This is a genomic window from Faecalibacterium sp. An192 (assembly GCF_002160175.1).
Classification (GTDB): Bacteria; Bacillota; Clostridia; order Oscillospirales; family Ruminococcaceae; genus Faecalibacterium.
Window position 1 is genome coordinate 1 of record NZ_NFKB01000001.1, and the last position, 176296, is coordinate 176296.

General features: G+C 62.1%; 181 protein-coding genes, 3 tRNA genes, 1 riboswitch and 1 other annotated feature. Of the genes, 110 read left to right on the forward strand and 74 right to left on the reverse strand.

Translation table 11 applies throughout. From position 1 onward, the window contains the following. Positions 1-586: 586 nt before the first annotated feature. The 6 genes from B5F27_RS00005 to B5F27_RS00030 form a co-directional block, all read right to left on the reverse strand. Positions 587-1300 (reverse strand): ABC transporter ATP-binding protein, encoded by a 714-nt coding sequence (locus tag B5F27_RS00005; protein WP_087247637.1) that lies wholly within the window; start codon positions 1298-1300, stop codon positions 587-589. A 3-nt stretch (positions 1301-1303) separates the two neighbouring features. Beyond that, entirely contained in the window at positions 1304-2143 is an 840-nt protein-coding gene (locus tag B5F27_RS00010; protein ID WP_087247639.1) for an ABC transporter ATP-binding protein, read from the reverse strand. Continuing rightward, positions 2136-3149 (reverse strand): branched-chain amino acid ABC transporter permease, encoded by a 1014-nt coding sequence (locus tag B5F27_RS00015; RefSeq protein ID WP_343214616.1) that lies wholly within the window; start codon positions 3147-3149, stop codon positions 2136-2138. Before B5F27_RS00015 ends, B5F27_RS00010 begins: the two co-directional genes overlap by 8 nt. A 13-nt stretch (positions 3150-3162) precedes the next feature. Further along, entirely contained in the window at positions 3163-4041 is an 879-nt protein-coding gene (locus B5F27_RS00020) for a branched-chain amino acid ABC transporter permease (RefSeq protein WP_087247641.1), read from the reverse strand. A gap of 203 nt (positions 4042-4244) precedes the next feature. Further along, positions 4245-5462: an ABC transporter substrate-binding protein gene (locus tag B5F27_RS00025; protein WP_087247643.1), complete on the reverse strand. Its 1218-nt coding sequence runs from the start codon at positions 5460-5462 to the stop codon at positions 4245-4247. A gap of 236 nt (positions 5463-5698) precedes the next feature. After that, entirely contained in the window at positions 5699-7081 is a 1383-nt protein-coding gene (locus tag B5F27_RS00030) for an MATE family efflux transporter (protein WP_087363691.1), read from the reverse strand. 141 nt (positions 7082-7222) lie between these two features. On the opposite strand from B5F27_RS00030, the gene B5F27_RS00035 reads away from it, so the two are divergent. Then, positions 7223-8122: a LysR family transcriptional regulator gene (locus B5F27_RS00035; RefSeq protein ID WP_087247647.1), complete on the forward strand. Its 900-nt coding sequence runs from the start codon at positions 7223-7225 to the stop codon at positions 8120-8122. Positions 8123-8126: 4 nt separating this feature from the next. On the opposite strand, the gene B5F27_RS00040 is transcribed toward B5F27_RS00035, so the two are convergent. Then, a complete protein-coding gene (locus tag B5F27_RS00040) occupies positions 8127-8705 on the reverse strand; it encodes a hypothetical protein (protein ID WP_087363694.1) in 579 nt (192 codons plus the stop codon). Between the two features lie 85 nt (positions 8706-8790). Between B5F27_RS00040 and B5F27_RS00045 the strand changes: the two genes are divergently transcribed. Beyond that, positions 8791-9348, forward strand: coding sequence for a biotin transporter BioY (locus B5F27_RS00045; RefSeq protein WP_087363696.1), 558 nt, complete (start codon positions 8791-8793; stop codon positions 9346-9348). A 106-nt stretch (positions 9349-9454) separates the two neighbouring features. On the opposite strand, the gene argF is transcribed toward B5F27_RS00045, so the two are convergent. Together argF and B5F27_RS00055 are read right to left on the reverse strand one after the other, a co-directional pair. After that, entirely contained in the window at positions 9455-10453 is a 999-nt protein-coding gene (gene argF, locus B5F27_RS00050; protein WP_087363699.1) for an ornithine carbamoyltransferase, read from the reverse strand. 104 nt (positions 10454-10557) lie between these two features. Next, on the reverse strand, positions 10558-11037 hold the full coding sequence (locus B5F27_RS00055; RefSeq protein WP_087363702.1) for a dCMP deaminase family protein: 480 nt from the start codon (positions 11035-11037) through the stop codon (positions 10558-10560). Positions 11038-11426: 389 nt separating this feature from the next. Here B5F27_RS00055 and B5F27_RS00060 point away from each other — a divergent pair, with 389 nt between their 5' ends. The 9 genes from B5F27_RS00060 to B5F27_RS00100 all read left to right on the forward strand — a co-directional run bounded on the left by B5F27_RS00060 (position 11427) and on the right by B5F27_RS00100 (position 22511). Next, a complete protein-coding gene (locus B5F27_RS00060; protein ID WP_087363705.1) occupies positions 11427-13511 on the forward strand; it encodes an elongation factor G in 2085 nt (694 codons plus the stop codon). 248 nt (positions 13512-13759) lie between these two features. Continuing rightward, positions 13760-14242, forward strand: coding sequence for a transcription elongation factor GreA (greA, locus tag B5F27_RS00065; RefSeq protein ID WP_087247659.1), 483 nt, complete (start codon positions 13760-13762; stop codon positions 14240-14242). Between the two features lie 19 nt (positions 14243-14261). After that, positions 14262-16235: a lysine--tRNA ligase gene (gene lysS / locus B5F27_RS00070; RefSeq protein WP_087247661.1), complete on the forward strand. Its 1974-nt coding sequence runs from the start codon at positions 14262-14264 to the stop codon at positions 16233-16235. Between the two features lie 362 nt (positions 16236-16597). Then, on the forward strand, positions 16598-17812 hold the full coding sequence (locus B5F27_RS00075) for an ABC transporter substrate-binding protein (protein ID WP_242956750.1): 1215 nt from the start codon (positions 16598-16600) through the stop codon (positions 17810-17812). Positions 17813-17897: 85 nt separating this feature from the next. Next, positions 17898-18773: a branched-chain amino acid ABC transporter permease gene (locus tag B5F27_RS00080; RefSeq protein ID WP_087247663.1), complete on the forward strand. Its 876-nt coding sequence runs from the start codon at positions 17898-17900 to the stop codon at positions 18771-18773. 11 nt (positions 18774-18784) lie between these two features. After that, the gene (locus B5F27_RS00085) at positions 18785-20191 is read left to right on the forward strand and encodes a branched-chain amino acid ABC transporter permease (RefSeq protein WP_087363708.1); all 1407 of its coding nucleotides are present in this window, start codon (positions 18785-18787) and stop codon (positions 20189-20191) included. After that, positions 20188-21042 (forward strand): ABC transporter ATP-binding protein, encoded by an 855-nt coding sequence (locus B5F27_RS00090; RefSeq protein ID WP_087247667.1) that lies wholly within the window; start codon positions 20188-20190, stop codon positions 21040-21042. The genes B5F27_RS00085 and B5F27_RS00090 overlap by 4 nt, the downstream gene beginning before the upstream one ends. Beyond that, the gene (locus tag B5F27_RS00095; protein WP_087247669.1) at positions 21029-21733 is read left to right on the forward strand and encodes an ABC transporter ATP-binding protein; all 705 of its coding nucleotides are present in this window, start codon (positions 21029-21031) and stop codon (positions 21731-21733) included. The genes B5F27_RS00090 and B5F27_RS00095 overlap by 14 nt, the downstream gene beginning before the upstream one ends. A 166-nt stretch (positions 21734-21899) precedes the next feature. Continuing rightward, the gene (locus tag B5F27_RS00100) at positions 21900-22511 is read left to right on the forward strand and encodes a recombinase family protein (RefSeq protein ID WP_087363713.1); all 612 of its coding nucleotides are present in this window, start codon (positions 21900-21902) and stop codon (positions 22509-22511) included. 495 nt (positions 22512-23006) lie between these two features. Here B5F27_RS00100 and B5F27_RS00105 read toward each other — a convergent pair whose 3' ends face one another. The 3 genes from B5F27_RS00105 to B5F27_RS00115 all read right to left on the reverse strand — a co-directional run bounded on the left by B5F27_RS00105 (position 23007) and on the right by B5F27_RS00115 (position 25530). Continuing rightward, complete coding sequence (locus B5F27_RS00105) at positions 23007-23747, reverse strand: amino acid ABC transporter ATP-binding protein (RefSeq protein WP_087363716.1); 741 nt, start codon at positions 23745-23747, stop codon at positions 23007-23009. Then, on the reverse strand, positions 23740-24564 hold the full coding sequence (locus tag B5F27_RS00110; protein WP_087246276.1) for an amino acid ABC transporter permease: 825 nt from the start codon (positions 24562-24564) through the stop codon (positions 23740-23742). Before B5F27_RS00110 ends, B5F27_RS00105 begins: the two co-directional genes overlap by 8 nt. A gap of 102 nt (positions 24565-24666) precedes the next feature. Beyond that, entirely contained in the window at positions 24667-25530 is an 864-nt protein-coding gene (locus B5F27_RS00115) for a transporter substrate-binding domain-containing protein (RefSeq protein WP_087363719.1), read from the reverse strand. Positions 25531-25868: 338 nt separating this feature from the next. Here B5F27_RS00115 and gltX point away from each other — a divergent pair, with 338 nt between their 5' ends. Together gltX and B5F27_RS00125 are read left to right on the forward strand one after the other, a co-directional pair. Further along, complete coding sequence (gltX, locus tag B5F27_RS00120) at positions 25869-27347, forward strand: glutamate--tRNA ligase (RefSeq protein WP_087246278.1); 1479 nt, start codon at positions 25869-25871, stop codon at positions 27345-27347. Positions 27348-27548: 201 nt separating this feature from the next. Then, positions 27549-29837, forward strand: coding sequence for a PP2C family protein-serine/threonine phosphatase (locus B5F27_RS00125; RefSeq protein ID WP_087363722.1), 2289 nt, complete (start codon positions 27549-27551; stop codon positions 29835-29837). Positions 29838-29925: 88 nt separating this feature from the next. On the opposite strand, the gene B5F27_RS17380 is transcribed toward B5F27_RS00125, so the two are convergent. After that, the gene (locus tag B5F27_RS17380) at positions 29926-30057 is read right to left on the reverse strand and encodes a hypothetical protein (protein ID WP_255396766.1); all 132 of its coding nucleotides are present in this window, start codon (positions 30055-30057) and stop codon (positions 29926-29928) included. 373 nt (positions 30058-30430) lie between these two features. On the opposite strand from B5F27_RS17380, the gene B5F27_RS00130 reads away from it, so the two are divergent. The 7 genes from B5F27_RS00130 (at position 30431) to B5F27_RS00160 (ending at position 36648) form a co-directional block, all read left to right on the forward strand. Next, the gene (locus tag B5F27_RS00130; protein WP_087246280.1) at positions 30431-31753 is read left to right on the forward strand and encodes an RnfABCDGE type electron transport complex subunit C; all 1323 of its coding nucleotides are present in this window, start codon (positions 30431-30433) and stop codon (positions 31751-31753) included. A 2-nt stretch (positions 31754-31755) separates the two neighbouring features. Then, on the forward strand, positions 31756-32718 hold the full coding sequence (locus B5F27_RS00135) for an RnfABCDGE type electron transport complex subunit D (RefSeq protein ID WP_087363725.1): 963 nt from the start codon (positions 31756-31758) through the stop codon (positions 32716-32718). After that, the gene (locus B5F27_RS00140) at positions 32715-33263 is read left to right on the forward strand and encodes an FMN-binding protein (RefSeq protein ID WP_087363728.1); all 549 of its coding nucleotides are present in this window, start codon (positions 32715-32717) and stop codon (positions 33261-33263) included. The genes B5F27_RS00135 and B5F27_RS00140 overlap by 4 nt, the downstream gene beginning before the upstream one ends. 19 nt (positions 33264-33282) lie before the next feature. Continuing rightward, entirely contained in the window at positions 33283-33957 is a 675-nt protein-coding gene (locus tag B5F27_RS00145; RefSeq protein ID WP_087246283.1) for an electron transport complex subunit E, read from the forward strand. Further along, positions 33954-34586 carry an Rnf-Nqr domain containing protein gene (locus tag B5F27_RS00150; protein ID WP_087246284.1) on the forward strand — a complete coding sequence of 211 codons (633 nt, stop codon included), beginning with the start codon at positions 33954-33956 and terminating at the stop codon, positions 34584-34586. Before B5F27_RS00145 ends, B5F27_RS00150 begins: the two co-directional genes overlap by 4 nt. A gap of 18 nt (positions 34587-34604) precedes the next feature. Beyond that, a complete protein-coding gene (locus B5F27_RS00155) occupies positions 34605-35405 on the forward strand; it encodes an RnfABCDGE type electron transport complex subunit B (protein ID WP_087363731.1) in 801 nt (266 codons plus the stop codon). Positions 35406-35499: 94 nt separating this feature from the next. Further along, entirely contained in the window at positions 35500-36648 is a 1149-nt protein-coding gene (locus B5F27_RS00160; RefSeq protein WP_087363734.1) for an MFS transporter, read from the forward strand. 4 nt (positions 36649-36652) lie between these two features. Here B5F27_RS00160 and B5F27_RS00165 read toward each other — a convergent pair whose 3' ends face one another. After that, positions 36653-37276 (reverse strand): epoxyqueuosine reductase QueH, encoded by a 624-nt coding sequence (locus B5F27_RS00165; protein ID WP_087363737.1) that lies wholly within the window; start codon positions 37274-37276, stop codon positions 36653-36655. 61 nt (positions 37277-37337) lie between these two features. On the opposite strand from B5F27_RS00165, the gene B5F27_RS00170 reads away from it, so the two are divergent. From B5F27_RS00170 to B5F27_RS00180, 3 genes are all read left to right on the forward strand, one after another. Continuing rightward, entirely contained in the window at positions 37338-37565 is a 228-nt protein-coding gene (locus B5F27_RS00170) for a DUF896 domain-containing protein (protein ID WP_087363740.1), read from the forward strand. A 204-nt stretch (positions 37566-37769) separates the two neighbouring features. After that, positions 37770-39059, forward strand: a complete 1290-nt coding sequence (locus B5F27_RS00175; RefSeq protein WP_087363743.1) for an adenylosuccinate synthase — start codon at positions 37770-37772, stop codon at positions 39057-39059. Positions 39060-39076: 17 nt separating this feature from the next. Beyond that, positions 39077-39982 carry a DegV family protein gene (locus tag B5F27_RS00180; RefSeq protein ID WP_087246290.1) on the forward strand — a complete coding sequence of 302 codons (906 nt, stop codon included), beginning with the start codon at positions 39077-39079 and terminating at the stop codon, positions 39980-39982. Positions 39983-40128: 146 nt separating this feature from the next. Here B5F27_RS00180 and B5F27_RS00185 read toward each other — a convergent pair. Beyond that, positions 40129-40204, reverse strand: a tRNA-Val gene (locus B5F27_RS00185). 200 nt (positions 40205-40404) lie between these two features. Between B5F27_RS00185 and ruvC the strand changes: the two genes are divergently transcribed. The 12 genes from ruvC to B5F27_RS00245 all read left to right on the forward strand — a co-directional run bounded on the left by ruvC (position 40405) and on the right by B5F27_RS00245 (position 52917). After that, positions 40405-40917 (forward strand): crossover junction endodeoxyribonuclease RuvC, encoded by a 513-nt coding sequence (ruvC, locus tag B5F27_RS00190; RefSeq protein WP_087363746.1) that lies wholly within the window; start codon positions 40405-40407, stop codon positions 40915-40917. A 32-nt stretch (positions 40918-40949) separates the two neighbouring features. Beyond that, positions 40950-41558, forward strand: a complete 609-nt coding sequence (gene ruvA, locus B5F27_RS00195; protein WP_087363750.1) for a Holliday junction branch migration protein RuvA — start codon at positions 40950-40952, stop codon at positions 41556-41558. Between the two features lie 3 nt (positions 41559-41561). Further along, complete coding sequence (gene ruvB, locus B5F27_RS00200) at positions 41562-42614, forward strand: Holliday junction branch migration DNA helicase RuvB (RefSeq protein WP_087246294.1); 1053 nt, start codon at positions 41562-41564, stop codon at positions 42612-42614. A 66-nt stretch (positions 42615-42680) separates the two neighbouring features. Then, entirely contained in the window at positions 42681-44036 is a 1356-nt protein-coding gene (gene glmM, locus B5F27_RS00205) for a phosphoglucosamine mutase (RefSeq protein ID WP_087363753.1), read from the forward strand. 37 nt (positions 44037-44073) lie between these two features. Then, complete coding sequence (locus B5F27_RS00210; protein WP_087246296.1) at positions 44074-44952, forward strand: class I SAM-dependent methyltransferase; 879 nt, start codon at positions 44074-44076, stop codon at positions 44950-44952. A gap of 86 nt (positions 44953-45038) precedes the next feature. Continuing rightward, the gene (locus tag B5F27_RS00215) at positions 45039-45878 is read left to right on the forward strand and encodes an energy-coupling factor transporter ATPase (RefSeq protein ID WP_087246297.1); all 840 of its coding nucleotides are present in this window, start codon (positions 45039-45041) and stop codon (positions 45876-45878) included. Positions 45879-45889: 11 nt separating this feature from the next. Further along, the gene (locus B5F27_RS00220; RefSeq protein WP_087246298.1) at positions 45890-46813 is read left to right on the forward strand and encodes an energy-coupling factor transporter ATPase; all 924 of its coding nucleotides are present in this window, start codon (positions 45890-45892) and stop codon (positions 46811-46813) included. Further along, a complete protein-coding gene (locus tag B5F27_RS00225) occupies positions 46810-47625 on the forward strand; it encodes an energy-coupling factor transporter transmembrane component T (RefSeq protein ID WP_087363757.1) in 816 nt (271 codons plus the stop codon). Before B5F27_RS00220 ends, B5F27_RS00225 begins: the two co-directional genes overlap by 4 nt. A gap of 110 nt (positions 47626-47735) precedes the next feature. After that, positions 47736-48485 (forward strand): tRNA pseudouridine(38-40) synthase TruA, encoded by a 750-nt coding sequence (gene truA, locus B5F27_RS00230; RefSeq protein WP_087363760.1) that lies wholly within the window; start codon positions 47736-47738, stop codon positions 48483-48485. 33 nt (positions 48486-48518) lie between these two features. Continuing rightward, entirely contained in the window at positions 48519-49763 is a 1245-nt protein-coding gene (locus B5F27_RS00235; RefSeq protein ID WP_206422977.1) for a DUF5711 family protein, read from the forward strand. Between the two features lie 156 nt (positions 49764-49919). Continuing rightward, a complete protein-coding gene (locus tag B5F27_RS00240; protein ID WP_242956752.1) occupies positions 49920-50564 on the forward strand; it encodes a hypothetical protein in 645 nt (214 codons plus the stop codon). A 40-nt stretch (positions 50565-50604) separates the two neighbouring features. Next, positions 50605-52917, forward strand: coding sequence for an ATP-dependent Clp protease ATP-binding subunit (locus B5F27_RS00245; protein ID WP_087363762.1), 2313 nt, complete (start codon positions 50605-50607; stop codon positions 52915-52917). A gap of 55 nt (positions 52918-52972) precedes the next feature. Here B5F27_RS00245 and B5F27_RS16920 read toward each other — a convergent pair whose 3' ends face one another. The 4 genes from B5F27_RS16920 to B5F27_RS00260 all read right to left on the reverse strand — a co-directional run bounded on the left by B5F27_RS16920 (position 52973) and on the right by B5F27_RS00260 (position 56440). Further along, positions 52973-53134 carry a hypothetical protein gene (locus B5F27_RS16920; protein WP_164488763.1) on the reverse strand — a complete coding sequence of 54 codons (162 nt, stop codon included), beginning with the start codon at positions 53132-53134 and terminating at the stop codon, positions 52973-52975. A gap of 16 nt (positions 53135-53150) precedes the next feature. Then, positions 53151-54104 (reverse strand): pectinesterase family protein, encoded by a 954-nt coding sequence (locus B5F27_RS00250; RefSeq protein WP_087363765.1) that lies wholly within the window; start codon positions 54102-54104, stop codon positions 53151-53153. A 122-nt stretch (positions 54105-54226) separates the two neighbouring features. Further along, a complete protein-coding gene (locus tag B5F27_RS00255; RefSeq protein WP_087363768.1) occupies positions 54227-55750 on the reverse strand; it encodes a HAMP domain-containing sensor histidine kinase in 1524 nt (507 codons plus the stop codon). Between the two features lie 3 nt (positions 55751-55753). Further along, positions 55754-56440 (reverse strand): response regulator transcription factor, encoded by a 687-nt coding sequence (locus tag B5F27_RS00260; protein WP_087246305.1) that lies wholly within the window; start codon positions 56438-56440, stop codon positions 55754-55756. 297 nt (positions 56441-56737) lie between these two features. Between B5F27_RS00260 and B5F27_RS00265 the strand changes: the two genes are divergently transcribed. The 4 genes from B5F27_RS00265 (at position 56738) to B5F27_RS00280 (ending at position 61202) form a co-directional block, all read left to right on the forward strand. Next, a complete protein-coding gene (locus tag B5F27_RS00265; RefSeq protein WP_087363770.1) occupies positions 56738-58024 on the forward strand; it encodes an SMP-30/gluconolactonase/LRE family protein in 1287 nt (428 codons plus the stop codon). Positions 58025-58042: 18 nt separating this feature from the next. Then, positions 58043-58603, forward strand: a complete 561-nt coding sequence (locus tag B5F27_RS00270; RefSeq protein WP_087363773.1) for a TIGR01440 family protein — start codon at positions 58043-58045, stop codon at positions 58601-58603. Positions 58604-58611: 8 nt separating this feature from the next. Next, positions 58612-59331, forward strand: a complete 720-nt coding sequence (locus B5F27_RS00275) for a YggS family pyridoxal phosphate-dependent enzyme (protein WP_087363775.1) — start codon at positions 58612-58614, stop codon at positions 59329-59331. Positions 59332-59507: 176 nt separating this feature from the next. Next, a complete protein-coding gene (locus B5F27_RS00280; protein ID WP_242956771.1) occupies positions 59508-61202 on the forward strand; it encodes an ABC transporter ATP-binding protein in 1695 nt (564 codons plus the stop codon). A gap of 43 nt (positions 61203-61245) precedes the next feature. Here the strand turns inward: B5F27_RS00280 and B5F27_RS00285 are convergent, their stop codons facing one another. Further along, positions 61246-62445, reverse strand: a complete 1200-nt coding sequence (locus tag B5F27_RS00285) for a nucleotidyltransferase family protein (RefSeq protein ID WP_087363781.1) — start codon at positions 62443-62445, stop codon at positions 61246-61248. A gap of 239 nt (positions 62446-62684) precedes the next feature. Here B5F27_RS00285 and B5F27_RS00290 point away from each other — a divergent pair, with 239 nt between their 5' ends. The 49 genes from B5F27_RS00290 (at position 62685) to B5F27_RS00530 (ending at position 96727) form a co-directional block, all read left to right on the forward strand. Then, entirely contained in the window at positions 62685-63890 is a 1206-nt protein-coding gene (locus B5F27_RS00290; RefSeq protein WP_087246311.1) for an acetate kinase, read from the forward strand. A gap of 345 nt (positions 63891-64235) precedes the next feature. Then, positions 64236-64523, forward strand: a complete 288-nt coding sequence (locus B5F27_RS00295; RefSeq protein WP_087246312.1) for a zinc-ribbon domain containing protein — start codon at positions 64236-64238, stop codon at positions 64521-64523. A 145-nt stretch (positions 64524-64668) separates the two neighbouring features. Next, positions 64669-64926: a DUF1858 domain-containing protein gene (locus tag B5F27_RS00300; RefSeq protein WP_087246313.1), complete on the forward strand. Its 258-nt coding sequence runs from the start codon at positions 64669-64671 to the stop codon at positions 64924-64926. A 1-nt stretch (position 64927) separates the two neighbouring features. Next, positions 64928-65578: a class I SAM-dependent methyltransferase gene (locus B5F27_RS00305; protein WP_087246314.1), complete on the forward strand. Its 651-nt coding sequence runs from the start codon at positions 64928-64930 to the stop codon at positions 65576-65578. Between the two features lie 4 nt (positions 65579-65582). Beyond that, entirely contained in the window at positions 65583-66362 is a 780-nt protein-coding gene (locus B5F27_RS00310) for a Nif3-like dinuclear metal center hexameric protein (protein ID WP_087363784.1), read from the forward strand. A gap of 33 nt (positions 66363-66395) precedes the next feature. Continuing rightward, a complete protein-coding gene (locus B5F27_RS00315) occupies positions 66396-68141 on the forward strand; it encodes an NFACT RNA binding domain-containing protein (RefSeq protein ID WP_087363787.1) in 1746 nt (581 codons plus the stop codon). Positions 68142-68779: 638 nt separating this feature from the next. After that, complete coding sequence (rpsJ, locus tag B5F27_RS00320) at positions 68780-69091, forward strand: 30S ribosomal protein S10 (RefSeq protein WP_087231854.1); 312 nt, start codon at positions 68780-68782, stop codon at positions 69089-69091. 92 nt (positions 69092-69183) lie between these two features. Further along, positions 69184-69816: a 50S ribosomal protein L3 gene (gene rplC, locus B5F27_RS00325; protein WP_087246317.1), complete on the forward strand. Its 633-nt coding sequence runs from the start codon at positions 69184-69186 to the stop codon at positions 69814-69816. Positions 69817-69830: 14 nt separating this feature from the next. Next, positions 69831-70454, forward strand: coding sequence for a 50S ribosomal protein L4 (rplD, locus tag B5F27_RS00330; protein ID WP_087246318.1), 624 nt, complete (start codon positions 69831-69833; stop codon positions 70452-70454). Continuing rightward, a complete protein-coding gene (gene rplW, locus B5F27_RS00335) occupies positions 70454-70750 on the forward strand; it encodes a 50S ribosomal protein L23 (RefSeq protein ID WP_087231864.1) in 297 nt (98 codons plus the stop codon). Before rplD ends, rplW begins: the two co-directional genes overlap by 1 nt. 84 nt (positions 70751-70834) lie before the next feature. Beyond that, the gene (gene rplB, locus B5F27_RS00340) at positions 70835-71665 is read left to right on the forward strand and encodes a 50S ribosomal protein L2 (RefSeq protein WP_087246319.1); all 831 of its coding nucleotides are present in this window, start codon (positions 70835-70837) and stop codon (positions 71663-71665) included. Between the two features lie 16 nt (positions 71666-71681). After that, positions 71682-71948 carry a 30S ribosomal protein S19 gene (rpsS, locus tag B5F27_RS00345; protein WP_087246320.1) on the forward strand — a complete coding sequence of 89 codons (267 nt, stop codon included), beginning with the start codon at positions 71682-71684 and terminating at the stop codon, positions 71946-71948. Positions 71949-71965: 17 nt separating this feature from the next. Further along, positions 71966-72301 carry a 50S ribosomal protein L22 gene (rplV, locus tag B5F27_RS00350; RefSeq protein WP_087231873.1) on the forward strand — a complete coding sequence of 112 codons (336 nt, stop codon included), beginning with the start codon at positions 71966-71968 and terminating at the stop codon, positions 72299-72301. A 16-nt stretch (positions 72302-72317) separates the two neighbouring features. Beyond that, positions 72318-73031, forward strand: coding sequence for a 30S ribosomal protein S3 (gene rpsC / locus B5F27_RS00355; protein ID WP_087246321.1), 714 nt, complete (start codon positions 72318-72320; stop codon positions 73029-73031). Beyond that, complete coding sequence (gene rplP, locus B5F27_RS00360; protein WP_087231879.1) at positions 73031-73471, forward strand: 50S ribosomal protein L16; 441 nt, start codon at positions 73031-73033, stop codon at positions 73469-73471. Before rpsC ends, rplP begins: the two co-directional genes overlap by 1 nt. Next, positions 73461-73646: a 50S ribosomal protein L29 gene (gene rpmC / locus B5F27_RS00365; protein ID WP_087246322.1), complete on the forward strand. Its 186-nt coding sequence runs from the start codon at positions 73461-73463 to the stop codon at positions 73644-73646. The genes rplP and rpmC overlap by 11 nt, the downstream gene beginning before the upstream one ends. Positions 73647-73658: 12 nt before the next feature. Beyond that, a complete protein-coding gene (gene rpsQ, locus B5F27_RS00370; RefSeq protein WP_087246323.1) occupies positions 73659-73916 on the forward strand; it encodes a 30S ribosomal protein S17 in 258 nt (85 codons plus the stop codon). Between the two features lie 49 nt (positions 73917-73965). After that, on the forward strand, positions 73966-74334 hold the full coding sequence (rplN, locus tag B5F27_RS00375) for a 50S ribosomal protein L14 (protein WP_087246324.1): 369 nt from the start codon (positions 73966-73968) through the stop codon (positions 74332-74334). Between the two features lie 12 nt (positions 74335-74346). Further along, a complete protein-coding gene (gene rplX, locus B5F27_RS00380) occupies positions 74347-74661 on the forward strand; it encodes a 50S ribosomal protein L24 (protein WP_087246325.1) in 315 nt (104 codons plus the stop codon). Between the two features lie 17 nt (positions 74662-74678). After that, the gene (gene rplE, locus B5F27_RS00385) at positions 74679-75221 is read left to right on the forward strand and encodes a 50S ribosomal protein L5 (RefSeq protein ID WP_087246326.1); all 543 of its coding nucleotides are present in this window, start codon (positions 74679-74681) and stop codon (positions 75219-75221) included. Between the two features lie 16 nt (positions 75222-75237). Beyond that, positions 75238-75423 (forward strand): type Z 30S ribosomal protein S14, encoded by a 186-nt coding sequence (locus tag B5F27_RS00390; protein WP_087231894.1) that lies wholly within the window; start codon positions 75238-75240, stop codon positions 75421-75423. A 114-nt stretch (positions 75424-75537) separates the two neighbouring features. Further along, positions 75538-75936 (forward strand): 30S ribosomal protein S8, encoded by a 399-nt coding sequence (gene rpsH / locus B5F27_RS00395; RefSeq protein WP_087363790.1) that lies wholly within the window; start codon positions 75538-75540, stop codon positions 75934-75936. 17 nt (positions 75937-75953) lie between these two features. Then, positions 75954-76505, forward strand: a complete 552-nt coding sequence (gene rplF, locus B5F27_RS00400) for a 50S ribosomal protein L6 (RefSeq protein ID WP_087246328.1) — start codon at positions 75954-75956, stop codon at positions 76503-76505. 18 nt (positions 76506-76523) lie between these two features. Continuing rightward, positions 76524-76883 (forward strand): 50S ribosomal protein L18, encoded by a 360-nt coding sequence (gene rplR / locus B5F27_RS00405; RefSeq protein ID WP_087246329.1) that lies wholly within the window; start codon positions 76524-76526, stop codon positions 76881-76883. Positions 76884-76902: 19 nt separating this feature from the next. Further along, positions 76903-77403 carry a 30S ribosomal protein S5 gene (rpsE, locus tag B5F27_RS00410; protein ID WP_087246330.1) on the forward strand — a complete coding sequence of 167 codons (501 nt, stop codon included), beginning with the start codon at positions 76903-76905 and terminating at the stop codon, positions 77401-77403. 15 nt (positions 77404-77418) lie between these two features. Continuing rightward, on the forward strand, positions 77419-77604 hold the full coding sequence (gene rpmD / locus B5F27_RS00415) for a 50S ribosomal protein L30 (protein WP_087246331.1): 186 nt from the start codon (positions 77419-77421) through the stop codon (positions 77602-77604). 18 nt (positions 77605-77622) lie between these two features. After that, complete coding sequence (rplO, locus tag B5F27_RS00420; RefSeq protein ID WP_087246332.1) at positions 77623-78063, forward strand: 50S ribosomal protein L15; 441 nt, start codon at positions 77623-77625, stop codon at positions 78061-78063. Position 78064: 1 nt separating this feature from the next. Then, positions 78065-79360, forward strand: coding sequence for a preprotein translocase subunit SecY (gene secY, locus B5F27_RS00425; protein WP_087363793.1), 1296 nt, complete (start codon positions 78065-78067; stop codon positions 79358-79360). 132 nt (positions 79361-79492) lie between these two features. Then, a complete protein-coding gene (locus B5F27_RS00430; RefSeq protein ID WP_087246334.1) occupies positions 79493-80125 on the forward strand; it encodes an adenylate kinase in 633 nt (210 codons plus the stop codon). 3 nt (positions 80126-80128) lie between these two features. Further along, the gene (map, locus tag B5F27_RS00435; protein ID WP_087246335.1) at positions 80129-80902 is read left to right on the forward strand and encodes a type I methionyl aminopeptidase; all 774 of its coding nucleotides are present in this window, start codon (positions 80129-80131) and stop codon (positions 80900-80902) included. A 301-nt stretch (positions 80903-81203) separates the two neighbouring features. Further along, the gene (infA, locus tag B5F27_RS00440) at positions 81204-81455 is read left to right on the forward strand and encodes a translation initiation factor IF-1 (protein ID WP_087246336.1); all 252 of its coding nucleotides are present in this window, start codon (positions 81204-81206) and stop codon (positions 81453-81455) included. 33 nt (positions 81456-81488) lie between these two features. Continuing rightward, positions 81489-81602 (forward strand): 50S ribosomal protein L36, encoded by a 114-nt coding sequence (rpmJ, locus tag B5F27_RS00445; protein WP_005921832.1) that lies wholly within the window; start codon positions 81489-81491, stop codon positions 81600-81602. 84 nt (positions 81603-81686) lie between these two features. Beyond that, positions 81687-82058 carry a 30S ribosomal protein S13 gene (gene rpsM, locus B5F27_RS00450; protein ID WP_087246337.1) on the forward strand — a complete coding sequence of 124 codons (372 nt, stop codon included), beginning with the start codon at positions 81687-81689 and terminating at the stop codon, positions 82056-82058. Positions 82059-82072: 14 nt separating this feature from the next. After that, positions 82073-82480 (forward strand): 30S ribosomal protein S11, encoded by a 408-nt coding sequence (gene rpsK / locus B5F27_RS00455; protein WP_087246338.1) that lies wholly within the window; start codon positions 82073-82075, stop codon positions 82478-82480. A 20-nt stretch (positions 82481-82500) separates the two neighbouring features. Next, positions 82501-83103 (forward strand): 30S ribosomal protein S4, encoded by a 603-nt coding sequence (gene rpsD, locus B5F27_RS00460; protein ID WP_087246339.1) that lies wholly within the window; start codon positions 82501-82503, stop codon positions 83101-83103. A gap of 99 nt (positions 83104-83202) precedes the next feature. Then, on the forward strand, positions 83203-84162 hold the full coding sequence (locus B5F27_RS00465; protein ID WP_087246340.1) for a DNA-directed RNA polymerase subunit alpha: 960 nt from the start codon (positions 83203-83205) through the stop codon (positions 84160-84162). 23 nt (positions 84163-84185) lie between these two features. Continuing rightward, complete coding sequence (gene rplQ / locus B5F27_RS00470; RefSeq protein WP_087246341.1) at positions 84186-84527, forward strand: 50S ribosomal protein L17; 342 nt, start codon at positions 84186-84188, stop codon at positions 84525-84527. 293 nt (positions 84528-84820) lie between these two features. Next, the gene (locus B5F27_RS00475) at positions 84821-86116 is read left to right on the forward strand and encodes a hypothetical protein (protein ID WP_242962004.1); all 1296 of its coding nucleotides are present in this window, start codon (positions 84821-84823) and stop codon (positions 86114-86116) included. 12 nt (positions 86117-86128) lie between these two features. Continuing rightward, positions 86129-86827 carry a response regulator transcription factor gene (locus tag B5F27_RS00480; RefSeq protein ID WP_087246342.1) on the forward strand — a complete coding sequence of 233 codons (699 nt, stop codon included), beginning with the start codon at positions 86129-86131 and terminating at the stop codon, positions 86825-86827. A 61-nt stretch (positions 86828-86888) separates the two neighbouring features. Beyond that, positions 86889-88310: a HAMP domain-containing sensor histidine kinase gene (locus tag B5F27_RS00485; RefSeq protein WP_087363974.1), complete on the forward strand. Its 1422-nt coding sequence runs from the start codon at positions 86889-86891 to the stop codon at positions 88308-88310. A 54-nt stretch (positions 88311-88364) separates the two neighbouring features. Next, positions 88365-89312 carry a DUF1385 domain-containing protein gene (locus tag B5F27_RS00490; RefSeq protein ID WP_087363795.1) on the forward strand — a complete coding sequence of 316 codons (948 nt, stop codon included), beginning with the start codon at positions 88365-88367 and terminating at the stop codon, positions 89310-89312. Beyond that, positions 89306-90256, forward strand: a complete 951-nt coding sequence (locus B5F27_RS00495; RefSeq protein WP_087363797.1) for a HemK/PrmC family methyltransferase — start codon at positions 89306-89308, stop codon at positions 90254-90256. The genes B5F27_RS00490 and B5F27_RS00495 overlap by 7 nt, the downstream gene beginning before the upstream one ends. A 114-nt stretch (positions 90257-90370) precedes the next feature. Continuing rightward, the gene (gene recA / locus B5F27_RS00500) at positions 90371-91570 is read left to right on the forward strand and encodes a recombinase RecA (RefSeq protein WP_087363800.1); all 1200 of its coding nucleotides are present in this window, start codon (positions 90371-90373) and stop codon (positions 91568-91570) included. A gap of 3 nt (positions 91571-91573) precedes the next feature. Further along, positions 91574-92077, forward strand: coding sequence for a regulatory protein RecX (locus B5F27_RS00505; RefSeq protein WP_087363802.1), 504 nt, complete (start codon positions 91574-91576; stop codon positions 92075-92077). 33 nt (positions 92078-92110) lie between these two features. Then, entirely contained in the window at positions 92111-93454 is a 1344-nt protein-coding gene (gene rimO / locus B5F27_RS00510; protein ID WP_087363805.1) for a 30S ribosomal protein S12 methylthiotransferase RimO, read from the forward strand. A 105-nt stretch (positions 93455-93559) separates the two neighbouring features. Beyond that, the gene (gene pgsA / locus B5F27_RS00515) at positions 93560-94141 is read left to right on the forward strand and encodes a CDP-diacylglycerol--glycerol-3-phosphate 3-phosphatidyltransferase (protein WP_087246348.1); all 582 of its coding nucleotides are present in this window, start codon (positions 93560-93562) and stop codon (positions 94139-94141) included. Between the two features lie 188 nt (positions 94142-94329). Beyond that, positions 94330-94965 carry a hypothetical protein gene (locus tag B5F27_RS00520; protein WP_087363809.1) on the forward strand — a complete coding sequence of 212 codons (636 nt, stop codon included), beginning with the start codon at positions 94330-94332 and terminating at the stop codon, positions 94963-94965. Between the two features lie 82 nt (positions 94966-95047). After that, the gene (locus B5F27_RS00525) at positions 95048-96064 is read left to right on the forward strand and encodes an NAD(P)H-dependent glycerol-3-phosphate dehydrogenase (protein ID WP_087363814.1); all 1017 of its coding nucleotides are present in this window, start codon (positions 95048-95050) and stop codon (positions 96062-96064) included. 168 nt (positions 96065-96232) lie between these two features. Beyond that, positions 96233-96727 carry a nitroreductase family protein gene (locus B5F27_RS00530; RefSeq protein WP_087246351.1) on the forward strand — a complete coding sequence of 165 codons (495 nt, stop codon included), beginning with the start codon at positions 96233-96235 and terminating at the stop codon, positions 96725-96727. Between the two features lie 273 nt (positions 96728-97000). On the opposite strand, the gene B5F27_RS00535 is transcribed toward B5F27_RS00530, so the two are convergent. From B5F27_RS00535 to B5F27_RS00550, 5 genes are all read right to left on the reverse strand, one after another. Next, positions 97001-97516, reverse strand: coding sequence for a cytidylate kinase-like family protein (locus B5F27_RS00535; RefSeq protein WP_343214617.1), 516 nt, complete (start codon positions 97514-97516; stop codon positions 97001-97003). Between the two features lie 37 nt (positions 97517-97553). Beyond that, the gene (locus B5F27_RS17085; RefSeq protein ID WP_343214619.1) at positions 97554-98375 is read right to left on the reverse strand and encodes a polysaccharide biosynthesis C-terminal domain-containing protein; all 822 of its coding nucleotides are present in this window, start codon (positions 98373-98375) and stop codon (positions 97554-97556) included. A gap of 6 nt (positions 98376-98381) precedes the next feature. Beyond that, positions 98382-98804, reverse strand: a complete 423-nt coding sequence (locus tag B5F27_RS17090) for an MATE family efflux transporter (protein WP_242962008.1) — start codon at positions 98802-98804, stop codon at positions 98382-98384. Positions 98805-98913: 109 nt separating this feature from the next. Further along, on the reverse strand, positions 98914-99345 hold the full coding sequence (locus B5F27_RS00545; protein ID WP_087246354.1) for a MarR family transcriptional regulator: 432 nt from the start codon (positions 99343-99345) through the stop codon (positions 98914-98916). An 83-nt stretch (positions 99346-99428) separates the two neighbouring features. Further along, entirely contained in the window at positions 99429-100262 is an 834-nt protein-coding gene (locus tag B5F27_RS00550) for an AraC family transcriptional regulator (RefSeq protein ID WP_087363817.1), read from the reverse strand. A gap of 139 nt (positions 100263-100401) precedes the next feature. Here B5F27_RS00550 and ugpC point away from each other — a divergent pair, with 139 nt between their 5' ends. Beyond that, positions 100402-101517, forward strand: a complete 1116-nt coding sequence (gene ugpC / locus B5F27_RS00555) for a sn-glycerol-3-phosphate ABC transporter ATP-binding protein UgpC (protein ID WP_087363820.1) — start codon at positions 100402-100404, stop codon at positions 101515-101517. 306 nt (positions 101518-101823) lie between these two features. Beyond that, positions 101824-103509 carry a GLUG motif-containing protein gene (locus B5F27_RS00560; RefSeq protein WP_087363824.1) on the forward strand — a complete coding sequence of 562 codons (1686 nt, stop codon included), beginning with the start codon at positions 101824-101826 and terminating at the stop codon, positions 103507-103509. Positions 103510-103635: 126 nt separating this feature from the next. Here B5F27_RS00560 and B5F27_RS00565 read toward each other — a convergent pair whose 3' ends face one another. Genes B5F27_RS00565 through B5F27_RS00575 form a run of 3 tightly spaced genes read right to left on the reverse strand, consistent with a single transcriptional unit; the run spans position 103636 to position 105849 of the window. After that, entirely contained in the window at positions 103636-104517 is an 882-nt protein-coding gene (locus tag B5F27_RS00565; protein ID WP_087363827.1) for a LysR family transcriptional regulator, read from the reverse strand. A gap of 3 nt (positions 104518-104520) precedes the next feature. Beyond that, complete coding sequence (gene tsaA / locus B5F27_RS00570) at positions 104521-105213, reverse strand: tRNA (N6-threonylcarbamoyladenosine(37)-N6)-methyltransferase TrmO (RefSeq protein WP_087363830.1); 693 nt, start codon at positions 105211-105213, stop codon at positions 104521-104523. 12 nt (positions 105214-105225) lie between these two features. Next, positions 105226-105849: an XRE family transcriptional regulator gene (locus B5F27_RS00575; RefSeq protein ID WP_087363833.1), complete on the reverse strand. Its 624-nt coding sequence runs from the start codon at positions 105847-105849 to the stop codon at positions 105226-105228. Positions 105850-106031: 182 nt separating this feature from the next. Between B5F27_RS00575 and B5F27_RS00580 the strand changes: the two genes are divergently transcribed. Both B5F27_RS00580 and B5F27_RS00585 read left to right on the forward strand, forming a co-directional pair. Further along, on the forward strand, positions 106032-106241 hold the full coding sequence (locus B5F27_RS00580) for a hypothetical protein (RefSeq protein ID WP_087246360.1): 210 nt from the start codon (positions 106032-106034) through the stop codon (positions 106239-106241). Between the two features lie 32 nt (positions 106242-106273). After that, the gene (locus B5F27_RS00585; RefSeq protein WP_164488764.1) at positions 106274-106567 is read left to right on the forward strand and encodes a SqdX protein; all 294 of its coding nucleotides are present in this window, start codon (positions 106274-106276) and stop codon (positions 106565-106567) included. A gap of 64 nt (positions 106568-106631) precedes the next feature. On the opposite strand, the gene B5F27_RS00590 is transcribed toward B5F27_RS00585, so the two are convergent. Next, positions 106632-106811, reverse strand: coding sequence for a FeoB-associated Cys-rich membrane protein (locus B5F27_RS00590; RefSeq protein WP_087246361.1), 180 nt, complete (start codon positions 106809-106811; stop codon positions 106632-106634). A gap of 238 nt (positions 106812-107049) precedes the next feature. On the opposite strand from B5F27_RS00590, the gene B5F27_RS00595 reads away from it, so the two are divergent. Next, positions 107050-107126, forward strand: a tRNA-Val gene (locus B5F27_RS00595). A 186-nt stretch (positions 107127-107312) separates the two neighbouring features. Here B5F27_RS00595 and B5F27_RS00600 read toward each other — a convergent pair. Together B5F27_RS00600 and B5F27_RS00605 are read right to left on the reverse strand one after the other, a co-directional pair. Continuing rightward, positions 107313-108536: a HAMP domain-containing sensor histidine kinase gene (locus tag B5F27_RS00600; protein ID WP_087363836.1), complete on the reverse strand. Its 1224-nt coding sequence runs from the start codon at positions 108534-108536 to the stop codon at positions 107313-107315. Continuing rightward, positions 108533-109219, reverse strand: coding sequence for a response regulator transcription factor (locus tag B5F27_RS00605; protein WP_087246363.1), 687 nt, complete (start codon positions 109217-109219; stop codon positions 108533-108535). The genes B5F27_RS00600 and B5F27_RS00605 overlap by 4 nt, the downstream gene beginning before the upstream one ends. Before the next feature lie 150 nt (positions 109220-109369). Here B5F27_RS00605 and B5F27_RS00610 point away from each other — a divergent pair, with 150 nt between their 5' ends. Genes B5F27_RS00610 through B5F27_RS00620 form a run of 3 tightly spaced genes read left to right on the forward strand, consistent with a single transcriptional unit; the run spans position 109370 to position 111758 of the window. After that, a complete protein-coding gene (locus B5F27_RS00610) occupies positions 109370-110281 on the forward strand; it encodes an ABC transporter ATP-binding protein (RefSeq protein ID WP_087363839.1) in 912 nt (303 codons plus the stop codon). Beyond that, complete coding sequence (locus tag B5F27_RS00615) at positions 110278-111027, forward strand: ABC transporter permease (protein ID WP_087246365.1); 750 nt, start codon at positions 110278-110280, stop codon at positions 111025-111027. The genes B5F27_RS00610 and B5F27_RS00615 overlap by 4 nt, the downstream gene beginning before the upstream one ends. Before the next feature lie 2 nt (positions 111028-111029). Further along, on the forward strand, positions 111030-111758 hold the full coding sequence (locus B5F27_RS00620) for an ABC transporter permease (protein WP_087363842.1): 729 nt from the start codon (positions 111030-111032) through the stop codon (positions 111756-111758). An 85-nt stretch (positions 111759-111843) separates the two neighbouring features. On the opposite strand, the gene B5F27_RS00625 is transcribed toward B5F27_RS00620, so the two are convergent. Together B5F27_RS00625 and B5F27_RS00630 are read right to left on the reverse strand one after the other, a co-directional pair. Next, positions 111844-112023 carry a hypothetical protein gene (locus B5F27_RS00625; protein WP_087363844.1) on the reverse strand — a complete coding sequence of 60 codons (180 nt, stop codon included), beginning with the start codon at positions 112021-112023 and terminating at the stop codon, positions 111844-111846. A gap of 239 nt (positions 112024-112262) precedes the next feature. After that, a complete protein-coding gene (locus B5F27_RS00630; RefSeq protein ID WP_087363847.1) occupies positions 112263-113582 on the reverse strand; it encodes a phage/plasmid primase, P4 family in 1320 nt (439 codons plus the stop codon). A gap of 459 nt (positions 113583-114041) precedes the next feature. Between B5F27_RS00630 and B5F27_RS00635 the strand changes: the two genes are divergently transcribed. From B5F27_RS00635 to B5F27_RS17460, 4 genes are all read left to right on the forward strand, one after another. Next, a complete protein-coding gene (locus B5F27_RS00635; RefSeq protein ID WP_087363850.1) occupies positions 114042-114503 on the forward strand; it encodes a hypothetical protein in 462 nt (153 codons plus the stop codon). A 908-nt stretch (positions 114504-115411) separates the two neighbouring features. Continuing rightward, entirely contained in the window at positions 115412-117055 is a 1644-nt protein-coding gene (locus tag B5F27_RS00640) for a recombinase family protein (RefSeq protein WP_087363852.1), read from the forward strand. A gap of 357 nt (positions 117056-117412) precedes the next feature. Next, entirely contained in the window at positions 117413-119773 is a 2361-nt protein-coding gene (locus B5F27_RS00645; RefSeq protein ID WP_087363977.1) for an FtsX-like permease family protein, read from the forward strand. 3 nt (positions 119774-119776) lie between these two features. Then, entirely contained in the window at positions 119777-121066 is a 1290-nt protein-coding gene (locus B5F27_RS17460; protein ID WP_087363855.1) for an ATP-binding cassette domain-containing protein, read from the forward strand. A 107-nt stretch (positions 121067-121173) separates the two neighbouring features. Here B5F27_RS17460 and B5F27_RS00655 read toward each other — a convergent pair whose 3' ends face one another. Then, entirely contained in the window at positions 121174-121887 is a 714-nt protein-coding gene (locus tag B5F27_RS00655) for a LytTR family DNA-binding domain-containing protein (protein ID WP_158098174.1), read from the reverse strand. A 281-nt stretch (positions 121888-122168) separates the two neighbouring features. Here B5F27_RS00655 and B5F27_RS00660 point away from each other — a divergent pair, with 281 nt between their 5' ends. Next, positions 122169-122735: a histidine phosphatase family protein gene (locus B5F27_RS00660; protein ID WP_087363863.1), complete on the forward strand. Its 567-nt coding sequence runs from the start codon at positions 122169-122171 to the stop codon at positions 122733-122735. Positions 122736-122859: 124 nt separating this feature from the next. Here the strand turns inward: B5F27_RS00660 and B5F27_RS00665 are convergent, their stop codons facing one another. Genes B5F27_RS00665 through B5F27_RS00675 form a run of 3 tightly spaced genes read right to left on the reverse strand, consistent with a single transcriptional unit; the run spans position 122860 to position 125885 of the window. Continuing rightward, positions 122860-123204, reverse strand: a complete 345-nt coding sequence (locus B5F27_RS00665) for a DUF1667 domain-containing protein (RefSeq protein WP_087363866.1) — start codon at positions 123202-123204, stop codon at positions 122860-122862. 1 nt (position 123205) lies between these two features. Then, the gene (locus B5F27_RS00670; protein WP_087363869.1) at positions 123206-124459 is read right to left on the reverse strand and encodes an FAD-dependent oxidoreductase; all 1254 of its coding nucleotides are present in this window, start codon (positions 124457-124459) and stop codon (positions 123206-123208) included. Continuing rightward, positions 124452-125885 carry an NAD(P)/FAD-dependent oxidoreductase gene (locus B5F27_RS00675; RefSeq protein ID WP_087363872.1) on the reverse strand — a complete coding sequence of 478 codons (1434 nt, stop codon included), beginning with the start codon at positions 125883-125885 and terminating at the stop codon, positions 124452-124454. Before B5F27_RS00675 ends, B5F27_RS00670 begins: the two co-directional genes overlap by 8 nt. A gap of 452 nt (positions 125886-126337) precedes the next feature. Here B5F27_RS00675 and B5F27_RS00680 point away from each other — a divergent pair, with 452 nt between their 5' ends. The 3 genes from B5F27_RS00680 (at position 126338) to B5F27_RS00690 (ending at position 130707) form a co-directional block, all read left to right on the forward strand. Further along, the gene (locus tag B5F27_RS00680; RefSeq protein ID WP_087363875.1) at positions 126338-128893 is read left to right on the forward strand and encodes an ATP-binding protein; all 2556 of its coding nucleotides are present in this window, start codon (positions 126338-126340) and stop codon (positions 128891-128893) included. 167 nt (positions 128894-129060) lie between these two features. Next, positions 129061-129627, forward strand: coding sequence for a glycerol-3-phosphate responsive antiterminator (locus B5F27_RS00685; protein WP_087363878.1), 567 nt, complete (start codon positions 129061-129063; stop codon positions 129625-129627). A 210-nt stretch (positions 129628-129837) separates the two neighbouring features. Continuing rightward, positions 129838-130707 (forward strand): DegV family protein, encoded by an 870-nt coding sequence (locus B5F27_RS00690; protein WP_087363881.1) that lies wholly within the window; start codon positions 129838-129840, stop codon positions 130705-130707. A gap of 207 nt (positions 130708-130914) precedes the next feature. On the opposite strand, the gene B5F27_RS00695 is transcribed toward B5F27_RS00690, so the two are convergent. The 23 genes from B5F27_RS00695 to B5F27_RS00805 all read right to left on the reverse strand — a co-directional run bounded on the left by B5F27_RS00695 (position 130915) and on the right by B5F27_RS00805 (position 153568). Then, positions 130915-131472 (reverse strand): hypothetical protein, encoded by a 558-nt coding sequence (locus B5F27_RS00695; RefSeq protein ID WP_087363884.1) that lies wholly within the window; start codon positions 131470-131472, stop codon positions 130915-130917. A 229-nt stretch (positions 131473-131701) separates the two neighbouring features. Then, a complete protein-coding gene (locus B5F27_RS00700; RefSeq protein WP_087363887.1) occupies positions 131702-133765 on the reverse strand; it encodes an S-layer homology domain-containing protein in 2064 nt (687 codons plus the stop codon). A gap of 22 nt (positions 133766-133787) precedes the next feature. After that, a complete protein-coding gene (locus B5F27_RS00705) occupies positions 133788-134987 on the reverse strand; it encodes an ABC transporter permease (protein ID WP_087363890.1) in 1200 nt (399 codons plus the stop codon). Then, on the reverse strand, positions 134984-135724 hold the full coding sequence (locus B5F27_RS00710; RefSeq protein ID WP_087363893.1) for an ABC transporter ATP-binding protein: 741 nt from the start codon (positions 135722-135724) through the stop codon (positions 134984-134986). The genes B5F27_RS00705 and B5F27_RS00710 overlap by 4 nt, the downstream gene beginning before the upstream one ends. Then, on the reverse strand, positions 135721-136416 hold the full coding sequence (locus tag B5F27_RS16965) for a hypothetical protein (RefSeq protein ID WP_206422978.1): 696 nt from the start codon (positions 136414-136416) through the stop codon (positions 135721-135723). The genes B5F27_RS00710 and B5F27_RS16965 overlap by 4 nt, the downstream gene beginning before the upstream one ends. 261 nt (positions 136417-136677) lie before the next feature. After that, entirely contained in the window at positions 136678-137982 is a 1305-nt protein-coding gene (locus B5F27_RS00720) for a histidine kinase dimerization/phospho-acceptor domain-containing protein (RefSeq protein ID WP_087363896.1), read from the reverse strand. Beyond that, positions 137975-138703 (reverse strand): response regulator transcription factor, encoded by a 729-nt coding sequence (locus tag B5F27_RS00725; RefSeq protein WP_087363899.1) that lies wholly within the window; start codon positions 138701-138703, stop codon positions 137975-137977. The genes B5F27_RS00720 and B5F27_RS00725 overlap by 8 nt, the downstream gene beginning before the upstream one ends. A gap of 201 nt (positions 138704-138904) precedes the next feature. Next, the gene (locus B5F27_RS00730; RefSeq protein WP_087363902.1) at positions 138905-139954 is read right to left on the reverse strand and encodes an ATP-binding cassette domain-containing protein; all 1050 of its coding nucleotides are present in this window, start codon (positions 139952-139954) and stop codon (positions 138905-138907) included. Next, complete coding sequence (modB, locus tag B5F27_RS00735; protein ID WP_087246720.1) at positions 139951-140622, reverse strand: molybdate ABC transporter permease subunit; 672 nt, start codon at positions 140620-140622, stop codon at positions 139951-139953. Before modB ends, B5F27_RS00730 begins: the two co-directional genes overlap by 4 nt. Before the next feature lie 84 nt (positions 140623-140706). After that, entirely contained in the window at positions 140707-141618 is a 912-nt protein-coding gene (gene modA / locus B5F27_RS00740) for a molybdate ABC transporter substrate-binding protein (RefSeq protein ID WP_087363905.1), read from the reverse strand. Between the two features lie 81 nt (positions 141619-141699). Beyond that, on the reverse strand, positions 141700-142632 hold the full coding sequence (locus tag B5F27_RS00745; RefSeq protein WP_087363908.1) for an MOSC domain-containing protein: 933 nt from the start codon (positions 142630-142632) through the stop codon (positions 141700-141702). A 6-nt stretch (positions 142633-142638) separates the two neighbouring features. Continuing rightward, positions 142639-143616: a GTP 3',8-cyclase MoaA gene (gene moaA, locus B5F27_RS00750; protein ID WP_087363911.1), complete on the reverse strand. Its 978-nt coding sequence runs from the start codon at positions 143614-143616 to the stop codon at positions 142639-142641. Further along, positions 143609-144106 carry a cyclic pyranopterin monophosphate synthase MoaC gene (gene moaC, locus B5F27_RS00755; protein WP_087363914.1) on the reverse strand — a complete coding sequence of 166 codons (498 nt, stop codon included), beginning with the start codon at positions 144104-144106 and terminating at the stop codon, positions 143609-143611. The genes moaA and moaC overlap by 8 nt, the downstream gene beginning before the upstream one ends. A gap of 66 nt (positions 144107-144172) precedes the next feature. After that, on the reverse strand, positions 144173-145192 hold the full coding sequence (locus tag B5F27_RS00760; RefSeq protein WP_087363917.1) for a molybdopterin-binding protein: 1020 nt from the start codon (positions 145190-145192) through the stop codon (positions 144173-144175). Positions 145193-145207: 15 nt separating this feature from the next. Further along, complete coding sequence (gene mobB, locus B5F27_RS00765; protein ID WP_087246714.1) at positions 145208-145726, reverse strand: molybdopterin-guanine dinucleotide biosynthesis protein B; 519 nt, start codon at positions 145724-145726, stop codon at positions 145208-145210. Next, entirely contained in the window at positions 145716-146954 is a 1239-nt protein-coding gene (gene glp, locus B5F27_RS00770; protein ID WP_087363920.1) for a gephyrin-like molybdotransferase Glp, read from the reverse strand. Before glp ends, mobB begins: the two co-directional genes overlap by 11 nt. A 267-nt stretch (positions 146955-147221) precedes the next feature. Further along, positions 147222-147371, reverse strand: a riboswitch (molybdenum cofactor riboswitch). A 33-nt stretch (positions 147372-147404) separates the two neighbouring features. Continuing rightward, positions 147405-148328, reverse strand: a complete 924-nt coding sequence (locus tag B5F27_RS00775; protein ID WP_087363923.1) for a hypothetical protein — start codon at positions 148326-148328, stop codon at positions 147405-147407. 30 nt (positions 148329-148358) lie between these two features. Next, entirely contained in the window at positions 148359-150527 is a 2169-nt protein-coding gene (locus tag B5F27_RS00780) for an aldehyde ferredoxin oxidoreductase N-terminal domain-containing protein (protein WP_087363926.1), read from the reverse strand. A 12-nt stretch (positions 150528-150539) separates the two neighbouring features. Continuing rightward, entirely contained in the window at positions 150540-151184 is a 645-nt protein-coding gene (locus B5F27_RS00785) for a ferredoxin-like protein (RefSeq protein WP_087363929.1), read from the reverse strand. A gap of 22 nt (positions 151185-151206) precedes the next feature. Next, positions 151207-152124, reverse strand: coding sequence for an FMN-binding protein (locus B5F27_RS00790; RefSeq protein ID WP_087363932.1), 918 nt, complete (start codon positions 152122-152124; stop codon positions 151207-151209). 174 nt (positions 152125-152298) lie between these two features. Further along, on the reverse strand, positions 152299-153048 hold the full coding sequence (locus B5F27_RS00795; protein ID WP_087363935.1) for a formate dehydrogenase accessory sulfurtransferase FdhD: 750 nt from the start codon (positions 153046-153048) through the stop codon (positions 152299-152301). Between the two features lie 5 nt (positions 153049-153053). Continuing rightward, the gene (locus tag B5F27_RS00800) at positions 153054-153281 is read right to left on the reverse strand and encodes a DUF1653 domain-containing protein (RefSeq protein WP_087246707.1); all 228 of its coding nucleotides are present in this window, start codon (positions 153279-153281) and stop codon (positions 153054-153056) included. Between the two features lie 200 nt (positions 153282-153481). Beyond that, positions 153482-153568 (reverse strand) — tRNA-Leu (locus tag B5F27_RS00805). 186 nt (positions 153569-153754) lie between these two features. On the opposite strand from B5F27_RS00805, the gene B5F27_RS00810 reads away from it, so the two are divergent. Together B5F27_RS00810 and B5F27_RS00815 are read left to right on the forward strand one after the other, a co-directional pair. Beyond that, positions 153755-154132, forward strand: coding sequence for a DUF3592 domain-containing protein (locus tag B5F27_RS00810; RefSeq protein WP_087363938.1), 378 nt, complete (start codon positions 153755-153757; stop codon positions 154130-154132). A gap of 13 nt (positions 154133-154145) precedes the next feature. After that, positions 154146-155096 (forward strand): FKBP-type peptidylprolyl isomerase, encoded by a 951-nt coding sequence (locus B5F27_RS00815; protein WP_087363941.1) that lies wholly within the window; start codon positions 154146-154148, stop codon positions 155094-155096. Positions 155097-155187: 91 nt separating this feature from the next. Here the strand turns inward: B5F27_RS00815 and B5F27_RS00820 are convergent, their stop codons facing one another. The 4 genes from B5F27_RS00820 to B5F27_RS00835 all read right to left on the reverse strand — a co-directional run bounded on the left by B5F27_RS00820 (position 155188) and on the right by B5F27_RS00835 (position 161260). Next, complete coding sequence (locus B5F27_RS00820; RefSeq protein WP_087363944.1) at positions 155188-155730, reverse strand: DUF308 domain-containing protein; 543 nt, start codon at positions 155728-155730, stop codon at positions 155188-155190. After that, positions 155727-157553, reverse strand: a complete 1827-nt coding sequence (ftsH, locus tag B5F27_RS00825) for an ATP-dependent zinc metalloprotease FtsH (RefSeq protein ID WP_087363948.1) — start codon at positions 157551-157553, stop codon at positions 155727-155729. Before ftsH ends, B5F27_RS00820 begins: the two co-directional genes overlap by 4 nt. A gap of 162 nt (positions 157554-157715) precedes the next feature. Continuing rightward, positions 157716-159509, reverse strand: a complete 1794-nt coding sequence (locus B5F27_RS00830; protein WP_087363951.1) for an ABC transporter ATP-binding protein — start codon at positions 159507-159509, stop codon at positions 157716-157718. Continuing rightward, entirely contained in the window at positions 159506-161260 is a 1755-nt protein-coding gene (locus B5F27_RS00835) for an ABC transporter ATP-binding protein (RefSeq protein WP_343214618.1), read from the reverse strand. The genes B5F27_RS00830 and B5F27_RS00835 overlap by 4 nt, the downstream gene beginning before the upstream one ends. A gap of 334 nt (positions 161261-161594) precedes the next feature. On the opposite strand from B5F27_RS00835, the gene B5F27_RS00840 reads away from it, so the two are divergent. Together B5F27_RS00840 and dnaK are read left to right on the forward strand one after the other, a co-directional pair. Continuing rightward, positions 161595-162752, forward strand: coding sequence for an SseB family protein (locus B5F27_RS00840; protein ID WP_087363953.1), 1158 nt, complete (start codon positions 161595-161597; stop codon positions 162750-162752). A 104-nt stretch (positions 162753-162856) separates the two neighbouring features. Beyond that, positions 162857-164677: a molecular chaperone DnaK gene (gene dnaK, locus B5F27_RS00845; RefSeq protein WP_087246700.1), complete on the forward strand. Its 1821-nt coding sequence runs from the start codon at positions 162857-162859 to the stop codon at positions 164675-164677. 142 nt (positions 164678-164819) lie between these two features. Here dnaK and B5F27_RS00850 read toward each other — a convergent pair whose 3' ends face one another. The 10 genes from B5F27_RS00850 to B5F27_RS00895 all read right to left on the reverse strand — a co-directional run bounded on the left by B5F27_RS00850 (position 164820) and on the right by B5F27_RS00895 (position 174203). Continuing rightward, a complete protein-coding gene (locus B5F27_RS00850; RefSeq protein ID WP_087363956.1) occupies positions 164820-165590 on the reverse strand; it encodes an amino acid ABC transporter ATP-binding protein in 771 nt (256 codons plus the stop codon). Further along, on the reverse strand, positions 165580-166290 hold the full coding sequence (locus B5F27_RS00855) for an amino acid ABC transporter permease (protein WP_242956762.1): 711 nt from the start codon (positions 166288-166290) through the stop codon (positions 165580-165582). Before B5F27_RS00855 ends, B5F27_RS00850 begins: the two co-directional genes overlap by 11 nt. Positions 166291-166472: 182 nt before the next feature. After that, positions 166473-167354, reverse strand: coding sequence for a transporter substrate-binding domain-containing protein (locus B5F27_RS00860; protein ID WP_242956764.1), 882 nt, complete (start codon positions 167352-167354; stop codon positions 166473-166475). A gap of 298 nt (positions 167355-167652) precedes the next feature. Further along, a complete protein-coding gene (locus B5F27_RS00865; protein ID WP_087363959.1) occupies positions 167653-168228 on the reverse strand; it encodes a nitroreductase family protein in 576 nt (191 codons plus the stop codon). A 30-nt stretch (positions 168229-168258) separates the two neighbouring features. Continuing rightward, positions 168259-169302 carry a P1 family peptidase gene (locus tag B5F27_RS00870; RefSeq protein WP_087363962.1) on the reverse strand — a complete coding sequence of 348 codons (1044 nt, stop codon included), beginning with the start codon at positions 169300-169302 and terminating at the stop codon, positions 168259-168261. Positions 169303-169371: 69 nt separating this feature from the next. Next, positions 169372-170295: a homoserine O-succinyltransferase gene (gene metA, locus B5F27_RS00875; protein WP_087246696.1), complete on the reverse strand. Its 924-nt coding sequence runs from the start codon at positions 170293-170295 to the stop codon at positions 169372-169374. A 39-nt stretch (positions 170296-170334) separates the two neighbouring features. Beyond that, the gene (locus B5F27_RS00880; RefSeq protein ID WP_087246695.1) at positions 170335-171609 is read right to left on the reverse strand and encodes an O-acetylhomoserine aminocarboxypropyltransferase/cysteine synthase family protein; all 1275 of its coding nucleotides are present in this window, start codon (positions 171607-171609) and stop codon (positions 170335-170337) included. A 34-nt stretch (positions 171610-171643) separates the two neighbouring features. After that, positions 171644-172300, reverse strand: a complete 657-nt coding sequence (locus tag B5F27_RS00885) for a methionine ABC transporter permease (protein WP_087246694.1) — start codon at positions 172298-172300, stop codon at positions 171644-171646. Next, a complete protein-coding gene (locus B5F27_RS00890; RefSeq protein ID WP_087363965.1) occupies positions 172297-173310 on the reverse strand; it encodes an ATP-binding cassette domain-containing protein in 1014 nt (337 codons plus the stop codon). The genes B5F27_RS00885 and B5F27_RS00890 overlap by 4 nt, the downstream gene beginning before the upstream one ends. Positions 173311-173333: 23 nt before the next feature. Continuing rightward, positions 173334-174203 carry a MetQ/NlpA family ABC transporter substrate-binding protein gene (locus B5F27_RS00895; protein ID WP_087246692.1) on the reverse strand — a complete coding sequence of 290 codons (870 nt, stop codon included), beginning with the start codon at positions 174201-174203 and terminating at the stop codon, positions 173334-173336. Between the two features lie 97 nt (positions 174204-174300). Beyond that, positions 174301-174565, reverse strand: a binding site (T-box leader). 141 nt (positions 174566-174706) lie between these two features. On the opposite strand from B5F27_RS00895, the gene B5F27_RS00900 reads away from it, so the two are divergent. Both B5F27_RS00900 and B5F27_RS00905 read left to right on the forward strand, forming a co-directional pair. Continuing rightward, a complete protein-coding gene (locus B5F27_RS00900) occupies positions 174707-175495 on the forward strand; it encodes a threonine/serine exporter family protein (RefSeq protein ID WP_087363968.1) in 789 nt (262 codons plus the stop codon). Continuing rightward, positions 175492-175980 (forward strand): threonine/serine exporter family protein, encoded by a 489-nt coding sequence (locus tag B5F27_RS00905; protein WP_087363971.1) that lies wholly within the window; start codon positions 175492-175494, stop codon positions 175978-175980. Before B5F27_RS00900 ends, B5F27_RS00905 begins: the two co-directional genes overlap by 4 nt. Positions 175981-176296: the final 316 nt, after the last annotated feature.

Sequence of the window (176296 nt, forward strand, 5' to 3'; positions counted from 1 at the left end):
CTTTCACTTGAATATGTGTGTATTTTTGTCTGGACATACGAACACCCCCTGTATAGGTTTATTTTCCTACACAGGGGGCGTTTTGTCTATTGTCCGTTTTTACTGGTTCAGTTCATAGAACAGAGGCTTTTTATTTTGAATGAAGCAGTTTCAAAAGAAACAGGGCTGGACCGGAAATCAGGGAGAAACCGGTCAGAAAGGCAAGACGTTTTTGCGTCGCAGCTCAGACAAGGCCGATAGCAACCATAAATAATGATACAGATACCTGGCAGCTCAGACGCGGCTCGCGCCACAACAGGCCGCAACTATGAACAATGATACCCGATGAAGTTTGCATCGCACCCGACCGCAGGTCGGACGCAGCGTGAGCGCGGCATAGTCTGCAACCCTCACAAACGTTATAAAGAGCGGCCAGAGTGTATGGTACCCAGTGAAACCTCTTGCGCTTGGCCGGTTTTTGCAGCGCGCCGCGGCGGGCGCTTGCAAAAATCGGAGCGCTGCGCCAGCTTTGGCCCGGCTGTTTCGTCCGCAGGACGCGCCGGGCCAAAGCTGCCTTTGCCTTCTTTTTCTTTCAAGAAAAAGAAGGTTAGCCGCCCAGGTATGCGGTCTGAACTTTTTCGTTGGTGAGGAGCTCGGCGCCGGTGCCCTCCATGACGATGCGGCCGGTCTCCAGAACGTAGGCGCGGTCCGCAATGGACAGGGCCATCTGAGCGTTCTGCTCCACCAGAAGGATGGTCATGCCCTCCTTGTGGACGTTCTGGATGATGTCGAAGATTTCCTGCACCATCAGGGGAGACAGACCCATGGAAGGCTCGTCCAGCATCAGCATGGATGCGTTGCTCATCAGGGCGCGGCCCATGGCCAGCATCTGCTGCTCACCGCCCGACAGAGTGCCGGCCATCTGGCGGCGGCGCTCCTTCAGACGGGGGAACAGGGTAAAGACCTTCTCCATGTTGGGCGCAATGGTGCTGCGGTCCTGGGTATAGCCGCCCATCTCCAGGTTTTCCTCCACCGACATGTGCAGGAACACCCGCCGTCCCTCGGGAACCTGAGCCAGGCCCGCCTGGACGATTTTGTGGGCGCGCATCCCCGAGATGTTCTGCCCCTTGTAGGTGATGGAACCGGTCTTGCTGTGCAGCAGGCCCGAGATGGTTTTCAGGTTGGTGGATTTGCCGGCGCCGTTGGCGCCGATCAGGGTCACGATCTCGCCCTCGTCCACGTGGAAGGAGATATCCTTGATGGCGTGGATGGCGCCGTAGTAGACGTTGATGCCCTCAACGTTCAGCATAGTCTGTGCCATGGATCAGCCCTCCTTCTTGCCAAGGTATGCTTCGATGACCTGGGGATTCTCGCGGATCTCGTCGGGGGTGCCCTTGGCGATGACACGGCCGAAGTTCAGCACGGCGATGCCCTCGCAGATGCCCATGACCAGGTTCATGTCGTGCTCGATCAGCAGAATGGCGATGTCAAACTCGTCCCGAATCCGGCGGATGACTTCCATCAGCTCGGCGGTCTCGGAGGGGTTCATGCCGGCGGCCGGCTCGTCCAGCAGCAGCAGTTTGGGCCGGGTGGCCAGGGCGCGGATGATCTCCAGACGCCGCTGGGCGCCGTAGGGCAGGCTGCCCGCCTGCTTGCCCGCCAGGTCGGCCATGTGGAAGATGTTCAGCAGCTCGATGGCCTCGTCGGTGGTCCGCTTTTCCTGCTTCCAGTAGCTGGGCAGGCGGAGCAGAGCCTCCGGCAGACGGTAGTTCATGGACTGATGCAGGCCCACCTTGACGTTGTCAATGACCGCCAGGTCCTTGAACAGGCGGATGTTCTGGAAGGTGCGGGCCACGCCCATCCGGTTGACCTGATAGGTCTTTTTGCCGGCGGTGGGCATGCCGTCCAGCAGGATGGAGCCGCGGCTGGGCTGATAGACGTTGGTCAGCAGGTTGAACACGGTGGTCTTGCCGGCGCCGTTGGGGCCGATCAGACCGGTGATCTCGTTGCGGCCGATCATCAGGTTGAAGTCGTCCACGGCGGTCAGGCCGCCGAAATCAATGCCCAGACCACGGACGTCCAGCACCGGGCGCTTGTCCTTGTCGCGTTCGGTCAGGAAGCCGCCCGACGGGATGCTGTGCAGGCTGGTCTTAAACTCACTCATGGTGTGCCTCCTTCGCGCTGCCGAAACTGAGGGCCTTGCTGATGAGGCGGCTCAGAGAGAAGTCGTAGCTGCCCAGCAGTCCGCCCGGACGGAAGATCATCATAAAGATCAGCACCACCGAGTACAGCACCATCCGGTAATCGGAGAAGCTGCGCAGAGCCTCGGGCAGGATGGTCAGGACGGTGGCCGACAGGATGGAGCCCAGCATGGAGCCCATGCCGCCCAGAACCACCATGACCAGAATCTCGATGGACTTCATGAAGTCGAAGCCGGAGGGGTCCAGAACGCCCAGATAGCCGGCGTACAGGCCGCCCGCCAGGCCGGCAAAGGCTGCCGAGAAGGAGAAGGCCATGACTTTATAGTAGGTGGTCTGGATGCCGCAGCTCTCGGCGGCGATTTCGTTGTCCCGGATGGCCAGGACGGCGCGGCCGTGGCGGCTCTTGAGCATGGTGTGGATGAAGAAGCAGGTCAGCACCACGCAGAGGAACACCGACAGCAGGTCGGAGTACTTGGGGATGTTCTTCAGGCCCTTGGCGCCGTAGAACAGAGAAAAGCCCAGCACGTTGTCGATGTTGTTGAGGGTGATGCGGATGATTTCGCCGAAGCCCAGGGTCAGGATGGCCAGATAGTCGCCGCTCAGGCGCAGGGCGGGAATGCCGATCAGGACGCCGAACAGGCAGGCCACGGCAGCGCCCAGGATCAGGCCGGCGGCAAAGGCCACGGGCTCAGGCAGGGTGCTGTATTTGGTGAACAGGGCGCTGGTGTAGGCGCCCACCGCCATAAAGCCGGCGTGGCCCAGAGGCAGCTGGCCCAGGTAGCCGGTGGCCACGTTCAGGGACACCGCCAGGATGATGTTGATGCCCACCAGCAGCAGGACCTTGTTCTGGTAGGTGCTCAGGACGTTCTGGCTCAGCAGCTGCAGACCCACAAAGAGCAGCACCACCAGGACCGTATTGATGAGGTAGCGCACCGGCATTTTCAGTGCGCGGTATTTCGATTTGCTCACAGTCCAACCCTCCTTAAACCTTTTCCTGTACCTTGCGGCCCAGGATGCCGGTGGGTTTGACCAGCAGCACGACAATCAGGATCGCAAAGGTGACAGCGTCGCGCCAGGCCGACAGGCCGATGGCCGAGACCATGCTCTCACACACGCCGATGGCCAGGCCGCCGATCATGGCGCCGGGGATGGAGCCGATGCCGCCCAGAACGGCGGCGACAAAGGCCTTCAGGCCCAGCATGGAGCCCATGGTGGGGGTAGCCTGGGGATAGCTGCAGCAGTACAGCACCGAGCCGATGCCCGCCAGGGCCGAACCCACCGCAAAGGTGAAGGAAATGGTGCTGTTGACGTTGACGCCCATCAGGCGGGCGGCGTCCATGTCCTCCGAGACGGCCCGCATGGCCTTGCCCAGCTTGGTCCGCTGGACCAGCAGGGTCAGCACGATCATGGACACCACCATGACACCCAGGGTCAGGATGGTGGTGAGGCTCAGGTTGACGCTGCCCAGACGGTACACCTGGTTGGTGAAGTAGGAGGGGATGACCTTGGCGCCCGAACCCAGCAGCAGCTCAGCGGTGTACTCCAGGAAGAAGGAGACGCCGATGGCGGTAATCAGCAGGGACAGGCGGGGCGCGGAGCGCAGGGGAGTGTAGGCGATTTTTTCAATCACCACGCCCAGCAGGGTACAGGTGATGATGGAGGCGCAGACCGCGGTCACAGGACCGAGACCCAGCTGGTTCATCACGAACCAGGACATGTAGGCGCCCACCATGATGATGTCGCCGTGGGCGAAGTTCAGCAGCAGGATGATGCCGTACACCATGCTGTAGCCCAGGGCGATCAGTGCGTAGATGCTGCCCAGCGAAAGGCCGTTGATCAGCTGGCTAAAAAACACTGTCATCGTTGCAGTTCCTTTCTTTTTGACATGATACGCTCGGAATCCGGCGGGTATGAAAAAGCGGAGACCATCCGAGCATTTCCTGTTCGAGCGGTCTCCGCACTATACGGTTTTTATTGCTCCGCAGTATTCCGCAATAAAAACAAGATAAGACGCACAGGCAAACGCTGCGCGCAGGCCCGGCGGACGGGCCCTTTTGACGCCGATTAGTACTGCTCGACGAAGACGGCCTCGCCGTTCTCGAAGGTCAGGATGGCGGCAGTCTTGACGGGGTTGTTGTACTCGTCAAAGGTGAAGGAGCCGGTGACGCCCTCGAAGGAACCGTTCTTGATGCCGTCGATGACAGCCTGCTTGTACTCGTCGGTACCGGGCTCCAGGCCGGCGTCCTCAGCAGCCTGCAGGCCGCCGCAGACGGTCAGAGCTGCGTCGTAGCCCAGGGGAGAGAAACCGTTGGGGTAGCTCTCGCCGTACTCGGCCTCGTAAGCGCTCTCGAAGTCGGGATTGGAACCGGTGGCGTAGTTGGCGCAGAAGTAGCAGCCGTCCAGCTGCTCTGCGGTGGCGTACTGGGTGACGCCGTCCCAGCCGTCGCCGCCCAGGAAGGGAACGGTCAGGCCCACGTCGGTGGCCTGGGACAGGATCTGGCCCACATCCTCATAGTAGTTGGGGCAGTAGACCACGTCGGGGTTGGCTGCCAGGATGGTGGTCAGCTGGGTGCGGAAGTCCACGTCGCCGGCCGAGTAGGTCTCGGAGGCCACGATCTCGCCGCCGTTGGCTGCGAACTCGGACTCAAAGTTGGTGGCCAGGCCCTCGTTGTAGTCGGCGCCCAGCTGATAGATGACGGCAGCACGGGCGTAGCCCAGCTTGTCGGTGGCGTAGTCGGCCATCTTGATGCCCTGGAACGGGTCGGTGAAGGTGGTGCGGAACACGTTGCTGTAGACGGTATCGGTCTCAGCGTCGTAGGTGACAGCCTCGGCGGTGGCGGAAGCGGTGACCATGGGCATGTTGTAGTCCTGGGTCTCAGCCACGACAGCCAGGGTGGGGGTGGTGGTGACGTCGCCGATCAGAGCGGTGATGCCCTGGTCCACCATCTGGGTGAAGCAGGTGACGGCCTGGGTGGCGTCGCCCTGCTCGTCCATCTCAACAACCTCGACCTGCTTGCCGTTGATGCCGCCGGCCTCGTTCAGCTGCTTGATGTACAGGTTGGCGCCGTTGGCAACGGCAATGCCGTAGACCGACACGTCGCCGGTCAGGGGGGCCAGCAGGCCCACCTTGATGGTATCGCCCGAAGCGGAGGCGGAGCCGGAAGCCGCGCCGGATGCAGCAGTGGAGCTGCTGGACGAGGAACCGCAGGCGCTCAGGGCGCTCACAGCGGCGGCAGCGCCCACGGCAGCCAGGAACTGACGGCGGGAAATGCTCGTTTTCATGATATTATCCCTCTTTCTTGCTTGCTTCATAACATTTCAGTTGAAAATGAACAAACAAGGGAGCCCCTTCTCCCATTGAAGCTCCCTTGCTTTGTTCTAGTATAATCAACTGAAGCGCCCGCCGCAAGTCACAAACCCGACATAGTTTCTTAATACATGAGACTTTTTTATTGTGAACTTTAACAAATTTCACCTGCAAATCCCATGGATGGAAGATCCTGCCAGGGCGGAGGGGATCAGATATTTTCGCTGGAAAGGACGGCTGCCTGTGCAGCGGCGTCGGGCTGGGTCTGCTTGGCCTTGTTCATAACCCGCAGGCAGAAGAACAGGGACAGGGCAGTGCCCACGGTCCAGCCGATGGGCCAGGACAGCCAGATGCCGTCCGAGCCCAGAGCGGTGGCGGACAGGCCGATGGCCAGGGCCACACGGAGGATCAGGTCGGCAAAGGTGGAGATCATGAACTGGACCATCAGGGCGCAGCCGCGGAGCACGCCGTCCGACACCAGCTTGACCGACACCAGGAAGTAGAAGGGGGCCACGATCCGCAAAAACAGGATGCCGGTGTCGATGGCGGTGCCGGTGGGCTCGTTCATGAACAGGAACAGCAGCTGGCGTCCGGCGAAGAAGTACAGGCCGGCCAGGGGCACGCAGAGGGCCCACACCAGCTTGATGCCGGCCAGATAGCCCTGGCGCATCCGGTCAGGTTTGCCGGCGCCCAGGTTCTGGGAGGTGTAGTTGGAGATGCCGTTGGCCAGGGTGGTGAAGGAGGTGATGACCAGGTTGTTCAGCTTGACCGAAGCGGAGTAGCCGGCGATGACGCTGGCGCCGAAGCTGTTGACCGTGCTCTGAATCACGATGTTGCCCACCGAGATGAAGCTCTGCTGCAGGATGCTGGGGATGGCGATGACTGAGATCTTGCCCAGCATGCTCCAGGAGAACAGGGCGGGCTTGGTTTCGGTGTGAATCCCCATCATCCGCTTGGCCACCACCCACATGGCCAGGATGCAGCTGACGCCCTGGCACAGGAAGGTGGCCCAGGCCACGCCGGCCACACCCATGTGGAAGGCGGTGACGAACAGGATGTCCATGAAGATGTTGCTGGTGGAGGAAGCCGCCAGCAACAGGAAGGGGGTCTTGCTGTCGCCCAGGGCCGAGAAGATGCCGGTGGCCACGTTGTAGAAGAACATGAAGGGCAGGCCCAGGACGTAGATGTCCAGATACAGGGCCGAGTCGGCCAGGATTTCCTCCGGGGTGTTGATGAGCTCCAGCAGAGCGTCGCAGCCGAACAGGCCCACCGCCATCAGGGCGGCCACCAGGACGGCGCAGCCGATCAGGGAAGTGGTGACGGCGGTTTTCATGTCCTCGTACTGCTTTGCGCCGAAGAACCGGGACACGATGACGGAACAGCCGATGTTGCAGCCAAAGGCGAAGGCGATGAAGATCAGGGTGATCTCATAGCTGTTGCCTACGGCCGCCAGGGCGTCCTCGCCGACGAATTTGCCTGCCACCAGGCTGTCGGCAATATTGTAAAGCTGCTGAAAGACGATGCTGCCAAACATGGGAAGGCAAAACTGCCACAACACAGTGGACGGCTTGCCCACCGTCAAATCCTTATTCACAGATATTCCTCCTTACAGATGCTGCACAGACAGAGCTATTGTAATTTCTGCCGAAAGATAGTATACTTTTTTGGAGAGCATATGTAAAATATATGTTTTATATAAAAACCATATCCACATGATATGAAAGGATACGCGCTCATGTCGGTACCGTATGACTACTATCGGATTTTCTACTACGTAGCCAAATACAGCAGCTTCACCCAGGCCGCCGCGGCGCTGCATGGCAGCCAGCCCAACATCACCCGCACCATCAACCTGCTGGAACAGGAGCTGGGGTGCCGCCTGTTTGAGCGGAGCCACCGGGGGGTGACCCTGACCCCCGAGGGGGAGAGGCTGTACGCCCACGTCCAGGTGATGCAGGAACAGCTGCAGGCCGCCGAATATGAGCTGGCCAGCCGGCGGAGCCTGCACAGCGGCCAGATTGCCATTGGAGCCAGCGAGACAGCCCTTCACGGGCTGCTGCTGCCGGTGCTGCGGGATTTCAAGCGGCGGTATCCGGGGGTCAGGCTTCAGATCACCAACCATTCCACCCCACAGGCCATCGCGGCGCTGCGGTCGGGCCTGGTGGAGCTGGCGGTGGTGGGCACCCCCTGCGGGGAGCTCACCGCCCCCCTCACCGAACAGCGGCTGCGGCCGTTCCACGACTTATTGGTGGCGGGGCCGGAATACGGCTATCTGGCGGGCCGGCGCCTCACCTATGAGGATATCGCCGGGCTGCCCCTGATTTCCCTGGGGCATGACAGCTCCACCTATGCCTTTTATGCCCAGCTGTTCGCAGAACACGGGGCCATGCTGGAGCCGGACGTCCAGACCGCCACCACCGACCAGATTCTGCCTCTGGTCTGCTATGGGCTGGGGGTGGCCTTCGTCCCCGAGGACTTTGCCCGGGAGGCCCTGGCCAAAAAGGATGTGGTCCAGCTGGAGCTCCAGACCCCGCCCCCGGTCCGGTACATCAGCCTGGTGAAGGACAAGAGCCGCCCCCTGAGCGTGGCGGCCATGGAACTGGAGCGGATGCTCCGGGCTGCCTCGGCCCAGTGAAGGGTTACCGCCACAGCTTCTGCCAGCGGGCGCCCTGGGCTTCCAGCCAGCGGTCCAGCTTGGGATGCTGCACCCAGGCTTTGCCCTCGGGGTTCTCGATAAGCTGACGGGCCAGAGCGGCGGGATTGGCGTCGGCCAGATCCACCGCCCGGGGCCCTAACGTCAGGGTCAGGGCCATGGCACAGTCGGGCCAGGCCGGGGTTTCTTCCTCCGAGGGCCAGAGGAAGGGCGGCAGCAGCCGCAGGGCGCAGCTGGTCCGGGTGCCCTCCTGGGTGAGCACCAGAGCCGAGGGCGACCCGGCGGCGGTGCACCGCAATTCGCTGTAGAGTACCCGCAGCCGCCCCGGCGGCACAATCTGGGTAAAACCCTCCCGTAGAACAGGAGACAGGCTGCACCAGTCCCGGGCCTCGTGGGCCTCGATGGGCCAGGCCGGCGGGTCAAACCGGGCGTACAGGCCCGGCAGAGCAAAGCTCTCGGCCTGCTCCAGCCCCTCCAGCACAAGGGTATAGAATTCTGTCATGGGATGCCCCGGGTCGGGCTGCCCCAGCCCGAAGTCGGGCCGGGTTACTTTTCCGCCGCCCATCGAACCACGCTCCTTTTTTCACAATTTTGCATTTGACCTTTTCCTTCGCATTTTTTATACTGGAAAAAGAAAGGAAGGACTGTTCATGACGCTGAAAGATAAAAAACAAACCGCTTCGCACCTGACCGTCACGGCCCTGATGGCCGCCGTGATGTGCATTCTGGGCCCCCTGTCGGTGCCCATCGGGGCCATCCCCATCTCTCTGACCAACCTGGTGGTCTGTCTGGCCGCCTGGATGCTGGGCCCCCGGCTGGGCGCCGCCAGCGTGGCGGTCTACCTGATGCTGGGCGCGGTGGGCCTGCCGGTCTTTTCGGGCTACGGCGGGGGGCTGGCCAAGCTGCTGGGCCCCACCGGCGGCTATCTGGTCGGCTTTGTGGCCCAGGCCGCCATCGGCGGCTGGGTGGTGGAACGCAGCCATGGCCGCCCCGTCTGGTCCAGCCTGGGGATGATCGCCGGCATCGCCGTCAGCTATGCCTTCGGCACCGCCTGGTTCATCGTTCAGATGGGCTGCACCCTGCCCTATGCTCTGGGAGTCTGCGTGCTGCCCTTCATTCCCTTTGACCTGGTCAAGGTGGTTTTGTCCTCGGCCGTGGGCAGCCCCATCCGGGCACGGCTCCTGCAGGCCGGACTCATTGGCCGCTGAAAGCTGAAACTTGCGCGCTTTTTTGAGCCAAAAAGTGAATCTCTTTCATTATTATAATACAACAAGAAGGCCGCAGCCCAAAACGCTGCGGCCTTTGCTGTTTTGTTTAAGCTTCCTGGTAGCCCAGGGTGGCGGCCATGACCGCCTTGATGGTGTGCATCCGGTTTTCAGCCTCGTCGAACACAATGCTCTGGGGGCTCTGGAACACCTCGTCGGTGACTTCCATGGCATCCCGGCCGAACCGCTCGCCCATCTCCTTGCCCACGGTGGTCTTGTGGTCGTGGAAGGCGGGCAGGCAGTGCATGAACACCGCCTGGGGGCCTGCGGCAGCCATCAGCTGGGCATTGATCTGGTAGGGGGCCAGGTCGGCGATCCGCTCGGCCCAGACTTCCACCGGCTCACCCATGGACACCCACACGTCGGTGTACAGGACGTCGGCGCCCTGTGCGGCCTTCATGGGGTCCTCCTCAAAGCGGATGGTGGCGCCGGTCTCGGCGGCCACCGCCTGGCACTGAGCCACCAGGTCGGGGTCGGGCCAGTACTTCTTGGGGGCGCAGGCGGTGAAGTGGAGGCCCATCTTGGCGCAGCCCACCATCAGGCTGTTGCCCATGTTGTAGCGGACATCCCCGAAGTAGACAAAGTTGATCCCTTCCAGCTTGCCGAAGTGCTCCCGGATGGTCAAAAAGTCGGCCAGAATCTGGGTGGGGTGGAACTCATTGGTCAGGCCGTTCCACACCGGAACCCCGGCGTAATGGGCCAGCTCCTCCACGATCTCCTGGCCATAGCCCCGGTACTCGATGCCGTCAAACATCCGGCCCAGCACCTGGGCGGTGTCGGCGATGGACTCCTTTTTCCCGATCTGGCTGCCCTGGGGGTCCAGGTAGGTCACCTGCATGCCCAGATCGTGGGCCGCCACCTCAAAGCTGCACCGGGTGCGGGTGGAGGTCTTTTCAAAAATCAGGGCGATGTTCTTCCCGCGCAGGGTGTCGTGGGGGATGCCGGCCTTCTTTTTGGCCTTCAGGTCGGCCGCCAGGTCAATCAGACCGCCGATCTCGGCGGGGGTATAGTCCAGCAGTTTCAAAAAGCTGCGTCCTTTCAAATTCACAGGAAAGTCCCCTTTCTGCATATATGCTGCATTTAATGAAAATTATTGGATAAATATGCATTTCATTATACGACGCAGACCGGGCCTGTGTCAAGCGGGGTTTCTCAAAGTGTGAAGGTGACCTCCCGGCCGGTGGCACGGTAGGGGGTTACACGGACCCCGGCCTTCTGGAGCATGAACCGGGCCGCGATGCTGGAATCGCTGTCGTGGTACTTGTCGCCGTAATACACCAGTTCCTTGATGCCCGACTGAATGATGGCCTTGGTGCACTCATTGCAGGGGAACAGGGTGACGTAAATCCGGGCGCCCTTGAGGTTGTTGTGGGCGCTGTTGAGGATGGCGTTGAGCTCGGCATGGCAGACGTACATGTATTTGGTCTCCAGGGGATCGCCTTCCCGGTCCCAGGGCATGGCGTCGTCGTCGCAGCCAGTGGGCATGCCGTTGTAGCCCAGAGAGAGGATTTTGTTCTCGGGGCTGACGATGCAGGCCCCCACCTGGCTGTTGGGGTCCTTGGAGCGCATGGCGCTGAGCATGGCGATGCCCATAAAATATTCGTCCCAGTTGATGTAGTCGCTGCGTTTCATAGCAATGGTACGGGCGGGGCGCAGGGGAGTCGGGCGCCCTGCCGTAAACTCCTTTCCGGTCAAAGTTTTCGTCGTTCCGCACAATTTCGGCGGCAAAATTTTTTCGCAAAAGCCCCGCCTGTCTCAACAGGCAGCCCTGAAACCGGCCCGGCGGGGCGGTTCAGGGCCTGAAAGGCCCTGGAATTGGTAAAGACATTATACCGTAACAGCGTTTAAAAAACAATCGGCAATCGGCTCGCTGACAAAATGCACAAAACCAACCCGGGAACTTTGGAGGCCAAATGTGGGACAAATGATTTAAATTCCGGGAGAGTTGTGGTATTATCTTTGTAAAATATGCCACAAAAGCGGAGAGAAGTCCCGCCAGGCGGAAATGAGGGAAGACCGTTATGAAATACGCAAGCAACAATATCCGCAATATCTTGATTGCAGGCCATGCCGGCAGCGGCAAGACGACGCTGACTGAGGCACTGGTCTATTTTTCGGGCGCTTCCGAGCGGATGGGCCGCGTGGAAGACGGCACCACCATCTCCGACTTTGACCCCGAGGAGTCAAAGCGCAGAGCCAGCCTGTCGGCATCGGTGGTTCCGGTGGAGTTCGGAGGCATCAAGTACAACCTGATCGACGCGCCGGGCCTGTTTGACTTCGAGGCCGGCGAGTACGAGGGCATCCGGGCCGCCGAGAGCGTCCTGGTCTGCGTGTCGGGCCGCAGCGGCGTCACCGTGGGCGCCGAGAAGGCATTCCAGCTGGCCCGCAAGAACAACAAGGCCACCATGGTCTTTGTCTCCAAGTCGGATCTGGAGCACTCCAACTACTTCCAGATTCTGGAGGACCTGAAGATTAAGTTCGGCTCCAGCATCTGCCCCTGCGTGGTGCCCGCCCGTCTGGATGACGGCACCAGCGTGTACATCAACCTGTTCAGCCAGAAGGCGTTCAAGTATGAGAGCGGCAAGCAGATCCAGGTGGATCTGCCCGACATCGGCCACCGGTTCCAGGGCCTGATCGAGGCCATGAGCGAGGCCATCGCCGAAACCGACGACGAGCTGATGGAGAAGTTCTTCGGCGGCGAGCCCTTCACCACCGAGGAAATCGTGGAAGGCATGCGCAAGGGCGTCAAGGACGGCCTGATTACCCCTGTGTTCTGTGGCAGCGCCGTCAATATGCAGGCGCTGGATATGCTGCTGTTCAACATGGAGAAGCTGCTGCCCAGCCCGGCCCACGCCGAGGGCATCCCCGCCGAGAACGCCGACGGCGAGATGGTGGAGCTCCACTGCAAGGCCGACGAGCCCACCGCGGCCTATGTCTTTAAGACGGTGGCCGACCCGTTCGTGGGCAAGATGAGCTATCTGCGTGTGGTCAGCGGCCGCGTGACCGCCGGCATGAGCCTGGTGAACGCCCGCACCGGCGACACCGAAAAACTGGGCAAGCCCATGTTCATCTGCGGCAAAAAGCAGATTGATACCGACGAAATCTGCGCCGGCGACATCGGCGCGGTGGCCAAGATGGTGAGCGCCCGCACCGGCGACACCCTCTGCGATCCTTCCCGCGTGGTCAGCCTGGACGCACCGGTCTTCCCGCAGCCCAGCTTCTTCATGGCCGTCACCGTGGCCAAGAAGGGCGACGAGGGCAAGATCAGCAGTGCTCTGGCCCGTCTGATGGAAGAAGATCCCACCCTGAGCTATGAGAACAACGCCGAGACCCATCAGCAGATCATCGGCGGCCTGGGCGAGCAGCATCTGGATGTGGTCAAGGCCAAGATGAAGAACAAGTTCGGCGTCGAGATCGGCCTGGAGGCTCCCCGGATCGCTTACCGTGAGTCCATCCGCAAGCTGGTCCAGAAGCAGGGCCGTCACAAGAAGCAGACCGGCGGCCACGGCCAGTTCGGCGACGTTATCATCAAGTTCGAGCCCTGCGACGGCGAGGCCATCCTCTTTGAGGAGAATGTCTTCGGCGGCAGCGTGCCCAAGAACTTCTTCCCGGCAGTTGAGAAGGGCGTCCGCCTGGCCGCCGAAAAGGGCATTCTGGCCGGCTACCCGGTGGTGGGCCTGAAGGCCACCCTGCTGGACGGCAGCTATCATCCGGTGGACAGCTCGGAAATGGCCTTCATCATGGCCGCCAAGCTGGCTTACAAGGCCGCTATGCCTGAGGCAGGCCCCGTCATCCTGGAGCCCATCTATACCGTCCGCACCCACGTCCCCAACGACAACACCGGCGACGTGATGGGCGATGTGACCAAGCGCCGCGGCCGCGTGCTGGGCATGGAGCCGGATGAGGACGGCCTCCAGACCATCATCGCCGAGATCCCCCTGTCCGAAATCACCACCCTGACCACCTTCATCCGTCAGACCACCCAGGGCCGCGGCTGGTTTACCCGCGAGTTCGCCCGCTATGAGATCCTGCCCGAGAACCTGGTGTCCTCGGTGGTGGAGCAGGCCCGCAAACTGGGCAACCTGGACGAGAGCAGCGACGACTGATCCTTGTTCTGAACCCATATTGTGACATCCACCAGACCCTGTCGGCAATTCCCTCTGCCGGCGGGGTCTTTTTTGTACCGTATCTGCGATGTGTTTTGGTTGACATCCCGCAGGGTTGCTATTATAATGGAGAGGTTAGAGTGCCGGCCGGCCCGCCCGGGCGCCGATGCACCCCGAAAAACAGCCCTCAGCTCGCGGCGCCCAGAGCCCCGCGGGCATATTTCGAGCATAAGGAGAGATTCAGATCCATGGCACAGGAAATCGTAATGTCTGCTGCCGGCCTCAAGGCCGTACAGGAAGAACTGGAATACCTCAAGACGGTACGCCGCAAGGAGCTGGCCGAGGAAATCAAGGAAGCCCGCAGCCACGGCGACCTGTCCGAGAACAGTGAGTACGACGAGGCCAAAAACACCCAGGGCCTGGTGGAGAACCGCATCACCGAGCTGGAGCAGATGATTAAGAACGCCCGCGTCATCGACGAGAGCGAGCTGAGCGTGGATTCTGTCTCGGTGGGCACCCACGTCACCATCCAGATGGAGGACGAGGAGCCGGAAGAGTACGACATCGTCGGCCGCACCGAGGCAGACCCCCTCAACGGCAAGATCAGCGACGAGAGCCCGGTGGGCCATGCCCTGCTGGGCAAGGCTGTGGGCGAAGAAGCCGAGGTTCTGCTGCCCGCGGGCCATACTGTAGTGTGCAAGGTGCTGGCCATCACCCACAGCAAGGGTTAAGCCGGTACAGGAGGTAGGAATGGAAGAAATCAAGAACGGCACCGGGGCTGCTGCGGACAGCGAGCAGGTGCTTGTCCGCCGTCAGAAGCTGGCCGACCTGCGGGCCGCCGGCAGCGACCCCTTTGAAATCACCAAGTTTCCCCAGGACGCCTACTCGGCCGATCTGAAGGCCGAGTTTGCGGACCTGCCCAATGAGACCGACGCCGGCCGCACCGTGGCCCTGGCCGGCCGCATGATGTCCAAGCGCGTCATGGGCAAGGCCAGCTTTGCCCACCTGCGGGACGACAAGGGCGACATCCAGCTCTACGTCCGCCGGGACGAGCTGGGGGAGGAGGCTTACGCCGCCTTCAAGAAGCTGGACGTGGGCGACATCATCGGCGTCAAGGGCGAGGTGTTCCGCACCAAGACCGGCGAGCTGAGCGTCCGGGCCCTGGAGCTGACCCTGCTGGCCAAGAGCCTGCGGCCCCTGCCCGAGAAGTTCCACGGCCTGACCGACACCGAGATGCGGTACCGTCAGCGCTATGTGGACCTGATCGCCAACCCCGAGGTGAAGGATACCTTTGTCAAGCGCAGCCAGATCCTGCGGGAAATCCGGGCTTACCTGGATGAGCGGGGCTTCCTGGAAGTGGACACCCCCATCCTGACCCCCTTTGAGATCGGCGCATCGGCCCGTCCCTTCATCACCCATCACAACACCCTGAACATGGACATGGTGCTGCGCATCGAGACCGAGCTGTACCTCAAGCGGCTGGTGGTGGGCGGCATCGACCGTGTGTACGAAGTGGGCCGCATCTTCCGCAACGAGGGCATGGACCCCAAGCACAACCCCGAGTTCACCAGCGTGGAGCTGTACCAGGCGTTCACCGACTACCACGGCATGATGGACCTGGTGGAGGAGCTGTACAAGCGCCTGGCCCAGAAGATCTGCGGCAGCCTGGTGATTCCCTATCAGGGCAACCAGATCGACATGAGCCACTGGGAGCGCCTGACCATGGTGGAGGCCGTCAAGAAGTATTCCGGCGTGGATTACTACGACTGGAAGTCGGACGCCGACGCCATCGTGGCCGCCCGCGCCCACAATGTGGACCTGCCCGAGGTGCCCACCCGCGGCTCCATCCTGGCCGCCTTCTTTGACGCCTTCGTGGAGGATAAGCTGATCCAGCCCACCTTCATCTACGATTACCCGGTGGAGATCAGCCCCCTGGCCAAGCGCAAGCCCAGCGAGCCCGCCTTCACCGAGCGGTTTGAGTACTTCATCAACTGCACCGAGTTCGGCAACGCCTTCAGCGAGCTGAACGATCCCATCGACCAGAAGGAGCGCTTTGAGCGCCAGGTGGCCGAGCGCAAGTCGCTGGAGCCGGGCTGCAAGGCACAGGTGGACTACGACTACGTCAACGCTCTGGAGTACGGCCTGCCCCCCACGGGCGGCCTGGGCTTCGGCTTCGACCGTCTGGTCATGCTGCTGACCGATTCGGCCTCCATCCGCGACGTGCTGCTGTTCCCCACCATGAAGCCGCTGGACGCTCCCAAGAAGGAGGAGGCCCCCGCTGCGGAGGCCGCTCCGGCTGAGACTGCTTCGGCAGCCGCTCCCGCGGCCCCCGTCCAGGCAGAGCCCATCGACTTCTCCAAGGTGGAGATCGAGCCTCTGTTCCAGGATCTGGTGGACTTCGAGACCTTCTCCAAGAGCGATTTCCGCGCCGTCAAGATCAAGGAGTGCTCGGCTGTGCCCAAGAGCAAGAAGCTGCTCCAGTTCGTTCTGGACGACGGCAGCGGGGTGGACCGCGTGATCCTCAGCGGCATCCACGCCTACTATGAGCCCGAGGAGCTGGTGGGCAAGACCTGCATCGCCATCACCAACCTGCCCGCCCGCAAGATGATGGGCATTGACTCCTGCGGCATGCTGATCAGCGCCGTCCATCACGAGGAAGGCCAGGAGCGCCTGCATCTGCTGATGGTGGATGACCACATCCCCGCCGGCGCAAAGCTGTATTAAGTATTCCGGGAAATTTCCCGCCTTTGGTCCAGGCCGGACGTTCTGCACGTCCGGCCTGGGCTTTTTTGCGCCTTTTTCACAGACAGTCTGTACGTGAAATAAATACATCTGTCTTTTTGGATACAAGAAAAAGATTTTGATGTGTACGCCAGTGAAACACAAAAATAAGGCAAAAATCAGAAGTGCTACTTTATTTTCTTCGTTTTTCTCAGAAATGGGAGGGCTGAAACTTTGTTTTGTGTGGAAATTGGCTATTGCAATTTTCTCCCGGATGCTTATAATAGTGATATCGCAGCAAATACAAATGTATTTATAGAGCGTACACTCCGGCCCTGTGCCGGAATCAGAGGGAGGAATACGATATGAAAATGAAACGGTTTGTAGCCCTGGCCGCTGCAGCTGCTATGAGCGTCTCCGCACTGGCTGGCTGCTCGTCCTCGTCCACGGCGGCCAGCGGCTCGGCCGCCGCAGGCAGCTCCGCCTCGGGGGACAAGGTGGTCAAGATCGGCGTCTTTGAGCCCTCCACCGGCGACTCGGCCTCGGGCGGCAAAAAGGAAACCCTGGGCATGCAGTACGCCAACGCCGAGACCCCCACCGTGGAGATCGGCGGCGAGACCTATACGGTGGAGCTGGTCTATGCGGACAATGGCTCCTCCACCGACAAGGCTCCTTCGGCTGCCGCCGAGCTGGTGAGCCAGGGCGTCTCCCTGGTGCTGGGCTCCTACGGCTCGGGCGTGTCCATTGCGGGCGGCCCGGTCTTTGACGATGCGGGCCTGGCTGCGGTGGGCGTCACCTGCACCAACCCCAACGTCACCGCCGGCAACGACTACTACTACCGCATCTGCTTCCTGGACCCCTTCCAGGGCACCGTCCTGGCCAACTTCGCCAAGGATAAGTTCGACGCCAAAGTGGCCTACTGCCTGGGCGAGACCGGCAACGAGTACGACCAGGGCCTGATCGCTTACTTCACCCAGGCCTTTGAGGCGGCCGGCGGCACCGTTGTCACCGCTTCCTTCCCCACCAACAACTCCGACTTCAGCACCTACCTGAACCAGGCCAAGAATGAGGGCGCCGACGTCATCTTTACCCCGGTGTCCATCGCCTACGCCACCCAGATCATCCAGCAGGCTGCTGCCCTGGGCATTGACGCAGCTTTCCTGGGCTCCGATACCCTGGACGACAACATGGTTCTGGCTGCCGCTGAGGGCACCGATGTCCAGCTGTACGTCTCCACCTTCTACCAGGAGGGCGGTTCTCCCGAGTTCGATGAGGGCGTCAAGGCCTACATCAACGAGAACGCCGAGGCCATGACCAACAACGGCGGCAACGACACCATCGCTGCGGTCACCGCCATGGGCTATGACGCCTACTATGTGGCTCTGGAGGCCCTGAAGGCCGCCGGCTCCACCGATCCCGCTGCCGTCAAGGCTGCCCTGGCCGGCGTCACCTACGACGGTGTGTCGGGCCACATCGCCTTTGATGAGGAGGGCGACGCCATCCGCGACACCGCCTACATCAAGCACTCCACCAACACCGGCGCATGGGAGCTGGAGACCCAGCAGACCGTCGCCCAGTAAATCGTAAATGACCGAAGGTTTGGCGGGAGCCGCTGGCTCCCGCCAAACCATTTGTTGAAACCTGCCCTGAGCGGAGGGAACCTGTATGGAATATTTCGTTTCGGTCCTGCTGTCCGGCATTGCAGTAGGCGGCCAGTATGCCCTGATTGCCATTGGCTACACCATGGTCTACGGCATCCTGCGCCTGATCAACTTTGCCCACGGCGACGTGTTTATGGTGGCCGGCCTGGTGGGCGTGTACGTCTCCACCTGGATGCCCCTGTATCTCGCCCTGCCCCTGGTGCTGGTGCTGACGGTGGCCCTGGGCTTCATCATCGAGCGGGTGGCCTATAAGCCCCTGCGCTCCGCCCCCCGTATGTCGGTGATGATCTCGGCCATCGGCGTCAGCTACCTGCTCCAGAATACCGCTACCTACGTCACCGGCGGCCAGCCCATGAGCTATCCCACCATCCCGTTTTTGTCCGACACCGTCACCATTGCGGGCACCCCCACCCGCTGGGCGGTCATTCTGACCCCCTTCCTGGTGCTGGCCCTGGTGGTGCTGCTGACCCAACTCATCGACCGCACCAAGGTGGGCATGGCCATGCGGGCGGTGGCCAAGGACTTTGAGACCAGCCAGCTGATGGGCATTAAAATCAACTCGGTGATCTCGGCCACCTTCATCATTGGTTCGGCCCTGGCCGCCATCGGCTCCATGCTCTACTTCACCAACTATCCCTCCATCACCCCCACCGCCGGCGCCATGCCGGGCCTGAAAGCCTTTGTGGCGGCGGTGTTCGGCGGCATTGGTTCCATCCCCGGCGCGGTCATCGGCGCTTTCATCATCGGCATCTGTGAGAACCTGGTCAAGAGCACCCAGTTCACCGTCTTTTCGGATGCCATTACCTTCGCCCTGCTCATCGTGATCCTCGTCTTTAAGCCCACCGGCCTGTTCGGTGAGAAGGCGACCGACAAAGTGTAAGGAGGCCCCGCATGAACAAGAAAAAATCGGTCAGCTGGGGCGCACTGGGCGGGATCGTCGTCTTTCTGGCTCTGGTGATCCTGCTGGAAAACATCACCGCCCTGATTCCCGCCGCACCCCGCGTCCTGCTTCCCACCAGCCAGCTGTTCACCGTCCTGAAAAAAGGCGCGGTCTACTCCCTGGTGGTGGTGTCCATGAACCTGCTGAACGGCTTCACCGGCCTGTTCTCCCTGGGCCAGGCAGGCTTTATGCTGCTGGGCGCCTATACCTACGCCATCCTCACCGTTCCTGTGGCCCAGAAAGATACCGTCTACTACCTGTTCGGCGGCTCGGCGGTGCCCTTCTCCCTCCAGGATACCTTCGGCCTGGTGTTCGGCACCACCGGCGTGGGCGGGGCGGTCAGCATGGTGCTGGGCGTCCTGGTGGCCCTGATTCTGGGCGGCCTGGTGGCCGCCGGCTTCGCCTACCTGATCGGCCTGCCGGTGCTGCGGCTCAAGAGCGACTATCTGGCCATCGCCACCCTGGGCTTTGCGGAAATTCTCCGCGCTGTGTTCCAGTGGCAGCCTCTGGGCCCCATCACCAACGGCGCCAACATGCTCAAGAGTTTCCCCACCTTCTCCGACTTCAACATCGAGAACGCCTCGGGCCAGACCGTCCTGCGCCTGTCGGCCTTTGTGCCCATGCTGATTGCGGTGATCTGCATCGCCATCATCGTCCTGCTGATCAACTCCTCCTATGGCCGGGCCTTTAAGGCCATCCGGGAGGACGAGGTGGCCGCTGAGGCCATGGGCATCAACCTGGCCAAGCACAAGATGCTCTCCTTCTGCATTTCCTCCTTCTTTGCCGGGGTGGGCGGCGGCCTGTTCGCCATGTACGCCGCCAACGCCCAGGCCAAGGTCTTTACCTCCACCATGACCTATGAGCTGCTGCTGATCGTGGTCATCGGCGGCATCGGCTCGGTATCCGGCTCCATCATCGCCACCTTCCTCTATGTGGCCTGCTCGGAGTGGTGGCTCCGGTTCCTGGATTCGGAACTGGTCTTTGCTTCGCCCACCGACCCCGGCCGTCTGGCCTTCATCGTGGTGTTTGCCGCCGCGGTGATTGCAGCCGCCTTCCTGGCCATCCGGGCCATCCGCAAAAAGGAGGGCCATACCCTGACCCAGGAGCTGCCGGTGTGGATTGCAGCCATTCTGCTGCTGGGCTGGCTGGTGTACTTCGTCATCTCCCACAGCCTCAAGCTGCCGCTGCTGCGCAACGGTTTCCGTATGGTGGTGTTCTCGGTCATCATCATGATTGTGGTGCTGTTCTTCCGCCGCGGCATTATGGGCGACCGGGAACTGCCCGACGTCCTGCGTGGCCGCAAGCTTTCGGCCCGCAAATCCACCCCCAAACACGCTGAAAAGGAGGCGCTGAAATGAGCGAACGTCAAAACGTCCTCCACGTGGAACATGTGACCATGCAGTTCGGCGGCGTGGTGGCCATGAACGACCTGTCCATGGATGTGAACGAGGGGGAGATCGTGGCCCTCATCGGCCCCAACGGCGCTGGCAAAACCACCGCCTTCAACTGCATTACCGGCGTGTATGAGCCTACCAACGGCAAAATCGACTTCTGCGGCCAGCCTCTGGTGGAAAACTATCCCCAGGGCAAGATGGACAAAGCCTATCTGGGGGAAAACAAGGGGATGTACACCCACAAGCTGAACCCTACCCCCGACCGCATCACCCACCGGGGCATTGCCCGTACCTTCCAGAATATCCGGCTGTTCGGGGCGCTGACCGTCTTTGAAAACGTCCTGATCGCCAAACATATGCGGGCCAAGCAGAATTTCCTGTCCGCTACCTTCCGGCTCAACGCCAAGGAGGAGGCCCGGATGCGGGCCGAGGCCATGGCCCTGCTGGAAGAACAGGGCCTGGCCCAGCACAAGGACGAGGTGGCATCCTCGCTGCCCTACGGCCTGCAGCGCCGGCTGGAAATCGCCCGCGCCCTGGCCACCGAGCCCAAACTCCTGCTGCTGGATGAGCCGGCCGCCGGCATGAACCCGCAGGAAACCCAGGAACTGACCGACTTTATCCGGGAGATCCGCGACAAATACCACCTGACCGTCCTGATGATCGAACATCACATGGACCTGGTGATGCAGATCTCCGACCGTATTTATGTGCTGGATTTCGGCAAGCTGATCGCCGAGGGAACCCCCGAGGAAATCAGCGGGAACCAGCGCGTCATTGACGCTTATCTGGGGGTGGCCGACGATGCTGAGAATTGATGACCTGTGTGTGAGCTACGGCGGCATCGAGGCCGTCAAGGGGATTTCCTTCAAGGTGGAGGAGGGCCAGATCGTGACCCTGATCGGCGCCAACGGCGCCGGCAAATCCACCACCCTGCGGGCCCTGGCCGGCCTGGTGAAGGTGAAAAGCGGCCGGGTCCACTTCCAGGGGGAGGACCTGACCGGCCTTCCGCCCGACCGCATCGTCTCCAAGGGCCTGACCCTGGTGCCCGAGGGACGCCATGTGTTCCCTGACCTGACGGTGCTGGAAAACCTGAAAATCGGCGCCTACCTGCGCCGGGACAGCCTGGAGAGCGACCTGGCCTGGATTTATGAGCTGTTTCCCCGGCTGAAAGAGCGGTCCTGGCAGGCCGCCGGCACCCTGTCGGGCGGTGAACAGCAGATGCTGGCGGTGGGCCGCGCCCTGATGGCCCGCCCCAAGCTGATTATGATGGATGAGCCCTCTCTGGGCCTGGCCCCCATCGTGGTGAAAGGGATCTTCGACATCATCAAGGAGATCAACCGCAAGGGCGTCACGGTGCTGCTGATCGAGCAGAACGCCAACATGGCCCTGCAGATCGCCGACGTGGGCTACGTCATGGAAACCGGCCGGATTACCCTATGCGGCACCGGCAAGGAACTGCTGGCCAACGAGGCCGTCCGGAAAGCGTACCTGGGGAACCACGCATAATACACAGACAAAAAGCCAATGCCCGCTGCGAAGTTTTCGCGGCGGGCATTTTCTCTGTCCGATAGGGGAGTTGAAAAAACATCTTCCCCTGCCGGGGCCGGGGGCGTTATACTGGAACGGAACGCTGGTGAAAGGAAGGAAAAGAAAGGTGAGAGTATACGGCTACATGAGGGTGAGCAGCCGGGATCAAAACGAAGAACGGCAGCGGATTACGCTGCGCCAGGCCGGTGTGGAACCGGCAAATCTATATTGTGACAAACAGTCGGGCAAGGATTTCAACCGCCCCCAGTACCGCAAACTGCTGCGCCGCCTGCGGAAAGATGACCTGCTGTGCATCACCAGCATCGACCGCCTGGGCCGGAATTATCAGGAGATTCTGGCCCAGTGGCGCTATCTGACCAAAGGCAAGGGCTGTGATATTGTGGTGCTGGATATGCCGCTGCTGGATACCCGGCGGGGCCGGGACCTGATGGGGGCGTTTCTGGCGGATATTGTGCTGCAGGTGCTGTCCTTTGTGGCGGAAAACGAACGGGCCAACATCCGGCAGCGGCAGGCCGAGGGCATCGCGGCGGCCAAGGCCCGGGGCGTCCGGTTCGGACGGCCGCGCCGCGAGCTGCCCGAAAACTTTTGGATTGCATACCATGCCTGGCGCGGGGGAGAGATCACACTCCGACAGGCAGCGCTCAGCTGCGATATAGCCCAGAGTACCTTTCACGACATCGCAAAGCGGGTGGAGGCGGGGAAGCCGCCCTGTCTGCCCGACCCGGAGGAAGAATAAACCGTCTCTGCCCGGAAAGGTGCACTTTTTCGGGCAAGGACGTTCCCGCCCTGCCTGAACCCCATGTACATCAATCATTTTCCAGGCCAAATAAAAAATCCCCGCCCCCAAAAGGGACGAGGACGGAGTTCTTGTGTGCTTTTCTTCTCCGATAAAGTTGCCTTTCGGAGACCCGCAAACTGTATGATACCCAGTAAAAAGCTTTTTTCTCGCTTTTTTGATAAAGTTTGCATCGTACCGCGCCGCAGGCGCAAACGCTGGGAGCGAGCCGGAGCGTAAAGGCGCCGCGGAACTGCCGGAGATCCGGAAAGTTGATGGTACCCAGTAAAAGTCTTTTGCTTACTTTTCCGATAAGTTTGCATCGTACCCGACCGCAGGTCGGACGAAACGTGAGCGCGGCATGGTCTGCAACCCTCACAAACGTTATAAAGAGCGGCCAGAGTGTATGGTACCCAGTGAAAAGCTTTTTGCCTACTTTTTCTCGAAAAAGTAGGGTCAGCGGGAGAGGAAGCGGGTGAGGAACTCGGTGGTTTTGGGGTTCTGGGGATGCTCAAAGATGTCCTGGGGCGTGCCTTCCTCGGCAATAACGCCGTCGGCCATGTAGACCACGTGGCTGGAAACGTCCCGGGCAAAGGCCATCTCGTGGGTGACCACAATCATGGTCAGGCCGTCGGCGGCCAGCTTCCGCATGACCGACAGAACCTCACCCACCATCTGGGGATCCAGGGCGCTGGTGGGCTCATCAAACAGCAGGACTTCCGGCTGCATGGACAGGGCCCGGGCAATGGCAACGCGCTGCTTCTGTCCGCCCGACAGCTGCCGGGGCCGGGCGTTGATGTAGGGCGCCATGCCTACCTTTTCCAGGTTGGACAGGGCGGTGCGGCGTGCGGTCTCCTTGTCCTGGTGCAGGACGTACCGCAGGCCGGCGGTGCAGTTGTCCAGAACCGTCATGTTGTTGAACAGGTTGAAGCTCTGGAACACCATCCCCACACGGGCGCGGTATCCGCAGGGATCAAACCGCTTGTCGGTGATGTCCTGGCCGTGGAACAGGATGGAACCACTGGTGGGCGTCTCCAGCAGGTTGATGCAGCGCAGCAGGGTGGACTTGCCGCTGCCCGATGCACCGATGACGCAGGTGACGTCGCCGGGCTTGACGGTGAAATCCACGTCCCGCAGCACCACGTGGGTGCCAAAGCTCTTGGACAGGTGGCGGACCTCAATGATGGGCTCAGACATGGCTTGCACCCTCCTTCATATCAAGATTCTGGGACGCATGGTTGGGCTCGGGGGCGTTGTACATCCCGCTGGTGTAGGCCAGGGTGTCGGTGGTGTTCAGGTCGTAGTTCTGGGGCCCGTCCAGCTTCTTCTCCCACAGCCGCAGCAGATAGCTGGACACCAGGGTCATGGTCAGGTAAATCAGCATCACGATGGTGGCGCTCTCAAAATAGGTGTACAGGGCGCCCACCACACTCTTGTGGACAAAGAACAGGTCGGTGATGGAGATGACCGACAGCACCGAGGTGTCCTTGATGTTGATGATGAAGTTGTTGCCGATCTGGGGCACAATGTTCCGCAGGGCCTGGGGCATGATGACGTGAAGCATGGTCTGCCAGTGGGTCATGCCGATGGCCATGGCGCCCTCGGTTTGGCCGGGGTCAATGGACACGATGCCGCCGCGGACCGTCTCGGCCATGTAGGCGCCGGTGTTGATGGAGACAATCAGGAAGCCGGCCGTCCACATCTCCATGTGGACGTTGAAAATCTGCATCATGCCGTAGTAGATGAAGACCGCCTGGATCATCATGGGGGTGCCGCGGAACAGTTCCACATAGCACCGCAGCACAATCCGCAGCAGCCGCAGGGGAATCCGCTTGTACAGCGGGTCCCGGTTGGGATCGATGGGGATGGTCTGGAGGGTGCCTACGGCAAAGCCGATGAGGCAGCCGATCAGGGTGCCCACCAGGGCCAGCAGCAGGGTGGTGCCTGCGCCCCGCAGGTAGGACATGCCATACTGCTGCAGGATGGAGGCACACTCGTTGATAAATGTGTACATGGGGAAACTCCTTTGCACGTCCGGCCAAAAGCCAGAGACAGCCGCGGCCCCGGCCAGGCAGAACACCCGGCCGGGGCACGAAAACTGTGTGGTTGTGTGGGTTTACTGGTTGCTCAGGGGCTGGGCCTTGATGGCCTCATCCATCATGGCGTTGTAGTCGTCCGCCGTCATGGTGGACAGCACCTCGTTGATGGCGTCCTTGAGGGCGGTGTTGCCCTTCTTCAGGGAGATGCCGATGTTGATCTCTTCCTCGCTGACCTCAAAGTCGCCCTCGCCGCCGCCGAAGTCCAGCAGGGTGAAGTCGGGATAGGCCACCAGGGCAGCCTGGGCGGTGGGACGGTCGGTGACCACGATGTCGCAGGCGCCGCTGTTCAGGGCCACCAGCATGGAGGGAGCCGTCTCCTGAGCGGGCAGGATCTCTGCGCCGGGGATCTGGGGCAGGCAGATGTCGTACCAGATGGTGCCCAGCTGGCTGGTGCAGACGGCGTTGGCCAGGTCATCCACGCAGGTGGCGGAGGCGTATGCGCTGTCCTTCTTGGTCAGGGTGACGATGGATGCGTAGTAGTAGGGCTCGGTGAAGTCCACCTTCTGGGCGCGCTCGCTGGTGATGGACTGGCCGGCGATGACGCAGTCCACATCACCGCTCATGACGGCAGGGATCAGGCTGTCCCAGTCCAGCTTGACAATCTTGATGTCCTGGCCCAGGGCCTCAGCGATCTTCTTGGCCATCATGACGTCGTAGCCATAGGCGTAGTCGCTGGAATCGCGGATCTGAACGGCGCCGTTGGCGTCGTCGCTCTGGGTCCAGTTGTAGGGGGCGTAAGCGCACTCCATGGCCACCGTCAGAGTGGTGGGATCGCCGTCGCCGTCGGGCACGTCGGATGCGCCTGCGGAACTGCCGCAGCCTGCCAGGCCGGCTGCCATCAGCACAGCCAGGCAGAGAGCCAAAATCTTGTTCTTTTTCATGTGGTTGAATCTCCTTTTTCCCAAAAACCCTTCTTTGTGTCGGGCCGGGCAGAGCCTGTCCGGCCGGTGAGCCACCGCCGCAAAAAACCCGGCATCCACGCAGGATACCGGGGTTTGGGGTCAGCGTAAAAAGCTGCGTCCGGCGCATGCCGTCGCCGCGCCGATGCGGCTCACAGATGCTATTGTATTCAGATGTATGCCATTTGTCAAGTGGAAAGCATTATAAAATAGGAAAGCCTCTGCCAGCGATTGACAAACGCCCTGCAAGCGGGTAAACTAAGACTGTCTTTTTGTGAGGACGCTGTTTTTTGCAGTTTTATGATAGAGGAGAAATCGTCATGGAAAAGAAAGTACGCACCCGTTTTGCCCCTTCGCCCACCGGGTATATGCATGTGGGCAATCTGCGCACTGCTCTGTACGCCTACCTGACCGCCAAGCACACCGACGGCACCTTCATCCTGCGGATTGAGGACACCGACCAGGAGCGCTATGTGGACGGTGCCGTGGATGTGATTTACAATACCTGCCGTGAGGCGGGCCTGCTGTGGGACGAAGGCCCCGACGTGGGCGGCCCGGTGGGTCCCTATGTCCAGAGCGAGCGGATGGGCCTGTTCAAGCAGTATGCCGAACAGCTGGTGGCCGACGGCAAAGCTTATTACTGCTTCTGCACCAACGAGCGTCTGGACGCCCTCCACGCCGAGCAGCGGGCCCGGGGCGAGATGACCCATTACGACGGCTGCTGCCGCGACCTGCCCGCCGAGGAAGTGCGGGCCCGTCTGGCCGCCGGAGAGCCCTATGTCATCCGTCAGAAAATCCCCCGCACCGGCGTCACCGGTTTTGACGACCTGGTCTACGGCCACATCGAGGTGAACAATTGCGAGATGGACGACCAGATCCTCATCAAGAGCGACGGCATGCCCACCTACAACTTCGCCAACGTGGTGGACGACCACCTGATGGGTATTACCCACGTCATCCGCGGCAGCGAGTACCTGTCCTCCACCCCCAAGTATAACCTGCTGTACGAGGCCTTCGGCTGGGAGATTCCCGCCTACATCCACTGCCCGCCGGTGATGAAGGACGCCCAGAACAAGCTGTCCAAGCGCAACGGCGACGCCAGCTATCAGGACCTGATCGCCAAGGGCTGCCTGCCCCAGGCCATCCTGAACTATATCTGCCTGCTGGGCTGGAGCCCCAAGGGCGAGTACGCCGAGCAGGAGATCTTCACCCTGCCCGAGCTGGTCAAGATCTGGGACCCCGCCGGCATTTCCAAGTCTCCGGCCATCTTTGACCCCCTCAAGCTGCGGGCCATCAACGCCGAATATATCCGCCGCCTGAGCCCCGAGGAGTTCCGGGCCAAGGCCGACTCCTGGATTGACAGCGCGGTGCACTGCCCGGTGAACAAGGAGCTGCTGTGCGCCAACCTGCAGCCCCGGTGCGAGATGCTCAGCGACATCCCCGAGCAGGTGGACTTCTTCGACGCCCTGCCCGACTATGACCTGAGCCTGTACACCAACAAGAAGCAGAAGACCACCCCGGCCTCGGCTCTGGAAGCCCTGACCGCTCTGGAACTGCTGCTGTCGGACGAAGGCACCGACTACAACGACCGCGACGGCCTGTTTGACGCCTGCAAGGCCCTGGCCGAGCGGATGGAGAAGAAGAATGGCTGGTTGCTGTACCCCCTGGGCATCGCCCTGTCGGGCAAACAGCGGACCCCGGGCGGCGGCGTGGACCTGGCCTGCATGATGGGCCGGGAAAAGACGGTGGAGCGCCTGCGTCTGGCCATCCAGCGTCTGCAGGCGAAGGCGGACGAATAACCGCTCAAAGCCGGACAAGAGAAAAAATCCAAACCAAAAAGGTCCCTGCATGGCCCAAAACGGCGGTGCAGGGACCTTTTTATATTCTTTTGCCTGTTTGGGTCATTGTTGCCGGATGCGGCAAAAAGCGCGGCGCGGCCCTGTTAGAGTATATGCACAGAGCAGCTTTGGAATGCATGATTTTTACAGGGGGCGTTACATATGGAAAAGAGTTTTGTGGGTTTTGGTCCGGCCAGCACGCCGCTGCCGGTGCGGGAACAGGACGGGGCAGCGCTGGCGCGCCGCGGACAGATCGGGGCGGTGCTGCGGCAGCTCTATGGGCTGCTGGCGGGTCTGGCCGGGGGCTGGGCCATGCTGTATGGGCAGCTGAGCCCCTTTGCCCTGGGCCTGGTGCTGGGTTTGGGGGAGGACTGCTTTGCGGCCTGCGGGGCCGGGGCGGTGCTGGCTCTGCTGCTGCGGGGACAGGGGGTGCGGACGGTCTGCCTCATCTGTGCGGTGGGCGGCGCTGTGGTGGCCCGGTGGCTCTGGCCCCGGCGGTATCTGCCGGCGGCCGCGGCGGGATGTGTGCTGTTGCTGGGCAGCGCCTTCTGTTTCCGAATGTACATTGGCGGGGACGGGCTGCTGTTCTCGGGGGCGGAGGCGGTGCTGGCCGCCGGGATTGGCTTCATCCTGCGGCGGTGGCCCGCCGAAAAACCGGGTGCAGGCCGGCTGATGCTGGTGCTGTGCGGGGCAGCGGCCCTGGGCCCTCTCAGCCTGGGAACGGTGAATCTGGGCCTGGCTGCCGCCATGTTTTACACATTGGTGCTGGCCTGCCGTGGAAAAATCCAGCCCGCTCTCAGCAGCGCGGCGGTGGCGGCCGCCGGTCTGGTCTGCGCCGACAGCGCCCTGGCCTGCAGCGCGGTGGGCCTGTGCTGTGGTACCGCTCTGGGCCTGCTGGCCCAGGGGGACAAACTGGTCTGTATGGCCTTTTATGGGGGCGGGGCGCTGTTGGGCATTCTGGCGGTCCAGCCGCCCGGAATGGCCTTTGGATATCTGGCGGCCCTGGGAGCGGGGGCCGGGGCCTGTCTGGTCCTGCCCCGGCGGCTTCTGATGCGGGACCCCAGTCTGGCCCACGACCCCGCCGAGCGGGCCGAAGGGCCCCAGCTGTCGGCGGCAGCCACCCGGCTGAACGCGGCCGCCGAGAGCCTGTCCTCCCTGGCGGACACCGTCAACCGGGTCTATGAAGGATTGCCCCGCCGCCAGGAGGGCTGGCGGTGGGTGGTGGACAACACCCATGACGCCCTCTGCGCCAACTGCGGCCGGAAGGAGGCCTGCTGGAAGGAGGAATATACCGTCACCATGGAGGGCTTTGAGGCGCTGCGGCCCATCCTGGAAGAAAAACAACAGGTGGAGGCCCAGGATCTGCCGGGCCAGCTGGCCCGATGCGTCCACCCGGCGGCCCTGTCGGGGACGGTGACCCGATCCTTTGCCCTCTACAAGAGCCGGCAGGAGGCCCGGGTCCATGCCGAGGCCATGCGGACGGCCCTCACCGAACAATACAGCGCCGTGGCCCAGGCCCTCAGTGCCCTGGGGGATCAGATTGGCAGCCCGGGCAGCCCCGAGCCCTATAAATCGGGCCGGGTGGCGGCGTTTTTCTCCTCGCTGGGGATGCCGCCCCTGGAATGCGCCGTCACCCTGGACGATCTGGGCCGCACCCGGGCGGCGGTGACCCTGCCCCGGGCCCGGTTCAGTCAGGGAGAATTGTCCGCCCTGGCGGGGGAGGTGGGCAAACTCTGCCGCCGCAGCTTTGAGACACCCCAGAAACTGAGCTGCAAGGGGGTCACCACCCTTCTCTTTACCGAAAAGCCCCTGCTGCGGGCGGTGTTCGGCTGGGCGGGGGCCGCCGCCCAGGGGGACGTGTCGGGGGACGCCGTGCAGCAGTTTTGCAGCCCCACCGCGGCCCAGATGATCCTCTGCGACGGAATGGGTACCGGGCGCCCTGCCGCCGTGGACGGGAATCTGGCCGCCGACCTGACGGGACGGCTGCTGCGGGCGGGGTTCACCGCCGAGCTGGCGGCCCGGCTGGTGAATGTGGCCCTGGCCCTCAAGAGCGAGGAGGAGAGCGGGGCCACCCTGGATTTGCTGAGCGTGGACCTCTACACCGGCACCGCCCGGATCTTCAAGGCCGGCGCGGCCCCCGGCTTCATTGTCCATGAGGGCCAGGCCCGGACGGTAGGGGAGGCGGGCCTCCCGGTGGGGGTGCTGGGCGGCGTCAACGGCCAGAGCCGGATGGTGCGTCTGGCGGCCGGAGACGTGGCGGTGCTGGTGTCGGATGGATTACTGGTGGACGGCCCGGGCTGGGTGCTCAAACAGCTGGAACTGTCGGCGGCTGCAGGGGACAGCCCCGAGCAGATCGCCCAGACGCTGGTGGAGACCGCCCGGACCCGGGCCAGCCAGGACAGCCGAACCGACGACATCACCGCCGCCGTCCTGCGGCTGGAACGCTATTGAATCACGCATGGCCGCAAGGGAGGGCGGCGCCGGAAAACAAGAAAAGGGCCTGCCGCTTTGCCGCGGCAGGCCCTTGGTGCATTTTTTGTCAGTTTTCATCCTCGCCGCCGTAGATGCGGATATAGTGGGGAGCATTTTTGGCCTGGCAGAAGAGCAGCAGCGCCGTTGCTGCAACGGCAAGAGCAGTGAAGAAAACGAGCATTGCTTTGAGAACTTTCATGTCTGGACCTCCTTATGGTGGTAGGCGGGCGGCGGCAAAATCGGCCCGCCCTGCGTTCCTCACGGAGCGTGGTGTAAGATAGTTATAGTATAGCATACTCGGCGGCGGTTGGCAAACCCGGACCGCCGGAAGAATCAGGAAATCGCCGCTGGGTGAAAAAGAGAAAATTGACCAAAATTTATGCGGAATATCCATGCAGAATGCTGCGAACAGCGAAAAAATTTCTCTTTCATCAAATTTCTGACCAGTTGGGCGTTGACTTAAACCGGGGAAATGATACAATAAAAATATGTCAAGCAGCAGCCGTGGGACAACTGCGCCCTTTTGGGACAGGGCCCTGCGGCAATAAGCAGAATGGGGGATTGTATAGTTCATGTTGAACAAGCTGAAACGTGCGGCGCTTGGCGCGCATACGCCGCATGACAAAGCAACCGCTGCAAGCAAGCCTGTCCCGATGCCCCTGCCCGCGCAGGTGCGCATCCTGATGAGCCAGCATATCGGCGCCCCGGCGAAAGCCACGGTCAAGAAGGGCGATGCGGTCTGTGTTGGCACGCTGATCGGTGAGGCCGGCGGTTTTGTGTCGGCCAACATCCACTCCAGCGTTTCGGGCACGGTCAAAGCGGTGGAGCCCTACCGCCTGTCCAACGGCAAGCTGTGTGATTCGGTGGTCATCGAGACCGACGGCAAGCAGACGGTGGACCCGTCGGTCCAGCCGCCTGTCGTCACCGACAAGGCCAGCTTCCTGGCAGCCGTGCGGGCCAGCGGCCTGGTGGGCCTGGGCGGCGCCGGTTTCCCGACCGACGTCAAGCTCCAGCCCAAGAGCCCGGTGGATACCCTGCTGATTAACGCCTCGGAGTGCGAGGTCTGGCTGACCAGCGACACCCAGGAGATGCTCACCTGCCCGGACGACATCGTCCGCGGCATCCAGGCAGTGCTCCAGTACACTGGCATTCCGCGCTGCATCATCGGCATCGAGAAGAATAAGCCCGAGTGCATCGACCTGCTGTGCCAGAAGACCAAGGACATCGCCAACATCGACGTCAAGCCGCTGCCCAGTGTCTACGGCACCGGCGCAGAGCTGATCCTGATCGAGAAGTGCCTGGGCCGTGAAGTGCCCCACGGCGGCCTGCCCGCCGACGCCGGCGCCATCGTCATGAACGTGACCTCGGTCAGCATGCTGGGCAAGTACCTGGCCACCGGTATGCCGGTGGTGGAGCGGGTGGTCACCGTGGACGGCGACGCCTGCGCCCAGCCCCAGAACATGATTGTCCCGGTGGGCGCATCCTACCAGGATATTGTCAACGCAGCCGGCCTCAAGCCGGACGTCACCCTGGGCAAGGTGGTGGCAGGCGGCGCTATGATGGGCCCCGCCGTGGAGGATCTGAGCTATCCCACCACCAAGACCTGCTCGGGCCTGATCCTGCTGAGCAAGGCCGCCGCCACGCCGCCCGCTGCCGAGCCCTGCATCCGCTGCGGCCGCTGCATTGAGTACTGCCCCATGGGCCTGGCCCCGGTGGAAGTCAATGGAGCTTACGCCGCCCGCGACGTGGAGGAGCTGGGCAAGCTGCACGTGGACTACTGCTTCAACTGCGGCTCCTGCACCTTCGTGTGCCCGGCCAAGCGCCCCTGCACCCAGATGATGGGTCTGGCCAAGGCCTACTACCTCGATCAAATCAAAAAAGGAGGCAATAAGTAATCATGGACACCAAGCTTATTGTTTCGGCCTCCCCGCACGTCCGGTCGGATGAGACCACCCGGGGCCTGATGGCCAACGTCATCGTCGCCCTGTGCCCGGTGGTGGTCGCTTCGGCGGTCATCTTTGGCCTGCGGGCTCTGCTGGTCACCGCCTTCTCGGTGGTGGTCTGCGTGGCCCTGGAGTGGCTGTACTGCAAGCTGCTCAAAAAGCCCACCCCCGTCGGCGATCTGTCCGCCGTGGTTACCGGCATCATCCTGGCCATGAACGTCCCCGTCGGGATGCCTCTGGGCCAGATCGCGGTCGGCTGCGTGGCGGCCATCATCGTCACCAAGCAGCTGTTCGGCGGCATCGGCATGAACTTTGCCAACCCCGCCCTGGTGGGCCGCATCGTTCTGTTCGTCAGCTTTGCCTCCGAGATGAACGCCTGGGTCTTCCCCGACGCGGCGGTGGACCAGCTGGCCAGCGCAACCCCGCTGCAGGTGGCTGATCCCGGCCGTCTGAACCTGCTGGACCTGTTCATGGGCATCCATGGCGGCGTCCTGGGCGAGACCTGCGCCCTGGCCATCCTGCTGGGCTTTGTCTACCTGGTGGTCACCAAGACCATCAGCCCCTCCATCCCTCTGACCTATGTGGGCAGCGTCTTTGTCTTCTATATGATCGCCACCGGCAGCGTCCATGAGAGCCTGGTGGAGGTCCTGTCCGGCGGTCTGCTGTTCGGCGCCGTCTTTATGGCCACCGACTACGTCACCAGCCCCTTCACCCTGAAGGGCAAGCTGATCTACGGCGTCTGCCTGGGCATCGTCACCTTTGCCATCCGCTACTGGGGCAGCTACACCGAGGGCGTGTCCTTCGCACTGCTGTTCATGAACCTGTGGGTTCCCTTCATCAATGACGCAACCCGCCAGACCCCGTACGGCTATGTCAAGCCGGCCAAGAAGGCAGGAAAGGAGGGCGCTTCCAAATGACGAAATCTTCTAACTGGGAGAGCACCATCAAACCGATCCTGGTGCTGACCCTCAGCTCCTTGGTGGCCAGCCTCCTGCTGGCGCTGGTCAACTCGGTCACCGCGCCGGTCATCGAGGCAAACGAGAAGGCCGCCACCCTGGTGGCTTACGTCGAGGTGCTGCCCACCGTTTCCGACGCCACCGAGCTGGAAGAGATCACCGACTACACCACCGCCGGCATCACCGGCGCCGTCCGCGCCCCCGACGGCTCCATCGCCATGCAGGCGTCCGAGAGCGGCTACAACGGCGGCATGGTCAATGTCATCGTCGGCTTTGACACCACCGGCACCATGACCGGCATCCACGTGGACGCTTCGAGCCAGACCAGCGGCATCGGCACCAATGTGGCGCTGCCCGACTATCTGGCCCAGTTCGACGGGCTGACCGCCGGCGAGAACATCGCCAAGGGTCAGGGCTACGATGCCGTGACCGGCGCGACCTACTCCACCGACGCCCTCTTCGCAGCCATCAACGACTGCATCAACTGCTACAACGAGCTCGCATAAAGGAGGCTGAATCAATACAATGGCACAAGAAAAAGTCTCCAAGGTAAGCATCCTTACCAATGGTATCATCAAGGAGAACCCGGTCCTCCGCCTGGTGCTGGGCACCTGCTCCACCCTGGCGCTGACCACCTCGGTCTCGAACGCCTTCGGCATGGGCGCGGCGTTCACCTTCGTGCTGGTGCTGTCCAACGTGATCATCGCCATGCTGCGCAACATCATCCCCGCCAAGGTCCACCTGCCCTGCTACATCGTCATCATCGCCAGCTTCGTCACCATCGTCCAGATGGTGATGCAGGCTTTCACCCAGAGCCTGTACGACGCCATGGGCGTGTTCATCCCCCTGATCGTCGTCAACTGCATCATTCTGGGCCGCGCCGAGATGTTCGCCTGCAAGAACACCGTCGTTGACTCGGCCATCGACGGTATCGGCATGGGCATCGGCTACACCCTGACGCTGCTGCTCATGTCCACCATCCGCGAGATCCTGGGCAACGGCACCTGGCTGGGCTTCCAGGTCATGCCCGAAGGCTTTGTCACCATCGGCATCATGACCCAGGCTCCCGGCGCCTTCCTCTGCTTTGGCCTGCTGATGGGCCTGTGCATCTGGGTGGAGGGCAAGCTGGACGCCCGCATCGAGCGCAAGATCGGCTGCCAGCCCATGAAGGATCTGCAGGAAGGAGAGGATAACAAATGATCGTTAAACTTGCGGCTATCTTCTTCAGCATGATCCTGGTCAACAACTACGTGCTGGTGAAGTTCCTTGGCATCTGCCCGTTCCTGGGCGTGTCCAAAAAGCTGGACTCCTCGCTGGGTATGTCGGGCGCGGTCATCTTCGTCATGTTCATGGCGACGGCCGTCACCTTCCCCATCCAGATCTATGTCCTTGACCCGGCCGGGCTGGGTTATCTGCAAACCATCGTGTTCATTCTGGTCATCGCGGTGCTGGTGCAGTTCATCGAGATCTTCCTGAAAAAGTATATGGTCTCGCTGTACAACGCCCTGGGCGTCTACCTGCCCCTGATCACCACCAACTGCTGCGTGCTGGGCGTGGCCATCCTGGTCGTGGACGACTACGGCGCGGATGTGGCTGCCCTGGGCTTCGGCTGGGCCTACATCGAGTCGCTGGTCTGCGCCGTGGGCGCGGGCGTCGGCTTCATGCTGGCCATGTGTATGTTCAGCTGCGTGCGCAAGCGGGTGGAAGTCTGCGACGCGCCCGGCCCCATGAAGGGCCTGCCCATCACCCTGGTCGCCGCGGCGATCACCAGCCTGTCCTTCATGGGCTTCGGCGGCATCGTCGAGAACCTGTTTAACGTCACACTGTAAGGGAGGAGGAAACGGGATATGAGTATCGTATTGGCTGTTGTCCTCTGTACCGTCGTGGGTGCCCTGGGCGCCATCATTCTGGTGGCCGCATCCAAGTTTATGGCAGTGGAGGAAGATCCCCGCATTGAGCAGGTCACCGGCTGCCTGGCCGGCGCCAACTGCGGCGGCTGCGGCTACGCCGGCTGTGCCGACTACGCCAAGGCCATCGTTCTGAACGGCGAGCCCTGCGACAAGTGCGCTCCCGGCGGCCCCAAGGCTGCCGCCGAAATCGGCAAGATCATGGGCGCCCAGGTGTCTGCCGTGGCCAAGAAGGCCGTGGTCCAGTGCCAGGGCAACAAGGACAACTGCAAGCCCAGCTATGAGTACAAGGGTATTCAGAGCTGCGCCGCTGCCGCTGCCCTGTACGGCGGTCCCAAGGACTGCTCCTTTGCCTGCACCGGCCTGGGCGACTGCGTCAAGGCCTGTAAGTTCGACGCCATCCACATCGTCAACGGTGTGGCTGTGGTGGATCAGGACAAGTGCACCGGCTGCGGCGCCTGCGCTGCCGTCTGCCCCAAGCACGTCATCATGATCCAGACGGCCGGCCCCGAGAAGCCGGTGGTCATGTGCTCCAACTGCGACCGCGGCCCGGTGGCCATGAAAGCCTGCGCCACCGCCTGCATCGCCTGCGGCATGTGCCAGCGCAACTGCCCGTCGGACGCCATCCACGTCACCGACAACCTGGCCCGCATCGACTACGACAAATGCACCGGCTGCGGCACCTGTGTCGCCAAGTGCCCTAAGAAGATCATCACTTACCCGCTCAAGAAGAACGGCTAAGGCGGTCTCCGGGCTCGATACAAACAACAACACCCCCGCAGGACACCCGGCCATGCCGGCCCTTGCGGGGGCTTTTCAGTGAGGAAGAAACGGTATGGATGAACAACAGATCCTGGCCCGGCGGCGGAACGCGGGATTTACGGCCTTTTTCTTCAGCGGGATCTGCGCCATCTCCAGCGGCGTGGTGGTGAGCCTGCTGCAGGAGCAGTACGGCTTCGCCTACGGCATTACCGGCACCCTGCTGAGCCTGATGAACATTGGCAACCTGGTGGCGGGCTTTCTGTCGGGGATTCTGCCCGGGATGCTGGGCGGCATGAAGCGCAGCGTCCTGCTGCTGTCCCTTGGATACCTGGTGGGCTACAGCCTGATGGGCTTTACCGGGGCGGTGGCTCTGCTGGGCCTGGGCTTTTTCCTGGTGGGCGCCGCCAAGGGCCAGGTCATCAACACCTGCACCATCCTGGTGGGGGACAGCAGTCCTGACCGGACCCGGGGCATGAACCTGATGCACAGCTGCTATGCCTGCGGCGCGCTGCTGTGTCCCTTTGTGATTGCGGCGGCCGGCCGGGCCGGGGCCAAGGCTCCGCTGTTCCTGCTGGCCCTGCTGGGCGCAGCCCTGTGGCTGGCCTTTGCCCTCACCCCCATGGGCCAGGGCGGCAAAAAGGCCGGGGGAAAGATCGACTGGAGCTTTTTGCGCAGCCGCCGTTTCTGGCTGCTCACCGGCCTGATCTTCTGTCAGAACGCCACCGAAACCAGCGTCACCGGCTGGATGGTCACCTATTTCAAGGACAGCGGCATCATTGCGGGGATGCTCAGCACCTACACCGTCACCGTCATGTGGGGCGCCACCCTGATCGGGCGGCTGCTGATCGCCTTTGTCTTTCCCTTTAAGAATCCCCGCCGCGCCATGGTGGGGATGGGCGCAGGCTGCCTGGTGGCCTACATCGGCCTGATGCTGGCCCGCAGCCAGACCCCGGCCATTGTCCTGCTGTTCCTGTTCGCCTTCGCCATGGCGGGCATGAACCCCACCGCTGTGGCAGCTGCCGGCCGGATGACCTCGGTCACCAGCATCGCCATTCTGCTGCCGGCGGCCAGCCTGGGCGCCATCGTCATGCCCTGGATCATCGGCATGGTGGCTGAGGCGGTGAGCCTGACCGCAGGCATGGCCTCCAACATTGTGCCCTGCCTGGGTATGCTGGCCTTTGCGGTTCTGGTGGCCCGCCTGCCCGAGGAGGATGCAGTCTGAGCGCTCAGCCCTCTTCCTGGCCGCGGGGCCTGGCGCTGAACACACAGCCGCAGTAGCCCTGCCGGTACAGCCCGTACTCCGCCGACAGCTGGAGGGAACGGAGATAACCGTTTTTCTTCTTGAAATCCGAGGGCAGGTGAGGGACGCCGAACTCGGCGGCCAGCTCCTGGCCGATCTGGTTGATGCGGACGGCGTCCTTGTGGGGGCTGATGGACAGGGTGGTGGTAAACCAGTCGAAGCCGTGTTCGGCGGCGTACTGGGCGGCCCGGCGCATCCGCAGCCGGTAGCAGGCAGTGCACCGCTGGCCCCGCTCGGGCTCGTCTTCCAGGCCCCGGGCGGCGTCGTAGAACTCCTGGGGATCGTACCGGTCCTCCACCACCGTCACACCCAGGGGATGCGCCTGGGCCACAAACCGCTCCAGCTCCTCCTCCCGGCGGTGGTATTCCTCCGCCGGCCAGATGTTGGGGTTATAGTACAGAATCGTTATCTCAAAATACTGGGACAGCTGCTCCAATACCGCGCTGGAACAGGGCCCGCAGCAGGCGTGGAGCAGCAGCCGGGGCCGCCGGCCGTTGAGGCCGCGGAGCACGGCGTCCATTTCCCGGGAATAGTTGGGAACATTCGGCATAGTATCACCTCTCACAGCAGAGTATAGCACAAGCGCTGGTCCAGCGCAAAAGGAGAACACCATGACACAGGAAAAAATCGCCCGCATCAACGAGCTGGCCCGCAAGAGCAAAACCCCCGAGGGCCTGACCCCCGCCGAAAAGGCCGAACAGCAGACCCTCCGGCAGGAGTATCTGGAGGAGGTGCGCCGGTCCTTCCGGGATCAGCTGGACCACACCGTGATCCAGGAGCCGGACGGCACCCGTCATCGCCTGGCCCGTGGCCCCAAGCCCAAACAGCCCAAGAGCTGAACATTTTGGACGAAACAAAACCGTTTCCATCGGATTTGGGACTTGTTTGGACGGCAATACATGGTATAATAGAAATGTGCGGGCGGACGCCGGCACAGGCCGGGGGAGGAAACCCCGGACAGGCGGTCCGGATCCAGGGCAGCGTATCCCGGGCAAGGTGCACGGAAAAGGCTGTTCTTCAGTTCAGTAAAGAGGTCATCAATTATGCTTACTGCAATCACAGGGATCAACTGGGGCGACGAGGGCAAAGGCCGCATGGTCGACCTGCTGAGCCAGGACTACGACATCGTGGTCCGCTACCAGGGCGGCAACAACGCCGGCCACACCGTCAAAAATGAGCGGGGCAAGTTCGTCCTGAACCTGCTGCCCTCGGGCATTCTGCGGCCCAACATTGTCTGCGTCATGGGCAATGGCATGGTCATCGACCCGCATCATCTGGATGGTGAAATCGCCAGCCTGCGCGAGCAGGGGATTACCGTCTCCCCCGAGAACCTGAAGATTTCGGACCGCGCCACCATCACCATGCCCTACCACGTCCTGCAGGACGGCCTGGAGGAAGCCCGCCTGTCCAAGACCGGCGCACAGTTCGGCTCCACCAAGCGGGGTATCGCCTATGTGTACGGCGACAAATATATGAAGAAGACCCTGCGCATGGGGGATCTGCTCCATCTGGACGACTCGGTCCGCAAGCGCCTGACCACCATGGTGGAGTCCAAGAACCTGGTGATGGAGGGCAGCTACAACGCCGAGCCCATCAGCGTGGATGAGATGTGGGCCTGGCTGGAGAAGTACGCCGCCATCTTCAAGGACTACATCTGCGACGCCGGCGCTTACCTGGACGAGGCCGATCAGGCCGGCAAGAAGATCCTGTTTGAGGCTCAGCTGGGCGCTCTGCGGGATGTGGACTTCGGCATTTACCCCTACACCACCTCTTCCAACGTCATCGGCGCTTACGCCCCCATCGGCGCAGGCATCCCGGGCCGGAAGCTGGACCACTCGGTGGGTATCATGAAGGCCTATTCGTCCTGCGTGGGCGACGGACCCTTCACCGCCGAGCTGGCCATGACCGAGGAGGAAAAGCACTTCCTGCGGGAGGCTGGCCATGAGTATGGCGCAGCCACCGGCCGTCCCCGCCGCGTTGGCCCCATCGACCTGGTGGCCAGCCGGTACGGCGTGTCCTGCCAGGGCTGCGACGAAGTGGCTCTGACCCTGCTGGACGTGCTGGACTATATGGAGAAGGTGCCCGTGGTGACCGCCTATACTCTGGAAGACGGCACCACCACCCGGTTCCCCATGGGCAAGGCTCTGGATACCGCCAAGCCGGTGGTGGAGTACCTGCCCGGCTGGCACTGCGACATCACCGCCGCCCGCCGCTGGGAGGACCTGCCCGCTGAGGCACAGAACTATATCCTCTATCTGGAAAAGGCCGTGGGCTGCAAGATCACCTATATTTCGGTGGGCGCTGAGCGGGAGGCTTACATCCATCGTACCTGAGAAACGGGGAGAAAACCATGTTCGATATCATTACAGACAGCGCCTGCGACCTGACGCAGGAAATGATCCATCAGCTGGGGCTGACCGTGGTGCCGTTCTACGTGTCCATTGACGGCCAGACCTATCTGAAAGAGGGCCAGGAAATGGCGGTGCGGGATTTCTACCAGTTCATGGTGGACCGCCCCGACATTCTGCCCAAGACCAGCCTGCCCTCCCTGGAGGACTTTGAGCGGGTCTTTCGGGAGAAGGCCAAGGAGGGCCGCGATGTGCTCTGTCTGTGCTTCACCGGCAAGATGAGCGGCGGTGTGGGCAGCGCCCGCAACGCCCGTGAGCTGGTGCTGGAGGACTACCCCGATGCAGTCATCGAGGTGGTGGACACCGGCGCAGCCACCGTCAGCGAGGCGGCCACCGTGGAAAACGCAGCCGCCATGCGGGCTGCGGGCTGCACCCTGGCCGAGACCCTCACCTGGCTCAACGGCACCCGCCCCACCAACCAGATCTTCTTCACCGTGGGCAATCTGGACTACCTCATCAAGGGCGGACGAATCGGCAAGGTGACGGGCCGCGCGGCCAACCTGCTGAACGTCAAGCCCATGATCCACTTTGCCGACGGCGAGATCTTCTCGGGCGGCATGGCCCGCGGCCGGCAGAAGAGCATGGAAAAAGCCATCGAGCAGCTGCTGGGCTATCTGGCCGAGCGGAACGCCGACCCCGACGACTACCGCATCCTTGTGGGCTACGGTTATGACGCGGACGAAGGTCGCCGCTTCTGGATGCAGCTGCGGGCCGCCCTGCGTGCCAAGTACCCCGCCAGTGAGTGCGATGTGGAAATGCTGCAGATCGGCGCCACCATTGCCGTTCACACCGGCCCCCATGCCCTGGGGGTGGGCGTTATGCGCAAGTGGAAGAGCCCCATCCAGTGATCCCCTGAACCATAAGTAACATAAATCCCCCATTCTGCCCGTGAGGGCGGAATGGGGGATTTTTGCGTGCAGGGAAATAGGGGAGACTGAGGATGCTGCCAATCTCAGGACAACAAAAAACCCCGAATGCTTTCGCATTTGGGGTGTGGTGGACGGTACAGGACTCGAACCTGTGACCTCCTGCACGTCAAGCAGATGCTCTACCAGCTGAGCTAACCGTCCAACTCTTCTTTTGTGCCGTTTGTCGCGGCTTTGTTATGATAGCACATTTCAGAAGAAAAAGCAAGAGGAAAAAGACAAAAATAAAAAAATTGTGAGTCCTGCGCCCTTAATTGCCATTCCCGCGCCGCTGTGCTATACTATAACAGTATAACTTCCGGTCAAAATGCGCCGGAACGGGAAAGGCAGGCAGAAGGCAGAGGGTGAGAGTTTTGGGCATTGACCCCGGCTACGCGATTGTGGGCTGGGGCGTTGTGGAATATACAGGAAACCGGTTTGCACCGGTGGATTTCGGGGCCGTCACCACCGACGCAGGCCGCCCCTTTGAGGGCCGGCTGCGGGACGTGTACGAGGGCGTCTGCGATGTGATTCACCGTACCCAGCCGGAGGTGCTGGCCATCGAAAAACTGTTCTACCAGCACAACCAAACCACCGTCATCGGCGTGGCCGAGGCCCGCGGGGTGATTTTGCTGGCGGCGGCCCAGGCGGGCCTGCCGGTGTATGAATATACCCCCATGCAGGTCAAGCAGGCGGTCACCGGCTACGGCAAGGCGGTCAAAAAACAGGTGCAGGAGATGACCCGCATCCTGCTGCATCTGCCCGCCATCCCCAAGCCCGACGACACCGCCGACGCACTGGCCATGGCCATCGCCTTCTGCCATACCCATGCCAACCAGCTGAGCCGCCTGTCGGCCCGGCGAATCGGGCCCATCTGAGCCGCCCGGAAAGATCGTTTTGAGGATACACTATGATTTATTGCCTGAGCGGAAAAATCATCAAGAAAACGCTGGACAGCGTGGTCATTTCCTGCGGCGGGGTGGGCTATTGCGCCCAGTGCCCCTCCAATGTGGCGGCGGCCATGCCGGGAGCCGGGTCGGAGGCCACCCTCTATACCGTTCTGAACGTCACCGAAAATGACATCAGCCTCTATGGCTTTGCCACCGAGGAACAGCAGAACTGCTTCAAGCTGCTGACGGGCGTGTCGGGGGTGGGCCCCAAGGTGGGCCTGGCCATCCTGAGCGTCATGGAGCCGGACCGGGTGTACCTGGCGGTGTCGGCAGGGGACCACAAGGCCTTCAAGGCCGCCAACGGCGTGGGCCCCAAGCTGGCCCAGCGGATTGTGCTGGAACTGAAGGACAAGGTGGCCAAGGGCGCTGCCGGGTCGGCCACCATGGAAGACCTGTCCGGCGTGGCGTCCACCGCGTCGGGCCAGAGCGGCAGCCAGGCCATTGCGGCGCTGGTGTCCCTGGGCTACAGCCAGAGCGAGGCCGCCCTGGCCATTTCCAAGATTGATCCTGCGCTGCCGGTGGAGGAGATCATCCGCCTGGCGCTGCGGGGCATGGCAGGGGGGAGATAATCCATGCAGGACGAAGCACTTTATGGCGCAAAAATGATGCAGCCCGGCCTGACGGCGGCGGACAGCGAGGAAAACAACCTCCGCCCCCAGCATCTGGAGGACTACATCGGACAGGAAAAGGTCAAGCAGAACCTGAAAGTCTACCTGGAGGCCGCCCGCCGCCGGGGAGAGGCCATGGACCATGTGCTGCTCTACGGCCCGCCGGGCCTGGGCAAAACCACCCTGGCCGGCATCATTGCCAACGAGATGGGGGTGCAGATCCGCATCACCAGCGGCCCCGCCATCGAGAAGCCGGGGGACCTGGCGGCCCTGCTCACCAACCTGCAGGAGGGGGACGTCCTCTTTATTGATGAGATCCACCGGCTGTCCCGCCAGGTGGAGGAAGTGCTCTATCCGGCCCTGGAGGACTACGCCCTGGATATCATCATCGGCAAGGGCCCCAGCGCCCAGAGCATCCGGATCAACCTGCCCCATTTCACCCTGGTGGGCGCCACCACCCGGGCCGGCCAGCTGACCGGCCCCCTGCGGGACCGGTTCGGCGTCCTGCTCAAGCTGGAGCTGTACAGCCCCGACGAGCTGGCCAAGATCATCCGCCGCAGCGCCGGCATTCTGGACCAGCCCATCACCCCCGAGGGTGCCTATGAGCTGGCCAAGCGCAGCCGGGGCACCCCCCGCGTGGCCAACCGCTTCCTCAAGCGGGTGCGGGACTTTGCCACCGTGCTGGGGGACGGCGTCATCGACCAGGACGTCTGCCTGATGGCTCTGCGCCGGATGGATGTGGACGCCCTGGGCCTGGACGAACTGGACCGCAGCCTGCTGCGGGCCATCATCGAGATGTACGGCGGCGGGCCGGTGGGCCTGGAAACCCTGGCCGCCGCTCTGGGTGAGGAAGCTGTCACCCTGGAGGATTTGTGCGAGCCCTATCTGATGCAGATGGGCTTTCTGACCCGGACCCCCCGGGGCCGGTGCGTGACCCATCTGGCCTATGAGCATCTGGGCATGCGTCCCCCCGAGACCGACTGTGCCGAGGACGGCGGCCAGCAGAGCATGTTCTGAGGACCGCCGCATAAAAACGTCTATAGAGAGTGCCGCTCTGCGGCCTGCAAGAAGGGATCTGATGGTATGGGAAAGTATTTTGGAACCGACGGCGTGCGGGGCATTGCCGGCGTTGACCTGACCTGTGAGCTGGCGATGAAGCTGGGCCGCGGCGTGGCGGCGGTCCTGACCGACAGCACCGGCCGCAAGCCCCGCATTCTGATCGGCAAGGACACCCGCCAGTCGGGTGATATGCTGGAGGCCGCCCTCACCGCCGGCCTGTGCAGCGTGGGCGCCGACGTGGAGGCTCTGGGCGTTCTGCCCACCCCGGCGGTGGCCTACCTGGTCACCAAGTACAAGGCGGACGCCGGCGTGGTGATCTCGGCCTCCCACAACCCCATGGAATTCAACGGCATCAAGGTCTTTGCCTCCACCGGCTACAAGCTGCCCGACGAGGTGGAGGCCCAGATCGAGGCCCACATCGACAACGACTGCAAGGATATCCCTCTGGCCACTGGCGCCGGGGTGGGCCAGGTGTCCTTCCGGACCGACGGCCTGCGGGACTATGTGGACCACCTGTATGAGTCGGTGGAAGGGAACCTGACCGGCCTGAATGTCTGCATCGACTGCGCCAACGGCGCCGCCGCTGCGGTGGCCCAGAAGCTGTTCCCCCGTCTGGGCGCCAAGTGCACCTTCCTGGGCGTCACCCCCGACGGCAAGAACATCAACGACGGGGTGGGCAGCACCCATCTGGAAAAACTGGAAAAGGCCGTGGTGGACGGCGGCTATGACTGCGGCATCGCCTTTGACGGCGACGCCGACCGCTGCCTGGCCTGCGACGAAAAGGGCCAGGAGATCGACGGCGACAAGATCATCGCCCTGCTGTCCATGATGATGAAGGCCAAGGGCAAGCTGGACGCCGACACCGCCGTGGTGACGGTCATGTCCAACCTGGGCTTTGTGAAGTTCATGGAGCGCCAGGGCATCCGCACCGAAAAGACCGCCGTGGGCGACCGGTACGTGCTGGAGAATATGCGGGAGAACGGCTATGCCATCGGCGGCGAGCAGAGCGGCCATGTGATTTTGCTCCACCACGCCACCACCGGCGACGGCGAGCTGACCGCCGGCAAGCTGCTGACCCTGCTGGCCGAGAGCGGCAAGAAGATGAGCGAGCTCAACGGCATCTATGCCCAGTTCCCCCAGGTGCTCATCAACGTGGAAGCCAACGCCGCCCAGAAGGCCGCCTACAAGGAGGACGAGGTGCTGGCCGGCTTCATCGAGAACGAGCAGCAGAAGCTGATGGGGATGGGCCGGGTTCTGGTCCGCGTGTCGGGCACCGAGCCCAAAATCCGCGTCATGGTGGAGGGCGAAAACCTGGAGGAGATCCGGGCCTGCGCCGAGCGGATTGTGGAGCGGATCAACCGCCGCATTCTGAAAAAGTGACAACCTGTTTTTAAGACGTTTCTGAAAGAGGAAGACCATGAGAGCAGCCGACAGCTGGAAGGATTACGAATTATTGGACGCCACCGGGGGCAACCGGCTGGAGCGGTGGGGGGAAGCCCTTCTGGTCCGGCCTGACCCCCAGGTGGTCTGGAAAAGTGCGCCCCAGAGCCCCCTGTGGGCCCGGGCCGACGCCATCTATCACCGCTCCAACCAGGGCGGCGGCAGCTGGGAACACCGCCGCCCCCTGCCCGAGCGCTGGCAGATTCACTGCGGAGAGGGCCCCGGGCGGCTGACCCTGATTGTCAGCCCCACCGGCTTCAAGCACACCGGCGTGTTCCCGGAACAGGCGGTGAACTGGGCCTGGTATGACCAGAAAATCCGGGCCGCCGGCCGCCCCATCCGGGTGCTGAACCTGTTCGGCTACACCGGCGGCGCCACCCTGGCCTGCGCCGCGGCGGGGGCCTCGGTCTGCCATGTGGACGCATCCAAGGGCATGGTCCAGTGGGGCAAGGAGAACGCTGTGGCCAGCGGCCTGGCCGACCGGCCCATCCGGTGGCTGGTGGACGACTGCAGCAAGTTCGTGGCCCGGGAAAAGCGCCGCGGCAACACCTACGACGCCATCATCATGGACCCGCCCAGCTATGGCCGGGGCCCCGGCGGCGAGGTGTGGAAGCTGGAGGACTGCATCTATGACCTGATCTGCCAGTGCGCCGACGTGCTGAGCGACCATCCGCTGTTCTTTGCGGTCAACAGCTACACGGCGGGCCTGTCCCCGGCGGTGATGGAGTATATCCTCAAGACCACCCTGACGCCCCGGTTCGGGGGCGCCACCAGCTGCGACGAGATCGGCCTGCCGGTGAAGGAAACCGGCGGCGTGGTGCCCTGCGGCTCCACCGCGATCTGGGAGTCGCTGTGAACGAAAACCAACACACCAACCTGAGCATGGGGCGCAGCCCGGGGCCAAGGGCCGGACGGGCGTGCCACCAGAAAAGAGAAGGACAAATGAACGAAACAATTCTGCAGGCCAAGGACCTGCACTTCCGGTATGACCCGGAGGGAGCCAGCTACGCCCTGAACGGCGTTTCCGCCGCTGTGAAGCGGGGCGAGTTTGTGGCGGTGCTGGGGGCCAACGGCTGCGGCAAATCCACCCTGGCCAAGCACTTCAACGCCATTCTTCTGCCCGAGACCGGCACGGTCACGGTGGAGGGGATGGATACCGCCGACGATGACAAGCTGTACGACATCCGCCAGAAGGTGGGCATGGTGTTCCAGAACCCGGACAACCAGATTGTAGCCACCGTGGTGGAGGAGGACGTGGCCTTCGCCCTGGAAAACCTGGGTGTCCCCACCGAAGAAATGCGCCGCCGCATCGACGACGCCATGAAGATGACCGGCATCTATGAGATGCGCACCCGGGCTCCCCACAACCTGTCGGGCGGCCAGAAACAGCGGGTGGCCATTGCGGGCATCGTGGCCATGAGCCCCGACTGCATCGTGCTGGACGAGGCCACCGCCATGCTGGACCCCCGGGGCCGGGAACAGGTGATGCAGACCATCCACCGGCTGAACCGGGATATGGGGATCACCGTGGTGGCCATCACCCACTATATGGAGGAGGCCGCCCAGGCCGACCGGGTTATCGTCATGAGCCGCGGCCACATCGTGATGGAGGGCACCCCCAAAGAGGTGTTCAGCCGCACTGAGGAAGTCCGGGCCCTGCACCTGGACGTGCCCCAGGCCGCTGAGCTGCGGGACGAGCTGGTGAAGGCCGGCATCCCCATGCCGGAGGGCATCATCGACCCCGGCGAATGTGCACAGGCTCTCTACGAGCTGCTGAAGTGAGGGAGGGCAATATGGCAAGCATCATCAAGGTGGAACACCTTTCCTATATCTACAACAAAGGGATGCCCGGCGAGGTCACCGCGCTGGACGACGTCAGCTTCGAGGTGGAAGAAGGGGACTTCGTGGGCATCATCGGGGCCACCGGTTCGGGCAAAAGCACCCTGATCGGCCACATGAACGGCCTTAACCGCCCCACCAGCGGCAAGATCATCATCGATGGCCGCGACGTCTGGGAGGACCCCGCCAAAATCCGGGATTTCCGCTTCCTCACCGGCCTGGTGTTCCAGTATCCGGAGTACCAGCTGTTTGAGGAGACCTGCTATAAAGACATCGCCTTCGGCCCCAAAAACATGGGCCTGGACGACAAAGAAGTGGACCGCCGGGTGCAGGAGGCCGCCAAATTCGTAGGGCTGGACCAGGCCCTGCTCCAGCGCAGCCCCTTTGAGCTGTCGGGCGGCCAGAAGCGCCGGGTGGCGGTAGCGGGCGTCATGGCCATGGAGCCCCGCATCCTGGTGCTGGACGAGCCTGCCGCCGGCCTGGACCCCGAGGGACGGGATTCCATCCTCTCGGCCATCAAGGCCTACCACAAAAAGACCGGCACCACCGTTCTGCTGGTGTCCCACAGCATGGAAGATATTGCCCGCTACGCGGACAAGGTGCTGGTGATGGCCCAGAAGCATGTGGCCATGTACGACACGGTGGAGAATGTCTTTGCCCGGGCGCAGGAACTGCTGGCCCTGGGCCTGTCGGTGCCCCAGGTCACCAAGATTTTCCTGAAACTGCGGGAAATGGGGATTGACGTCCCGGCGGACGTCTACACCATTCCCTATGCGGTCAAGAAGATCGTGGAGGCCAAGGCCCGCCGCGACGCGGGGGAGAGCCTGACTCTGTCCCGCGCGCCCCATGCCGCCGAGAAAGGGGGCTGTGCTGAATGATTCGGGATATTACCATTGGCCAGCACTTCCCCGGCAACAGCCCGGTTCATCGCTTTGACCCTCGGCTGAAGCTGGTGCTGACCATCGTCTATATTGCGGTGCTGTTCGCCGCCTCCAACCCTCTGGGCCTGACTCTGTCGGTGGTCTTTCTGGCCGCCATGTATCTGGTGGCCCAGATCCCCCTCAAGATGATTGGCCGGAGCCTCAAGCCCATCCTGCCCATCATCCTGTTCACCGCGGTGCTGAACGTCTTTTTCGTCAGCGGCGAGGGGGACCCGCTGTTCCAGATGGGCTTTCTGACCATTTACGCCGAGGGCGTCCGCTATGCCATCGTCATGGGCGTCCGGGTGGCGGCCCTGATTGCGGGCACCAGCCTGCTGACCTACACCACCAGCCCCATCGTCCTCACCGATGCCATCGAGGCCCTGCTGCGGCCCCTGGCCAAACTGCACTTCCCGGTGCACGAGCTGGCCATGATGATGAGCATTGCCCTGCGGTTCATCCCCACCCTGATTGAGGAGACCGACAAGATCATGAACGCCCAGAAGGCCCGCGGCGCCATGCTGGACACAGGCAAGCTCACCGACCGGGTCAAGGCCCTGGTGCCGGTGCTGATTCCGCTGTTCATTTCGGCCTTCCGCCGGGCGGACGAGCTGGCCATGGCCATGGAGTGCCGGTGCTACCGGGGCGGCGAGGGCCGCACCCGTCTGAAGGTCCTGCGGTGCTGCCGCCAGGACTATCTGGACCTGGTGTTCTGCCTGGTCTGCTTTGGGGTGATTCTGGCCTCCCGGCTGGTGTTCCCCAACTATTGATGCAGCGTTACGGGGCCCCGGGCCTGCCCGGCGGCCCTGTTTTTGGACGGGGGAGCAAATCTCCCCCGTTTCGCCCCGCATTTGTGATAGTTTGAAAGGAGGCGCGGCCTGTGACCTGGCTGTTGACACTGGCCTTTGACGGCACCGAATACTGCGGCTTTCAGGTTCAGCCCAACGGGCAGAGCGTGGCGGCTGCCTTTCAGGACGGGCTGGAGGCGGTGATCGGCTTCCGCCCCGACATCAAGGGGTGCAGCCGCACCGACGCGGGGGTTCATGCGTTGGGCTTCGCCCTCAGCTTTGAGGCGGATGTGCGGATCCTGCCCGAAAAATTCCCCCTGGCCCTCAATACAAAGCTGCCCCGGGATATCCGGGTTTTGAAGGCCCGGCAGGTGCCGGACGGCTTCCACGCCCGGTACGCCGCCCACACCAAAACCTATCTCTACCGCATCCACAACAGTCCCATCGACTCCCCCTTTGAGGAGCGGTACTATTGCCGGATGCCCGGCCGCCTGGACGAGGGCAGGATGCAGCAGGCGGCGGCCCATTTCGTGGGCAAACACGATTTTCTGGCCCTGTGTGCGGCCCGCAGCTCGGCGGCGGCCCACGGGGACACTGTCCGCACCATCACCGATTGTCAGGTGGCCCGGCAGGGGGATGCCGTCAGCATCACGGTGACCGCCGACGGCTACCTGTACAATATGGTCCGGATTCTGGCCGGCACCCTCTGCGAGGTGGGGGCGGGCCGGATGGACCCCGACGCGGTGCCGGCCATTCTGGCCAGCCGCGACCGCAAAAACGCCGGGCCCACCCTGCCGGCCAAGGGATTGTTTTTGCACCATGTGGATTATGGCGTGCTGTAACTGAGTACAGCCGCAAGGAAAGGAAGCAGAGGGATGAGAAAGACCGGCCGGAGCGCCCGCAGAGAGGAGATGTCTGCGGGGCGGATCGAATACATCGAGGCGGCCCGCCAGCGCCTGCGGAACCGCCGTTTGCGGCGCACCGCCCTGCTGGTGATTCTGGTGGCGGCAGTGGTCATCTACCTCACCGGCGTGGTAAATACCTCGGTGATGGCGCTGGAGGACTTCGCCGACACGGTGCGGATTGCCCTGATGCCGGAGCGGGGGTTCCCCCAGCAGACCGGCACCGGAGCGGTGTATCAGGTGGAGGCCCTGGGAGGCAGCTTTGTGGTGCTGGGGGAGGACGGCTGCGCCGTCTACTCCAACAGCGGCGCCCGCCTCAACAACATCGGCACCGGCTATGCCCGGCCGGCCCTGGCGGCAGGGAAAAACAGCTTTGTGCTGTACAACCGCTCGGGCAGTGAGCTGCGGGTGGAGAGCCGCACCCGGGAACTGTACACCCGCCAGACCAGCGGGGGGATTTTCCTCTGCGCTCTCAGCAACGGGAGCGAGCTGGCGGTGGTCACCGACGACGTCCGCAAGCTGGCCCTGCTGACGGTCTACGACAACGCCCGGGATGAGATGCTGACCTGGAGCCTCACCACCACCGAGGGCATCCCCATGCGGATGGCCTTTTCACCCGACGGCACCCAGCTGGCGGTGGCCACCGTCACCGCCCAGGATGGACAGGTGGTGTCCAACCTGTATCTGCTGAACCTGCGGGTGGGTGAACCCCAGCTGCTGGCCGCCGAGGCGGGCAGCATGCCGCTGGAACTGGAGTGGCAGTCCAATGCCCGGCTGCTGGCAGTCTATGACAGCCACGCGGCCCTCTATGGCTCGGACGGCAGCGCCCAGGGCCGCCGGGACTTCGGCGGCGCAGCGGTGGCGGGTCTGTCCACCGCCAATGGCGGGTTGGCGGTGCTGTTCGGCAGCGGACAGTCCAGCAGCGTGGTGCTGATGGACAGCGGACTCAACATCCAGTATGAGGGCACCGTCCCCACCGCCCACGGCATCGCCCGGGGCACCGACGCCTTCTACCTGCTCTGCGACAGCTCGGTGGAATGCTTCGGGATGGACGGCACCTATCAGTGGAGCGTTCCGCTGTCGGCCCGGCCCCACGCCATGCTGGCAAACAGCAGCGGGCTGTATGTCTTTACCGACAACATGGTCCAGCGGATCACCCCGCCGGACACCTCCGGGGATGCGGCCTCGTCGGAGGCATCAGCTGCCCCTGCGGCATGAGGCGGCCGGGGTAAATGGGCTGCTTTGGGGAAACATTGGAGGAGGGTATGCCGGCTGGAGTGCCTTTTGGCACTCTGACACCTTGTCTGATAAAGAATTTCGTCTATGTTCATGAATCCGTCATTTCTTTTTGATATTATTTGTACGGCAGTCTGGTTGGGCCTTGCCATTCACTACGCCCGCAAAGGACTGTTGGCCGCCGTGGTTCAGATCGGCGGCAACCTGCTGAGCCTGATCGGGGCTCATCAGCTGGCATCCTGGGGATCGGGCGCCCTGTTCGACCGGTTCTTTGCCGGCAGTTTTCGGGAGCGGATCGCCGTCAGCCTGTCGGAGGGCGGCGCCGTGGACCTCAACCGGATCGCCCAGCAGTATGCGGGCTTTCTGCCCGAGAGCATCCGCCGCCAGGTGGTGGAGGCCTGCCAGCGGGCGCTGGACGGCCTTTTGACCGACAACGCCCTGGTGGTGGCGGACACCATCGTCCAGGATGTAATTCGTCCGCTGTTGACGCCGGTTTTCTCGCTGGTGTTGTTTTTTCTTTGCTTTGCCGCCCTGCGGATGCTCATCAGCCTCCTGGTCACGGTGCTGGGCCTGGTGAATCATCTGCCGGTGCTGGGCGCCGTCAACCGCACCCTGGGCATGGTGGTGGGAGCCCTGGCAGGCCTCGCCGATGTGTTCCTGGGAATGTGCGTGGTCTGGGCGCTGATGATTATTTCGGGGGGCAATCTGCCCCTCCTCAACGAGGCTGCCCTGGGCGGGAGCCTCTGGTACCAACTTTTCAACCAGATCAACCCGTTTGTATAGTTTACAGGAGGGGGAGGGTTTCACGATGGAAGGAGACGCTATGACTTGCGTTCGATGCAAAAAGAGACCGGCAATCATCTTCGTCCAGCGGATGGAGAACGGGCAGATGAAGCAGGAGGGCTATTGCCTCCGCTGTGCCCGTGAAATGCACATCAAGCCGGTGGAAGATATGATGAAGCGGCTGGGCCTGTCCGATCAGGACATGGACAGCATGGAAGACCGGATGGACAGCCTGATGGAAGAAATGGGCGAAGGGGCCAACCCCCTGGCCATGATGATGGGCATGTCCCCCGACGAGGGCAACGAGGAAGGCGGAGACGACGGCTTTGTGCCGGGCGGCAACGCCACCTTCCCCCTGAGCATGACCGGGCAGGATGACCAGAACGGCTCCAGCAATGCCGGCGGCAAAAACAACAAGAGCGGCAAAAAGCCGCCCCGCCGCAAGTTCCTGGACACCTACTGCGAGAACCTGACCGCCAAGGCCCGGGACGGCCGGCTGGATGACATCATCGGCCGGGACCGGGAGATCTACCGCACCATTCAGATCCTGTCCCGCCGCCAGAAGAACAACCCCTGCCTGATCGGCGAGGCCGGCGTGGGCAAGACCGCCATCGCCGAGGGCATCGCCGAGCGGATCGCCCGGGGCCAGGTGCCGGCCCAGCTGAAGGACAAGGAAATCTATCTGCTGGACCTGACCGCCCTGGTGGCGGGCACCCAGTTCCGCGGACAGTTTGAGCAGCGGGTCAAGGGCCTGCTGAACGAAGTGCGCCAGGCGGGCAATGTGATCCTGTTCATCGACGAGATCCACACCATCACCGCCGCCGGCGAGAGCGAGGGCGCCATGAATGCGGGCAATATCCTCAAGCCCGCCCTCTCCCGCGGGGAGATTCAGGTCATCGGCGCCACCACCTTTGCCGAGTACCGCAAGTATATCGAGAAGGACCAGGCCCTGGAGCGCCGGTTCCAGCCGGTGCGGGTGGAGGAGCCCAGCATTTCGGACACCATCGCCGTCATGAACGGCATCAAGCGCTATTATGAGAACTATCACCATGTGCAGGTTCCTGCCGCGGTGGTCAGCGCAGCCGTCACCCTGTCGGAGCGGTATATTACCGACCGCTATCTGCCCGACAAGGCCATCGACCTGCTGGACGAGGCCTGCGCCTGCTGCAACCTGGCCCACCCTGAGATTTCCGCCTATCTGGAAGCCCAGAAGGAGCTGGAAACCCTGAAGCAGGAGGAGGCCGACATGGAGTCGGCGGGCACCGACGAGGCCATCGACTATGAGCGGGTGGCCGAGCGCAAGACCCGCATTGCCCAGCTGGAGGCCGACCTGCCGGCCCGGCAGGCCGCAGCCAGCGAGATCGCCGTGTCGATGGAGGATCTGGCCCGGGTCATCGAGCTGTGGACCGGCATTCCGGCAGTGAAGATTCGGGAGACCGAGTACGTCCGCCTGGCCGGCCTGGAAGACGAGCTGAAAAAGAAGATCATCGGCCAGGACGAGGCCGTCCACCTGGTGGCCCAGGCCGTCAAGCGGAGCCGCGCCGACCTGGCCGGCCGCCGCCGTCCCGCCAGCTTCATCTTTGTGGGCCCCACCGGCGTGGGCAAGACCGAGCTGGTGAAGCAGCTGGCCAGCCAGCTGTTCGCCGGTCCCGACCCGCTGATCCGGCTGGACATGAGCGAATATATGGAGAAGTACGCCGTCTCCCGGATGATCGGCTCGCCTCCGGGCTATGTGGGCTATGAGGAGGCCGGCCAGCTGACCGAAAAGGTCCGCCGCCGCCCCTACAGCGTGGTTCTCTTTGACGAAATCGAGAAGGCCCACCCCGACGTGCTGAACATCCTGCTTCAGATTCTGGACGAGGGCAAGATCAACGACGCCCAGGGCCGGACGGTGGATTTCTCCAACACCGTCATCTGCATGACCTCCAACGCCGGCTCTTCCGAGCAGGGCACCGGCGGTCTGGGCTTCAACAAGAGCGCCGAGGAGATGAACAAGGACAAGACCATGAAGTCCCTGCGCCAGTTCCTGCGCCCCGAGTTCCTGGGCCGTGTGGACGAAATCGTGGTCTTCAAGTCCCTGAGCGACGAGACCCTGGAGGGGATCGCCGGCCTGATGCTGGAGGAGTACCGCCCCGGCATGGAGGCCAAGGGCATCGCCTACAGCTATACCCCGGCAGCCGTCAAGGCTCTGGTGGCCCAGTGCGAGGGCGGCAGGTTCGGCGCCCGGGACCTGCGGCGGATCATCCGCAAGCAGGTGGAGGACGAGGCAGCCACCCGCATCATCGACGGCCTGCTCACCAGCGGCGGCAGCCTGACGGTGGACGCCGAGGACGGCAAGATCGTCCTGAAATAACCAACCGACACAAAAAGGACCTGTCCCGGAAGGGACAGGTCCTTTTTTGGTTCGATTATGCGGTTTCGCTGGCGGATTTGTAAATACCAAAGGTCGTGTCGGGCTCGGGCATATCCACCCGGGAAGCCCGGTCGTTGACCGCCAGCATCAGGGCGGCCATCACCCCAAAGACGACGACCACAATCAGCCATTTCACCCAGTTGGGCAGATGGTTCATGGTTTGACTTCCTTTCTCATTGGGGGCGGCAGCGGCGGCGGGCCTGATTCAGCAGGCGGCCGGCCTCGGTGACGTCCAGGGTGCGGACCAGGCCGCCGGTCCGTTCCACGGCGCCGGGGCCGGTGTTGCCCTCCTCCACAAAGGTGGATTTGTCCCAGTCGGAACGGCCGTTCCAGGCGCAGAAGCCGGCCGGGGCGATGTGCTGGCCCAGACGGCATTCCAGGACGGCGGTTTTGCCGGCGGGCCGCCAGGGCCGGCCCAGATAGACGCTGCCGGCGGGGCAGTCCGACACAAAGTCACAGTCCCAGAAGACAAAGCCCAGCCCGTCGGGAGCGGTGGAGGGGGCGGTGACGTAGCCGCGGCAGCTGCCGTCGCCGTTGTCCACCGAGCGGAGGGTGCACTGTTCAAAGAGGGCGTCCCCACCGCCAAAGATGAAATCAATATCACCGGCGATCTCGCAGCCCTGGTAATACTGGGCGCTGGGCCGGCGGGGCGCAAAGACCCGGGGCCCCAGGAAGCCGTCCTTCTCCCGCTCTTTTTCGGGCAGGGGAGCGCAGAACAGGGTGTCCTGGTTGCCCAGCAGCCGCACCCGGCGGAACACCGCCTGCTGGCTGTCCACATAGGCCGCGATGGCCTGGCCGGCCTGTGCGCCGGGGCCCGCGTCGTTTTCGATGGTCAGATCTTCCACCGTCACCTGGCCGCCGCTGAAAAAGGCAGTCCAGCTGCGGAAGGTGTGGGTGGGCCGCCCGTCCATGTGGGGCAGCTTGCCGCCGTCCCCCCAGACCAGACGGGTTTTGCCCATGCCGGCGCCTCTGAGGGTGATCTGCTGTTTTTCGCACACCAGCTTTTCACGGTAGGTGCCCGGCCCGATCAAAATTTCGGCGGGCAGATCATAGGGTACGGCCTGGACGGCTTCGCCGATGGTGGCAAAGTCGCCGCTGCCGTCCCGCGCAACAGTGATGGTAAGCATGTCAGCCTCCCCGGGCCCGTGCGCAGGGTGCGCCGGGCCCCTCTGTGTGATGTGGGATGAGTACGAATGCCAATAGTATACAACAATCGGACCGCAGAATGCAATACGTCCGGGGGAGAGGCTTAGTGCTCGCTGGCGGGGGGCTTCATGATGAACCAGAAGGTGGAACCCTTGCCCGGCGTGCTCTGGACCCCGAAGCGGAAGCCGTGCTGTTCAAAGATGGCCTTGGTGATGGACAGGCCCAGGCCGGTGCCGGCCTTGCCGGCGTCGGAGCGGGAGCGGTAGTACCGCTCGAAGATGTAGGGCAGGTCCTCGGCCGAGATGCCGGGGCCGTGGTCCTCCACCTCCACCCGGACCCCTTCCTCACAGGGCATAGCCCGCAGCACAAAGACGCCGTCGGGGCCGATGTGGTGCATGGCGTTGCCCAGCAGGTTGTGGAGGGCCCGCTCGATCATGGTGGGATCGGCGAACACTTCCAGGGGCTGGTCGGGGAGTTCCAGCTGGAGGGTCCAGCCGTTCTGGGCGCAGACGGCGTCGTAGCGCTCGCTGACCTCGTCGCACAGCTGGCCCATGTCAAAGCGGACCATCTCGCACTTGTCGGCGCCGCTGGTCACCTTGCTCAGCTCCATGACGCTGGACACCAGGGCGGTCAGACGGTCGGTCTCGTCCACAATGATGTTCAGCTGCTCGTCCCGATGGGGCTTGTCGTCGCCGGTGATGTCACGCACCGTTTCGGCATAGCCCTTGATGAGGGTGAGGGGGGTGCGCAGGTCGTGGGAGACGTTGGCCAGCAGGTCGCGCTGCATCTGGGCAGCCCGCTGGACCTCCCGGGCCATGTGGTTGAAGTCCTCGGCCAGGGTGCCCAGCTCGTCCCGCCGGTTGGGCTCCACATGGACCGAATAGTCTCCCTGGGCCACCTGGCGGGCTGCGGCGGACAGTTCCCGCAGGGGGCGGGTGAACCACTGGCTGAACAGCCAGGCCGCCGCCAGGGCAAAGGCAAACACCAGGATGGCGATGAGGGGCAGCATGTCGCTGAGCACCTGCCCGGCCTCGGCCACATGGACCAGGCTGGTGGAAACCAGCACCGAATAGGTCCCGTCCAGGCTCATCCGGCCCACCACCACCTGGGAGGAACCGCCGCTGGTGTTCAGTACCTGGAGCCAGCTGCCGTTGGAACGGCAGGCCCGGCGCATCTCAATGACGGTGGATTTGTCCCAGGAAAAGCTGCTGCTGTCCGACTTGGAGGACAGGGTGCTGTTGTGGAGCAGGCAGGGGTAGAGGTTTTCGATGGTGATGACGCTGCGGAGGGTGGAGTCGGAGATGTCCACACAGAAGTTGGTCAGCTGGGTGTTGGCCGAAAGGCTCTCATACAGCTTGGTGCGGAAGGTGCTGTCCACCATCAGGATGCCGAAATCCCAGCTGGAAATGATGCCGCCCTCGTCCTGGGTATCCTGAATGAGGGAGACGATCTCGTCGGCCTGGTCGGCCAGCTGGTTTTCGATGCGGCGGTTGTAGAGGGGCTCCAGCAGCTGGGTGGACAAAAACCAGTACAGCCCCAGCAGCAGAAGGCAGATGAAGGCGAGGAACAGCATCAGCTGGGCGCGGATGCCTGGGGTGGCGGCCCGGGGCGGTTTGAGGCGGTGCATGGATTACCGGTGGGCGTCGGGGTCGAACTTATAGCCGATGCCCCAGACGGTCACAATGTAACTGCGGCAGGCCCCCAGATGCCCGCGCAGCATCTTGACGTGGGTGTCCACGGTGCGGTCCTCGCCGAAATAGTCGTAGTTCCAAACCTTCTGCAGAATTTTCTCACGGGAGAGGGCGATCCCCTTGTTGGAGGCCAAAAAGACCAGCAGGTCAAACTCCTTGGGGGTGAGGCTGACTTCCTCGCCGCCCACCTTGACGGTGTGGCTGGCGGTGTCGATGGACAGCTCCCCAAAGGTCATGACGGTGGCGGCGGTGTCGGGATGGGCCAGGGTGCGGTTGAGCACCGCCTTGACCCGGGCCACCAGCTCCCGGGGGGAGAAGGGCTTGACCACATAGTCGTCCGCGCCGCCTTCCAGGCCGGCCAGCTTGTCGTATTCCTCGCCGCGGGCGGTCAGGATGATGACGGGGGTGTTGATGTGGCGGCTGCGCATTTCCCGCAGGCAGGTCATGCCGTCCATAAAGGGCATCATCAGGTCCAGAATCACCAGGTCGTAGCTGGAGCTGGTGACCTGGGCCAGAGCGGCCGAGCCGTCGGCGGCCTCTTCGCAGGTGTAGCCTGCGTACTGCAGGTGCTCCCGGATCAGTTCCCGGATGCGGGGTTCGTCGTCGACGATCAATATCTTAGCCATAGGGCGGGGGTCCTCCATTTCTGATGTTGAAATGCCCGGCCGGGGCGGCCGGACCCATTTCACAATATCTTATCACAATTACATAATAATACGGAAAATGTGAAGAAGTGTGAACTTTGGGTGAATCCTTTGGAAAAGATGAGATGAGCTGTCTTCATTGTAGCACAGCCGCCGGGGGCGGCGCAATCCAAAATCCCGGCCGCACTTGCGCCGGAGGGCCCAGATGCGGTATACTAAAGCCGACTACTCTTTCTGCCGCGCCCGCGGCCCGGAAGGCAAAAGAAAGGAACCACATCCATGCGTTTGGGACTGACAGAAATTGTATTGATCCTGTTCATCGTTCTGGTGATTTTCGGGCCGGGGCTTTTCGCCTGGCTGTCCCGGTATTCCCGCCGGTTCCAGGCCAGCCGCGCCGAGGAGGCGCGCCGCCGTGCCGCCTGGGAGGAAGCCCGGCGGGCCCGGCGGGATTTCATCCTGCACCGGTTCCAGGTGGCGGCTTCCGTGTTCGCCCTGCTGATGGCGGCGGCTCTGGTGTATACCCTGGGGTTCCGCCCCATTGAAGCCGAACCCCACAGCTACACCTTGCCCGCCGCCCAGGCGCCCCAGGGCGGGGCATCGGTGACCGAGACGGCCTCCCTGACCCTGGAGGGCTACCAGCCCCTCGACTGCATCCAGGTGGAGGACGGCTGGATCTATCTGGCCGCCCGGCCCCAGGAGGGCCAGGGCAGCACACTGCTGCGGATGCGGGAGGACGGTACCGGCCTGACGGTGGTGCTGACTGAAAAAGGGGTCATCACCTCCTTTGCCTTTGATGGGGAGGGGGATATCTGGTACACCCGCCTCACCGATGAGGGCGGAGCCCTCTGCCGGGTGTCCCACGACGACTGGGGCGCCGCCACCGAACAGGTGGTGAACCAGATCGACGGCCGGGCCCTGTCCTACCCGGCGGCGGTGACGGTGGACGCGGCGGGCAAGGTGTATTTCACCGAGGCGGTCCGCCTGACCCCCAAAGCCGGCACCATGGAGGAAGCCCTGCGGGCCGAGCTGATCGGCCATACCGCCACCGGCTGGGTCTATGTCTATGACCCGGCGGCCCGGACGGTGCAGCCGGTGCTGGGTGAAGTGGCCGGTGCGGCCGGGCTGGCTCTGGCCCCCGACGGCGAGACCCTCTATGTGGCCGACCTGGCCAGCCGCTGTATCTGGGCGGTGGACCCCGCCAGCCGGGACCTGACCGCCGGCGGCAAGGGCTGCACCCTCTTTGCGGGGGACCTGCCCGGCTATCCCGCCGCCCTGACGGCGGACGCCGACGGCAGCGTCTATGCGGCCTATCGCTGGAACCAGGCGGACTGGCTGGAAAGCCGGGCCCAGGACCCGGGCCTGCGGGAGATTGCTGCCCGCCTGCCCCGGGGAGTTCAGCAGGGACTGTTTGGAGACAGCGCCACCGCGGCCCAGAGCTTTGACGCCGACGGAAATCTGGAGGCGGCCTATGCCTCCGACGACGTGGCGGGCTGGGCGGCGGCCGCCAGCGGCAACCGCTTGTATATGTCTGGTACAGACCGGGACGTTTATTACTTCCGGTTTTGAGAAAAGAGGCGTTTTTGTATGACGGAACAAGAAAAGATGGAGATTACCGCCCAGGCGCGGCAGGCTGTGGAGGAATTGCTGGCTCAGGCCAGCCTCCGGCCGGGGGACGTGTTTGTGGTGGGCTGTTCTTCCAGTGAGATTGTGGGAGGCCATATCGGCCACGACAGCAGCATGGAGGCGGCAGCCGCCGTCTACGAGGGCATTGCGCCGGTGCTGGCCCAGCGGGGCATCTGGCTGGCAGCCCAGTGCTGCGAACACCTGAACCGGGCCATCATTCTGGAACGGCAGGCCGCCGAGGCCCACGGCTGGGAGGAAGTCTGCGTGGTGCCCCGGCCCCATGCCGGCGGCAGCTGGGCCACCACCTGTTGGAAGCACTTTGAACACCCGGTGGCGGTGGAAGCCATCCGGGCCCACGCGGGCATGGACATTGGCGGCACCCTGATCGGGATGCACCTGCGGGCAGTGGCGGTGCCGGTGCGGCTGTCGCTGGACCACATTGGCCGCGCCATTCTGCTGTGCGCCCGCACCCGCCCCAAGCTGATCGGCGGGGAACGGGCCAAATACACCGAGGAGGACTGAGACAAGCTATGCCGGAACGGAATTTGGAACAAATGGCCCAGGCGGTGGCGGAGATTCGCCGCCGGATGGATGACGCAGCCCGCCAGGCCGGGCGGGACCCGGCCAGCGTCCAGCTGTGCGCCGCCTGCAAGACCCATACCCCTGAGACCATCGCCCTGAGCGCCCAGCTGCCCATCGACCTGTTTGGGGAAAACCATGTGCAGGAGCTGTGCGTCAACTACGACGCCGGGGCCTACTGCGGCAAGCCGGCCCACTTCATCGGCCACCTGCAGACCAACAAGATCAAGAAGGTGCTGGGCCGGGCTTCTCTGATCCAGAGCGTGGACAGTGAGCGGCTGGTGCTGGCGCTGGAAAAGGAGGCCGCCAAGCTGGACCTGATCCAGGATATCCTGCTGGAAGTGAACATCGGGGAGGAGGCCAGCAAGACCGGCGTTCCGCCCGAAGCCCTGTGGGCCCTGCTGGATACGGCGGCAGCCAAGCCCCATCTGCGGGTCAAGGGCCTGATGGCTATTCCCCCAGTGAACGAGGACGACGATGCCAACCGCGCCCTGCTGGCGCAGGTGTATAAGCTGTTTGTCCGGGCCGGGGAGCGGGGCTATGACAACGTAAAGATGGAAACCCTCTCCATGGGGATGAGCGGCGACTATGAGAACGCCATCCGGGAAGGGGCTACCCTGGTGCGGATCGGCACCGCCATCTACGGCGCCCGGGACTACGGCACCCGCTGAAACCGGGCATTTGAGGGGATGAAAGGAAAACGGTTTGTAAAACCGACGGGAGAAACAACATGGTGGATTTGAAAGATGTGGAAAAACCCAAGTATGGGGACCCCAACGCCCGGCATACGTCGGCGGCCCGGCTGCTGGGGCGGTTCTGGCCCTATGAGCGGAAGTACTGGCGGACCATGGTCTTTGACCTGTTCTGCGCGGCCCTGACCTGTATCTGCGACCTGGTGCTGCCCCTGATTCTGCGGTATATCACCAACACCGCCGTCAACGACCTGGCGGCCCTGACGGTGGGGGTGGTACTCAAGCTGGGCTTTGTCTACTTTGTGCTGCGGCTGATCGACGGCCTGGCGGCCTACTATATGGCCGACATGGGCCATGTGATGGGCGTCTACATTGAGACGGATATGCGGCGGGATGCCTTTGCCCACCTGCAGCGGCTCAGCGTGGCCTATTACTCCAACAACAAGATCGGCCAGATCATGGGCCGGATCACCAACGACCTGTTTGATGTCACCGAGTTTGCCCACCACTGCCCCGAGGAGTTCTTCATCGCGGCGGTGAAGATTGTGGCCAGCTTCATCATCCTGAGCCGGTACAGCCTGGGCCTGACCGCCCTGCTGTTCCTCTGCCTGCCCCTGATGGCGGTGGTGTCCATCAAGCTGAATACCCGGCTGCGGGCCACCCAGCGGGCCCAGCGGGTCCAGGTGGGCGAGCTCAACGCCCAGATCGAGGAGAGCCTGCTGGGCGAGCGGGTGGTCAAGGCCTTCTGCGCCGAAAAGACCGAGAACGAAAAGTTTGAGGCCGGCAACGGCACCTTCCAGCGGCTGAAAAAGAACAGCTACCGGGTGATGGCGGCCTTCCAGACCTCCACCCGGATGTTCGACGGCCTGATGTATCTGGTGACCATCCTGGGCGGCGGCATCTTTGTGGTGAAGGGCTGGATTACCCCCGGCGACCTGGTGGCCTATTCCCTGTACGTCTCCACCCTGATCGCCACCATCCGCCGGATTGTGGAGTTTGCCGAGCAGTTCCAGCGGGGCATGACCGGCATCGAGCGGTTCTTTGAGATTCTGGACACCCCGGTGGATATCCAGGACGCCCCCGGCGCCGCTCCCCTGAAGCCGGGCCCCGGACAGATCCGTCTGGAGCACGTCAGCTTTGAGTACCCCGACGACCACAACAAGGTCCTGCGGAACGTCAGCATTGACATCCCGGCGGGCCAGCGGCTGGCCCTGGTGGGCCCCTCCGGCGGCGGCAAGACCACCCTGTGCAATCTGATCCCCCGGTTTTACGACGTGACCGCCGGCAAGATCTTCATTGACGACCAGGACATCCGCAAGGTGACCCTGGAAAGCCTCCGGGGCGCCATCGGCATCGTCCAGCAGGACGTTTACCTGTTCAGCGGGACGGTGGCCGAGAACATCGCCTACGGCAAGCCGGGAGCCACCCGGGAGGAAATCGCCCAGGCCGCCCGTCTGGCCGGAGCGGAAAAGTTCATCCTGGCCCTGAAAGACGGCTACGACACCTATGTGGGCGAGCGGGGCGTCAAGCTGTCGGGCGGCCAGAAACAGCGGCTGTCCATTGCCCGGGTGTTCCTGAAAAACCCGCCCATCCTGATTCTGGATGAGGCCACAAGCGCCCTGGACAACGAGAGCGAAATCCTGGTGGGCCAGAGCCTGGAAAAGCTGGCCCATGGCCGCACCACCCTGACCATTGCCCACCGCCTCACCACCATCAAGGACTACGACCGGATTCTGGTGCTGGGGTCGGAGGGAATTCTGGAGGACGGCACCCACGAGGAACTGCTGGCAAAACAGGGGATTTATTACCGCCTGTGGAACCAACTGCCCGGGGACGACCTTCTGTCTTGAAAACAACAGCGGAGCTTTCTGTAAAGAGGGCTCCGCTGTTTTGTTATAGTTTGATGAGGGGCTGGGTGTAGGCGGTCCCCATGGGCTGGGGTGCGCGGCGGCAGAGGGCGGTGAAGTCGGAGGCGGCAGTCTGGGCCTCCACCGTCCGGGCACAGTCGGGATTCTCCTGAGCCAGCCGGGCCAGAGAGGGGGAGAGGGGAAGGCTGGCCCGGGCCAGCAGGCCGGTGGCCTCCCGCCGGGCGCCCAGCAAGTGCAGATAAGGGGGCAGGGAGGGAAGGGTCAGCCAGCCGGGCCCGGCCCCGGGGGTGCCGTAGCCCAGAACCGCGTCCATCACCAGACGGCGCATCCGGGCCCGGGGATAGCGGACGGTGGTCAGGGCGTCCCACAGCCCTTCCAGGGTTACTGCCGAGCGGACACTCTCCCGCAGGCGGTGTTCCAGCCCTTCGCTGACGCCCCGCACCCCGGCGAAATCCCGCCGGGCCCGCAGCCGGGAGAGGGCTGCCAGGCTCACCGCCGAAAAGTCGGTGTACTGCCCGGCGGCATAGGCTTCCCGGTAGAGATGCAGGGCAGAGGCCGGCACATAGGGGGCCAGTGCCTCGGGGCCCTGCTCCGCCCAGAGGGCCCGCAGGGCGCTGGCACTGGCGTACCGGCCTGCGGTCTGGGCCTGGCCGTGGTTGGCGCCCTGCCGGGGAAGGGGCACCGGGGTCAGAGGGACATCCAGCTCCAGAATGGCCTTGCAGTACTCCACCGCCAGGTTGTTGTTGGGACGGTCCAGCAGGTCGGCCAGCCCGGCCCCGGGGCAGACCCGTTCCACCGCCGCCTGACGGGCCGCGGCAAAGCTGCGGGCGCCGGCGGCCAGCTGTTCTTTCAGGGCTTCCCGGTACGCAGGGGAGGCCAGCGCCCGGGCGGTCCGGGTCAGCAGGTCGGCGTCGGGGGTCTCGGCGCCAAACACCAGGGTATCGCACCCCGCCGCCGCCAGCAGAGACACCCCCGCCCGGGCAAAGCTCTCGGCCCCCGACATGGCCCAGGGGGCCGGCAGGGCAAACACCAGGCTGGCCCCCGCCGTCAGGGCGGCTTGGGTCCGCACCGGCTCGGGCAGAAGGGGCGGCGCGCCCCGCTGGGTCATGCCGCAGCTCATGGCCACCACCACATGACGGGCTCCCATCTGCCGCGCGGCCTCCAGCTGCCAGCCGTGGCCGCTGTGAAAGGGATCGTATTCTGCTATGATGCCTGCAAAATCCATGGGTCCTCCTGGATGTTGTACACAAGTTTTTGCCTTTTTGGTGTTTTTCTCTTGAAAAGACATTGGCTCTATTATATAATGTAAATAATTAGAGCGCAATGGTTTGCGAAGCGCGGCAGTCAGGGAAATTCCCTGCCTTTTTCGCGTTGGAACAGACTCTTGGCGCTTTTCTTTGGAAGGATTTTTGTCAGGGGGCGCCGCCCCGCTGACCGCAATGTGAAACAGGAGGCTACACGAAGATGAAGATTCTGGTTATCAACTGTGGTTCTTCTTCCCTGAAATATCAGCTGATCGATATGGACGGCGAGAAGGTGCTCTGCAAGGGTCTGTGCGAGCGCATCGGCATGGAGAGCAGCATGATCACCCATGACGCCAACGGGAACAAGGCCACCACCCCCGCGATTTTCCCCACCCACACCGAGGCCTTCAACGAAGTGATCAAGAAGATGACCACCGGCGCCGGCAAGTGCATTGAGAGCGTGGAGGAGATCGACGCCATCGGCCACCGCGTGGTCCACGGCGGCGAGAAGTTCCAGTCCAGCTGCCTCATCACCGAGGAGGTCATCTCCACCCTGCGTGAGCTGAGCCCCCTGGCTCCCCTGCACAACCCCGCCGGCATCCTGGGCATTGAGACCGCCCGCAAGGTCTTCGGCACCAACGTGCCCCAGGTGGCTGTGTTCGACACCGCCTTCCACAGCACCATGCCCCCGAAGGCTTATATGTACGCCATCCCCTACGACTACTACACCAAGTACGGCGTCCGCCGCTACGGCTTCCACGGCACCAGCCACAAGTACGTCAGCCACAAGGCTGCCGACTACCTGGAGGAGCCCATCAGCCGCCTGAAGCTGATCACCTGCCACCTGGGCAATGGTTCTTCCATCACCGCTGTGGACCAGGGCCGCGTGGTGGATACCTCCATGGGCATGACCCCGCTGGCCGGCCTGATGATGGGCACCCGCTGCGGCGACCTGGACCCCTCGGTGGTCAACTACCTGAAGTACACCCTGGACATCACCGGCCACGAGCTGGATGAGATCCTGAACAAGAAGTCGGGCCTGCTGGGCATCTCGGGTGTTTCCAGCGATATGCGCGACGTGGAGAAGGCTGCTCGCGAGGGCAACAACCGCGCTTCTCTGGCCATCGATATGCTGACCTACCAGATCAAGAAGGTGGTGGGCAGCTACATCGCCTCCATGGGCGGCGTGGACGCCATCGTCTTTACCGGCGGCATCGGCGAGCATGACGACATCATCCGCGCCAAGATTTGCCACCACATGGATTGGCTGGGCATCCGCATCGACACCGACAAGAACCGCGATCCCCAGGGCGATGTCTGCGAGATCACTGCCTGGGGCTCCAAGGTCCGCACCCTCATCATCGCCACCAACGAGGAGCTGATGATCGCCCGCGACACCAAGGAAGTTCTGGAAAACCAGCACTGAGCCGCTGTTCCGGCTGAGGCCGGGCCCGCCTTCCGGGCGCTGACCCCTGTTTGAACATTCCAAGGCCGCACGCCTGTATGGGCGCGCGGCCTTTTTGATGCGGGCGGCCCCGCGGCCAAAATGAAAAGTACGGCTTCTCCGGCTGGAAATGGAATTTGCGCGGCACGACTCTGTTTTTTGGTTGACAAATTGGGGAAAGCGGGGTACAATAAGGGAGTCCTCGACCCGAGGATGATATCATGCTTCAAGCCCCTGGTAGCTTACGATCGGCGCGATGGTCCCCAAAAACCAAGGTGTGGTTCCAATCCTTCCGCGGGCAAGAACAAAACAAGAGGAGATACTACAATGTTCGAAGACAAGACTTTAGTTTGCAAGGACTGCGGCAAGGAGTTTGTTTGGACTGCTGGCGAGCAGGAGTTCTATGCATCCCGCGGCTTTGAGAACCAGCCCCAGCGCTGCAAGGCTTGCCGTGACGCCCGCAAGAACGGTGTCCGTCCCGCCAGCACCGGCGAGCGCAAGATGTACGACGCTGTCTGCGCATCCTGCGGCAAGGCCTGCAAGGTTCCCTTCCAGCCCCGTGAGGACCGCCCCGTCTACTGCTCTGACTGCTTCGCACGCATCAAGCAGAACTAAGTTGTAACCCTGAAGGGCTCCTGCTGCCTCCGGACAGCGGGAGCTCTCTTTTTGTGATTGTGATCCGGTTACTTGCAAAGCCGGGGGCATTTGGGGTATCATAGAAGCACGATTGACACACTGACAGCACGAAAGGAACTGCGTCATGTTTGATATTTTCAATTCTGTCCGCAAGAACCACAGCGATGAGCCCTTCCAGGTGACCCGCCAGACCATCATCGGCGACATTCTGGATATGGACAGCACCACCGCTCCCTACTTCCTGGAGATCGGCATGCACTGCCTGGGCTGCCCTGCCTCCCGCGGGGAGAGCATCGAGGAGGCCTGCGCCGTCCACGGCGTGGACTGCGACGCCCTGCTCCAGAAGCTGAACGCCCATCTGTCGGGCAAAGCCCAGGGCTGAGATGGTCCTGGATGCACGGCTGGCAGCGGCCGCGGCGCTGGTGCGCCCGGGGCTGCCGGTGGCGGACATCGGCTGTGACCACGGCAAGCTGACCGCAGCGCTGGCCTGTTCGGGCCTGTACCCCAAAGTAATCGGTTCCGACCTGCGGCCTGGCCCTCTGGCCAAGGCCCGCCGGACCGTAGAGACGGCACACTGTCAAGACCGCGTCGAGCTTCGGCTGGGCGACGGTCTTTCTGTGTTGTCTGCGGGCGAGGTGGGGACGGTGGTCATCGCGGGGGTGTCGGCCCAGACCGCATGGGAAATGCTGGAGGCGGCTCCCTGGGTGTTTTCGCCCCAGGGGCCCCGTCTGGTGCTGATTCCCGCCACCCGCCACGACGAACTGCGCCGCTGGCTGGGGGAACATGGGTTCCGGCTCTGCTGTGACCGCCCGGTGGAGGCGGCGGGGCGGTGGTATGCGGTGATGGCCGCCGAATACGACGGCGTCCGCCGCACCCTGACCCTGGCCGAAGCTCTCTATGGCCAGACCGGCCAGTGGCCGGAGGCGGCAGGCTATGCCGCCAAACAGCTGGAAAAACTGGTGAAACTGCGGCGGGGCGTGCCGGACGGCACCCCCGAGGCAGAGGAGATGGACCGACTGATCCAAGGAGGCTGAACCGATGGAGATCACAGTACAAATGGTTTATGAGGCCATGGCCCGGCTGGCCCCGCCCCAGCTGGCCGAGAGCTGGGACAATGTGGGCCTGCTGGTGGACTGCGGCCGGCCGGTGACCCGGGCCCTGACCACTCTGGACATCACTCCCGAGGTGGTGGAGGAAGCCGCCCGGCTGGGCTGCGAGGTGATTGTCTCCCACCATCCGGTGATCTTTTCGCCTCTGAAAAAGCTGAGCAGCCGGGACGTGCCCTTCCTGCTGGTGCAGGCGGGGATCTCGGCCATCTGCATGCACACCAATTACGATGCCGCCGAGGGCGGCGTCAATGAGATCCTGGCAGAGCTGTTCGCCATGCGGGACCCTGAGCCTTTCGCCAACGGCTGCGGCCGGGTGGGGGAGATTGACCCCATTTCGGTGCCCCAGCTGGCGGCTCTGGCCCAGGACCGTCTGGGATGCTTCTGCGTCCCGCCCCTGGAGGGGCCGGCGGTCCAGGTGAAGTACACCGACAACGGCCGGCCGGTCCGGCGGCTGGCGGTCATCAGCGGGGCAGGGGGCAGCATGTTTGAGGATGCCCTGGCGGTGGGAGCCGACTGCCTGCTGACCGGCGAGGCCAATCACCACGCCGCCTGCGACGCCAAACGGCTGGGCCTGGGCCTGATCGCGGCGGGACACTATGCCACCGAATACCCGGCCGCCGCTGCCCTGGCGGCCCGCCTCCAGGAGGAAGTACCCGGTCTGGTGGCGGTGGCCAGCCGGGAAAATCGTGACCCCTTTACCTATTTATAAAGGGGACTCCGTGAACACGAGAGGGGGAACACCATGGCACTGGATGCCGCAACGCTGGCACTGACGGCGGCCGAGTTGGGCCGCGTGGTGACCGACGCCAAAATTGCAAAGATTTTTGAGCCCACGCGGGACGAGCTGGTTCTGACCCTGCGCACCCGCACCGATACCTACAGCCTGCTCCTGTCGGCCCGCAGCGGGTCGGCCCGGGTCTGCCTCACCGACGAGAGCTTTGAAAACCCCGAGACCCCGCCCTCCTTCTGTATGCTGATGCGGAAGCATCTCACCGGCGGCCGGCTGACCGCCGTGCGGATGGAGCCGGGGGACCGGATTATCTACTTTGACTTCCTCTGCACCAACGAGATGGGAGACCTGGTGACCAACACCCTCTGCGCCGAGCTGATGGGCCGCTACTCCAACCTGGTCCTGGTCCAGAGCGGGAAGATCATCGACGCCCTCAAGCGGGTGGACTTTGAGGACAGCGAAATCCGGCAGCTGCTGCCCGGCCTGGCCTATACCATTCCGCCCAAGCCGGCCCGGCCTGACTTCCTGGCCGCCAGCGCCGCCTCCATGGTGGCTCTGGCCTGCCAGAAGGACCTGCCGGTGGCCAGCGCCCTGAGCCGGACGGTGGCCGGGGTGGGCCCGGTGGTCTGCCGGGAAGTGGCCTGGCGGGCCTTTGGCCCGGAAGAGCTGACCGCCTGCGAGCTGGACGAAGGCCAGCGCCGCCGGCTGCTGGACGCCATCGAGGAACTGAAGGCCGAGCACGCCGCCGGCGGTGCTCCCTGCAGCGTGGTGAGCCCCGAGGGCAAGCCGCTGGAATTTACCTTCTTCCGGCCTCAGCAGTACGGCGCGGGCTATGAAATCCGGGAGTGGGGGTCCTTCTGCGAGATGCTGGAAGGCTACTACGCCGAAAAGGACCGGGCCGAGCGGCTGCGCACCAAGAGCAAGGAGCTGCACAAGGCGGTCCACAATATGTACGAGCGCGCCGTCCGCAAGCAGGCTGCCCGGAAAGAGGAGCTGGCCGCCAGCGAAAAGAGCGAGCAGCTGCGGCTGTATGGTGAGCTCCTGTCCGCCAACCTCTACCAGGCCGAGAAGGGGATGCAGAGCATCACCGTTCCCAACTGGTACGACGAGGGCAAAGAGGTGACCATCCCGCTGGATGTCCGCTACACCCCCAGCCAGAACGCCCAGAACTTCTTCAAGGCCTACAAGAAGAAGCAGACCGCCGCCCGGATGCTGGTGGAACTGCTGTCCGAGGGCGAAAAGGAGATCGCCTATCTGGAGACCGTCCTCTATGAGGTGGAGAGCGCCCCGGGCGAGGCGGCTTTGAATGAGATTCGGGCCGAGCTCAAGAGCCAGGGCTACCTCAAGTACTACAAGCAGCGGGACAAAAAGCAGAAGCCCGCCGACTACTACCGGTACGTCTCCTCGGACGGCTTCGAGATTCTGGTGGGCCGCAACAACATCCAGAACGAGCGGCTCACCCTCCACACCGCCCGGGGCAAGGACCTGTGGTTCCACACCAAGAACGCCCCCGGCAGCCATACGGTGGTGATGAGCAACGGCCAGGACATTCCCGACCGCACCCGGGAGGAGGCCGCCCAGCTGGCGGTTCTCCATTCCAGCCAGGCCAAGGGAGTCAAGGTGGCGGTGGACTACACCGAGGTGAAGAACATCCGCAAGACCGGCGACCTGAAGCCCGGCATGGTCCTCTATGAAAAGTACGAGACGGCCTACATCACCCCCGACCCGTCCCTGATGGACAAACTGCGCAAAAAGTAACGGAAATCCGCCCCGCCTTGGACTCAGGGCGGGGTTTTGTGCTGTCCGGGAGGGCAGGGGAGAGCTTGTTCAGACGGGATGGCGGCCCAAACTGTCTGGTCCGCCAAAAATAAAGCAAGTTTTTTGTGGAAATTGTGGGTTTGCCTCTTGCGCTGGAACGCAATTTATAGTATCATAGGGAGGCAGGACGCCGCGCGGGACCGCGGCCGGACTTTGACGGCAGAGGGTTAAAAATCCCTCGCAAAAAAGTTTGATTTTTTTCAAAAAAGGTCTTGCAAAACAGGTCTAAGTATGGTAAAATACTTGACGGCTGCAAAGGGCTTGTGCGATACAAGTCGTGCAGGCCACGATATGCGATGATGCGGGAGGTTGCCGGCCGGCGATGCCGAGTCGGGTTATTTCCGCGGAGTATGTCCGATCTAAGAACCGGGCGAAAGAATTACTGACAGTGAAGGGATATGTCCCCGCAGCATGGCTGCGACGCGGACCAATGTCCACTTGTCTTTGCTAGATTTCTTTCCGGGAAAACTGCGTGGCGGTTTACCGGCTTTTCTAATGCGAAGACGTGAGACACCCGGAACAGTGTGCAGTGATTGATCGAGTTGCCCATACTACACATTATCAGGAGGCACAACCAAATGGCAGTCAAGGAAAAGATCAGAATCCGTCTTCAGAGCTACGACGTTCAGCTCATCGATGCAGCAGCAGAGAAGATCGTTGAGACCGCAAAGCGCACCGGCGCCCGCGTGTCCGGCCCCATCCCCCTGCCCACCGACCGCGAAGTGGTCACCGTCCTGCGTGCAACCCACAAGTACAAGGACAGCCGCGAGCAGTTCGAGAGCCGCACCCACAAGCGTCTGATCGACATTCTGAAGCCGTCCAACAAGACGGTCGAGGCTCTGATGAGCCTCCAGCTCCCCGCTGGCGTGGACATCGAGATCAAGCTGTAAGGCTTGGCTTCATCGATGCCCTCGTTTCCCGAGGGGTCATGTTGGCGGTGACGTGCGCCGCCAACCAATAACCTTTACAGGAGGAAAAGAAAATGGTTAAAGGCATTATCGGCAAAAAGGTCGGTATGACCCAGCTGTTCGATGAGAACGGCAAGGTCATCCCTGTGACCGTCATCGAGGCAGGCCCCTGCACCGTCGTGCAGAAGAAGACTGTCGAGAGCGACGGCTATCAGGCTGTTCAGCTGGGCTTCGGCGAGGTTTCCGCCAAGAAGGTCAACAAGGCAGCCGCGGGCCACTTCAAGAAGGCTAATGTGGCCCCCAAGAAGACCCTCCGCGAGTTCCGTCTCGAGGATGTCTCCGGCCTGAATGTGGGCGATGTCATCAAGGCTGACGTGTTCGCCGCTGGCGACAAGATCGACGTGGCCGGCATCTCCAAGGGCAAGGGCTACCAGGGCGTTATCAAGCGCTACGGCCAGCACCGCCTGCGTGAGAGCCACGGCACCGGCCCTGTCGCACGGCATGCCGGCTCCAACGGCTCGACTTCGACCCCGAGCCGCGTCTTCCCCGGCAAGCGCCTGCCCGGCCACATGGGCTTTGTGCGGGTCACCGTGCAGAACCTGACGGTCGTCAAGGTTGACACCGAGAACAATCTGATCGCTGTCAAGGGTGCGGTCCCCGGTACCAAGGGCACCATCGTCACCCTGGCCAACAGCGTGAAGGCCTAAGGAGGAAAGCTACAATGGCAAAATTTGACGTAGTCGATCGGAACGGCAAAAAGGTCAGCGAGATCGAGCTTTCCGACGCCGTGTTCGGCATCACCCCGAACGAGAAGGCTGTTCACATTGCAGTTGTGAACTTCCTGGCCAACCAGCGCCAGGGCACCCAGAACACCAAGATCCGCAAGGAAGTCTCCGGCGGCGGCAAGAAGCCTTGGCGCCAGAAGGGCACCGGCCATGCACGCCAGGGCTCCATCCGCGCTCCGCAGTGGACTCACGGCGGCGTTGCTCTGGGCCCCAAGCCCCGCAGCTACAACTACCACATCAACAATAAGGTCCGCCGCCTGGCTCTGCTGAGCGTGCTGAGCGACAAGGCTGCCAACGGCAACATGATCGTGGTCGACAGCCTGGCCGTCGAGGCCTACAAGACCAAGGCTGTGGTCGCTATGCTGAACGCCGTGGGCGCCGGCAAGAAGAACCTGGTGGTCAACGAGACCGTCGATCCCATGTTCGTCAAGAGCGCCGCCAACATCCAGGGCGTCAAGACCACCTTCGCCGGCAGCGTGAACACCTATGACGTGCTGAACGCCGACAAGCTGATCATCAGCGAGGGCGCAGCGAAGAAGCTCGAGGAGGTGCTTGGCTAATGAAAACCGCACACGATATCATCCTGAAGCCGGTCATCACCGAGAACTCCATGGCTGGCATCGCTGATAAGAAGTACACCTTCAAGGTTGCTACCGACGCCACCAAGATCGAGATTGCCCAGGCAGTCGAGACTCTGTTCCCCGGCACCAAGGTCTCCAAGGTGAACACCATTTCGGTGCGCGGCCGTTTCCGCCGCCAGGGCCTGCACGGCGGTTACACCGCCGCCTCCAAGAAGGCCATCGTCACCCTGACCAAGGACTCCAAGGAGATCGAATTCTTCAACAGCATGGTCTGATGAAGGTCCGGGCCCGCCGAGGGCCCCTCTATGGGGATATGACCCCGATAATAATTCATGAGATAAATTAAAGGAGAATAGCACATGGCTATCAAGAAATACGGCCCCACTACCCCGGGCCGCCGCGGCATGACCGTCACGGACTACAGCGTTCTGTCCAAGGTCGCCCCTGAGCGCAGCCTGCTGGAGCCCATGAAGAAGCACAGCGGCCGCAACAACACCGGCCGCATCACCGTCCGTCATCACGGCGGCGGCAACCGCACCAAGTACCGCGTCATCGACTTCAAGCGTCAGAAGCTGGATGTCCCCGCTACTGTGAAGACCATCGAGTATGATCCCAACCGCAGCGCTTTCATCTGCCTGATCGAGTACACCGACGGCGTCAAGAGCTATATCATCTGCCCCGAAGGCCTGAAGGTCGGCGATACCGTTATCAGCGGCGCTACTGCTGATATCAAGCCCGGCAACTGCCTGCCCTTCGAGAACATCCCTGTCGGTACCATCCTGCACAACATCGAGCTGTACCCCGGCCGCGGCGCCCAGCTGGTCCGCTCCGCCGGCAACATGGCTCAGCTGATGGCTAAGGAGAATGGCTACGCCCTGATCCGTCTGCCCTCCGGCGAGATGCGCAACGTTCCTCTGAACTGCACCGCTGTCATCGGCCAGGTTTCCAACATCGACCACGAGAACGTCAACCTGGGCAAGGCTGGCCGCAAGCGCCACATGGGCGTCCGTCCCGGCAGCCGTGGTTCTGTCATGAACCCCAATGACCATCCCCACGGCGGTGGCGAGGGCCGCGCCCCCATCGGCCACTCTGGTCCTATGACCCCCTGGGGCAAGCCCGCACTGGGCCTCAAGACCCGCAAGCACCACAAGCGCTCCGACAAGCTGATCGTGAAGCGTGCCGGCAAGTAAGAGAGGAGTGTAGACCATGGGTAGAAGTATTAAAAAGGGACCTTTCGTCCAGCCTGCTCTTATGAAGCACGTGGAAGCGATGAACGCTTCTGGCAAGAAGCAGGTCATCAAGACCTGGAGCCGGGCCTCCACCATCTTCCCCGAGTTCGTGGGCCACACTTTCGCCGTCCATGACGGCCGCAAGCATGTGCCTGTGTACGTCACCGAGGATATGGTTGGCCACAAGCTGGGTGAGTTCGTGCCCACCCGCACCTTCAAGGGCCACACCGGCAATTCGAAGTAAGAAGGAGGAACACAAACATGGAAGCTCGGGCAATTCTTCGTTATGCCCGCATTAGTCCTCGCAAGGTTTCGATCGTGATGGACCTCATCCGCAACAAGCCTCTGGACGAAGCGATGGCAATCCTGCAGTACACCCCGAAGGCCGCTTGTGAGCCCCTTCTGAAGCTGGTGAAGTCTGCAGCTGCAAATGCAGAAAACAACTTCAATATGGATAAGAACAACCTCTATGTGGCCGAGTGCTACGTCTGCCCCGGCCCCACGCTGAAGCGGATGATGCCCCGCGCCCAGGGCCGCGGCTACCGCATCCTGAAGCGCACCAGCCACATGACCGTCGTTCTGAAAGAGAAAGAGTAAGTGAGGAGGTAAACAAATGGGCCAGAAAGTTAATCCGCACGGACTTCGTGTCGGCGTTATTAAAGACTGGGACAGCCGCTGGTTTGCTTCCAAGAAGGACTTCAGCGATAATCTGGTGGAGGACCACAAGATCCGCACTGAGCTGAAGGCTCTGCTCAAGGACGCCGGTGTCCCCAAGATCGAGATCGAGCGCACTGTGGATTCTTCCACCTCCGCTCCCCGCGTTACCGTGAACGTCTACTGCGCTAAGCCCGGTATGGTCATCGGTAAGGGCGGTGAGGAGCGCGTCGCTCTGCAGAACAAGCTGACCAAGGAGTATGGCAAGACCGTCGTGGTCAACGTCATCGAGGTCAAGAGCCCCTCCACCAACGCTCAGCTGGTGGCTGAGGACATCGCCCGTCAGCTGGAGAACCGCGTCACCTTCCGTCGCGCCATGAAGCAGTGCATCCGCAATGCCATGAGCCCCCGCGACCGCAGCACCGTCCCTGCAAAGGGTATCAAGGCTATGTGCTCCGGCCGTCTGGCTGGCGCTGACATCGCCCGCACCGAGAGCTATCACGAGGGCACCATCCCCCTGCAGACCCTGCGCGCCGACATCGACTACGGCTTCGCAGAGGCAGCCACCACCTACGGCCGCATCGGCGTCAAGGTGTGGATCTACAAGGGCGAGGTCCTCAAGAGCGCCAAGAACGCTAAGAGCGCTCCGAAGAAGGAAGGAGGCAACAAGTAATGTTACTGCCTAAGCGTGTTAAGTACCGCCGCGTTCAGCGCGGCCGCATGACCGGCAAGGCCACCCGCGGCAACGTGGTGTGCCAGGGCCAGTACGGCCTTGTTGCCCTGGAGCCGGCCTGGATCACCTCTGCGCAGATCGAGGCTGCCCGTGTCGCCATGACCCGTTATATCAAGCGTGGCGGCAAGGTCTGGATCAAGATCTTCCCCGACAAGCCCGTTACTGAGAAGCCCGCTGAGACCCGAATGGGTTCCGGTAAAGGCTCGCCCGAGTACTGGGTGGCAGTTGTTAAGCCCGGCCGCGTGCTGTTCGAGCTGGCGGACGTCGATGAGGCTACCGCACGCGAGGCTCTGCGCCTGGCTATGCACAAGCTGCCCATCAAGTGCAAATTTGTTGTCCGCGAGGACTCCGTGAAGGAGGATGGCACCAATGAAGGCTAATGAACTCCGCGAAATGCAGCCCGCAGAGCTGACCAGCAAGCTGGCAGACCTGAAGGCCGAGCTGTTTAACCTGCGTTTCCAGCATGCCATCAACCAGCTGGAGAACCCCGGCCGCATCGAAGCAGTCAAGCGCGACATCGCCCGTGTGATGACCGTTCTGGCTGAGAAGCAGTAAGGAGGTCAGACGATGGAAGAACGTAATCTGCGCAAGACCCGCGTTGGCGTGGTCGTTTCCGACAAGATGGACAAAACCATCGTGGTTGCCGTGAAGGACAGCGTGCAGCACCCCCTGTACAAGAAGATCCTGAAGCGCACCGCTAAGTTCAAGGCTCACGATGAGAAGAACGAGTGCGGCATCGGCGACCGTGTGGAGATCATGGAGTGCCGCCCCCTGAGCAAGGATGTGCGCTGGCGCCTGGTCCGTATCGTTGAGAAGGCAAAGTAAGCTTTTCTCAACTCCGCTGCTTTGAACAGTTTGAAAGGAGAAGTCTGATATGATTCAGATGCAAACTTATCTCAAAGTTGCCGACAACACCGGTGCCAAAGAGCTGATGTGCTTCCGCGTGCTGGGCGGTACCCGCAAGAGATATGCAAATATTGGCGACGTCGTGGTCTGCTCTGTCAAGAAGGCAGCCCCTGGCGGCACCGTGAAGAAGGGCGACGTTGTGAAGGCTGTCATCGTGCGCAGCAAGCACGGCGTCCGCCGCGACGACGGGTCCTACATCCGTTTTGATGAGAACGCCGCCGTTATCGTCATGGCTGACAAGAGCCCCAAGGGCACCCGTATCTTTGGACCGGTGGCCCGTGAGCTGCGTGAGGCCGGCTACACCAAGATCCTGAGCCTGGCTCCGGAATCGCTGTAAGGAGGTTTTCTTATGAATAATCTTCATGTTAAAACCGGCGACAACGTTATGATCATCAGCGGCAAGGACAAGGGCCACACCGGCAAGGTTCTGCAGGTCAGCCCCTCCGAAGGCAAGGTCATTGTTGAAGGCCAGAACATGGTTACCAAGCACGTCAAGCCCCGCCGTCAGGGCGAGCAGGGCGGCATCGTCAAGGCTGAGGGCGCTCTGTACGCCTCCAAGGTGATGCCCATCTGCCCCAAGTGCGGCAAGGCTGTCCGCGTCGGCCATGTTGAGAAGGACGGCAAGATGGTCCGCGTCTGCAAGAAGTGCGGCGCTGAGCTGTAAGAGAGGAGTAGGAAACAATGGCTCGTTTGAAAGAACAGTATGTCAATGAGATTGCTCCTGCTCTGAACAAGAAGTTCGGTTACAAGAGCGTCATGCAGATCCCCAAGCTGGACAAGGTCGTCATCAACGTCGCTTGCGGCGAGGCCAAGGAGAACGAGAAGATCCTCGAGGCCGTCATGAAGGACCTGGCTCAGATCACCGGCCAGAAGGCTGTTGTCTGCCGCGCCAAGAAGAGCGTTGCTAACTTCAAGCTGCGCGCCGGCACCCCCATCGGCTGCAAGGTCACCCTGCGCGGCGACCGTATGTACGAGTTCGTCGATCGCTTCTTCAACGTCGCTCTGCCCCGTGTCCGTGACTTCCGCGGCATCAACGGCAACGCATTCGACGGCCGTGGCAACTTCGCCTGCGGCATCAAGGAGCAGATCATCTTCCCCGAGATCGACTTCGACAAGGTCGACGCCGTCCGCGGCATGGATGTCTGCTTCGTCACCACCGCTAAGACCGATGAAGAGGGCAAGGAGCTGCTGAAGGCTCTGGGCGCTCCCTTCGAGAACAACTAAGGGAGGAGATTAACCAATGGCAAAGCTGTCTATGAAGCTCAAGCAGGCCCGCCCTGCTAAGTTCTCCACCCGCGCATACACCCGCTGCCGCATCTGCGGCCGGCCCCACTCGGTGCTGCGCAAGTACGGCGTGTGCCGTGTGTGCTTCCGTGAGCTGGCCTACAAGGGCGAGATCCCGGGCGTCAAGAAGGCTTCCTGGTAATTTGACCGGGGCCTGACAGGTAGTTGGATACCCGCCCCGGGGCTGAAGGTTTCGGGGCGGTATCATTATAAAAAGAACACAAACACAAACAACTAATCTAAGGAGGTTAGTGGCATGCAAATCACCGATCCTATCGCGGACCTGCTCACTCGCATCCGCAACGCCAGCACTGCCAAACACCCTTCTGTGGAGATCCCGGCTTCTAACATGAAGAAGGCCATCTGCCAGATCCTGGTCGACGAAGGGTACGTCAAGAGCATGCAGGTCAAGAACGACACCGTTCAGGGCACCATCGTGCTGAACCTGAAGTACCAGGCCAACGGCGAGCCTGTTCTGGCCGGCCTCAAGCGCGTGTCCAAGCCGGGCCTGCGCATCTACACCAACTGCGAGAATATGCCCCGCGTCATGAAGGGCCTGGGCATCGCAATCATTTCCACCTCGAAGGGCATCATGACCGATAAGGCCGCCCGTGCTGCGCACGTCGGCGGCGAGGTTCTGGCCTACGTGTGGTAAGAAAGGGGTAAAAGACAATGTCGAGAATTGGAAGAAAACCCATCGTCATTCCTGCCGGCGTCACTGTCACTGTCGATGAGGCAGCTCACACCGTCGCCGTCAAGGGCCCCAAGGGCAGCCTGAATTCCAACTATCATCCCCTGATGACCGTTAAGGTCGAGGGCAATGAAGTTTTGGTTACCCGCCCCAATGACGAGAACCTGGCCAAGAGCCTGCACGGCCTGACCCGCACCAACATCGCCAACATGGTGAACGGTGTTGTCAACGGCTACTCCAAGCAGATGGAGATCGTGGGCGTCGGCCTGCGCTGCCAGAAGCAGGGCTCCAACCTGGTCATGAACCTGGGCTTCTCTCACCAGGTGATCGTGTCGGATACTGACGACATCAAGATCGAGTGGCAGGACCCCAACAACTTCACCATTACCGGCATCGACAAGCAGAAGGTCGGCCAGTTTGCCGCTGAAGTCCGCGCCAAGAAGCCGCCCGAGCCCTACAAGGGCAAGGGCATCCGCTACAAGGGCGAGGTTGTCAAGCACAAGGAAGGCAAAGCCGGCAAGGGCAAGAAATAAGGTAAGGAGTGAAAGACAATGGTTAAGCAGATCGACAAGAACGAAGCCCGTCTTCGTCGTCATCGCCGCGTTCGCGGCAAGATCAGCGGCACCGCCGCTCGTCCTCGCCTGGATGTTTTCCGCTCCGCCAAGCACATTTACGCTCAGATCATCGATGATGAGAAGGGCGTGACTCTGGTGTCGGCGTCCACCATGGACAAGGACTTTGAAGGTTTCGGCGGCAACGTCGAGGCCGCTGCCCAGGTTGGCAAGAAGATTGCTGCCCGCGCCCTGGAGAAGGGCATCACTGAGGTCGTGTTCGACCGCGGCGGTTTCGTTTATCATGGCCGTGTCAAGGCCCTGGCTGACGGCGCCCGTGAGGGCGGCCTGAAGCTGTAACGAGAGGAGGAAGACAGTTATGGCTATGAGAAACCGTGAAGACGACGGCATGATCACCAAGGTGGTCTCCATCAACCGCGTGTCCAAGACCGTTAAGGGCGGCCGCATCATGAAGTTCGCCGCTCTGGTGGTCGTCGGCGACGGCAAGGGCACCATCGGCTACGGCATCGGCAAGGCGGGCGAAGTGCCCGAGGCTATCCGCAAGGGTGAGGCCGCTGCCAAGAAGAACATGTGCAAGATCGCCACTAAGGGCACCACCATCCCGCATGAGATCGTGGGCAAGTACGGCGCTGGCGCTGTCCTGCTCAAGCCCGCTGCCCCCGGTACCGGCATGATCGCTGGCGGCCCCGTGCGTGCCGTCATCGAGGCTGCTGGCATCAAGGACATCCGTGCGAAGTCCATGCGTTCCAACAACCCCATCAACGTTGTGTCTGCTACTTTCGCAGGCCTGTGCGGCCTGGTCAGCGCCGAGTCGGTCGCTGAGAAGCGGGGCAAGACCGTCAAAGAAATTCTGGGCTGAGGAGGGTAACACACCATGGCAGATAAGATGCTCAAGATCGAGCTGAAGAAGAGCCTGATTGGCCGCGGCAAGAAGCAGATCGCAACTGCCGAGGCCCTGGGCCTGAAGAAGCCGGGCGACGTCACCGTCCAGCCTGACAATGCCGCTACGCAGGGCAAGATCGCCAAGATCGGCTTCATGCTCAGCGTCACCGAAGCGTAACAGCAGGGGGTACACGCAATGAATCTTCATGAATTACACGCGATTCCCGGCGCCAACAAGGCTCGCACCCGCAAGGGCCGCGGCATTGGCTCGGGCAATGGCAAGACTGCCGGCTACGGCAGCAAGGGCCAGAAGGCCCGTTCCGGCGTCAAGCGCGCTGGTTTCGAAGGCGGCCAGATGCCGCTGCAGCGCCGTCTGCCCAAGGTCGGCTTTAACAACATTTTCGCTACCCGGTATGCCATCGTGAACGTGGCAGACCTGGAGAAGGTTTTCGAGGCTGGTGCTGTGGTTGATACCGAGGCACTGAAGGCTAAAGGCCTGGTCAAGAAGACCCTCGACGGCGTTAAGATTCTGGGTAACGGCGAGCTGACCAAGGCCCTGACCGTCAAGGCTGCAGCCTTTTCTGCTTCTGCCAAAGAGAAAATCGAGAAGGCAGGCGGGAAGGCTGAGGTGATGTAAGGTGTTTCAGACATTCCGAAACGCATGGAAAATCCCTGAGCTGAAGAGCCGTCTGCTCTTTACCCTGGGCATTCTGATCGTCTACCGTCTGGGCAGCGCGATCCCTGTGCCCTTCGTATCGGGCGATGCGCTCACTGCAATGTTCGCAAATGGCAGCATGCTGACTTATCTGGATATGATGAGCGGCGGCGCGCTGTCCCGGTGCACGATTTTCGCGTTAGGCGTCACACCCTATATCAATGCCTCCATTATTGTGCAGCTGCTGTGCGTTGCGATCCCGTATCTTGAAAACCTGGCCAAGGAATCCGACGGCCAGGCCAAGATCCGCCAGATCACCCGCTATGTGGGCGCCGGCATTGCACTGGTGCTGAGTATCGGCTACTATTTCCTGGTGCGCAACATGGGCGCCCTCAAGTACACCGCCGGCGCGGCTGGCATCTTCACCGCCATCGTGGTGATCCTGACCTTTACCGCCGGCGCACAGCTGACCACCTGGTGCGGTGAGCAGATCGATGACAAGGGCATCGGCAACGGTGTCTCCCTCATCATCTTTGCTTCCATCGTGTCCAACTGGTCGTCGGTCACCACCATGGTCACCGACATGCTGACCCGCGCTTCCAGCGGTCAGCCGCTGTACTACGTGCTGCTGCCGGTGCTGGTGGTTCTGGCTCTGGCCGTGGTGGTGTTCATCGTCATCATGACCAACGCCGAGCGCCGCATCACCATCCAGTACGCACGCCGTGTTGTGGGCCGCAAGCAGATCGGCGGGCAGAACAGCTATCTGCCCCTCAAGCTGAACATGAGCGGCGTTATGCCCATCATCTTCGCCAGCACCTTCTGCTCGATCCCCGGCACCATCGGCAGCTTCATCAACGTCGACCCCGTAGAGCACCCCATCTGGTACGCATTCTTCAGTACCTTCAACTACACCTCGGCGCTTTACGTGATCGTCTATGTTCTGCTGATCGTCGCGTTCAACTATTTCTACGTTTCCATCCAGTACAACCCGATTGAGATCGCCAACAATCTGCGCCGCAACAACGGCTCGATTCCCGGCTTCCGTCCCGGCAAGCCCACCAGCGATTTCATCATCAAGACGCTGAGCAAGATCACCATGATCGGCGGTGTCTTCCTGGCACTCGTGGCTGTACTGCCCATCATCCTGGGCAATGTGACCGGCGTGGCTATCCAGCTTGGCGGTACCAGCATGCTGATCGTGGTTGGTGTCGCTCTGGACACCACCCGCAGCCTGGACAGCTATATGACCATGCGCAACCACAAGGGTTTCCTGGGCTGATGATTTCCTGACGGGAATTTCCCAAACAGAATACACACCGTCGTCAAAGGCACTGGAAAAGAGAGGCACCCTCGATTTTTCAGTGCCTTTGTTTATATCACGTGATAAGACAGGTAAGAAAGGAGCATGGAAATGAATCTCATTCTGTTAGGCGCCCCGGGTGCGGGCAAGGGCACCCAGGCCGAAGTCCTCACCGCAAAGCTGGGCATCCCGGCCATTTCCACCGGCAACATTCTGCGGGCCGCCGTCAAGGAGGGCACCGAGATGGGCCTGAAGGCTAAGAGTTACATGGACGCAGGCGGCCTGGTGCCCGATGACGTCATCATCGGCATCCTGAAGGACCGGCTGGCACAGCCCGACTGCGCCAAGGGCTTCATTCTGGACGGCGTGCCCCGCACCATCGCCCAGGCCGAGGCCATCGAGCGGATGGGCATCCGCATCGACAAAGTTCTGGACCTGGCCGTGGATGAAGAGGTCATCTTCAACCGGATGAGCGGCCGCCGCGTCTGCGAGAAGTGCGGCGCCAGCTACCACATCCACACCAAGCCCAGCAAGGTGGAGGGCGTCTGCGACAGCTGCGGCGGCCAGCTGGTCACCCGCAAGGACGATCAGCCCGAGACGGTGCGCGACCGTCTCAAGGCCTACCACGCCCAGACCGAACCCCTGATCGACTTCTACCGCAGCCGCGGCAAACTGGCCGTGGTGGAGAGCGGCAGCACCGTCGAGGCTACGACGGCGGAAGTGATGAAAGCCCTGGAGGCATAAGCATTGATTCAGATCAAAAACGCAAAAGAACTGGAGGGCATGCGCCGGGCCAACGCCCTGAGCGCCGCTGCCCTGAAGTACGGCGGCGAGCACATCGAGGCCGGCATGACCACCTGGGAGCTGGATAAGCTCATCTATGAGTTCATCGTCAAGCACGGCGGCACCCCCAACTTCAAGGGGCTGTACGGCTTCCCCGGGTCGGCCTGCATCAGCCTGAACGACACCGTCATTCACGGCATCCCCTCCCATGACATTATCATCCGCCCGGGCGACATCGTCAGCATTGACACCGGCGCCAAGGTGGACGGCTTCAACGGTGACAACGCCTGCACCTTCCCGGTGGGCAAGGTGGACCTGGAGGCCCAGCGCCTGCTGGACGTCACCAAGGAGGCCCTGCACCTGGGCATCGCCCAGGCCAAGGCTGGCAACCGCATCGGCGACATCGGCCACGCGGTCCAGACTTATTGTGAGGAGGCCGGCTTCTCGGTGGTGCGGGAGTTCGTGGGCCACGGTACCGGCCGTGAGCTCCACGAGGACCCCGAAGTGCCCAACTACGGCAACCCCGGCCGCGGCCCGCGGCTGGTGCCGGGCATGACCATCGCCATCGAGCCGATGATCTGTCAGTACGGCCCCAAGGTCAAGACTCTGTCCGACGGATGGACCGTCAAGACCAAGGACGGCGGCCTGGCTGCTCATTTTGAGCACTCGGTGGCCATCCTCCGGGACCACACCGAAATCATGACCCTGGGCTGGGAAGACCCGGACTTTACCCTCTGATTCCGCTGCGAATCGGAACGGACAGGGGAGGGCGCTTCGCCCCGGCGAAATGCACAAAAAGGAAAGATTTCCGCTCTTGAAAAAGGGCGGAAATTTTTATCGGAAATACGAAAAAACCCCTTGCATTCTGCAGCAAAAAGGTGTATAATTCACTAATGGCTGTGGAGGCCAGATGCTTTCTCGGCAAGCAGGGTCATTCTGCTTGTTTGCGGATTTTGTGCCGCTCAGAGGGAAGTATGTGGCGCTCACTGCCCCCGTCCGCACAAGACAAACTGAGCAGATCCATAAGGAGGCAAATAGCTTGTCTAAAGAAGACGTTATCGAGATTGAAGGCATCGTGCGCGAAGCGATGCCCAACGCCATCTTTAAGGTGGAAATGTTGAGCGAGGATAAGGCCACCGGGAAGCTCACGCCCAGCGGCCACACCCTGCTGGCGCACATCTCCGGCAAGCTGCGGACCAACTTCATCCGCATCCTGCCCGGCGATAAGGTCACAGTCGAAATGTCGCCCTACGATCTGACGAAGGGCCGCATCACCTGGCGTTCCAAATAAACGCCAGGACCAACCAAAAGGAGGTTCAACATCATGAAGGTCAAACCTTCCGTGAAGCCCATCTGCGAAAAGTGCAAGGTCATCCGCCGCAAAGGCCGCGTGATGGTCATCTGCCAGAACCCCAAGCACAAGCAGCGCCAGGGCTAATCAGCCGGCGCTAGGGGGTCAAGTGCGTAGAGTCCCGGCGCAGACCCCGACACTGACATGGGATCATTTTTGGAGGAAATTATTATGGCACGTATTGCCGGCGTTGACCTGCCCCGCGAGAAGCGGATCGAGATAGGTCTCACCTACGTCTACGGGATCGGCCGCACCACTGCGGACAAGATCCTGGCTGCCACTGGCATCAACCCCGATACCCGCGTGAAGGATCTGACCCGTGAGGAAGAAGCCAAGATCCGTGATTATATCGACCAGGCCAACATCATCGTTGAGGGTGACCTGCGCCGCAACGTCGCACTGGACATCAAGCGTCTGGTGGAGATCCAGTCTTACCGCGGCATTCGCCATCGCAAGAATCTGCCCTGCCGTGGCCAGCGCACCAAGACCAATGCCCGCACCTGCAAGGGTCCCAAGCGCACGGTCGCTAACAAGAAGAAGTAAGGAGGATTTGAGAAATGGCTAATGCTAATAACGCCAAAAAAGGCGCTGTCCGTACCAAGCGCAGAGAGCGCAAGAACGTTGTCGCTGGTCAGGCTCACATCCAGTCTACCTTCAATAACACTGTGGTCACCATCACCGACCTGCAGGGCAACGCTATTTCCTGGTGCTCCTCGGGCAGCCTGAACTTCCGCGGCAGCCGCAAGAGCACTCCGTTTGCTGCACAGTCCGCAGCTGAGACCGCTGCCAAGACCGCAATCGAGCATGGCATGAAGACCGTTGAGGTCTACGTCAAGGGCCCCGGCGCTGGCCGTGAGTCCGCGATCCGTGCGCTGCAGGCCACCGGCCTGGAGGTCACCCTGATTAAGGACGTGACCCCCATCCCCCACAATGGCTGCCGGCCCCCGAAGCGCCGCCGTGTCTGATTGAAGGAGGAAACTAAATTATGGCAAAGAATACGCAGCCTATCGCAAAGCGTTGCAAGGCCCTGGGCATTTCTCCTGCAGTCATGGGCTATGCAAAGAAGAATACTACCCGCAACTCCAATGGCAACATGCGCAAGAAGCAGTCTGAGTATGCCATGCAGCTGAAGGAGAAGCAGAAGGTCAAGTTCATCTACGGTGTTCTGGAGAAGCAGTTCCGCAACACCTTTGAAAAGGCCGCTGCCCGTCCTGGCCAGACCGGTGAGAACCTGCTCCAGATGATGGAGTGCCGTCTGGACAACGTCGTGTTCCGTCTGGGCTACGCTCAGACCCGCCGCGACGCTCGTCAGCTGGTCTCCCACGCCCACTTCACCGTCAACGGCAAGAAGGTCAACATCCCCTCTTACCAGGTGAAGGCCGGCGACGTGGTCGAGGTCCGCGAGTCCAGCCGTTCTTCGGCTAAGTTTGCCAAGCTGACCGGCCCCGAGGCACCCGTTGTGGCTCTGCCCGCCTGGCTGGAGCGCGAGGCCGGTACCCTGAAGGGCACCGTTACCCGTCTGCCCGAGCGCAGCGACATCGATTACGAAGTCGCCGAGCATCTCATCGTCGAGCTGTACTCCAAGTAATCCCATTGGGCGGATGCCCGCAGGGACAGCCCGCCGGATTCTTTTCAGAATTGCAGAATGGGCCGATGGTGACGTCGGTTTTACAAGGAGGACATTGATATGATGGAGATTGAACGTCCCAAAATCGAAACGGCGAGCCTCTCGCCTGACGGCCGCTACGGTAAATTCGTAGCAGAACCTCTGGAGCGCGGTTTCGGCATCACGCTGGGCAACAGCCTGCGCAGAGTTCTTCTGTCTTCTCTGCCCGGTGTCGCCGTGACCAGTGTCAAGATCGACGGCGTAGTCCACGAGTTCTCCACCATTGAGGGCGTCAAGGAAGACGTTACCGAAATTGTCCTGAACCTGAAGGGTATTGCTGCAAAGCTGTACTCTGACGGCCCCAAAACGGTGCGTGTCGAGGCAGTGGGCCCCTGTGAGGTCACTGCTGACAGCATCAAACAGGGCGACGAGATCGAGATCCTGAATCCTGAATGGCACATTGCTACCCTGGGCGAGGGCGGCCGGCTCGTCATGGAGCTGACCTTCGACAAGGGCCGCGGCTATGTGCCCGCAGAGCGCAACAAGCAGAGCATCGTCGAGAAGAATGACATCAATACTCTTCCCGTCGACAGCATTTATACCCCCGTGCTGAAGGTGAACTACAGCGTGGACAACACCCGCGTAGGCCAGATCACCGACTACGACAAGCTGACCCTCGAGGTTTGGACGGATGGCACGATCAACGCGCAGGAGGCTGTGAGCCTTGCCGCCCGCGTGCTGACCGAGCACCTGAACCTGTTCGTCAACCTGTCGGACGAAGCCGCCGGCACTGAGATCATGGTGGAGAAGACCACCGACGACAAGGAAAAGGCCCTCGAGATGACCATCGAGGAGCTGGACCTGAGCGTCCGGTCCTTCAACTGCCTGAAGCGTGCAGGCATCAACACGGTGGAAGACCTGGTCAGCAAGAGCGAGGACGAAATGATGAAAGTCCGCAATCTGGGCCGCAAGAGCCTGGAGGAAGTCATGGCGAAGCTTGACTCGCTCGGCTTCAAGCTGAACACAGACGATGATAACTAAAATTGTTTAAGGAGTGAAACGGGATGCCCGGTACCAGAAAGCTCGGTAGGACCACCGACAGCCGCAAGGCTATGATGCGCGCCATGGTCACCTACCTGTTAGAGAATGGCAAGATCGAGACCACTGTTACCCGTGCCAAGGACGTTCGTTCCATGGCCGAGAAGATGATCACCCTGGGTAAGAGCAGTGACCTGCACACCAAGCGCCAGGTTTACGGCTACATCACCAAGGAAGATGTGGCAAAGAAGCTGTTTGACGAGATCAGCCCCAAGTACGCTGACCGCAACGGCGGCTACACCCGCATCGTGAAGATTGGCGTCCGCCGCGGCGATGCCGCCGAGATGGCAATCCTCGAGCTGGTCTAATCTTAGATAAAGCGTATGGCCCCTGTCCGCAAGGACGGGGGCTTTTTTGCGTCCCGGGGCCGCTGTCCATCCTCAGAACGGCACGCCGGACCGGGCCTGCATCCCGGGTCCTGCGCCCCGGCTGCCGCCCGGTCTGCTTTTTGGGAGGAGGGGGCGGATTTTGGCGCGGGAGGGGGACGGCGGCGATTTTCTCAAAGCCAAGCTAGAAATCGTCACAATTCAATAGTATAATAAAAGAGCTTACTGCGGTGCGGCCACAGCCCGCCGCAACACCATGGAAAGGGGGAGCGTCCTTGAAGGCTTGGACAAGGCTGGCGGCGGTGGTCTGCGCCGCCGCGCTGCTGGCAGGGTGCGCCCTGCCGGGACAGGAGCGGACCTCAGTGGAGGAGCTGCTGCGTGCGCCCCGCCTGGAGGGCGACTACGGCGAGATTCAGGCGGCGCTGGACAGCTGGCTGGGCCAGAGCGCCCAGCTGAAATACCCCCTGAACGGGGATTTGCTGTCGCCCTTTCTCATGAGCGACTTTGACGGGGACAACGTCCAGGACGCGGCGGTCCTCTATACGGTGGCGGACACCACCAATATATGTCTGGCCATCCTCCAAAAAGACGAGACCGGCGCCTGGCAGGTGCAGGACGCCATCGAGGGCCTCACCGATACGGTGGACACCGTCCAGTTTGCCCGGCTGCAGGAGGGGGGCGCCAACCAGATTCTGGTGGGCTATACCGCCCAGCAGGAGGACAACTACCTGGCGGTCTATGACTATCAGGACGGGGAGATCGATTCGATTTTCGCCGAGCCCTATGACCAGTATATCATTGAGGACATCACCGGCACCGGCTATGAAGATCTGGTGCTGCTGGGTACCGACGAGCAGGGCAACGCCGAAATCAAGCTGCTGAGCTCGGACCGGAAGGGCGGCTTCCGTCAGGCCATGGTGTCGGGCCTGTCGCCGGACAAGTTCACCGGCTGCGCCTCCCTGGCCGCCGGCATGGGGGCCTATGGGGGCCAGTATCTGGTGCTGGACGGCTGGACCGGCGTGTCGGGCACCAATCTGGCCTCGGTGCTGCTGCGGTACAACGAACAGACCCAGCAGATGGAGCCGGCCCGCCAGGTGAGCGCCGACGCCCTCTATGAGGCGTCGCTGCGGAACGTGCCCGACCTCACCAGCCGGGACCTGGACAAGGACGGAGTGGTGGAGATTCCCACCCAGCCCGAGGGCGCGGGCCTCATCAACATCAGCCAGGGCCGACGGATGGACTTCATCCTCTGGATGGATTACACCAGCGCCCAGCCCCGCAAGAGCTTCGGCATTCTGGATGAGGAGCTGAGCTTTTATCTGGAGCTGCCCATGGAATGGTACGGCAGCCTGCTGCTCACCGACGGCCCGGGGGAAAATGAAGTGGAGCTGCGGAGCCAGGACGGCCAGCAGCTGTATTTGACCATACGGATTACCGATATATCCGACCGAACCTCGGGCTGGACCCGGCTGGGCGTGGTGTCCAACCAGCTGGTGCAGGCGCAGTTCGGCCCCGATACCGTGGTGGCAGACCCGCTGTACCGGCTGTCCCGCTCGTTCTATATCCTGTAAGGAGGCTAAACCATGGTAAAAGTGCTAGTTGTAGAGGACGAGACCAGCATCCGCGAGATGATCGCCCTGAACCTGCGCCGCACCGGCCTGGAAGTGCTGGAGGCCGGCAGCGCCGAGGAAGGCCTGACCCTGCTGGAACAGGCCCCCGACTGCAGCGCCGCCATTCTGGATGTGATGCTGCCGGGGATGAATGGCTTTTCCCTCTGTGAGACCATCCGCCGCACCAACCAGAAAATCGGCATCATCATCCTCAGCGCCAAGGGCCAGGAACAGGATAAAATCCGGGGCCTGTCCATCGGCGCCGACGACTATATGACCAAGCCCTTCTCGGTCAGCGAACTGCTGGCCCGCGTGGAGGCCCTCTGCCGCCGTGTGGGCCGCAGCAGCGGCGGGGAAAAGGGCAGCGCCCCCACCGCCATGGTCAGCGGGGAATTCATCCTGGACGAAAACCGCCGCCTTCTGCTGAAGGCCGGCAAGCCCATCGAGCTGACCCAGGTGGAGTTCCAGATTATGGAGCTGTTTTTCCGCAGCCCTGGCACCGCCCTCAGCCGGGAAAAGATCCTCAAGGGGGTCTGGGGTGAGAATTACTTCGGGGATGTGAAGATTGTGGACGTCAATATCCGCCGCCTGCGGATGAAAATCGAGGACGAGCCCTCCAGCCCCACCCACATCATGACGGTGTGGGGCTATGGCTACCGCTGGGAGGAGTGACGCAGCCTGCATGCTGAAGCGCCATAAACGGATTAAGCGCCCCGGGGGCCCCGGCACCGGCCTGCGCAGCGGCATCACCCGCCGCTGGGCCCGGGGCAGCCTGCTGGTCACCGTCCTGCTGGTGATGGTGATCGAGGGAATGTTCCTCTACAGCACCGTCCACGGCTACTACGATGGGGTGGAACAGAGTATGTACCGGAGGTTTTCCTCCATCAGCGGCCAGCTCAAGGTCTACAGCGGCGATACCTTCCAGCGGACCGCCGCCAGCCGCAGCCTGGCTCTGCGCCGGATGGTGGAACAGTTCTCCGACAAGGATAAATACGAATTCATGCTGCTGGACGGCCAGGGCAACGTCATCGCCAGCACCAGCGGCACCAGCGCCGCCGGCATCATCGTGAACGAGGACTTTGAGGAGGCCCAGACCGATCCCGATGGCTACGGCACCGCCGTTTACACCACCTCCACCGGGGAACTGGTCATGTCGGTGTGCTGCCTGGTGCCCTATGCCGCCGAGGAGATCGTGGCCATGCGCCTGGTCACCAGCCTGGCTTTGGTGCGGCGCCAGATTGACAATGCCTTCTGGCTCAGCATTCTGGTGTCGGCGGCGGCGGTGGGCTTCACCATCGCCTCGGGCCTGTATTTTGTCCGCAGTATTGTGGCGCCCCTGGGCCAGGTGGAGCGGGCCGCCGCGGATATCGCCCGGGGCGACCTGAGCGTCCGCCTGCCCGAGACCAACCCGCCCCGGGACGAGATGGACCGGCTGCGGGGCAGCATCAACCGGATGGCCCAAGGCCTGGCCGAGACCGAGAAGATGAAAAACGAGTTCATCTCCTCGGTGTCCCATGAGCTGCGCACCCCCTTGACCTCCATCCGGGGGTGGGTGGAAACCCTGGAAAGCCTGGACGACCCTGAGGACGACAACTACCGCAAGGGGCTGGAAATCATCCACAGCGAGACCGGCCGCCTGTACAACATGGTGGAGGAGCTGCTGGATTTCAGCCGGCTGCAAAATGGCGGCATCCATATGGAGTGCCGCCCGCTGGACCTGGTGGCCGAGCTCACCGACGCCCTGCTGTTCTGTGAGCCCCGGATGCTCCAGGAGGGGCTGGAGCTGAATTACACCGAGCCGGAGGAGATGATCCCCGTCTACGCAGACCCCGACCGGCTGCGTCAGGTGTTCATCAATATTCTGGACAACGCCATCAAATATTCGGCCCCCGGCGGACGGATCACCGTCAAGCTGTGGACGGGAGAGTATAAGGCCTTTATTGAGATCATCGACCAGGGCCGGGGCATTCCCCCCGAGGACCTGGGCAGCGTCAAGGCCAAGTTTGTGAAAGGACGCAACGCGGTGCGGGGCAGCGGCATCGGGCTGGCTCTGGTGAATTCCATCATGACCGCCCTGGACGGCACCCTGGACCTGCGCAGCACCCTGGGCCGCGGCACCGTCGTGACCCTGGGTCTGCCGCTGTATAAAATATAAGAGGCTCCGGCCCGGCGGGCCGGCTTCAGCCTAGAAACAGGAGTAACAAGACCAATGAACCATCAAACCAAAAAAGAATGCTTCAAGACCAGCGTGGGCGGCCAGGCATTGATGGAAGGCATCATGATGCGGGGCCCCAAGCTGATCTGCTGCGCCGTCCGCAAGCCGGACGGGGAGATCGACACCAAGATTGACCCGGTGCCCGCCCGCAAGACCTGGATGAAAATTCCCATCCTGCGGGGCGCCGTCTCCATGATTGAGAGCCTGGTGGTGGGCTACCGGTACATGATGTATTCCGCCCAGGTGAGTATGGGGGACGACTACGAGGAGGAAGAGGAAACCGCCTTTGAAAAGTGGGTGGGGGAGCATCTGGGCGAAAAGGCCGAGAAAATCCTCCTGACCGGCGCCGCCGTCGTGGGCGGCCTGGGCGCAATTCTGCTCTTTACCGTCCTGCCCACCCTGGTGGTGGCGGGCATCGGCCACTTTGTGGAGCTGGGCCGCTGGCCCCGGGTCATCATTGAGGGCGTCCTCAAGGTGGCCATCTTCCTGTCCTACATGGCCCTGATCTCCCGGATGAAGGAGATCGAGCGGGTGTTCCGCTATCACGGCGCCGAACACAAGACCATCGCCTGCTATGAGGCAGGGGACGAGCTGACGGTGGAGAACGTCCGCAAATACACCCGGTTTCATCCCCGCTGCGGCACCAGCTTTTTGATCCTGGTGGTGATTGTCAGCGTGTTCCTGTACAGCGTCCTGCCCTGGAGCAATGCCGGCCTGCGTGTGGTGCTGAAACTGCTTCTGCTGCCCCTGGTCATGGGCATCAGCTATGAGCTGCTGAAATGGTGCGGCCGGTCGGACAGCCTGCTGAGCCATCTGGTGCGCCAGCCGGGCCTGTGGGTCCAGCGGCTCACCGTCTTTGAGCCGGACGACTCCATGATCGAGGTGGCCATCGAGGCGGTCAAGCCGGTGCTGCCCGAAAAGCCCGAGGAGGGCCGCTGGTGACCGCCGGCATGACCCCGCGCCAGGCCCTGGCTGAGGTCCAGGCGCGGCTGGAGGCCGCCGGATGCCCCGACGCCGACTTTGACGCCCGGGAACTGTTCCGGCTGGCGGCAGGGCGGGACCCCCGCCTCTCGGACCGCCCCCTCAGCCCCGAGGAGACCGACCGCCTGGAAAAGGTCACCGCCCGGCGGGCCGCCCGGGAACCCTTGCAGTACATCTGCGGCCGATGGCCCTTTTTGAACTTTGAACTGGCGGTGGGGCCGGGGGTTCTCTGTCCCCGGGCTGATACCGAAGTGGTGGCCGAAGCGGCGGTCCAGATGCTGGACGGCGTGGCCCGGCCCAAAGTGCTGGACCTCTGCGCCGGCACCGGCTGTCTGGGGCTGGGGGTAAAGGCCCTTCGCCCCGACGCCCAGGTCACCTGCCTGGAAAAGAGTCCCGAGGCCCTGCATTATCTCCGGCAGAATGCCCGCTGTGCCCTGGCGGGGCCGGATGCCGCCCCCGGCGGCATGGAGGACCTGCTGGAGCCGGACGCCTTCGCGGAGGAGGCTCTGTATGCCTCTCTGGGCTTCAGCAGCCCAACGCCGGCGGCGGTCCAGGTGGAGGAAGGAGACCTGTTCACCTACTGGGAGACCCTGCCCCAGGGAGAGCTGGACCTGATCGTCTCCAATCCGCCCTACCTCACCGCCGATGAGATGGCTGCCCTCCAGCCCGAAACCGCCCGGGAGCCCGCCATGGCTCTGGCCGCAGGGGAGGATGGACTGGACTTCTACCGGGCTTTGGCGGACCATTACCGGGCAGCTTTGCGCCCCGGCGGGGCGCTGGTGCTGGAAATTGGCTGGCAGCAGCGCCAGGCTGTGTCCGACCTGCTGGCCCAGGCGGGCTGGCATGACATCGCCTGCCGCCAGGACTACAACTGCAACGACCGCTGTATCACAGCCCGGGCCTGACGGAACCGTTTTTCTGGAAGAAATTCACAACTTACTGTTGTAATTCTCCTGATTTGTGGTATACTATAGGAGAACACAATTCTTATTGAAAAACCAGTAAAGGAGCATCAGGGTATGGCAAAAAATCAGAATACCGCAGTGGCTTCGGCCGTCAAGAAAACAGAGCCCGACGCAAAGAAAGAGGCGTTGACCACAGCGCTTGCCCAGATTGAAAAACAGTTTGGCAAGGGCGCCATCATGAAGCTGGGCGACAGCGCCGCCCTGCAGGTGGAGGCCATCTCCACCGGCAGCCTGGGCCTGGACCTGGCTCTGGGCGTGGGCGGCGTGCCCCGCGGCCGTATCATTGAGATTTACGGACCCGAATCCAGCGGCAAGACCACGCTGGCCCTCCACATTCTGGCCGAGGCCCAGAAGAAGGGCGGCGAGGTGGCCTTCATCGACGTAGAGCACGCCCTGGACCCCAACTATGCGGCGGCCCTGGGTGTGGACATCAACAGCCTTCTGGTCAGCCAGCCCGACACCGGCGAGCAGGCCATGGAGATCTGTGAGGCCCTGGTCCGGTCGGGCGCCATTGACGCCGTCATCATCGACTCGGTGGCCGCCATGGTTCCCCGGGCCGAAATCGAGGGCGAGATGGGCGACAGCCACGTGGGCCTGCAGGCCCGCCTCATGAGCCAGGCCATGCGCAAGCTGACCTCGGTCATCGGCAAGACCAACACCGTCTGCGTCTTTATCAACCAGCTGCGTGAGAAGGTGGGCGTCATGTACGGCAACCCCGAGGTCACCACCGGCGGCCGGGCACTGAAGTACTACGCCTCGGTCCGCATCGACGTGCGCCGCGTGGAGGGCCTGAAGGATTCCTCCGGCCAGTTCATCGGCAACCACACCCGGGCCAAGGTGGTCAAGAACAAGGTGGCACCTCCCTTCCGTGAGGCCGAGTTTGATATCATGTTCGGCCAGGGCATCTCCAAGATGAGCGAGCTGGTGGACGTGGGCGTCAAACTGGGCATTGTCCAGAAGAGCGGCGCCTGGTTCAACTATGGGGATATCCGCCTGGGTCAGGGCCGCGACAACGCCAAGCAGTTCCTGGCCGATAACCCCGAGATTGCCAACGACATTGAGAGCCAGATCCGCGCCAATGCCGATAAGCTCTACTCCACCGGCCGCCGCGGCGCCCTGGCCAAGGGCAGCGCCGCCGTGGCCGCTCAGGAGGCCAAGACCGCCGCCGTCAAGGACGATAAGGACGCCGGCCCGGTGGTGAAGGCTCCGGCCCCCAGCAGCGAGAGCGAGCTGGACATCATGGTGGAGGACTAATCCATGGCCTGGCAGCGCAAAAAGCCCCAGGAATTGTCGGAAGATCCCAGCGAGGCCCGCACCCGGGCCCTGGCCATGCTGGCCGGGCGGGACTATGCCTCGGCGGAGCTGTACGAAAAACTCTGCGCCCGCTTCACCCCCGAGGCCGCTGCCGCAGCGGTGGCCGGACTGGTGGAGGCGGGCCTGCTGGATGACGCGCGGTACGCCGCCGTCAAGGCCGGCAGCCTGCAGCGGGCCCGGAAAAGCCGTCTGGCGGCCGCCATGGCCCTGCGAAACAAAGGCCTCACCGACAGCCAGATTGACGCCGCCCTGGAGGCCGCCTATGCCACCGATGATGAGGGCGGCGACCCCGAGCTGGAGGCCGCTCTGGCCCTGGTGAAGGGGACCTATCGGGCCAAGCTGGCCGCAGGCCGGCGGGACCTGGTGGCGGCAGCTTTGGCGCGGCGTGGATTTCCCCACCGGGTCATCCGGCAGGCGCTGGATTTTGACCCCGAAACATCGACCTGAAAGCAAACCAGACAAGAAAGACGAGCGACTTTTATGAAAATTGCCTGTGTATCCCTGGGCTGTCCCAAAAACCAGGTGGACCTGGATGGGATGGTCTACACCCTGCTGGCCGCAGGGCATGAGACGGTGGCGGACATCGCCGAAGCCGATATGGTGTTGGTCAATACCTGCGGCTTCATTGAGAGCGCCAAGACCGAGGCCATTGAGAATATTCTGGAGGCCTGCAGCTACAAGCAGCAGAACCCCAACCTGAAAGTGGTGGTGACCGGCTGCCTGGCCGAGCGCTACCGCAGCCAGATCCGCACCGAGATCCCCGAGGTGGACGCGGTGGTGGGCTGTGCTTCCAACCGGATCATCGATCAGATTGCGGCCCGGGTGGCGGGCGGCGAGCAGCTGGAGACCTACGGCCCTAAGCGGGACTTCCCCCTGGGCGGCAAGCGCGTCATCGGCACCCCGGCCCATTACGCCTACTTAAAGATTGCAGAGGGCTGCAACAACCGCTGCCACTATTGCGCCATCCCCCTGATTCGGGGCCCGCTCCAGAGCCGCGACATGGACGACTGCGTGGCCGAGGCCCAGTGGCTGGCCAGCGAGGGGGTCAAGGAGCTGATTGTGGTGGCCCAGGACCCCACCGCCTACGGCGAGGACTGGGGCAAGCCCGGCAGCATCTGCACCCTGTTGGACCGGCTCAACGCCATTGAGGGCATTGAGTGGATTCGCATTCTCTACGCCTATCCCGAGCGGATCACCGACGACTTCATCGCCGCCATGCAGCGGAACCAGAAGGTCCTGCCCTATCTGGACCTTCCCATCCAGCACTGCAACGACCAGATTCTCCACAATATGAACCGCCGCTCCACCCGGTCCGAGCTGCTGGACGTCATCGCCCGCCTGCGGGCGGCCATCCCCGGCATCGCCCTGCGGACCACCCTCATCGCCGGTTTCCCCGGCGAGACCGAGGAGCAGTTCGAGGAGCTGTGCGAGTTTGTCAAGGAGGTTCAGTTTGACCGCCTGGGCTGCTTTGCCTACTCCGCCGAGGAGAACACCAAAGCTGCCTCCATGGAGGGCCAGCTGGACGAGGAGACCAAGACCCGCCGCGCCGAGATTGTGATGGACATTCAGACCGGCATCATGGCCCGCAAGCAGGCCGAAAAGGTGGGCCAGACCCTGCGGGTGATCTGTGACGGCCTGGACGACGAGAGCGGCCTGTATCTCTGCCGCACCGCCGCCGACGCCCCCGAGATCGACGGCGCCGTCTGCGTCGCCAGCGAGGAACCCCTGTATCCCGGCGAATTCTACGACATCCGGGTGGAGGAGAGCGATCTCTACGACCTGTATGGCCGGGTGGCTGAGGATACTACCGACGGGAATGCGTAAAAGCAGAATGCCGCTGCGTAAAATGGAACGGCGGTTTGGATGCAATACAAAGCGTCATAAACGAAAATAATAAGACGTTTTGGAGTATAAGAGGAGGAATCTTCGATGAACTTGCCCAATAAACTGACCCTGGCCCGCATCCTTCTGGTGCCGGTGTTCATGGTGTTTGCTTCCCTGACCCAGTACGGGGCGGCGGGCTATCAGCCCATGTGGTACCTGGCCGCCGGCGTGGTCTTTGCCCTGGCCAGCTTCACCGACTATCTGGACGGCCATCTGGCCCGCAAGTGGGGGATGATTACCGATTTCGGCAAGTTTGCCGACCCTCTGGCGGATAAGCTGCTGACCACCGTGGCCTTCCTGTATATGATGCGGGACGGCGTCTGTTCGCCGGTGGTGCTGTCCATCATTCTGGCCCGTGAGTTTGCCGTGTCCGGTCTGCGGATGGTGGCTGCCGGCGCCAAGGACGGCAAGGTGATCGCCGCCAACATGTGGGGCAAGGTGAAAACGGTGCTCCAGATGCTCAGCATCATCTTCTATTACTTCGCCGCCGCTCTGGCCGGCCCCACCAACGAAGGGGTCGTGATGATGGTGAGCGTGGCGCTGTGCTGGCTGGTGGCTGCCGTCACCGCCATTTCGGGCATCAAGTACCTGGTGGATAACCGCCACTTCATCAACACCGCAAAGTAATTGTTTCCGCGCCGTTCTCTGCCGTCCTCCGGGCCGGCGGGGCGGCGCGGTGTCACACATCAAAATCTGCGCACAGGGCGGGCTGAAAAGGCCCGCTCTTGGCGCATCTGGAGACACACGCCCGGGGACCTGGCTTCGGGGTGAGGCGGGACCGGTCCGGTATGTCCCAGAGGTTAGGAGGGAACTGTATGCACACGAGCCGCCTGCAAAAACTGCTGTCCATTCTGGCGAACCTGTCCATCGTCTGGATGGAGCTGAAGGCCATCCCCTTGAGCTGGAGCGGCGTACATGAGGAAATGTTTCTGTTTTATACCGAGCTGTCCAACCTGTTCGCCATGGGGGGCTGCCTGGTGACGGCGGTCTGCCAGATGGGATGTCTGGTCACCGGCCGGGAACTGCCCCTGTGGGTCCGCACCCTCAAGTACGTTGCCACCAGCTGCCTGATGATGACGTTCCTGACGGTGGTGTTTGTGCTGGCCCCCATCTACGGCCCCGACGGACATTACGTCCTGCTGCTGACCAGCTCGATGCTGTACAACCACTTCCTCAACCCGGTGGCGGCATTCCTCTCCTTTGTGCTGCTGGAGCGCAGCAGCCCCATGCCCCGCCAGACCGTCCGCCGCGCCATGATTCCCACCCTGCTGTATGGCAGTGTGGCTCTGGCGGCCAACGTTGCCAAGCTGTATAAAGGGCCGTACCCGTTCCTCTATGTTTATGACCAGCCCCTCTGGGCATCCTGTGTGTGGGCGGTGGTGATTCTGGGAGAAAATTACCTGATTGCCCTGATGGTCTGGAAGCTGGCCGGCGGCCGCCGCCCGGCTTGACGGGGCCTGTGCTTTTGGGTACAATAAAAGAACAGAACGAACGCCCGCCCAGGGCAGCAAGAAAAGACGGAGGTTGCGAGCAATGGCACGGAAAATTGGTATTTTGGGTGCAGGCACCTGGGGAATCGCGCTGGCGCGGATGCTGTCGGTGAGCGGCAGCGATGTGCTGGTCTGGTCCGCTATTCCGAAGGAGATCGACGACCTCGCCCAGACGAGGGTTCACCCCAACCTGCCGGGGATGGTTCTGCCCCAGTCGCTCCGCTTCACCAAGGATCTGGAGGAAGTGTGCAGCGGCCAGGATATTCTGGTCTTTGCGGTTCCCTCGGTGTTTGTCCGCTCCACGGCGGCCAAGGCCCGGCCCTTCATCCGGTATGGCCAGCTGATTGTGGATGTGGCCAAGGGCATCGAGCCCGAGACCCTGTTCACCATGACCGAGGTTCTGGCCGATGAGCTGGCCAAAGAGGACGGCCCCCGCGGTTTCCGGCTGGTGGCCCTGTCCGGCCCCACCCACGCCGAAGAAGTGGCGCTGGATCTGCCCACCACCATTGTTTCGGCCTCGGCCGACACCGAGGCGGCCTCCATTGTGCAGGACGCCTTCACCAACAAGTGCATGCGGGTGTACACCAACCCCGATATCAAGGGCGTGGAGCTGTGCGGCGCCCTCAAGAACGTCATCGCGCTGGGCGTGGGCATTTCCACCGGCCTGGGCTATGGCGATAATACCCGCGCTGCCCTCATCACCCGCGGCATCACCGAGATTGCCCGTCTGGGCACCGCCATGGGCTGCAATATCCACACCTTTGCGGGCCTGGCCGGCATCGGCGACCTGATCGTCACCGCCACCAGCCAGCACAGCCGGAACAACCGGGCCGGCCAGCTGATTGGCCAGGGCCGCACCCCCGAGCAGGCGGTCAAGGAAGTGGGCATGGTGGTGGAAGGCATGAATGCCCTGCCGGCTGCCATCGAGCTGAGCGAGCGCTACCAGGTGGATATGCCCATCGTCCGGGCCGTGAACGCCGTGGTGAACCAGGGGATGAACCCCGCCGACGCCGTCAACGCCCTGATGACCCGGGATCCCAAGGGCGAACTGACCTTCTGAGAAGATTCGGCATCATGCAAGCGGCACTGTCCTGCGGGATGGTGCCGCTTTTGGTTTGGAGCCCTTGACAAAAACACCACTTGTGTGGTAGGTTGAACCCACAGGCCCCAGAGCGGGCGGCGATGGCCGCCCTTTCTGCCGACCGGAAACACAGCGGAGGAAACCCTTATGAATGAGATTTTCAGCCGGGCCAGCGTCCGGCAGTTTGAGCCCCGTCCGGTGGAACAGGAGAAGGTGGAACAGCTTCTGCGGGCCGCTATGGCGGCCCCCTCGGCCCGAAACCAGCAGCCCTGGGAATTTTACGCCGTCACCAACCGGGAGACCCTGGATGCCCTGGCCGCATGCAGCCTCTATGCCCTGAGCCTGAAAGGCGCGCCGCTGGGGATTGTGATTTGCTGCCGCCGCAACTGCAGCCGGCCCGAATACGCCCAGATCGACTGTTCCGCCGCCGCAGAAAACATTCTGCTGGAGGCGGTGTCCCAGGGACTGGGCGCGGTGTGGCTGGGCATTGCCCCCATTGAGATGCGGATGGAAGCTACCGCCCAGGCCCTGAACCTGCCGGAGGACCTGTATGTCTTTGCCATCATCGCCTGCGGCTATCCCGCCGTGGAGCCGAAGCCCCAGGACCGCTATGACCCGGCCCGGGTCCACTGGCTGACCTGAGACTGTTTCAAAACACAAGCGCCCCCGCCCTGTGCCGGCCAAATCCGGAAACAACCGGATGCCAGCCCTAGGCGGGGGCGCTTTTTTGGGATGCCGCAAAGAGGAAAGAGGGAGAATGAAATCCAAAGGAGCCGTGCAGAGTCCGCCCCCAAGGATACCGGTTGGAACCCTGCCCGGCGGGAAAACCTGTGCCGCCCGGCGGGGCCTGGGCTCAATACAGTTGGGTGATGATCTGGACACAGCGGTCAATGCCCAGGGTGCCGCTGTTGAGGGTCAGGTCGTAGTTTGGGCGTGGCCCCACTTCATGTCGGTGTAGAACCGGTGATAGGCGGCCCGGCGCTTGTCCTTGTCCCGGATGCGCTGCTGGGGGGATTCCTCCCGCTCGCCGTACACCCGGACAATCCGGTCGGCCCGGAACGCCGGGTCGGCGTGGATGAACACCCGCAGACAGTCGGCGGTGTCCCGCAGGATGTAGTCGGCGCAGCGGCCCACAATCACGCAGGGGCCCTTCTGGGCCAGCTCGGTGATGATCTTGTACTGGATTTTCCAGAGGTAGTCGGCGTTGCTGTGGCCCTGGGGATGATGGGCGAAGGCAGAGGCCAGAAAGCCGCCGGTGGAGTCCTCTGCCGCGTCCTGGACGTAGCTCTCGTGGAAGCCGCTCTCGGCGGCGATTTTCTGGATCAGTTCCTGGTCGTAGCAGGGGATGCCCAGGGCTTCCGCCGTCTTTTTGCCGATGGTGCGGCCGCCGCTGCCAAATTCACGGCTGATGGTGATGACTCGGTTTTTCATGTTGCGATGTGCTCCTTTCATGGGATGGGGGACAGGCTCAGGCAGCGGCCTCGGCCTTTTTCAGCAGGCTGCGCTCGTACAGCAGCAGGCCCAGCGAGAGAAGGAAGGCCAGACCGTCCGCCACGGGGCCGGTCCACAGAACGCCTGTGACGCCCAGAAACCGGGGAAGGATCAGGGCCGCAGGGACAAAGAAGATGATCTGACGGGCCAGGGACAGGATGGCCGACTTGATGGGTTTGCCCACCGCCTGGAGGTAGACCGCCACCACCGTCTGGAAGCCGGTCAGGGGGCACAGCAGCAGGAAGATGCGGAAGGCCATGACGGCGAACTCGTTGTACAGCCCTTCCTCCGAGCCAAACAGGGAGACGATGGTCATGGGGGTGAACTGGAAGATCAGGAAGGCGACAATGGAGACGATCTCGGACAGGACAAAGGCGATGTCCAGGGCCTTTTTGACCCGGGTGTAGTTTTTGACGCCGTAGGAGGCCAGCAGGTTGTTGGTCAGGGCCATGACGATGGTGATGGCGAACTGGGTGATAAAGCCGCTGACGCCGAAGCTGAGGATGCTGCCGCAGGTGCGGCTCTTCAGCCGGAACGAGGAAGCCTGGAACCGCAGGGACTTGAACCGGGGCAGATAGGCCACCGACACAATAAAGGAGGCTACCTGGCCCATGACGGTGGCGATGGCCGCGCCCTGGACCCCCATGTGGAAGACAAAGATAAAGACCGGGTCAAAGATGGTGTTGATGATGGCGCCCAGAGCCATCGAGAACATGGCGTATTTGGGGCTGCCGTCGGCGCGGATCATGGAGTTGAGGGCGCCGGGAATCATCATGAAGGGCAGGCCCGCGCCGATGATCCAGCCTTATTGGAGGGCGTAGGGCCGCAGCACGTCGGTGGCGCCGAACAGGTTCAGAATGGGGTTGATGAACACCAGAAAGACCGCGGCCAGGATGATGCTGACCGCCGTCACCAGGACGATGGCGTTGCCCACGCCCTTGCGGGCGTTTTCAAGGTCGCCTTCGCCCAGTTTCAGGCTCAGATAGGCGGCGCCGCCGTCGCCGATCATCAGGGACAGGGACAGGGCCACAATGGTGATGGGGAACACCACGTTGGTGGCGCCGTTGCCCAGATAGCCCACGCCCCAGCCGATGAAAATCTGGTCCACAATGTTGTACAGGGAGTTCACCAGCAGCGAGATGACGCAGGGGATGGCGAACTTGGCGATCAGCCGGCCAATGGGTTCGGTGGCGAAGGAGCTTTGATTTTGGGGTGTCGTTTGTTCCATTTCTCATACTCTCCTTTGACTATATAAGTAACTGGTTACCTATTAGGGCAAAAAGGAGGCAGTGTGCAGGGAAGATTCCACCGCACACCGCCCGGGAAGGCGTCTGGGGTTATTCGGCGTCGATGTTCTGGAGAATCCGGTCTGCCAGGGCGTTGAAGGCCGCCTTTTCGCTGTCGGTCAGGTCCCGGCACAGCTCGGCAAAGACTTCCGCGTCCTGCTCCAGAATCATCTTGTGGATGCCAGCGGACTGGTCGGTACAGGTGATTTTCTTGTACCGGCGGTCCTGGGCGCTGGGGGTGCAGGAGATCAGGCCCTTGCTCTCCAGGCGCTGGAGCATTTTGGTCATGGCCGGGTGGGTGACGTGTTCCAGCCGTTCCAGATCGTTCTGGTGGATTTCGGCCGCACCGGCGGCCTCCAGCCGGCTGATGGAACCCAGCACCCGCAGCTGAACCGAGGTCAGCCCCATGGCGGCGGCTTTTTCGTCCAGCTTCTTGCGGAAAGCCCGGTTGATGATGGCAATTTTCAGACCAAAAGGCATCATAGTCCGTTTTGTCCCACCTCTCGTAAATAGGTAACCAATTACATATTATAAACCCTTTGCGGCGTTTGTCAAGGCCGCAGGGGTCAGATGAACATTTCCTGTTCGCGGGTGCGCTCGTCGGCGGACAGGTCGGCGATGGCGGTGCGGGCCGCCGCGGCCCGCCACTGGGCCGGGGTCTGGCCGGTCTCCTTTTTAAAGACCCGGCACAGGTAGTTGGCCCCTGAAAAGCCGCAGAGGCTGGCCACCACGTCCAAGCTGTATTCCCGGTGCAGCAGCAGCTTCATGGCGGCTTCAATCCGCACCCCGGTGAGATAGCGTCCCGGCGGCACCCCCACCGCCGCCGTAAACACCCGGATCAGATGACTTTTGGAGACGCTCAGCCGCTCGCTCAGCTCCTCCACGCCGTAGAGGCCGGCGTAGTTTTGGCGGATGTCCTCAATGGCCGCCGCGGCCAGCGGGGGCAGGGGAGGGGCGGCGCTGTCGGCAGTGGCCAGCTCGCACAGCAGGGTAAAGACCTGCTGGCTCACCGACCGGCTGGAACCGGCTTCCTCTCCGGCCAGACGGCCCATCAGCTCGGCGGCGCCGGGGCAGGTCTCGCCCCGGGCGGAAAAGGGCTGTTCCGGCAGGCCGGCCAGCATCTGGGCCGGGGCCGAGCCGGTCAGCATCAGACAGAGAAAATGACATTCGCCCGACGGCGTCAGCACCAGGGGGCCGCGGCTCAGAATCAGGCCGCCGGCCTCCACCGGCTTGGGGGGAAGCGGGGGCAGAGAGCCCGACAGATCCCCCATGGCGGCGGTGCAGCTGCCGCTGGACAGCAGACAGACCCACAGCCCTTCGCCGGACAGGATCAGGGGGGCGTCGGTCTGTTCGTCCCGTACGGCAGCCAGGGCGGCGGTGGATTCCCAATGATAAATCAATATCCGACACCTCTAATCAATAAAATGCTATATCATATCACAAAAATATCTGCTATTATAGTACCAGCAAGTGAGAGCCCCGTCAAGGGCCATCCAAGAACGTTTGAAACACCGTCCATTGTATATAGGAGGCAACACCATGGCTTCGATTAGCTGCCAGCACATCTACAAGATTTACCCGGGCGCTACCGCCCCGTCCGTCACCGACTTCAACCTCGAGATCCAGGACAAAGAGTTCATCATCTTCGTCGGTCCCTCGGGCTGCGGCAAGTCCACCACCCTGCGCATGATCGCCGGCCTGGAGGAGATCTCCAAGGGCGAGATGTACATCGGCGGCCGCCTGATCAACGACGTTCCTCCCAAGGATCGTGATATCGCCATGGTGTTCCAGAGCTACGCTCTGTACCCCCACATGACCGTTTACAAGAACATCGCTTTCGGCCTGGAGCTGCGCAAGACCCCGAAGGATGAGATCGACAAGCGCGTCCACGAGGCCGCCAAGATCCTGGAGATCGAGCACCTGCTGGACCGCAAGCCCAAGGCTCTGTCGGGTGGTCAGCGTCAGCGTGTCGCCCTGGGCCGCGCCATGGTCCGTAACCCGGCTGTCTTCCTGCTGGACGAGCCCCTGTCCAACCTGGATGCTAAGCTGCGTACCAGCATGCGCACCGAGATCATCAAGCTGCACAAGAAGCTGGCTACCACCTTCATCTACGTTACCCACGACCAGACCGAGGCTATGACCATGGGCGACCGCATCGTCGTCATGAAGGATGGCATCATCCAGCAGGTCGATACCCCGCAGAACCTGTACGATTACCCCTGCAACACCTTCGTCGCAGGCTTCATCGGCAGCCCCCAGATGAACTTCCTGGACGGCATCGTCACCAAGAAGGGCGACCAGTACGGCATCGACCTGGGCGGCGACATCGTTCCCCTGCCCAAGGACAAGACCGCTGACGGCAAGCTGGACGCTTATGTCGGCAAGAAGGTCAAGATGGGCATCCGTCCCGAGGACATCGACGACGAGCCCGAGTTTATGGCAAAGCACACCGACTGCCAGCTGAACGCTGAGGTCGAGGTTTCCGAAATGATGGGCGCCGAGATTTACCTGTACCTGGACTACAAGGGCAACAAGATGACCGCTCGTGTGTCCCCCACCTCCAAGGCTCGCCATGGCGATACCGTCCGCGTTGCCTTCGATCCTCGCAAGGTCCATGTCTTCGACGTGGAGACCGAGCTGACCGTCCTGAACTAAGACGGCCCTGGCCCCGCCTGCGCGGGACCCACTGAATCTGTCATAGATCCCCTCATCATAGAGACGTAAGCTTCTCCTAACGCAGAAAGCCGCTGGCACGTTGTGCCGGCGGCTTTCTGTGTCTGCGGGAAAAGGAAAACCCGTTCGAAAAAGTGTACCTTTCCGAACGGGCAAAACACGGAGTTTCTTGCTAAAATTATAACAAAAATTCTACATAATAGCAATACATCAAGAGAATGAATTTCTCCTCTGAAATTGTTCGGAAAGGTACACTTTGCCGAACAAAAATCAGAAGGAGGGAGAAAAATGTATCTCAAAAAATGTATGGCTGTGCTGCTGTCGGTGGCCCTGGCCCTGTGCCTGGTACTGACAGGATGTGGAGGAAGCGGCCCCCTGACGGAGGTTATCCTGGATTTGCTGGACGGTTACTATAAAAATATTGCGGTTGACAGTGACCCCGATCTGGAAAAAGCTCTGCGAGAAGCGGTAGACCAGGGAGGCACCGAGGAGGAAATCCTTGCTCGGATCATCAACAGCATGAATCTGACCGGAAGCAGCATTCAATTTACAAGGCTTGGTGACGGACAGCAGGGAGATCATGCGCTGGATGTTGTTTTTCAGCTGGGCACAGACCCCGATGCAGCGGCACGGCAGGCCATGGCTGAATGGAGCAGGATTTTTGGTTCCCTGCCCTCAGACGGTCAGTATGAGGCCCATGTTTCCATGGTGGAGGAAAACGGGGGCTATTATGTTGCCGTGGATGTAACCGTGGTGAAAGCAGGCCGGCCCAACCAGGATGATGAAGAGGATGGACCGGTGGTACTGACCGGAATTTCAATTTCGGTGAGCGGTGATTTCAAGACAGAATACCATGTGGGAGAACCGTTTAAGACAGATGGTATGATTGTCACCGCTTATTACAGCAATTCGACTTCCAAGCCGGTTACTGGTTATACCGTTTCGCCCGAAAAGTTTGAGAAGGAGGGCGATGTAACGGTGACCATCACTTATAAGGAGGGCGATGTTACCGAAACTGCAACCGTTACAGTCCATGTTGCCGGCTATACGATAGAGGGCGGCACATATATGGTGTACAATGCCGATGGCCTGATGAAATGGGCAGAGGCGGCGCAAGATGATCCGTCAATAAGCTGTACCCTGAAGAATAATATTGACCTCAGTGAATGTACCTGGACACCGGTTGGAAGTGACTCGGATAGATACACCGGAATATTTGATGGCGGAAATTATGCAATCACCAATCTGGAAATTCATACATCTAAGAGCAGTAACCAGGGCCTGTTTGGCTATGTGGGTTCCGGCACCGTGAAAAACCTGAAGCTGGAAAATGTAAGCATAACCGCAGAAAACAGCCAGTATGTGGGCGCAGTGGCGGGATATAACTGTGGTCGCATTGAAAACTGCGAGGTATCGGGCTCTGTAAACGGAGGGGCCAATGTCTCAGGTACTAACGCTAGCAGTGTCGGCGGCGTGGCTGGCGGCAATGCGGGCGGAGAAGTGGTTGGCTGTTCCTCGACAGCGCCGGTAACAGCCAACGGCAGCAATAGCCGAGTTGGCGGTGTGGTTGGAAATAATATGATGGATGCCACTGTTGTCGCCTGTTATCATACGACGGGTGCGATAACTGCCACTATCGGTAATACGAATGCCGGCGGTGTAGTAGGTCGAAACAATGGTGCGCAGGTTGTTGCCTGTTACGCCTCGTGTGAAGTTGATAGCGGTGCGAGTGCCTATGCTGGCGGTGTCGTGGGCAACAATAGACCTGGTAGCTCCCTTGAAGCCTGCTATTGGGCTGGAAGCAATAAGAAGGACTGTGGTGTCGGCAATAATTCTAACCATACTGGAGCAACGAAAGTTGGAGATGGTGTTACTTGGACCGAAGCTGCTAAGGGCATGAACGAGGAGCTGGGCGGCTACGGCTGGAAGTATGATAGCAGCAACCCGCCCAAGCTGACAAAGGGGAATCCGTAACTTCAATCCCATAAACCACTCTCTCCCCCGACCCACTCCCGGGCCGGGGGCTTTTTGCACCCTATACAAAGCACCTCTGCTCCGTACAGAGAGCAGGGGGCGGAAGGCTGAGCCGGGCTGCTCCCCTCAGGAGGGCTCCCCCCGTGCCAGCCGGATAAATACCTCCATCTGGGGCGTGATCCACTTGTCCTTGTGGCAAAAGAGCTGCCGCCGCATCTCGATGCGGCAGTCCGCCACCTCCAATGGTACCGCCCGCCCCGTCAGACAGGTTTCCACCATGTACCGGGGCAGAAAACTCAGCCCCAGCCCCTGCTCCACCATCCGGCACAGCAGGGCGGCGTCTCCCAACTCCAGATAGGGCCGCAGCGCCAGCTGCCGGGCCGCCAGCAGCTGTTCCAGGGCTTCGCGGTAACTCATGCCCCGCTCGGTGAGAAGAAACTCCTGCCCCGCCAGATCGGCCAGGACCAGGTCGTGCCGCCCCGCCAATGGATGCCCGGCCGGCGCCAGAAAACAACAGGACTCCGGCTCGTCCAGAAATACCCGGTTGGAGGGATTGGTCAGGGGCAGGTCAAAGGTATAGGCCAGGTCGGCCCGGTTGGAGGAAAGCAGATCCTGCATGGTCTGGGTGTTGGAGGTGATGAAACTCACCTCTACCCGGGGACACAGGGCGTGGAACTGTTCCAGCAGCGGGGGCATCAGGGCGCTGCACAGGCTGTCCGCAATGGCCACCCGCAGGGTGCCGTGGGCCTCGGGGGTGGGCTGCAGGGCCGCTTTGGCCTGCTGGGCGGTGGTCAGCAGGGTGCGGGCGTATTGCAGAAAGGTCTGGCCCGCGTCGGTGAGACGGACCGACTTGGCCACCCGGTCAAACAGCGGCACTCCCAGCTCCTCCTCCAGGAGGGCAATCTGGCTGGATACCGCCGACTGGGAATACCCCAGCTCCCGGGCCGCCCGGGAAAAGCTGTGAAGCTCGGCCACATGAAGAAAGGTGTTGATGTTGCGCAGTTCCATGGCTCACTCCCTGGTGATCTGGCGGACGGTGAGAACCCCTTCCGCCACCGTGAAATGGACTTCAAACCCCGCAAACCGCATCCCGTATACCCGGTCGGGATCGTTCTGGTAGGAGGGGCGGGGATCGTTTTCCAGCACGCCGGCCAGAGCCTCCCACTGGGCGGGGGACAGCATGGCCCGCAGCTCCTCAGGACAGTCCACCGCCAGGTGATAGGTCCGGGTTTGGGCGGTGTAGCCCTCGGCGGCGTCGGGATGGCTGTCCACATAGGGGATATAGGGCTTGATGTCGTAGATGGGGGTGCCGTCCAGCAGGTCGGCCCCCCGCACCCACACCACCGGCCCCAGGACGGGGTCCTGCTGGACGGTTTCCAGCCGGACGCAGGACAGCCCGATGGGATTGGGCCGGAACGGGGAACGGGTGGCAAACACCCCGACCCGGGTGTTGCCGCCCAGCCGGGGCGGCCGGACGGTGGGGGACCACTTGTCCCGGACCGCCTGGGTAAACTGCCACAGCAGCCAGACGTGGCTGAACTGTTCCAGCCCGCGGAAGGCGCTGGGGTCCCGGTATTCCGGCTCAAAGACGATGCGGGCCCGCAGCGCGTCCACCAGGCCGCTCTGGCGGGGAATCCCGAATTTATCGGCGAAATCGCTCTCGATGTGGGCGATGGGATGGAGGACAAAATCCTGGTCTGCCATCGAAACACCTCCTTATAAGCTGCGGCAAAGGCCCACGGCCTTGCCCTCGATTTGAATTTCGGCCAGCTGGGGCCCGGCATAGATCATGGGCGGGCAGACGGCGGCGTTGTCGGCCAGCAGCATGACGGTATCCCCCTGGCGGTGGAAATGTTTGAGGGTGGCTTCCTCCCCGATGCGCACCGCCGCAATCTCGCCCTGTTCCACCTCGGGCTGGAGCCGGATGCAGACAATATCCCCATCCCGGATGGTGGGGGACATGCTGTCCCCATGGCAGGTGAGGGCAAAGTCGGCGTGCCAGTCGGCGGGGACGCCGATGTAGCGCTCGATGTTCTGTTCGGCGGTGATAGGGGTGCCGCAGGCGATGGACCCCACCAGGGGCACCTGGGTCATCCGGGGCAGGGGCTCAAAGCCGGCGGGGACCGGGACGGCCTCCGCCTCCAGACCCAGCAGCCAGGCGGTGGTGGTCTCGAGGGCGGCTGCAAAGTCCTCGAGCTTGTTTTGGGGGATGTCGTTGATCCCCTTTTCGATCTTGGTGATGGAAGATTTGGACCGATAGCCCATCCGGGCGGCCAGTTCTTCCTGGCTCATGCCCAGCTCCTCCCGCCTCTGGCGGATGCGGACCGACAGGACCGACATGGGAATGCCTCCTTTTGTTTGCAGGGTGAACGATGGGTTTTGCACCCTGAGTATACCATAAAATTGCATTTAAATCAACTTTTTCAGAGAAATACCCAATAGATGTTGACAATAAATCACCTTTATGGTAGACTTGCAAGTAGATCGAGAATCAACCCGACAACTTGAGAAGGAGGCACAGAATGATTGATCGTGAACGACTGAATCAGAGGGTCCAGGTCAGCGGCTACAAGCGGAAGTATCTGGCCCGGGCCATGCGGATGAGCGACAGCTCGCTGCGGAACAAACTGGAGGGAAAAAGCGAGTTCAAGCTGAGCGAAGCCCAGCGGCTGAGCGTTCTTCTGGGCCTCAGCCCGGAGGAACAGACCCGGTGTTTCTGGTACTTAAAGTAGATTGAAAATCATCCAAAAATGGGAGGGGATTCATGACTATTGAAGATCGACAGAAGTGCCGCGCGGCGCTGTGGCACTGGAAACTGATTGAGCGCCAGACCGATCCCCGGAACCTCAGCTGGGCCCAGGCGCTGCGCCGCACCGCGGCCTATTATGAGCGCAGGGACCCCATCCGGGCGGGCATCCTGAAGGAGCGCTACCGCCGCCACCGGACCGAGGAACAGGTGCTGGAAGAACTGCACATTGGCCGCACCACCTATCAAAAGGCCAATACCGACCTGATGAGCACCCTGGCGGTGTACGCCGCCCAGGAAGGGGCGCTGTAGGCCGGGTGCAGCCAACAGAAAAGCCCCCGCCGGCGGCGCAGAGGCCGGGCAGGGGCTTGTGGTGTCAGGTCTGAGGGGGATCTTTGTCCGTTGTCCGGGGGGATTCGCAGCGCTGGTGGCAGGAGGCGCAGTTGCCGCCGCAGCCTTCGCCCTTCCAGCCGCCATTTTTGGAGATCCAGACCACCGCCAGGGCAAACAGAACGATCAGAACCACCAGGGTGATGATCCCGCGCACCGTCAGCATAGAAACAACCTCTTTTCTGTGTGAGATGGAGCAAACCGCCCGAATTCCGCCGGCCAGGGCCTGCGGAGCGGTTCGGATGGCTTCTAGTATACACGATTTTGACCCCGGGGGCAATGCCTGACCCCAAAAAACACCGACTGAACGTCGCTTTGCGGAACAGGAAAAATTTTTGGACCAAAATGCAAAAAAGGGCTTGCAATTTTTCAGCCTTCATGATATAATATGCCTGTTCCGATTCGGAGGATTAGCTCAGCTGGTTAGAGCACCTGCATCACACGCAGGGGGTCTGGGGTTCGAGTCCCTAATTCTCCACCAAACAAGGCGTATCCTAACCCAATCCTCTACGAGGAAGGGTTCGGATACGTTTTTTCTTTGGACGAGGTGCTCCGCTGCGGGAGCAGGACAACCACAACTGCATAAAACCATAAAAGGCAGAGCGCCCGGTAAGGGTGCTCTGCCTTTTTGCTGCGGATCATGATCCGGCGCGATCCGTTTCTGCGCTTATGGCCCACTTTTTATCTGCCCCAGGGGCAGCCACAGCTCGCAGCGGAAAGGCGGCCCGGCATAGAAGCTGGCCTGCCCGCCGTGGGCCGCGGCGATTTGGGCCACCAGCCGCAGCCCGGTGCCGTGGGCGGCCCCGCCGTCCGGCTCCAGAGGGTGGTCGGGCCCTGCCGGGGCCGGGGTGTCCGCCGGAGTGCCGCCCTCCACCCAGAGGACCAGCCCGCCCTGCCGGGCCCGGGCCCCCAGGTGGATGGAACAGCCGGGAGCGTTGTGGCGCACGCAGTTGGTGAGCAGATTGTTCACCGCTCGCCGCAGCAGGAAGGGGTCGGCTTCGACGGCGGGCAGGGGCTTGGCGGGAAGGTCGATCTCGAAGGGGAAGCCCTCGGCCATGCCGCCGTTGAGAAAATCGGCGGCAGTCTGCCGCAGAAAGCTGTCGGGATGGACCGTCTCTTTGCGCAGGGGCTGCATGGCGCAGTCCAGCCGCATGGTCAGGTTCAGGTCGTTGACCAGGTCCCGGATGGCCTGGCTCTGGGTGCGGATGATGGCCGCCTGTTTTTGGCGGGTGGGGGAGAGATCCGGCGCTTCCTCCAGCTGCGCAGCGTACCCCATCACCACCGATAGAGGGGTGCGGATGTCGTGGGAGACGCCGTTGATCCACTCGGAACGGGCGGCGTCCCGCGCCTGCTGGGCCTGCCGGAACCAGTGCCGTGCTGCCCGATAGGACAGCCCCAGCACACACCCCAGCGCCAGCAGAAAGATGCCTCCAAACCAAAAAGGCGTTTGCAGCAGGGTCCGGATGTCCATAGCGATATCGTGCTTCCAGAGGCTGCCCTTGGGGGAGCCCACCACCAGCAACCCGTCCTCCCGCACCCAGCACTGCACCGGGTAATCCTGAAGATACCAGCGGGTAAAGGCGGCCACATCGGCAACTGTGTATTGTTCCGGCACCTCCTGCGGTTTGCGGAAAGACCAGACCACCTGCCCCTGCTGGTCCAGCAGCATGGCCCAGCAGCCTGTTTCCAACAGTTCCTCACCCTTGAACTGGTACTCTGTCCCGTCCCGGTCCAGTGCATCCGACACCTGCTGAATGGGAACGCCCCAATCCCGGCCCCCGCTGCTATTGTAGTAAATAAAGGCCAGAAATCCCACTACCGTCACCAGGGCGATGAGAGCCGCCGAGACGGTCATCAGCAGGGTCCCTTTCAAAAAGCTGCGCAGATTCATCTCTCTCCCTCCCGTTTCAGGCGGTAGCCCAATCCCCGCACCGTCAGCAGATAGCGTGGGTGGGAGGGGTCTGCCTCCACCTTTTCCCGCAGGCGGCGGATGTGCACCATCAGCGTGTTCTCATAGCCCACCAGCGGCCCGTCCCAAAGGGCCTCGCACAAGGCGTCTGTGGTGACGATGTTGCCCCGGGCATCCCACAGCGTTTTCAGAAGGGTGAACTCCTTGGCTGTCAGGGCGGTCTGAGCGCCGCCCCGGCGGACGGTTCCCTTGCCCCAGTCGATCTCCGTATCGCCTAGACGGGAGACCTGGAGCTGTTCCCGGTAGACCCGCCGCAGCACCGAGCGCAGCCGCAGCAGCAGTTCCTGGGGCAGAAAAGGCTTGGTGATGTAGTCGTCCGCCCCCAGGCCCAGCCCCTTCAGCCGGTCCTCATCCTCATCCCGGGCGGAAAGGAACAGCACCGGCAGATCCCGGACCGCCTGCATTTTTCCCAGCAGGGAAAAGCCGTCCCCGTCCGGCAGCATCACGTCCAGCAGCACGGCGTCCGGCGGGGCGGCCCGCAGCCGTTCGAGGGCCTGGGCGCAGGACAGGGCGCTGTCCGTCTCATAGCCTGCACCGGACAAAATCTCCCCCACCAGCTGCTGCAATGCAGGCTCGTCATCCACGATCAAAATGCGGTAGGCCATGGCACAGCCTCCTTTCCCGACTGCTTCCATTATAAAAAGGAGCCGGCCCTTCGTCCAGCGGCCGGGCTCAAAATCAAGGTAAACGTAAGGTAGCCTTCATGGGCAGGTAAGGCGGCAGTGGTAAGATGGTGCCATGAAGGAGGTCTTGCTATGGAGATCATTGAGACACACGGCCTGTGCAAGCGGTACGGGGACGCCATGCGGGTGTCCCACCTGGATCTGCGGGTGCCGGAGGGCTGTGTCTATGGCTTTTTGGGGCCCAACGGGGCGGGCAAATCCACCACCCTGAAAATGATCCTGGGTCTGGTGCACCCCATCGCGGGCAGCATCCAGGTACTGGGCAAAACGATGGACAGCGCCAACCGCCTGGACATCCTCCGGCAGGTGGGCAGCCTGATCGAAAGCCCCAGCTATTATGGCCACCTGACCGGGGAGGAAAACCTGCGGGTGGTGCAGTCCCTGCGGGGCGTGCCGGAGAAGAACATTCGGGAGGTGCTGCAGATCGTCCGCTTGGACGGCCAGCGGGATAAGTTGGCCGGCCATTATTCTCTGGGCATGAAGCAGCGGCTGGGCATCGCCGCCGCCCTGCTGGGCTACCCCAAAGTATTGATCCTGGATGAGCCCACCAATGGCCTGGACCCGGCAGGTATCCAGGAGATGCGGGAGCTGATCTGCGACCTGCCCCGGCGGTTCGGGATGACGGTGGTGGTGTCCAGCCACCTGCTGAGCGAGATCGACCAGATGGCCGACCATGTGGGCATCATCCGGGAGGGGGAGCTGGTGTTTCAGGACACCCTGGAGACCCTGCACAGCCGCAGCACCCACCATCTGGCCCTGCGCACCACCAATGACCCGGTGGCGCAGGCTTTGCTGCGGGACCGGGGCCTGCCCTGTCAGGAGGAGGACGGCTATCTGATCCTGCCCATCCTGCCCGACGGGGAGGCGGCCCGGCTGACCGGCTTTTTGGCCGAAAACCGGCTGGGCATCCTCCGGCTGGAGGAGCGGCAGAAAAGTCTGGAGGACATCTTTTTGAAACTGACCGGAAAGGCGGCGAGCCTATGAACCTGCTCAGGCTGGAATTTTTCAAGTGCCGGCGACGGCACATCGTCCTGGTCTGCGCTGCGGTGTTGGGGGTGGAACTGTTCTGGTTCGGGGCCTTCCTCACCCGGCAGGATGCGGAGGACCTGGCCTGGGGGTGGATGCTGCTGCTCTACAATTTGGCCCTCATCGACGCCATCATCCTGCCCCTCAGCGTAGCGGTGCTGGCCAGCCGCAGCTGCGAGCTGGAGCACAAGGGCGGCACCTGGAAGCTGCTGGAAACTATGGCAAACCCAGGAAAGCTGTATGCCGCCAAGCTGGCCTGGGGCGCTCTGGTGCTGGGCGCTCTGTTGGTGGTCCGCACCGGCATTTTTGCAGCCATGGGGATGGCCCTCCATTTTCCCGGGACGGTCCCCTGGGTGCGGTTTGGGGTGTTCACCCTCATCTCCTGGGCGGTGTCCATGATGGTCTACGCTTTGCAGCAGGGGCTGTCTTTGTACTACGCCAACCAGGCGGCGGCCTTGGTATGCGGGGTCGCGGGCAGCTTTCTGGGGATCTTGTCCATGCTCTTTCCGCCGGCCCTGGTCCGCTTTGTGCCCTGGGGCTATTACGGGCTGCTGGCCCTGGTGCGGATGGACTGGAACGAGGCCACTCGTGTGACCCGCTTTTTCTGGAAGTGGCCTGCGCCCGCCGACCTCATTCTTCTCTGTGTGTGGGCCGCAGCCTTTCTGCTGGCGGGCCGGGCCCTGTTTGTGAAAAAGGAGGTGTGACCATGCTGCTGCGTTGTTTGCGGGCGGAACTGGGCAAATGCCGCCGTGCTCCGGTATGGCTGGCCTTTGTGGTGCTCCCGGTGGTGCCTGCCATCCTGGGCACGGCCAACTATCTGGGTAATATCGAGGTGCTGGACAATGCCTGGTACAGCCTGTGGAGCCAGCACACCCTGTTTTCCTCCCTGTTTTTTCTGCCGGCTTTGCTGGGGGTGTTCTGCGCCTGGCAGTGGCGGCTGGAGCAGGCCAGCCACAACTGGAACAACTTTTTCACCGCGCCGGTGCCGCTGGCCGACCTGTGCCTGGCCAAGCTGATCCTGGCCGCCGGGACGTCGGTGCTGGCCCAGGGGTGCATCGGCGGGTTATTCGTCCTCAGCGGCAAACTGGTGGGTCTGCCCGGCCCACTGCCCCCCGAGCTGCCCGGGTGGCTGTTCTGCGGGGCGGTGGGGAGCATATCGGTCTGCGCGGTGCAGCTGTTCGTCAGTCTGGCGGTGCGGACGTTCGCTCCGCCGGTGGCCTTCGGCCTGGCAGGGGGCATCCTGGGCCTTTTGTGCACCGCCAAGGGGTGGGGGTATCTGTTTCCTTACGCGTTGCTCTGTCTGGGAATGCGGGCCAACAACCCCACCATGGAGCTGGACCTGGCGCCCTTCCTGCTGTCGGCTCTGTGCTACACCGTAGCCTTTACGGCCCTTTCGGTCTGGCTGGCGCAAAAGCGGGATGCGGCGGCGGAGTGAGGGCGGCTTGGCCGATGAGTTCAACGATGGCATACAACAGTCAAAAGGCGGAGCGCCCGGTAGGATGCTCTGCCTTTGTACTTTCTTAGGCAGCCTTTTCTTCTTTTGGCTCCTGCGGGCGTCGTGCAAGCCAAGCCTCGAAAGCCTTCTGGTTTTCCTCGATTTCAAAAAACGCCTGGATACCGGGCAGAAATGTCCGGGCCAGGCATTCGAGAGAACCTGCGGGCAGGCCGTATTCTTTTTCGATATTCTTCTTTCTGGTCAAATAGTGTCCTCCGTGTCATGTTGGGGAAGATGTGCTTCATAAAATTTCACCTCAATTCTTTTAAGTATTGTGTACTAATTCAAAAATTCGCGTACAGTGAAGATAGGACTGTACGAGCTGTACGTTGTACGATTTTTGAAGTTTAATTGATGATACGTTGTTTTTGAAAAAGCAGCTTTCTTGGCTGCCGTACAGCGTACAGTACGTACAGGCTGTACAGCATTGTTTTATAAAAATTTTTACTGCTGGCAGGGGTGGATGAGCGCCTCGATGCCGATAAACCCGCGCACCCGGCGGCCGCCTGGCAAATAGATGTTGTTGGTGGATTCTAGGTTATAACGGAGGCTTTGCTGGTTCAGCTCGGTGCTGAGCCGGTTGGGCGACACCGGTCGGCAGGCGTTGTCATCGCACCAGACCTTGTAGACTTCATAGAGGCACTTGGAGCTGACCTCAGCGTCGGCTTTGAAGTGGAAGTAGCCCTCCGATTCCAGAAAATCCAGGACATTGTTGCTGCTGCGTTTGACGGTGTCCAGATTGCCGGCAGCGCGGGCACTGACCGTGAACTTGTAGTTATTTCGCAGGAGCCGGGTCAATCCTTCCAGGCACCAGAGAAGGATGCCTTCCAGTTCCTTACAGAGCTTTTCGATCAGGAAGGGGTCGTCCTCCCGGTCGGCTGGACGTTCTTTGGTGGTCAGGATGAGCTGCCGCCGCCAGAAGCCGTCCGAGTGGTCGTATAGGGAAGTCAACGCGCCGTTGCCGAAGCCGAGGAAGCGGGCATAGATGTCGCTCTGATAGCTTTGGATGCCCTTGCGCTCTACGTCCATCTTGGCCTCAGCGGTCACGATGGACTTGAGGTAATTGGTCTTGGGAAGTGCGTTCATGTCCATATCATCGTCTACCATCAGCAGGCGATGTTCCAGGTCGGCACGAGCGAAACGGCTGGTCTCAATTTTTTGGATACTGCCGTTGCTGGCGGCGTCGCCCATCAGCTTTTTGAGCACCAGACCAATGCGAGACTTGCCCTCCCCGCCCTTGCCGATGATGAGCATCATCCGCTGACCTTTGGTGCTGGGGATGAGACAGTAGCCCAAGTACTCCTGCAGGGTGAGGATGTCCTCAGCGTCAAGCAGGTCGCCGAGAAAGGTCAGCCAGCGCCCGGGGGCAGCGGCTTGGGCGTTATAGGCGACAGGCAAACGGTTGCGGCAGAACAGCTTACTCTCTTGAAAGGTGCCGTTGGTCAGGTGGTAGACTCCGTTTTGCAGGTGGATACGGTCGACCTCAATTTCCATAGGAGCGGCATAGGCCAGCAGACGCAGGCTGTCCAGGATGCTGTTCACCTTCTTGGAAAGCCCGCTGGTCACATAGCTTTCAATCTCCAGCAGGAGCTTTTGTTTGATTTCAGTTTCGTCCTCTGCAGGACCGTCCGGCGTATAGAATTGGCCGGCGATGCACTTGAGTGGATGGAATTTCAAAAAGTCGTAGCAGAACTGGATCTCATTGATCTTCTTGCCATCGTACCAATCAGGCCATGCAGGGTTGCGGGGCTTTTCGTATTTCATTGGCACCTCTTTCTTTGCAGTTGGTGGTATCGGGCGTCTTGCCGTATACCGGGACAGATCATTTGCCGGTTTCCCTCATCGCTTCTGACAGGCAACCATTCATCTCTGAGGGTGCTGTGCCATCCCTTTCGGGCGCTCGCTCCGGGTGGAGGTCGTGGCGGTTTGGGCGGTGAGGACGGTCATTCAGTTTTACATTGGAGACAGTATAGCAGAAAATCCAGAGCTTTCCCGTATGTCCAAGAGGTTGGAAATTTGCCCCAAAATGCCCTGATTTCCACGCTCTTGGACAAAACAAGGCCCTCTCGCAGCGTAACGAGAGGGCCTATTGGTCAATATTCTGTTGAGCAATATTTTCGGTAGCCGCTACCGAAATTCTTTTTTGATCCCTCCAGTGCTATGCTTTGATGAAGGTTTATGATACAATAGAGTAAAGTCCCAGCGTAGAAGGAGGGCGGAATCATGGAACAGGACAAGCGAGGCCGGGGCCGGCCAAAAATCGATACGCACATTACCGAGGCTTACGCTTCTAGCAGACGGCAAGCTGTCAATGCTGTGTACATGTATGAAGGCGTCGAGTTGATTTCGGTAGCGGCTACCGAAATTCCAGACAGTGACCTTCTATGGTGCTCCGATGCCTCCACTCAAACGGCAGGCGGGAAACAAGGCATCTTGGAGCAGCTTGGGCGAATGCTGATACAAGACAAGTTCAGTCCGGATGACTGCATTACCATCGCCAACTTTGCAATCCAGGCATTGAAAGCGGGACATACTTCCAGAGAGATTGAAAAGGCAATCCGTAAAGTCCGGCTCACGAACAAAAAAGCCTCTGCCGATCCTGAAAACGAGGCACTCAACCATGCGGCGGTCAATGCGCTGGACGAGCTGCGGGCAATGGGCGGTACAGATCATACGATTCTGTAAAAAGTGAAAGGTTTGCCGCTCTCCCTGCATGAGCTTCCTGCCCCCTTCCGGCGGCGTTGTCCGGCTCGCTCCCCCTGGTCGTTCTGAGGGAGGTCCTGGCCGGGTATTCCATGCAGACGGTCGTTCGGTTCTCAAAGTGCAAACAGGGCTACGAAACCAAAAATCGCTACACAAACAGACCGGAAAAGCCCTCCCTTTTTGGGAGGCCTCCAGTTCCGTTTTATGTAGCGATTTGATTTGTTCTAAAACTGCTCCGATTGCTCTGAATGCTTTGAGAATCGAGCCTAAATATCTATATGATTTATTTTTCCATATTCAATTGCTTGGTGAGTATATCATGGGTTTGTGTGGGATGTCAACAACTTTTTACAATAGCAAAGCAATTTCGGCATGGTGCAATAGAACGGGTTGAAAATTTTGGCAAAACGCTAAATAAAACGAAATATTGGAACGAAAGACGGAGGTGATATACCTTTGCTCCGCAGAGGGCAAAAAGGCTGGTTTGCAATCGCTGGAACAGGAAGCGTAGAACCGGCTCTCGTCGCCCTCTCCTTCGCAAAGGTATAACACACTAGACTTTGCAAGCAAAGTCGTGTGCCACGAAACCCCTGCGCGGTTTCTTTGGATTCTTCCGGCTGCACCGCCGCAGGGTTTGGGGAAGGCACTCCCCAACAAGTACGACCGGAATGTGAGACGCAATTTCAATTTTTGAAATTGTGGCCACAGGTCGATACTTGCTTATCGCTTTTTTCAAAACTTTTCCCTCTCTGGCTTTCAAAAAGCGCCGCGGCTTTTTCTGATATACCAACTATTTGCGGCAAAACGCTTGCCTTGTCTCACAAAATATGGTATACACGTTATACGAAAGTTTGCTTTATCTGCCTGTTCTTGCGAAAGAAGGCCCCTGTATGACCGCCGCCATCTACGCCCGCTATTCTTCAGACAGCCAGCGCGAGGCCTCCGTCGAAGGCCAGCTGCGGGACTGCAAAGACTACGCCGAGCGCAATGGCGTCGCCATCGTGGGCACCTACATTGACCGGGCCTACTCTGCCAAGACCGACGACCGTCCCGAGTTCCAGCGGATGATCCAGGACAGTGCCAGGAAAATCTTTGACGCAGTCCTGGTCTGGAAGCTGGACCGCTTTGCCCGCAACCGTTACGATGTAGTCTACTACAAACGTCAGCTTGAAAAGAACGGCGTCCATCTCGTTTCGGTCATGGAGCCGATCTCGGACGGCCCTGAGGGCATCATGGTCGAGAGCCTGCTCATCGGCATGGCCGAGTACTATTCGGCAGAGCTGGCCATCAAGGTGGCCCGCGGCGAACGCGAAAACGCCCTTAAGTGCAAGTACAACGGCGGCGTGGTGCCGCTGGGCTACGTCATTGGAAAAGAGGATCGGCTCTATCACATCGACCCCGAGACGGCCCCCATCGTGCAGGAGATCTTCACTCGCTATGCCGACGGCGAACCCGCCGAAAAGATAGCGGCCTCCCTGAACGAACGCGGCCTGCGCACCCGCACCGGGAAGCCATTTGTCAAGAACAGCTTCTTTCAAATCTTCAAGAATCGCCGCTACATTGGGGAGTACAGCTACAAGGACATTGTGATCCCCGGTGGTGTACCCGCCATTGTGGACAAGGACTTGTTCGACCGGGTGCAGGAACGTTTCGCCAAGAACAAAATCACCCATGGCCGCCCGGCCAAAGATGAGGTCAACTACCTCCTGACCACTAAACTGTTCTGCGGCAAATGCGGCGCCTTGATGGCCGGCGAAAGTGGCACCAGCCACATGGGAACCACTTATCACTACTATAAGTGCGGAAAGGCCAAACGCAAGGGACAGGCACATTGCAGTCTTAAAGCGATCCGCAAGGAACCTTTGGAGCGCTTTGTGGTGGATACAGCGGTCAAATTGGTTTTGAACGATCCGGTCATTGAACACCTGATCGATTTGATTTTGGAAGCCCAGAGCCGGGAAAACACCCGCCTCCCGGTTCTGAAAGAGCAGCTCCAGGATACAGAAAAGCGTCTGGCCAACCTGCTGGAGGCCATCGAGCAGGGCATCTTAACTTCTACCACCAAGCAGCGCCTGGACGAGCTGGAAGCCCGTCAGGGCGCCCTCAAAGCCAGCATCCTGGAAGAAGAGCTGCAGCGGCCAGCTTTGAGCCGGGAACAGATCCTGTTCTGGTTTGAGCGGTTCCGCCAGGGAGACGTGAACAGTCCTGCTTACCAGCGGCAGATCATCGACAACTTCGTCAACTCGGTCTATGTCTTTGAGGACTGTGTGGTGCTGAACTTCAACTTCAAAGAGAATGCCAAGACCGTCCCCCTTCGTGAGGTTTTGGGTTCGAGCGCTGATGGGAATGGCCCACCATCAAAAGAACCCGAACACGTCAAGGTGTTCGGGTTCTTTTTGTTTGGAATGGCGTATTTGGCTTTTCGGTGCCTATGGATGAAGTGTTCCGCATCGGCAGAACTTTGGACAAAGACAAACCAGAAAACAAGGCAGGTATACCCTGAAACAGGGTGTACCTGCTTTTTTGATATGTAACCCGGCATCTGCCGGGCTCTGGAAGATTTGCCTCGGGGCCGTTCCATTTTTGGGCCTGTATGGTTTGCCTTCCTCGCTCTGATAGAAATCCAGAATGTCTGGCCCGGCGGTCTGTTTCAACGATCTTATCTTCGCTTCGATACCAGTTATTCGGCGTTTGCTGCAATTTCGATGACTTTGCTTTTTTCTATGTTATACTGTAATAAAAACACAGCCGCCCATCAGACGATGAAAGGCGGTGGGCCGAACAGCGGAGGATTGCCGTCCCGGCAATTGAAAAGCGAGGTGGATGAAATGCGGACTGTCTTTTCGAACATAGCATGGAAGGGCCTGAAAGGCCGCCGGCGAGCCACCGGGATGATGCTTTGTGTCCTGGCGGCAGCGTTTGCCCTGATGACGGCTATGCTCTGCTACGACAGCAGCGGTGCGGTGGCCATGGAGGAGACCCGCAAGTCGATCTATGGCGAGTGGCAGATTGCGCGCTACGCCCTGAGCGAATCCGAGGCGGCGGAGTTCATCCAGGAGACAGACCCCGCCGCCGTGGGCCGGGCAGAACAGTACGCTTTTCTGGTCAATGAACAGGGTCTGGCCTTCGGCGCGCTGGGCACAGCGGATGCCGGGTATTTCTCCTGCGGCCGTCTGGAACTGCTGAGCGGCCGCCTGCCGCAGAACGAATCCGAAATCGCCATGACCACCTCGGTGCTGGACGGTATTGGGGCCTCTTATGAGCTGGGGCAGACGGTTTCGTTTTGGGCAGCAAACGGCGACGGCGACCCGGTCGCCCTCCGCTATACCCTCTGCGGCGTGTTGCCCTCCTACGATGCCTATTGGGCGGTGGATGGCAATTTGCCGGTGGATGCAGTCCTTTCCGGGGCCGAGGGCCTGCCCGCCGGCTGGCGGCCTGCCGTCCAGCTGCTCTGCCGCTATGACGGGGCGGTTCCTGCGGTCCCGTATCTGAACGGTGCGCAGGACCCCACCTGGGTCAAAAATACCTATGCTTACCCGGAGGACCCCGCTTTCCGTCAGGGGCTCGCGGTGTTTGTGGCAGGCTGCGCCTTTCTGACCCTCTGCGCCGTGTATGGCATGTGTTCCATCCAGCTCCGGCGGCGGGAGGAAGGATGGACTGCTTTGCGGATGATCGGCGCAGCCAAGGGAATGATTTTCCGGATCTGTCTGTGGGAGGCGCTTTTTCTTCTGGCGGCCAGCCTGCCGCTGGGGGTAGTGCTGGGCCTGCTGCTCTGCCTGGCCGGATTGGCGGTTCAGGGACAGGCGGCCTGTTTGACCCTTCCGGCGCTTTCCCTCTGCGGGGCCCTGGCGCTGGGAAGCGCGGCGGTTCTGGCCGGCATGCTTTTGCCGGCGGCGCGCCAGGCGGGGCAAAAGCGGACCCATCTGCCCCAGAAAAACGTAAAACTCCGGCGGAAGGTGCGGCTGCTTTCCCCGATGCCGCTGCGGGTGGTGGTCCTGAATGCGGCCGGCCTGATGCTGGCTCTCTGCTGCGTTTTTCTGGCCGCCTGGGAGATGCTGCCCTACCAGCGGCAGGCAGAGAACGCCGCCGTGAATATCCTCTCGGGGCGGGATGCCTTGACCGAGGGCCTGATGCAGGATCTTGACCGCCTGCCGGATGTGGAACAGACCGCCGCCCGGACCGATCTGCCGTTCCAGAGCGGGCTGACCGGGGAGGTCTTTGCCCGGGATGATTACTGGACCCTTTACATGAACCAGCCCAGCGGCGTCACCTCCTTCCGGATGCAGGACGAATCCACAGTGGAGACCCGGGTCTATGCCCTGCCGGAGAAGGACCTGCGGCAGTTGGCGGAGGCCTGCCTGAGCGAGGTGGACATGGACCGCCTTCTCCGGGGCGAGAGCGTTTTGCTCTATACCCAGACGTTTGCCTTGAACGAGGCAGGGGTAACCCAGTGGACCGAAGAAACCACCGACTTCACCGGGGAACAGATGACCCTGCACTACCCGGTCCTGAACGGCGGCAAGGCCGCCAGAGAGGTGACCATCGGGGGTTGCTTCAGCGCCCTGCCGGAGGGGATGCTGGCCGCCAACGGGATGTTTCTGACCGCCTACAGCGTTTTCTGCAGCGAGACTTTGGGCCGTCAGCTCTGGGCGGATGAGGTGGGGACCGGCTACGGCTACACCACCATCAATGTCCGCCTGGCCGAGAACGCCTCCTATGCCACCCAGAAGTCCATTGCTTCTCTGGCAACAGGGCGGGGCGGCGTGCTGCGCTCCAACGGATATGAAACCGCAAACCGCCTCTTTCAGGAGGGGTCTGCCTCTGCGTTCCTCAGCGGGGCAGCGGGCGTTCTCAGTGTGGCCCTGGCATTCTTCCTGCTGTGGAATCTGTTCCAGATGTATTGGCAGAGCCAGCAAAAGCGGGTGGGCCTGTTCCAGGCGGAAGGGGCAGCCCGGCGGATGTTCTGGCGCAGCGGCCTCCGGCAGGGGGCAGCCGCGGGGCTGGGGGCCCTGGTTCTGGGAAACGGTGCGGTGGCGCTGCTCTGGTCGTTTACCAGCGCCCAGCTGATAACCGAACAGCGAGGGGATATTTACGTCCTGTCCGCCCTGCCCATGCGGGCGGCTGAATATCCCTGGACCCTGCACACAGCGGTCTGTTTCGGTTATCTTCTGGTGGTTTTGTGCCTCCAGCTCTGGCCCCTGGTCCGCACCATCCAGCAAAGCCCCATGCAAAACCTGAAGGAGGGGGTCTAAATCATGCGCGAGATTGTTTTGGGAGCAAAAGCTCTGACCAAGGTCTATGGAAAAGACGGCAGCGCAGTTCACGCCCTGCGGGGGGTGGATGTGGAGATTCAGCGGTGCAGTTTCACCGCCATCATCGGCAAAAGCGGCTGCGGAAAATCCACCCTGCTGCAGGCGCTGGGAGGTTTGGACGTTCCGACCGGCGGACAGGTTTTTCTGGAAGGACAGGACCTGTATTCTCTGCCGGACGAGGAGCTGGCGCGGCTGCGGCGGACCCGGCTGGGCTTTGTGTTTCAGGCGTTCCACCTGCTGCCCGAGTACACCATCCGGGACAATATCCTCCTGCCCCTGATGCTGGAAAACCAAAAGCCGGACAGGGAGTATCTGGACTTTCTGGTGGAGCGGCTGGGCCTGAAAGAGATTCTGCACCGGCAGCCCGGCCAGCTTTCGGGTGGGCAGCAGCAGCGGGCCGCCATCGCCCGGGCCCTGATCGCCCGGCCGGCGGTGGTGCTGGCGGATGAGCCCACCGGCAACCTGGACCGCCGGAACAGCGAGGAAGTCTTCGCCATGCTGCGGGCGGTGGCGTCGGAACAGCACCAGACGGTGGTGTATGTGACCCACGACCCGGACCTGGCCCGGTCGGCCGACCGGGTATTGCAGATGGAGGACGGGCGGATTGTTTCGGACTGGATTCCGGCAGAACATCCGGGCGGCGGTGCAAAGTCGGACCGGGAACTTTACCAGGCCCAGCGGAGGGCTTCCCACGAATTTCAGGCGCAGCTGGATGTCCTGGGCCAGCTCATGCAGGAGCAGGATTATGCTGCCGCGCAGGAATATCTCCAGGCAGTCTCCGGGCGCCAGGCCCGGCGGCTGGTTCTGGTGGACTGCCGCCATCCTGTCCTGAACGCTCTGTTTAACGTCAAAGCCGGTGCGGCAGAGTCCAGGGGCGTGGAAGTTCGTTTCGAGGTCAATGACCTGTCGGAGCTGCCCTTTGATCCGGCGGATTTGACGGTTCTGCTGTCCAATCTCCTGGACAACGCCGTCGAGGCGTGCGAGAAGGCTCCGCAGCCCCGGATCATCGAGGTGCGGGCCCTGAAAGAGAAAAGCTTCTTCTTCTCGGTCCGCAATACGTCCCTGCCGGTGACCATCCGGGACGGCCAAATCTCCACCACCAAACCCCACCCCGAACTCCATGGCTTCGGCTTGCCCAATGTGAAAGCCATGGTACAGAAATACAAAGGCGACTGCGCCATGCAGTACGGGGATGGATGGTTCCAGTTTGCGGGCGAGCTGCCGCTCATCTGAAAACAATACAAGCGCCGGGCTCTGCAAAGAGCCGGGCGCTTGGTTGGTTTGGCGGTTTTTTCAATGGGAGATGACAGAGGGAAAGGGAATGGCTGCTTTCTTATGGTTCAGAAAAATCTCCAGGTCGTCTGCCCTTTCCACAGCAGATATTGCTGTTTGTGCTGGGCATAGTTTTTGGCACTGACCGGCAGCCGCACGCCGTTTTGCAATTCCACGGCGCCGTACTGGAACTGTTGAATATACGCCATGTTGACCAGATAGCTGCGCTGTATACGCAAAAAACCTGCATCTTCGAGCTGCCGGGTCAATTCGGTCAGGCTGGCATAGAAGCGGCAGGGTTCGCTTTCACCGCTGGACAGAAACGCGGTGACAATCCTCTGATTGGACTCAAAGTAGAGCACATCCCGGAGATGCAGCTCGACCATGTTTCCATCGGACCGCACCACGATGGATTGACGCCGGCGTTTGATCTCCTCCACGGCGAGAGAAAAACAGGCGGGGAGTTTTTCCTCCAGGGTGGGTTTCAGCAGATAGCGGAAAGCCTGTACCTCGTATCCCTCAGGGGCGTACTGGATAAAGTTTGTCACAAAGACGATGACTGCGTCCGGCCGGGCGGCCCGCAGCCGCCGCGCCAGGGTCAGCCCGTTCACGCCCTTCATGTCGATATCCAGGAAAGCCAGATCAAACCCGGAAAGGTCTTTCAGCTCTTCCGGATGCTCTGTGGCCGTCAGCTGGGCCTGAATCTTCCGGCAGGGCTCAGCCAGCAGCGCGGTGACCCGGCCGAGGGCCTTCTGGTCGTCGTCACAGACCAGAATCTTCATGTTCCATCCCTCCCAGGGGTTCATGATGGCTGTCCGACACAAGATCCCGGGAAATGCAGAATCTCCCGCCCGTGTGTTCGAAAAGCCGCCATCATGGAAGCAGTTTCGCTTGAAAAGATAAATGGCTGCTTTGATTGTAGCACAAAAAGAGCGTTTCTCAACCCAAATGCAGCAAACAACGCTTTTTCCGTCATGAAAAAAGAAAAGGTTCTGTGCGCAAAGGCGTGACACAGGGGGATTTCTGTGCTACAGTAAAAGCATCACTTGACATGGAGGATGCAATGACAACGGTATTTTTTGTGCGCCATGCGGAGCCGAATTACGATAACCGTGACGACAGGCTCCGGGAGCTGTCCCCCAGGGGATTGGAGGACAGGAAGCGTGTGACTGCTTTTCTGGCCCGGAAGCAGATTGACGCGGTTCTTTCAAGCCCCTATAAGAGGGCGGTGGATACCGTCCGGGATTTTGCGGACCGGTATGGACTTTCGGTCCGGACCGTCGAGGACTTTCGGGAGAGAAAGGTGGGCCAGAGCTGGATTGAGGACTTCACCGCATTCTCCCGGAAACAGTGGGCGGACTTCTCCTATAAGCGGCCCGGCGGCGAATGCCTCCAGGAAGTTCAGGACCGGAACATAGCCGCGTTAAAAGCGGTTCTGGAGCAGTACCGCGGCAAAAACATTGTGATTGGAACCCATGGGACGGCGCTGTGCACCATCCTCCATTACTACCGTCCCGGGTTTGGGTACGACGACTTCGTCCGGATCAAAGACGTTATGCCCTGGATTGTGGAATGTACCTTTGACGAAAATCAAAACTGCGTCCAGATCCGCTCTTATGAGCAGATGTAAGCGGCTGCCGGCTTAGGGAGCTGCATCCCGATGTGCCCGGCGGCGCTGTGCGCCCCGAACATAAAAAGCCCAGACTGTACCAATGCCGGCACAGTCTGGACTTTTCTTTGCGTCTGGATGGAGGTCAGATATCCTTGGTGGCCACAATGTCCACGCCGGTACCGCACACGTTGGCCAGAACGACCTGCCCGATGCGGACCGGGGCGGTCAGCTCCACTGCATCCAGGGCGGCCACCACGGCAAAAACCATGTCTTTGGGCACCGGGCCGCTGGTCTTGACGGGGCAGCGGGGCCGGCTGCCGCCGGTGCATTTGACGGTGGAGGTCACCATCCGGGTGGGATGGATCAACTCAGCCCGGCCATAGGCTTCGCCACGGGGACAGCGGTTGCCGGTGACGGTGTAGCCGTTTTCGTCGTCCACCTTCAGGTGGCAGCCCTGAGGGCAGGTAATGCAGATCAGTTCCTTCATATCAGTTTACCTCCCGGATGGATACCGTCAGGGTGGGGCCGGCCTTGTCCAGCAGGGCCCGCGGCAGGGTGATGTGTTCCATCTCGCCGGGGGCCAGATGCTCCCGCTTGAAGCGGGCGATGGGAACATCGCCGCTGGTGACCAGGATTTCCGAATCCTTGCAGATGCGGTTGACCCGGAAGAACAGCCCGCAGCTCTTGTCCACCCGCTGGGGCCGGATGTGCTGGGGAACGGTGTAGGTGACGCCGGGACCGTTCTGGATCTCGATGACCCGGCTTTCGGGTTTGGCGTCCTCCATCAAGTAGGCGGCCGCGGCCGCGCCGGCCCGCTGGCTCTCGGCGGTGACGTAGTCCACCAGATCGTGGACATGGCAGACGTTGCCGCAGGCAAAGACACCCGGCATGGAGGTCTCCATGTTTTCATAGACCACCGCGCCCCGGGTGCGGGGATCAAGGGCAATGCCGGCCTGCTGGGTCAGCTCGTTTTCGGGCAGCAGGCCCACCGACAGCAGCAGGGTGTCGCAGTCAAAGATCATCTCGGTGCCGGGGATGGACTTGCGGTCGGGGCCCACCTGGCTGACCACCACCTGTTCCACCCGGTCTTTGCCCCGGATGTCGGTGACGGTGTGGGAGAGGTACAGGGGAATGTCAAAGTCCTGCAGGCACTGGACAATGTTCCGGTTCAGGCCGCCCGAATAGGGCATCACCTCCACGCAGGCCAGCACCTTGGCTCCTTCCAGGGTCATCCGGCGGGCCATAATCAGGCCGATGTCGCCGCTGCCCAGAATCACCACCCGCTTGCCTGGCAGGTAGCCTTCCACGTTGACATAGCGCTGGGCCGCCCCGGCGGTGAATACGCCGGCGGGCCGGGTGCCCGGGATGGAGATGGCGCCCCGGGTCCGTTCCCGGCAGCCCATGGCCAGCACGATGGCCCGGGCCTGTTCCACCCGGTAGCCGGTGGTTTTGCCCACCATGTGGACCTCCCGCTGGGGGGTAATGTCCAGCACCATGGTGTCCAGACGCACCTCCACTCCGGTCTGGGACAGCAGGTCCACAAACCGGGCGGCGTACTCGGGGCCGGTGAGCTCCTCTTTGAAATACTGCAGGCCGAAGCCGCTGTGAATGCACTGGTTCAGAATACCGCCCAGCTCCTGGTCCCGTTCCACAATCAGGATGCTGCGCAGGCCTTTGTCCCAGGCGGAACAGGCGGCCGCCAGCCCGGCGGGGCCGCCGCCAATGACAATCAGATCATACATGAGCGCTGCCTCCCTTCGTCTCGCCCCAGAGCAGCCAGGTGCCCTTTTTGTCCTGCTGGATATCTTCCGGATTCAGATGGAGTTCCCGGGCCAGGATTTCCACCACCCGGGGCCCGCAGAAGCCGCCCTGACAGCGGCCCATGCCGGCGTTGACCCGCCGCTTGACGGCGTCCACCGAGCGGGGCGGAATGGGCCCGTGGAGGGCCTCCAGGATTTCGCCCTCGGTCACCGTCTCGCAGCGGCAGATCACCCGGCCAAAGGCGGGTTCTTTGGCCACCAGGTCCGCCCGCTGGGCGGGGGACAGTTCCTTGAAACGGGTGCGGTGCCGCTCACAGACAAAGTCGGGCCGGGGCTCCAGTGCGAGGCCGGCGTCGTTCAGCAGCTGGACCAGATATTCCGCGATGGCCGGCGCCGCCGAGAGGCCCGGCGAACAGATGCCGGCGGCGTCCACAAAGCCGTCCTTTTCCTGCAAAATAAAGTCGTGGATTTCGGTATTGGCCCGGACCCCTGCAAAATTGCGGATGCACTGCCCAAAGGCAATGGACGGCACCGATTTCAGGGCGGTGGTGCGGACAAAGTCCAGCCCGGCGGCGGTGGTGGCGGTGTCGTCGCCCTCCGCCGGGGCGGCGTTGGGGCCCACAATCAGGTTGCCGTGGACGGTGGGGCTCACCAGAACGCCCTTGCCGTTCCGGTTAGGGCACTGGAAGATGGTGTGGGAAACCCGGCTGCCCTCGGCCTTGTCCAGCAGATAATATTCGCCCCGGCTGGGCCGGATGGTGAATGCATGGGGCGCGGCCATGTCGTGGACGGCGTCGGCGTGGACGCCGGCGGCATTCACCAGATAGCGGGCGGAGAAATCCCCCTGGCTGGTGTGGACCAGCCAGCCGCCGCCGGTTTTCTCGATGCCGGTGACCTCGGTTTCCAGATGAAGCCGGGCCCCGTTGCGGATGGCGGTTTCCGCCAGGGCCAGACAGTATTCCCAGGGGGAACAGATGGCGGCGGTGGGAGCGTAGAGGGCGGCCTGTACCTGGTCCGACAGCTGGGGGTCCATACTGCGGGCCTGGTCGCCGGTGAGGATTTCCAGGCCGGGCACGCCGTTGGCGTCGCCCCGGGCCTTGAGGGTGTCCAGGGTGGCGCACTCCTCCGGGGTGAAGGCCAGCACAAACGAGCCGCAGGCCCGATAGGGGACGTCCAGCTTTTGGCACAGCTCCCTGGCCAGAGCCACACCCCGCACATTGAGCCGGGCCATCAGGGTGCCGGGCAGGGGATCGTAGCCGGCATGGAGAATGGCGGAATTGGCCTTGGTGGTGCCGTTGGCCACGTCGTTTTCCTTCTCCAGAATGCCCACCCGGACCTGGTATTTGGAGAGCTCAAAGGCCGCGGCGGCGCCCACAATGCCGCAGCCGATGATGAGTACATCGTACATAAGCAAAACCTCGATTTCTGTCTTTGGCGGCTGGATAAAGACAAAAAAGCGCAGGACACCCCATAGAAAATGGTTTGCCTTGCGCTTCTCAATCTCTCACACAAATCCAGCATTTGGAATATTCACATTTGTATTTTTACAATAGCACACAAAACCCAAAAATTCAATGGCCCGGCCGGGTCAAAATGGAAAATTATACCTCTTGCACAAAAAGACCGGGCAGTCTTTGTGCGGGCCGCCCCGGCAGGGATCAGACGGCCGGCCCAGGGCGGGGAAAGGATATGGTTTTTGAAGCTTTTACTTGTCTTTTCTGCGGTTTTGTGCAAAAATAATGAAAAGGGAGGCTATATGGATTGGGTCGTCACAGACCGGAACCACCCGGGCGTCCGCTTGTGGACGCCGGCGGCGCCGGCCGGACGGGGCAGCCTGTACCCGACGAGGAGTGAACAGAGATGAAACACCATAAGATTCCCAAAATTTCCAATCGCATCATCAGTTTTCTGGTGCTGTTCTTTGTGGCCCTGCTGCTGGTTCTGAGCATTGTGCTGGTGCGGATCAAACTGCTGCAGAACGCCCAGGATCTGGGCATGGCCCTGACCGAGAGCTACGCTCTGGAGGAAGAAGTCAACATCACCAACCTGCAGCGGATCGCCCAGCTGGCCAGCCAGTATGTGGAGGAGATCAACGCCGGGGGCGGCACCGGCCAGGAGATCCAGAGCTGGCTCCAGGGCTATTTTGTCAAGATGACCGATATTCTGGGGGAGAACGTGGTGTATCCCTATGCCGTCATCAACGGGGAGATCATCGAGGCCAACCCGTGGTCAGGGGATGACGACTACGACTTTGGCTCCACCGAATGGTATACCAAGGCCATCGAGGCCCGGGGCGAAGTGGTGTGCAGCGAGGTCTATACCGATGCCATCACCGGCAAGCTGGTGATGACCATTTCCAAGGCGCTGGAGACGCCGGGGGATGTGATGGCGATGGATGTCTACATCGAAAATCCCTCCCTCCACAATTCGGCGCTGGCTATGCCGGAGAAATATTCCTATTACCTCTGCACCGGGGACGGCGAGCTGATTTATGCCAAGACCCCCTGGCAGCGGGACCAGAGCCATGACCGGGAAAATGCCCGGTATCTGCTGGAAGGCATCCAAAACGGCTCGCTGCTGAAATACGACGCCACCTTTACCGACTATGTGGGGGACGAGCGGGGCACCTATTTCCATCAGATGAGCAACGGCTGGGTGGTCATTATGACCATCCCCTTCAACCTGATTCTGCTGGGCGAGGAGAACGTGTTCATCTACGTCATCGCCTTCATTGCGGCGGTGATGTTTGTCCTGCTGGGAGCGCTGACCATCCGGGATACCATCCAGGATTACCGGATGAAAAAGGCGGATGACACCATCCATATGCTGGGGGATTCCTTCTATGCCATCTTCCGGGTGAACTTTGAAAAAGAGAGCTATGAGGCCATCAAGCTCAAGGAGGAAGAGGGAGCGACCCTGCCTCAGCGGGGCAGCTACAGCGAGCTGATGGAGTACATCCGCAAGTTTGTCAAGTTCAGCACCTATCAGGAGTTTGAGCAGAGCTTTTCCCTGGCCGAAATCCAGCGCCGGGTGGACAAGGGCATCGCCGACTACGGCGGCGACTATCAGCGCCGGTTCGGGGATACCTACCGCTGGGTGAATATCCGCACCCTGTACGACAAGAACATTGCAAAGGATGAGGTCACCCTCTGCTTCCGGGATGTGGACGCCGAACGCCGCCAGCAGATGCAGCACATGATCCTGCTGCAGGACGCTTTGGAGGCAGCCCGCAAGAGCACCAAGGCCAAGTCCAACTTCTTCAACAGCATGTCCCACGATATGCGTACCCCCCTGAACGCCATCATCGGCTACTGCGGCCTGGCCCAAAAGAGCCAGGAAAGCGGCGACACCGCCAAAGTGCAGGATTATATCCGCAAGATTGATTTTGCGGGCAATCAGCTGCTGACCCTCATCAACGACATTTTGGAATTGTCCCGGATGGAGGCCGGCAAGGACAACCTGCAGCAGGCCGAGTTTGACCTGAAGGAACTGCTGGAAAACAACGCCGAGATCTTCCACGACCAGGCCCAGGCGGCGGGGAAAACCTTTACCTACAGCCTGGACCTGACCGACACACGGGTGGTGGGCGACAGCAAAAAGATCTCCCAGGTCATCAACAACCTGCTGTCCAACGCCATCAAGTACAGCAACCCCGGCGACAGCATCCGGCTGGAAGCGCGGCAGTTTGATTTCCAGCAGCACAGCAAATATCAGTTTGTGGTGCAGGATACCGGCATCGGCATGAGCCCCAGCTTTTTGGAGCATCTGTTTGAGCCCTACAGCCGGGAGACGGCGTTTACGGTCCATCCCACCGTAGGCACCGGCCTGGGCATGCCCATCGTCAAGAGCCTGGTCCAGCAGATGAGCGGCGAAATCTCGGTGGAGAGCGCCCTGGGCCAGGGCAGCAAATTCACCGTCACCCTCCCGCTGGAGGCGGTCAAGACCCAGCCCGGCGGCCCGGCGGCTGCGGTCCGGCCCCAGAGAGAGCAGCCCTTTGACTGGTCGGGCTGGAAAGTTCTGCTGGCGGAGGACAACGAGCTGAATATGGAGATTGCCACCGAGATCCTGACCATGTGCGGGGCTGAGGTCCTGTCCGCCTCCAATGGCGCAGAGGCGGTCCGTCTCTTCTCGGCGGCGGCGCCCTACTCCATCGGCGCCATCCTGATGGATATGCAGATGCCGGAGATGGACGGCTGCGAGGCCGCCCGGATCATCCGGTCCATGAACCGGCCCGATGCCCAGTGGGTGCCCATCATTGCAGTGACGGCCAACGCCTTTGCGGAGGACATTGACCGCACCACCAAGGCCGGCATGAACGGCCACGTCTCCAAGCCCATCGACTTCCACCTGCTGGGCCAGGTGCTGCAGAAGGCGATCCAGGAGCGGGACGGCGATGCGCCGGCGTCCAAAGGGTGAGAACCGCCAGGAAAAACAAAAAATAATCCGGGGCCCGGGGGCGGCGGCAAAACCCCTGAGGCCCCGACAGCCAGCGCTCTGAAGAGCGGAAGAAAGAGCCCGAGGTGAGCCGGGGAAAGGTTTGCGCCGGGCTTTTTCGTTTGGAGCAAGCAAGGGAGGCGGAGGATTTGAAAACCGAGGAATTGCTGGGAATTCTGAGCAGCCAGCCCATCATCGCATCGGTGAAGAACGACGAGGAACTGGAGCAGGCGCTCCAAAGCGACGTGGGGGTGATCTTCCTGCTGTATGGGACCATTCTCAGCGTGGGAGAGCTGACCCAGCGGGTGCATCAGAGCGGCAAGCAGGTGTTTGTGCACCTGGATATGGTGGAGGGCCTGGCCCCCAAGGAGGTGGCGGCGGACTTCATCGCCCGGACCACCGCGGCGGACGGGGTGATCTCCACCAAGGCCCAGCTGACCCGGCGGGCCAGAGAGCTGGGCCTGGTGGCCATCCAGCGGTTTTTCCTGCTGGATTCCAAGGCCATGAGCAGCATGGAACAGTTCAGCCCGGGGGCGGCCGACGTGGTGGAGGTGCTGCCCGGACTGATGCCCAAGGCCATCCATCGGGTGGCCCAGAGTATCCGGCGGCCGGTGATTGCCGGCGGCCTGATACAGGATAAGGAGGACGTCATCACCGCACTGTCGGCCGGAGCGGTGGCGGTGTCCACCACCAATCCCCAGGTGTGGGCTATGTAAATTCCCGCAAAAGAAGCCGCTGCCCGGTGGGGCGGCGGCTTTTTGGTGGGGTGATCCGGCGGGCAGGGGACCGGGTTTCGGTTCAAAAGAGAGGCGGAAATGCGACCTGATTTTGCTTGACGCAGTGAAAAAACCGTGCTACACTCACTCTCGGGAATGGACGAGCGAACAAAAATTGCTGCGAAACCTCGTGAAAGGAGTGTAAAACGTATGCAGACCTATGTGATTTTCACCGATTCCACCGGCGACCTGACCCCGGCCCTGATTGAGCAGGCGGGGTTGCAGGTGCTGCCCATGACCTTCCATCTGGATGGGCAGGATTACCGGAATTACCCCGACGGACGGGAGATCAGCTCCCGCGCCTTCTATGACAAACTGCGGGCAGGCAGCACCTGCACCACCAGCCAGGTCTCCCTGGCCGAATATGAAGAAGCCTTTACCCCGGTGCTGGAACAGGGGCTGGACATTTTGTATCTGTCCTTTTCCAGCGGCCTGTCCGGCACCTATCAGGCCAGCTGCGTGGCCTCGGAGATGCTGCAGGAGCGGTTCCCGGGCCGCCGGATCGTCAGCATAGACTCCCTCCAGGCCAGCATGGGCGAGGGCCTGTTTGTCTACCTGGTGGGCCGCCGGCGGCTGGAAGGTGCCAGCCTGGACGAGGCGGTGGACTATGCCCGGGCGCTGGCCCCCAGAGTCTGTGCCTGGTTCACGGTGGATGACCTGATGTTCCTCAAGCGGGGCGGCCGCCTGTCCGGCGCTGCCGCCGTGGCCGGCACCCTGCTGGGCATCAAGCCGGTGCTGCATGTGGACGATGAGGGCCACCTGATCGCCATGGAAAAGGTCCGCGGCCGCCGCGCCAGCCTGGACGCTCTGGTCAAGCACTTCCAGGCCACCGCCGATGACATTTCCGGCGGCACCGTCTTTATCAGCCACGGCGACTGCCCGGAGGACTGCCGGTACGTGATGGACAAGCTCCAGGCTCTGGGCGTCACCGACCTGCATCAGGGCGATATCGGCCCGGTCATCGGCGCCCACAGCGGCCCCGGCACCGTCGCCCTGTTCTGGGTGGGCGGCCCCCGCTGAGGGAAATCAATCAAAATCAATTGCTCTGGCGGGCTGCCTTTCTTAAGGAGAGGCAGCCCGCCTTTTTGTCGGAAAATGCGGGCACAAAAAACCGGGCCGCCGCGCCCGTTGCCCTTGGCGCGGCGGCCCGTAAACCGGAGAGATCCGGTTTAAACCGACTGTTTCACAATGCTGTTTCCTGACAGGGAAGTGTGTTAAAGAAAAAGGTTAAGCCTGGGGAACCATGCGGATCAGGGCAGTGCCGTTGTCCATATAGACGTCGAAGTGAGCCCAGTCATCTCCGCTCCAGGCACTGCTGGTGGAGACGTCCAGTTTGGTCTCGGAACCATCGGCGTTGACCAGATACAGGTCGTAGCCCTCGATGCTGGAGCTGGGCATCATCACGTTGGCGGAGACATTGGTCAGGGCGGTGTATCCGGAGCTCAGGCAGGAGACGGTCATAATCCGCTCACCGTTGTCCAGAGTGCCCTGGTAGATCTTCAGGCCGCTGAAGTTGGCGGTGGCGTTGCTGACCTTGGACAGAGTGCTGACGCCGTTGACGTCGCCGCACTCGCCGCAGATGGTGTAGGTCTGGGTGGCGCCATAGGGGCTGCTGAAGCGGACCACCATCTCGGCCCACTGGGTGCCCTCGCAGGAGTTGGTCTGGTGGGACAGGATGTTGGCGGTGTAGTGGCTGGTGCCGGCGGCAAAGCTGGAGACGGCGCCGCCCACCAGGATGCAGGCAGACAGGCTGAGCATAGCAAGGGTTTTCATCATGGTTTTCATACGTTTTCTCACCTTTCTCCCCGTTAAGGGGTTCGTTTTCAGTGCGTGTGTGGATGTGTGGGACGGATTGTAAGGGCGGAACGCTTGTGCGGCCGCATCACCACCTTTCCGGTATGCAGGTTTTTACGCCGCCTCGTTCCCGGATTGTTCACTCACAGGATACCACGTTGTGTTTGAGCCAGGATTGATATAACCTGGACTTTTCCTTGAGTTTTGTGCAGAGGAGGTGTCAGTCCTTCTGGACTGCCACCAGAACGCGGATCTTGTTGCCGGCAGTGCAGCCAAAGTTGTCGTACCAGCCGATCAGATAGTAGTCCTCGGTGTTGATTTGGGACAGGGTGGTGGGGAAGTACTGACCTTTGTACCAGAGGTAGACCTGCATATCGTCAGCGGTCTTATAGCGGGTATCGCCGCTCTTGACCGAGGCCGCGCCCAATTGATCCACCATCACCGGCATCAGCTGGACCATGGATTTGACGGTGCCGCTGGCGCTCTTGCCCACGGCGATGCCGCCGGCAATCACCGGATATTTCACCGAGGTCTGCAGGGTGGTGTTTTCGCCGTCAATGTAGCAGACGTAGTTGGCGCCCTTGCCCAGGTAGCCCAGAACGCTGCTGAGAACGCCGCTGGTGTTGTCCGAAGCCACATTCAGCAGGTAGCTGATGCTGCTGCTGGGGCTGCTGGTGAGGCTCTCCCACAGGGTGCTGACGATGCTGCCGTCGATGATGCTGTAGAGGATCTCGCTGGTGCTGGGCAGGACGTTGTCGGCCAGGCTGCTGAGACTGTCGGTGGTGGTTGTGGTGTCGGAGCTGTCGTCCACAATGTTCACCAGGTTGCGCACGTCGTCCAGGACGCCGTAGGTCCACAGGTCGCCGGTGACGTCGTCCAGAATCAGGCGGTCGATCTCGCCCTGTTCGTTGGTGGTGTAGTAGCGGACGTCGTCACCCTTCAGCGTGACCCCCGCTAGTCGGCTGGGACGAATCGTCCCAGCTACACCCTCCGCCGTCGTATCCAGAATTTCCACGTTGTCGGCCAGGGTCATGCCGCCCAGAGCCGTGGCTGTGTCGTTGAAGGTGCCGCTGGTGGATTTCTCGTCGATGCTTTCGACGCTCTCTCCGTTTTCATCCACCGTGATCTGGACCAGCCAGCCGGCGGGAAAGTTGAGGTCTTTATCCACGTTGACGGTGCGGGTGACGCCGTCGCTGCAGGCGACGGTGACGCTCTGGAGCACGTCGGCTCCATTGTTCTCGACCAGGCTCCGGGAGGAGGTCTGGACCACGCCGTAGAAGACCTGGTCGGCCTGCTCGCCGGTCAGAACCCGGACCACTTCGTCGTCCATGCCCAGCAGCAGGGTGACCACCTGGCCCACGCCGCCGCCATTGAGGGAGGAGAGAACCGAGGCGGCCGACGAGGTGCCGATGGTGTACTCGGTGCCGGCCACCGTCACGGTGGTGGGGGCGCTGGCCGAGGGGCCTACGGCGGTGATCCGGCCGGCGGCCTTCTTGGTGTAGATCCAGACGGTCTGGGTGTTCTCGTTGTAGTAGTAGACGTCGTACTGGTTCAGCTGGGCGGAGGCGGAGACCTCCTCGTTGCGGTAGATGGCGGTGGGGGTGAAGGGCAGCTGGGTGCCCTCAGCGGCCACAAAGGGGCCCTTCAGATTGCCCATCAGGATGGACGAGACATCCGCCCGGCCGTCGGTGATGGTGATGCCCAGGGTGTCGGCGTAGAGCTGGCCGTCGGCGTTCTGGACGGTGAGGGCGTTGTAAAGAAGCTGGGCGCCCTGTTCCACCGTGAGGATCTCGCCCTGGGTGCAGGGCAGGTCGTCCCGCAGGCCCAGCTCATTGGCTTTATTCAACTGGGCGGTGGGGAAGGTTCCGCTCAGGGTAGTCACATCATAGCCCAGCAGGTTGAGGACAGCGGCGCAGGCCTCCTCCAGGGTGACAGTGTTGTCGGGGCGGAAGCTGCTGTCAGTGTAGCCGCTCATCCATCCCTGCTGGACTGCGATGCGGATATAGGGAGCCAGCGCGTCGCTGCCATTCACGTCCGAGAACAGGGTGCCTGTCGTACCCTGGGACGTGACACTCTCCCGGTAGGGAGAGAAGGCCACCAGCAGCTGCGCCAGCTGACCGCGGGTTAAAGAGGTTTCGGGGTTGGCGGCCTGGTCGGAGGTCAGGCCGCCCAGGATCAGGGCGGTCTGAACCGCCGTGTTGTAGCCGCTGGCCGAGGCGGGGATCACCAGCATGGTACATGCGAGGCAGACCGCCAGCAGCAGCGAGCAAAGTCGTTTTCTCATCTTCTGTATTTCCTCCCTGTTCTCAGTCATAGCGCAGAGCTTCGATGGGATTAAGCCGCGCTGCGCGCTTGGCGGGCAGATAGCCAAACAGGATGCCGATGCCCACCGAAACGCCAAAGGCGATGACCACCGAGCTGGGCGATGGGCTGGCGGTCAGTTCCATGTTGGTCAGGATCATGGGCAGCACCTGGTTGGCTGCCGCCGAGACCAGATACCCCAGGACAATGCCGATGAGGCCGCCCAGCGCCGAGGTGGTGGCTGCTTCGATGACGAACAGCGCCAGCACCGAGCGCTCCTTGGCGCCCAGGGCCTTGCGGATGCCGATTTCGCGGGTCCGCTCGGTGACCGAGACCATCATGATGTTCATGATGCCGATGCCGCCCACCAGCAGCGAGATGGCTGCAATGGCGGTCAGAATGGTGATGACCATGTTGACCATCGAGGTCATGGTGTCCAGCATTTCGCTCATGCTGGTGACAAAGAAGCCTTCGTCCGAGTTGAGCAGCTTGGTCAGGGCGGCTTCAAACACCGCCACGCCCTCTGCGGCCTGGTTCTCATCCACCAGGGTGACTATATAGGAGTTGGCCGAGGTGCTCTTGATGATCCGCAGGGCGGTGGTATAGGGGATAAAGACGCAGTCGTCGTCGCTGCCCTCCTGGGAGGTGGGGTCTGAGACCTGGGCCTCCAGGACGCCCACGATGGTGAACTTCTCGGGGCCCACCTTGAGGGTCTGGCCGATGCCGTTGCCGCCGTAGGCCACCCGGTTGAGGTAGTCGCCGATGACGCAGACCTTTTTGTTGTCCACCAGGTCCACATACTGGATGCCGCGCCCTTCGGCGATGGTGTAGTTGGAGATGCCCAGATAGGTCTCACTGACGCCGCTGACGCTGGTTTCACCGTAGGTGTCGGTGTCGATCTTGACCGAGCCGTCCAGGCTGACCACCGGGGAAATGTCCTCGAACAGGTCGGGATTTTCCTCCACAATGTTGTAAACGTCCTCGATGGACACCATGCGGGAGCCGTAGCCCATGATGTTGACGGTCAGGGTGTTGGTGCCCATGGAGGAGAAGCTGTCTTTCATGCTGGCGGTCATGCCATTGCCTAGACCCACAATGACGATCACGGCCAGAATGCCGATGATGATGCCCAGCATGGTCAGCAGGGTGCGGAACTTGTTGCTCCAGATGTTTTTCAGCGCCTGGCGGAAGGTCTCATAGATCATGGGGTGCCCTCCTGTTCCAGCGCGTAATTGGGATGGACCACCGCGTCGGGGGAATGGGCGTCGCCGTCGTAGACGATGCGGCCGTCCTCCAGCCGGATGATCCGTTCAGCCTGCACCGCGATGGAGTTGTCGTGGGTGATCAGGACCACCGTGTTGCCCTGGCGGTGCAGTTCCTGCAGCATCCCCAGCACTTCCCGGCCGGTGTGGCTGTCCAGCGCGCCGGTGGGCTCGTCGGCCAGAATCACCGCCGGGTCGCCGGCCAGGGCCCGGGCGATGGAGGCGCGCTGCTGCTGGCCGCCGGACAGCTGGCTGGGCTTGTTGTGGAGCTTTTTGCCCAGCCCCACCTGTTCCAGGGCGGCTTTGGCCCGGCGGTGCCGCTCCGAGGTGGAAACGCCGGCGTAGATCAGGGGAACTTCCACGTTCTCCATCAGATCCAGCTTGGGCAGAAGGTTGTATTGCTGGAAGATAAAGCCCAGCATTTCGTTGCGGATTTCGGCCAGCTCGTTGGTGCCCATGCTGCCCACATCCCGGCCGTTCAGCTTATAGGTGCCCTCGGTGGGGACGTCCAGACAGCCGATGATGTTCATGCAGGTGGATTTGCCCGAGCCGGACTGGCCCACGATGGCCACAAACTCTCCCTTGTTGATCTGCATCGAGATATGATCGGCGGCCTTCACCAGGGTATCGCCCATCTGGTAGTACTTGCAGACCGAATCAAACTCAATCAGTGCGCTCATCGCATCCCACCTCCCGGTGCGCCGCCGCTGGGCATACCGCCTCCACTGGGCATGCCGCCCATGCCGCCGGGCATCATCATGCCGTCGCTGCCGGTGGAGGAGATGGTGGCGGCGGTGGCGTCATAGGCCACCGTGTCGCCTTCCTGGAGGCCGCTGGTGATGGCGATGTAGTTGTCATCGCTGACGCCGGTCTCCACCTTGACGTAGACATAGCCGTCGGGGGCGGTCATGCCGTCCGCTGCGTTGGCTGCGCTGGGGGAGTCCTCGGTCACCAGGACGTAGCCGCCCCGGACCACTGCGGCATTGGGGATGGACAGGGCGTTGTCGGCGCTGTCGATGGTGTAGAGGATGGTGCCCTTCTCCACCATGTCGCCCTCTTCAAAGTCGGATGTCAGCACGTCGCCCCGGACCAGGGACCGGACCTCGTAGGTTTCGGCGGCCTCGATGGTGCCGGACTCGCTGAATACGTTGACAATGCTCCGAAGCTCCGGCTCCACCTCGATGTACTCCACACCGGCGGAGGCCGGCTGCGCCATCACCTTGGGGATGAGGATCGCAGCGCCTGCGGCGGCCACACAGACCACAGCGGCGGTGGGTTTCCAGTGGCGCTTGAAAAAGGACTTAAGGCCCTTTCCGCCCGGAGCAGCCGGGCGCGGCGCGGTGGAGTCCTCCGGTTGTTTTTTCCTGAACATGATATGTGATGCCCCTCCTTTTGGGTTTGCCAGCGGCGTGCCGGGCCCGGGCCCGTGGGTCCTGTATCCGACGCCGGTCGGAATGGTCCGGCAGCCAGGCTCCTCTGGACAGTTTGAAGTATACAGGACGAATCTTAGGAATCGCCGTAAAAAAACCTTAAGACGCCTTAAGGAGGGTGAAGTTTTTATGAACCCGGGACACAAAAAGCGGCGCAGCAGGCGGGTTTCTCCCATCTGCTGCGCCGCTTTGGGGCGCTGGATTCAGGAATTGACAGGGAACAGGAGGGTGATGCAGAACCGGCGGCCGTCGCTTTCGGCGCGGCTGTCGGCGTGCATTTTCTCCATCATGGTCTGGATGCTGACAAGGCCTACCTTGGTGCTTTCCACCGAATCGGTGTCGGACAGGGTGACGTTGGCGAACGCCAGCCCGGCGTCGTCCTCTTCCCGCACAAAGGTGACCGACACCGGATAGGCCGGGTCGGCGTATTTAAGGATGTTGGAGGTGATGTTGTCCAGAATCCGCCGGATGTAGGGTTCGTAGACGGTCAGGGACAAATCCTCGCTGCCCAGATCCAAAGTACAGATGAAGCCGTGCTGCTGCAGCTGGTCCACCATTTCGGCCAGAGGCCCCTCGAAAATCTGGGACAGGCTGGCGGGCTGGTCCAGCATCACCGGGCTGTCCCGGGTGACCAGAGCGTACTCGAATAGGTTGTCCGACAGGTGTTTGATCTGGCGGGCCTTGCGGTCGATTTTGGCCAGATAATCCTGCAGCTGCTGCTCGTCCTGGTATTTGTGACACCGGACGATTTCGGTGTAGAGCAGCAGGGTGGTCAGAGGGGTGCGCAGGTCGTGGGACATCTGGGTGATGAGGTTTTTGACCTTGGCGGAAGTCTCGGCCTCCTGCTGATGCTGGCGGCGGAGGGTCAGGCGCATGGAGTCCAGACAGGAGGCCAGGGTGGTGAGCTCGTCGCTGCCCTGGACCGTGATGCTGTGATCCAGATCCCCGCCCTCCATGGCCTGGATTTCGTCGCTCAAGAGGCATATGTACCGCACAATCCGGCGGCAGCCCAGCAAAAAGACGGCCAGGAACAGCCCCAGACAGAAGATCAGGAGGACGGTGGTCCCCAGCAGCTCATAGGTGCGGATGGTGTTGCAGTAGAGCAGGGCCTCAAAGTCCCCGTCGGCAAAATGGATGGTGGCATAGGGCTGCCAGTCGTAGAAGGGGACCCGCTGGTCCTGTTCGCCCTTGATTTCCCGCCCCGGGGCAAAGGAGCTGTAGACCAGGACGTGGTCCCGGTACAGCTCCAGCAGGGTCAGGTTGTGCTTCTGGACCCAGTCGGTGATGGGCCGGACGTCCTTGCTGGACAGATTTTCCTCGGTGACAAAGGTCTGAAACTCCTCCAGCTGGCGGGCGGTCTCCCGCTGGATGAAATTGGTCTGGTCCACATAGGCGGTCAGAGCAAACCGGAAGGCCAGCCGGCTGGTGGCAAACAGCAGCAGAGAGCCCAGCCCGGCGAACACCAGCAGCCGGATGAACTGGGCTGTAATTCCGTCCCGCTTATTCATGGTCGTCCTCTCCGCCGTTGGCGAAATGATAGCCCTTGCCCCAGACGGTACAGATGCGGCGGGGAGACTGGGGGTCCTCCTCGATCTTGGTCCGCAGGTTGCGGATGTGGACCATGACGGTGCCGTTGGACACATAGTAATAGGGCTCGTTCCACACCAGCTCGTAGAGGGTCTGGACCGGGAAAATCCGCTGGGGGTTCTGCATCAGAAGCCGCAGGATTTTGTATTCGGTCTCGGTGAGGTTGACCTCCCGGCCGTCCACCCAGACCCGGTTGCAGTCCAGCTCCAGCTGGACCCCGTGGGCGCACAGCCGCTTGGCCGCAGGGGCCGCGCCGGGCTTGGCTTTGCCCTGATAGACGCAATAGCGGCGCAGCAGCGCCTTGACCCGGGCGCTCAGCTCGGCAAAGGAAAATGGTTTGGCCAGATAGTCGTCCCCGCCCGCCGTCAGGCCCAGCAGTTTGTCCGATTCCTGGGACTTGGCGGTCAGAAACAGGATGGGAACGGTGGAAATTTTCCGCAGCTCCTCACAGACCCGCAGCCCCGACATGCCCGGCATCATCACGTCCAGGATCACCAGGTCCACTTCCGAGGAGAATAGTTTCAGGGCCTTGGGGCCGTTTTCGGCCTCCAGGATGCGGTAGCCCTCGCCGGCCAGCAAAATCCGCACGCCGTCCCGGATGTCGGCGTCGTCCTCGGCAATCAAAATGGTCTGTTCTGCCATGGTATCGCTTCCTCTCTGGATCATCTCAGCCTTAATCTAAGTATAATGGAGAGATCTTGTGATTTCCATGAAATTTTTCTTAGGAAATCTTAAAATGCGGCCAGGACAGCGGAAAAACAAAACCAGGGCGTCCCCGGCGGGACGCCCTGGTTGTTGTATAACGACAGACCGCTTGGCCTGCATCTGTGCCCCGCGGATGCCTTATCCCCGCAGAGGCATGATGTCCTCCGGTGCGGCGGACAGACAGGCGGGGGCCAGGGGCTGGCCGTCGGTGAGGGTGGTTTTGGAGATCTTCCACCACAGACGGGTTTCGCCGTCGGGGGCGGTGCAGATGAGATTCCAGTCGAAGGGATTTTCGCTGGTGGAGGTGACCTTCACCGGCAGGGCGTTGCAGGCGTCCGGCGGGCAGGGGGTAAAGTTGTGGGCCCGCACGCCGACGGCGTTGCAGTCGGGGGGCACCGGCTGGGCCAGGCGCAGATCGACGTCCCAGCCGGTCAGGCGGACGGTGTGGCCGTCCACTGGGGTGCAGGGCAGAATGTTCTTGCAGCCGGTGAGCCGGGCGGCGGTGACACTCTGCGGGTCGGCAAAGACCTCCTTGGTGGGGCCGGCCCGCAGCACCTGGCCGTCGTCCATGACGATCATCTCCCGGCACAGGCGGTAGGCCTCATCCCGGTTGTGGGTGACCAGCAGGGTGGTGCCTGCGAAAGAGGACAGCAGGCTGCCCACTTCGCTCTCCACCTCTTCCCGCAGGTAGCTGTCCAGGGCGCTGAAAGGCTCGTCCAGCATCAGGATGCGGGGGCGGCCCACCAGGATGCGGGCCAGGGCGGTGCGCTGCTGCTGGCCGCCGGACAGCTGGGACGGACGGTGCCGGGCCACCTCTTCCAGGCGCATGGCCCGCAGCATATCATGGCATCGGGTCCGGCGGGCGGCGGGGTCTTTTTCGGCCTGCAGGCCGCAGAGGATGTTCTGTTCCACCGTCATGTTGGGGAACAGGGCATAGTTCTGGAACAACAGCCCCACACCCCGCTGCTGGGGCGGCAGGTCGATGCCTTTTTCGCTGTCAAACAGCACCCGGCCGTCCAGCACAATGCGGCCCCGGTCGGGCTTGACGATGCCGGCGATGCAGCGGAGGGTCATGCTTTTGCCGCAGCCCGAGGCCCCCAGAATCGCCGTGGCGGTGTTTCCGGCGGTGAACCGGGACCGGAGGGTGAAGCCGTCAAAGGCTTTTTCAATGTTGACTTCCAGGCTCATGCGCGGACACCTGCTTTCTGTTTGCGTTCCAGCAGGTTCACCGCCAGCAGCACCACCGCCGAGATGGCGATGTCCACCAGGACCCACTGCATGGCGCCTGCCTCATCGTTGGTGCGCCAGAGCTGGTACACCGTGGTGGCGATGGTGGCAGTCTTGCCGGGGGTGTAGCCGGCGATCATGCTGGTGGCGCCGTATTCTCCCAAAGCCCGGGCAAAGGCCAGCACGGTGCCGGCCAGAATTCCCTGGCGGCAATAGGGCATCCGCACCCGCCAGAAAATCCAGGTGTTGGACAGGCCCAGGGTCTGGGCCGACCAGGCCAGGGTCTCGTCAAAGCTCTCAAACGCGCCCCGGGCGGTGCGGTACATCAGGGGAAAGGCCACCACAATGGAGGCGAAGATGGCGCTGTACCAGTTCATCACCAGCTTGATGCCAAAGTGCTCCGCAAAAAAGATGCCCAGCGGCCGCTTGGCCCCCAGCAAAAGCAGCAGGAAATAGCCCACCACGGTGGGCGGCAGCACCATGGGCAGGGTCAGCACCACATCCAGCACACCCTTGAGGGTGCGGGGGAGTTTGGCTATGTAATAGGCGGCAAAAATGCCCAGAAAGAACACCGCCGCGCAGCTGATGAGGGCAATGCGCAGGCTGTTCCAGAGAGGATACCAGTCCATAGTTGATCCCTTTAAACAAAGCCGCCCTCTCCCCCGAACGGAGACAGAGAGGGCGGGATGACAGAATGTTCTGTGGCGTTGGGCTTACAGTGCGGTGAAGCCTACGCTCTCAAAGACGGCGCCGGCGTCCTCGGTCCGCAGATAGTCCAGGAAGGCCTGGGCTGCATCGGCATGGGGAGCGGCCTTCATCACGGCGGCGGGATAGATGATCTGGCCGCACATCTCCTTGGTGGCCTCGTCCGCCGGGGTGATGCCGGCGCTGTAGGCGTCGGTGCAGTACACCACGCCGGCGTCCACACTGGCCTCGATGACCTGAGTGGTGACCTCCTTGACGTTGGAGCCGTAGGTAATGACGCCGGCAGCGGCCAGAGCCTCCTCGTCCAGGCCGTAGTAGGCCAGAATCTTCTGGGTGTACTGGCCCACGGGCACGTCGCTGTTGCCCATGCAGAACAGGATATCCTGGGCTTCCAGGTGCTCGGCCAGGGCGTCAAAGCTGTCGATGCCCTTGTCGCTGCCCTCCGGCACGCAGAGAACCACCTTGTTTTCCAGCAGGTCCACACGGCTGTCGCTGTCCACGCAGTCCAGGCCCTCGGTGTTCACCTCGGCGGAAGCGGCGCTGTCCAGCTGGTCCATCTGCTTCTGGCCGGCGGAGATGAACAGGTCGCAGTCGGCGCCCTCCTGGATCTGGGTCTTGAGGGTGCCGGAGGAATCAAAGTTGAAGCTGAAGGTCACGCCGGGGTTCTCCACCGAATAGGCCTCGCCGATGGCGGTGAGGGTCTCGGTGAGGGAGGCGGCGGCAAAGACGATCAGCTCCACCGGCTCGGCTGCGGCAGCCGAAGAAGCCGGTGCGGCCGAGGAGGCCGCAGAAGCGGCAGAAGAGGCAGAAGAGGCGGCGCTGCTGGAAGAAGAACTTCCGCAGGCGGTCAGCACAGCGGAAGCGCCGGCCAGACCGGCGGCATACAGGAAACTGCGGCGGGAGATCCGATTGTTTTTCATACATTTTCTCCTTTAAAGGTGTGATGGGTTGCATTCCCTCTATGTTCGCGCTCTGGCCGGAAAAGCACAGGACGGGAAACCTTATTTGCGGGCGCACTCGCCGTCCAGGCCGGCGGCAATCCGCACGCCGTGCTCCAGACTGGGCAGGATGTACTCCAGGTTTTCCTTCACCGCCTTGGGGCTGCCAGGCAGGTTGACGATGAGGGTCTTGCCCCGCAGGACGCTGGCGCCGCGGCTCAGCATGCCGCGGGGGGTGATGGACAGGCTGTGGTACCGCATGGCCTCAGCGATGCCGGGGGCGTTGCGGTCGGCCACGGCGCAGGTGGCCTCGGGGGTGATATCCCGGGGAGAGAAGCCGGTGCCGCCGGTGGTCAGGATCAGGTTGACCTGGCGGCCGTCGGCCAGACGGATCAGCTGGGCCTTCAGGGGCTTCATCTCGTCGGGCAGGATCATGGTCTCCTCCACCACATAGCCGGCGGCGGTGAGCATCTCCACAATCAGGGGACCGCTCTTGTCCTCCCGCTCGCCGCGGCTGCCCTTGTCCGACAGGGTGATGACGGCGGCCCGCAGGGGCGGATTGTCCAGGGCGGGCAGCATGGTCACCTCGTCCCCCACATGGATCTCGCCGCCCTGCAGTACCCGGGCAAACACGCCCTCCCGGGGCATGATGCACTCGCCGGTCTTCTGCTTGATGACGCAGTCGTTGTGGCACTCCTTGCCGATCTGGGTCATTTCCAGCACCACGTCGCCGATGGCGAACCGGCTGGTGACCGGCAGGCTGCGGAAATCAAAGCCCTCGATGACCAGGTTCTCGCCGAAAGCGCCGTAGTCCACCCAGATCTTCTGGCGGAAGGCCTCGATTTTCTCGGCGCTCAGCAGGCTGACCTGGCGGTGCCAGTTGCCGCCGTGGGCGTCCCCCACGATGCCCCATTCAGGGGTGAGGGTGGCGCTGGGCACTTCGGTCTTGACGGTGCCCCGCTGGGGGCTGGTGCAGATAGCCAGTAACTTTCCCATGATCCTTTATCCTCCAATTCGATACATCCCGCGGGTGGCGGGGATGGCTTTGCTGTCAAAGTGATGTTCCAGGGGTTTGTTCCAGATGGTGTTCCGGATGGCCTGCAGCAGGGCCGCGTCGTCGTCGCCGCTGCGCAGCAGGGCCCGCAGGTCGCATCCTGCCTCGCTGGCGAGGCAGGGCCGCAGAAAGCCCTGGCTGGTCAGACGAACCCGGTTGCACTGGCCGCAGAATTTGCCGTGGACGGCGGCAATTAGGCCGATGCTGCCCTTCCAGCCGGGGGCGGTGTAGTAGACGGCGGGACCGTCTCCCAGCGCGTGGCTCTCGGCCTCAGGCAGGGGAGCCAGGCCGGGCCAGCGGCGCTCAAACCGGGCCAGAAGCTCGGGCCCCGAGATGCAGGGCATGGCCGCCCCAAAGCCGATGGGCATCATCTCGATGAACCGCACCTGCAGGGGCCGGTCGATGGCCAGGGCGGCCAGGTCTTCCAGCTCGCCCTCGTTGACCCCCACCTGGGGCACGCAGTTCAGCTTGACCGGCAGGGGGCTTTCCAGGGCGGCCTGGAGGCCCTTCTGGACGGCGGCAAACTCGTCCCGGGCGGTGATGCGGGCAAACACCTGAGGGGACAGGGTGTCCAGGCTGATGTTCACGCTGTCCAGCCCGGCCTCCAAAAGGGCCGGCAGCTGCTGGGCCAACAGGATGCCGTTGGTGGTCATGGTCACCTTGCGGATGCCGGGGATGGCCTTGAGGCCGGCCACCAGCTGGTCCACCCCTTTGCGGACCAGAGGCTCGCCGCCGGTGACCCGGACGGTGTCCACCCCGCAGGCGGCAAACAGGGCCGCCAGGCGCAGGAACTCCTCATAGGTCAGGATGTCTTCCCGCTCCAGCTTCTCCACCCCGTCCGGCATGCAGTAGCGGCACCGCAGGTTGCACAGGTCGGTGACCGAGAGGCGCAGGTAGTGGATGTCCCGCTGTGTTGCATCAAACATAGCCGCCCTCCGCCCGGATGTACAGGCCGCTCTTGCCGCCGCTCTTTTTCTCCAGATGGATTTCGCCCAGCTCCATCCCCTTGTCCACAGCCTTGCACATGTCGTAGATGGTGAGCAGGGCGGTGGAAACGCCGGTGAGGGCTTCCATCTCCACGCCGGTGACGCCGCTGGTTTTGACGGTGCACAGGGCCTCCACCGCCTGCCGCTCGGGCAGGAGATTGAACTCGATGGACACCTTGGTCAGGGGCAGGGGATGGCACAGGGGGATCAGTTCGCTGGTGCGCTTGGTGGCCATGATGCCCGCAATGCGGGCCACACCCAGCACGTCGCCTTTTTTCACCGTGCCGTTCTGGACGGCGGCGAAGGCCTCGGCGTTCATAGTGATGATGCCGTGGGCGGTGGCCTCCCGGGCGGTGACCGGCTTTTCGCTCACGTCCACCATCACGGCGTTGCCGGCGGCATCAAAATGGGTCAGGTTGTTTTCGCTCATGAATGAATACTCTTTCTCTATCTCGGAACGTTTCAACGTCCGTGGTCTCTTTTGTGGAAAACCGGCTCAGCAGTGGCCGAAGCCGCAGTTGGGCCAGGTGCAGTTGGCGCAGCCCAGGCACAGGCCGCCCTCGCCCAGACGGGCGATGTCCTCGGCGGTGATGGGATCATCCGCCAGCAGACGGGGCAGCAGCAGATCGAAGATGGTCCGCTTGGCGTACATGACGCAGCCGGGCAGGCCGCACACCGGCACGCCGTCCAGATAGCTCACCAGGAACATGGCGCCCGGCAGCACCGGCGCACCGTAGGTGATGATGTTGGCGCCGGTGTTCTTGATGGCCAGGGGGGTCCGGTCGTCGGGGTCCACGCTCATGCCGCCGGTGGTGAAGATCAGCTCACAGCCGGCCTCTTTGGCCTCCAGGATGGCGGCGGTGATGCCAGCGGGGTCGTCGTCGCAGACCTTGTGGAACAGCATCTCGCAGCCGTATTCCGCCAGCTTGCCCACCAGAATGGGGGTGAACTTGTCCTCGATGCGGCCCTTGAAGACCTCGCTGCCGGTGGTAATCACGCCGAACTTTTTGGCCTGGAAGGGCAGCACGTTCAGAATGGGCTCGTCGCCGGCAGCCTGCTGCATGGCGTCCATCTTTTCCTGCTCGATCACCAGGGGGATAATCCGGGTGCCGGCCAGCTTCTGGCCCTTTTTCACCGGCAGGTCCCCGTGGATGGTGGCAATCATCATCTGGGGGGTGCGGTTTACCGCCAGCAGAGCCTCGCGGCGGATCTTCAGCAGGCCGTCACAGTCGGCAATCAGCTCGATCTTGCCCTCTTTGGGCTCGGTGCCGTGGATGTTCTTGCCGGCGGCCGCCTTGTACAGCAGGGCCGCGGCCTCGTCCTCGTGGAGGATGCCGGGGGTCTTCTCCCAGACATACAGGTTCTCCTTGCCGATGCTCAGCAGCACCGGAATGTCCTCGGGCTGGACGATGTGGCCCTTGCGGAAGCGGGCTCCCTTGAACTCGCCGGGGATGATTTGAGTAATATCGTGGCAGAGCACCTGGCCTGCCGCGTCAACAGTGCGGATCAGTTTCATAATTTCACGTTCTCCTTACAGGGCCGGCATCTGGGCGCAGATCCAGTCGGCCAGGGCTTCTGTCTCCTCCAGGCCAAAGTCTGCGCCGGGAATGTCGCCCACAATCGCCAGCGGGTGGAACGAAACGGGCGTCTCGGACACCGCCTTGCGCACCACTTCGATCTTGGGCCAGCCGCTGGACTTGAAGCCCTCCAGCAGCACCAGGTCGTAGCCGTGGCGCTCAAACAGGGCCAGCAGGTCCTGTTCGGTCAGACGGAAGGTCTCGGTCAGCAGGTAGCGCTGGCTGGAATACACCGCCACGCCGTCGGCGCCGGCCTCCCGCAGGCGGAAACTGTCGGTGCCGGGGACGTCAGGGGTAAAGTCATGGCCGTCGTGCTTGATGACGCCCACCTTCAGGCCCCGGCGGCGCAGCAGGGGCAGAAGCTTTTCCAGCAGGGTGGTTTTGCCGCTGTTGTGGACGCCGCTGACCGCCAGCACGGCGGGCTGTTTCAAGGTCAGTTCGGCGGCAAGGGCCTGTTTTTCTTCACTGTACAAAGGAAAGCACCTCCACCGTTTCGCCCGGCTCCACCGGGCCGCTGCCCGCAGGCAGCTCCACAAGACAGTTGCAGCCGATCATGGCGGACAGGCTGCCCGAGGAATGCACTTCGGCGTTGCCCTCCCCGGGGATGGCCACCTCGCCGCCCAGGGCCCGGGCCCGCAGGAAGCGGGTGCCCTTGCTGGCCTTGGAAAAGCCGGTGGTCAGGGTGCGGCGGGTGCGGGGGAGGACGCAGTCCTCCTCCCGGCGGCCAGCGGCCCGCAGCAGGGCGGGCAGGGCGTACTGTTCCAGCGTTGCCGCCGCCGCAAAGGGGTTGCCCGACAGGCAGAACACCAGTTTTCCCTCCAACCGGGCTGCCAGCATGGGGCTGCCGGGTTTCTGGGCCACCCCGGCAAAGAGAATTTCAGCGTGCAGGGTTTCCAGCACCTGGGGCAGATAATCCTTCTGCCCCACCGAGACGCCGCCGCTGGTGATGACTGCATCGCAGCGGGTCAGCATCTCCTCCATCTGCCGGGCGATCTGGTCCGGGTCGTCCGAGCAGTGGCGGCGCTCCACGGCAAAACCCATCTGGCCCAGACGGGCGGCGTTCTGGATGCCGTTGGCGTCGTAAATTTTGCCGGGGGCCCAGGGCTCGCCCGGGTCCAGCAGTTCACTGCCGGTGGCCAGCACGCCCACCCGGAAGGTCCGGCAGACCGGCACTTCGGCATAGCCCTGGCCCGCCAGCACGCCCAGATGGGCCGGGGTGAGGGCCGTTCCCTCCGGGGCAATCACAGCCCCGACGGCAATATCCTCCCCGCGGAATACCACGTTCTGGTTGGGTTTGAGGGCGGCGTAAATCTGGACGGTCTCCTCGCCGCCGTCGGTCAGTTCCTGCATCAGGATGCAGTCGGCCCCCTCGGGCAGGGGGGCGCCGGTCATGATGCGGGCCGCGCAGCCGGCAGGCAGGGCCGCGGCGGGGGCATCACCAGCGTAGAGCTTCATCACCACCGGCAGAGAAACCGGATTTTCCCGGCAGGCCCCGGCTGTGTCGGCGCTGTGCAGAGCGTAGCCGTCCAGGGGGCTGCGGTGGAAGGGGGGCTGGTCCATCCGGGCGCACAGGTCCCGGGCCGCGATCCGGCCGCAGGCTGCGTCCAGGGGAACAAGTTCCGCCTCGGGCCGGGGCAGAGCTGCCGCCGCGTCCAGGACGCAGCGCAGGGCCTCGGCGGGAGCGCAAAAAGGCTGTTTCATGAAAAAATCCTCCAAAAGGCCCGGGCGGGGCCTGCTCTGCTATGGCTCAGAGGGCCCGGCCCGGGGATATTCTGTTCAAAGGCAGGTGAAAAAAGCGGAGACGTTTTGATTTTGAAAACCAAAACGCCTCCGCAGAATATCCGCACAATGCCCGGCAAAACAGCAGTTTGCAGCCTGCCACGCCAGTGAAGCCCCCGCCGCTGGCGGCTGCCCTTACAGTGGCAGCGATCCTGCGGTCAGCACAGGCTCTTGTGTGGGATGGGAGGAGTTCTTTTTTTCAAATTGCAGCGTTTCTTCTGCGGGAAGGCGGCGGGGTTTCCCCCTCCACCCTTGAATGCCGGCCCGGGGTGCCGGACCCTTGGCATTGCGGCGCGGCGTCCTGCCCCCTCCGGGGTTTAGACGCCTTTGCTCAAAGAAGCTCTTGTACCCGTATTCAGTTGTGAAAAGAGATTAGTCGCAGTAATCGTCCACGTCGCTGATGGCCTTGGCATAGCGGCGGGTGAGATACTTGGTAGAGAAGAGGAACCGCTCGTTCTGGTTGTTGGTCAGCTCCTCGATGTCGGCGTATTCCGGACGGGCCTGCATGGCCTGCCAGGTCTGCTCGACCTCCTCCTGAGACAGGTTATAGGGCGAACGGCGGAAATACCGCATCGGGGTGGCGCTGGGATAGATGCGGGCGTTGAACCGCACCATCTCGGACACCATGGTGCACAGATCCTTGTCCTCGATGAGCTGGGCAATCATAGCGTAATTGTCGCTCATGTTGGCGTTGGAATAGTAGTAGATGTCCTTGGCGCCCTTGCGGGACACAATGTCCTGGCACTGGGGGTCCTCCGGCATCTGAGCCAGCAGCTCGTCGGCGTTTTCCACCTCGCTCACCAGCAGAGCATGGGGCGTGACCAGCGCGGAGGCGGAGCGGGAGCGGATATAGCCCGCCAGCTCCTGCGCGGGGGTCAGCTGGGGCAGCTCAGGGGCGGTGACGGTGGGCTGGTCCGCAAAGGGGTCGTTGGTTGCCTCCGGGGCAGCTGCCAGGAAATCCAGCAGGTCCTGCCCGGCCGGATTCTCTGCGGCGGCTTCCGGGATGGATGCGGCCGCAGCGTCGGATGCGGCGGCCTGCTTTGCAGCAAGGGCCGCGGTCTCCTTTTCCACGGCGGCGATCACGTCCTCGCCCGTCTTGGCGGCGCTGCCATCAAACACACTTCCGGTCTCCTTCAGGCGGCGGGCGGTCTCGCTGGCGGCGTCCATGTCAAAAACCTCCGATTTGGGTTTTTTCTTGGCTGCCATCTCAGCCTTCTGCAGGTCCAGAATGACCTGCTCCGGGTCCGAGCCGTCCACCGTGGTGGTGTAACCGGGTTTACGTCTGCCAAACAGCATGATTGGTTCCTCTCGTTTCTGAAGTATGGATTATTCTGCGGTGGTCTCGGCAGCAGCGGTGCTCTGGCTGTAGATGCCGCGGGCCTCCAGATCGTCGGCCATGTCGGACAGGCCGAACTTCTCCAGGGTCTCACGGGTGGGAACACCGGTGTTCAGATCCCAGCCGTAGTGGGTGTAGAACATGTCGATGGCCTTCTTCATGTCATCGCGGTCCAGCTTGGTGGTGCCTTCCTCAAAGGCCTGGAAATCAGGCTCCTTGTCGAAGACCCAGTCGCAGATGGCGTCGTGCTCCTGGCGCAGGTTGGCGCTGCCGCAGTTCAGCTGGAAGCTGATGGCGGTCATGGCACGCAGCATCTGGGTGATCTTCTCGCCGGTCTCCTGCAGGCTGGCCTGGGTGTAGGTCTCGCCGGTGACGGCGGTCATGAAATCGGCCTGCAGATCCAGGTCGCCCTTGTAGTTGCGCTCCTTGGAGGGAGACTGGGTCATGGGCCACATCCAGTTGCACAGGGTGGCGGAGTCGTGGAAGTTCTTGTCGTTGACGCAGTAAGCGGCCAGCTTGACCTTGTTCTCGTTGATCGGAGTGTAGGCCTTGGCGCGGTCGTAGCAGCCCTCGCCGAAGAAGTCTTCCATGACCTTCTTGGTCACCTCATAGGGTGCGCCCGAACCGGTCTCGCAGACGATCTCGTGGACCATACAGTCACGGTTGTAAACTAGGTTGTACAGCATGCCGACCTGCCATGCCTCAGCAGGGCCGTGGTGGTTGGGATAGCCGTTGTACATCAGGTTGGAGTTGGTGGTGCCGTCGTCGCGGTCCAGCCAGCTCTTGGGCAGGCCGAACTTCTCCATCATGGCCAGGGTGCCCTTGGCGATGACGGACAGGTCGCCCTCGCCGTAAGCCATGCGGCGGATCAGCTCAACCTCCCAGCGGGGATCGCCGGCCTTGCACCACTCCCAGGGCAGGGAATCGTACTCTTCGGCGCTGACGTACTTGAGAGCCTCCTCGCGGGGCAGGTTCAGGAACCACTGCAGGTCGCGGTTCAGGTTGCCGTAGTTGTCCCAGACGCCCATGTCGTCCACAGCGTGAGCCCAGGCCAGGTTGATGACCAGCTTGGCGTCGCCCTCGTACTTGAAGTCGTGCAGGCCGTAGGGGTAGACGCGGTCACCGTACAGGACGGGCATGCAGGTGTTGGAGTTGTGGGTGGGCAGATCGTAATCGGCCAGGGGATCGATGTCGTACTCGGTGTAGCAGCGGATGGGGCAGGAAGAGCAGCCGCCGTTCTTGACGGTGTACTCAGCAGCCGGAGCGCCGAAGTCAAAGTAGCCCTTGAAGCAGCGCAGAGCGATCTTGTTGATGTCGTTGTAGGGCTGCTCGCCGGTGTCGATGGGGCCGCCGGGGGCCTTCTTCCACATACGGCCGGGAGCGCCGGACCAGCGGTTCTTGCCGGAGGTAGCGCTGTACTCAGCCCAGCTCTGGGGCTGTGCGGGGACGTTGTGGTTGTTGTTGCCGCCGATCAGGTTGCCCAGCATGTAGTTGGACAGCTCCAGAACCTTCTGGGGATCGGCAACCTTGACGCTGCCGGTGCCGCGGACGGCGATGCCCTTCAGCTTCTTGTTGCCCATGGCGGCGCCCAGGCCGGCGCCGGCGGAGTTGCCGAAGCTGGTGTTCATGGTGGAGTAGTCCACCAGGTGCTCACCGGCGGGGCCGATGGAAGCAGACTCGAACTCGCGGCCGGTCTGCTCGATCAGCCACTTGTTGGAAGCAAAGGTGCCCTTGCCCCAGATAGCGGATGCGTCCTCCAGAGAGACCTGGTCGTCCTCAATGCGCAGGTAGACGGGGGTGGAGGAGATACCGGTGATGACGATTCCGTCGTAGCCGGCATACTTCAGCATGGGGCCGATGTGGCCGCCGATGTGGCCGTCGATGATGGACTTGCCCTTGGACCAGGTGGAACGGAAGGTGACGTTCATGCGGCCGGAGCAGGGCACGCCGGAACCGGTCAGGGGGCCCACACCGAAGATGATGGGGGTCTTCTCATCGTACGGATCCAGATCCATGGGAGCCTCATCGTACATGATGCGGTAGCCCATGCCCATGCCGCCGATATATTCATGGTATTTGGTGTCGTCCTCGGTGGTGATCTCACCGGTGGTCAGGTTGACGCGCAGGATTTTACCTGCCCAGCCATAAGTTTCAGCCATTGTAGTTCCTCCTTACAGTTCCATGTAAGCAGCCTGTGCTGCGCTGGTGACGGCATCCCAGTCCACGATGGACAGAGCGCCGGACGGGCAGCCAGCCACGCAGGCACCGCAGGCGATGCACTTGGACGACTTGCCGGTCTCCGGGTTGACGGTGGGCATGTGCCAGGGGCAGGCCTCGACGCAGGCGCCGCAGCCGATGCACTTGTCGGTATCCACCACGCGGATACCCTGGGCATTGGTGGTGATAGCCTTCTGCGGGCAGGCGTTGCCGCAGGCGGGATCTTCACACTGGCGGCAGGTGTCGGGGAAGTAGACCCAGCAGTTCTCGTCGCCCGACAGCAGGCCGTTGCCGGCGCCGTCCAGGTTCAGGCGGCGCTGGATCTTGACGCGGCTGATGTAAGAGGAGCACACGCCGTCGTTGGACAGGGTGCAGTTGATCTCGCAGCGCTGGCAGCCGGTGCACAGGTCTGCATTGACCACCAGCAGGCCCTGGGGCAGAGCCCAGGTGGCCACGGCGCCGCTGTCCACCTGCTCCTGAGAGCAGCCGAAGAGGGACAGCATGGATGCAGAGAGGGTGAGCCCTGCAAGGCTCTTGCCCGAGATCTTCATGAACTGGCGGCGGGTCATGTCAGCCGTCAGAAAATCAATTTTTGCCATAGCTTCTATTCCTCCGTTGAGGTCACTCTGCGCAGAGCACCTCGGTCACATAGAAATACGAATTGTTGACGATGTCCGTTACCGCCGCAGAGGTAATGGTGGCGCCGGACAGGGCGTCCACCTCGGTGAGGTTGGCGCCCACCGCGCCGGACTCGGTCTGGGTCGTGGTCAGACCAGCCTGAGCCATGCGGTAAGCGGCCTGCTGCTCGGGGGTCTGATCGGCGAAGGGCACTGCCTGCTCCTGGCCGTCCATGGCGCTCTTGCTCAGGCCGGCGGTGTACAGGTTGCGCCGTGCCACAGCCTCGGGGCTGGAGTCCAGCGGCGGAGCCAGTTCATCGCTCAGGGGCTGGCCGTTCATGGCCGAGAGGGTCAGACCGGCTGCATACATCTTGCGGGTGGCCTCTGCTTCTGCGGAAGTATCCGACACATTCCACTGGGTGGGGTCGAAGTCCTCGGCGGCAGGAGCTTCCTTCGACGCTGCGCCGGCAGCGGCATAGACTGCACCGGTGGCCGGATCGGTCACGGTGTAGGTTTTGCCTGCCAGCGTGAAGGGAGCCACGCCCTCATACTGGGACGTAAACTCCGGGTTGACGCACTGGCCGCCCAGGGTGTCGGTCTCTCCCTGAGAGAGAATCTCCACCTTGGAAACATTGCCCTCCGCGTCCATGGTCACGGCAGCCTGCACATCGCTCTGGAAGCCTTTTTTGGTTCCCTCCACACGGTAGCTGCCATCGTCGAGCTGGTACACTGCGCTGATGCCGTAGGCGGCTGCATCCGCCTCAGACACCGGCAGCAGAGTACCTGCAACCGTGGTGCGTGCGTTCTGCAAGGAGATCAGACCGACCGCCATTGCAATGGTCGCAACGCCCATGGCCGCATAGCCCGGCAGTCGTTTGCGCCACAGCGGAGCCGGGGCAAACGGGTTGGTTGCCTGCTTCATGCTATCACCTACCTGTTTTTGTCTGCATAGGGGAAAGATCCCTCCATGAAAATGACCGCTCGGCCTGCTGCAACAAGCGGAACGGTCTCTTTACTGGTATTCTATCATGGGTCTGAAAAGTAAGTCAACGCAAACTGTTAAATTTTTCCCATTTTGTAGCCATCCTTTTACATTTTATGACACAGAGCGCGGGTGCTTCCTGGCGCACAGGAGCTGCAGGCCGTATTTCCCCGCCAAATCCAGGGAGGAAAGGGTGGGCATGCTCTTGCTGACCAGGGCTCCGGCCCCGGCCCGGATGGCTTTTCGCACCATGTCTTCCGGCACCCGGCCGCTGGTGTACAGGATGCACTCGGCCAGCGGCACGCCGTCCAGCAGGGCACAGCCCACCGCCTTGTCCAGGGCGTTGTGGCGGCCGATGTCCTCGCACTGGTACAGAATCTTTCCGCGGCGCATGATCAGACAGCTGTGAACCGACCGGGTGGCCTGGTACAGGGGCAGCCCGGCGCTCATGGCGGCGGTCAGAGTGTCCACCCATTCGGGCTCCAGGGCCAGGGAAGGGGAGGGGCGCAGAGGATGCAGTTCCGCCGGCCGGGCCAGAGGCAGGTTGTCGGTGCTGCTGGCCACCTCCTGGACGGCGGCCCGGGGTGCCGCCAGCGGGTGGGTCAGCTCCACCTCGATTCGGGACCCATCGGCACAGACCGAAATCCGGTCCACCTCTCCGGCCGATGCGATCCAGCCCTCGGTCAGCAGACGGCCCAGCGCCATCTGGGGCAGCAGCGCCGGGGTGCACACCACCCGAAAGGCAGGCTGTCCGTTGACCAGGATGGAGGCCGCGTGCTCACAGGCCAGCACCGCCGGGGTGCCGTCCGGCAGCCGGGCCGGGCCGCAGCCGGGCCGGGACCCAAAGGCATCATAGATCTGCATAGGCCTTATTCTCCTATATAGGTAAAGCGGGGCTGCACCTTGCCGTCCCGGTCCACCTGCTCGCACCACATGGACGCCGGACGCACCCACAGGCCGCCCTCCCCGTACAGGGGACGGTAGACCACCATTTCTTCTTCGGTCTCGCTGTGGCGGGCCATCCCGATCACCTGGTATTCGTTTCCCTTGAAATGGCGGTAACGCCCGGGCCGGACATCGTACTGAAAAGGCTTCATAGTCATTCTCCTGTTTTGTGTGATTCTCCTGGCTGTGCGCCGATCAAAAATCATATCTTTCGGGTATTATACCATGTTTTCCAGCCGGCCGCAAAACAGGGGAGAGCCTGCTGCCCTGCAAAACAAAAAGCGGGCGCCCTGTCAGGACGCCCACCAGCTGCCGGATAAAACAAAAGACGATCTCATTTCTGAGATCGCCTTGGTGCGGATAAGAGGACTTGAACCTCCACCGAGTTGCCCCGATTAGAACCTGAATCTAACGCGTCTGCCAATTCCGCCATATCCGCATATTTTGTTTTGTTTGTGTTGTCCGGTCGCCCGGAACATTTGCTATTATAGCGCAAAAGGCGGCGGTTGTCAACAGGCTTTTTCAAATTTTTCTGACAAATTTTCGGGCGGATTTTGCTGCATTCTGCGCGCTGCAAATATGGTACAATAAAATCCATCTTATCGCATCAAAGGAGAAGCATGGAATGAATGTTGTGATTTTTGCAGCGGGCGCGCTGCTGATGCTGGTGATGGGCCTGCGGGCCACCCGGAGCCGCCGTGCGCTGGTAACCAGAGGGGAGAAGGTCCAGGCCCAGGTGGCCGGCACCATCCAGACCCGGGAGGGCATATCCCTGGCGCTGGAGTTTACCACGCCGGCGGGCAATACCCGCCGTCTGCCCTACCCCATGCCCCGCAAGGCCAAGGGCTTTTCCCAGGGCAGCCAGGTGACCCTTTACTATGACCCCGACCACCCCGAAAAGGTCTATGTGGAGGGGGACAAGGCAGTGCTGGGCGCCGAGGCGATTTATTATGTGCTGGCTGCGCTGCTGCTGTTGCTGGGCTTTGTGCTGATGGGAATGTAAGGGGGAGAACGCAATGCTTTTGGAACATCTCTATCAGGGCGAACCGGGCGCCTGGAAGATCACTTTCCGGGCCGATGCAGAGGAATTGGGCCGGGCCCTGGCGGCCCAGCAGGCCGCCCACCCCGAACAGTCCAAAGAGGACCAGCTGGCCGAGGCGGTCAACGCGGCGATTCTTGCGCCGGATGGCTTTTCTCCGGTCTGGGCCCAGGCAGTGGCCCAGGCGGATCTGGTGCCGGTGACCGACCCGGACTTCAGCCTGCTGGCGGTCAATGAGGAAGAGGGATTCCGGGCGGAGGCGGAGTTTTTCGCCCTGCCGCCCCTGACTCTGGGCCGGTATACCGGCTTTGTCCAGGCCATTGAGCCCCGGCTCATCCGCCGGCTGACCCTGGAGCTGGAAATCAACCAGCGCCACGGCGCCGAGGACCGGGCCGCCGACGAGGCCGGCAAAGCCGCCCTGCGCCAGCGGGTGACGGCGGAGATTTACGCCAGGCGGTGCCAGCAGGCCCGGCTTTTGGCCGAGCGGAAACTGGTATCCCAGCTGGGAGACCAGGTCACCGGCCCCCTGCCCAAACAGCTGGTGGCAGGGAATTACTTTGCCGAACAGCGCCGCTTCAACCTGAGCCTGCAGGCCCAGCGGGTCAACTTTGACCAGTACCTGCAGGTTCGGGGCCAGACGGTGGAGGAATTCCGGGCCGAGCTCCACGCCGAGGCCGAGCGGAACCTCCGCAGCCGTCTGGGCCTGCTGATGGTGGCGGACAGGGAGGGCTTCTGGCCCACTCAGAAGGAGGTCCAGGAACAGCTGGAAGCCTGGGACCCCCGCCGGGACGGGGAAAAGACCTTCCCCTCCAACGACGCCCGGAAGGTCCGCCAGAAACTGGCCGCCCAGCGGGCCGCCGCCTACATTGTGGCCCACTCCACCCTGCTGGACCCTCCGGCAGAACCCATGGTGGTGGACACCCTGTAAAAAATGACCAGAAAAAACGCCCCTGCTTCCCGAAAGGGAGGCAGGGGTGTTTTGGCAGGAAGGCCCATGGAATGGGCCGGGGAATGGCAATTTACCAGCGGGAGCCCATGTCGGTGAAGGCCATCAGGATGCAGTCAATCCCGAAGGCGATGAGCAGGAACGCCACCAGATACCCCACCGTAAACAGGGCCAGGAAGGGCTGGAACAGCATCATAAAGCCCAGAATCAGCCCCAGGATGTTCACGATCAGGGAGAAATAGTAGTAGAAGGAGCCGCCCAGCAGCCGGATGATGCCCACATGGGTCAAGCGGCTGATGCAGTGGGTGATGAACCACAGGGGGAACAGAAGGGAGACAATGCCCTCCGCGATGCCGGGGTAGGCCAGCAGGGCGATGCCGGTCATGATGCTCAGAATGCCGGACACCAGCGAGATGACCGGCCCAAAGCCGGTGAACTGCTCCTCCTTGATGTAGATGATGATGTCACAGATGCCGGTGACCACAGCGGCGATGCCGTAGAGGACCGCAATGCCGGTGAACATGCTGCGGGGCCGTATAAAGGTGAAGGCACCCAGCAGAATCAGACAGATTCCCATCAGGAACTGGCTCCAGCCAAAACCGGAACGACCTCTCATTGCTGTGCGCCCCCTTCCGCCAGAAGCTGCATGAATTCTTCGCCGGTGATGGTCTCTTTTTCGTACAGGTGCCGGGCCAGACGGTCCAGGGCCTCCCGGTTGTCCGCCAGAATCTTGCGGGCTTTGGCGTGCTGCTGCTTGACCAGGGCCACCACCTTCTGGTCGATGGCCTGCTGGGTCTCGGCGGAACAGGCCAGAGAGGTGTCGCCGCCCAGATACTGGTTGTTCACCGTCTCAAAGGCCACCATGTCGAATTCGTCGTTCATGCCGTAGCGGGTGATCATGGCCCGGGCCAGCTTGGTGGCCTGCTCGATGTCGTTGGAAGCGCCGGTGGTGATCTGGCCAAAGACCTCTTCCTCGGCGGCCCGGCCGCCGGTCAGGGTGGCGATCTTGTCCTCCAGCTCCTCCTTGGTCAGCAGGTTCTTGTCGTTCTGCTCCACCTGCATGGTGTAGCCCAGCGCACCCGAGGTGCGGGGGATGATGGTGATTTTCTGCACCGGCGCCGAGTGGGACTGTTTGGCCGCCACCAGGGCGTGGCCGATCTCATGGTAGGCCACCACCTTTTTCTCCTGGTCCGAGAGGATGGCGTTTTTCTTCTGGTAGCCTGCGATGACTACCTCGATGCTCTCCTCCAGGTCGGCCTGACATACGGTGGTCCGGCCGGCCCGCACCGCCCGCAGGGCGGCTTCGTTGATGATGTTGGCCAGCTCGGCGCCCGAGGTGCCGGCGGCCATCCGGGCGATGGTGTGGAAGTCCACATCCGGCTCGGTCTTGATCTTGCGGGCGTGGACTTTCAGGATGGCTTCACGGCCGGCCAGGTCGGGCAGCTCCACCGGTACCCGGCGGTCAAACCGGCCGGGCCGGGTCAGGGCGGGGTCCAGGGATTCGGGACGGTTGGTGGCCGCCAGAATGATGACGCCGTTGTTCCCCTCAAAGCCGTCCATCTCGGTCAGCAGCTGGTTCAGGGTCTGCTCCCGCTCGTCGTTGGAGCTCAGCTGGCCGTCGCGCTTTTTGCCGATGGCGTCGATCTCATCGATGAACACAATGCAGGGGGCTTTTTCCTTGGCCTGCTTGAACAGGTCGCGCACCTTGGATGCGCCCATGCCCACAAACATCTCCACGAACTCCGAGCCGGAGATGGAGAAGAAGGGGACCCCGGCCTCGCCGGCTACGGCCTTGGCCAGCATGGTCTTGCCGGTGCCCGGAGGGCCCACCAGCAGGACGCCCTTGGGCATCGAAGCGCCCACGTCGGTGTATTTCTTGGGGTTGTGGAGATAGTCCACGATCTCGGCCAGGTTTTCCTTGGCCTCATCCTCGCCGGCCACATCCGCGAACCGGATGCCGTCCGAGGACTGGACATAGACCCGGGCGCTGCTCTTGCCCATGCCGAAGGACATGGCGTTTTTGCCGCCCATCTGCTCCATCATCTTTTTGCTCATGTACTGCCCCAGGCCGATGAAAATCACCAGCGGCAGCACAAAGGAGAGCAGGAAGCTCAGGATGGGGGAACCCTCGTCCCCCACATCGCTGGCAAAGGTTGCGCCGGACTCGTGGAGCCGTTCGGTGAGGCCCGGGTCGTACATGACGCCGGTCTGATAGATCTTGGAGTCGTCTTTGTTGGTAAAGGTGATCTCGTTGTCGGTGATCTCTACCCGGCCAATGTCCTGTTCCTCGATCATGTCCATGAAGGTGCCGTAATCGACGGTCTCGATCTGCGGCGCCATCAGGAAGGTCGGCACAATCATATTGAACAGAAACAGGATGGCAAGCACCAGCACATAGTAGTAGATCAGAGGCTTTTTGGGACTTTTGACTTCTTTCATACTGCAGTCTCCTCCTCTGGGTGGATTGTACGCTACCGTACAATTTTCTTGACATGCTAAGTGTAGCCCTGTTATGCGGCACAGGCATGGATAAAGTGTTAAAAAAGTGAAAACAAAAGCGCCCCCGCGCCCGGAGGGCGCAGGAGCGCGAAAAAACAGGGATCAGGAGGCGCTGTCGGCCTGGTCCACCCCTTCAAACTGGCTGTTGTACAGCTTGGCATAAAAGCCGTCCTGAGCCAGCAGGGTGTCGTGGGTGCCCTGCTCGATGATCTTGCCGTCCCGCATCACCAGGATGACGTCGGCCTCCCGGATGGTGGACAGCCGGTGGGCCACAATAAAGCTGGTGCGGCCCTGCATCATTTTGGCGAAGGCCTTCTGGATGCGGACCTCGGTGCGGGTGTCGATGGAGCTGGTGGCCTCGTCCAGAATCAGCATGGGGGGCAGGCAGAGCATGACGCGGGCAATGCACAGCAGCTGCTTCTGGCCCTGGCTGATGTTGCCGCCGTTCTCGGCCAGAACGGTGTCGTAGCCCTCGGGCAGGCGGCAGATGAAGCTGTGGGCGTGGGCGGCCTTGGCGGCGGCGATGATTTCCTCGTCGGTGGCGTCGGGCTTGCCGTAGGCGATGTTCTCCCGGACGGTGCCGGCCCGCAGCCAGGTGTCCTGCAGGACCATGCCGTAGCAGCCCCGCAGGGAGGCCCGGGTGGCCTGGCGGATGTCGGTGCCGGCCACCGAAATGCTGCCGCCGTCCACGTCATAGAACCGCATCAGCAGGTTGATGAGGGTGGTTTTGCCGCAGCCGGTGGGGCCCACAATGGCGATCCGCTGGCCGGGCTGGACATCCAGGGTGAAATGCTCGATCAGGGGCCGGTCGGGCAGATAGCGGAAGGAGACGTCCTGCAGCTGGACGTGGCCGTCGGGGGTCAGGGTGACGGCATCCGCCGCCTCAGGGATCTGGTCCTGGGCGTCCAGCAGGGCAAACACCCGGGCCGCACAGGCCAGGGCGTTCTGCAGCTCGGTGACCACGCCCGAAATCTCGTTGAAGGGCTTGGCGTACTGGTTGGCGTAGCTGAGGAAGACGCTCAGCTGGCCGATGGTGATGCCTCCCGCCACGGCGTAGAAGGCGCCCACCAGACCTACGCCGGCATAGACGATGTTGTTGACAAAGCGAGTGGCGGGGTTGGTCAGGCTGGAGAAGAAGGTAGCTTTCAGGCTGACATCCTGTAGCCGCTGGTTCACCTCGTCAAAGGCGGCCATGCTCTCGGCCTCGTGGCCAAAGGCCTGGACCACCTTCTGGCCCTCGATCATCTCGTTGACCAGGGCGGTCTGCTCGCCCCGGACGGCGCTCTGCTGGTGGAAATAGCCGTAAGAGTGCCGGGCGATGAAGCCCGCCACCACCAGACTCAGGGGGGTAATCAGCACCACCACCAGGGAAATCAGCACATTCTCCCGGAACATGAACAGCAGGGTGCCCAGGATGGTCAGCACGCCGGTGAACAGCTGGGTGAAGCCCATCAGCAGGCCGTCGGCAAAGGTGTCCACGTCGGCCACCATCCGGCTGACGATGTCGCCGGAGGGGTGGCTGTCCAGATAGGACAGGGGCAGGGACTGGATTTTGTGAATGGCGTCGTTGCGCAGGTCCCGGGTCACCGAGAAGGTGATCTTGTTGTTGCAGACGCTCAGCAGCCACTGGGCCAGGGCGGCCAGCACCATCACCACCAGAATTTGCAGGATGATGCCCCACACCCCCGAGCGGTCCACCTGGCCGGGACCAATCATCAGGTCGATGGCGTCGCCGCACAGCAGAGGAATATACAGCTGGGCCGCCACGCTGACGGCGGCTACCAGCAGGCTGCCCGCCACAAAGAAGCGGTAGGGGCGGATATAGGCCAGAACCCGGCGCATGGCCTCCTGGCTCTCGGCCGAGGACAGAGGACTCTTTTTCTTGGGATTGCTCATGCCGGGGCACCCCCTTTCAGTAGTTCGGACGGCTTCTTGAACTGGCTCTCATAGATTTCCTGATAGACGGGGCAGCGCTCCAGCAGTTCGCTGTGGGTGCCGCAGCCCACCATGTGGCCGTCGTCCAGCACCAGAATCCGGTCGGCGTGCTGGAGGCTGGCGGCCCGCTGGCTGACGATAAAGACGGTCATGCTGCCGGGCAGGGCGGCGATGGCCTTCCGGAGGGCGGCGTCGGTGGCAAAGTCCAGGGCGCTGGCGCTGTCGTCCAGGATCAGGATGTCGGGTTTGGACACCAGAGCCCGGGCGATGGTCAGACGCTGGCGCTGGCCGCCCGAGAAGTTCCGGCCGCCCTGTTCCACCGGCTCATCCAGGCCCAGAGGCTTGGACCGGACGAATTCAGCGGCCTGGGCAGTTTCCAGAGCCGCCCACAGGTCGGCGTCGGTGGCGCTGCGGTTGCCCCAAAGCAGGTTGGAACGGATGGTGCCGGTGAACAGCTGGGCTTTCTGCATGACGATGCCCACCCGGCTGCGGAGCATCTCCCGGGGCCAGGCCGAGGCCGGCCGGCCGAACAGTTCCACTGCGCCGTTGGTGGCGTCGTAAAAGCGGGGAATCAGGTTCACCAGACTGGACTTGCCGGCGCCGGTGCCGCCGATGACGCCGATGGTCTCCCCCCGGCGGGCGGTGAAGGTGATGCCGGTGAGGCTGGGTGCGCCGGCTCCGGCGTAGGTCAGGCCCACATGGTCAAAGCGGACGGCGTCCTCGTCGCGGGCGGGAGCCTTGCCGGTGATGACCTGGGGGAAGGCCATGCCGGGCCTGGTGTTCAGGATGGCCTGGACGCGGCCCGCGCTGGCCACCGCCTTGCTGATCTGAACAATCAGGTTGGCCAGCTTGACCAGCTCCACCAGGATCTGGTTCATATAGTTCACCAGGGCGATCAGGTCGCCCGAGGCCATCCGGCCCACGTTGATCTCGATGGCGCCGGTGTAGAGCAGGGCCACAATGGCCAGGTTGATGAGCACATAGGTCAGGGGATTGGTCAGGGCGGACAGATGGCCCACCTTGAGCTGGAGGGTGGTCAGGCCGCCGTTGGTCTCCTCAAAGCGCTGGGTCTCGCTGGCCTCCTTGCCAAAGGCGCGGATTACCCGGACGCCGGTGAGGTTTTCCCGGGTGAGGCCCAGAACCTTGTCCAGCTTGCCCTGTACCTTTTTGTACAGGGGATGGGTGACGGCCATGATGCTGAACACCACCACCGACAGCGCCGGAATGGTCACCACAAAGATCAAGGCCGCCTGGACGTTGACGGTGAAGGCGCAGACCATGGCGCCGATCACCACAAAGGGACTGCGCAAAAACAGGCGCAGGAACATATTCAGGCCGCTCTGCACCAGGTTGATGTCGCTGGTCATCCGGGTGATGAGGGTGCTGGTGCCGATGGTGTCCATCTCGGAGAAGCCCAGAGACTGGATGTGGGCAAACAGGGCGTGCCGCAGGGCGGTGGCATAGCCCACCGCCGCCTTGGCGGAGAAATACTGGGCGGTGACGCTGCAGGCCAGGCCCACCAGAGCCAGCAACAGCAGCAGCCCGCACCGTGTCAGAATGTAGCGGGAATCGCCTGCGGCGATGCCCACGTTGACGATGTCGGCCATCACCAGAGGAACCAGCAGGTCAAAGCAGGCCTCCAGCATCTTGAACAGGGGGGCGATGAAGCTCTCCTTTTTGTAGCCGTTCAGATAGACAAGCATCTGTTTCAAATGAATAACGCTCCTTTCCCGGCGCTTTGTCACTGTAATGTGATTGGTTTTGATTTCATTATACCGCTCGGCGGGCGAAATTACCAGATATAAGTCCTGATTTTCGGCAAAAGAGCCAAGACCGCGTTTCAGCTCCCCGGGAACTGGTTGTCGAAAGGGAAAAATCCTGCTATACTAAAGCAAATACAGAAAAAAGCCTTAAACGCCGTCCTTCAGGGGCAGAAAAACTGCTCGGGACGGCCCCGGGAAACGCCGGAAGGACGCGGCTCCGCCGCGGGCGTTCCCGGAGGGCGTGCCGTCTGCGGCGCGCCGATGGAGAGGCAGGAGGTCACCCATGGCAAGCGGGAAGAAACAGATCCGGTACCGGCCGGTCAAAAACCGGAGAAAAGAGCCTGCGCCGCTGCGGTACAGCCCGGTGTTCACCGGGTGCCCGGCGGTGGAACTGGCCATCCAGCGGCTGTATCAGGCGGGGGACGCCGAGCGGGAAAACCGCTTCTGGGCCCTCATCAAGGGGCTGAACTATGCCCTGCAGATGCAGACTCAGGTGCTGGTGCCGGTTCAGCTGTCCCCCGGCGGACAGCGGAGCCAGTTCAGCTGGGCGGGCAGTCCCATCCCGGCCCAGCGGGCGGAAGGACTGCCCTTCTGGGTGATCACCACCCCCAAGGGCCAGAAGATGCTGCCGGTGTTCACCAAGCCGGAGGAGGCGGACGGCAACCCCGCCACCTTGGGCCTGCCGGTGGTGCAGCTGCCCTTCCAGCAGGTGCTGGAGGACGCTCTGGGCCGGGAGGACTGGACCGGCCTGGTGGTGAATCCCTGGGGCAGGTCGGCCGCGCTGGACAAGAGCATCATGCGGGGCCTGGTGTATGCCCGGGGCGGTGAGGATACCCCCGGCGAGGCCGAAACCCGCCGCGGGCAGGAATTGGCCGGCCAGGGCAAATGGGAGGAGGCGGAGCCCCTCTTCGCCACGGCGGCGGCCCTGGATTATCCCGAGGGCATCCGGCGTCTGGCCGAATGCTATGACCGGGGCCTGGGCATCCCCAAAGACCGCCGCAAGGCCCTGAGCCTGTGGAAAAAGGCCGCCGCCCGGGGGGATGTGCTGGCCCAGGTGGCTCTGGGGGACCGGTACGGCGCAGGCACTGCCCGGACGCCGGGGGACCCCGGCAAGGCCCTGATGGCCTACCGCAAGGCCCGGTCCATGGCCGAGATGGATATGGATATCACCAGCTGGCCGGTGGTGTGCCTTCGGCTGGCCCAGACCGAGGCCAGCAGCACCGACACCGACCGGATGGTCCGGCTTCTGGCCGAGGCCATCCACGGACTGAATCTGCTGTCCCGGGAGGAGAAGGATGAGGCGGTGGAGCGGGAACTGCGCACCGCCGTCCGGGAGATGCAGGCCTATATCCGCAAGACCTACGCCGGCACTGCGGGGCTTCCCGAGCGGATGAAGGAGCTGGAAGCCCAGGTGAACATAGAATCTTTACATTTAAGCTGAAAAACAGCCATATTCACACGCTACAATAAAGGGGAAACAAAGACTGAAATCGGGACGCGCGCTTTGTCCCGACATAGGCATAGAAGGAAAAGAGGATTTCACATATGGGCAAAGTGATCGGGATTGACCTGGGCACCACCAATTCCTGTGTGGCGGTGGTAGAGGGCGGCAAGCCGGTGGTCATCACCAACGCCGAGGGCGAGCGCACCACCCCGTCGGTGGTGGCATTTACCAAGGACGGAGAGCGTCTGGTGGGCGGCGCGGCCAAGCGCCAGCTGGCCACCAACGCAGGCCGGACGGTGTCCAGCATCAAGCGCCGGATGGGCAGCGACTACCGGGTGCATATCGACGGCAAGGACCTGACTCCCCAGGAGATCAGCGCCATGATTCTGTCCAAGCTGCGCCGGGACGCCGAGAGCTATCTGGGCGAGAAGGTCACCGAGGCGGTCATCACGGTGCCGGCCTACTTTGACGACAGCCAGCGCAAGGCCACCCAGGATGCCGGCCGCATTGCGGGCCTCAACGTCCTGCGGATCATCAACGAGCCCACCGCTGCCGCAGTGGCCTATGGCCTGGACAACGAGGCCCCCCAGAAGATTCTGGTCTATGACCTGGGCGGCGGCACCTTTGACGTGTCCATCATTGAGATCGAGGACGGCACCTTTACGGTGCTGGCCACCGGTGGCGATACCCGGCTGGGCGGCGACGACTTTGACGCCCGGATTGTGGACTGGCTGGTGCAGGAGTTCAAAAAGACCGACCGCATCGACCTGACCCGGGACCCTGCCGCCATGGGCCGCCTGAAAGAGGAGGCCGAAAAGGCCAAGAAGGAGCTGTCCAGCGCCCCCTCGGCCCAGATCAATCTGCCTTTTATCGCGGTGGGCAAGGATGGCCCCCATCACATCGACGCCACCCTGACCCGCCCCCAGTTTGAGATGATGACCAGCGACCTGCTGGCCCGCACCATCGAGCCGGTGAACAACGCCCTGCGGGATGCAGGACTGTCGGCCTCCGATCTGGGCCGGGTCCTGCTGGTGGGCGGCAGCACCCGGATGCCGGCGGTGACCCGCCAGGTGAAGGAGCTGCTGGGGATGGAGCCCAGCCATACCCTCAACCCCGACGAGTGCGTGGCCATGGGCGCCGCCATCCAGGGCGGCCTGCTGCAGGGCGGCGGCAAGCTGGCCGGCGCCACCGGCGCGGCAGCGCAGGGCCTGGTCCTGATGGACGTCACTCCCCTGACCCTGTCCATTGAGACCCTGGGCGGCATCGCCACCCCCCTCATCACCCGCAACAGCATGATCCCCACCCGCAAGAGCCAGATTTTCACCACCGCCCGTCCCATGCAGACCTCGGTGGAAATCAACGTCCTGCAGGGAGAGCGCCGCTTTGCCAAGGACAACAAGTCTCTGGGCAAGTTCAAGCTGGGCGGCATCCGGGCCGGGTTCTCCTCCAAGCCCCAGATCGAGGTGACCTTTGACATCGACGTCAACGGTGTGGTGAAGGTCTCGGCCAAGGATCTGGGCACCGGCCGGGAACAGAACATCACCATCACCGGTTCCACCAACCTGTCCGAGAGCGAAATCCAGCGGGCCATGGCGGACGCCGCCGCCTATGAGGCGGAGGACAGCCGCCGGAAGGGCCGTCTGGAACTCCACAACCAGGCCGAGATTCTGGCCTATAAGGTGGACGAGGCCCTCTCCAAGTGCAAAAAGGAAATCGACAAAGAGGAAAAGAACCGGATCAAGGCGGATCTGGCCGCCCTGCGCAAGAGCATCCGCAAGGACCATCCCGAGAAGATGAATGACGCCGAGGAGGCCGCCCTCCGCCAGGCCAAGGAAACCCTGGAGGCCAGCGCCAGCCATCTGATGATCCTCTACACCCAGGAGACCGGCGCCGACGCCGGCTCGGAAAACAGCAACCTGTAATTTTTCACCCTTCCCCGGCAGCCTGTGGAAAACATGGGCTGCCGGTTTTTTGCTGGATGGGTTCGAGTATCTTCGTCAGAAATAACCCAACAAAAAACGGCAGGCAGTGCACGGGGCACCGTCTGCCGGTTTTTTGTTGCTATCAGAGCATTTTGGACAGGAATGCTTTCAGCCGGGGGTTCTTGGGGTTGGAGAACAGCTCCTCAGGGGGCTCGTCCTCCTGGATGGTTCCCTCATCAATGAAGATCACCCGGTTGGACACCTCGCGGGCAAAGCCCATCTCGTGGGTGACCACCAGCATGGTGATGCCGGTGTGGGCCAGCTCCTTCATCAGGGCCAGAACCTCGCCCACCATCTCGGGGTCCAGGGCCGAGGTGGGCTCATCGAACAGGATCACATCGGGGTCCATGGCCAGGGCCCGGGCGATGGCGATGCGCTGCTGCTGACCGCCGGACAGGCTGGCGGGGTAGACATCGGCTTTGTCCGACAGGCCTACGCGGGCCAGCAGTTCCTCCGCCTTCTGGGCGGCTTCCTCCTTGGACTTCAGCTTCAGGAGGGTGGGGGCCATGCAGAGGTTTTCCTTCACCGTCATGTGGGGGAACAGATTGAAGTGCTGGAACACCATCCCCATCTTCTGGCGCAGCTTGTCGATGTGGTCCTCGTTGACCTCGATGCCCTCAAACTTGATGACGCCGCCGGTGGGCTTTTCCAGCCGGTTCAGGCACCGCAGAAAGGTGGATTTGCCGCAGCCCGAGGGGCCGATCAGGCAGACCACGTCGCCGCGGTAGATGTCAATGTCAATCCCTTTCAGGACGTCCAGGGTGGGGGTCAGGCCCTTGTAACCCCGCTTTTTCTCGCCGCCGTAGGTCTTTTTCAGCCCGCGGACTTCGATGATTTTTTCTTTAGCGGTCACTGCGTGCCAGCCTCCCTTCCATATAATTCAGCAGTTTCTCCAGGCAGAGCACCAGCACCAGATAGATCACAGCCACCGAGATATAGGGGAAGAAGGCGCTGTAGGTGCGGCTGCGGACGATGTCGCCGGCCTTGGTCAGGTCCTGCAGGGCGATGTAGCCGCTGATGGAAGTCTCCTTCAGCAGGACGATGACCTCGTTGCCCAGGGCGGGCAGGACGTTCTTGACCGCCTGGGGCAGGATGATTTTCCAGGTGGCCTGGGTGTAGTTCAGGCCCAGGCTGCGGGCGGCCTCCATCTGTCCCGGAGGGATGCTCATGATGCCGCTGCGGAAAATCTCGGCCACATAGGCGCCGCTGTTGATGCCGAAGGCCAGGATGGCCACCGGCATCTTGTCGATCTTCACTGAGCCGAAGATGACAAAGTACATGATCAGCAGCTGGATCATGGTGGGGGTGCCGCGGATGACGGTCAGATAGACCTTGGCCAGGGCGTTCAGGATCCGCAGACGACCGGTCTGGTCATAGGTGGTGCGGATGTAGGCCAGAATGAAACCCAGCACAACGCCCAGAGCCGCCGCCGCAAAGGCGACAATCAGGGTGGTTTTCAAACCGTTCAGAAACAGCAGATAGCGCTGCTCTGTGATAAAGGTGGCGGTAAACTCGCTGACAAGCTCCGCCCACAGGTTTTGGAACATGGACATGGAATCCTCCTTGCAGGGCAGACGGGGTGGAACAAATATGCACAGATTTTGAATTTTTATGCATATATACATAAAGAGAAGGGACAGAGCCAGGATTCGCACCCGGGCTCTGTCCTCCGCATCTCTTATAAAACCACAAAAATTGCAGTTTGTAAAGAGTTTTTCTCTTTTTTAGAGATCGCTTACTTCAGCACGATGATGGCCTGTGCAGCGGTGCAGTAGGTATCGGTGAAGTCGATCTGCTCCTGGCGCTCCTCGGTGATGGTCATGCCGGCCATGCCGAAGTCAGCCTTGCCGCTGTTGACGGCAGCGATGATGGAGTCGAACTCCATGTCCTCGATCTGCAGCTCATAGCCCAGCTTGTCGCACAGAGCCTTGCCGAACTCAGCGTCGATGCCCACGATCTCGCCGTTCTCGATGTACTCATAGGGCTCGAAGGCGGCGTTGGTAGCCATGACCAGGGTGCCGTTGGGGTACTCGGTGCCTTCGGGAGTGGTGTAGCCCTCGGCGCCCTCCACCTTGGCGATGTACTTGTCCAGGATGGCGTCCAGGGTGCCGTCCTCCTTCAGCTCAGCGATGGCGGTGTTGAAAGCCTCGGTCAGGTCGGGGTTCTCCTTGCTGACGGCGATGGCGTAGCTCTCCTCAGCGAAAGCGGTGTCCAGGGTGGTCAGCTGATCGGGGTTGGCCTCGACGAAGTTCTTGGCCACCTGGTCGTCGATGCAGACGGCGTCGATCTTGTTGGTCAGCAGAGCCTGCACGGCGTCAGCGCCCTTGTTGTACTGCTCGACGCTGGCGATGCCCAGCTTGTCCTCGCCCTCGCCCACTTCTTCGCTCATCAGCAGGTCGCCGGTGGTGCCCAGCTGGACGCCCACGACCTTGCCGGCCAGGTCGTCCAGGGTCTGGATGGCCTGGGTGGAGGAAGCAGCAGAGTCAGCGGCGGAAGCAGCGCTGCTGGCGGTGCTGGAAGCGGCGGTGGAAGAGCTGGAGCTGGAGCAGGCGGTCAGAGCCATAGCGGCGGAAATACCGGCAGCCACCAGGAAGCTGCGGCGAGAAATCTTCTTCATATTCATACACTCCTCTTATCTTGCAAAAAACAAATTCAGGCAGGGGCGGGCGACCCGCCCATAGGCCGCAAACACACGATGCGGCGTTTAGTCGGGAATCCTCCCGACGACAACCAGTAGTATAGTTTGTACAAATTAAAAAGTCAAGCCTTGTGCAGAAAACACGAGTGATTTGAAACCAATTTGAGATAACTTATACGCAAATCGACCTGAATCGTCGTATATATGCAAATTGTTTCGGGGCTCCTTCCAGCAAAAAAGCCCCCGCCTGAAAGGGCGGAGGCCAAAACCAGAGGACTTACAGATAGCGGGCGATTTCCTCGGCGCTGCGCTTGGGGACGCAGTAGTCCCGGTTGTCGTCCAGGTAATATTTGACGCCGGTGGCCACCGTCAGGGGAACGACCCGGGCGTCGTGGGTGGGATAGCCCAGGGCCACCATGGTGTGGAGCTTTTCAGTGTCGGACAGGCCCAGCAGCTGGGTCAGGCGGGGGCGGTCGATGGCCCCCATGATGCAGCTGCCCACCCCCTTGGCCCAGGCGGCCAGGGTCAGGTTGGCCAGAGCGATGCCGGTGTCGGTGTCCAGGTCCCCGGGAATGGTGGTGTCCTGCACCACCGCCACAAACAGGGTGGGCAGCTCCTCCGACTTGGGGGTGCCCTGCTCGGGAGGCAGATAGGCGGCCCACTTCACCAGGGGCTGGATGCGGGCCACGTCCTCGGGCTTGGCGGCGATGACCAGCCGGACAGCCTGCCGGTTGGCCCCGCAGGAGGACAGGCGCACCGCCTCAATCATGTCGGCGATGACGTCGGCCGGCACCGGCTTTTGGGCAAAGCGGCGGTAGGTGCGGCGGGTGGCGAGAAGTTCCATGATGTCCATTTCAGCGTTCTCCTTTCCGGATGATGGGGATTAGTCGGGCCGGCCCTGCAGCAGGTCGGCCAGGCTGCGGACGGTGAGGCCGTTCCGGCCGGTGACGGTTTCGGCGTGGAGCAGAGAGGACAGGACGCTCTCCTCCACGCACTCGGCGGCGGCGCGGAACAGGAGATCCATTTTATTTTCTGCCGCTGCCCGCAGAGGCACCAGGTCGCTCTGGGGGTAGTGGGAAATGCGGTTGCCGGTGGAGAAGGCGATGACGATTTCGCCGCTGCCGTTGCCGCAGTAGGAGCCGGTGCGGCTCAGGCCCACAATGGCACGGCGGGCGATCCGGCCCAGCTGCCGCTCGGACAGGGGAACGTCGGTGGCCAGCACCGTGATGATGGAGCCCTTGTCCTCGTGGGGTGGCACCTGGGCGGCCTGTTCCAGACGCTGGGCCACCGGCACCCCTGCCACAATCAGGTCGTCGAATTTGGCGTGGTTGGACAGAACCAGCGCGCCCATGTGGTAGGTCTGGCCGTCCAGTTCCACCGCCCGGGAGGAGGAGCCGATGCCGCCTTTCAGGCCGTGGCACCGCATTCCGCGGCCGGCGCCCACGGCGCCCTCGGCAAAGTCGGCGCGGCAGTCGGCCAGGGCCGCAAGGGCGTCCGCCTCGGTGACGTGGAGGCCCCGGATGTCGTTCAGGCCGCTGTCGTTGCACTCGCACACCACCGGGTTGACGCTGCTGGTGGTCTCGCAGATGTCGGGGCAGCGGTCCAGCATGTACTTCACCAGGGCGGTGGCGGCGGTGCCCACGCTCAGGGTGTTGGTGAACAGGATGGGGGTTTCCAGGGTGCCCAGCTCGTCAATCTGCACCAGGCCGATGGTCTTGCCGAAGCCGTTGATGACATGGGACGCCGCCAGAACCTTTTCGTGGAAGGTGTCCCCGGGATGGGGCAGCAGGGCGGTGACGCCGGTCTGGACGTCGCCCCGGGCCAGGGTGCAGTGGCCCACTGTCACCCCGGGCACGTCGCTGATTTTGTTGAGGGGGCCGTGGGGCAGGCTGCCCACCCGGAACCCCCAGCGGGATTCGATACCCATAGAGAAAACCTCCTGAAAAAACAGGGCCCTGTCGTGGGGCGGTCTGCCTCGACGGGGCCCTGTGAAAGATCAGACACTGTCCAGCTTGTCCAGGTCGTAGGGTGTGTTCTGATAGACGTAGTAGTTCAGCCAGTTGGAATAGAGCAGGTGCGCATGGGCCCGCCAGCGGAAGATGGGGGGCTGGCTGGGGTCGTCGTTGGGATAGTAGTTCTTGGGGGGCGCAATGGGCAGCCCCTTGGCTACATCCCGGCGGTACTCGGCGTCCAGAGTCAGCTGGTCGTACTCGGGGTGGCCGGTGACGAAAATCTGACGGCCGTTCTCGGTGCTCAGCAGGAAGGGCCCTGCCTCGTCGCTGGAGGCCAGCACCCGGAGGGCCGGGCAGCTCTTTACGTCCTCCACGCAGATGCCGGTGTGACGGCTGTGGGGGGCGTAGAACACCTCGTCAAAGCCCCGCACCAGCGGGTTTGCGGGCCGGGTGACCCGGTGGGGGAAGATGCCGAACATCTTGGCGGGCAGCAGCTCCTTGCGGACGCCGTAGTGGTAGTACAGACCGGCCTGGGCGCCCCAGCAGACATGGAGGGTGGAGTAGACGTTGGTTTTGGAGTACTCCATGATCTCGCACAGCTCGGGCCAGTAGTCCACCTCCTCAAAAGGGATGGTCTCCACCGGCGCGCCGGTGATGATCATGCCGTCAAAGCGGCGGTTCCGCACCTCGTCAAAGGTCTTGTAAAAGGCCTCCAGATGGGCGGCCGACACATGGGTGGCGGCGTGGCTGGCAGTCTGCAGCAGGGTCATGTGGACCTGCAGAGGGCTGTTGGCCAGCAGCCGGGCGATCTGGGTCTCGGTGGCGATCTTGGTGGGCATCAGGTTGAGGATCGCAATTTCCAGAGGCCGGATGTGCTGGGAGAGGGCCCGTTCCCGGTGCATGACAAAGATATTCTCAGCGTACAGGGCGTCGTAGGCTGGCAGAGTCTTGGGGATAATCAGCGGCATGGGGGCGGGCCTCCTTCAAACAATTTCATGGGATGGGGTTCAGACCTGGTCCAGGGCCTGGGCGATGTCGGCGATCAGGTCCTCGCTGGACTCCAGACCGCAGCTCATGCGCACCAGCTCGGCGGGAACGCCGGCGGCCTTCAGCTGTTCGTCGTTCATCTGACGGTGGGTGCTGGAGGCGGGGTTCAGGCAGCAGGTGCGGGCGTCGGCCACGTGGGTCTCGATGGCGGCCAGCTTCAGGGACTTCATGAAGGTGCTGGCTGCCTCACGGCCGCCGGCCAGACCGAAGGACACCACGCCGCAGCTGCCGTTGGGCAGGTACTTCTGGGCCAGAGCGTGGTAGGGGCTGGACTCCAGACCGCAGTAATCCACATAGGCCACCTTGGGGTGCTTCTCCAGGAACTGGGCCACCGCCAGCGCGTTGGCGCAGTGGCGGGCCATCCGGACATGGAGGCTCTCCAGGCCCAGGTTCAGGATGAAAGCGGACTGGGGAGACTGGCAGCAGCCAAAGTCCCGCATCAGCTGTGCGGTAGCCTTGGTGATGAAGGCGCCTTCCTTGCCGAAGCGCTCGGCATAGGTGATGCCGTGGTAGCTGTCGTCGGGGGTGCACAGGCCGGGGAACTTGTCGGCGTGGGCCATCCAGTCAAACTTGCCGCTGTCCACGATGGCGCCGCCGATGCAGGCGCCGTGGCCGTCCATATACTTGGTGGTGGAGTGGGTGACGATGTCGGCGCCCCACTCGATGGGCCGGCAGTTGACGGGGGTGGGGAAGGTGTTGTCCACAATCAGGGGCACGCCGTGGGCGTGGGCGGCCTTGGCGAACTTCTCAATGTCCAGAACCGTCAGGGCGGGGTTGGCGATGGTCTCGCCGAACACAGCCTTGGTGTTGGGCCGGAACGCGGCGTTCAGCTCTTCCTCGGTGCAGGTGGGCTCCACGAAGGTGACCTCCACGCCCATCTTGGCCATGGTGACCGAGATCAGGTTGAAGGTGCCGCCGTAGATGGTGGAGGAGGAGACGATGTGGTCGCCGCACTGGCAGATGTTGAACAGGGCGAAGAAGTTGGCCGCCTGGCCGCTGGAAGTCAGCATGGCGGCGGTGCCCCCCTCCAGAGCCGCAATCTTGCGGGCGACGGCGTCGCAGGTGGGGTTCTGCAGGCGGGAATAGAAGTAGCCGTCGGCCTCCAGGTCGAACAGCTTGCCCATGTCCTCGCTGGTGGAGTACTTAAAGGTGGTGGACTGGATGATGGGAATCTGGCGGGGTTCGCCGTTGCCGGGGGTGTAGCCTCCCTGGACGCAGATGGTATCGCGATTCATGGCAGAAGACTCCTTTCATACATGACAGGATGGTTTATTTGCGCAGGCGTTTGTCGCTGTGGTTGGACAGGGCGGTGCCCACGGTCTGGAACAGCTGAACCAGAACGATCAGCAGGACCACGGCTATCAGCATGATGTTGGCCTGATAGCGGTAGTAGCCGTAGGAAATGGCGATCTTGCCCAGGCCGCCGCCGCCGATGGCGCCGGACATGGCCGAATAGCCCAGAATGGTGGTGAGGGCGGTGGTCATGCTGGAAATCAGGCTGGGCAGGCTCTCGGGGATCATGACCTTGGTGATGATCTGGAAGGGGGTGGCGCCCATGCTCTGGGCGGCCTCAATGACGCCGGCGTCCAGCTCCCGCAGACTGGTCTCCACCAGACGGGCCACAAAGGGGAAGGAGGCCACCACCAGAGGCACGATGGTGGCGTTGGTGCCCACCGTGGTGCCGATGATGAAGCGGGACAGGGGGAACACGCAGATCATCAGGATCAGGAAGGGGATGCTGCGCAGGATGTTAATGACCACGTTGAGGGCGTGCATCAGCCAGCCGGGCAGGGGGAGCACCCCGTCCTTGTCGCCGGCCACCAGCAGGACGCCCAGGGGCAGACCCAGCACCAGGGCGAAGGCGGTGGACAGCACCGTAATATAAAAGGTCTCCCAGACCGCAAATGCAAAATCTTGTACCGTCACAGGCCGGTCACCTCCTCTACTGTTACGCCGGGCTGAACCTTGATGTAGTCCACGGCCCGGCGGGCCTCGGCCACATCCCGGGGCAGGCGCAGCATCATGCTGCCAAAGCACTGGTCGTTGAGATCACGGGTATCGGCGCTGAGGACGCTGACCAGGATGCCGGTCTCGGCCGCCAGACTGGCCACCAGGGGCTTGGAGGTGGAGGAGCCGTTGAAGGTCAGGCGGATGACGTGGTCATCGGGGGCGAAGGAGGCCAGCTCGCGGGAGGCCTTGCCGCCGCCGGGAGCCACCAGACGGCGGGCTGCCGCGGTCTTGGGCCGGGCAAAGATCTCCTGCACAGCGCCTTCCTCCACCACGCGGCCCCCGTCCAGAATGGCCACCCGGTCGCAGATGGCCTCCACCACGCTCATCTGGTGGGTGATGACCACCACGGTGATGCCCAGTTTCTGGTTGATCTCCCGGATCAGGGAGAGGATGGAGCGGGTGGTGTCGGGGTCCAGGGCGCTGGTGGCCTCGTCGCACAGCAGAACCTTGGGGTTGGTGGCCAGGGCGCGGGCGATGGCCACACGCTGGCGCTGGCCGCCCGACAGCTGGGCCGGGTAGGCCTCGGCCTTGTCGGGCAGGCCCACCGTCTGCATCAGTTCCCGGGCGCGCTTTTCGGCGTCGGCCTTTTTGACGCCGGCCAGCTCCATGGGGAAGCAGACATTTTTCAGGCAGCTGCGCTGCATCAGCAGGTTGAACTGCTGGAAGATCATGGTGATCTCCCGGCGGCGGGCCCGCAGATCGGCGGGGGAGAGGGTCTCCATGGCGGTGCCGTCAATGACCACCGAGCCGGAGGTGGGCCGTTCCAGCAGGTTGATGCACCGCACCAGGGTGCTCTTGCCTGCGCCCGACATGCCGATGATGCCGTAGATCATCCCGTCGGGGATGGTTAAGTTGATGTCCTGCAGGGCCTCGACGGCGCCGTCCTTCATCTGGAAGGTCTTGGACAGATGTTTGATCTCAATCACAGCGGATGCTCCTTTTGCGCGTGTCAGGCCTGGATGGCGTCGAGGCTGGTCTGCTTGCCGCCGTAGATGCCCATGGGCTCCACGTGGATGCCGGCCACGGTCACCAGGTGGGTGCCGTTCTGCTCATTGAAGTCGTCCAGGTAGGGCTGATGCTGGAAGTAGTTGGTGTCGACGGTGCCATCCTCCACGATGTTGTTGGGGATGATGTAGTCGTCATACTCCTGGATGTCCAGGGTGATGCCCTTGGCCTCCAGAATGGGGACGCAGACCTCCAGCACCTCGCAGTGGGGAGCGGGGGTGGCGGCGCAGCTGACGGTCTGGCCGTTCAGAGCGTCGTAGTCCACGGTGGGGTCATAGCCGTCGGTGGGGTTCTCCACCACCGACACCACGGCGCCGCCGTACTGCTCCAGCATAAAGTCCTTGACCTGCTGGCTCTCCAGGGCAGCGGCCAGAGCCTTGATGAGGGGGTTCTCCTCATTGCCTTCCTTGCAGACCAGGACGTTGACGTAGTCGGAAGTGCCGTCCTCCATGGCCAGAGCCTGGGTCATGGGGTCCAGACCGGCGGCGATGGCGTAGTTGGAGTTGATGACCGCGTAGTCCTCGTCCTGCAGGACATTGGGAACCTGGGCGGCCTCCACCTCGTCGATGACGATGTTGTGGGGGTTCTCGGCGATGTCGTTCTTGGTGGCGGTGATGCCGGCGCCTTCTTTCAGGGTGAAGAAGCCGTTCTTCTCCAGCAGCTGCAGGGCGCGGGCCTCATTGGTGGTGTCGTTGGGCACAGCCACATGGAGCTGGGCCGAGCTGCCATTGCCGGAGGAGCAGGCGGCCAGGGCGGCGGCTGCGGCGGCAGCACCGGTGACTTTCAGGAAATTGCGGCGCGAAATCTTCAGCATAATCAAAACCTCTCTTACTATCCCACATAAAATGCTTCTTGCGTTCGTGTTTTGCGACGGAAAAATAAAAACTCCCGTCCGTACAGGCCTCCATGCCTGCAAGGACGAGAGCAGAATGCTTCCGTGGTACCACCTTGTTTTGCCGGTCCCTTGCGGGGCGCGGCCTCGATGCTGCGGCAGAAATTTTTCCGCGTACAGCCGGACGCTGTAACGGGCGCACCCGTCGCAGGCTTGGTGCTCTTGCTCCTCGCCCGCGCAGCTCCGAGACCATTTTCAGCTCCCTGTTCCCCGCCTGCTTCCACCGTCCAGGCTCTCTGGAAGGGGTCAATGCGAGAGCTTACTCTTCTCTTCACAGCCAATTTTGTGATATTGTTTTTATTGTATCCACCGCAGGACAATTTGTCAACAGGCAAAGTGAATCTTTTTTTGCTTGTGCAGTGCGGGCCTTCGTGGTAAAGTATTAGGGTGAACAAGGGGCCCCGCCCCCATAACAGGAGGAGCGTATGGCGGAGAACATCCAGCTTTACCCCGACGGCGAGGAACGCCGCCGTATTATGGATTTCATCATGGCAGCAGGACAGACCCTGCTGGAAAACGGAGCCGAGGTGTTCCGGGCGGAGCAGACCATGCAGATCATGGCCCGCAGCCTGCACCTGCGGGAATTTCACGTATATGTGCTGACCAACGGCATTTTTGCCAGCGCCGGCACCGCTGAAATCAGTGAAGTGCGGAACGTGCCGGTGCGCACGATCCATCTGGGCCGTGTGGCGGCGGTGAACGAGCTGTCGCGGGAAATCGCAGCGGGCCAGGTGAACCTGGAACAGGCCGAGCTGCAGCTGGTGGCCGCCCGGCGGATTCCCTTCCCCGGGGGACTGGCCCAGGTGCTGAGCGGGGCCATCGGGTCGGCGGCCTTCGCCATGATGTTTGGGGGCGGCATTTGGGAGGCGGTGGCCGCTGCGGCCGCCGGAGGCACCGTCAACCTGTATCTGTGGCTGTGCCGGCGTCTGCCTGCCCTGATTCAGAAAATCACCGGCGCGGCCCTCATCACCCTGGTGTGCATCCTGGTGTGCGGGGCCCTGGGGGCCAGCGTCAACCATGCCGTCATCGGCGCGCTGATGATCCTGACCCCCGGCGTGGCCTTTACCATGTCCATCCGGGATTTTGTGAAAGGGGACTATCTGTCCGGCACCATCCGGCTGATCGACGCGATCCTGGTGGCCGCCTGCCTGGCCTGCGGCACCGGCCTTGTGCTGCGGGCCCATACCCTTCTGACGGGGGTGACGGTGGCATGACGAGCGCACAAATCTTTGAGCTGCTGCGGCAGTTTATCTTTGGCGGGGTGGGCACCCTCTGCTTCGGAATGCTGTTCGGCATTCCCCGCAAGTGCTACCTGGCCTGCGCCACCACCGGCGCCGTGGGCTGGCTCGCTTATGAGCTGGCGGTGATGCTGGGGGTGGGGGCTGTCACCGCCAACCTGCTGGCCGCAATCCCGCTGACGTTGCTGGCCCGCATCTTTGCGGTAACCCTCAAGGCCCCGGTGACGGTCTTCCTCCTGAGCGGTATTTTCCCCCTGGTGCCCGGCGCCGGCATCTACTATACCGCTTATTATTTTATCCAGAATGATAACGTCCAGATGGCTGCCAGCGCCACCGATACCGTCAAAATCGCGGCGGCCCTGGCTATCAGTATCTCGCTGGTGCTGGGCCTGCCTTTCCCCAAATCCAAACAGTATAAGCAAGCCACCCAGCCCTCCGCTGAAGATAAAAAGCAAAAATAATTTTATAAAAATATTTTTACTATTTTTGTACCAAACGCCTGTGAAAACAGGCGCTTTTTTGTTTTCCCGGCCCTGCAGACTCTGGATAAGAGGCCGCTCTTTGCCCGAAAAGAATATATATTCGGAAGAGCCGGAAAACACCCCGCCAATCCTGGGAATCTCCTCCGTCCCTCCCGTCCTCAAAACGGCTTGTATCCAAGATGGACTTTTCCAAACTATATAAAATAAAGCAAAAATGGGAAAATTTGAAATCGGGTCTTGACACCGGGGGGGGTATGGTATTATAGGCACACAAAGGAAAGGACCTTCCTTTGAA

Bases quoted from the DNA above. Each gene is read 5' to 3' on its own strand.
- ugpC (WP_087363820.1), top strand. From the start codon at position 100,402: ATGGCTTCGATTAGCTGCCAGCACATCTACAAGATTTACCCGGGCGCT.
- lysS (WP_087247661.1), top strand. From the start codon at position 14,262: ATGGAAGAAATCAAGAACGGCACCGGGGCTGCTGCGGACAGCGAGCAG.
- B5F27_RS00800 (WP_087246707.1), bottom strand. From the start codon at position 153,281: ATGAAGCCTTTTCAGTACGATGTCCGGCCCGGGCGTTACCGCCATTTC.
- B5F27_RS00615 (WP_087246365.1), top strand. From the start codon at position 110,278: ATGAACCTGCTCAGGCTGGAATTTTTCAAGTGCCGGCGACGGCACATC.
- B5F27_RS00610 (WP_087363839.1), top strand. From the start codon at position 109,370: ATGGAGATCATTGAGACACACGGCCTGTGCAAGCGGTACGGGGACGCC.
- B5F27_RS00545 (WP_087246354.1), bottom strand. From the start codon at position 99,345: ATGATGCCTTTTGGTCTGAAAATTGCCATCATCAACCGGGCTTTCCGC.
- B5F27_RS00655 (WP_158098174.1), bottom strand. From the start codon at position 121,887: ATGAAGATTCTGGTCTGTGACGACGACCAGAAGGCCCTCGGCCGGGTC.
- glmM (WP_087363753.1), top strand. From the start codon at position 42,681: ATGGGAAAGTATTTTGGAACCGACGGCGTGCGGGGCATTGCCGGCGTT.
- rimO (WP_087363805.1), top strand. From the start codon at position 92,111: ATGAAAATTGCCTGTGTATCCCTGGGCTGTCCCAAAAACCAGGTGGAC.
- B5F27_RS00040 (WP_087363694.1), bottom strand. From the start codon at position 8,705: ATGGGCGGCGGAAAAGTAACCCGGCCCGACTTCGGGCTGGGGCAGCCC.
- B5F27_RS00480 (WP_087246342.1), top strand. From the start codon at position 86,129: ATGGTAAAAGTGCTAGTTGTAGAGGACGAGACCAGCATCCGCGAGATG.
- glp (WP_087363920.1), bottom strand. From the start codon at position 146,954: ATGAAACAGCCTTTTTGCGCTCCCGCCGAGGCCCTGCGCTGCGTCCTG.
- B5F27_RS00390 (WP_087231894.1), top strand. From the start codon at position 75,238: ATGGCAAAGCTGTCTATGAAGCTCAAGCAGGCCCGCCCTGCTAAGTTC.
- rpmD (WP_087246331.1), top strand. From the start codon at position 77,419: ATGGCAGATAAGATGCTCAAGATCGAGCTGAAGAAGAGCCTGATTGGC.
- tsaA (WP_087363830.1), bottom strand. From the start codon at position 105,213: ATGGCAGACCAGGATTTTGTCCTCCATCCCATCGCCCACATCGAGAGC.
- rplN (WP_087246324.1), top strand. From the start codon at position 73,966: ATGATTCAGATGCAAACTTATCTCAAAGTTGCCGACAACACCGGTGCC.
- B5F27_RS00680 (WP_087363875.1), top strand. From the start codon at position 126,338: ATGAAACACCATAAGATTCCCAAAATTTCCAATCGCATCATCAGTTTT.
- B5F27_RS00605 (WP_087246363.1), bottom strand. From the start codon at position 109,219: ATGGCCTACCGCATTTTGATCGTGGATGACGAGCCTGCATTGCAGCAG.
- B5F27_RS00165 (WP_087363737.1), bottom strand. From the start codon at position 37,276: ATGCCGAATGTTCCCAACTATTCCCGGGAAATGGACGCCGTGCTCCGC.
- B5F27_RS00115 (WP_087363719.1), bottom strand. From the start codon at position 25,530: ATGAAAAAGAACAAGATTTTGGCTCTCTGCCTGGCTGTGCTGATGGCA.
- B5F27_RS00270 (WP_087363773.1), top strand. From the start codon at position 58,043: ATGACGGAACAAGAAAAGATGGAGATTACCGCCCAGGCGCGGCAGGCT.
- B5F27_RS00140 (WP_087363728.1), top strand. From the start codon at position 32,715: ATGACGAAATCTTCTAACTGGGAGAGCACCATCAAACCGATCCTGGTG.
- B5F27_RS00690 (WP_087363881.1), top strand. From the start codon at position 129,838: ATGCAGACCTATGTGATTTTCACCGATTCCACCGGCGACCTGACCCCG.
- B5F27_RS00705 (WP_087363890.1), bottom strand. From the start codon at position 134,987: ATGATCTATGAGACCTTCCGCCAGGCGCTGAAAAACATCTGGAGCAAC.
- rpmJ (WP_005921832.1), top strand. From the start codon at position 81,489: ATGAAGGTCAAACCTTCCGTGAAGCCCATCTGCGAAAAGTGCAAGGTC.
- B5F27_RS00175 (WP_087363743.1), top strand. From the start codon at position 37,770: ATGCTTACTGCAATCACAGGGATCAACTGGGGCGACGAGGGCAAAGGC.
- ftsH (WP_087363948.1), bottom strand. From the start codon at position 157,553: ATGAAAGAAGTCAAAAGTCCCAAAAAGCCTCTGATCTACTACTATGTG.
- rpsJ (WP_087231854.1), top strand. From the start codon at position 68,780: ATGGCAGTCAAGGAAAAGATCAGAATCCGTCTTCAGAGCTACGACGTT.
- B5F27_RS00600 (WP_087363836.1), bottom strand. From the start codon at position 108,536: ATGAATCTGCGCAGCTTTTTGAAAGGGACCCTGCTGATGACCGTCTCG.
- B5F27_RS17380 (WP_255396766.1), bottom strand. From the start codon at position 30,057: ATGAAAGTTCTCAAAGCAATGCTCGTTTTCTTCACTGCTCTTGCCGTT.
- rplC (WP_087246317.1), top strand. From the start codon at position 69,184: ATGGTTAAAGGCATTATCGGCAAAAAGGTCGGTATGACCCAGCTGTTC.
- B5F27_RS00795 (WP_087363935.1), bottom strand. From the start codon at position 153,048: ATGCAGATCTATGATGCCTTTGGGTCCCGGCCCGGCTGCGGCCCGGCC.
- metA (WP_087246696.1), bottom strand. From the start codon at position 170,295: ATGCCGCTGATTATCCCCAAGACTCTGCCAGCCTACGACGCCCTGTAC.
- rplR (WP_087246329.1), top strand. From the start codon at position 76,524: ATGGTTAAGCAGATCGACAAGAACGAAGCCCGTCTTCGTCGTCATCGC.
- B5F27_RS00745 (WP_087363908.1), bottom strand. From the start codon at position 142,632: ATGGGAAAGTTACTGGCTATCTGCACCAGCCCCCAGCGGGGCACCGTC.
- B5F27_RS00180 (WP_087246290.1), top strand. From the start codon at position 39,077: ATGTTCGATATCATTACAGACAGCGCCTGCGACCTGACGCAGGAAATG.
- B5F27_RS00580 (WP_087246360.1), top strand. From the start codon at position 106,032: ATGATTGATCGTGAACGACTGAATCAGAGGGTCCAGGTCAGCGGCTAC.
- B5F27_RS00080 (WP_087247663.1), top strand. From the start codon at position 17,898: ATGGAATATTTCGTTTCGGTCCTGCTGTCCGGCATTGCAGTAGGCGGC.
- rplQ (WP_087246341.1), top strand. From the start codon at position 84,186: ATGCCCGGTACCAGAAAGCTCGGTAGGACCACCGACAGCCGCAAGGCT.
- B5F27_RS00100 (WP_087363713.1), top strand. From the start codon at position 21,900: ATGAGGGTGAGCAGCCGGGATCAAAACGAAGAACGGCAGCGGATTACG.
- B5F27_RS00020 (WP_087247641.1), bottom strand. From the start codon at position 4,041: ATGACAGTGTTTTTTAGCCAGCTGATCAACGGCCTTTCGCTGGGCAGC.
- rpsE (WP_087246330.1), top strand. From the start codon at position 76,903: ATGGCTATGAGAAACCGTGAAGACGACGGCATGATCACCAAGGTGGTC.
- B5F27_RS00630 (WP_087363847.1), bottom strand. From the start codon at position 113,582: ATGAAATACGAAAAGCCCCGCAACCCTGCATGGCCTGATTGGTACGAT.
- B5F27_RS00660 (WP_087363863.1), top strand. From the start codon at position 122,169: ATGACAACGGTATTTTTTGTGCGCCATGCGGAGCCGAATTACGATAAC.
- rplV (WP_087231873.1), top strand. From the start codon at position 71,966: ATGGAAGCTCGGGCAATTCTTCGTTATGCCCGCATTAGTCCTCGCAAG.
- B5F27_RS00010 (WP_087247639.1), bottom strand. From the start codon at position 2,143: ATGAGTGAGTTTAAGACCAGCCTGCACAGCATCCCGTCGGGCGGCTTC.
- B5F27_RS00670 (WP_087363869.1), bottom strand. From the start codon at position 124,459: ATGTATGATCTGATTGTCATTGGCGGCGGCCCCGCCGGGCTGGCGGCC.
- B5F27_RS00585 (WP_164488764.1), top strand. From the start codon at position 106,274: ATGACTATTGAAGATCGACAGAAGTGCCGCGCGGCGCTGTGGCACTGG.
- rpsC (WP_087246321.1), top strand. From the start codon at position 72,318: ATGGGCCAGAAAGTTAATCCGCACGGACTTCGTGTCGGCGTTATTAAA.
- B5F27_RS00135 (WP_087363725.1), top strand. From the start codon at position 31,756: ATGGACACCAAGCTTATTGTTTCGGCCTCCCCGCACGTCCGGTCGGAT.
- B5F27_RS00300 (WP_087246313.1), top strand. From the start codon at position 64,669: ATGTTTGATATTTTCAATTCTGTCCGCAAGAACCACAGCGATGAGCCC.
- rplO (WP_087246332.1), top strand. From the start codon at position 77,623: ATGAATCTTCATGAATTACACGCGATTCCCGGCGCCAACAAGGCTCGC.
- rpsM (WP_087246337.1), top strand. From the start codon at position 81,687: ATGGCACGTATTGCCGGCGTTGACCTGCCCCGCGAGAAGCGGATCGAG.
- B5F27_RS17090 (WP_242962008.1), bottom strand. From the start codon at position 98,804: ATGGAACAAACGACACCCCAAAATCAAAGCTCCTTCGCCACCGAACCC.
- rplX (WP_087246325.1), top strand. From the start codon at position 74,347: ATGAATAATCTTCATGTTAAAACCGGCGACAACGTTATGATCATCAGC.
- rpsQ (WP_087246323.1), top strand. From the start codon at position 73,659: ATGGAAGAACGTAATCTGCGCAAGACCCGCGTTGGCGTGGTCGTTTCC.
- B5F27_RS00505 (WP_087363802.1), top strand. From the start codon at position 91,574: ATGGCCTGGCAGCGCAAAAAGCCCCAGGAATTGTCGGAAGATCCCAGC.
- B5F27_RS00810 (WP_087363938.1), top strand. From the start codon at position 153,755: ATGAATGTTGTGATTTTTGCAGCGGGCGCGCTGCTGATGCTGGTGATG.
- B5F27_RS00535 (WP_343214617.1), bottom strand. From the start codon at position 97,516: ATGAAAAACCGAGTCATCACCATCAGCCGTGAATTTGGCAGCGGCGGC.
- B5F27_RS00130 (WP_087246280.1), top strand. From the start codon at position 30,431: ATGTTGAACAAGCTGAAACGTGCGGCGCTTGGCGCGCATACGCCGCAT.
- B5F27_RS00260 (WP_087246305.1), bottom strand. From the start codon at position 56,440: ATGGCTAAGATATTGATCGTCGACGACGAACCCCGCATCCGGGAACTG.
- ruvA (WP_087363750.1), top strand. From the start codon at position 40,950: ATGATTTATTGCCTGAGCGGAAAAATCATCAAGAAAACGCTGGACAGC.
- B5F27_RS00025 (WP_087247643.1), bottom strand. From the start codon at position 5,462: ATGAAAACGAGCATTTCCCGCCGTCAGTTCCTGGCTGCCGTGGGCGCT.
- B5F27_RS00430 (WP_087246334.1), top strand. From the start codon at position 79,493: ATGAATCTCATTCTGTTAGGCGCCCCGGGTGCGGGCAAGGGCACCCAG.
- B5F27_RS00900 (WP_087363968.1), top strand. From the start codon at position 174,707: ATGGCGGAGAACATCCAGCTTTACCCCGACGGCGAGGAACGCCGCCGT.
- rplD (WP_087246318.1), top strand. From the start codon at position 69,831: ATGGCAAAATTTGACGTAGTCGATCGGAACGGCAAAAAGGTCAGCGAG.
- B5F27_RS00150 (WP_087246284.1), top strand. From the start codon at position 33,954: ATGATCGTTAAACTTGCGGCTATCTTCTTCAGCATGATCCTGGTCAAC.
- rpsK (WP_087246338.1), top strand. From the start codon at position 82,073: ATGGCTAATGCTAATAACGCCAAAAAAGGCGCTGTCCGTACCAAGCGC.
- rpsS (WP_087246320.1), top strand. From the start codon at position 71,682: ATGGGTAGAAGTATTAAAAAGGGACCTTTCGTCCAGCCTGCTCTTATG.
- B5F27_RS00295 (WP_087246312.1), top strand. From the start codon at position 64,236: ATGTTCGAAGACAAGACTTTAGTTTGCAAGGACTGCGGCAAGGAGTTT.
- B5F27_RS00315 (WP_087363787.1), top strand. From the start codon at position 66,396: ATGGCACTGGATGCCGCAACGCTGGCACTGACGGCGGCCGAGTTGGGC.
- B5F27_RS00145 (WP_087246283.1), top strand. From the start codon at position 33,283: ATGGCACAAGAAAAAGTCTCCAAGGTAAGCATCCTTACCAATGGTATC.
- pgsA (WP_087246348.1), top strand. From the start codon at position 93,560: ATGAACTTGCCCAATAAACTGACCCTGGCCCGCATCCTTCTGGTGCCG.
- B5F27_RS00675 (WP_087363872.1), bottom strand. From the start codon at position 125,885: ATGTACGATGTACTCATCATCGGCTGCGGCATTGTGGGCGCCGCCGCG.
- B5F27_RS00730 (WP_087363902.1), bottom strand. From the start codon at position 139,954: ATGAGCCTGGAAGTCAACATTGAAAAAGCCTTTGACGGCTTCACCCTC.
- rpmC (WP_087246322.1), top strand. From the start codon at position 73,461: ATGAAGGCTAATGAACTCCGCGAAATGCAGCCCGCAGAGCTGACCAGC.
- B5F27_RS00045 (WP_087363696.1), top strand. From the start codon at position 8,791: ATGACGCTGAAAGATAAAAAACAAACCGCTTCGCACCTGACCGTCACG.
- B5F27_RS00785 (WP_087363929.1), bottom strand. From the start codon at position 151,184: ATGGCAAAAATTGATTTTCTGACGGCTGACATGACCCGCCGCCAGTTC.
- B5F27_RS00590 (WP_087246361.1), bottom strand. From the start codon at position 106,811: ATGCTGACGGTGCGCGGGATCATCACCCTGGTGGTTCTGATCGTTCTG.
- B5F27_RS00060 (WP_087363705.1), top strand. From the start codon at position 11,427: ATGAAATACGCAAGCAACAATATCCGCAATATCTTGATTGCAGGCCAT.
- B5F27_RS00530 (WP_087246351.1), top strand. From the start codon at position 96,233: ATGAATGAGATTTTCAGCCGGGCCAGCGTCCGGCAGTTTGAGCCCCGT.
- B5F27_RS00305 (WP_087246314.1), top strand. From the start codon at position 64,928: ATGGTCCTGGATGCACGGCTGGCAGCGGCCGCGGCGCTGGTGCGCCCG.
- B5F27_RS00110 (WP_087246276.1), bottom strand. From the start codon at position 24,564: ATGTACACATTTATCAACGAGTGTGCCTCCATCCTGCAGCAGTATGGC.
- recA (WP_087363800.1), top strand. From the start codon at position 90,371: ATGGCAAAAAATCAGAATACCGCAGTGGCTTCGGCCGTCAAGAAAACA.
- B5F27_RS00820 (WP_087363944.1), bottom strand. From the start codon at position 155,730: ATGAGAGGTCGTTCCGGTTTTGGCTGGAGCCAGTTCCTGATGGGAATC.
- B5F27_RS00210 (WP_087246296.1), top strand. From the start codon at position 44,074: ATGAGAGCAGCCGACAGCTGGAAGGATTACGAATTATTGGACGCCACC.
- B5F27_RS00860 (WP_242956764.1), bottom strand. From the start codon at position 167,354: ATGAAGAAGATTTCTCGCCGCAGCTTCCTGGTGGCTGCCGGTATTTCC.
- modB (WP_087246720.1), bottom strand. From the start codon at position 140,622: ATGGACTGGTATCCTCTCTGGAACAGCCTGCGCATTGCCCTCATCAGC.
- B5F27_RS00855 (WP_242956762.1), bottom strand. From the start codon at position 166,290: ATGTCCATGTTCCAAAACCTGTGGGCGGAGCTTGTCAGCGAGTTTACC.
- B5F27_RS00525 (WP_087363814.1), top strand. From the start codon at position 95,048: ATGGCACGGAAAATTGGTATTTTGGGTGCAGGCACCTGGGGAATCGCG.
- rplP (WP_087231879.1), top strand. From the start codon at position 73,031: ATGTTACTGCCTAAGCGTGTTAAGTACCGCCGCGTTCAGCGCGGCCGC.
- B5F27_RS00865 (WP_087363959.1), bottom strand. From the start codon at position 168,228: ATGGACATCATGGAACTTCTCGCCACCCGCCGCACCTACCGCCGCTTT.
- modA (WP_087363905.1), bottom strand. From the start codon at position 141,618: ATGAAAAACAATCGGATCTCCCGCCGCAGTTTCCTGTATGCCGCCGGT.
- B5F27_RS00005 (WP_087247637.1), bottom strand. From the start codon at position 1,300: ATGGCACAGACTATGCTGAACGTTGAGGGCATCAACGTCTACTACGGC.
- B5F27_RS00075 (WP_242956750.1), top strand. From the start codon at position 16,598: ATGAAAATGAAACGGTTTGTAGCCCTGGCCGCTGCAGCTGCTATGAGC.
- B5F27_RS00170 (WP_087363740.1), top strand. From the start codon at position 37,338: ATGACACAGGAAAAAATCGCCCGCATCAACGAGCTGGCCCGCAAGAGC.
- B5F27_RS00285 (WP_087363781.1), bottom strand. From the start codon at position 62,445: ATGGATTTTGCAGGCATCATAGCAGAATACGATCCCTTTCACAGCGGC.
- B5F27_RS00250 (WP_087363765.1), bottom strand. From the start codon at position 54,104: ATGCTTACCATCACTGTTGCGCGGGACGGCAGCGGCGACTTTGCCACC.
- B5F27_RS00840 (WP_087363953.1), top strand. From the start codon at position 161,595: ATGGCAAGCGGGAAGAAACAGATCCGGTACCGGCCGGTCAAAAACCGG.
- B5F27_RS00720 (WP_087363896.1), bottom strand. From the start codon at position 137,982: ATGAATAAGCGGGACGGAATTACAGCCCAGTTCATCCGGCTGCTGGTG.
- B5F27_RS00085 (WP_087363708.1), top strand. From the start codon at position 18,785: ATGAACAAGAAAAAATCGGTCAGCTGGGGCGCACTGGGCGGGATCGTC.
- B5F27_RS00905 (WP_087363971.1), top strand. From the start codon at position 175,492: ATGACGAGCGCACAAATCTTTGAGCTGCTGCGGCAGTTTATCTTTGGC.
- rpsH (WP_087363790.1), top strand. From the start codon at position 75,538: ATGCAAATCACCGATCCTATCGCGGACCTGCTCACTCGCATCCGCAAC.
- dnaK (WP_087246700.1), top strand. From the start codon at position 162,857: ATGGGCAAAGTGATCGGGATTGACCTGGGCACCACCAATTCCTGTGTG.
- B5F27_RS00880 (WP_087246695.1), bottom strand. From the start codon at position 171,609: ATGAATCGCGATACCATCTGCGTCCAGGGAGGCTACACCCCCGGCAAC.
- B5F27_RS00090 (WP_087247667.1), top strand. From the start codon at position 20,188: ATGAGCGAACGTCAAAACGTCCTCCACGTGGAACATGTGACCATGCAG.
- B5F27_RS17460 (WP_087363855.1), top strand. From the start codon at position 119,777: ATGCGCGAGATTGTTTTGGGAGCAAAAGCTCTGACCAAGGTCTATGGA.
- rplF (WP_087246328.1), top strand. From the start codon at position 75,954: ATGTCGAGAATTGGAAGAAAACCCATCGTCATTCCTGCCGGCGTCACT.
- B5F27_RS00275 (WP_087363775.1), top strand. From the start codon at position 58,612: ATGCCGGAACGGAATTTGGAACAAATGGCCCAGGCGGTGGCGGAGATT.
- B5F27_RS00790 (WP_087363932.1), bottom strand. From the start codon at position 152,124: ATGAAGCAGGCAACCAACCCGTTTGCCCCGGCTCCGCTGTGGCGCAAA.
- B5F27_RS00575 (WP_087363833.1), bottom strand. From the start codon at position 105,849: ATGTCGGTCCTGTCGGTCCGCATCCGCCAGAGGCGGGAGGAGCTGGGC.
- B5F27_RS00310 (WP_087363784.1), top strand. From the start codon at position 65,583: ATGGAGATCACAGTACAAATGGTTTATGAGGCCATGGCCCGGCTGGCC.
- B5F27_RS00815 (WP_087363941.1), top strand. From the start codon at position 154,146: ATGCTTTTGGAACATCTCTATCAGGGCGAACCGGGCGCCTGGAAGATC.
- B5F27_RS00095 (WP_087247669.1), top strand. From the start codon at position 21,029: ATGCTGAGAATTGATGACCTGTGTGTGAGCTACGGCGGCATCGAGGCC.
- B5F27_RS00775 (WP_087363923.1), bottom strand. From the start codon at position 148,328: ATGCTGTTTGGCAGACGTAAACCCGGTTACACCACCACGGTGGACGGC.
- B5F27_RS00830 (WP_087363951.1), bottom strand. From the start codon at position 159,509: ATGAGCAATCCCAAGAAAAAGAGTCCTCTGTCCTCGGCCGAGAGCCAG.
- moaC (WP_087363914.1), bottom strand. From the start codon at position 144,106: ATGAGCGAAAACAACCTGACCCATTTTGATGCCGCCGGCAACGCCGTG.
- B5F27_RS00640 (WP_087363852.1), top strand. From the start codon at position 115,412: ATGACCGCCGCCATCTACGCCCGCTATTCTTCAGACAGCCAGCGCGAG.
- rplW (WP_087231864.1), top strand. From the start codon at position 70,454: ATGAAAACCGCACACGATATCATCCTGAAGCCGGTCATCACCGAGAAC.
- B5F27_RS00225 (WP_087363757.1), top strand. From the start codon at position 46,810: ATGATTCGGGATATTACCATTGGCCAGCACTTCCCCGGCAACAGCCCG.
- B5F27_RS00215 (WP_087246297.1), top strand. From the start codon at position 45,039: ATGAACGAAACAATTCTGCAGGCCAAGGACCTGCACTTCCGGTATGAC.
- B5F27_RS00895 (WP_087246692.1), bottom strand. From the start codon at position 174,203: ATGCTGAAGATTTCGCGCCGCAATTTCCTGAAAGTCACCGGTGCTGCC.
- B5F27_RS00710 (WP_087363893.1), bottom strand. From the start codon at position 135,724: ATGAGCGCACTGATTGAGTTTGATTCGGTCTGCAAGTACTACCAGATG.
- B5F27_RS00220 (WP_087246298.1), top strand. From the start codon at position 45,890: ATGGCAAGCATCATCAAGGTGGAACACCTTTCCTATATCTACAACAAA.
- B5F27_RS00245 (WP_087363762.1), top strand. From the start codon at position 50,605: ATGACTTGCGTTCGATGCAAAAAGAGACCGGCAATCATCTTCGTCCAG.
- moaA (WP_087363911.1), bottom strand. From the start codon at position 143,616: ATGTTTGATGCAACACAGCGGGACATCCACTACCTGCGCCTCTCGGTC.
- B5F27_RS00160 (WP_087363734.1), top strand. From the start codon at position 35,500: ATGGATGAACAACAGATCCTGGCCCGGCGGCGGAACGCGGGATTTACG.
- B5F27_RS00155 (WP_087363731.1), top strand. From the start codon at position 34,605: ATGAGTATCGTATTGGCTGTTGTCCTCTGTACCGTCGTGGGTGCCCTG.
- B5F27_RS00490 (WP_087363795.1), top strand. From the start codon at position 88,365: ATGAACCATCAAACCAAAAAAGAATGCTTCAAGACCAGCGTGGGCGGC.
- B5F27_RS00035 (WP_087247647.1), top strand. From the start codon at position 7,223: ATGTCGGTACCGTATGACTACTATCGGATTTTCTACTACGTAGCCAAA.
- B5F27_RS00700 (WP_087363887.1), bottom strand. From the start codon at position 133,765: ATGAGAAAACGACTTTGCTCGCTGCTGCTGGCGGTCTGCCTCGCATGT.
- B5F27_RS00870 (WP_087363962.1), bottom strand. From the start codon at position 169,302: ATGGGTATCGAATCCCGCTGGGGGTTCCGGGTGGGCAGCCTGCCCCAC.
- B5F27_RS00635 (WP_087363850.1), top strand. From the start codon at position 114,042: ATGGAACAGGACAAGCGAGGCCGGGGCCGGCCAAAAATCGATACGCAC.
- rplE (WP_087246326.1), top strand. From the start codon at position 74,679: ATGGCTCGTTTGAAAGAACAGTATGTCAATGAGATTGCTCCTGCTCTG.
- B5F27_RS00560 (WP_087363824.1), top strand. From the start codon at position 101,824: ATGTATCTCAAAAAATGTATGGCTGTGCTGCTGTCGGTGGCCCTGGCC.
- B5F27_RS00265 (WP_087363770.1), top strand. From the start codon at position 56,738: ATGCGTTTGGGACTGACAGAAATTGTATTGATCCTGTTCATCGTTCTG.
- B5F27_RS00645 (WP_087363977.1), top strand. From the start codon at position 117,413: ATGATGCTTTGTGTCCTGGCGGCAGCGTTTGCCCTGATGACGGCTATG.
- rplB (WP_087246319.1), top strand. From the start codon at position 70,835: ATGGCTATCAAGAAATACGGCCCCACTACCCCGGGCCGCCGCGGCATG.
- B5F27_RS00255 (WP_087363768.1), bottom strand. From the start codon at position 55,750: ATGCACCGCCTCAAACCGCCCCGGGCCGCCACCCCAGGCATCCGCGCC.
- B5F27_RS00280 (WP_242956771.1), top strand. From the start codon at position 59,508: ATGGTCTTTGACCTGTTCTGCGCGGCCCTGACCTGTATCTGCGACCTG.
- B5F27_RS00520 (WP_087363809.1), top strand. From the start codon at position 94,330: ATGCACACGAGCCGCCTGCAAAAACTGCTGTCCATTCTGGCGAACCTG.
- rpsD (WP_087246339.1), top strand. From the start codon at position 82,501: ATGGCAAAGAATACGCAGCCTATCGCAAAGCGTTGCAAGGCCCTGGGC.
- B5F27_RS00725 (WP_087363899.1), bottom strand. From the start codon at position 138,703: ATGGCAGAACAGACCATTTTGATTGCCGAGGACGACGCCGACATCCGG.
- B5F27_RS00695 (WP_087363884.1), bottom strand. From the start codon at position 131,472: ATGAAAACCATGATGAAAACCCTTGCTATGCTCAGCCTGTCTGCCTGC.
- B5F27_RS00290 (WP_087246311.1), top strand. From the start codon at position 62,685: ATGAAGATTCTGGTTATCAACTGTGGTTCTTCTTCCCTGAAATATCAG.
- B5F27_RS00105 (WP_087363716.1), bottom strand. From the start codon at position 23,747: ATGTCTGAGCCCATCATTGAGGTCCGCCACCTGTCCAAGAGCTTTGGC.
- B5F27_RS00125 (WP_087363722.1), top strand. From the start codon at position 27,549: ATGGAAAAGAGTTTTGTGGGTTTTGGTCCGGCCAGCACGCCGCTGCCG.
- B5F27_RS00620 (WP_087363842.1), top strand. From the start codon at position 111,030: ATGCTGCTGCGTTGTTTGCGGGCGGAACTGGGCAAATGCCGCCGTGCT.
- B5F27_RS00055 (WP_087363702.1), bottom strand. From the start codon at position 11,037: ATGAAACGCAGCGACTACATCAACTGGGACGAATATTTTATGGGCATC.
- B5F27_RS16965 (WP_206422978.1), bottom strand. From the start codon at position 136,416: ATGTTCAGGAAAAAACAACCGGAGGACTCCACCGCGCCGCGCCCGGCT.
- ruvB (WP_087246294.1), top strand. From the start codon at position 41,562: ATGCAGGACGAAGCACTTTATGGCGCAAAAATGATGCAGCCCGGCCTG.
- B5F27_RS00760 (WP_087363917.1), bottom strand. From the start codon at position 145,192: ATGAAACTGATCCGCACTGTTGACGCGGCAGGCCAGGTGCTCTGCCAC.
- gltX (WP_087246278.1), top strand. From the start codon at position 25,869: ATGGAAAAGAAAGTACGCACCCGTTTTGCCCCTTCGCCCACCGGGTAT.
- greA (WP_087247659.1), top strand. From the start codon at position 13,760: ATGGCACAGGAAATCGTAATGTCTGCTGCCGGCCTCAAGGCCGTACAG.
- B5F27_RS00780 (WP_087363926.1), bottom strand. From the start codon at position 150,527: ATGGCTGAAACTTATGGCTGGGCAGGTAAAATCCTGCGCGTCAACCTG.
- B5F27_RS00235 (WP_206422977.1), top strand. From the start codon at position 48,519: ATGAGAAAGACCGGCCGGAGCGCCCGCAGAGAGGAGATGTCTGCGGGG.
- B5F27_RS00665 (WP_087363866.1), bottom strand. From the start codon at position 123,204: ATGAAGGAACTGATCTGCATTACCTGCCCTCAGGGCTGCCACCTGAAG.
- B5F27_RS00565 (WP_087363827.1), bottom strand. From the start codon at position 104,517: ATGGAACTGCGCAACATCAACACCTTTCTTCATGTGGCCGAGCTTCAC.
- B5F27_RS00465 (WP_087246340.1), top strand. From the start codon at position 83,203: ATGATGGAGATTGAACGTCCCAAAATCGAAACGGCGAGCCTCTCGCCT.
- B5F27_RS16920 (WP_164488763.1), bottom strand. From the start codon at position 53,134: ATGAACCATCTGCCCAACTGGGTGAAATGGCTGATTGTGGTCGTCGTC.